Annotated in this window: 205 protein-coding genes, 3 pseudogenes, 1 riboswitch and 3 other annotated features; of the genes and pseudogenes, 175 read left to right on the top strand and 33 right to left on the bottom strand. The window is 27.9% G+C overall.

What is annotated here, in order from left to right; genetic code table 11:
* The 8 genes from ACYUEX_RS12175 to ACYUEX_RS12140 all read left to right on the top strand — a co-directional run.
* On the top strand, positions 1–467 hold a 467-nt coding region (locus ACYUEX_RS12175), incomplete at its 5' end, for a hypothetical protein (RefSeq protein ID WP_460288432.1).
* Between the two features lie 105 nt (positions 468–572).
* The gene (locus ACYUEX_RS12170; RefSeq protein ID WP_460288431.1) at positions 573–2,369 is read left to right on the top strand and encodes a YcaO-like family protein; all 1,797 of its coding nucleotides are present in this window, start codon (positions 573–575) and stop codon (positions 2,367–2,369) included.
* Positions 2,370–2,745: 376 nt separating this feature from the next.
* Positions 2,746–3,414 (top strand): DNA-3-methyladenine glycosylase family protein, encoded by a 669-nt coding sequence (locus tag ACYUEX_RS12165; protein WP_460288430.1) that lies wholly within the window; start codon positions 2,746–2,748, stop codon positions 3,412–3,414.
* 24 nt (positions 3,415–3,438) lie between these two features.
* Positions 3,439–3,999, top strand: coding sequence for a bifunctional transcriptional activator/DNA repair enzyme AdaA (locus tag ACYUEX_RS12160; RefSeq protein ID WP_460288428.1), 561 nt, complete (start codon positions 3,439–3,441; stop codon positions 3,997–3,999).
* Between the two features lies 1 nt (position 4,000).
* On the top strand, positions 4,001–4,471 hold the full coding sequence (locus tag ACYUEX_RS12155) for a methylated-DNA--[protein]-cysteine S-methyltransferase (protein ID WP_460288426.1): 471 nt from the start codon (positions 4,001–4,003) through the stop codon (positions 4,469–4,471).
* Between the two features lie 372 nt (positions 4,472–4,843).
* Positions 4,844–6,187, top strand: coding sequence for a dicarboxylate/amino acid:cation symporter (locus ACYUEX_RS12150; RefSeq protein ID WP_460288425.1), 1,344 nt, complete (start codon positions 4,844–4,846; stop codon positions 6,185–6,187).
* A 215-nt stretch (positions 6,188–6,402) separates the two neighbouring features.
* Positions 6,403–6,948 (top strand): hypothetical protein, encoded by a 546-nt coding sequence (locus ACYUEX_RS12145; RefSeq protein ID WP_460288424.1) that lies wholly within the window; start codon positions 6,403–6,405, stop codon positions 6,946–6,948.
* A 364-nt stretch (positions 6,949–7,312) separates the two neighbouring features.
* Positions 7,313–7,855: a UBA domain-containing protein gene (locus ACYUEX_RS12140; protein WP_460288423.1), complete on the top strand. Its 543-nt coding sequence runs from the start codon at positions 7,313–7,315 to the stop codon at positions 7,853–7,855.
* 556 nt (positions 7,856–8,411) lie between these two features.
* On the opposite strand, the gene ACYUEX_RS12135 is transcribed toward ACYUEX_RS12140, so the two are convergent.
* The 5 genes from ACYUEX_RS12135 to ACYUEX_RS12115 all read right to left on the bottom strand — a co-directional run bounded on the left by ACYUEX_RS12135 (position 8,412) and on the right by ACYUEX_RS12115 (position 12,248).
* On the bottom strand, positions 8,412–8,705 hold the full coding sequence (locus tag ACYUEX_RS12135; protein WP_460288422.1) for a hypothetical protein: 294 nt from the start codon (positions 8,703–8,705) through the stop codon (positions 8,412–8,414).
* A gap of 263 nt (positions 8,706–8,968) precedes the next feature.
* Positions 8,969–9,457, bottom strand: a complete 489-nt coding sequence (locus ACYUEX_RS12130; RefSeq protein ID WP_460288420.1) for a prolyl-tRNA synthetase associated domain-containing protein — start codon at positions 9,455–9,457, stop codon at positions 8,969–8,971.
* A 393-nt stretch (positions 9,458–9,850) separates the two neighbouring features.
* Positions 9,851–10,168, bottom strand: a complete 318-nt coding sequence (locus tag ACYUEX_RS12125; protein ID WP_460288418.1) for a RidA family protein — start codon at positions 10,166–10,168, stop codon at positions 9,851–9,853.
* A 273-nt stretch (positions 10,169–10,441) separates the two neighbouring features.
* A complete protein-coding gene (locus tag ACYUEX_RS12120) occupies positions 10,442–10,711 on the bottom strand; it encodes a CD3324 family protein (RefSeq protein ID WP_460288417.1) in 270 nt (89 codons plus the stop codon).
* 1,006 nt (positions 10,712–11,717) lie between these two features.
* Positions 11,718–12,248, bottom strand: coding sequence for a VanZ family protein (locus ACYUEX_RS12115; protein ID WP_460288416.1), 531 nt, complete (start codon positions 12,246–12,248; stop codon positions 11,718–11,720).
* 310 nt (positions 12,249–12,558) lie between these two features.
* Between ACYUEX_RS12115 and ACYUEX_RS12110 the strand changes: the two genes are divergently transcribed.
* The 15 genes from ACYUEX_RS12110 to ACYUEX_RS12040 all read left to right on the top strand — a co-directional run bounded on the left by ACYUEX_RS12110 (position 12,559) and on the right by ACYUEX_RS12040 (position 25,684).
* Positions 12,559–13,098 (top strand): DUF4342 domain-containing protein, encoded by a 540-nt coding sequence (locus tag ACYUEX_RS12110; protein ID WP_460288414.1) that lies wholly within the window; start codon positions 12,559–12,561, stop codon positions 13,096–13,098.
* Positions 13,091–13,771, top strand: coding sequence for a response regulator transcription factor (locus ACYUEX_RS12105; RefSeq protein ID WP_411168434.1), 681 nt, complete (start codon positions 13,091–13,093; stop codon positions 13,769–13,771). Before ACYUEX_RS12110 ends, ACYUEX_RS12105 begins: the two co-directional genes overlap by 8 nt.
* Positions 13,764–15,017, top strand: a complete 1,254-nt coding sequence (locus ACYUEX_RS12100; RefSeq protein WP_460288412.1) for a sensor histidine kinase — start codon at positions 13,764–13,766, stop codon at positions 15,015–15,017. The genes ACYUEX_RS12105 and ACYUEX_RS12100 overlap by 8 nt, the downstream gene beginning before the upstream one ends.
* Positions 15,018–15,181: 164 nt before the next feature.
* Positions 15,182–15,925: a hypothetical protein gene (locus ACYUEX_RS12095; RefSeq protein WP_460288411.1), complete on the top strand. Its 744-nt coding sequence runs from the start codon at positions 15,182–15,184 to the stop codon at positions 15,923–15,925.
* 206 nt (positions 15,926–16,131) lie between these two features.
* Positions 16,132–17,193, top strand: coding sequence for an AEC family transporter (locus tag ACYUEX_RS12090; protein ID WP_460288410.1), 1,062 nt, complete (start codon positions 16,132–16,134; stop codon positions 17,191–17,193).
* A gap of 24 nt (positions 17,194–17,217) precedes the next feature.
* The gene (locus ACYUEX_RS12085; RefSeq protein WP_460288408.1) at positions 17,218–18,216 is read left to right on the top strand and encodes a 2-hydroxyacid dehydrogenase; all 999 of its coding nucleotides are present in this window, start codon (positions 17,218–17,220) and stop codon (positions 18,214–18,216) included.
* Positions 18,217–18,301: 85 nt separating this feature from the next.
* Complete coding sequence (locus ACYUEX_RS12080; RefSeq protein WP_460288406.1) at positions 18,302–19,855, top strand: ATP-binding protein; 1,554 nt, start codon at positions 18,302–18,304, stop codon at positions 19,853–19,855.
* A 4-nt stretch (positions 19,856–19,859) separates the two neighbouring features.
* Entirely contained in the window at positions 19,860–20,534 is a 675-nt protein-coding gene (locus ACYUEX_RS12075; RefSeq protein ID WP_411168428.1) for a response regulator transcription factor, read from the top strand.
* Between the two features lie 91 nt (positions 20,535–20,625).
* Complete coding sequence (locus tag ACYUEX_RS12070) at positions 20,626–20,799, top strand: hypothetical protein (protein ID WP_460288404.1); 174 nt, start codon at positions 20,626–20,628, stop codon at positions 20,797–20,799.
* A gap of 525 nt (positions 20,800–21,324) precedes the next feature.
* Positions 21,325–21,708, top strand: a complete 384-nt coding sequence (locus ACYUEX_RS12065; protein WP_411168426.1) for a VOC family protein — start codon at positions 21,325–21,327, stop codon at positions 21,706–21,708.
* A 146-nt stretch (positions 21,709–21,854) separates the two neighbouring features.
* A complete protein-coding gene (locus tag ACYUEX_RS12060) occupies positions 21,855–22,970 on the top strand; it encodes a cysteine desulfurase family protein (RefSeq protein ID WP_460288403.1) in 1,116 nt (371 codons plus the stop codon).
* Positions 22,971–22,982: 12 nt separating this feature from the next.
* Positions 22,983–23,303, top strand: coding sequence for a DsrE family protein (locus tag ACYUEX_RS12055; RefSeq protein ID WP_411168424.1), 321 nt, complete (start codon positions 22,983–22,985; stop codon positions 23,301–23,303).
* Between the two features lie 316 nt (positions 23,304–23,619).
* Positions 23,620–24,072: a DUF2975 domain-containing protein gene (locus ACYUEX_RS12050; RefSeq protein ID WP_460288402.1), complete on the top strand. Its 453-nt coding sequence runs from the start codon at positions 23,620–23,622 to the stop codon at positions 24,070–24,072.
* 10 nt (positions 24,073–24,082) lie between these two features.
* On the top strand, positions 24,083–24,292 hold the full coding sequence (locus tag ACYUEX_RS12045; RefSeq protein WP_017413346.1) for a helix-turn-helix domain-containing protein: 210 nt from the start codon (positions 24,083–24,085) through the stop codon (positions 24,290–24,292).
* 45 nt (positions 24,293–24,337) lie between these two features.
* Positions 24,338–25,684 (top strand): B12-binding domain-containing radical SAM protein, encoded by a 1,347-nt coding sequence (locus ACYUEX_RS12040; RefSeq protein WP_460288400.1) that lies wholly within the window; start codon positions 24,338–24,340, stop codon positions 25,682–25,684.
* 77 nt (positions 25,685–25,761) lie between these two features.
* On the opposite strand, the gene ACYUEX_RS12035 is transcribed toward ACYUEX_RS12040, so the two are convergent.
* Positions 25,762–26,199 carry a VOC family protein gene (locus tag ACYUEX_RS12035; RefSeq protein ID WP_460288399.1) on the bottom strand — a complete coding sequence of 146 codons (438 nt, stop codon included), beginning with the start codon at positions 26,197–26,199 and terminating at the stop codon, positions 25,762–25,764.
* A 715-nt stretch (positions 26,200–26,914) separates the two neighbouring features.
* A complete protein-coding gene (locus tag ACYUEX_RS12030; protein WP_460288398.1) occupies positions 26,915–27,460 on the bottom strand; it encodes a DUF3231 family protein in 546 nt (181 codons plus the stop codon).
* An 801-nt stretch (positions 27,461–28,261) separates the two neighbouring features.
* On the opposite strand from ACYUEX_RS12030, the gene ACYUEX_RS12025 reads away from it, so the two are divergent.
* Together ACYUEX_RS12025 and ACYUEX_RS12020 are read left to right on the top strand one after the other, a co-directional pair.
* A complete protein-coding gene (locus ACYUEX_RS12025; protein WP_460288397.1) occupies positions 28,262–28,738 on the top strand; it encodes a helix-turn-helix domain-containing protein in 477 nt (158 codons plus the stop codon).
* Between the two features lie 26 nt (positions 28,739–28,764).
* Positions 28,765–29,142, top strand: coding sequence for a DUF4180 domain-containing protein (locus ACYUEX_RS12020; RefSeq protein WP_322545361.1), 378 nt, complete (start codon positions 28,765–28,767; stop codon positions 29,140–29,142).
* Between the two features lie 232 nt (positions 29,143–29,374).
* Here the strand turns inward: ACYUEX_RS12020 and ACYUEX_RS12015 are convergent, their stop codons facing one another.
* Positions 29,375–29,956, bottom strand: coding sequence for a histidine phosphatase family protein (locus ACYUEX_RS12015; protein WP_460288396.1), 582 nt, complete (start codon positions 29,954–29,956; stop codon positions 29,375–29,377).
* A 318-nt stretch (positions 29,957–30,274) separates the two neighbouring features.
* The gene (locus ACYUEX_RS12010) at positions 30,275–31,120 is read right to left on the bottom strand and encodes an aldo/keto reductase (protein ID WP_460288395.1); all 846 of its coding nucleotides are present in this window, start codon (positions 31,118–31,120) and stop codon (positions 30,275–30,277) included.
* A 102-nt stretch (positions 31,121–31,222) separates the two neighbouring features.
* On the opposite strand from ACYUEX_RS12010, the gene ACYUEX_RS12005 reads away from it, so the two are divergent.
* From ACYUEX_RS12005 to deoC, 14 genes are all read left to right on the top strand, one after another.
* A complete protein-coding gene (locus tag ACYUEX_RS12005) occupies positions 31,223–31,621 on the top strand; it encodes a MerR family transcriptional regulator (protein WP_460288394.1) in 399 nt (132 codons plus the stop codon).
* Between the two features lie 273 nt (positions 31,622–31,894).
* Positions 31,895–32,563: a response regulator transcription factor gene (locus ACYUEX_RS12000; protein ID WP_411168415.1), complete on the top strand. Its 669-nt coding sequence runs from the start codon at positions 31,895–31,897 to the stop codon at positions 32,561–32,563.
* A 62-nt stretch (positions 32,564–32,625) separates the two neighbouring features.
* The gene (locus tag ACYUEX_RS11995; RefSeq protein WP_460288392.1) at positions 32,626–33,636 is read left to right on the top strand and encodes a sensor histidine kinase; all 1,011 of its coding nucleotides are present in this window, start codon (positions 32,626–32,628) and stop codon (positions 33,634–33,636) included.
* A 92-nt stretch (positions 33,637–33,728) separates the two neighbouring features.
* Positions 33,729–34,496: an ABC transporter ATP-binding protein gene (locus ACYUEX_RS11990; protein ID WP_411168413.1), complete on the top strand. Its 768-nt coding sequence runs from the start codon at positions 33,729–33,731 to the stop codon at positions 34,494–34,496.
* The gene (locus tag ACYUEX_RS11985; RefSeq protein WP_460288391.1) at positions 34,486–36,534 is read left to right on the top strand and encodes an FtsX-like permease family protein; all 2,049 of its coding nucleotides are present in this window, start codon (positions 34,486–34,488) and stop codon (positions 36,532–36,534) included. The genes ACYUEX_RS11990 and ACYUEX_RS11985 overlap by 11 nt, the downstream gene beginning before the upstream one ends.
* Positions 36,535–36,886: 352 nt before the next feature.
* Positions 36,887–37,018, top strand: coding sequence for a hypothetical protein (locus ACYUEX_RS11980; RefSeq protein WP_460288389.1), 132 nt, complete (start codon positions 36,887–36,889; stop codon positions 37,016–37,018).
* Positions 37,019–37,182: 164 nt separating this feature from the next.
* Entirely contained in the window at positions 37,183–37,914 is a 732-nt protein-coding gene (locus tag ACYUEX_RS11975; RefSeq protein WP_460288386.1) for a GntR family transcriptional regulator, read from the top strand.
* Between the two features lie 374 nt (positions 37,915–38,288).
* Positions 38,289–39,251, top strand: a complete 963-nt coding sequence (locus ACYUEX_RS11970; protein ID WP_460288385.1) for an alpha/beta hydrolase fold domain-containing protein — start codon at positions 38,289–38,291, stop codon at positions 39,249–39,251.
* 57 nt (positions 39,252–39,308) lie between these two features.
* Positions 39,309–40,685 carry an MFS transporter gene (locus ACYUEX_RS11965; protein WP_460288384.1) on the top strand — a complete coding sequence of 459 codons (1,377 nt, stop codon included), beginning with the start codon at positions 39,309–39,311 and terminating at the stop codon, positions 40,683–40,685.
* Positions 40,686–40,768: 83 nt separating this feature from the next.
* Positions 40,769–41,587 carry a purine-nucleoside phosphorylase gene (locus tag ACYUEX_RS11960; protein ID WP_460288383.1) on the top strand — a complete coding sequence of 273 codons (819 nt, stop codon included), beginning with the start codon at positions 40,769–40,771 and terminating at the stop codon, positions 41,585–41,587.
* 252 nt (positions 41,588–41,839) lie between these two features.
* Complete coding sequence (locus ACYUEX_RS11955; RefSeq protein ID WP_460288381.1) at positions 41,840–42,484, top strand: YczE/YyaS/YitT family protein; 645 nt, start codon at positions 41,840–41,842, stop codon at positions 42,482–42,484.
* Between the two features lie 3 nt (positions 42,485–42,487).
* A complete protein-coding gene (locus tag ACYUEX_RS11950) occupies positions 42,488–43,678 on the top strand; it encodes a phosphopentomutase (protein WP_460288379.1) in 1,191 nt (396 codons plus the stop codon).
* A gap of 51 nt (positions 43,679–43,729) precedes the next feature.
* Positions 43,730–43,870 (top strand): hypothetical protein, encoded by a 141-nt coding sequence (locus ACYUEX_RS11945; RefSeq protein WP_460288378.1) that lies wholly within the window; start codon positions 43,730–43,732, stop codon positions 43,868–43,870.
* Between the two features lie 211 nt (positions 43,871–44,081).
* Positions 44,082–44,741, top strand: coding sequence for a deoxyribose-phosphate aldolase (gene deoC / locus ACYUEX_RS11940; protein ID WP_460288377.1), 660 nt, complete (start codon positions 44,082–44,084; stop codon positions 44,739–44,741).
* A gap of 132 nt (positions 44,742–44,873) precedes the next feature.
* Here the strand turns inward: deoC and ACYUEX_RS11935 are convergent.
* A pseudogene (locus tag ACYUEX_RS11935) lies at positions 44,874–45,791 on the bottom strand (glycoside hydrolase family 1 protein).
* A 378-nt stretch (positions 45,792–46,169) separates the two neighbouring features.
* On the opposite strand from ACYUEX_RS11935, the gene sstT reads away from it, so the two are divergent.
* The 4 genes from sstT (at position 46,170) to ACYUEX_RS11915 (ending at position 51,192) form a co-directional block, all read left to right on the top strand.
* Entirely contained in the window at positions 46,170–47,402 is a 1,233-nt protein-coding gene (gene sstT, locus ACYUEX_RS11930; protein ID WP_460288375.1) for a serine/threonine transporter SstT, read from the top strand.
* 184 nt (positions 47,403–47,586) lie between these two features.
* Positions 47,587–48,483 (top strand): Cof-type HAD-IIB family hydrolase, encoded by an 897-nt coding sequence (locus ACYUEX_RS11925; protein ID WP_460288374.1) that lies wholly within the window; start codon positions 47,587–47,589, stop codon positions 48,481–48,483.
* A 370-nt stretch (positions 48,484–48,853) separates the two neighbouring features.
* Entirely contained in the window at positions 48,854–50,950 is a 2,097-nt protein-coding gene (locus tag ACYUEX_RS11920) for a PocR ligand-binding domain-containing protein (protein WP_460288373.1), read from the top strand.
* 119 nt (positions 50,951–51,069) lie between these two features.
* Entirely contained in the window at positions 51,070–51,192 is a 123-nt protein-coding gene (locus tag ACYUEX_RS11915) for a hypothetical protein (protein ID WP_460288371.1), read from the top strand.
* 141 nt (positions 51,193–51,333) lie between these two features.
* Here ACYUEX_RS11915 and ACYUEX_RS11910 read toward each other — a convergent pair whose 3' ends face one another.
* Positions 51,334–52,221 carry a potassium channel family protein gene (locus ACYUEX_RS11910; RefSeq protein ID WP_460288370.1) on the bottom strand — a complete coding sequence of 296 codons (888 nt, stop codon included), beginning with the start codon at positions 52,219–52,221 and terminating at the stop codon, positions 51,334–51,336.
* Positions 52,222–52,400: 179 nt separating this feature from the next.
* Positions 52,401–53,114, bottom strand: coding sequence for an SDR family NAD(P)-dependent oxidoreductase (locus ACYUEX_RS11905; RefSeq protein ID WP_460288369.1), 714 nt, complete (start codon positions 53,112–53,114; stop codon positions 52,401–52,403).
* Between the two features lie 138 nt (positions 53,115–53,252).
* On the opposite strand from ACYUEX_RS11905, the gene ACYUEX_RS11900 reads away from it, so the two are divergent.
* The 17 genes from ACYUEX_RS11900 to ACYUEX_RS11820 all read left to right on the top strand — a co-directional run bounded on the left by ACYUEX_RS11900 (position 53,253) and on the right by ACYUEX_RS11820 (position 73,076).
* Positions 53,253–53,381: an AraC family ligand binding domain-containing protein gene (locus tag ACYUEX_RS11900; protein ID WP_460288368.1), complete on the top strand. Its 129-nt coding sequence runs from the start codon at positions 53,253–53,255 to the stop codon at positions 53,379–53,381.
* A gap of 390 nt (positions 53,382–53,771) precedes the next feature.
* Entirely contained in the window at positions 53,772–54,506 is a 735-nt protein-coding gene (locus tag ACYUEX_RS11895) for an MBL fold metallo-hydrolase (protein WP_460288367.1), read from the top strand.
* A 185-nt stretch (positions 54,507–54,691) separates the two neighbouring features.
* Positions 54,692–55,222, top strand: a complete 531-nt coding sequence (locus ACYUEX_RS11890; RefSeq protein WP_460288366.1) for a dihydrofolate reductase family protein — start codon at positions 54,692–54,694, stop codon at positions 55,220–55,222.
* Positions 55,223–55,449: 227 nt separating this feature from the next.
* Complete coding sequence (locus ACYUEX_RS11885) at positions 55,450–56,241, top strand: CsxC family protein (protein ID WP_460288365.1); 792 nt, start codon at positions 55,450–55,452, stop codon at positions 56,239–56,241.
* Positions 56,242–56,556: 315 nt separating this feature from the next.
* On the top strand, positions 56,557–57,330 hold the full coding sequence (locus ACYUEX_RS11880) for a CsxC family protein (RefSeq protein ID WP_460288364.1): 774 nt from the start codon (positions 56,557–56,559) through the stop codon (positions 57,328–57,330).
* Positions 57,331–57,688: 358 nt separating this feature from the next.
* Positions 57,689–58,459 (top strand): CsxC family protein, encoded by a 771-nt coding sequence (locus tag ACYUEX_RS11875; RefSeq protein ID WP_460288363.1) that lies wholly within the window; start codon positions 57,689–57,691, stop codon positions 58,457–58,459.
* Between the two features lie 250 nt (positions 58,460–58,709).
* Positions 58,710–61,145, top strand: a complete 2,436-nt coding sequence (locus tag ACYUEX_RS11870) for a CsxC family protein (RefSeq protein WP_460288362.1) — start codon at positions 58,710–58,712, stop codon at positions 61,143–61,145.
* 288 nt (positions 61,146–61,433) lie between these two features.
* Positions 61,434–62,351 (top strand): exonuclease domain-containing protein, encoded by a 918-nt coding sequence (locus ACYUEX_RS11865; protein WP_460288360.1) that lies wholly within the window; start codon positions 61,434–61,436, stop codon positions 62,349–62,351.
* Between the two features lie 95 nt (positions 62,352–62,446).
* Positions 62,447–63,412, top strand: coding sequence for a tRNA dihydrouridine synthase (locus ACYUEX_RS11860; RefSeq protein ID WP_460288359.1), 966 nt, complete (start codon positions 62,447–62,449; stop codon positions 63,410–63,412).
* A gap of 104 nt (positions 63,413–63,516) precedes the next feature.
* The gene (locus ACYUEX_RS11855) at positions 63,517–64,155 is read left to right on the top strand and encodes a nitroreductase family protein (protein WP_460288358.1); all 639 of its coding nucleotides are present in this window, start codon (positions 63,517–63,519) and stop codon (positions 64,153–64,155) included.
* Between the two features lie 354 nt (positions 64,156–64,509).
* Entirely contained in the window at positions 64,510–65,325 is an 816-nt protein-coding gene (locus ACYUEX_RS11850) for a TrmB family transcriptional regulator (protein WP_460288357.1), read from the top strand.
* Between the two features lie 5 nt (positions 65,326–65,330).
* Positions 65,331–66,224 (top strand): sulfite exporter TauE/SafE family protein, encoded by an 894-nt coding sequence (locus ACYUEX_RS11845; RefSeq protein ID WP_460288356.1) that lies wholly within the window; start codon positions 65,331–65,333, stop codon positions 66,222–66,224.
* 48 nt (positions 66,225–66,272) lie between these two features.
* On the top strand, positions 66,273–67,268 hold the full coding sequence (locus tag ACYUEX_RS11840) for an ornithine cyclodeaminase family protein (protein WP_460288355.1): 996 nt from the start codon (positions 66,273–66,275) through the stop codon (positions 67,266–67,268).
* A gap of 407 nt (positions 67,269–67,675) precedes the next feature.
* The gene (licT, locus tag ACYUEX_RS11835) at positions 67,676–68,518 is read left to right on the top strand and encodes a BglG family transcription antiterminator LicT (protein WP_411168394.1); all 843 of its coding nucleotides are present in this window, start codon (positions 67,676–67,678) and stop codon (positions 68,516–68,518) included.
* A gap of 135 nt (positions 68,519–68,653) precedes the next feature.
* Positions 68,654–70,567 (top strand): beta-glucoside-specific PTS transporter subunit IIABC, encoded by a 1,914-nt coding sequence (locus ACYUEX_RS11830; RefSeq protein ID WP_460288354.1) that lies wholly within the window; start codon positions 68,654–68,656, stop codon positions 70,565–70,567.
* Positions 70,568–70,583: 16 nt separating this feature from the next.
* Complete coding sequence (locus tag ACYUEX_RS11825; protein WP_460288353.1) at positions 70,584–72,020, top strand: 6-phospho-beta-glucosidase; 1,437 nt, start codon at positions 70,584–70,586, stop codon at positions 72,018–72,020.
* 204 nt (positions 72,021–72,224) lie between these two features.
* The gene (locus ACYUEX_RS11820) at positions 72,225–73,076 is read left to right on the top strand and encodes an AraC family transcriptional regulator (protein WP_460288352.1); all 852 of its coding nucleotides are present in this window, start codon (positions 72,225–72,227) and stop codon (positions 73,074–73,076) included.
* A 118-nt stretch (positions 73,077–73,194) separates the two neighbouring features.
* Here ACYUEX_RS11820 and ACYUEX_RS11815 read toward each other — a convergent pair whose 3' ends face one another.
* Entirely contained in the window at positions 73,195–73,785 is a 591-nt protein-coding gene (locus tag ACYUEX_RS11815) for a TetR/AcrR family transcriptional regulator (protein ID WP_411168390.1), read from the bottom strand.
* Positions 73,786–74,290: 505 nt separating this feature from the next.
* On the opposite strand from ACYUEX_RS11815, the gene hypB reads away from it, so the two are divergent.
* The 10 genes from hypB to ACYUEX_RS11765 all read left to right on the top strand — a co-directional run bounded on the left by hypB (position 74,291) and on the right by ACYUEX_RS11765 (position 84,315).
* Positions 74,291–74,962: a hydrogenase nickel incorporation protein HypB gene (hypB, locus tag ACYUEX_RS11810; protein ID WP_411168389.1), complete on the top strand. Its 672-nt coding sequence runs from the start codon at positions 74,291–74,293 to the stop codon at positions 74,960–74,962.
* A gap of 36 nt (positions 74,963–74,998) precedes the next feature.
* The gene (locus ACYUEX_RS11805) at positions 74,999–77,689 is read left to right on the top strand and encodes an FAD-dependent oxidoreductase (protein ID WP_460288351.1); all 2,691 of its coding nucleotides are present in this window, start codon (positions 74,999–75,001) and stop codon (positions 77,687–77,689) included.
* Between the two features lie 106 nt (positions 77,690–77,795).
* Positions 77,796–78,137: a hydrogenase maturation nickel metallochaperone HypA/HybF gene (locus ACYUEX_RS11800; protein ID WP_460288350.1), complete on the top strand. Its 342-nt coding sequence runs from the start codon at positions 77,796–77,798 to the stop codon at positions 78,135–78,137.
* 59 nt (positions 78,138–78,196) lie between these two features.
* Entirely contained in the window at positions 78,197–79,219 is a 1,023-nt protein-coding gene (locus ACYUEX_RS11795) for an ABC transporter substrate-binding protein (RefSeq protein WP_460288348.1), read from the top strand.
* Complete coding sequence (locus ACYUEX_RS11790; protein ID WP_460288346.1) at positions 79,219–80,301, top strand: FecCD family ABC transporter permease; 1,083 nt, start codon at positions 79,219–79,221, stop codon at positions 80,299–80,301. Before ACYUEX_RS11795 ends, ACYUEX_RS11790 begins: the two co-directional genes overlap by 1 nt.
* Positions 80,301–81,137, top strand: coding sequence for an ABC transporter ATP-binding protein (locus ACYUEX_RS11785; RefSeq protein WP_460288345.1), 837 nt, complete (start codon positions 80,301–80,303; stop codon positions 81,135–81,137). Before ACYUEX_RS11790 ends, ACYUEX_RS11785 begins: the two co-directional genes overlap by 1 nt.
* Positions 81,138–81,541: 404 nt before the next feature.
* Positions 81,542–82,030: a DUF2975 domain-containing protein gene (locus ACYUEX_RS11780; RefSeq protein ID WP_460288343.1), complete on the top strand. Its 489-nt coding sequence runs from the start codon at positions 81,542–81,544 to the stop codon at positions 82,028–82,030.
* Positions 82,031–82,044: 14 nt separating this feature from the next.
* Positions 82,045–82,269, top strand: coding sequence for a helix-turn-helix domain-containing protein (locus ACYUEX_RS11775; RefSeq protein WP_411168382.1), 225 nt, complete (start codon positions 82,045–82,047; stop codon positions 82,267–82,269).
* 32 nt (positions 82,270–82,301) lie between these two features.
* Positions 82,302–82,964: an ABC transporter ATP-binding protein gene (locus ACYUEX_RS11770; RefSeq protein ID WP_460288342.1), complete on the top strand. Its 663-nt coding sequence runs from the start codon at positions 82,302–82,304 to the stop codon at positions 82,962–82,964.
* 1 nt (position 82,965) lies between these two features.
* The gene (locus ACYUEX_RS11765; protein ID WP_460288341.1) at positions 82,966–84,315 is read left to right on the top strand and encodes an ABC transporter permease; all 1,350 of its coding nucleotides are present in this window, start codon (positions 82,966–82,968) and stop codon (positions 84,313–84,315) included.
* Between the two features lie 139 nt (positions 84,316–84,454).
* Here the strand turns inward: ACYUEX_RS11765 and ACYUEX_RS11760 are convergent, their stop codons facing one another.
* Positions 84,455–85,102 (bottom strand): pentapeptide repeat-containing protein, encoded by a 648-nt coding sequence (locus ACYUEX_RS11760; protein ID WP_460288340.1) that lies wholly within the window; start codon positions 85,100–85,102, stop codon positions 84,455–84,457.
* A 262-nt stretch (positions 85,103–85,364) separates the two neighbouring features.
* Here ACYUEX_RS11760 and ACYUEX_RS11755 point away from each other — a divergent pair, with 262 nt between their 5' ends.
* The 9 genes from ACYUEX_RS11755 (at position 85,365) to ACYUEX_RS11715 (ending at position 95,417) form a co-directional block, all read left to right on the top strand.
* Positions 85,365–86,537, top strand: a complete 1,173-nt coding sequence (locus tag ACYUEX_RS11755; RefSeq protein ID WP_460288338.1) for an NAD(P)-dependent malic enzyme — start codon at positions 85,365–85,367, stop codon at positions 86,535–86,537.
* 67 nt (positions 86,538–86,604) lie between these two features.
* Positions 86,605–87,576, top strand: coding sequence for a 2-keto-3-deoxygluconate permease (locus ACYUEX_RS11750; RefSeq protein WP_460288337.1), 972 nt, complete (start codon positions 86,605–86,607; stop codon positions 87,574–87,576).
* Between the two features lie 258 nt (positions 87,577–87,834).
* On the top strand, positions 87,835–89,442 hold the full coding sequence (locus tag ACYUEX_RS11745; protein WP_460288336.1) for an ATP-binding protein: 1,608 nt from the start codon (positions 87,835–87,837) through the stop codon (positions 89,440–89,442).
* Positions 89,435–90,109, top strand: a complete 675-nt coding sequence (locus tag ACYUEX_RS11740) for a response regulator (RefSeq protein ID WP_460288334.1) — start codon at positions 89,435–89,437, stop codon at positions 90,107–90,109. The genes ACYUEX_RS11745 and ACYUEX_RS11740 overlap by 8 nt, the downstream gene beginning before the upstream one ends.
* A 225-nt stretch (positions 90,110–90,334) precedes the next feature.
* A complete protein-coding gene (locus ACYUEX_RS11735; protein ID WP_460288333.1) occupies positions 90,335–91,207 on the top strand; it encodes a PH domain-containing protein in 873 nt (290 codons plus the stop codon).
* 341 nt (positions 91,208–91,548) lie between these two features.
* Positions 91,549–93,249, top strand: a complete 1,701-nt coding sequence (locus ACYUEX_RS11730) for a hypothetical protein (RefSeq protein WP_460288332.1) — start codon at positions 91,549–91,551, stop codon at positions 93,247–93,249.
* A 545-nt stretch (positions 93,250–93,794) separates the two neighbouring features.
* Positions 93,795–93,974, top strand: coding sequence for a helix-turn-helix transcriptional regulator (locus ACYUEX_RS11725; RefSeq protein WP_460288331.1), 180 nt, complete (start codon positions 93,795–93,797; stop codon positions 93,972–93,974).
* 188 nt (positions 93,975–94,162) lie between these two features.
* Positions 94,163–94,699 carry a WYL domain-containing protein gene (locus tag ACYUEX_RS11720; RefSeq protein WP_460288330.1) on the top strand — a complete coding sequence of 179 codons (537 nt, stop codon included), beginning with the start codon at positions 94,163–94,165 and terminating at the stop codon, positions 94,697–94,699.
* Between the two features lie 391 nt (positions 94,700–95,090).
* Entirely contained in the window at positions 95,091–95,417 is a 327-nt protein-coding gene (locus ACYUEX_RS11715) for a hypothetical protein (protein WP_460288329.1), read from the top strand.
* A 323-nt stretch (positions 95,418–95,740) separates the two neighbouring features.
* Here ACYUEX_RS11715 and ACYUEX_RS11710 read toward each other — a convergent pair whose 3' ends face one another.
* The gene (locus tag ACYUEX_RS11710; RefSeq protein ID WP_460288328.1) at positions 95,741–96,448 is read right to left on the bottom strand and encodes a nucleoside phosphorylase; all 708 of its coding nucleotides are present in this window, start codon (positions 96,446–96,448) and stop codon (positions 95,741–95,743) included.
* Between the two features lie 109 nt (positions 96,449–96,557).
* On the opposite strand from ACYUEX_RS11710, the gene ACYUEX_RS11705 reads away from it, so the two are divergent.
* The 6 genes and pseudogenes from ACYUEX_RS11705 to ACYUEX_RS11680 all read left to right on the top strand — a co-directional run bounded on the left by ACYUEX_RS11705 (position 96,558) and on the right by ACYUEX_RS11680 (position 106,090).
* Positions 96,558–96,854: a hypothetical protein gene (locus ACYUEX_RS11705; protein ID WP_460288327.1), complete on the top strand. Its 297-nt coding sequence runs from the start codon at positions 96,558–96,560 to the stop codon at positions 96,852–96,854.
* Positions 96,855–97,935: 1,081 nt separating this feature from the next.
* Positions 97,936–98,182 (top strand) — a binding site (T-box leader).
* A 47-nt stretch (positions 98,183–98,229) separates the two neighbouring features.
* Positions 98,230–99,246 (top strand): annotated as a pseudogene (trpS, locus tag ACYUEX_RS11700) (tryptophan--tRNA ligase).
* A gap of 547 nt (positions 99,247–99,793) precedes the next feature.
* Positions 99,794–101,701, top strand: coding sequence for an acyl-CoA dehydrogenase family protein (locus ACYUEX_RS11695; protein ID WP_460288326.1), 1,908 nt, complete (start codon positions 99,794–99,796; stop codon positions 101,699–101,701).
* A 50-nt stretch (positions 101,702–101,751) separates the two neighbouring features.
* Positions 101,752–102,951 (top strand): FprA family A-type flavoprotein, encoded by a 1,200-nt coding sequence (locus ACYUEX_RS11690; RefSeq protein WP_460288325.1) that lies wholly within the window; start codon positions 101,752–101,754, stop codon positions 102,949–102,951.
* Between the two features lie 233 nt (positions 102,952–103,184).
* The gene (locus ACYUEX_RS11685) at positions 103,185–105,206 is read left to right on the top strand and encodes a methyl-accepting chemotaxis protein (protein WP_460288324.1); all 2,022 of its coding nucleotides are present in this window, start codon (positions 103,185–103,187) and stop codon (positions 105,204–105,206) included.
* A 314-nt stretch (positions 105,207–105,520) separates the two neighbouring features.
* Positions 105,521–106,090: a hypothetical protein gene (locus ACYUEX_RS11680; RefSeq protein ID WP_411168364.1), complete on the top strand. Its 570-nt coding sequence runs from the start codon at positions 105,521–105,523 to the stop codon at positions 106,088–106,090.
* Positions 106,091–106,280: 190 nt separating this feature from the next.
* On the opposite strand, the gene ACYUEX_RS11675 is transcribed toward ACYUEX_RS11680, so the two are convergent.
* Complete coding sequence (locus ACYUEX_RS11675) at positions 106,281–106,802, bottom strand: excisionase family DNA-binding protein (protein ID WP_411168363.1); 522 nt, start codon at positions 106,800–106,802, stop codon at positions 106,281–106,283.
* A 319-nt stretch (positions 106,803–107,121) separates the two neighbouring features.
* Here ACYUEX_RS11675 and modA point away from each other — a divergent pair, with 319 nt between their 5' ends.
* The 6 genes from modA (at position 107,122) to glpK (ending at position 113,061) form a co-directional block, all read left to right on the top strand.
* Positions 107,122–107,922 carry a molybdate ABC transporter substrate-binding protein gene (gene modA, locus ACYUEX_RS11670; protein ID WP_460288323.1) on the top strand — a complete coding sequence of 267 codons (801 nt, stop codon included), beginning with the start codon at positions 107,122–107,124 and terminating at the stop codon, positions 107,920–107,922.
* Positions 107,923–107,931: 9 nt separating this feature from the next.
* Positions 107,932–108,603, top strand: coding sequence for a molybdate ABC transporter permease subunit (gene modB / locus ACYUEX_RS11665; protein WP_411168361.1), 672 nt, complete (start codon positions 107,932–107,934; stop codon positions 108,601–108,603).
* An 11-nt stretch (positions 108,604–108,614) separates the two neighbouring features.
* Positions 108,615–109,682, top strand: coding sequence for a sulfate/molybdate ABC transporter ATP-binding protein (locus tag ACYUEX_RS11660; protein ID WP_460288321.1), 1,068 nt, complete (start codon positions 108,615–108,617; stop codon positions 109,680–109,682).
* Between the two features lie 431 nt (positions 109,683–110,113).
* Positions 110,114–110,674 (top strand): glycerol-3-phosphate responsive antiterminator, encoded by a 561-nt coding sequence (locus ACYUEX_RS11655; RefSeq protein WP_411168359.1) that lies wholly within the window; start codon positions 110,114–110,116, stop codon positions 110,672–110,674.
* 99 nt (positions 110,675–110,773) lie between these two features.
* The gene (locus tag ACYUEX_RS11650) at positions 110,774–111,529 is read left to right on the top strand and encodes an MIP/aquaporin family protein (protein WP_460288320.1); all 756 of its coding nucleotides are present in this window, start codon (positions 110,774–110,776) and stop codon (positions 111,527–111,529) included.
* 32 nt (positions 111,530–111,561) lie between these two features.
* Complete coding sequence (gene glpK / locus ACYUEX_RS11645; RefSeq protein ID WP_411168357.1) at positions 111,562–113,061, top strand: glycerol kinase GlpK; 1,500 nt, start codon at positions 111,562–111,564, stop codon at positions 113,059–113,061.
* A 290-nt stretch (positions 113,062–113,351) separates the two neighbouring features.
* Here glpK and ACYUEX_RS11640 read toward each other — a convergent pair whose 3' ends face one another.
* The gene (locus ACYUEX_RS11640; protein ID WP_460288319.1) at positions 113,352–114,101 is read right to left on the bottom strand and encodes a MurR/RpiR family transcriptional regulator; all 750 of its coding nucleotides are present in this window, start codon (positions 114,099–114,101) and stop codon (positions 113,352–113,354) included.
* A gap of 183 nt (positions 114,102–114,284) precedes the next feature.
* Between ACYUEX_RS11640 and ACYUEX_RS11635 the strand changes: the two genes are divergently transcribed.
* The 4 genes from ACYUEX_RS11635 (at position 114,285) to ACYUEX_RS11620 (ending at position 121,854) form a co-directional block, all read left to right on the top strand.
* Positions 114,285–116,237 carry a fructose-specific PTS transporter subunit EIIC gene (locus ACYUEX_RS11635; protein ID WP_460288318.1) on the top strand — a complete coding sequence of 651 codons (1,953 nt, stop codon included), beginning with the start codon at positions 114,285–114,287 and terminating at the stop codon, positions 116,235–116,237.
* Positions 116,238–116,312: 75 nt separating this feature from the next.
* Entirely contained in the window at positions 116,313–118,922 is a 2,610-nt protein-coding gene (locus tag ACYUEX_RS11630) for a glycoside hydrolase family 38 N-terminal domain-containing protein (RefSeq protein ID WP_460288317.1), read from the top strand.
* 15 nt (positions 118,923–118,937) lie between these two features.
* Positions 118,938–120,626: a sugar phosphorylase gene (locus ACYUEX_RS11625; RefSeq protein WP_460288316.1), complete on the top strand. Its 1,689-nt coding sequence runs from the start codon at positions 118,938–118,940 to the stop codon at positions 120,624–120,626.
* A 58-nt stretch (positions 120,627–120,684) separates the two neighbouring features.
* Positions 120,685–121,854 (top strand): glycerate kinase, encoded by a 1,170-nt coding sequence (locus ACYUEX_RS11620; RefSeq protein WP_460288315.1) that lies wholly within the window; start codon positions 120,685–120,687, stop codon positions 121,852–121,854.
* Positions 121,855–121,958: 104 nt separating this feature from the next.
* On the opposite strand, the gene ACYUEX_RS11615 is transcribed toward ACYUEX_RS11620, so the two are convergent.
* On the bottom strand, positions 121,959–122,423 hold the full coding sequence (locus ACYUEX_RS11615) for a GreA/GreB family elongation factor (protein ID WP_460288313.1): 465 nt from the start codon (positions 122,421–122,423) through the stop codon (positions 121,959–121,961).
* Between the two features lie 389 nt (positions 122,424–122,812).
* On the opposite strand from ACYUEX_RS11615, the gene ACYUEX_RS11610 reads away from it, so the two are divergent.
* The 16 genes and pseudogenes from ACYUEX_RS11610 (at position 122,813) to ACYUEX_RS11535 (ending at position 137,027) form a co-directional block, all read left to right on the top strand.
* Positions 122,813–123,781, top strand: a complete 969-nt coding sequence (locus ACYUEX_RS11610) for a helix-turn-helix transcriptional regulator (RefSeq protein WP_460288312.1) — start codon at positions 122,813–122,815, stop codon at positions 123,779–123,781.
* A 66-nt stretch (positions 123,782–123,847) separates the two neighbouring features.
* Positions 123,848–124,387 carry a nitroreductase family protein gene (locus tag ACYUEX_RS11605; RefSeq protein ID WP_460288311.1) on the top strand — a complete coding sequence of 180 codons (540 nt, stop codon included), beginning with the start codon at positions 123,848–123,850 and terminating at the stop codon, positions 124,385–124,387.
* A 128-nt stretch (positions 124,388–124,515) separates the two neighbouring features.
* A complete protein-coding gene (locus ACYUEX_RS11600; RefSeq protein ID WP_460288310.1) occupies positions 124,516–125,136 on the top strand; it encodes a TetR/AcrR family transcriptional regulator in 621 nt (206 codons plus the stop codon).
* Between the two features lie 4 nt (positions 125,137–125,140).
* Entirely contained in the window at positions 125,141–126,388 is a 1,248-nt protein-coding gene (locus ACYUEX_RS11595) for a cation:proton antiporter (RefSeq protein ID WP_460288308.1), read from the top strand.
* A 313-nt stretch (positions 126,389–126,701) separates the two neighbouring features.
* Positions 126,702–127,124: a HutP family protein gene (locus ACYUEX_RS11590; RefSeq protein WP_411168346.1), complete on the top strand. Its 423-nt coding sequence runs from the start codon at positions 126,702–126,704 to the stop codon at positions 127,122–127,124.
* Positions 127,125–127,423: 299 nt separating this feature from the next.
* The gene (locus ACYUEX_RS11585; RefSeq protein ID WP_460288307.1) at positions 127,424–128,425 is read left to right on the top strand and encodes an ABC transporter substrate-binding protein; all 1,002 of its coding nucleotides are present in this window, start codon (positions 127,424–127,426) and stop codon (positions 128,423–128,425) included.
* Positions 128,425–129,321, top strand: coding sequence for an ABC transporter permease (locus ACYUEX_RS11580; protein ID WP_460288306.1), 897 nt, complete (start codon positions 128,425–128,427; stop codon positions 129,319–129,321). The genes ACYUEX_RS11585 and ACYUEX_RS11580 overlap by 1 nt, the downstream gene beginning before the upstream one ends.
* The gene (locus tag ACYUEX_RS11575; RefSeq protein ID WP_460288305.1) at positions 129,296–130,090 is read left to right on the top strand and encodes an ABC transporter ATP-binding protein; all 795 of its coding nucleotides are present in this window, start codon (positions 129,296–129,298) and stop codon (positions 130,088–130,090) included. The genes ACYUEX_RS11580 and ACYUEX_RS11575 overlap by 26 nt, the downstream gene beginning before the upstream one ends.
* A gap of 404 nt (positions 130,091–130,494) precedes the next feature.
* Positions 130,495–131,418, top strand: coding sequence for a D-alanyl-D-alanine carboxypeptidase family protein (locus tag ACYUEX_RS11570; RefSeq protein ID WP_460288304.1), 924 nt, complete (start codon positions 130,495–130,497; stop codon positions 131,416–131,418).
* 305 nt (positions 131,419–131,723) lie between these two features.
* Positions 131,724–132,416, top strand: coding sequence for a response regulator transcription factor (locus tag ACYUEX_RS11565; RefSeq protein WP_460288303.1), 693 nt, complete (start codon positions 131,724–131,726; stop codon positions 132,414–132,416).
* On the top strand, positions 132,406–133,515 hold the full coding sequence (locus tag ACYUEX_RS11560) for a sensor histidine kinase (protein WP_460288302.1): 1,110 nt from the start codon (positions 132,406–132,408) through the stop codon (positions 133,513–133,515). The genes ACYUEX_RS11565 and ACYUEX_RS11560 overlap by 11 nt, the downstream gene beginning before the upstream one ends.
* A gap of 302 nt (positions 133,516–133,817) precedes the next feature.
* Positions 133,818–134,609: a Tim44 domain-containing protein gene (locus ACYUEX_RS11555; RefSeq protein ID WP_460288300.1), complete on the top strand. Its 792-nt coding sequence runs from the start codon at positions 133,818–133,820 to the stop codon at positions 134,607–134,609.
* A gap of 125 nt (positions 134,610–134,734) precedes the next feature.
* Positions 134,735–134,872: pseudogene (locus ACYUEX_RS11550) on the top strand (NAD-binding protein); the annotation flags it as partial.
* 203 nt (positions 134,873–135,075) lie between these two features.
* Complete coding sequence (locus tag ACYUEX_RS11545; protein ID WP_460288436.1) at positions 135,076–135,843, top strand: SDR family NAD(P)-dependent oxidoreductase; 768 nt, start codon at positions 135,076–135,078, stop codon at positions 135,841–135,843.
* A 141-nt stretch (positions 135,844–135,984) separates the two neighbouring features.
* Positions 135,985–136,536 carry a cysteine hydrolase family protein gene (locus ACYUEX_RS11540; RefSeq protein WP_460288299.1) on the top strand — a complete coding sequence of 184 codons (552 nt, stop codon included), beginning with the start codon at positions 135,985–135,987 and terminating at the stop codon, positions 136,534–136,536.
* Positions 136,537–136,688: 152 nt separating this feature from the next.
* On the top strand, positions 136,689–137,027 hold the full coding sequence (locus ACYUEX_RS11535; protein WP_460288298.1) for a hypothetical protein: 339 nt from the start codon (positions 136,689–136,691) through the stop codon (positions 137,025–137,027).
* Between the two features lie 274 nt (positions 137,028–137,301).
* Here the strand turns inward: ACYUEX_RS11535 and ACYUEX_RS11530 are convergent, their stop codons facing one another.
* Positions 137,302–138,162 carry a LysR family transcriptional regulator gene (locus ACYUEX_RS11530; RefSeq protein WP_460288297.1) on the bottom strand — a complete coding sequence of 287 codons (861 nt, stop codon included), beginning with the start codon at positions 138,160–138,162 and terminating at the stop codon, positions 137,302–137,304.
* 232 nt (positions 138,163–138,394) lie between these two features.
* Here ACYUEX_RS11530 and ACYUEX_RS11525 point away from each other — a divergent pair, with 232 nt between their 5' ends.
* Together ACYUEX_RS11525 and ACYUEX_RS11520 are read left to right on the top strand one after the other, a co-directional pair.
* On the top strand, positions 138,395–138,937 hold the full coding sequence (locus ACYUEX_RS11525) for a DUF4865 family protein (protein WP_460288296.1): 543 nt from the start codon (positions 138,395–138,397) through the stop codon (positions 138,935–138,937).
* 274 nt (positions 138,938–139,211) lie between these two features.
* The gene (locus ACYUEX_RS11520) at positions 139,212–139,655 is read left to right on the top strand and encodes a hypothetical protein (protein WP_460288295.1); all 444 of its coding nucleotides are present in this window, start codon (positions 139,212–139,214) and stop codon (positions 139,653–139,655) included.
* Between the two features lie 160 nt (positions 139,656–139,815).
* Here ACYUEX_RS11520 and ACYUEX_RS11515 read toward each other — a convergent pair whose 3' ends face one another.
* Complete coding sequence (locus tag ACYUEX_RS11515) at positions 139,816–140,457, bottom strand: undecaprenyl diphosphate synthase family protein (protein WP_460288293.1); 642 nt, start codon at positions 140,455–140,457, stop codon at positions 139,816–139,818.
* 232 nt (positions 140,458–140,689) lie between these two features.
* On the opposite strand from ACYUEX_RS11515, the gene ACYUEX_RS11510 reads away from it, so the two are divergent.
* The 7 genes from ACYUEX_RS11510 (at position 140,690) to ACYUEX_RS11480 (ending at position 153,512) form a co-directional block, all read left to right on the top strand.
* On the top strand, positions 140,690–143,572 hold the full coding sequence (locus ACYUEX_RS11510) for an ABC transporter substrate binding protein (protein WP_460288291.1): 2,883 nt from the start codon (positions 140,690–140,692) through the stop codon (positions 143,570–143,572).
* Positions 143,573–144,114: 542 nt separating this feature from the next.
* Entirely contained in the window at positions 144,115–148,743 is a 4,629-nt protein-coding gene (locus ACYUEX_RS11505) for a phosphodiester glycosidase family protein (protein ID WP_460288290.1), read from the top strand.
* 353 nt (positions 148,744–149,096) lie between these two features.
* The gene (locus tag ACYUEX_RS11500; protein ID WP_460288288.1) at positions 149,097–149,438 is read left to right on the top strand and encodes a zinc ribbon domain-containing protein YjdM; all 342 of its coding nucleotides are present in this window, start codon (positions 149,097–149,099) and stop codon (positions 149,436–149,438) included.
* A 119-nt stretch (positions 149,439–149,557) separates the two neighbouring features.
* Positions 149,558–149,816: a binding site (T-box leader), on the top strand.
* A 110-nt stretch (positions 149,817–149,926) separates the two neighbouring features.
* Positions 149,927–151,273 (top strand): branched-chain amino acid transport system II carrier protein, encoded by a 1,347-nt coding sequence (gene brnQ, locus ACYUEX_RS11495; protein ID WP_460288286.1) that lies wholly within the window; start codon positions 149,927–149,929, stop codon positions 151,271–151,273.
* Between the two features lie 238 nt (positions 151,274–151,511).
* On the top strand, positions 151,512–151,742 hold the full coding sequence (gene tlp, locus ACYUEX_RS11490) for a small acid-soluble spore protein Tlp (protein ID WP_460288285.1): 231 nt from the start codon (positions 151,512–151,514) through the stop codon (positions 151,740–151,742).
* Between the two features lie 460 nt (positions 151,743–152,202).
* Complete coding sequence (locus ACYUEX_RS11485) at positions 152,203–152,655, top strand: GNAT family N-acetyltransferase (protein ID WP_411170712.1); 453 nt, start codon at positions 152,203–152,205, stop codon at positions 152,653–152,655.
* Between the two features lie 245 nt (positions 152,656–152,900).
* Positions 152,901–153,512: a cyclase family protein gene (locus ACYUEX_RS11480; protein WP_460288284.1), complete on the top strand. Its 612-nt coding sequence runs from the start codon at positions 152,901–152,903 to the stop codon at positions 153,510–153,512.
* A gap of 66 nt (positions 153,513–153,578) precedes the next feature.
* Here ACYUEX_RS11480 and ACYUEX_RS11475 read toward each other — a convergent pair whose 3' ends face one another.
* Entirely contained in the window at positions 153,579–154,313 is a 735-nt protein-coding gene (locus ACYUEX_RS11475) for a GntR family transcriptional regulator (protein WP_460288283.1), read from the bottom strand.
* A gap of 362 nt (positions 154,314–154,675) precedes the next feature.
* Between ACYUEX_RS11475 and ACYUEX_RS11470 the strand changes: the two genes are divergently transcribed.
* Positions 154,676–155,866 (top strand): phosphopentomutase, encoded by a 1,191-nt coding sequence (locus tag ACYUEX_RS11470; protein ID WP_460288282.1) that lies wholly within the window; start codon positions 154,676–154,678, stop codon positions 155,864–155,866.
* 93 nt (positions 155,867–155,959) lie between these two features.
* Complete coding sequence (locus ACYUEX_RS11465) at positions 155,960–156,565, top strand: YczE/YyaS/YitT family protein (RefSeq protein ID WP_460288280.1); 606 nt, start codon at positions 155,960–155,962, stop codon at positions 156,563–156,565.
* Between the two features lie 111 nt (positions 156,566–156,676).
* Here ACYUEX_RS11465 and ACYUEX_RS11460 read toward each other — a convergent pair whose 3' ends face one another.
* Entirely contained in the window at positions 156,677–157,189 is a 513-nt protein-coding gene (locus ACYUEX_RS11460; protein WP_411168325.1) for a flavin reductase, read from the bottom strand.
* Between the two features lie 126 nt (positions 157,190–157,315).
* Between ACYUEX_RS11460 and ACYUEX_RS11455 the strand changes: the two genes are divergently transcribed.
* Positions 157,316–157,651, top strand: a complete 336-nt coding sequence (locus tag ACYUEX_RS11455) for a winged helix-turn-helix transcriptional regulator (protein WP_460288278.1) — start codon at positions 157,316–157,318, stop codon at positions 157,649–157,651.
* 54 nt (positions 157,652–157,705) lie between these two features.
* Here ACYUEX_RS11455 and dusA read toward each other — a convergent pair whose 3' ends face one another.
* On the bottom strand, positions 157,706–158,752 hold the full coding sequence (gene dusA, locus ACYUEX_RS11450; RefSeq protein ID WP_460288276.1) for a tRNA dihydrouridine(20/20a) synthase DusA: 1,047 nt from the start codon (positions 158,750–158,752) through the stop codon (positions 157,706–157,708).
* Between the two features lie 161 nt (positions 158,753–158,913).
* On the opposite strand from dusA, the gene ACYUEX_RS11445 reads away from it, so the two are divergent.
* The 9 genes from ACYUEX_RS11445 to ACYUEX_RS11405 all read left to right on the top strand — a co-directional run bounded on the left by ACYUEX_RS11445 (position 158,914) and on the right by ACYUEX_RS11405 (position 170,126).
* Complete coding sequence (locus ACYUEX_RS11445; protein ID WP_460288275.1) at positions 158,914–159,615, top strand: DNA alkylation repair protein; 702 nt, start codon at positions 158,914–158,916, stop codon at positions 159,613–159,615.
* Between the two features lie 165 nt (positions 159,616–159,780).
* The gene (locus ACYUEX_RS11440) at positions 159,781–160,422 is read left to right on the top strand and encodes an ABC transporter permease (protein WP_460288274.1); all 642 of its coding nucleotides are present in this window, start codon (positions 159,781–159,783) and stop codon (positions 160,420–160,422) included.
* Complete coding sequence (locus ACYUEX_RS11435; protein ID WP_460288272.1) at positions 160,422–161,327, top strand: glycine betaine ABC transporter substrate-binding protein; 906 nt, start codon at positions 160,422–160,424, stop codon at positions 161,325–161,327. The genes ACYUEX_RS11440 and ACYUEX_RS11435 overlap by 1 nt, the downstream gene beginning before the upstream one ends.
* Before the next feature lie 17 nt (positions 161,328–161,344).
* Positions 161,345–162,073: an ATP-binding cassette domain-containing protein gene (locus ACYUEX_RS11430; RefSeq protein ID WP_460288271.1), complete on the top strand. Its 729-nt coding sequence runs from the start codon at positions 161,345–161,347 to the stop codon at positions 162,071–162,073.
* A gap of 484 nt (positions 162,074–162,557) precedes the next feature.
* A complete protein-coding gene (locus tag ACYUEX_RS11425; RefSeq protein WP_460288270.1) occupies positions 162,558–163,982 on the top strand; it encodes a 6-phospho-beta-glucosidase in 1,425 nt (474 codons plus the stop codon).
* A gap of 286 nt (positions 163,983–164,268) precedes the next feature.
* On the top strand, positions 164,269–165,981 hold the full coding sequence (locus ACYUEX_RS11420) for a methyl-accepting chemotaxis protein (RefSeq protein ID WP_460288269.1): 1,713 nt from the start codon (positions 164,269–164,271) through the stop codon (positions 165,979–165,981).
* Positions 165,982–166,207: 226 nt separating this feature from the next.
* Positions 166,208–167,578 carry an MATE family efflux transporter gene (locus ACYUEX_RS11415; RefSeq protein WP_460288268.1) on the top strand — a complete coding sequence of 457 codons (1,371 nt, stop codon included), beginning with the start codon at positions 166,208–166,210 and terminating at the stop codon, positions 167,576–167,578.
* Between the two features lie 91 nt (positions 167,579–167,669).
* Complete coding sequence (locus tag ACYUEX_RS11410; RefSeq protein ID WP_460288433.1) at positions 167,670–168,416, top strand: YoaK family protein; 747 nt, start codon at positions 167,670–167,672, stop codon at positions 168,414–168,416.
* A gap of 146 nt (positions 168,417–168,562) precedes the next feature.
* Positions 168,563–168,664: riboswitch (purine riboswitch) on the top strand.
* A 112-nt stretch (positions 168,665–168,776) separates the two neighbouring features.
* Positions 168,777–170,126: a uracil-xanthine permease family protein gene (locus tag ACYUEX_RS11405; protein ID WP_460288266.1), complete on the top strand. Its 1,350-nt coding sequence runs from the start codon at positions 168,777–168,779 to the stop codon at positions 170,124–170,126.
* A gap of 75 nt (positions 170,127–170,201) precedes the next feature.
* Here the strand turns inward: ACYUEX_RS11405 and ACYUEX_RS11400 are convergent, their stop codons facing one another.
* Complete coding sequence (locus ACYUEX_RS11400) at positions 170,202–170,447, bottom strand: hypothetical protein (RefSeq protein ID WP_460288265.1); 246 nt, start codon at positions 170,445–170,447, stop codon at positions 170,202–170,204.
* Between the two features lie 224 nt (positions 170,448–170,671).
* Here ACYUEX_RS11400 and ACYUEX_RS11395 point away from each other — a divergent pair, with 224 nt between their 5' ends.
* The 9 genes from ACYUEX_RS11395 (at position 170,672) to ACYUEX_RS11355 (ending at position 178,962) form a co-directional block, all read left to right on the top strand.
* Positions 170,672–171,559 carry a hypothetical protein gene (locus ACYUEX_RS11395; protein WP_460288264.1) on the top strand — a complete coding sequence of 296 codons (888 nt, stop codon included), beginning with the start codon at positions 170,672–170,674 and terminating at the stop codon, positions 171,557–171,559.
* Position 171,560: 1 nt separating this feature from the next.
* Positions 171,561–172,118, top strand: a complete 558-nt coding sequence (locus tag ACYUEX_RS11390) for a hypothetical protein (protein WP_460288263.1) — start codon at positions 171,561–171,563, stop codon at positions 172,116–172,118.
* A gap of 52 nt (positions 172,119–172,170) precedes the next feature.
* Entirely contained in the window at positions 172,171–172,455 is a 285-nt protein-coding gene (locus ACYUEX_RS11385) for a hypothetical protein (RefSeq protein WP_460288261.1), read from the top strand.
* A gap of 219 nt (positions 172,456–172,674) precedes the next feature.
* Positions 172,675–173,001: a PadR family transcriptional regulator gene (locus ACYUEX_RS11380; protein WP_460288260.1), complete on the top strand. Its 327-nt coding sequence runs from the start codon at positions 172,675–172,677 to the stop codon at positions 172,999–173,001.
* A complete protein-coding gene (locus ACYUEX_RS11375) occupies positions 172,991–174,292 on the top strand; it encodes a DUF2812 domain-containing protein (protein WP_460288259.1) in 1,302 nt (433 codons plus the stop codon). Before ACYUEX_RS11380 ends, ACYUEX_RS11375 begins: the two co-directional genes overlap by 11 nt.
* 201 nt (positions 174,293–174,493) lie before the next feature.
* Positions 174,494–175,330, top strand: coding sequence for a PhzF family phenazine biosynthesis protein (locus ACYUEX_RS11370; RefSeq protein ID WP_460288258.1), 837 nt, complete (start codon positions 174,494–174,496; stop codon positions 175,328–175,330).
* Positions 175,331–175,481: 151 nt separating this feature from the next.
* Positions 175,482–176,057, top strand: a complete 576-nt coding sequence (locus ACYUEX_RS11365) for a hypothetical protein (RefSeq protein WP_460288257.1) — start codon at positions 175,482–175,484, stop codon at positions 176,055–176,057.
* 211 nt (positions 176,058–176,268) lie between these two features.
* Positions 176,269–176,829 (top strand): hypothetical protein, encoded by a 561-nt coding sequence (locus ACYUEX_RS11360; RefSeq protein ID WP_460288256.1) that lies wholly within the window; start codon positions 176,269–176,271, stop codon positions 176,827–176,829.
* A 135-nt stretch (positions 176,830–176,964) separates the two neighbouring features.
* The gene (locus tag ACYUEX_RS11355) at positions 176,965–178,962 is read left to right on the top strand and encodes a fructose-1,6-bisphosphatase (protein WP_460288255.1); all 1,998 of its coding nucleotides are present in this window, start codon (positions 176,965–176,967) and stop codon (positions 178,960–178,962) included.
* 152 nt (positions 178,963–179,114) lie between these two features.
* On the opposite strand, the gene ACYUEX_RS11350 is transcribed toward ACYUEX_RS11355, so the two are convergent.
* Complete coding sequence (locus ACYUEX_RS11350) at positions 179,115–179,594, bottom strand: hypothetical protein (protein WP_460288254.1); 480 nt, start codon at positions 179,592–179,594, stop codon at positions 179,115–179,117.
* Positions 179,595–179,926: 332 nt separating this feature from the next.
* Here ACYUEX_RS11350 and ACYUEX_RS11345 point away from each other — a divergent pair, with 332 nt between their 5' ends.
* The 7 genes from ACYUEX_RS11345 (at position 179,927) to tyrS (ending at position 185,500) form a co-directional block, all read left to right on the top strand.
* Entirely contained in the window at positions 179,927–180,508 is a 582-nt protein-coding gene (locus ACYUEX_RS11345) for a hypothetical protein (protein ID WP_460288253.1), read from the top strand.
* 80 nt (positions 180,509–180,588) lie between these two features.
* Positions 180,589–180,819 carry a hypothetical protein gene (locus ACYUEX_RS11340; protein ID WP_460288252.1) on the top strand — a complete coding sequence of 77 codons (231 nt, stop codon included), beginning with the start codon at positions 180,589–180,591 and terminating at the stop codon, positions 180,817–180,819.
* 54 nt (positions 180,820–180,873) lie between these two features.
* On the top strand, positions 180,874–181,008 hold the full coding sequence (locus tag ACYUEX_RS11335) for a hypothetical protein (RefSeq protein ID WP_460288251.1): 135 nt from the start codon (positions 180,874–180,876) through the stop codon (positions 181,006–181,008).
* Between the two features lie 197 nt (positions 181,009–181,205).
* Positions 181,206–181,817: a C40 family peptidase gene (locus tag ACYUEX_RS11330; RefSeq protein ID WP_460288250.1), complete on the top strand. Its 612-nt coding sequence runs from the start codon at positions 181,206–181,208 to the stop codon at positions 181,815–181,817.
* Between the two features lie 88 nt (positions 181,818–181,905).
* On the top strand, positions 181,906–182,427 hold the full coding sequence (locus tag ACYUEX_RS11325) for an RNA polymerase sigma factor (RefSeq protein WP_460288249.1): 522 nt from the start codon (positions 181,906–181,908) through the stop codon (positions 182,425–182,427).
* Complete coding sequence (locus tag ACYUEX_RS11320; RefSeq protein WP_460288248.1) at positions 182,411–183,781, top strand: DUF4179 domain-containing protein; 1,371 nt, start codon at positions 182,411–182,413, stop codon at positions 183,779–183,781. The genes ACYUEX_RS11325 and ACYUEX_RS11320 overlap by 17 nt, the downstream gene beginning before the upstream one ends.
* 113 nt (positions 183,782–183,894) lie before the next feature.
* Positions 183,895–184,163, top strand: a binding site (T-box leader).
* A 131-nt stretch (positions 184,164–184,294) separates the two neighbouring features.
* Complete coding sequence (gene tyrS, locus ACYUEX_RS11315) at positions 184,295–185,500, top strand: tyrosine--tRNA ligase (protein WP_460288247.1); 1,206 nt, start codon at positions 184,295–184,297, stop codon at positions 185,498–185,500.
* 95 nt (positions 185,501–185,595) lie between these two features.
* Here tyrS and ACYUEX_RS11310 read toward each other — a convergent pair whose 3' ends face one another.
* Together ACYUEX_RS11310 and ACYUEX_RS11305 are read right to left on the bottom strand one after the other, a co-directional pair.
* Positions 185,596–185,766 (bottom strand): hypothetical protein, encoded by a 171-nt coding sequence (locus ACYUEX_RS11310; RefSeq protein ID WP_411168300.1) that lies wholly within the window; start codon positions 185,764–185,766, stop codon positions 185,596–185,598.
* Between the two features lie 117 nt (positions 185,767–185,883).
* Complete coding sequence (locus tag ACYUEX_RS11305) at positions 185,884–187,068, bottom strand: YibE/F family protein (RefSeq protein ID WP_460288245.1); 1,185 nt, start codon at positions 187,066–187,068, stop codon at positions 185,884–185,886.
* Between the two features lie 176 nt (positions 187,069–187,244).
* Between ACYUEX_RS11305 and ACYUEX_RS11300 the strand changes: the two genes are divergently transcribed.
* The 9 genes from ACYUEX_RS11300 (at position 187,245) to ACYUEX_RS11260 (ending at position 196,585) form a co-directional block, all read left to right on the top strand.
* Complete coding sequence (locus tag ACYUEX_RS11300) at positions 187,245–187,934, top strand: response regulator transcription factor (protein ID WP_460288244.1); 690 nt, start codon at positions 187,245–187,247, stop codon at positions 187,932–187,934.
* A gap of 70 nt (positions 187,935–188,004) precedes the next feature.
* Positions 188,005–189,339 (top strand): sensor histidine kinase, encoded by a 1,335-nt coding sequence (locus tag ACYUEX_RS11295; protein ID WP_460288243.1) that lies wholly within the window; start codon positions 188,005–188,007, stop codon positions 189,337–189,339.
* A gap of 119 nt (positions 189,340–189,458) precedes the next feature.
* Entirely contained in the window at positions 189,459–189,863 is a 405-nt protein-coding gene (locus ACYUEX_RS11290; protein WP_460288242.1) for a hypothetical protein, read from the top strand.
* A 200-nt stretch (positions 189,864–190,063) separates the two neighbouring features.
* A complete protein-coding gene (locus ACYUEX_RS11285) occupies positions 190,064–191,140 on the top strand; it encodes an efflux RND transporter periplasmic adaptor subunit (protein ID WP_460288241.1) in 1,077 nt (358 codons plus the stop codon).
* 1 nt (position 191,141) lies between these two features.
* Positions 191,142–191,822: an ABC transporter ATP-binding protein gene (locus tag ACYUEX_RS11280; RefSeq protein ID WP_460288240.1), complete on the top strand. Its 681-nt coding sequence runs from the start codon at positions 191,142–191,144 to the stop codon at positions 191,820–191,822.
* Positions 191,812–193,020 carry an ABC transporter permease gene (locus ACYUEX_RS11275; protein WP_460288239.1) on the top strand — a complete coding sequence of 403 codons (1,209 nt, stop codon included), beginning with the start codon at positions 191,812–191,814 and terminating at the stop codon, positions 193,018–193,020. The genes ACYUEX_RS11280 and ACYUEX_RS11275 overlap by 11 nt, the downstream gene beginning before the upstream one ends.
* A gap of 208 nt (positions 193,021–193,228) precedes the next feature.
* The gene (locus ACYUEX_RS11270) at positions 193,229–194,380 is read left to right on the top strand and encodes an MFS transporter (RefSeq protein WP_460288237.1); all 1,152 of its coding nucleotides are present in this window, start codon (positions 193,229–193,231) and stop codon (positions 194,378–194,380) included.
* A gap of 188 nt (positions 194,381–194,568) precedes the next feature.
* Positions 194,569–195,090 carry a sigma-70 family RNA polymerase sigma factor gene (locus tag ACYUEX_RS11265; protein ID WP_460288236.1) on the top strand — a complete coding sequence of 174 codons (522 nt, stop codon included), beginning with the start codon at positions 194,569–194,571 and terminating at the stop codon, positions 195,088–195,090.
* A 1-nt stretch (position 195,091) separates the two neighbouring features.
* On the top strand, positions 195,092–196,585 hold the full coding sequence (locus ACYUEX_RS11260) for a DUF4179 domain-containing protein (protein WP_460288235.1): 1,494 nt from the start codon (positions 195,092–195,094) through the stop codon (positions 196,583–196,585).
* Positions 196,586–196,732: 147 nt separating this feature from the next.
* On the opposite strand, the gene ACYUEX_RS11255 is transcribed toward ACYUEX_RS11260, so the two are convergent.
* Positions 196,733–197,923 (bottom strand): coenzyme F420-0:L-glutamate ligase, encoded by a 1,191-nt coding sequence (locus ACYUEX_RS11255; RefSeq protein ID WP_460288234.1) that lies wholly within the window; start codon positions 197,921–197,923, stop codon positions 196,733–196,735.
* A gap of 121 nt (positions 197,924–198,044) precedes the next feature.
* On the opposite strand from ACYUEX_RS11255, the gene ACYUEX_RS11250 reads away from it, so the two are divergent.
* The 4 genes from ACYUEX_RS11250 to ACYUEX_RS11235 all read left to right on the top strand — a co-directional run bounded on the left by ACYUEX_RS11250 (position 198,045) and on the right by ACYUEX_RS11235 (position 200,995).
* A complete protein-coding gene (locus tag ACYUEX_RS11250; RefSeq protein WP_460288232.1) occupies positions 198,045–198,929 on the top strand; it encodes a LysR family transcriptional regulator in 885 nt (294 codons plus the stop codon).
* A gap of 84 nt (positions 198,930–199,013) precedes the next feature.
* The gene (locus tag ACYUEX_RS11245) at positions 199,014–199,808 is read left to right on the top strand and encodes an EcsC family protein (protein WP_460288230.1); all 795 of its coding nucleotides are present in this window, start codon (positions 199,014–199,016) and stop codon (positions 199,806–199,808) included.
* Positions 199,809–199,874: 66 nt separating this feature from the next.
* Complete coding sequence (locus tag ACYUEX_RS11240; RefSeq protein WP_460288229.1) at positions 199,875–200,402, top strand: GNAT family N-acetyltransferase; 528 nt, start codon at positions 199,875–199,877, stop codon at positions 200,400–200,402.
* Between the two features lie 29 nt (positions 200,403–200,431).
* Positions 200,432–200,995 carry a nucleotidyltransferase family protein gene (locus tag ACYUEX_RS11235; protein ID WP_460288227.1) on the top strand — a complete coding sequence of 188 codons (564 nt, stop codon included), beginning with the start codon at positions 200,432–200,434 and terminating at the stop codon, positions 200,993–200,995.
* A gap of 39 nt (positions 200,996–201,034) precedes the next feature.
* Here the strand turns inward: ACYUEX_RS11235 and cplR are convergent, their stop codons facing one another.
* Complete coding sequence (gene cplR / locus ACYUEX_RS11230; RefSeq protein ID WP_460288226.1) at positions 201,035–202,684, bottom strand: ABC-F type ribosomal protection protein CplR; 1,650 nt, start codon at positions 202,682–202,684, stop codon at positions 201,035–201,037.
* 308 nt (positions 202,685–202,992) lie between these two features.
* Between cplR and ACYUEX_RS11225 the strand changes: the two genes are divergently transcribed.
* Together ACYUEX_RS11225 and ACYUEX_RS11220 are read left to right on the top strand one after the other, a co-directional pair.
* On the top strand, positions 202,993–204,942 hold the full coding sequence (locus ACYUEX_RS11225) for a GTP-binding protein (protein WP_460288225.1): 1,950 nt from the start codon (positions 202,993–202,995) through the stop codon (positions 204,940–204,942).
* 21 nt (positions 204,943–204,963) lie between these two features.
* Positions 204,964–205,500, top strand: a complete 537-nt coding sequence (locus ACYUEX_RS11220; RefSeq protein WP_460288224.1) for a GNAT family N-acetyltransferase — start codon at positions 204,964–204,966, stop codon at positions 205,498–205,500.
* Positions 205,501–205,547: 47 nt separating this feature from the next.
* Here ACYUEX_RS11220 and ACYUEX_RS11215 read toward each other — a convergent pair whose 3' ends face one another.
* The gene (locus ACYUEX_RS11215; protein ID WP_460288222.1) at positions 205,548–206,201 is read right to left on the bottom strand and encodes a hypothetical protein; all 654 of its coding nucleotides are present in this window, start codon (positions 206,199–206,201) and stop codon (positions 205,548–205,550) included.
* 185 nt (positions 206,202–206,386) lie between these two features.
* Here ACYUEX_RS11215 and gloA point away from each other — a divergent pair, with 185 nt between their 5' ends.
* The 7 genes from gloA to ACYUEX_RS11180 all read left to right on the top strand — a co-directional run bounded on the left by gloA (position 206,387) and on the right by ACYUEX_RS11180 (position 216,059).
* Positions 206,387–206,770, top strand: a complete 384-nt coding sequence (gloA, locus tag ACYUEX_RS11210; RefSeq protein WP_411168280.1) for a lactoylglutathione lyase — start codon at positions 206,387–206,389, stop codon at positions 206,768–206,770.
* Between the two features lie 206 nt (positions 206,771–206,976).
* Complete coding sequence (locus ACYUEX_RS11205) at positions 206,977–207,915, top strand: L-lactate dehydrogenase (RefSeq protein WP_460288219.1); 939 nt, start codon at positions 206,977–206,979, stop codon at positions 207,913–207,915.
* A gap of 303 nt (positions 207,916–208,218) precedes the next feature.
* Positions 208,219–209,622 (top strand): L,D-transpeptidase family protein, encoded by a 1,404-nt coding sequence (locus ACYUEX_RS11200; protein ID WP_460288217.1) that lies wholly within the window; start codon positions 208,219–208,221, stop codon positions 209,620–209,622.
* Between the two features lie 170 nt (positions 209,623–209,792).
* Positions 209,793–210,164, top strand: coding sequence for a hypothetical protein (locus tag ACYUEX_RS11195; RefSeq protein WP_460288215.1), 372 nt, complete (start codon positions 209,793–209,795; stop codon positions 210,162–210,164).
* Between the two features lie 276 nt (positions 210,165–210,440).
* Entirely contained in the window at positions 210,441–211,274 is an 834-nt protein-coding gene (locus ACYUEX_RS11190; RefSeq protein ID WP_460288213.1) for a deoxyribonuclease IV, read from the top strand.
* A 102-nt stretch (positions 211,275–211,376) separates the two neighbouring features.
* Entirely contained in the window at positions 211,377–212,543 is a 1,167-nt protein-coding gene (locus ACYUEX_RS11185; protein ID WP_460288211.1) for a class I SAM-dependent methyltransferase, read from the top strand.
* Positions 212,544–212,672: 129 nt separating this feature from the next.
* Positions 212,673–216,059, top strand: coding sequence for an AAA family ATPase (locus tag ACYUEX_RS11180; protein ID WP_460288209.1), 3,387 nt, complete (start codon positions 212,673–212,675; stop codon positions 216,057–216,059).
* Positions 216,060–216,145: 86 nt separating this feature from the next.
* Here ACYUEX_RS11180 and ACYUEX_RS11175 read toward each other — a convergent pair whose 3' ends face one another.
* Positions 216,146–216,805, bottom strand: coding sequence for a GerMN domain-containing protein (locus ACYUEX_RS11175; RefSeq protein ID WP_460288207.1), 660 nt, complete (start codon positions 216,803–216,805; stop codon positions 216,146–216,148).
* A gap of 144 nt (positions 216,806–216,949) precedes the next feature.
* Positions 216,950–218,068 (bottom strand): GerMN domain-containing protein, encoded by a 1,119-nt coding sequence (locus ACYUEX_RS11170; RefSeq protein ID WP_460288205.1) that lies wholly within the window; start codon positions 218,066–218,068, stop codon positions 216,950–216,952.
* A gap of 186 nt (positions 218,069–218,254) precedes the next feature.
* Here ACYUEX_RS11170 and ACYUEX_RS11165 point away from each other — a divergent pair, with 186 nt between their 5' ends.
* The 5 genes from ACYUEX_RS11165 (at position 218,255) to dpaL (ending at position 224,448) form a co-directional block, all read left to right on the top strand.
* Entirely contained in the window at positions 218,255–219,235 is a 981-nt protein-coding gene (locus tag ACYUEX_RS11165; RefSeq protein WP_411168272.1) for an alpha/beta hydrolase fold domain-containing protein, read from the top strand.
* A 350-nt stretch (positions 219,236–219,585) separates the two neighbouring features.
* Complete coding sequence (locus ACYUEX_RS11160) at positions 219,586–220,902, top strand: YgeY family selenium metabolism-linked hydrolase (protein ID WP_411168271.1); 1,317 nt, start codon at positions 219,586–219,588, stop codon at positions 220,900–220,902.
* Between the two features lie 66 nt (positions 220,903–220,968).
* Positions 220,969–222,162 (top strand): knotted carbamoyltransferase YgeW, encoded by a 1,194-nt coding sequence (gene ygeW, locus ACYUEX_RS11155; protein ID WP_460288203.1) that lies wholly within the window; start codon positions 220,969–220,971, stop codon positions 222,160–222,162.
* 123 nt (positions 222,163–222,285) lie between these two features.
* Entirely contained in the window at positions 222,286–223,218 is a 933-nt protein-coding gene (gene arcC, locus ACYUEX_RS11150) for a carbamate kinase (protein ID WP_460288202.1), read from the top strand.
* A 15-nt stretch (positions 223,219–223,233) separates the two neighbouring features.
* Positions 223,234–224,448, top strand: coding sequence for a diaminopropionate ammonia-lyase (gene dpaL, locus ACYUEX_RS11145; protein WP_460288201.1), 1,215 nt, complete (start codon positions 223,234–223,236; stop codon positions 224,446–224,448).
* Between the two features lie 300 nt (positions 224,449–224,748).
* On the opposite strand, the gene ACYUEX_RS11140 is transcribed toward dpaL, so the two are convergent.
* Positions 224,749–225,198, bottom strand: a complete 450-nt coding sequence (locus tag ACYUEX_RS11140) for a hypothetical protein (RefSeq protein WP_460288200.1) — start codon at positions 225,196–225,198, stop codon at positions 224,749–224,751.
* Between the last annotated feature and the right edge of the window lie 276 nt (positions 225,199–225,474).

The raw sequence follows: 225,474 nt of genomic DNA, 5'->3' as shown, positions 1-225,474 counted from the left end.
AAGGAATGCAAGGAATGCAAGGAATGCAAGGAATGCAAGGAATGCAAGGAATGCAAGGAATGCAAGGAATGCAAGGAATGCAGGGAATGCAAGGAATGCAAGGAATGCAGGGAATGCAGGGAATGCAGGGAATGCAGGGAATGCAGGGAATGCAGGGAATGCAGGGAATGCAGGGAATGCAAGGAATGCAGGGAATGCAGGGAATGCAGGGAATGCAAGGAATGCAAGGTATGTACGGAATGGATGGAATGCATGGCATGAAAGGTATGTGTGGAATGCATGGCATGAAAGGTATGTACGGAATGCATGGAATGCATGGCATGCATGGAATGCATGGCATGAAATGTATGTGCGGAATGGAAGGAATGCAAGGCATGAAAGATATGCAGGGAATGCAAGGTATGAAGGGAATGTCAGAAATGGAGGAGATTAATAAAAAGAAAAAAGATACAGAAAGATTATATTAAGACAATCTACATTACAAGGTATTATATAAGTACCTTGTAATGAATAAGCTTGATTAATTTATAGAAATAGCTAATATTTTGAAAATTAAATATCGAGGTAAAATGATGATTAGATACAAAGATGTAAATTTAAAAGATAGTGATCCTGATGCTACTATAGCTAATATAAAAAATATATTAAATGAAATTGAAATAAATATATCTGAAAATAATTGGTATAATTCACTTCAAAATTATTACTCAGTTAATATAAGGATTAACAATACTAATCTAAGTACTAATGGTAAAGGGATAACTCCGTCATATGCTCTAGCAAGTGCTTATGGAGAGTTAATGGAGCGACTTCAAAATCAAGCGTTTTTTAAATTATCTGTCGATGTAAGTCCGAGAGCTCTTAAATATAAGGAGTTCTATTATTGTCCAGATGAAAAAAAGATGTCATTAGACCAGATAGTAAAGTTTGATAATGAATGGTTTAAAATTCAAGATAAATTAATAAAAAAAGAGATTGATATAAAAAGTTTAATAAAAAAATGGATGCAAATAGCTTATGAAGATTTTGATGAGGATTTTATATGTATTCCATATAAGAATCTACATAGTAAAAGGAAATCATATATACCAATAAAGATGGTATCTAAAATGTATATGTCTAATGGAATGTGTGCGGGGAATACAAGGGAAGAGGCTTTAGTTCAAGGGTTATCAGAAATTTTTGAAAGATATGTAAATAAAAAAATATTAATGGAAAATATTATACCACCTGATATTCCTAAAAATTATATAGCTAAATATCCATTACTTAATAAAATGATAAATGAACTAGAAGAGTCTGGAAATTATAAAGTTATAGTTAAAGACTGCTCATTAGGAAAAGGTTATCCAGTAATAGGAGTAATAGTTATTAATAGATTTAATCAAACGTATTTTGTGAAATTTGGGGCTCATCCTAAGTTTGAAATAGCTTTGCAAAGAACTCTTACGGAATTATTACAAGGGCAACATGCGAAAATGCTTAAAGGAGTTACAGAGTTTTCTTCTATTCCTAAAGTTGAGAATCTTCATAATAATATGATTGGGATATTGGTAAATGGCTCAGGAGTTTACCATAAGGAGTTATTTTCAAGTAATCATAGTTATGAATTTAATGGATTTTTAAGTGTAGATAGTAATGAAAATTCAGATATGTTAAAATATCTTTTAGATATTTTAAAAAAAGAGGGATATTGTGTTTTTGTAAGAGATGTCTCATTCTTAGGATTTCCTAGTTATCATGTAATTGTTCCAGGTTTTAGTGAAATTGAATCAATAGACGATATTGAAGCATTAGATAGTTATATTAAATTTGTTAGCATAAAAAAATACTTAAGAAATATTAATAGTTTAAGTTCTAGTGAATGTAACTATTTAGTAGACACCCTAAATAGTTTAAACATAAAAAATAAATTATCAATTCCAAGAATATTAAATTTAAATATGATAGATAACTTTGATTGGTATTACTCTGATATAGAGTTATTGAAGTGCGTTTTATGTTATAGAAATAGTGAATTTGAAAATAGCTTTAACTATATAGATAAATTTATAAAAGGATTAAATAACCCCACTCTAGATATTTATAATAACACATATTTTAGATGTGTTAGAGACTTTATTGGTAATAGGGCATCTAAGTTTAATTTAAATGAAAATATAGAATTATTAGAGAATTTTTATTCAACAGAAATAATAAAGGATGTTGTTGATAATTTTTATGATAATAGTAAGGCTATAGATAGTTTTGAACCTATTTCCTGTTGGAATTGTAATAAATGTCCTTATTCGAATAAGTGTTTCAGCAAGGAGCATGATAGAATATTTATGGTTTTAAAAGATAGATATGATTTAAATCAAATGGAGTAGATATTAGATACAGAATTTAAAAACATAATACATTTTTTATAAATAACTTAATCATTCAGATTAAATCGTACACTAAAAATTTAGTTGATTTTAAAGGTAGTGCTTCGTCTCCAACATGGAACCCACGAAAATCTAAAATTTAGATTTTCGTGGGTTATTTTAGTTTGTAAGTATTTGATAGAAAGAAGTTATATTTATAAATACTATAAAAATGTATTAAAAACAGCAATAGAAAACCATTTTAGAATTGCATAAGGTAAACTGGATACAAAGTTTTCATTAGTTTATATTTTTTTATAGAATTGAATGTACAAATATAGGAAGAATAATCACCGACTAAGTGTTACAATAATGATAGATATCAGAAAACTTAAGGATGGTGATTTTTTTGTATTTTGAATATGGAGATAATGAGATAAACTACTTAAAAAGTAAGGATAGAGCATTTGGAGTGGCTATTGATAAAATAGGTCATATTAATAGAGAAGTAGATATTGATTTATTTTCATCAGTGGTACATCACATCATAGGACAACAGATTTCGACTACAGCCCAAGCAACTATATGGAAAAGAATGAATGAGGCTCTGGATGAGATTACAGTAGAAACTATTTGTGGCACTGATATTAATAAACTTCAAAGGTTTGGAATGACTTTTAAGAAAGCAGAATATATCAAGGACTTTGCGGACAGGGTACAGTCTGGTGAATTCAATATAGAAGAACTGAACAACAAAAGTGATGAAGAAGTTATTGCAGAATTATCAGCACTGAAAGGAATTGGAAGGTGGACTGCAGAAATGATTATGATATTCTGTATGCAAAGACCAGATGTGATGAGTTATGGAGATCTTGCAATACATAGGGGGCTTCGAATGCTATATCATCATAGAAATGTAGATAAGATTAAATTTGAGAAATATAGACGCAGATATAGCCCATATGGAACTGTGGCAAGTCTTTATCTATGGGATATTGCTGGTGGCGCAATCGATGAAATGAAGGACTATGCTCCTAGACGTAAACCTACTCAAAAGAAAAAATGAATTACTTAAAAAGCGAGGTGAGTTATGACAGTGGAAGAAAAATGGAAAGCAGTATCAAATAATGATGAAAATTATGATGGAATCTTTTTTTATGCGGTCAAGTCAACAGGTATCTTTTGCCGTCCATCTTGTAAGTCTAAATTGCCATTAAGAGATAACGTATCATTCTATGAAAATGGTAAGGATGCAAAGAAAGCTGGATATCGACCTTGCAAGCGCTGTAGGCCGGACTTGTTGGAATATCACCCGGTAAAGGATATTGCGAAACAGTCAAGAAAGATTATTAAGCAGTATTTTCATACAAGAGACAAGTTAGAACAGGAAATAAAGAAACTTGGAGTGTCAGATCACCGTATAGCCGAAATATTTAAGGAAGAGTATGGAATTACACTCTTAGAATATACAAATTCATTACGACTAGATCAGGTAAAGAAAAAATTGCGGAATATGGATGATGATATTGTTACGATAGCATATGAAGTTGGTTTTGAGAGTTTATCAGCTTTTTATCGCTTCTTTCGAAAGTATACTGGAACGTCACCAGCTAAGTACCGAAAAGAATTACTGGGCAAGGAGGAGAATTGATATGGATTATGCGATTTATGATACGCATTTTGGAACAGTGAAAATTGGCTATACAGATAAATTTATTATCCATATGGATTTAGAAACGCATGAAAATACAAATAATAGAGGAACTACTTCAAAATTGAGTGATTTAGCTTATTCGCAGCTTACAGAATATTTTGAGGGACAACGAAAAGGATTTGACTTTCCATATAAGATGCAGGGCACTGATTTTCAAAGGAAAGTATGGAAAGCACTCTGTGATATTCCTTATGGGGAAACAAGAAGTTATAAAGACATTGCAATTGTAGTAGGAAATCCAAAGGCAAGTAGAGCAGTCGGTATGGCGAATAATAGGAATCGTCTGCTTTTTGTGGTACCATGTCACAGAGTGATTGGGGCCAATGGATCATTAGTAGGCTATGTAGGTGGATTAGAAATGAAAACAACATTATTAGAACTAGAAAGGAAGTATAAAGATAAATTATAAACAAAGTAATTTAGTAAATTAAGAAATATTTAGAAAATTTAAACTTATTTATAAGTAAACAAAATAGCTTCTACAATGATTGACAAGCATTATATTGAATGGTAGTATAAGAAAAAATCCCTTTAAATTGATTCGAGAAATCAGCAAGGAAGTTATAGTATACTTATAAATTTTATCTTTTTAATTGTGTGTAAAATACAATAAAAAGCAAATGAGAGAGTTATCATAGCCTTCCTTATTAGGAAGGCTTTTTTACTTAGATAAATAAAAGTAAAAATAGAATAATAAGAAAGTTATAAGTTAAGTATATTAAACCTTATGTAGTTGTTTAGGTCTCACAAATAGGGAAATAACTAATTAGGAGAAGGTAACATGAAAGTAAACAATAATAACAGAGTAGCTGTAAAAATGGCAATTGCTTTAGTCTTAGGGTTAGTAGTAGGTATAGGATGCTTATTACTAAGAGAAAATCTAATTGCAAATGGAAATGCAGATATTTGGAGAAAGATAAATAGTATTTTATTCCAAGATATATCAGCAGAAGGGGCAACAAGTGCTTTAGGCATATTTTATATTATAGGTCAGCTATTTGTTAACTCACTTCAACTTATAATTGTACCAATGGTATTTACTTCTATAGCTTTAGCTATGTGTAAAATAAGTGATACTAAGAAACTTGGACGTATTTCCTTTAAAACTATATCAGGTTTTTTAATAACATCATTCTTTGCATTAGCATTAGCTGGAGTAATAGGGTTTACAATTAAAAACTTAGGTTTATTTGCAGCTAATGTAGAAAATGTTGCAGCGAAAGCAGGTGTAGCAAGTTCTACAAATCCATTACTTGTAATAGTAAATGTAATACCTAATAATATTTTATCTGTTTTCTCAAAGAATAGTGAAGTACTGGCAGTAGTATTTATAGCAGTAGTAACAGGTTTATGTATTAATAACTTAGGAGATAAGATAAAAGTTTTAAAGACTGTATTAGAAGAAGTTAATTCTATTATTACTGTATTTTTAACTTTTGTAATAACTAAATTTGGACCAATAGCAATATTTGTTCTTATAACAAGAACTTTTGCAATATATGGTGTAGATAATTTAAAACCGGCTTTAGTGTATGTAGTAGTTACAATAGTTACTTTATTATTATTCTTAATATTTGGATATGCAATATTTGTAGCTATAGGGGCTAGACTTAACCCAATTAAATTTGTAAAGAAAATAGGTAAGGTTGCTTTATTCGGATTCTCAACATCATCTTCAGCAGCAACATTGCCTTTAAATACAAAAACTACAACCGAAGAACTAGGTGTTGATAAGGATATAGCTTCATTTATATTACCACTTGGAATGACTGTTAATATGAATGGTACTGCTATAATGCAAGTTATTGCAACTATATTTATAGCATCATCAGCAGGTTATAATGTAACAATAGGAAACATAATTATTATTGCATTAATAGCCTTAATAGCATCAGTTGGTACTCCAGCTGCGCCAGGAGCAGGAGCTATAATACTTTTCACAGTATTATCAGGAATGGGATATAACAATGAGGGAGCAATACTTGCTTATTCATTAATACTTGCTATAAATAGACCAATAGAAATGCTTGTTACATCTTTAAATGTAGTAGGAGATGCAGCAACAAGTGTTGTAGTTGCGAAATCTGAAGGTATGTTAGATGAAGAAATTTATAACGCTAATTAAATTATCAAATTTTATATATGAATGAAATAAATGCACGCCATTACTTCAAAGAGTAATGGTGTGCATTTTAATGTTATAAGCATATATAGTAGTTTATAGGCTCGTCTAAAAAAGGGTATTTATTTACTTACTATATTTAGTAACATAATGATTAATGTGAAATATAATATATTATACTATATTATAAATTAAAAAGAGTAAGGAGGTAACTTAATATGTCAGATTATTGTTATGATAGAGAATCACAAGAGTTTAAATCATTAATATTCAATGCAGGAACAATTAATGACGCTGAAGAGAGTATTCCTGATACTGTACCACTTGGAAGCGCTAATTCTAGTATTAGAATATTGGGATGGCTTTTACCTCAAGGTGATACAGATGAGTATTCATTAACTTTTAGTGTACCAAAAGATGCTCGTAATAGACATCAAAAAGCTAAAGTATTTGTTCATTTGTTAACTGATAATTCCAATACACCAAATGGAAATAGGTTTGCAATTAGGCTTTCATCATTGTTCGCTAGAGCTAATGGTGTAGTAAATGCAGCTAATATAATGGTTAATAATAGTGGTAATATTCCAATTCAAAACTCACCAGGCAATTTTCAATATAATCATTATGTTTTAGAGTTCGACTTAGACAATATTATTAGAGCAGAAGATTTTGCATTGTTGAGCGTCGCTCGTATTGCAGTTAATAATGACTTTGCTGGTGCATTACTTTTAACTAGTATAGAGTTTAGATATTTAAGTGACTAAGTATAAAAATTAATTGAAAATAAAATCAGCTAATCAATGTTAAGTAAAATATTAAAAAATATTTTATTAAAAATTTTGCATGACAAATAAATCCCTCAAACTTCAAAAGATAAATTAAAAAGAATTTATGGATGGTTATTGCAAATTAGTAGTGACCATCCTTTTTTCATAAAATAGTGATAAAGGATAATATTAAATTTAGTTACTGTAGAATTTATAGATTTAGAAAATTAGTCATTAAATATTATCTTTACTAAATAGTAAATTTTAATCTAATTTTAATCTTTCTTATATTTTAGATTAATCTTCTAAAAGTATTATATAACCATGATGAATGATTAACAAATACATGGAGGGAAATCAAATGGAAAGAAACGAAATGATTGAAATTATAATTGCAAAGGCTAATGTAACTCGTGAAGAGGCAATAGAAGTATTAGAAAAATGTAACTGGGATATTGTAGATTCTATTATATATCTAGAAAGAAGTGGAAAAGTAGAAAATAATGAAGCTACTACAATAATTGAAGTTAAAGAGGAAGAACAAAAGCAAAATAAAAAGGAAAATAGTAAAAAACGTGAAGAAAGATATGGTGGAATTGGAGAAATTATTGGTAGAGTATTTAAATTTATAGGTAAGTTTATAAAAAAAGCAAATAATAACTATTTTGAGATTAAAAAAGAAAATGAAAAGCCAATAAGAGTATCATTAACAATATCAATACTTTTATTAATATTCTTATCTGTACCAACTATAGTATTATTAGTAATTGGATTATTCTGTGGATATAAATACTCATTAGGTGGATCTAACATTAATTATGATGGAGTAAATAATGTTTTTGAAAAGGCATCAGAATCAGCAGATACTATTAAAAATGATTTTAAGGAAGGTTATGAAAAATAATAAATTGTTAATTAAAAAATGCCGTATATTCTTTTTGAATAATATGGTATTTTTAGCAATTTAATATTTAATTTTATCTTCGTAATATATTAAAATTATTGCTCATTTTTTAAAATTTCTATAAAAGTATTTCTAAAGCATATATCTCTAAACGAAATTATAATTCCTACAATAAAGCCAATTATAATGTCATTAACATTAATAACCAACAAGAAGAACATTACAATAAATGTAAATATGAAAATGATTAATTTAAATTTATCTTTCTTCTTCTTATTCAAAGTATCGATTTTATTTTGAAATTGCTTAAATAACTCCAATTTACTGCAGTTTAGCCAATAGAACAAATAACTAAATATTAGCAGAGATAAAGAACATGATATTATAGCTATTACCACTTTCATTGCTCCTTTTTTATATTTATATAATTCGAAAAATAATATAATTCCGAGTTGAGTATAACATATTTTTACAATACAGTACTATTTAATTTTCGAAGAACAATTTTCTTATCTAATTCGTAATAAATTCATAATTATGAATAAATATATTATTACTACTGTTCTTTCCATGGAAGTAGAAGTGCAAGTTCAGTGTATACCAAAATGACAGCAATTATAGCTATTGTAATTCTTATAATATTATTTATTAATGTAGTTGGATAATATCTAGTTAAATAATTCATAGTAATACAACATAAGGCAATAAGAATTATCACAATAAGCAGATAACATTTTATTTTAAATTTACTATGACACTTATCACATTCTATTAATCCTTCTTCTTTATAACTTGATTTTAGTATTGTTATAAAATTAATTTTAGTTTTACATTTGCTACAAGTTTTCATATTATACTCCTTTTTTATTAATAATATAATACTATCACGAATTAATTATAACATATTCTCCCAATAACGTACTATTCAATTTTCAAAGAACATATTTTATATAGAGTGGATTACTTATGTAGTCCACTCATAATATATTAGAATTGCAAACTAAAAAATACCACATATTCATTTTGAATAATACGGTATTTTAATATGTTATTTATTTTCAAGCTCAATAATGTACGAATAAGAAACTCATTAACAAACTGAAATTTAAGGCCTTAAATTTCTATAAACTCTACAGAATTACCATGCTGTTTAATTATCCTCACTAAATCTATTACATTTAGCCATATTGTTGCTGTATTTTCATTTGGGTGAATCCCTATAAGACTTTCATTAAATGTAGTATCTAGTATTACCTTTACTTTTCGCTCATCATCATTGATTATACCCAAGGGTGTTACAGAACCCTTAGAAAGCCCTAAAATATAATTTAAATCATTTTCAGAAGCAAAGCTAAGAGGTCTTGAACAAATTTTCTCTTTTAACTTTTTTAAGTTAACCTTCTTTTCCTTCCGGATAACCAATAGATAATAATCACGTTTTTTATCATCTCTAACAAATAGATTCTTTGCTATAACATCGGTGTGAGGCAAGTTAAGTTCCATCATCTCATCAATATTATATACTGCCTTATGCTCAATAAGTTTAAACCTAATCTCCATCCTATTTAAGAAATCATAAACTTCTTTTGACTTTTTTAACATTTTCGTATGCCCCCATTCATCTCAACACATGAAATTTATTATTGTTTCATTTTCCATTCAAACCCAAGATTTTCTGTGTTTTTAAATAAATTATAGCATATTTTAATACCATATTATTCAATTTTCAAAGAACATATTTTATTAACTAATTCGTAATTTATCTTTAGTAAGAAAGTGTATTATAAGTACCAAGCTCTTACTAAAGTTTACCTCCTTTCATTTTATACACTTTCAAGTGTATAACAAGTTATTAGTTCACATTGTATTTGAATTACGACGTAAAAACACTGTAAAATTCAAATTTGAATAATACAGTGTTTTAATAAATCATTCGTCTTTTCAGTTGTTACGTTAAATAAGAATGGTGAAAATTAATTCAGCTCTATACTTCAATCATTTTGTATTATTTTCTACTGCTGCTACTGCTTCAATTTCTACCAATTGATTTGTATATCCTAATACTGTAACTCCAGATAAGGTGCTTGGAACATCATGATTACCAAACTCTTTTCTTATTGTTTCCCATGCAGTTACCAAATCTGACTGATTTTGAGATGCTACAAGAACTCTGGTATATACAATGTCTTCCAAAGTGGCCCCACAGTCCTTCAGTGCTTCCTTCAAATTCTCTACACAAAGTTTCGCCTGAAGCTCATAATCACTCAAATTGGGTACTTCTCCGTCTCTATTAATGGGACATGCTCCCGCCAAAAATAATAAGTCCATTCCTGAAGGTATACGTCCAGCATAAGCATAATCCACTGGAGCTAAATTTGTAGAATGAATTAATGATATTTTTTTATTCATTTTGAATCTCTCCTTTTCTTATAATATCTACGAGAAGAATTACAAATTCATTTTTAAAATAAATTTTATGTTCAATATCATTTTAAAGCTTCTATATTTCTTAAGAAAGATAATAATCATTTCTATATCATCTTTTATACAAAAGCTACCACACATTACAAGAGTGGTAGCTTTAGCCTACTTATCTTTTTTATATACAATTTTCTTAATACTACTATCTGAAAGGAAGAATTCTTCAGCCAGATTGTTAATTGATTGCCCACCTATATATTGGTTTAATATCTTTGCATTTCTAGCTTTTATATAATCTCGGATTTTAGACTTTTCACCCCAGCTTTTTCTCTTTTCAGGAATGGAAGGGATGTATATATATTCACCTTGAATATACTTTTGAATTTCTTTAACTAAATCATCTGGTAATATTCTATCAACTCTTACATATTTCATAAAACTCACTTCCTTAAATTTATTATTTAATTAAGGAAACAAAGCCTGTATATGTATGAATTTATTTATGAAAAGCGACTAAATATTTATCTCTGTGCAAATTGTCGCCCAAACTCATACCTACAGACTTTGCACAGAGTATTTTAAGCATTTTTCTATCCATGAGATGAATATTCATGATATCACACTCCCTATTTGTATTAAATCAATTATATTCTTTATTAAGACGATACGTAATTTATTATAACATATTTTGTAAATATCACAGTATTCAATTTTTAAAGATCATATTTTTATCTAATTCTCAATATCTACATAATTGTTATTTTAGAATTGCGAACTAAAAAATACCGTATATTCACTTTTGAATACTACGGTATTTCTATTAATTTAATATTTAATTAATTTTTGTATATTTGTGCCATCTATGAGGCAAAACATAAAACAAAGATAAAAACAAAACTAAAATAAAAATTTGTAATATGAGCTTTAATGTGAAATTATTCAAAGTAATGTAGTCAAATCCAATCATAGCTGTAAAAACGACTAATCCACTATATATTCCATTATATATATTTGGTTTAGGTTTATAAACAGAGTTACATTGTTGACACTTCAAATATCCTTTCAAGTTTAAGATACTTTTTAATCTATCATAAAACGTGAACCTATGATTGCATTCAATACAAATTCTCATAAGAATTCTCTCCTTAAGTTACTATTCTAAATTGATTATAATATATTTTTCCAATACCGCACTATTCAATTTTCAAAGAACATATTTTATATAGAGTAGATTACTTATGTAGTGCATTCATTTCTTTGAATTGCGAACTAAAAAATACCACATATTCACTTTGAATAATACGGTATTTTTAATAATTTAATATTCATTTATACTTCATAGTATTTTTAAAAATGCGTGCTAATTATATACCAACTTCATATAGCTTCTATACATTGGAATTTAACTTTTATTTATAGTTCACTAGTAGTATGTAAGGTATTAATGTCTAAATATCCATAGGTTGTTTATCATTAGTAATAATAACAATAAAATCATTAAGATAGTTCCTATAGTTGCAATTATATTTATGAATTTTTGTGCCTTAACACTATTTTTGAATACTTTTTCAATTCCTTTATATATTATTAATCCAATTATTCCGCCTAAAGTATTATTAATTATATCCGTAATATCAGAAGCCCCAACATTCAAAATAAATTGGAATACTTCACATATTAAACTAATTAAGAAAAATAAGAAAAGTTTTTTTCTAATAATCCATCTTTTAAATAAAATTCCTGCATATATACCAAGCGGTACAAAAATCACTACATTCATAATGATTTCACTAAAAGCAATTTTACCATTTAAGATTAAAGGTTCACTAAACGGAATTAAGTTTATACTTCTCATATTTCTCAAAGAAGGTAATCGTACATTAAATTTAAATACTATAATCCAAAATAATGCAATCAAATAAATTATAAATAATACATTAGTTAACTTGTTTGTTTTATTATTATCTTTCATATTGTTCCTACAATATTTTTGCAAATTCATGTTTATCGATAAGATTATATAAATAACTGCTAGTTTGCATTTTTTAAAATTATGAGTAATTATAGCATATTTTATAAATACGATGTTATTCAATTTTAAAAGAACATATTTTCTTAATTAGTTCGTAATTAGTTCGCAATAATTTCAAATTGCTTATTAGATTTTTATTTGTAGAATTACTTTATAATTTATTAAGAAATTAATATACTTATCGCAAGTAAAATAGTAAAATTTAAATAATATATGTTATTTTTTATGCCATAGATATGGAGGTTTATTTATGGAGAAGCTTAGGTTAGTAGATAAATTGAGGGAAAAAACAAATATAAGCTATGAAGAAGCTAAAATAGTTTTAGAAAATAATAATTGGGATATATTAGATTCCTTATTATATCTAGAAGAGAGTGGAAGGATGAAAAAACCTTCTGTTAGTATTTTTTATACTAACGAAACAAAGTATAGTGAGGAAAGCAAAGAGATTAGGAAGAATGAAGAAAACAAGTACAAAACTAACAATAGTTTTCAAGGAATTTTTGAGAGGATATGTAAGTTTATAGATACATGTAATAATATTTTCTTAGAAATAAAAAAGAAGGATAAAGTATTTTTAAGGATGCCACTTACAGTGGTTGCTATACTTTCATTTTTTATGTTTTGGATTATTATACCTTTAATTGTGGTCGGATTATTTTTTGATATAGAATTTTATGTATATTCAAATAGAGTTAATACAAGTAAGGTTAATAAGGTATTAAGTGAGATTTCAGAAAATGTAAAAGTCATAAAAGAAAAGTTTAAAAAGGTGAGTAGGAATGATTAAGATTTTAATAGTTGAAGATGAAGAAAAATTATCAAGATTTATTGAGCTTGAGTTAAAACATGAAGGTTATGAAATAGTAAAAGCAAATAATGGTAGAACAGGTCTTGAAATTGCAGAAAAAGGTGAGGTGGATTTAGTTCTTCTTGATATAATGCTTCCAGAAATTAATGGTCTCGAAGTATTAAGAAGGCTTAGAAGGACTTCTGACATCCCAGTTATAATGCTTACTGCAAGAGATGCTGTTATGGATAAAGTATCAGGTCTTGATGCAGGAGCAGATGATTATATAACTAAGCCATTTGCAATAGAAGAGTTACTTGCAAGAATAAGAACAGCACTTAAAAAGAGAATAGTTACAGCAAAAAAAGATGAAGACATAATAAGGTGTGGACTATTGTCCTTAGATAAAATGAGACATAAAGTAATGTATGATAGTACAGAGATAGAACTTACTAATAGAGAGTTTAATTTGTTAAAAATATTAATGGAAAACAAGAATATAGTCTTAACTAGAGATACACTTATGGAAAAGGTATGTGGGTATGATTATATTGGAGAAACAAATGTTATAGATGTTTATGTGAGATATTTAAGAACAAAAATAGATGATGTTTTTAATGTAAAAATAATAACTACAGTTCGTGGTGTGGGGTACGTAATTAAAGATGAGTAGAAAAAATAAAACAAAAAATGTTACATCTATTGCAATAAAACTAAATTCTGTTTTTGTAAGAGAGCTATTTCTAAAGTTTCTTATTATTGATATATGTATAATTGCTGGGCTTATTGGAGTTTGGTGTATTGAAAGTGAACTAAGCTTTTATGGGGAGTTCATGAAAAATGCTCAAAGATCCTTTGAGTTTTATCCTATAGAAACAGCAACTTATAAAGTTATTTGGGATAATGGAAAAGTAATGATAAAAGAAGCTAGCACTTTTCTTAATCTTCTTATAAAAGTAATTGCTGCTATTGGAATTATAGAATTAATAATGCTATTAAATCAAATGATATTTGGTACTGCAAAAAATAGAAGGATTTTAAAACCACTTAATGAAATAGCAGAAGCTGCAAGCAGGCTTAGTGATATAGCTTTTGATGAGCAAAAATTTCAGAGTCTTGAGGACGCTATATCTAAGATTAGTCCTGTTACATCTGATGAAAGAATTCATATTGGAGATAGCGATCTTCAGGGGTTAGAGGAAGCTATTAATAACTTATTAGATAGAATGAGAGATTCTTATAGACAGCAAGCAAGATTTGTTTCAGATGCATCACATGAGCTTAGAACTCCTATATCTGTAATTCAAGGTTATGCTAATATGTTAGATCGTTGGGGAAAAGATGATGAGGAAGTATTAGAAGAATCTATTGCAGCAATAAAAAGTGAATCAGAAAATATGAAAAACTTAATAGAGCAGTTATTATTTTTAGCTAGAGGTATTAATGGTAAAACTCAACTTAAGGCTATAGAATTCTCACTTAATGATATGATGAAAGAAGTATTGGAAGAATCTAAGATGATAGATAAAGATCACATATATAGGTATATAGATTCAGAAAATATAAATGTTTATGGAGATATAGCTTTACTTAAACAAACAGCTAGGATATTAATAGAAAATGCAGCAAAGTACACAGAGAAAAGTGAAGATATAATACTAAGAACAGGAAAAAATGATAAAAATGAGCCTTATTTCTCTATTCAAGATAATGGAATAGGAATGGATGAAAAAGATGTATCACACATATTTGAACGCTTTTTTAGAGCTGATACTGCAAGAGTTAGAAAAAATGGTGGTACAGGACTAGGACTTTCTATTGCTAAGTGGATTATTGATAGTCATAAAGGCTATTTTAGTGTTTTAAGTAGGAAAGAAATAGGTACAAGAATAACTGTTTTTCTGCCTGAAAGACAGTAGAGTTGAAAGAACTTTAAATTTATCAAACATTAATTAATATTAAGTAGATAAGAAAAAATAAGGTTGATATAATGTATATGGGCTCTATATAGAAATAGATAAGGATGAATTTATAATATAGCATGATTTAAAATGGGAAAGATGTGAAATGAGGACACTGATATATGATATATAAATTAATATGCTGTGGGGTAGAAAATGAAATTATATTTGATAATCTAAGAGACGGAGTACAATTTATAAATAATTCTGATTTAAAAAGTGAAATTCTAAATAGAAAGTGTTATAAAATTGGTAATGATAGAATAGAGATTATTAAATTAAATTCAGAAATTAATAATATTGCTAGCTTTGAATTTATAAATTACAATGAAGGTAGGGTATTATTGGTATTAAGTGAAATTAATGATGATAATATATTAAAATTAAATGAGTTATTTAAAAATAAGAATGTAATTATATTAGCTATAAGAAAAAAAATATCATTAGATATATATAAATTAAATTTAGAAATTATAAGTAAATTAATAATACTAAAACAACCTTATTTTAATAATAAAATAGATGTAGAGTTTATTTTATTACCTTTACTTAATAACTACGATAAAAATAAATTTATAGGTAATGCTAAAGAACAATACTTAATTTTAGGTTACGAAGATGGAGAAAATGCCTTAGGTAAAATAGTTTTAAATGTATTAAGATCTTGTAATGATATACATAGATATGAAAATTTAGCTTTGAATTTATACCCTAATAAAGAATTTGATTTGCAAGAATTAACATATATAGAAGATCCGTTAAGAGAATATATGGAAGAAGATGCAAAATTGATTATTAAACAAATAACAAACAATAATATGGATGGCAAAGTATATTTTTCAATGCTAATAAATTATAAAAATTAATAAATCCGCTGAAATCCCTGTGTATAATACCTTTTTAAAGGTATTATACACAGGGATTTTTATATTGAAAAAATAAAGTTAAATAAAAATATTACTTAAATAAGTTAAATAATTATTAATTAATTTAAAAAAATTGAAAAGAAATATCGAAAATTGTACTATAAATTTGAGAGTGTTAAAAAAAAAACAATGATGGAGGAAGAAGAATGTTAGAAATTATTAAAAATACTTTAACTAATAACGAAATTTTAGGCGCAATATTTTCATCAGTATCAATAATACTTTTAGGCTTTTATTTAAGAAAAAAAGAAATATTAAATGGACAAGCATCAAAAACTATATCTAAGCTTGTTTTGACAGTTTCATTACCTGCTTTAGCATTTACTTCATTTATGAAGGATATAAATGGTGAGGAGTTACATCAAGGTATAAGTATTTTAATATGGGGATTTGTAATTTACATATTATTAATACCAATTACTAAATTTATGTATTCAAGAGTTAAAGGAGATAAACAGGATGTATATAGAGTACTTACTATATTTGGATCTACTACATTCTTTGGAACTCCAATAGTTACTGCGGTTTATGGTGCAGTTGGAGCTATGTACTCAAATATATTTAACATAGCTTACAGAGTGTTCTTATATTCATATGCATTTATAAAAATGTCTGGAGCTAAAATGGATAAAGAAAACTTTAAGAAAAATATGAAGGAAGTATTCTTAAATCCAATTATATTAGCTACATTCTTAGGATTATTTATATGGTTATTCCAAGATAAATTACCTCAAGTTACAATAGCAGTTAAAGATGGAACTGCAAGTTATGGATTCTTAAGATTAGACAAAACATTACCTTGGTTCTATAAAGCACTTGACTATTTAAGTAAGTTAGCATCACCACTTTCATGGATATGTATAGGTGCTACTTTAGCAGAAATACCAATGAAAAAAGCTATAGTACAAAAAGATGCTTGGGCATACAGTTTAATAAAAGTAATGCTAATACCAGTTATAAACTTTGGGTTATTGTTAGTTGTAAATAAATTAGGAATATTACCAGTTTCATTTGAAGGAATGGCTACAACAGTAATAATGATGGCAGCCCCAACTGCAACAGTTGCAGCATCATATGCTATAAGTTTTGATAAAGAATCAGTGTTTGCATCAAACTGTTCGTTAATATCAACAGCAGTAGCTGTATTCGCTATGCCGGTGTGGATAATTATATTAGAAGTTATAAAAAATCTAGGATTATTTATGTAGATATAATATAAGGAGGATTAGATTATGATGAAAATAGTTTGTTATGGAGTTAGAGAGACAGAGGTTCCTTTCTTCAATGAGATAAATAAAAATTACGGATACGATTTAAAATTAGTTACTTTAGGTCTTAATCATGAAAATGTAGCTGAAGCAATTGGAGCTGAAGCTATAATGGTTAGAGGAAATTGCAAGGCTGATAGAAAAAACTTAGAGTTATTAAAAGCTAATGGATTACAAATAGTTTTAACAAGAACTGTGGGATTTGACCATGTTGACTTAGAAGCTGTTAAGGATTTAGGATTAAAAGCAGCTAGAGTTCCTGGATATTCACCAAATGCTATAGGTGAATTAGCACTATCCCATGCAATGATGTTATTAAGACATACTGCATATACAGTAAATAGAACAAGAGAAAAGAATTTCTTAGTTGATGGATTTATGTTCAGTAAAGAAATTAGGAATTGTACAGTAGCAGTACTTGGAGCTGGTAAAATAGGTTTAACTACAGCTAAATTATTCAAAGGGTTAGGCGCTAGAGTAATAGCTTACGATGTATTCCAAAGTGATGCAGCTAAAGAAGTAGTAGAATTTATGGAACTAGATGAAGTTTTAGCACAAGCAGATGTTATATCAGTTCATATGCCATATATAAAAGGTGTAAATTATCATATTATAAATGATGAATTCATATCAAAAATGAAGGATGGAGCTATACTAGTTAATACTGCAAGAGGAGAACTTCAAGATATAGATGCAATAATCAGAGGAATTGAATCTGGAAAACTAGGAGGATTTGCTACTGATGTATTAGAAGGAGAATCAGAAGTGTTCTTTAAGAATTTAAATGGACAAGAATTAGAAAATTCATCATATGAGAAGTTAGTTGATTTATACCCAAGAGTATTGATAACTCCACATATAGGTTCATATACAGACGAAGCTTTAACTAATATGATAGAAATATCATATGAAAATGCAAAAGACTTCTCAACAAAAGGAACTTGTAAAAATAATATAGCATAAATAATATAAAAAGCGTATTATTGAGGTAGATATCTTAATAATATGCTTTTTATATTAAGAAAACAATAGTTAGTTGGTGATCTTTATGAGAAAAAAATTGAAATTTGAGCATAAAATAATTTTATCCTCAATAGTTATTGCATTTATACCTCTTATATTATCATATATTATATTTATTAATGAGAAGATAGCGTATATAGATGATGTTATAAAGTCAAATTTAAAACATGTAGGATTTACCATAGGTCAAAGTGAATTGATTCAGAATAAACTTTATAATAAAGAAAATGATGGGCAAGTACAAGAGTATACAAAAAAATTCATTTCTAACTTTAATGATGCAGATATAATTGTAGTTTCTGATATGAATGGAGAAAAGTATTCTCATTTAGATGAAACTCAAATAGGGCAAATATATGTTGGAAATGATAAAGAAGAAGTTTTAAAAGAAGGAACAAGTTATTTCTCTTTAAAGGAAGGTTCGATGGGAGTCACATTAAGGTGGTTTGAGCCAATCATGTATAATGGAGAACAAGTGGGATTTGTTATGGTAGGTAAATACTATAAAGATATCACTGGAATAAATCAAATAATAAAAGTAAGATATTTACTTTTATTTATATTTACATTATCTATTTCGATAATGGCATCAAAGTTATTTGGGAGAAGCGTAAAGAAAGAAATTTTAAATATGGAACCATATGAAATAGCAACATTATATAATCAAAAAAAGATTATAATAAATAGCGTAAAAGATGGTATTATAGCTTTAAATAAAAATAACGAAATTACAGAAATAAATAAAAATTGTTATAGGTTATTTGATGACTTTGATTCTCATAAGGTTATAGAAAAACTTAAAACTTATATAGACCATAGAGAAGCTTTTGAGATGAAAGAATTTATTATACAAGGTAAAAAAGTTTTTGTAACAATTAATCCAATTATACAATCATCAGATTATTTAGGGATGGTTATTACCTTAACTGATAAAGATGATATAAGAAAAGTTGCAAAAGAAATAACTGGAGTAGATGAAATTATAAAAAACTTAAGAGCTAATATTCATGAATTTAGAAATAACCTACATGTTATATTAGGATTAATGAAAATAGATGAATATGAAGAAGCAAGAAAATATATACTAAATATACAACGTATACAGGAGGCTAATTCAAATAAATTTTCCAGTATAAAAGATTCATATATAAGAGGTTTATTGTTAAGTAGAGAATTGGTAGCTAGAGAAAGAAAAGTAGATATGGTTCTTACTGAAGATTCATTTTTATATGCAAAGCATGACTTTATAAATTCATATGATTTAGTTACTATTTTAGGGAATTTAATAGAAAATTCCTTAGATGCTTGTTCAATAAGCCAAGCTAAAATAAAAAGGGTTGAAATTGATTTATTTGAAGATGATAGAAAAATAAGAATTATGGTGAAAGATAATGGGAAAGCCATAGACAAAGATATAAAGAATGATATTTTTAAAGAAGGAGTATCTTCAAAAGGAAAAGATAGAGGAATAGGTCTTAATTTAGTAAAAAATAGAGTAGAACTTTATAATGGAATTATAAATATTAAAGAGCTTGAAGAAGAAAAGATATTTACAATAACTATTTATAAGGGGGATTAGGAAGATGGTAAAGGCGCTAATAGTAGAAGATGATCCAATGGTGGCATTAATAAATAGAAAATATCTAGAAAAAATAGGAAATATAAAGGTGTATGGACCAGTAATTAGTGAAGAAGAAATAATAGAATTATTGAAAAAAGAAACAATAGATTTAATTTTTCTAGATGTATTTTTGCCACAAAAAAGCGGAATAGAAATATTAAAGTCTTTGAGAACCAAAGAATATTTAGTTGATATTATCATGGTTACTGCAGCAAATAGTATAGAAGATCTAGAGAGAGCTTTTTCATATGGTATTATAGATTATCTTGTTAAACCATTTGAATTTGAAAGATTTGAAGAAGCATTTAATAAATTCAAATTGAAGTATGAAGTATTCAATAGATCAGGCAATTTAACTCAAAAAGAGATTGACTCTATGCATGGTAAAAGCACTTGTCGACAAAGTACAGAACTTCCAAAAGGATTAAATACAAGAACTCTTGAAAGAATAGAAGAATTTTTAAAAGATAATTCAAATAGAATATGGACACTAAGGGAAATTGCGAGAGAGCTAAATGTTAGTAATGTGACTATAAAAAAATATATGGATTATTTAGAGAGCATAGATAAAATATGTGTGAAGATAACATGTGGTAATGTTGGAAGACCAGAGTTAAAATATAGCATTGTAGAATAAATTAGAATTTATTAAATATAAAATTATAAGTACTTATAGTATAATAATTATAAAATACATTAAGAATTATTATATTAGGAGAGATTGCATTATGGAATATGGTAAATATAAGTACTTGGGATTTCTAGGATTATTATCGTTGATAGGACTTAAGGGATTTATAACTTCTAATTATTTATGGTTTATTACGTTTTTAAATTATGGATGGTTTACTTTTTTCTATGAAAATAGTTTAGTTTATAAATTAAAATTAGGAAGTAGATAAAAATAAAGATTTATTATTAAAATTTCATAAACGTAATATTTAACACAGACAACAAATTAACGAATGAAAGACCGTAAAGATCATACATCTCCTCCACCATGAAAACCCTCAACAATACAGAAATGTATTGTCGAGGGTTTATTTCTTTTTTCTATTTTACAAGGACCTCACGAAACGTTAGCCCCTTGTAAACCCTTAATTTTACTAGGTTTATCAAGAAAATTATTAAATAAAAAATTTCTATATACTATTTAAATATGCAGAAAACTATAACTTTTTAAAATTTCTAATAAAAACTTATTATTAATAATAAATGCAATAAAATTTATAACAATTTGTAATACTATAGAAATGAGTGTATCAAGAGGTAGAAATGAGAAAATATTTTTAGGATTAACAAAGGAGAACCGTATCACAAGTAAGTGATAGCTATTAACAATAAGTATTTTATTAAAATAAGTAATATTATATAATATTACTTATATATAATATTTTTCATTAACAATAGATAAGGAAGTGTTTTTTATGATTAACATACTAGGTCAAGTTATGGTTTATGTAAATAACCAAGATGAAGCAGTAAAGTTCTGGACAGAGAAAGTAGGGTTTACTGTAATTTCTGAAGAAGATAATGGTGAAGGAATGAGATGGATTGAGATTGCGCCTCAAAAGAGTTCGCAAACAACTATTGTGCTTCACAATAAAGAAGTAATTGCTAAAATGGGAACAGGGATAAATTTAGAAACACCATCTTTATTATTTTATACAGAAGATATAGAAACATTACATGTTAAGTTATCTAATAACAATGTCCTTGTAGGAGAAATAATATCTATGCCTTTTGGTAAAACTTTTAATTTTGCAGATAATGAACAAAATTATTTTGCAGTAGCTGAAAGAAATAAATAAATTTTTTAGCCTTAGGCATTGAAATAAAATGCCTAAGGCTATTTTTATGAGTAAAAGTACATAAATTCTAATTAATTATGATAATATTAAATTTATAGAAAGCACGTAGTAATACCATTAAAGAAATTTATAGAAAGGATGATTATATGATTTATTTAGATTATAATGCCACAACACCTATAGATAAGGATGTTGCTGAAGCTATGATGCCATATATTTATGGAAACTATGGGAATCCATCTAGCAATCATGAGCTAGGCACTACTGCCAAAAAAGCTGTTGAAATGGCAAGAGTACAAGTTGCAGAATTAATAAATTGTTCACCAGAAGAAATAATCTTCACAAGTGGAGGAAGCGAATCAAATAATATGGTTATCAAAGGAGTATCTCATATATTAAAAAGCAAAGGAAATCATATTATAACATCACAAGTAGAGCATCCATCAGTACTTAACCCATGTCATTATCTTGAGAAATTAGGCTATGAAATAAGTTACTTAACAGTTGATAAATATGGAATAGTGAATCTTTCAGAACTTGAAAGTTTGATTACGGATAAGACTATACTTGTCACAGTTATGCATTCTAATAATGAAACAGGTGCTCTTCAGCCAATAGAGGATATTTCTAAAATATGCAGAAAGAATAACGTTTTATTACACACAGATGCTTCACAATCATTAGGTAAAGTACCTGTTGATGTTACTACCCTAGGAGTAGATTTTCTAACTATTGCAGGACACAAGCTATACGCACCGAAGGGGATTGGTGCATTGTATATCAAGAAAGGTATTAATATAGAGCCACTAATTCATGGCGCGGGCCATGAGAGTGGAAGACGTGCAGGAACTGAAAATATTATTTTTGATGTTGCACTTGGAAAAGCATGTGAAATTGCAAAGAATGAACTAAAAAATAATCAAGTGAAACTATTAACTGATTATTTTTATCAGCAGCTTAAAGAAAAATTTGGTGAAAGAATACAATTAAATGGGCATCTGGAAAAGAAGCTTCCTAATACGCTAAATATTAGCTTTTTAGGCCTTAATGGACATGAGGTTTTAGGTAAGCTAAATAATATTCTAGCTTCTACAGGATCAGCTTGCCATTCTGGTAACACTTCAATATCACCTGTGTTAAAGGCAATGGGAGTTTCGGAAGAGGTAGGACGTGGAGCCGTACGTTTTAGTCTTGGTAGATATACAACTAAAGATGAAATTGATTCTGTTATTGTTCAAATAAATAAAACTTTAAATTATTAAGGAGGAATAAAAATGAAACTTGGAGTTATTATTGAAACTAAGGAATTTGAGAAAGCGTGGAATGCATTTAGATTTGCAGTAACTGCAAAGAAGAGTGGCCACGAAGTAAAAGTGTTTTTAATGGGAGAAGCTGTAGAGTGTGAAACACTTACCCATGAAAAATTTAATGTAGCGGAACAAGTTAGAGAATTTAGTGAAGTTGGAGGAGAGATTTTAGCATGTGGAACTTGTTTAAAATCTAGAAATATGAATGAAACTAAAGTTTGTCCTATCTCAACAATGATTGACTGTGTAGAAATGGTTGAATGGGCTGATAAGACTGTGACATTTTAAATTCTGGAATATAACTTTTTAAACTTTCTAATAAAAACTTGTTATTAATAATAAACACAATAAAATTTATAAGCATTTATTATAAGAGATGGCATTGGAAACCCACCACAATACTAATGCAAGTATTGTGGTGGGTTATTTTAGTTTATAGATATTTTAAGAAGGCTTAATATTTTATAATACTATAGTAATTGATATATAGTTTGAGTATATGAAATAAATCAATAAACATATAATGTAAATTGATAAAAATATATTGTGAAACGATAAAATGTGTGCTATCCTATACTCATGATTTAAAAGTGAGGTGCTTTTTATGAAACGATATTCAACAATTTTTTTAAAGATAGCTGTTATTCTTATTGGAATTCCGGTTCTTGCTCTATGTATATTTTGGGCTCCAGGATTTGCAGGTTATTTGCCATATCCTATTTTAATCGGTGTGTATGCAACTGCAATATCGTTTTTCTTTGCTCTGTATCAGGCTTTAAAACTTTTAATCTATATTGACAAGAACAAAGCTTTCTCGGAATTATCTGTAAATGCTTTAAAGTATATAAAATATTGTGCAATCACAATCAGCGTTATATATGCAGGACTTACACCATTCTTATATCCCATAGCAGATGCAGATGATGCCCCAGGTCTCGTAGCATTCCCAATCATAATTATTTTTGCATCTTCTGTGGTTGCAGTTTTTTCTGCTGTTCTTCAAATGCTTTTACAAGATGCTATTGATATAAAATCAGAAAATGATTTAACAGTGTGAGGTGAATAACGTGGCGATTATAATCAATATTGATGTGATGCTGGCTAAAAGGAAAATGAGTGTAACAGAACTTACAGAGAAGGTTGGAATAACCATGGCGAATCTGTCTATATTGAAAAACGGAAAGGCAAAAGCTATTAGATTTTCAACTTTAGAGGCAATATGCAAAGCTTTGGACTGCCAACCAGGTGATATTTTAGAATACAGAAATGATACATAGTAGATTAGTTAAATGTTACGCAAAGTTTATTTGAGGTGGTAATATATGAAGATTAAATTAATTCAACCTGCAATGCTACCAAGACCTATGGATACAAAGTTAAAAACAAGAATGTCACCTTCATTAGCTTTATTAACAATAGCAAATCTTACGCCGAAAGAGCATGAAGTTATTATTGAGAATGAAAATGTTGAAAAGATAGATTTTGATGAGCCTGTAGATTTGGTAGCAATAACTGTCACTGTAGATGTTATGAATAGAGCAGTGGAAATATCAAAGGAGTTTCAAAATCGTGGAGTAACAGTAATTGCAGGAGGTATCCATATTACTGCAGATCCAGAGGGAACTGTTAATAGCTTTGATGCAATAAGTGTAGGAATGGCTGAGAGAGTTTGGGCAAAAATCCTTAGAGATAAAGAAAATAATTCACTTAAAAAGATATATTATGATATGGAAAATATTGATGGTAGTGAAATAGTATCACCAAAATATGATACTATTGATAATAAAAAATATTTATATACAAATATAATTAGTACAAGTAGGGGATGTCCTTTTCAATGTGATTTCTGCTATAATAGTTGTTCTAATTCTCTTAAAACTTATATTAATAGACCTATAGAGGATGTAATCAGAGATATCAATGCATTAAAAACAAGACACATAATGTTTATTGATGATAATTTTATTGGAAATCCAAAATGGACAAAAGAATTATTAAAGAAAATAAAACCTCTTAAATTAAAGTGGAATGCAGCGGTTACTTCTAATATAGTGGACATGCCTGAATTATTAGATGAAATGAAAGAATCAGGTTGTCAAAGTCTTTTTATAGGTTTTGAAAGTATAAATAGTAAGTCTATAGAAAGTATCCATAAAGTGCAAAATAGTGTAAACAGATATGAGAAACTTGTAGATGAAATTCATAAAAGAGGAATAATGATAAATGCAAGTTTTGTTTTCGGATTAGATGAAGATGATGTTTCTGTATTTAAGAATACATTAGAATGGATAGTTAAAAATAAGATAGAGACGGTGACTTCGCATATACTTACCCCATATCCTGGCACAAAGTTATACTCATCATTAATAGAGAAAAATAGAATTGTAGACTATAATTTATCAAATTATAATACTGCACATGTGGTATATAAACCAAAGAATATGACAGCAGAAGAATTATATAATGGCTATCTATGGATATATAAAGAGGTCTACACCTTTAAAAATATAATGAAAAGACTACCAAAATCTAAAAAACAATGGATTCCATTTTTAGCTTTTAATTTATTTTATAGGAAGTTTGGAAAGCTAACTGAGTTATTGTGCAATATAGTTTCTTTTGAAAATATAGGAAGGTTTTCTAGAAGGCTTGCTTATAGAATAAAGTAGATGGTGCAAGAATAAAATAACCTTCTATGATTTTATCTTATCATAGAAGGTTATACTATTTTTAGATTTAAAGATTATTAGTTACATTCTTTTTGATCTTCCCAAAGTTGTACACGTTCTTCAAAACTAACTTCTTTATATACTTGATGTAGCATCCATTGATAACCAAATTTATCACTAAATATAGCATTTGCTACACCATAATTAGTCAATTCTGTTACTGGTTGTATTTCGGTACAACCTGAATTCATTGCTTTTAAATATGTTTCTTTAATATCAGGTACCAAAATGTTAAACCAAATTGTATTAGGATTATCTTTAGTTGGTGCTTTCAGTGCAAATTGTGGATTTTCATCTAACATATGAAAGCGTACACCATACAAATTGAAAATAACTTCATTTTCGCCTTTAGGGAATTTAGTAGCCTCCACAGTCTCAATTTCAAATATATTTTTATATAGTTCTAAAGCTTTTAAGCTATCTGTTACAACCATATCAATTTCTACTCCAACCATATTTCTACACTCCTTTTTATAGATTAATTTATTATACATCTTATCCATTAAATAAACTTTTAATTTATATTCAAGGGCACATTCTATTTAGTGTAAGTTACGTACTATAGAATTATATATAGACGATAATTAGAAAAAATATTTATTGGTATAATAAGTATTTTAGACTAGTATAGCATAATTACTTATGAAATCAATAGTATCGATAAACTAGAAGGATATTATTACAGCTAGGTAAAAAAGATACTCCTTTGAAATAATATTTGAATAGTAAAAGAAACAAATAAGGAAGTTTACTAATTGCAAGAGTTAGAAAAGTGGTGGTATAGGACTAGGGCTTTCCATTGCTAAGTGGATTTTATATATTCAAAGGGAGTCGCGTTTCGTGACCCCCTTTCTAAACCCTTGATTTTACTAGGTTTATTAGGGCTTTGTTAAATAAAAAAATATCTATCTACTATTTAAATATGCAGAAAACTATAACTTTTAAAAATTTCTAATAAAAGCTTTTTATTAATAATAAATACAATAAAATTCATAAGAATTTATAATACTATAGAAATGAGTGTATCAAGAACTGGAAACGAGAAAGTATCTTTAGGATTCGCCTTCTTTTCTTCTACAACTAACGCCTTACGTTAGTTAAATAATATAAAAAAAGTAGAAAGCAGATATTTGTATCTGTTTTTCTACCCTTTTACAAACTTATTATTAATTATTGTTGTTTTGTTTCATGATGAAGTGGTGGTGGAACTAGCCAACCTTTATCTTTCATGATTTGTAATAATGCTGCACCATCTTTTGCTTTTTTTGCACCCATTTGGCCAAATAATAACCCAACATCTTCACGAATTGCTTGACTCATTCCTTGACTACTTGCTACAACAGCTGCTGCTATATCAGCAGCTACTATATAAGCTATTTGTGCATCTTGCAATCTCGCGCCAACTGGAATTTGTTCAAGGTCTGCTTCAGGTCGTTCTGCTGGTGTGGGTGGAAGCGCGATATCGTTATGCAGTAATACTTCTTCTATGTCTTTTATTGATGGTTTGATTGATGATTCAATTACTTGTTTTAAAAATGCTTTTAACTCTTGGTCACCAGTATGATTAATAAAAACTTGATAACTGTCTAATGCACCTTTTGCAACTGATAAGGAGCTCCATAATCCAAATGCCTCGCCATAATGTAAAGGCTCATCTTTAGGATTTCCACTTAAAATTCCCATAATAATATTACTTCCTTTCGTTATTAGATTCATAAAATTCTCCTTCTAATTGAATGGTCACAAAACTATTATTTGTCTAATAGTAGATTTTATACATATAGATAGAGTATTTATTATGGAACCTCCACATATTAGAAAACCAGAAGATTTATACCCCTTCATCAATGCAATGAAGGCTCATAATATATTAAAAGTAAAAAGCTAATATTTTATTATAATTACTAGTTTTGTTAAAAGGAGTAAAAAAAATAAAATTATATTTTGAATAGGTACAGAGTAATAATATTAAAAACCTCACTTACTACCGATACGGATAACCATATCATAAGTAAATGAGGTTTTTAGTCTTAGCCATTGATATTACTTGGTTAGGACTATTTTTATAGGTGAAAATATTGTATCATAAGTAATATATTTAAAGTAAGCATAACTGTAATTCATATAGTTATATAGTAAAATTTGAGTTGTAAAACAAAAATATAAATTGTAAAACATTGGAGTGGTTCTAAATGAATACAAGAATGTATAGGTCAGAAGATTGCAAGGAAATTATTGAATTATTTTACAATAAGGACAAGTGTTAATGAATTTTATTATGGAAAAAAGCTTAATAATTAATAGTACAAAGATAAGTAGATAAGTATTAGGATGCAAAAAAATTTGTTGAATTCCTACTAAATTACAATTAAGAAAAGTCATGAGGGTAGCAAGTTTTCTTTATTTTAACTCAATAAAGTATAATAAAGTATAACAAAACACAATAAAGTACTTGACGAGGGTAAAAGGAATTATTATAATTTAACTATAAATTAATTTTGAAAGGGTAGATTTTTTATGGAAAATCAATTTTATACAATAGATAAAATTGCAGAAATATTAGGTATGCATCATAAAACTATAAGAAAGTTTATAACAGATGGAAAGCTTGCTGCAAGTAAAGTAGGAAAGCAATGGAGAATTTCAGGTCATGATTTGAGTCTTTTTATTGAAAAGAATAATGTTAATATAAATAATAAAAATATTGCTGAAGAATCAAATACTGATTTTTTTACTAATGGAGAAGTTAAAGAAACTATAAATCAAAAAGTAAATGTATCTACTGTTGTTGATATAAATGATGTAGATAAAGAAGAATATTTTAGAGTATCAAATACTCTTATAGCAGTAATGAATTGTAAAGATTCTAAAATGGGAAAATCAACAATCAATATGAAATATAATGAAAAAGAAAACAGGCTAAAAATTCTATTATGGGGGAGTGTAAGCTTTATTGAAGGGATGCTAGATTCTATTTCTATGCTTGTGGAATAAACTAATTTATAAGAGGAGTGAATGTTTTGAATTATAGAATAGTAAATACAAATAATAATAAATATATTGAGTTTGCTTCTGAAGTATGGAAACTTTCTTCAGAGCAAGATGTGTTGGATTGTATATCTATTTGTATGGAAAATGACGTTTATACAATTATGCTTCATTCAAATGTATTATCTGAAGACTTTTTTAATCTTAAGACAAGATTAGCAGGTATGGCATTACAAAAATTTATAAACTATCATGTAAAAGTTGCTGTTATTATAGAAGATGAAGGCAGGTACAATGATAGGTTTAAAGAAATGATTATGGAGGCTAACAAAGGAAACAATTTTAGAACCTTTAATAATATTGCAGAGGCTGAAATTTGGATTTCAAAATTTACAAGAAGAGAGAATTAGAACTAAATCTGACCAAGAGTTAGTTTTAAGATTTTTAATATTAAAAAATGATAATAGTAATGCTTGAATTTAAGCTTTTCATGCAACATTAAAAAGGAAGAAGTTTATAGAACAAAGTACTATGATTGTAAGAGTGTAAAACTAAATAGTGCTACAATATTTTACTATAAATATTATAAAAGGAAGGTTCCTACAACAAGCAAATAAATGCTTATTGTAGGAATTTTATTGATTAAGATAATTCACTAAAATCATGATTTATTATTTCTATCAATTTAAACTCATCATTTTTAAATTCAAATTTTAGAATACAACAATTACCTAGTCTTTCTTTTTGCTCAACATCACTAGTATGAGCCCAGTATCTCATAAATTGACGGCAAGCCGCTCCATGTGAAACGGCTAAAACCGTATTATGGCCATCATTCTTCATAATTGAATGAAGGGTTTTAGCAACTCTGTTTCTCAATTCGATTTCGTCTTCACCACCATATTTAACAAAAAAGTCTCCATAAGGTAATGGTGGGTTTAAATCTTCACTTTCCCCTTCAAAAATACCAAAGTTCCATTCTTTAAGTCCTTTTAGTCTTTTATAAGGTATATTGGTAATATACTCCAATGTATCACAAGCTCTTTCAGATGTGGATGAGTAAGCATGATCAAAAGCTATGCTATTGTTTTTGAAGTACTCTCTAGCAATAACAGATTGTCTAATTCCTAGATCAGTTAATGGGGCATCACACCACCCTTGAACTTTTCTTTTAAGATTAAATAATGTTTGTCCATGTCTCATTAAGTACAATATATTTTTCATATATACCTCTCTTAATTTTTAGTATATGCTAATTTATTCTCTATTTAATAAAATTTGTGAAGATATGATTTTCTTTTTCAGGTAAAGCAAATTGTTCTTTACCAATCTAATACTTTTCATTAAAAATGCCATATTTTTACCTAATGCACGTAATGTTTGTATTCATCCTAAATCTTGTTTTACTTCTTTAGAAGAGTTACCATGCACCATATTCAAATATTGTTTGATGCAACTGTCATACCTAAGATAACGAAGTATTTATTAACAGTACCTTCATTTATATTTCATCTTATCTATTAAGACTAGTTATATTTCATCTTATCTATTAAGACTAGCTAACATCTCTACAGATGATGCCTCTTGATGGTTAAAGAAAGAGCTTTCTTTTTTGTCTAAAGCAGAGATTGTATTCATATCATCTTTACTTAATTCAAAATTGAAAATATCTATATTTTGTTTCATTCTTTCTTTATTCACTGTCTTTGCTAGTGGAACAATTCCTCTTTGAAGTAACCACCTTAAAATAACTTGGGCAACTGATTTATCATACTTATCCCCAATTGACTTTAAAGTAAGATTATCAAACATTCCATTTTTTCCTTCAGCAAAAGGAGCCCATGCTTGTAGTTGTACCCCGTACTTGCTGTTAACTTCCTGTGCTATTAATTGTTGGTGGAATGGATTAATCTCAATTTGGTTTACAGCAGGTGTAACTTCATTGAATAAAGCCAGGTCAACTAAACGGTCTGGATAGAAGTTTGATACTCCTATTGCCATAATTTTCCCTTCTCTATTTAAATCCTCCATAGCTCTGTAAGTATCATAGTAATCACTTACTGGTTGATGGATTAAAACTAAATCCAAATAATCTAATTTCATTTTCTTTAGAGATTCTTCAATAGACTCCTTTGCTTTTTTATATCCAGCATTACTAATCCATACTTTAGTAGTAATAAATAAATCTTCTCTAGGTACTGGTGATTTAAGAATAGCTTCTCCAACCGCTTCCTCATTTCCATAGGCTTGTGCTGTGTCAATTAAGCGATATCCAACATCAATAGCATCTAGCACAACCTTAGTACATTCTTCTTTATCTGTGATTTGAAAAACTCCAAATCCTACCTTAGGCATCTTTGTACCATTATTTAAAGTTACATATTCCATTTTTATTTCTCCTTTATTTTTAATATTTTGTGGTCTATAATAATGGTACCAGTAGGTAGTAGCTACCGAGCAAGAGCTTTTATTAAATTAGGAGGGAATTTTATGTATACAACAAAAGAAGTATGTGAACAAGTTGGAATATCTTATGAAACATTAAAATTTTATTGTAAAGAAGGTTTAGTACCAAATGTAAAAAGAGATAAAAATAACTATAGAATTTTTGATGAAAAGAATATTGCGTGGTTAAAAGGGTTGCAATGTCTAAGAAAGTGCGGTATGAGTATCAAAGATATGAAATTGTATATGAATTATTGCATAGAGGGTTCTTCTACAATTGCTCAGAGAAAGGAGATGCTTGATAAATTAAAAGAATCTTTATTAAAGAAAATGAATGAACTTAATGAATGTATTGATTTCATTGACAATAAGCAATCTTTCTACGATGATGTGTTGGATGGTAAAATAGAATATATGAGTAATTTGATTGATGTAGAAAATTAGGAGAATACTTAATATTACTATGATGAAAACTTGAATTTGAAATAAGCTTAATTATATTGTGCGTGGGGATATATAGCTTTTTCACTTAATGTGTGGTGAAGCGTATTTATGTAGAACCAAAATAAATACAAAGTAGATTTACTTAGAGAAAAATAATTTAAAAACATATTAATTCAAACAAATCGAATGTTTACTATATTTATTTTCTAGCTATATAATTAAGTAAGATAAAATAATTAATAAGAAAAACAAATTATAATTGGAGAAAAAATTATGTTTACAATAATGATAATAGATGATAATGAACAACTTCAAAATGAAATTGGAAACCTATTAACAATAAATGGTTATTCGATCTTGAAACCAAAGGCTTTTGATAAGATACCTCAAATAGTAAAAGAAAACAACCCTGATTTAATTTTATTAGATATAAATTTACCTGAGGATGATGGATTTAAAATATGTACAGAAATACGAAGTTTCTCAAAGATACCTATAATCTTTATAACTAGTAGAAATACAAATATAGACGAGCTTATGGCTATTACTTTAGGTGGAGATGATTTTATAACAAAACCATATAACACTCAAATACTTTTAGCTAGAATAAATTCACTTATTAAAAGAGCATATCCAAATGAAAATAATTTAGATGTGATTGATTATAATGGTTTAAAGTTAAATATTTTATCAAGCACAATTGAGCATAATGGAAATAATGAAGAGCTAACAAAAAATGAGTTAAAAATATTATATTACTTATTAATTAATAAAGAAAAAATTGTATCTAGGGCTGAGATAATGGAGTATTTGTGGGACAGCTCCATGTTTGTAAATGATAATACACTTACAGTAAATATTACAAGAATAAGAAACAAAATAGAGGAAATAGGGCTAAAGGATTTTATTAAAACTAAAAGAGGACAAGGTTATATGATATAAGGAAGAATTCTTTTAAGAAAACTAAAACTACCATTACGTAAAAGAGGACAAAGGTATATGATATGAATTTTAAAGATTACTTAAAAAGTAAGACAGGAACAATATTTTTAAATATTATAGGAGTAATAGCTTTATCTATTTTTCTTCTTAGTATAGGTAATGAATTTAAAGCAGTAATGATAATAGTATTATCCTGGATTACTGTTTTATTTATGTACTGTATTATTTCTTATAGAAAAAGAAAAGATTATTTTGAATTAATAGAGAAATCTGTATCAAAGATAGATAAGAAATACTTAATAAGTGAGGTATTAGAAGTACCACCATTTTTCGAAGCAGAGCCATATTATTATCTTCTAAAAAAATCCAGCAAGTCTATGAGAGAAGAAATTAATAAAGAAAAATTAAGACTTAAAGATTATAAAGAGTATATAGAACAGTGGATTCATGAAGTGAAAACGCCTATTTCACTTATAAAATTAATGGAAGAAAATAATAGGACAGCTAAAAGTTCAGCAATACTTATGCAATTGGAGGAAATTGATAGATATGTAGAACAAGCTTTGTTTTATGCAAGAAGTGAAGAGGTGGATAAAGATTATCTTATTAAGGAAATAAGTCTAAAGGATTGTGTAAACAGTGTAATTACTAGAAATAAGCAAGGCTTTATTTTAAATGATATAAATCTAGAAATTGATAATATTGATAAAGAAGTTTATTGTGATAGCAAATGGCTTGAATTTATTTTAAATCAGATAATAGTAAATTCTATAAAATACAGGAATGATAAAAATCCAGAAGTTAAGGTATATGTAAGTGATATAAAAAATGGAATAAAATTAATTGTTGAAGATAATGGAATTGGTATCCCTTCTGATGAATTAGAGAGGGTATTTGAAAAAGGATTTACAGGAAATATAGGTAGATTAAATAGTAAATCTACAGGAATTGGATTATATTTATGCAAAAAATTATGTGATAAATTAGGATTATTAATAGATATAGAATCAGAAATAAATAGTTATACAAAAGTTAGTATTACTTTTCCTATGGGAAGCTTTTGTAAGTTTTGATTTAGCAATGTTACGACATTGTCACCTAAAAGTAATATTAAATCGAATCTAGTAGGTAATATATAAGTTAAAATATCTTTGAGGTGATAAGAATGAATGAAGTACTAAGAATAAATAATATTGAAAAATATTATGGAAATAAAGGAAATATAGTTAAAGCTATTGATGATATAAGCTTTAATGTGAAAAAAGGTGAATTTGTAGGTGTAATGGGGCCATCTGGGTCAGGTAAGACAACATTGTTAAATTTGATAGCTACAATTGATGATGTTAGTTCAGGTAATATTTATTTAGACGGAAAAGATTTAACAGAAATAAATCAAAAGAATATAGCAAAATTTAGAAGAGAAAATTTAGGATTTATATTTCAAGATTTTAACTTATTAGATACATTAACTATCCATGAAAATATAGCTTTAGCCCTTACTATAAACAAAACTAAAAAAAGTGAAATAGATAGTAAAGTGTTAAGTGTTGCAAGAGAACTAGGAATAGAAGATTTACTTTCAAAATATCCTTATGAGGTATCAGGAGGACAAAAGCAAAGAACAGCTTGTGCCAGAGCGTTAGTAACTGATCCTAAATTAATTTTAGCTGATGAACCAACAGGAGCACTTGATTCAAAATCAGCTCAAATGTTAATAGAAATGATATCAAATTTAAATAAAGATTTAGATGCAACAATATTAATGGTAACACATGATTCTTTTACAGCTAGTTATTGTGATAGGATATTATTTATTAAAGATGGAAAAATATTTACGGAATTAGTGAAAGGTGATAATACACGAAGACAATTCTTTAATAAGATATTAGATGTAGTAGCATTATTAGGTGGTGATGTTAGAGATGTACGCTAAGTTAGCCATTGGTAATGCAAAAAAATCTATTAAAGATTATCTAATTTATTTTATAACTATAACAATATGCGTAAGTTTATTTTACGCAATTACATCACTTTCTAGTTCCAGTTATGAACTAATTACTGAGGACTCTTATAACTTTAAAGCCTTAAAGTTAATATTACAATATTCAACTTATATAATTACAGCTATTCTTATTTTACTTGTAGCTTATGTAAATAAATATATGATAAGAAGGCGCCAAAGAGAATTTGCAACATACGTATTACTTGGTTCAGAACAAAAAGGTGTAGCACTTATGTTTTTTATTGAAACGCTTGTAATAGGAGTTTTAGCTATAATAGCCGGAGTATTTGTAGGAACTTTATTTTCTCAAGCAGTTACAGCCATAGTTTTAATAAGTGCAAAGCAAGAAGTAACATTTAGCTTCAAGTTATATATGGATACATTAGGAATTACATTTATATTCTTTATAGCAATGTTTTGCATAATAGGATTATATAATTTTATGGTTTTAAGAAAAATAAAGCTTATAGATATGTTAAATGCACATAAACAAGTTGAGTTTCAGTTTAAAAGAAGTGGCAAAGTATATAGTGTAATATTTGCATTATCAGTAATTTTATATATTATTTGTGGTAGTTGTACTATTAAAATATTAAATTCAAAAATGGATTATAGTATTGAATCATTGATGTATATAGGTGTATCATTAATTACTTTTATAATTGGAACTTATGCATTATTTTATTCTATTTCCTATATAATGATACACATAAAGGACAAGTGGATTAATTTTAAATATGAAGGGACAAATTTATTTTTAATAGGATCAATAGTATCTAAAATAAAGACAGCACCAATATTAATGGCTACAATATCAATGACTTTTTTAGGTGCGATGATTAGTTTTATAATAACAATTGTACTGGCTCAATGGGGACTGGGATATTTAGATATGAGAGTTCCTTATGATATAGATATAAGAAATAATTATAGTACAAATTTTCTAAAAGAAGCTAATATAAATGATGTTAAAGAGCTACCTAAATTAGATTATAGTGAGGTTATAGATTACTTAAATGGTAATGGGCATGATGTAAAGAATTACTGTCAGGTAGAAAAATATATAGTAAAGGCAGATGAAAATAGCACTCCAACTTTAGCAATAAAATTAAGTGATTTTAACAAACTAAGAGATATGCTAGGATATGAAGAAATAGAACTTAAAGATAATGAATTTACTACTCAGTGGCATAGTGCCAGTACTGATGGAACTATAAATGATTATATAGGTAAAAATCTTCAGTTTGATATTAATGGAGAAAAATATAATATTAGTGAGAATTCATATTATAAAGAATCCATTGGAGAAGGCTTTTACTATAATACAGAGAATATTATAATTTTGCCAGATAAATTATGTGATAAGCTTGATTTTGTAGAGACTAATTTTATGGCTAATATTAAAAATAAAATGAGTTATAAAGAAGCTGATGATTTTCAATATAATTATGTTAATGACTGGTTTAGAAAAAATAATAATGAATTTATAGAAAAATACAGTAAAGAATATGATGTATCGAGTAGTGTAATTAGAACAAGAATAAAATCATTAGAAACTAATAATATTTTAGTTACAACTTTAGCTATGAGGATTCTTGGAATATATCTAGGTGTAGTACTTCTAATGATAAGTTTAACTATTTTATCACTTAGCCAACTTTCTGACTCTATTGAGCATAAAGATAGATTTAATGTGCTTAAAAAGTTAGGGGTTGAAGGTAAGGAGATAAATAATATTATATTAAAGCAAGTTTCATTGTATTTTATAATTCCTATAAGTATAGCAATGATTGGTGTTGCAATATTTATATATAATTTTTATTTATATTATAAGGATATAATTACTGTTTTTGTTGGCGATACTACATTTATTTTAAGTATAATTTTTGGAATTGCTTTGATGATTATGGTATATATATGTTATTTTGTAGGAACATATTATACATTTAAGAGAAATATTAATAATTGAATCAAGCAAATAATCAATAATTGGACTAAACTATTCTGAACGATAAAATTCCAATTTATGTAGGTGAGTATATTGAAAGTGATGAAGATGAAATAGTGATGCTGTAGAGATTTATTATATGTATAGGTAGTTAAGAAATGTGAATAAAAGGATAGGTTTAAAAGCCTATCTTATTTCTTTAACAAAAATATAATTAAAATTTGAAATGGAAATTAAAATGGTTATATTGTAAGAGGTAAAGTGTTTGCCTATGGTGAGGTGAAGCGTATCTATGGAGAACTCAAATTATTAGAAAAAAATAATTAAGAATTAAGTATATTAAGGTTTAAAAGAGCAGCTGAATTTATTTCAGTTGTTTTTATTATATGAAAAGAATTTGCTAAATCAAGTTTTTGCAGATTTATTTGCGTTAAAGTCACCTTTATCTAGTGGGGTATTATTAGCAGATGAAGTTGGATTGGGAAAACAATTGAGGCAGGATTAGTAATACCTCAAAAGAAAACATCTTTAGTTGCAAAGACTTTACGTCTTACATATGTATGTTATAATTAAAGATATTGCTATACAGCACTGGTATAAAGCATATTACTATACTAATATTTTTTCAGATTTAAAATAGTATAGTGTTGGTTTATTAGGAGGTTATTTATGGAAGACAATCAATCAAAAGGAAAACTACCACTTTATATTAAAATATATGATAAAATATTAAAAAACATTCAAGAGGGTATATATAGAGAGGAAAATAAACTTCCAAATGAAACAAAGTTAGCTAAGCAAATGGGAGTAAGTAGAATGACGCTTAGACAGTCGTTGAAAATGTTGCAAGAAGATGGATTTATTGAATCTAGAAAAGGGGTAGGGAACTTTTTACGAAATCAAGATTCCTTAATATCAGTTGGATTAGAGCAAGTAGGGGAAGTCTTATCAAAATGTGGAATTAAGAATATTGATAGAATTTCATGCTTTCCGAGATTAGATCAGTCAACATTATATACTAATAAAATTTTTGAGAGACAAACACCAGTCGTGTTGTTAACTAATTTATTTTATTATATTGATGATGTTTGTTATGCTCATTGTTTTTCGATAATACCAACAGATGTTGATTTTGTTACAAAGATTAATATGTTAAATGAAGAACAAGTAAAAAAAATGATTACTGAAGATATTTATGATTATATAAAAGTAGCAAAATTAGAAATCCAGATATTGAAAGGGATAAAAGAGTATTTAAGAGATGATTTAAAATCAAATAATGATACATATGTATTAATAACTGAAAAAATGATAAATAATGATGGAAAAATTATTTGTATAAATAAATATTCTATTCCTATGGAATATGTAGATATTGAATTATATAGTTTTAAAAAATAGTATAAAATTTTAAATAAAAAAGGTTCTCTTTTTAGGAGAATCTTTTTTTTGTGATTCTAAAATATATTCTTTTGCCTATTGGAGAGGGTCTTTACCATTTAATTTTATTAAGAGAGAATCATATGGAACTCATCGGACTAAAGACTCTAGCTTGGTGTAATATTTAACAAAAGTCAAAGATATTTTATTGACAACATTTCTATACAATGATATATTAATAATACAGCAATGTATACAACGATACAACAAAATACAAAACTTGTATAATGAAATAAAGATAAAAGTTAGGATCAGAACATATTTATCTTTGTATATATTACTAATTAGATTATTGTATTGTAAGTAGAGTTGAAAAAATGATAAGGAGGAAAAATATGAGTTTAAGAATGTGGGGAGCAAGTGGTCCAATTATATCTGTCGAAGGTAAAAAGGGTTTTTTTGATGTAAGCTATGAAAACGATTCGCAAGCTCAAAAACTAGATGTTTGGTTACCAGAAGGGAATGGACCATTTCCGGTTATTGTTAGTATTCATGGTGGTGGCTATAGTGCATGTGATAAGCGTCAAAAAGGAATGATTACACCGATGTTATCAGGTTTATCTAAAGGTTATGCAGTAATTGGATTAAATTATCGATTGTCTAGAGAAACCCAATACCCAAATCCTGTAAAGGATATCAAACAGGCAATTCGTTTTATTAAAGCTAATGCTAGTGAATGGGGAATTGATCCAAATAGAATTGTCATATGGGGAGGAAGCGCAGGAGGTTATATGACATTAATGAGTTGTCTATTTGCCGATGATGAAGAGTTTGATAATCCTGATGATCCTAATTTACTTATATCTGCTCATATTGCAGGAGCAATTGCTTGGTATCCGCAAACTGATTTTTCATCCTGTGATAAAGAATTAAAAATGAATAGTGTAATTAATAGTTTTTTAAGAAAAGAACTGCTTGATACTCATGAAAAATATGTTCCAGCATTTGGAGAAGTAAAAGAAAGTGATTTTCCATATCATGATGCTGATAATACACCAGGAGTTTTATTTTTAGGAGATTCAACACAAAGTGAAACAGCAAAAAAAGCAAGTCCAATATATAGACTTCATAAAAGTATTCCACCTATTTTAGTACAACATGGCAGTGGAGATGAAATTCTTCCCATGCAACAATCAATTCGTTTTGCATTAAAAGCTAATGAAATTTGTGGAGATGAAAGAGTAAAATTAGAAATTATACCTAATGCTATTCATGCATCTGTACTCTTTGAAACAGAAGAAAATATTGAAAAGTGTTTAAGCTTTATTGGACAAATATTCTCAAGTATAAATGATTAATGGTTTACAGTATATAAAATATTTATAAAAAAATATCTGAATGAGGAGAGGGCGAAAATGGATTTTGAGAAAAATGTGAAAAAAGTTATGCCTATGTTTTTATTGGTTATGATTTTAAATGTAGCTATGATTGGTGTGTTTAATATACTTGGGCCTACTTTAGCAACTGAATTTGGAATGAGTTCAGTGACTGTTTCACTGATGCCTATGATTGCAATGTTGGGAGTAGGAATAGCAGGAGTTGTATATGCAGCATTATCTGACTATATAAGTATGAGGAAATTAATGGTTGTTGGTATCATAATGATGGATGTTGGCGCTATATTAGCATTTCTTCTAGTTAATGTAAATGCAAATTTCTATTTACTATTAGTTGCAATTGCAATTCTTTCATTGGGAGGTAGTTGTTCAGCAAGTTTACTTATTATTCTAGTAACAAGATATCTTCCGGCTAATGAATGTCCGAAATATTATGGGTATTCTTCAGCTTGTATAGGGCTTGGTCAAGCATTAGGTTTTTTGGTTGGAGGAGTAGTGATTACATATGTTGATTGGAGATATGTATTTGTGTTACCTTTGCTTTCAATAATTGCAATTCATTCAATAGTGAAATATATACCTGACGAATGTCATGGTAAAGTAAAGAAAGTTGATATTTTAGGATTATTGTTATTAACATCTTTTGCATTATCGATTTCACTATATTTTAATATGTCTGATTGGCGTTACCTAGTAGGAGCAATTATTGTTTTAGTTGTATTCTTAATTTATATTTCAAAAGGTCAAAACAAAATTATGTCAATTGACTTTTTTAAGAATAGAGGATTCTTAGTTGTGACTTTATTAGCAATAGTTGTATTTGGGATTCAACTATCATTTTCATTCTTAATGTCATTTACAATAAAAGCAGTTTATAAAATTACTCCAGATAAAATATCACTAATTTTATTGCCTAGTTATATTGTTGTGATTATTGTTGGAGCAAATGTAGGAAGAATAGTAAATAAGCTTGGAACTTATAAAACAATGTATACAGCTTTAGGAGCAATCATAGTATGTATGTTGGGAGGATCTGTTCTAATTGATAAAAATATATTTGTAGCAGCAATTATTGCTTGCTTAGTAGCTGGATTATATGCATTACCATACACAGCATTTATGCAAGTCGTAATATCTACTTTAAAACCTGAACAAATGGGAACAGGAGTAGGTGTGTTTACTTTAATTAAAGGAATAGGTCAATCAGTTATGATTGTTGTTACAGGAAAATTAATATCACTTCAAATAATGCATTTAGATTTACATCTTGTTGCTAAGAATGCATCAGTATTTAGTAATATTATGATAGTATTTGGTATAGCTTTAATGTTAGCACTAGTAGTATTATCAATACAAATGAAAAAGGGAAATGTAAAAATTAATCAAAATACATAATTATATTAAAAAGTATATTAACTAACAAAATACATAATTATATTAAAAAGTATATTAACTAAATGGAAAGTGAGGAAGTTAAAATGTTTTATGATAAAGTAAAAGAAAGTGCAAATTATATTCGCTCAGTTGTAAATGAAAAAATAGATGTAGCTGTTATTTTAGGTAGTGGTTTAGGGAAAATTGTGGATATTATGGAGGATAAAAAAATCATACCGTATAAAGAAGTTCCAAATTTCCCACAAAGTTCAGTTGCTGGACATGCAGGAAATTTAGTGTTTGGGAAAATTGGCAATACTAAAGTTATGGCTTTACAAGGACGTTTTCATTATTATGAAGGATTTACTTTAAAAGAAGTTGCATATCCAGTTTATGTAATGAAGTTATTGGGAATTGAAAATATGATTGTAACAAATGCATGTGGTGGAATCAATGAGACATTTAAACCAGGTGATTTAATGATTATTGACGATTTTATTAATTCAGTCAGCTCAAACCCATTAATGGGCAATAATGATGAAAGATTTGGTCCTAGATTTCCAGATATGTCACAACCATATGATATACAATTAAGAGAAAAAGCTAAAGAAGTAGCTGATGAATTAGGAATTGATACAAAACAGGGTGTTTACACATTCTTCCAAGGTCCTTATTATGAGACTGTTGCAGAAATTCGTATGTATAAAGCAGCAGGAAGTGATGCTATTGGTATGTCTACTGTTCCAGAAACAATTGTTGCCAATTACCTAGGAATAAAAACTTTAGGAATTGCATGCATTACAAATATGGCAACAGGTATACGTACTGGAAAACATAGTCATGAAGAGGTAGTAGCTATTGCAGAACAAACAAGTCAAAAACTTTGTGCTTGGATTACAAAATTATTAGAAAATTGGGAATAAAAACAACTTGAATTTTCTTATTTATTAAGGTTAAACCCCAAAAAGAGTATTTTAAATTTTGGGGATACAATATACACATATAATGTACTTTGAAAAGTTCTATATATTGTATCTGAAAATATCACTAAGACCTTTTGAGGGCTACGACCTTATTAAAAGAAACTATATGAGAGTGTTGAGTAGTTTATATGACATGTTCTACTTTTCTTACTTATTGATTATATATTGATAGTTGCAAACAAAGGAGAAGATATGGAGGAGAATAAAAAGAAAAAATACCTATTTATTTTTTTAGCGATTAATTTGATAGGAATTGCAGTAGCATTATTTTTAGAAAGCCAATTGGGATGTGATCCTACTGGAGTGCTTTATGATGGAATTTCTCGGTTTATATCTATAAAATTTGGAAGTGCTTCTTTTATTTATAATTTACTGCTTATAGGAATAGCATTCTTGATAGCCAGAAATAATCTTGGAATTGGAACAATTGTATATGGATTATTGGCAGGATTCTTTATTGATTTTTATCGTGGAATTTTTAGCCAGTTTGAGTTAGCAAGTATGGGAATACAGTATGCAGTCCTTGTATTTTTAATAGGAGAACTCTGTATGTCATTAGCAATTGCCATTCTAATACAGCTTAAGCTTGGGATGACAGCATTAGACTGTCTTTTGGTAAAATTTAAGGAGCATTTTCATATTTCATATGCATTCTTGAAGATAGGAATAGACATTTTTTATGTAGTTATAGGAACTAGTTTGGGAGGAATTTTTGGAATCGGAACTATCATTTCTGCAATGGTTACGGGTATTCTTGTGTCGAAATTTGTGAAAGTGATTGAAATTATCCAGTTGAAGACGAGTAAAATAGAAGGATATGTAGTAAAGGACGTGTAGTAAATGAAAAAATATAAACGAATATTTGTGATTGTTATAGATTCACTAGGAATTGGGAAAATGGGGGATTCTGCTATATTTGGAGATTATGATGTAGATACACTGGGACATATATCAGAACATGCGAAAAGCCTGATTATTCCGAATATGAGAAGATTGGGAATTGCAAATCTTCATTTGCTAGCTGGTATCGATCCAGCAGAAAATCCATTGGCATATTATATGGAAATGAACGAGAAAAGTACGGGAAAAGATACTATGACTGGTCATTGGGAAATGATGGGACTTAATATCAAAAAACCATTTCTCACATTTTCAGAGAATGGCTTTCCGAAAGAGCTAATAGATGAATTGTCTCAAAAAACAGGACGTAAGATTATTGGTAATAAAAGTTCCAGTGGTACCGAGATTTTAGATGAGCTGGCAGAAGAAGAAATTGCAAAAGGACATATGATTGTATACACTTCTGCAGATTCTGTATTGCAGATTTGTGGAAACGAAGAAACTTTCGGACTAGAAGAATTATATCGTTGTTGCGAAATAGCCAGAGAAATTACCATGAAGGATGAATGGAAAGTTGGACGAGTAATTGCAAGACCTTATATTGGAAAGAAAAAGGGAGAATTTAAAAGGACTGCAAACCGTCATGACTATGCATTAAAGCCATATGGAAAAACTGTTTTGGATGTACTAAAAGATAAAAATCTAGATGTAATTTCTGTTGGAAAAATAAATGATATTTTTGATGGTGAAGGAATTACAGAAGAATATAAGTCAAAATCATCTGTTCATGGGATGGAGCAGACTTTAGAAATTGCAGGAAAAGATTTTACTGGATTGTGTTTTGTAAATCTAGTTGATTTTGATGCCTTATGGGGACATAGAAGAGATGTAAATGGGTATGCTCAAGAGCTGGAGAAGTTTGATGTAAATCTAGGAAAGCTAATGAATAAAATAAAAGACGATGATTTATTAATTTTAACTGCAGATCATGGAAATGATCCAACATATAAAGGTACAGACCATACTAGAGAGAAAGTTCCATTTATTGCATATTCTCCATCTATGAAAGGTGCTGGCAAGTTGCCTGCAACTGATAGCTTTGCAGCAATTGGAGCAACTATAGCAGACAATTTTGAAGTTGAGATGCCAAAAGGAACTATCGGAACATCTGTTTTAGGGAAGTTAAAATAAAAAGTTTTTTAAAAATCATATGGAGAAAAAGTGAGGTAAGGAAAAAGAGATATGAATAAATCAATCGTAATAATAAAGGGCAATATTGTTTTTAGTAAAAATTTAAAGGAGCTTAAAATTATTAAGGATGGATTTATTGTCTATTGCAATGAGTGTGTAAAAGGAGTATATAGAGAATTACCGGAGGAATAAGAATCTTTTCATTCCATGGGAGTCAGTGATATAGCTTCCCTTCAGAATATACAGTATCTTCTATGAGTTGTTATTCTGTTTTAAAAGTGTATGGAGTGAATCAATATGAAAAAATTATTTAGCAAAAAATAAAATTGAATCAACAGTAAAAGTAATAGATTAAATTTATAAATTATAAATTAAAAATAATAGGAAAATGGAGGAGTAGGAAATGAGACATATTTTAGAAAAGTTAGATCATACTATGTTAAATGCTGTGACAACATGGGAGGATATCAAAAGGGTGTGTGATGAAGCAAAGGAAATGAGAGTAGCTTCTGTTTGTATACCACCAAGTTATGTTAAAAGAGCTAGTGAGTATTTAAATGAAAAAGTAGCTGTATGTACAGTAATAGGATTCCCACTAGGATATCAAACAACTTCAATTAAAGTTGCTGAAGCTAAAGATGCAATAGAAAATGGTGCTAAAGAGGTAGATATGGTAATTAACATTGGCGATGTTAAAAATGGAGAATATACAAAGATTGAAGAAGAAATAAGAGCTATTAAAAAGGAAGTTGGAGATAATATATTAAAGGTTATTATTGAAACATGCTATTTAACTGAAGGTGAAAAGATTGCAATGTGTAAGGTAGTAACAAATGCAGGTGCGGATTTTATAAAGACCTCAACTGGATTTGGTACTAATGGAGCAACATTAGAGGATATAAAATTAATGGCTTCTAATGTTGGTAAAGAAGTTTCTATTAAAGCAGCTGGTGGAGTTAGAACTATAGAAGATGCAGAAGCTTTCATAGAAGCGGGAGCAATAAGATTAGGAACAAGTTCAATTTGTAGAATAATTAAAAATGAAGAAGTAATAGGATATTAACTAAATTAATTATTTTTATTGAGCATAGAGATTAGTTCTTTCAAGTTTGTGTGTAACTCTATGCTCATATTTTTGTCATTTTTTTAATTTTATAATAACGGACTACTATCGTTTTCCTAAATAATGAGAAAATTACCGTTGTTCTAAATATTTTATAGTTTTCTTCATAGCTTCAAAATTCTTTCTGTGATAATCAACTCTAGCCATATCATTAATAGTCCCATCTTCTTTTAATTCATCTAACAAACCAATTCCATTTTCTAAAATTAATAGTGGCTTTTCATATCTATCATATACGGTATTTAGTGTATATCTTAATCCAACAGCATCTATTTGCCAACCCCACTCACTTGCTTCTAAGTCTCCCTTTTCCTTCTTTATATTAATGTTATTCTCTGTGAAGTATCTATCCATGTACCAATGGTATTTTCCTTTAGCTTGGACATCTAAATAAAATTGATTTCTTATTCGATCATCATAAAGCATTTTCATAACAGCATCTGGTTTGCATGTATGTGCATAAGTTGTAAAGTAAGCTATCATATATCCTATATTGTTATTTGCATCAATTTCATGAGCTAACTTTGTAGCCTTTGCAGCTGCCACAAACTGATTATGAATACCTTGGAATAACATTTCTTCATAGTTATCATATCCATCATTTAATATTCCCAAAGTCTTAGGACCTGCCTTAATACTAATATTAATTTCATTAAAAGTTGCCCAATATTTAACTTCACCTTTATATCTAGTAAATATAGTTTCACAATACTTTACATATAAATCTATAAGCTTTCTATTATACCAACCACCAAATTTTTTAATTAAAATTAATGGCATATCAAAGTGAGAAATTGTTATTAATGGTTCTATATTATACTTCAAACATTCCTTAATAACATTATTATAGTATTCTAATGCTTTTTCATTTGGTACAGCATCATCTCCATTTGGAAATACTCTTGACTAATCTATTGAAAATCTAAATACCTTAAATCCCATTTCAGCTAAAAGTGCGATGTCTTTCTTATATGTATAATAGAAATCTATACCTCTTCTTTTGGGGTACTCAGTAACAATCCTTTAGTTACATGCTCTTGATGCAACTCTTTGAATATGTAATACTAAGTATAAATTTTCATCTTTTAGTTGTAAATCATTAAGCTGTCTACTTATAAAATACTGCAAATGTGTAATAAACCTAGTAAAATTTAATGAACTCTCATCAAGATCTATTTTAAAATTATATTTTATTATTACAATAATATATCCAATTATTTCTGTGATTTTAGTAGTTTCATCTATTTTACCATCTCCTATAAGAATGATGAAGATATTGAGTTGACATTGTTCTTATTGTGGTAAAAACAATATTATGATATTATTTTATTATATTTTTTAACAATATGATAAATATAAGGGGGCAAAATGAAAAAAATAATAGAAAAATGGAATAACATAAGCTTAGTTAAAAGAATTATAGTAGGTCTAATATTAGGTATAATAATTGCATTAATAATTCCAGATTTGGGGGCACCAATATCAATATTGGGATCATTATTTGTAGGTGCATTAAAGGCAATAGCATCATTATTAGTATTCTTCTTAGTATTGGCTGCACTTTGTCAGTATAAAGAAGGCAAAAAGACTAATATGAAGTCAGTTATATTATTATATCTTTTAGGAACACTTTCAGCAGGAGTAGTTGGAGTTATTGGTAGTTTTTTATTTCCGGTTAAGTTAGTTCTTACTACAAGTGTAGAAAACTTAACACCACCAAGTGGAGTAGGAGAAGTATTAAATAATTTACTAATGAGTATAGTATCTAATCCAGTTAGTGCACTTTCTAATGCTAATTATATAGGGATATTATTTTGGGCAGTAATTTTAGGGCTTGCTCTAAAAAATGCTAATGAAGGAACTAAGGAAGTTATAGTAAATATTTCAGATGCTATATCACAGGTTGTAAGATGGATAATCAATTTAGCACCATTTGGAATAATGGGACTTGTGTATGATAGCATATCTAAGCAAGGAATAGAATCATTACTTAAATACGGACAATTGATATTAGTATTAGTTGGGTGTATGGCATTTTTTGCTTTAGTGATAAACCCAATAATAACTTTTATAGCAATACGTAAAAATCCATATCCACTTGTTATTAAATGTTTAAAAGATAGTGGTATTACAGCATTTTTCACGCGTAGTTCAGCAGCTAATATACCTGTGAATATGAGATTATGTAAGGAGCTTGGACTAAACGAAGATACATATTCAATTTCTATACCACTTGGAGCAACTATAAATATGGGTGGTGCTGCTATAACTATATCAGTATTAGCACTTGCTGCAACTAATACTCTTGGTATAACAGTAGATATTGGAACAACTATAATACTTACTTTATTATCAGCTGTAAGTGCATGTGGAACCTCAGGAGTAGCAGGAGGATCATTATTATTAGTACCACTTGCTTGTAGTTTGTTTGGTATACCAAATGATATTGCTATGCAAGTAGTTGGTGTTGGATTTATAATTGGAGTTATACAAGATTCTTGTGAAACAGCACTTAATTCCTCAACAGATGTACTTTACACTGCAGTAGCTGAGTTTGCAAAAGAACGTAAAGGAAATCAGGATAATAGACTAGTTAGCTAAAAAATTGGAATTTTTAGAAGTTTAGGTTAGTAGAACTCTTACTTGCATTAGAGGTGCAGGTAAGAGTTTTTTATGTTTAGAAAAAGGAAAATTAAATCAAGAAAGTTTATTTTTTATATAATATCATAAATATATGTTATTATATAATAGACAATAAAATAGATTTTTAACGGAGGAATTTTTAATGATAAAACTTATAGCATCAGATATGGATGGAACTTTATTAAATAATGATCATGACATAGATAAGGAAACTATTGATGCAATTAGAAAAGCAGAAGAAGCAGGTATAATATTTGCAATATCTACAGGCAGAGAATATGAGAGTGTTAAGGGGCTATTAGAGAAGCATAATATAAAGGCTCAGTGTATTCTTTCAAATGGAGCAGAATATAGAGATGAGGATGGAAATATATTAGACGTTATAAATATAAAGAAAGAAAATGCGAAAAAGATAACAGAGATATTAGATGAAAATAAACTGTCAGCTCGTATATTTACAGATAAGGGAGTATTTACTACATCTACAAGAGAAGAAGCATTTCAAGAAGTTGTATTTAGAACTATGATATTCAATGAACATTTAACAGAGACTGAGGCAAGGGAAATAGCTAAAAATCAAGAATTTTTCACATGCTTACAGTATATTGATGATATAGATAAATTCTTTGAAAGTGGAATAGAAGTAAGAAAGTTTGTAGCATTCCATAAAGATATAAAATTTATAGATACGATGAAAAAAGTTATTGGAGAAATTGAGGGATTAGCAATATCATCATCATTTAGAGATAATATAGAAATAACTGATGTAAATGCGCAAAAAGGAATTATTTTAGAAAAAGTAGCTAAGAATATGTCAATAGCAATGGAGGATGTTATGATCCTTGGAGACAGTTTTAATGACTACTCAATGTTTGAAATATTTGAAGAAACTGTTGCGATGAAGAATGCTATACCAGAGGTTAAGGCTATAGCTAAGTACATAACAGATAGCAATGACAATTTAGGCGTTGCTAAGGCCATCTATAATGTGATTAATGATGAAATGCATAAAATGATTAAGTCAAAAGAAAATAATTAGAGTTTTAGACTATAATAAGTGGAATGCTTTTTATAGTCTTTTTTATATGTAAATATATAGTGGAAATTGAAAGAGAAGTAACTATATAAAGAGGATATCAAAAAGACTGAGACAGTAATGCTTACGCCAGTATCTGTTCATGCAGATTATTTTAGACAAGGTGTGGGTTCTACTATGATTAAATTAGCAATTGAAAAATCTATAATAGGTTATTAATAATATGCTAGCTATTATAATATTAATATTTTAAAAAAAAGGGGTTTTTTAGTTAAATGTAGAATATATTAACGTGCTAAATAGAAAAATAGATTATTTTGTATAAATTAGAGAGATTATGTATCAATTCCATTTGTATTTTCGGAGGGATATTATGAAATACGAACTAACAGATCTTGTAGATATTAATCAGCTTCAAAAATTATTAGATAGCTTTTATCACTCAACTGGTATCGCTTCTGGAATTGTTTCAAGAGATGGAACCATTCTCACCATAACAGGTTGGAAAGATATGTGTACAAAGTTTCATAGAGTAAATCCTAAATCTAAACTTAGGTGTATTGAAAGTGATATATTCATGCTTGAAGAGCTAAAAAATAAAGACGTTATTATAAATCATAAATGCAAAAATGGTTTGATAGATATCGGTACACCTATTGTATTAGAGGGAGTCTTTCTTGCCACTATCTTTAGTGGCCAAATTTTTTTCGAAAAACCAGATAAAGAATTCTTTCGGATGCAAGCAAAAAAATTCGGTTTTGATGAAGATGCTTACCTAAAAGCTTTAGATGAAATTCCAATTGTTAATAAAGAAGAGCATGAAAAAGTGCTTGTGTTTCTAAAACATCTCTCAGAAATTGTTAGCGAGTTAGGTTTACGTCAACTGAAAATTTTAGAATCTCAAAAAAAGCTTATGCTTTCTGATGAACGATATGAACTTGCGCTATATGGTTCTAATGATGGAATGTGGGATTACAGAATTATAGAAAATACTTTCTATGCTTCAGATAGGTTACTTCAGATTTTAGGTTATACAAAATCTGAATTTAACCTTTACCGCTACAATTATAAGGAATTTATTCACCCTGAAGATAGAGAGTATTTCATAAAAGAATTGGGATTCCACTTACAAGGACATAATAGCCATTTTAGACAGGAGGTTCGAATTAAAGCTAAGAATGACAAATATAAGTGGGTTTTAATACGTGGGGCTGCTATATTGAATCATGAAAACGTTCCTGTAAGAATGTCAGGTTCTTTAACAGATCTATCTTATCAAAAAAACACTGAAGAACAATTAAAGAATGAACAAACTTTTTCTAAAACCATAATAGATCATGCAAATGCTATAATTTGTGTTTGGAACCAAGATGGTTTTCTAGTTCAATTCAATAAATATGGAGAAAAGCTTTCAGGGTATCTTGCTGAAGAAGTTTTAGGTTATGGATGGATGAATACTATCTTTAAAGAAGAAGATGGAAATGAAATATTGAACTACATTCGTTCACTAGGCCCAGAAATATTCTCAACTCAAATTGAAAAATCTTTTTATAGTAAGCAAGGTTCATTAGTTACTATACTTTGGAATACTCAATTAATAAAAAATGAAGATGGCACATTTAAAAATATTATTGGTATTGGATTAGATATAACAAAAAGAAAAAATGAAGAGAAAAGATTAACAGAATTTTTTGCAAATATATCTCATGAATTGAAAACTCCATTAAACATAATATTTTGTTCAATACAATTAGGTGACTTATATTATAATAATTCACCTAATGAAAATAACGTTCAATTAGTAAATTGTAAAAAAAGTATAAAACAAAATTGCTATAGATTAATAAGATTAGTAAATAATTTGATTGATATTACTAAGTTGGATGCAGGATTTTTAGAGCCGAGTATGGAAAAGTGTAATATTGTCAATTTAATAGAGGATATAACACTCTCTGTGATACCATATATACAAAGCAAAGGATTAGAGTTGGTTTTTGATACAGATATTGAAGAAAAAATAATGTGTTTTGATCCTGATAAAATTGAGAGAATTGTATTAAACTTACTTTCAAATGCAATTAAATTTAGCAATCCAGCTGGAATTATTAATATATCTTTAAAAGATATGGGGAATGGTATTTCCTTTTCCGTAAAGGATACCGGTATAGGAATTAAAGAAGATCAGCTAAATATCATATTCGAACGTTTTAAACAGGTAAATAAATCTTTTACAAGGGAACAGGAAGGTAGCGGTATTGGATTATCCCTTGTAAAAGCACTGGTAGAACTGCATAATGGATCAATCGAGGTTAAAAGCAGCTATAGCGAAGGCAGTGAATTCATAGTCAAAATTCCATCTAATATGGAATTTTGCACTAATAAAGCTAAAACTTTGAATAATAAGCAAAAAAGCAAATACGCTAATGTAGAAAAGGTAAACATTGAGTTTTCTGATATTTATTTTAATTAACATGTAGCTTTTGTAATTTAGTAACTTAGGACAATCTTTAAAGATATTGAAAACCATAAGTTTAGATTTATTGAACCAAAGGTGGATTTATTCAAGAAAATGGACCAGCAATATTTATAGTGAATGAATACATTAAACTAATACAATATGGTGTTAAAGTTAGGTATTCATATCAATTAGATGTTACTGATAATGATATGATATATGCTATAAAATGTGCAAAAAAGAGCCTTAGCCATTGATATTACTTGGTTAAGGCGTTTTTTTATGAAAAAGGTTAGTAGAAGTATTAATACCTTTCCATTAACTAAGGAGATGAGATATATTAATAAATGAACGAATTCTGTAACCACATATCCTCTAGGCTTCCTTAAATATAGATTTTATGAATCAAATTTCTCCTTATATGATAAAATACTACCTAAAAATACAGTTAAACAAATTACACTTGTTATGGAAATTACTATAGCTACTACTTTAGCTGATGTAGTTACTGGTACTATATCGCCATATCCAATAGTAGTAAAAGTAATCATTGTGTAATAAAATAAATCAAAACTTCCTGTAGCATTTAAATACGCTGCACCATCTGCAAGGGCATTTACGAAACAAACAGCTAAATACATATTCATTACAAGCATTACTAACACTAAAATAGCTGCTATTAGTACTCTTGCAAAATTGGTTTTTTCTTCCTTTTCTGATTTGATGTTGTGTGGTTTTCTCATAAGAGTTATTAACACCTTTATATTTAAATAGTAGCAAATTATAACTCCTATAATTCCTATAGCTGCATTTTTCTTAAACTGATCTGGAAAAACTATAAGTACAGCTAAAAATGTACTTGTAATAAAATAGCTTAATATAAAATCTAGTTTTAAGTTTTTGTCTTCAACTTTATAAATAAATTTATGAATTTTAGAGCTAACAAATAATATATAGCCTATTGAATAATGAACGATTATAAAAGATATTATTATAGCTATTGTTTTTATTAACCATTCTATACCAAAGGATAAATGTGTATTAAAATACCTCATAACTGTTGTAAATATAGTTATAAATGCAAATAATTCACCACATATAACCATCCCACCTTGAGTTATTTTATAAAGCAAAGTTCTCCCTTTAAAAAGTTCTTTATAGGTTTTATTAATTTCTACTATAAGTGTTCCTAAAACAGATTTTATCTTCCTATTATTTCTTACGCTTCTTACAATTAAGACAGCAAGAGCAATAATTGTTGTTAAAATAATTATAAAACTTCCCATTAGCACCTCATATAATATCAATAATTTAAAAGGATAAGGTTATCACTACAATTAGCTTGTCCTTTTTATTTAGTTCAATTTGATTTTAAAATTAGCTAATAAATAAAAATTACAGTTACACAAAATTATCTAAAGTCTCTTTGTACCTAACAAATTCAAACTAATCTTTAAATAGTCAGCTATCTAAGATGTCCACCACCACTTACTCTTAAAATTTCTCCTGTAATAAAAGAACTTTTTTCAGAAAGTAAAAATAATATTGCATTAGTAGTATCTTCTACATACCCAATTCTTTTTAATGGATAATTAGCTACAAGAGCATTTCTTACAGCATCTTTTTCTTTGTCTCTTCTTGTCATAGGAGTATCTATATAAGAAGGAGCAACACAATTAACTCTTATATTAGGTGATAGCTCTAAAGCAAGATTTTTAGTTAATTGACAAATAGCAGCTTTAGCAGGGGAATAAGCTATACAATTTGCAACAGCTTTTGTTCCAAGGCTAGAAGATATAGTTACAATACTTCCTTTAGTTAAATAATCTAAAGAAGCTTTAATAGCGTTATAAGTTCCTATTACATTAACATTAAATAGTTCAGCAAATCTTTCTTCGCTTGTATTATATATATCTTCAGCTACTCCACATACACCAGCACAAGTAATAACTCCATCAATTGATTTAATATCATTAGTATTTAGTACACTCTTTAAAGAATCCCTTAAAGCTTTAGAATCTCTAACATCAGCTTGAAAATATATAAAATTAGTATCACTTAAAGCACTAGTAGCTTCTAAACCACAACCTATAACTATATGATTTTCTTTTAATAAATTTTTTGCAGCATCTTCACCAATTCCGCTAGATGCACCTGTAATAAAATAAATTTTTCTCATAAAATAAATTCCTTTTCAACATAATAATACAGTTTAATTTATATTTTTAATATTTATTATTATAGTATTTCAAAAACTAGAAATCAAATATATATTAAAGTTGTATATTTATCTGTATCAAAAGAAACAATTATACCAATGCATTGGCATAATAGCTTAGAAATTGCATATGTAATATCAGGCCAAATAAATTATATAGTTGAAGGAATAAATTATAATTTAGGAGAAGATGACATTTTATGGAATTGTTTTACAAATATTTCTTGACAATGACAAAGTTAAATTATATATTAAAATAAAATTATAATTATATAAAAAGGAGATTTAAGGAGATGTACACAATAGTTCTTAACTAAACTATTAAAATTAAATAGTTTAAAATCCTTTGAAAGTTCTATAATAGAGCTTTGTTTAATAATGCATTTTAAGAACAATATCTTCTATCAAACTCTTTTATATAAAAATGAAATAACTACAAATGAATGTATAAAAATATATATGATTATTTATATTACGATAAAATATGAATAAATATATATTTTGTATTAAATTTAATTTGAATGTAATAAAAAATTTTTATGTAAATACAATTCCCATGGATGATATTGTTCGTCTATGGGGATTTTTAAGTTTTATATTAAAAAGGTGGGATGTTCTATGGCATTAACAAAAGTTACGGAAAGGATTTATTTCCTTGAAAATGATAAAGAAGCAGATAGACCATTAATTGGATACATTAAAAGAGATAAGTATTCTTTAATGGTGGATGCAGGAAACTCGAGAAGTCATGTTGAAAAATTCAATAATTCTATAGAAAAATTAAATTTAAGATTACCTGATTATGTGGCTATTACTCATTGGCATTGGGATCATACTTATGGCATGAATGCAGTTACAGGAAAAACAATAGCATGTGAAATAACTAATGAAAGATTAAAGATTATGTCTAAATGGCAATGGACAGAAGAAGCAATGATTCAACGTTTTTTAACTGGTGAGGATATTGAATTTGCAGATACTAATATTCGTAAAGAATATAAATCTCTTCAAGATATAAAAGTTATACCTGCTGATCTAGTATTTAAAAATGATTTAGAAATAAACTTAGGTGGATTAGTTGTTATTTTAAAAAATGTTATTGCACCTCATTCAGAGGATTCTGTTATAGTTTATGTGCCAGAAGAAAAAGTAGTATTTATAGGAGATGCTTACAGCATAGACTTTTATAATAACTATGAGTATGATTCAGTTAAATTGCAAAGCTTTATAAATATGTTAGAGAGTTTAGAGTTTGACACTTGTTTCTTAGGGCATTCATCGCCTCTAAAAAAGACAGAGATTATTGAATTTTTAAAATTACAATATAAGAAAATCTCTATAAGTAATGATTAATTATCATATAAATTTAGTTTTTTAGAAAAAGAGTAGCATATTAAAGATTCTCTTTTCAATATGACACATAGTGTCAATTATTATAAGTTATAATATATTTTGTAGCAAGTAGAAACTTTAAATATGAAAAATTCTATTAAAAAATAATTAAGATATTTAGAAATATAAAAAAGGAGTGAAAAGATATGAGTAAAAAAATAATATTAAACTTAGCAATAAGCATTGATGGATATATAGCATCTGAAGATGGAGAATATGATTGGATAGTTGGAGATGGAGATGGAGATAATAAGTTAGATACTGAACAGAAATGGAATTATGATGAGTTTCTAAAGAACATAGATATTGTAGTTATGGGAAAAAATTGTTATGATCAAAGCTTTCATAATGATTTTAAGGATAAAAAAGTATATGTAGCAACATCAAAAGTATTACAAGATCATGATAATATACATTTTATAAATGGAGATATATGCAAAGTAATAGAAGAAGAAAGAGAAAAAGAAGGTAAAGATATCTTCTTATTTGGTGGTGGGAGCCTTGTAGATAGTTTCATTAAATCAGATATTATCGATGAGTATATAATTGGAATAATCCCTACAATATTAGGAAAAGGTAGACCTTTATTCCTTGGGAATAATCCTAAAATAGACTTACATCTAGATCAGTATATTATGGATAATGGCATTGCAATATTAAGATATTCAAAAAGATAATAATATTCTACAAAGCATATCCTCGACAATACTTAATATCAGTGTTGTCGAGGAGTTTTTGCGTTATAAGGTAAATAGATATAACTTAATAATTGTAACCACATTTTTATTATATAGAAGAAATTTTTTTAGTTATATATGCACAAAAAATGGGGAATTCGTATATTATGTATTATAAGATTTAACTAACTAGATTTTAATTAGATAAAAATGGAGGAAATGTTATTATGAATCATAACAGAATAGATACAAATGATAATATATGTGTAGCACAACCTTGTGCAATTGTTACACCTCAACCACAATCACTAACCGAACAAGTTGCTGTAACTCCTGCTGTTATTGGAAATGGACCTGTAGTTATTAAGGTTCCAGTTGTATTAGCAGAGGTAAATATAACCATTCCTGTTGAAGCTACTATAACATTAGATAAAGTAGCTACAGAAATTAAACGAATTAGAAAAAATGTATTTTTAACTCAATCCCGTCTTATTCCATTTTCTGCAGTCAATGGAGGTCTTGAAAATGGACTATTATTTATAGCAGGTTTTATAAGAAAGAATATTGAGTATTCAACTCAAACTTGTATGACAGCTGGAACTTCAAATGTTTGTGGAGATATAAGAAATTGCACAGTTGAAGTACCTTTTAATTTTACAACAAGAGTTGTTTTCCGTAGACGACCAATTTTTGTTGAAAATAGCACTGTAAGTGAATTAGAATTCTTTACAGATAAGCTTCAAGGTTGTGATGTTTGTTCAGATCCAGTAATCGGACGTAATCCTTGCGATCAGAGTTCTTCCTTTACAGAATTCTTTAATGAGAAACCTTTTACTGAATTAGTAAGTGCAAATATTACTGAAGTTGATATTAACACAAATCCAAGTATAAGCTGCGTAAGTCCTACAGAACAAATGTTTACTAAACTTACAGAGAAACTAGTAGTAAACTTAACACTAAAAGTATTACAAAATCAACAAGTAAATGTTCAATCATTAGGACAACAAGGAACATGCTAAGAATTGAATTAAAAAAATAATCTTAATTAAATGATATATTGCAGACCTAAAGCTTACTAAGAGAAGTTTTGGGTCTGTTTTTAAGAGAAAAGTAATTTCTACAAAGGGTATCCTCGACAATGCTTAATATAAGTGTCGTCGAGGATTTTTTGAGTTATAAGATAAATAGACATAGCGTGATAATTGTAACCGCACTTATTAATAGAAGAAATATTTTTGTTTATTCATGTACAAAAAAGGTGGAATTTGTATATTATGGATTATAAGGTTTTACTAACGATATTTTAATTAGATAAAAGTGGAGGAAATGTTATTATGAATTATAACAGAATAAATACAAATGATAATGCATGTGTAACACAGCCTTGTGCAATTGTTATTACTCAACCACAGTCACTAGCTGAACAAATTGCTGTAACTCCTTCTGTTATTGAGGAAGGACCTGTAGTTGTTAAGATTCCAGTTGTATTAGCAGAGGTAAATGTAACTATTCCTGTTGAAGCTACTATAACATTAGACCAATTAGCTATGGAAATTAAACGAATTAGAAAGAATGTATTTTTAACTCAATCCCGTCTTATTCCATTTTCTGCAACCAATGGAGGTCCTGATAATGGACTACTATATATAGCAGGTTTTATAAGAAAGAATATTGAGTATTCAACTCAAACTTGTAGGACATTTGGAACTTCAAATGTTTGCGGAGATATAAGACATTGCACAGTTGAAGTACCTTTTAATTTTACAACAAGAATTACTTTCCGTAGATCACCGGTTTTTGCTGAAAATACCACTCCAAGAGAAGTAGAATTCTTTACAGATAAGCTTCAAAGTTGCGATGCTTGTGCAGATCCAGTAATTGGACGTAACCCTTGCGATCAGAGTTCTTTCTTTACAGAAATCTTTAATGAAAAACCTTTTACTGAATTAGTAAGAGCAGATATTACTGAAGTTGATATTAACACAAATCCAATTATAAACTGCGCAAATCCTACAGGACAAATGTTTACTAGACTTACAGAAAAAGTAGTAGTAAATTTAACACTAAAAGTATTACAAGAACAACAGGTAAGAATTGAAGCAATGTAACTATAAAAAAATTATAAATCTAAGAATTAAATTTAAAAAATAATCTTATTAAATGATATATTGCAAATATAAAGCTTACTAAGAGAGGGTTTGAGTCTGTTTTTAGGAGAGAAGTTTTCTCTACCAAGAATATCCTCGACAATATTTAATATAAGTGTTGTCGAGGATTTTTTGCGTTATAAGGAAAATAGACATAGCGTGATAATTTTAACCACACTTTGATAATTTTAACCACACTTATTAATAGAATAAATATTTTTGTTTATCTATGTACAAAAAAGAGAGAATTTGTATATTATACATTAGATCGATTTAAATAACTATATTTTAATTATATAAGGATGGAGGAAATTTTATAATGAATATTGACAGAAAAAATATGAGTGATTTTGAATGTGTAACAGAGCCTTGTGCAACTGTTACTACTCAAGTACAATCATTAACTAAACAAACTCCTGTAACACCTGATGTTATTAGATGTGGACCTGTATTTGTTAAGGTTCCGGTTGTATTGGCAGAACTAAATATAACTATTCCTGTTGAAGCTACTATCAAATTAGACAGAGAAGCTACTGAAATTAAAAGAATTAGAAAAAATGTATTTTTAACTCAATCCCGTGTTATTCCATTTTCTGAAGATTGTCGACCTGATACTGGAATACTATTTATAGCAGGTTTTATAAGAAAGAATATTGAGTATGCAACTCAAACTTGTATGACAGCTGGAACTCCAAATGTTTGTGGAGATATAAGACATTGCACAGTTGAAGTACCTTTTAATTTTACAACAAGAATTGATTTCATTAGAGAACCGATTTTTGTTGAAAATACCACTCCAAGTGAATTAGAATTTTTTACAGATAAACTTCAAGGTTGCGATGCTTGTGCAGATCCAGTTATTGGACGTAATCCTTGTGATCAGAGCTTTTTCTTTACAGAATTCTTTAATGAAAAACCTTTTACTGAATTAGTAAGAGCAGATATTGCTGAAATTGATATTCACACAAATCCAACTTCAGAGTGCGAAACTCCTACAGAACAAAAGTTTACTAAACTTACAGAAAAAGTAGTAGTAAATTTAACATTAAAAGTATTACAAAAACAACAGGTAGAAATCACAGCACTATAATTATTAAATAATATAAAAATTTAATATTATTTAATAAATATAAGTTTAAAAGTTTAATATTATTAAATAAATATAAATCTAAAAGTTTACTATTATTTGATAATATAATACAGACCTAAAGCTTACTAAGAGTGGTTTTGGGTCTGTTTTTAAGAAAAGATAAATATTAAAACTAGCGACAGCTACATAGGTACACTAAAAACTAATTTATATGCTTAAATTTATTAAATTCTTAAGTGGAGGAGATATTATGGAAAGAATATATTATTCAAGACAAAATTATAATCAACTTAAGAGAAAACAGTATGAAGAATATCTTAAAAGGCAGAACAACTATTATATATATATGAAAAAATATTATGAAGAATATCTTAAAAGGCAGAATAAGTATTATCTAGAGAAAAAAAAACATTATGAAGAATATGTTAAAAGGCAGACTGAGTATTATTTATATAAAAAAAAATGTTATGAAGACTATCTTAAAAGGCAGAATAAGTATTATTTATACAAGCAAAAATATGATGAAGAACAACATAAAAGAAATAATGATAAAACTGATACTTCACAAAGTGAATTTTTTGATTCTTCTAAAACTTATAGTATAGAAGATAAGAACATAAATGACGAGAACATAAAAAACAATAACCATGGTTCTTTAGAAATTAATATTGAAGAAAGTAACTTAAAATATAAAAAAGATGATTTAGCCCAATATGATAAATTAGAAAATAAGAATTGTACTAGTGTTGAAGGTTCATGTAATGAAGAATTCTTAGAAGAAAATTATGAAGAATTCTTAGAAGAAAATTATGAAGAATTCTTAGAAGAAGATGATAAAGAATCCTTAGAAGAGAATAATGAAGAATTCTTAGAAGAAAATAATGAGGAATTCTTAGAAGAGAATGATGAAGAGTTCTCAGAAGAAAATGATAAAGAATTCTTAGAAGAGAATGATGAAGAATTCTCAGAAGAAAATAATGAAGAATTCTTCGAAAAAATTAGTAAAGAATTCTTAGAAGAAGATGATAAAGAATCTTTAGAAGAAAATAATGAGGAATTTTTAGAAGGAAATTATGAAGAATTCTTCGGAAAAATTAGTAAAGAATTCTTAGAAGAAAATGATGAAGAGTTCTCAGAAGAAAATGATAAAGAATTTTCAGAAGAAAATGATAAAGAATCCTTAGAAGAGAATAATGAAGAATTTTTTGAGAAAATTAGTAAAGAATTCTTAGAAGAAAATGATAAAGAATCTTTAGAAGAAAATGATAAAGAATCCTTAGAAGAGAATAATGAAGAATTTTTCGAGAAAATTAGTAAAGAATTCTTAGAAGAAGATGATAAAGAATCTTTAGAAGAAAATAATGAGGAATCCTTAGAAGAAAATAATGAGGAATTCTTAGAAGGAAATTATGAAGAATTCTTCGAAAAAATTAATAAAGAATTCTTAGAAGAGAATGATAAAGAATTCTCAGAAGAAAATAATGAGGAATTCTTAGAAGAGAATGATGAAGAGTTCTCAGAAGAAGATAATGAAGAATCCTTAGAAGAAAGTTATGAAGAATCTCTAGAAGAAAGTTACGAAGAATCTCTAGAAGAAAGTTATGAAGAATCTCTAGAAGAAAGTTATGAAGAATCTCTAGAAGAAAGTTATGAAGAATCTCTAGAAGAAAGTTATGAAGAATCTCTAGAAGAGAGTTATGAAGAATCTCTAGAAGAGAGTTATGAAGAATCTCTAGAAGAGAGTTATGAAGAATCTCTAGAAGAAAGTTATGAAGAATCTTTAGAAGAAAGTTATGAAGAATCTTTAGAAGAGAGTTATGAAGAATCTTTAGAAGAGAGTTATGAAGAATCTTTAGAAGAGAGTTATGAGGAATCTTTAGAAGAGAATTATGAAGAATCTCTAGAAGAAAGTTATGAAGAATTCTTAGAAGAGAATGATGAAAAATTCTCAGAAGAAAATGATAAAGAATTATTAGAAGAAGCTTATAATACTGTTGAAAAAGAAGATCTATCTAAAGAAAGTAATATTTCGACCAAATGTGTATATGTTAAATTTCCAGTTATATTGGCAGAGACAAATATAACAATTCCTATTGAGGCTAATATTACATTTGACCAAAGAGTTATGGAGATTAAAGAAATTAAAAAGAATTTATTTTTAACCCAATCCCGTCTTGTTCCATTTTCTTCAAGCTGTGTAGATACTAATTCAGGAGTACTATTTATAGCGGGTTTTATAAAAAAGAATATTGAGTATAAAACTCAAACTTGTACCACAGCGAGAGCAACGAATGCTTGTGGAGATATAAGACATTGTACAGTTGAAATGCCTTTTAATTTCACTACTAGAATTACTTTTCTTAGATCACCAATTTTTACTGAAAAAACTACTACAAGAGAAGTGGAATTTTTTACAGAGACACCTAAAGTGTATGACGTTTATGAAGATCCAGTGATTGGACGTGATCCTTGTGAACAGAGTTCCGTATTTACCGAAGTCTTTAACGAAAAGCCTTTTGTTGAACCAGTAAAAGCAACTTTTATTGAAGTTGATATTCATAATAATCCAATTTTAAGCTGCGAAATTCCTGAAGAACAAATGTTCACTGAAATTACAGAGAAATCAACCGTGAATTTAACACTAAAAGTATTACAAAAACAACAGTTAAGAATATCAATAGAATAGGATTCTAAAAAATTTTAAATCTAAAAATTTAATTGTTCTTCAAATAGTATGAAACAGTAGATAGTTTTGTTTTTAAATAAAACTATCTACTGTCTAATTAAATATCTTTTATTATTTATTATATAGTCAGTTTGTTTAGTTAATCTTTATATAGATATTGTAGCTTTCTCAAGAATTATTGGTAATAATACTGAAGTTGTTGTAGAATTTTTTAGAGATGATTTTGATAATCTCATTATTATATACTACAATATAATATATTTTACAATAAGATTATGGAGAAGATAAATGGATTTTATAGCAATTGATTTTGAAACTGCCAATGAGAAAAGGAGTAGTCCATGCTCTATTGGTATTGCTGTTGTGAAAAATGGACAGGTTATAGAGAAGGTACATCACTTAATAAGACCTAAGGAAATGAGATTTATGCCAATTAATATTGGAATTCATGGAATAAGGCCAGCTATGGTTGAGAATGAATTAGAGTTTGATCAAGTGTGGATAAAGATTAAACATTATTTTAACGAAAATTTAGTAATAGCACACAATACTTCCTTTGATATATCAGTTTTAAGAAAAAGTGCAGAGCTTTATAATATAGAACTGCCTAGTTTTGAGTATATTTGTACAATGAAGCTTGCTAAAAACTTTTATAGAGGAATTGAAAATGCAAAATTAAATACAGTTAATGATTATTTAGGATATAAGTTTAAGCACCATGATGCACTATATGATGCCCTTGCGTGTAGTAACATATTGCTTAATATATGTGAAGAATTAAAATGTGATGATATTAATCAGATATCTAAGTTAATAGGTGTGACTATCGGAACAGTAGATAGTACTGGATATAAACCATCATCAACAAAAGGAAGAATATTAAAAACATCTAATAGAATAAGTAATCCTAAGAAAGAAAATTTACTAAAAAGATTTGAAGAAGATGCCTTTAAAAATGAAGTGGTGGTATTTACTGGAGGTCTAAAGTCTATGTCTAGAGATGAGGCTATAAGACTAGTTAGAAGGCTTGGAGGAACTACAGGAAGTTCTGTAACTAAAAAGACAACAATTTTAGTTACAAACATGAAAGATATAAAAAATTTACGTAGAGAAGAAATGAGTATTAAACTAAGAAAAGCAACAGATCTAAAGGGAAAAGGACAGAATATAAAATTTATGAATGAAGAGGAATTTTTTAATGTTTAAGTTGTGGGTGGAAAGAAAATATAATTAATATTATGTAGATAACCAAAAAGAAGGCTGATATAATGTTTTTTAGAATGTTTAAAAGGAGTTGTTCTATGAAATATTATTTAGCACCAATGGAAGGAATTACAGGGCATATATATAGAAATTCTTATAAAAAGTTTTTTAATAATATTGATAAATACTTTACACCTTTTATTGTCCCAACTAGCAGTAAAAGTTTCAAAACCAAAGAATTGAAAGATGTTTTACCTGAGAATAATGAAGGACTTAATATAGTTCCTCAAATACTTACTAATGATTCAGAAGGTTTTATTTCTACTTCTAGAAAATTACAACAATTAGGCTATAATGAAATTAATTTAAATTTAGGATGTCCTTCTGGGACAGTTGTTTCAAAAAATAGGGGCTCAGGGTTTTTAGCTAAAAGAGAAGAGCTTGATAGGTTTCTAGATGAAATATTTAAAATTGAGGATATGAAGATTTCTATAAAAACTAGAATAGGAAAAGATAGTCCAGAGGAATTTTATGAAATAATAAAAATTTACAATAAATATCCCTTAGAAGAGTTAATTATTCATCCTAGAACAAGAGAGGACTTTTATGGAAACAAACCTAATTTAGAGGTATTTAAAGATGCACTATCATTAAGTAATAATCCAGTATGTTATAATGGTGATATTTTCACTGTTGATGATTATAATAAGTTAACAAAAGCTTTTCCAGAAGTAAAAACAGTAATGCTAGGAAGAGGAATATTAGCTAATCCAGGATTAATAGATGAAATTAAAAACAATGCCTTTATGGATAAAGAAGTATTAAAGAATTTTCATGATGAAGTTTTTAATGGATATAGAGAATTGTTTAATGAAGATAAAAATGCAATATTTAGAATGAAAGAGCTTTGGGGATATATGATTTACATATTTTCAGATAATAAAAAATATGCTAAAAGAATAAAGAAGGCCCAAAGGGTAGATGACTATAATGAAGCTGTTTTAAGTTTATTTACGGAACAGGAAATCATAAAAGGGGCAGGCTTATTTAGCAATGAGTATTAAACATATTTATAGTTCTATAAGATTAAGAAAAATGAAAAGTTGACCTAACATACCTTTTTATTTATAATCTGTTTAGTATTAAAGTTTACAAGGAGAAATAAATAATGGCAAACTTAGATTTTATTTATAATCGTAAAAGTATAAGACAGTTTAAGGATACACAAGTAAAAAAAGAAGATATATTAGAAATAATAAAAGCTGGTACTTATGCACCATCTCCAAAGCATCAACAAAACTGGCATTTTGTTGTATTACAAAATAAAGATGTAATAAATGAAATGGCTAATATAGTTACTGAAAGTCATAAGAGAATTGGGCAACTTGCAAAAAATGAAAAAGATTATAAAAGACATATGAGTGTAATAAGTTATTACACATGTTTTAAAGATGCGCCGGTATTAATATTAGTTTATGGTAGTGAATATAAAATGATGGAATATAAAATATTAAAGGAAAATAATGCACCAAAAGAGATTCTTGATGTATTATTATCACCACAATCAGCAGCTCAAGGAATAGGAGCAGCAGTTGAAAATATATTACTAGCAGCAACAGAAATGGGGTATGGAACCTGCTATATGACAGGCCCTACACATGCGAAAACTGAGATAGAAAGTTTAATTAACTTTGAAAAAGAAGGATATGAGCTTATGTCTATGATTGCATTAGGAGTAGCAGAGGATGATACACCAAAGCAACCTCCTCGTAAGTCATTAGAAGAAGTTGTAACGTTTATAGATTAGTAATAAAAATTATTGTTATTAAAATAAAGAATATAAAACAATAGTTGATATTTATAAGATGAATAAACAAAGTAAATAAGAGCATTATAATTTGAAGATCAAAAATTAAATAAGAGAACTTAACTTTTAGACAATCAGTAACCAAACTAAAATATATTACAATTATATTTTAGTTTGGTTACTGATTTTTTTATTAAAAATGAATATAGAAAAGATATTGACAAAATTTAGACAAAGATATATAGTAGTTACTGAGGGTAGCTACTAATTCAAAATCCGAATGAATAGTTTAATAATTAGGTTATGTGTTATAATATTAATATTTATTATTTTACGAATTATTTGGAGGTAAAGATGGAAAAACTTATTAATTTATTAAAGCATTTTAATTTCACTGAATCAGAATCAAAAATTTATATTGCGTTATTACAAAATGGCCCAAGAAGCGGATATGAGGTAAGTAAGATATCAGGGGTTCCTAGATCTAAGGTTTATAATATATTAGAAATTTTAATTCAAAAGGGAGCTGTAATGGTTACTCATGTAGAAAAGTCCTCTTTATATAAGGCTGAATCAGTTGAGTGTGTTATAAATAATCTTAAAAAACAAAATGAAGATATACTCTCAGAATTAGAATCTGAACTAATGCATTTTGATGAAAAAGTTGATAATGAACAAATTTGGCAAGTTAAAGGATATAGTAACTTGCTTGCAAAATGCTCTAGTATGATAAGAAATTCACAAAAACAAGTGTTGATTCAGGTTTGGAAAGAAGATTTATCACAAGAACTTGAGGAAATTTTACGTAAAAAGCAAGAAGAATTAGGAAAAATACTAGTAGTTTTGTATGACTCTAAAGAAGAATATAGCACTAGTATACCTTATTTCTATAGCCATGGATTTGAAGAAAATAAGCTTAATGATACAGGAGGAAGATGGATAACTGTTACCATTGATTCCAAAGAAATGTTTTATGCAACAATAAAAAATGAAAAAGTTGCAGAAGGAATTTATACAAGTAATGATAGTATGGTTTTCTTTGCAAATGAATACATAAAACATGATGCTTATTGTATCAAATTAATTGAGCGAATGAGTGATGAGGAGAAAAGAAGTTTCGGAACTAAAATGCTTGGAGTTAGAGATTTGTTTAATACTCAAAGGGAGTGAAGTTAATGATATTAAAAGTATTATTATTATTTGTTATCATCATCAATGGTTTATTTGCAATTACATTTATAAGAGACTTAATAAAAAATAAAGATACATTTATGAAGGAAGATGGTAACCCAATTATAATGGCTATTTCTTCATTTATTATATTTGTATTATCAACTTTTGGGATTTCTGATTTTGCTGTAAGTACTGTTTTTTACAGAAAAATGAAATTTGTTAACGATAAAAAATTACCAGGTACACTTAATACACAATGTGTATTACCAGTTGCGGCAATGGCGCTTATATACATATCATCAATAGAGGTTGAAATTACAACTTTATTAGTTTGTATAATAGCTCAAGTTATAGGAGCTTATATTGGACCAAGATTTGTTGTTAAAATGAATGTTACATCAATAAAAAAGTTTATTTCAGTTGGGTTAATAGTAGCTGCCATATTAATATTAATGGGTAAGTTTGGCGTATATCCATCAGGTGGAGATGCTGTAGGGCTTACAGGCTGGAAACTTGTAATGTTAGGGGTCTTATCTTTACTTTTTGGTGCATTTAATAATGTTGGTATAGGATCATATGCCTTAACAATGGCAACAGTATATGCTTTAGGTTTAAATCCAGCAGTAGCATTCCCTATAATGATGGGAGCTTGCACATTCTCTGTACCAGTTGGAAGTATGCAATTTATTAAGTTAGATTCATACTCACGTAAAATTACATTCTTTACTTCAACTTTTGGAGTTTTAGGAGTTATTGTAGCTGCATACGTTGTTAAGAGCTTAAATGTAAGTATGTTACAATGGGTTGTAGTTGTTGTGTTATTATATAGTGCATACAATATGATTTCAGAAATATTAAAGAATAAAGGTGTAAAACAAATAAAAGAGAGTGTATAAGATATAAGTTTTTATTAAAATTTTTAGAGTAATGTAAAGGAGAGAATAATGGATATAGTAGTACTAAGAGAAGAGGATATGAAGAATATCTTTACAATGGCTGATGCTATTCAAGCAGATAAAGATGCACTTGAGATATATTCAAGAAATGGCGCAGATATTCCATTAAGAGTAAATATAAATGTACCAGAAAGTGAAGGACAGAGCTTATATATGCCTGGATATGCTGCTGATACAAATGCTTTAGGTGTAAAAATTGTTTCAGTGTATCCTAAAAATATAGAAAAGGGCCTTACTTCTGTACCAGCAACTATGGTATTAGTAAATAATGAGACAGGAGAAGTTTGCTCATTGATGGATGGAACATTTTTAACTAGAATAAGAACAGGAGCTGTGTCAGGAGCTGCTACAGATATTCTAGCCAGAAAAGATTCAAAAATATTTGCTTTATTCGGTACTGGAGGACAAGCAGAAGCACAACTTGAAGCTGTATTAAATGTAAGAGATATAGAATTAGTTAAAGTATATGATATTTCAGAAGAGAGAAGAAATGACTTTGTAAAAAGAATGACTGAAAATTTTGGCGAAAAATTCTCAGTTAAGATAGAAGCTGCACAATCATCAGATGAAGCTATAGCTGATGCAGATATCATAACTGTTGTTACTACATCAAAGAAACCAGTATTTAATGGAAAGTTAGTTAAAAAAGGTGCTCATGTAAATGGAGTTGGTTCATATACACCAGATATGCAAGAAATAGATGAAAATCTAGTATGTAATTCTAAGGTTTATGTAGATACTAGAAATGGTGTATTCAATGAAAGTGGAGACTTAATAATACCAGTAAATAAAGGTATCTACTCTTTTGATAAGGTCGTTGGAGAATTGGGTGAAGTTATTTTAAATAAAGTAAAAGGTCGTGAGAGTGAAGATGAAATCACATTCTTTAAGACTGTAGGAAGTAGTGTATTAGATGTTGTTACTGCTCGTAGAATTTATGAAAAAGCTTTAGAAAATAAGGTTGGCGAGATAGTTAAGTTATAGAACTTAAGGAACTTGTATTTAAAAATTAACAAAATAAATTTAATAAAATTAAACTTCTTCTATGGTTAATAATTTTTTACCTAAGAGGAAGTTTTTTTATAGTATTTCATTAACCAAGTAAAATTACCTCACTTTCTGAATCGATTCATATAATTGACGATTGAAAACATAAAAAGGTTGCATATTTGTACATAAAATATAAAAAAATAAAATGTTACGTTACAAAAAGTATTTAGAAAACATTTGCATTAAACCTTTATATATGATAACATACATGTAGATAAATGCATATTGAACGTTAGGATAGTGATTGTTTGAGCAAGCTAAACCTGCACAAAATTAATTATAGTATACCTATATACTATAATTAATTTTGTGCAGGATTTTTTTATGTAGGAGGTGGAAGTATGATTATTTACAAAATACTAAATAACAATGTTGTTTTAATATTAGATAAAAACGATGAAGAACAAATTGTTATGGGTAGAGGTATTGCATATAAGAAACGTGTTGGAGACGAAATAGAGGAAAATATGATTGATAAGGTCTTTACTTTATCTGATAAAAATATGACTAATAAGTTTACAGAATTATTAAAGGACATGCCTTTGGACTATGTTGAAGTAGCTGATGAAATTATAAAATATGCTAAACTTCAATTAGGAAAAAGGTTAAATGATAATTTAATTATTTCATTAAGTGATCATATAAAGACTGCAGTAGAAAGACATCTGGATGGGATAAATATGAAGAATTTCTTGTTATGGGATATAAAGAGGTTCTATAAAGATGAATTTGTAATAGGTTTAGAAGCATTAAAAATAATTGAGAAGAGAATAGATGTAGATTTGCCAGAGGATGAAGCAGGATTTATAGCTATACACATTGCCAATAGTTTAATGGATGAAAGCCTAACAAATATGTACGACATAACAAAGGTAATGCAAGAGATATTAAATATTGTTAAATATAATTTAAGTATTACTTTTGATGAAGAGTCAGTATATTTTTATAGATTTGTAACTCATATAAAGTTCTTTTCACAGAGGCTTATAACTGGTAAAACCTTTGATGATGAAAATGATGATAATTTACTAGATATAATTAAGGTAAAATATCAGGATTCATATAAATGTGTTAATAAAATAAGTGAGTTTATTTATAAAAAATATAATTATGTTATTTCAAATGAAGAAAAATTATATTTAACGATTCATATCGCTAAAATTTTAAGTAAACAAACTATTTAATATATTATTAAAAAAATATTAAATTAGGAGGTATATCAAATTAACTATTAATTTTTGTTTTGGGTGGTGACATTAAGTTGGCCAAACCTTCATATTTCATATTTACTAAAAAATGAATCAATGGAGGTATTAAAAATGGGAAAATATGAACAATTAGCAAAAGATATTATTAAAAATGTTGGAGGAAAGGAAAATATTAAAAGCTTAACTCATTGTATAACTAGATTGCGTTTTCAATTAGATGATGAATCAAAGGCTAATGATGCTGTTTTAAAGAATATGGACGGTATTGTTACAATACTGAAATCAGCAGGTCAATATCAAGTTGTTATTGGTAATCACGTATCTAAGGTTTATGAAGATGTTTGTGAAGTGGCAGGAATATCTTCTGAAAGTGAAAGTAAGAGTGAAGATAATAAAAATAAGAAGCCATTTGATAAGTTTATTGATGTTATTTCAGGGATTTTTCAACCTATTTTAGGTGTATTAACTGCAGCAGGTATGATTAAGGGATTCCTTGCCTTATTTAGTGCACTAGGTTGGGTTACTCCAGATAGTGGAACTTACATGATTTTAAATGCAATTGGTGATGCAATGTTTATGTATTTACCTGTTATCTTAGGTTATACAGCAGCTAAGAAGTTTGGTTTAAAGCCATTTGTTGGGTTAATAATTGGTATAGCATTATGTTATCCTGCAATTCAACAAGGTACATTATCAGCAACTCTTGAGCCATTATATACATTATTTGATGGAACAATGTTTGCTTCACCAGTATATATAGAGTTTTTAGGTTTGCCTATTATTGCTATGGATTATACTTCAACAGTAATACCTGTAATCTTAATATGTTATGTTGCAGCTAAGTTCCAAAAGTTATTTGATAAGATCGTTCCAGAGTTACTTAAATTTTTCTTTGTGCCAATGTTAACACTAGTATTTGCATTAGTATTAGGTTTTATAGTTGTCGGACCAATAGCTACTTATGCGTCTACAATAGTGACTAATGTAATATTAACTATACGTGGGTTCTCACCACTAGTAGCAGGTGCTGTTATAGGTTTGTTCTGGCAAGTTTTAGTTATATTTGGTATACACTGGGGATTACTTCCGATTTATATAAATAATATATCAACTTTAGGTTATGACAATGTTATGATGCCTTTCTTTGCTACAACTTTTGCAACAACTGCTGTTGTTATAGCTATAATGATTAAAACAAAGGATAAAAAATTAAAGAGTTTATGTCTTCCAGCAGCTATTTCAGGTATTTTTGGTGTTACAGAACCAGCAATCTACGGAATACTATTACCACTTAAAAAGCCATTTATTTTAAGCTGTATAGCATCAGGGGTAGCAGGTGCATATTATGGTTATGCTGATTTAAAAGAGTTTATTATGGGGGGGTTAGGAATATTTGAATTTCCTGCAATGATAGACCCAGCAACTAATAGTATGGATAATATTAAAGTTGCTGTAATTGGTGTTATTGTTGCTATGGCTCTGGCATTTGCTTTAACAATGATATTCTTTAAAGATAAAGAAGAGGATAAAGTAGAAGTTAAAGATACTAAGAAAGAAGTAATAAAATCGAATTTAGAAAAAGAAGTAGTAAATATGCCTATAGAAGGAACTATTCTTCCATTAAGTGAAGTATCAGATGATGCTTTTGCAGAAGGTGTGCTTGGAAAAGGCTTAGCTATAAAACCATCTAAAGGTATAGTTAAATCACCTGTAAAAGGAACAGTTACAACTTTATTTCCAACATATCATGCTATTGGATTAACTAGTGAAACAGGAGTAGAGATTTTAATTCATGTTGGTATGGATACTGTTAATTTACAAGGTAAGCATTTTAGCCCTAAAGTAAAGCAAGGAGATACTGTTGAAATAGGTGATGAATTACTTGAGTTTGATATAAAGGGAATAGAGGAAGAGGGTTATTCAACTATAACACCTATAGTTGTTACTAACCATGATCAATACTTTGATGTTATAGAAAGTGGATTATCTGAAAATAGTAGTGACTTTCTTACAGTTATTTTTTAAAAGGTAGGTTAGTTAAATGAATAATGAAAGATTTCCAAAAGACTTTTTATGGGGTGGGGCTACTGCTGCTAACCAATGTGAAGGTGGATATAATGAAGGTGGCAGAGGATTAGCAAATGTTGATGTAATTCCTTATGGAGAAGATCGCTTCCCTGTAATGAATGGAACTATGAAGATGTTAGAATTTGATGATAAATATTATTATCCTGCTAAAGATGGAATTGATATGTACCATAGATTTAAAGAAGATATTGCCTTATTTTCAGAAATGGGCTTTAAGGTTTATCGTATGAGTATTGGATGGAGTCGTATCTTTCCAAAGGGTGATGAGGAAGAACCAAATGAGGAAGGATTAAAATTCTATGAAGATATATTTAAAGAATGTAAAAAATATGGAATAAGTCCTTTAGTAACAATTACCCATTTCGATTGTCCAATTCACTTAATAAAGAAATATGGTGGATGGAAAAATAGAGAGCTTATAGGTTTTTATGAAAACTTATGTAACGTATTATTTAGACGTTATAAGGGGTTAGTAAACCATTGGATAACTTTTAATGAAATTAATATGATTTTACATTTACCATTTATGGGAGCAGGCTTATTAAAAGAAGAGGGAGAAAACTTTGAAAAGGTTCAATACCAAGCTATTCATCATGAGCTTGTTGCTAGTGCTATTGCAACTAAGATTGCACATGAAGTTGATCTAAATAATAAGGTTGGATGTATGATTGCAGCTGGAAGTACTTATCCAAACACAAGTAATCCTAAGGATTTTTGGAAAGCTTATAGAGGTGATAGAGAAGGGTATTTCTTTATAGATGTGCAAGCAAGAGGTTATTATCCTAATTATGCTTTAAAAGAAATGGAATGCAAAGGAATTATGCCTAAGATGGAAGATGGGGATAAAGAACTACTAAAAAAACATACTGTAGATTTTATATCTTTATCTTATTACAATAGTCAATTAACAAGTGCTGACCCAGAAATAAATAAATTAACACAAGGGAATGTATTTCCTACATTAAGAAATCCTTACTTAGAGGCAAGTGAATGGGGATGGCAAATAGATCCATTAGGTTTCCGTATTACATTAAATAGTTTATTTGATCGTTATCAAAAACCATTATTTATTGCAGAAAATGGACTTGGAGCAATAGATGTTATAGACGAAAATGGAAATATAAATGATGATTACCGTATAGACTACTTAAGAGAGCATATAAAAGCTATGAGAGATGCTATTGAAATAGATGGTGTTGACGTCTTTGGTTATACTACTTGGGGATGTATTGACTTAGTCAGTGCATCTACAGGAGAAATGAAGAAACGTTATGGCTTTATATATGTAGATAAAGATAATGAAGGAAATGGCACCTTCAAAAGATACAAGAAAAAATCTTTCTACTGGTATAAGAAGGTTATAGAAACTAATGGGGAAGATTTAGATTAATAAAAATTAAAACTTAATATTATATCTTAAGGTAGTAAGCATAGGTTGTGTTTACTACCTTTTTCTATATATAATATCTATATTGCTTGGAAAATAGAAATAAAGATTAAATTGATATATAGTTAATCTCTCATATTTGTGCAGAGAATGAGAGGTTATTAAATTTGGATATTGCTATACTTTTATTGTAAGGAGATGGAGTTTATGGAATGGTTAGATCAATTAAATGAGGCATTAAATTATATTGAAAGTAATTTAGATGGAGAAATTGATTATACAAAAGCAGCAAAGCTAGCATGCTGTAGTGTATATCATTTTCAAAGAATGTTTTCTTATATAGCAGGTAGACCATTAGCTGAATATATAAGGAACAGGAGGTTGACAAAGGCTGCTATTGATTTGCAAAGTGGTGATAAGGTAATTGATGTAGCAATGCGTTATGGATATGAATCTCCAACAGCTTTTAATAGAGCTTTTCAAAAGTTACACAATGTAACACCTTCAAGTGCACAAAAGGAAGGAACATTCCTAAAATCATATTCTCCTATAAGTTTTAAAATAACAATAAAAGGAGTAGAGGAAATGAATTATAGCATAGTTAAGAAAGATGAATTTAGAGTTGTTGGGGTTAAGGTATTAATTAAAAAGAATATTAAAGAGAATTTTGAGTATGTACCAAAGTTTTGGGCAGAAACAGTAAAGAGTGGAAGGCTTAATGATGTAACAGCTTTAATGGATGAAAAATCTAATGGAGTTTTAGGGTTAAGTTTAGCAATGGATGAATTAGAAAACTGGGAATACTATATTGCTACTGAAACTAATAAAGAAGTACCAGAAGGTATGGATGAATACATTGTACCAGCATGCACTTGGGCTATTTTTCCTGGGGAAGGGGTTATGCCAGCTGCAATTCAAGAAGTTCAAATGAGAGCATTTACTGAGTGGTTACCAACTTCAGGATATGAGTATGCAGATGCACCAGATATCGAAGTTTATTTAAATGCAGATCCTTCAAATTCAAAGTTTGAAGTATGGATACCAATAAGAAAGAAATAATATAGGAACTACATCTAGTTAATCTAACAAAAAGGATGTCGCGTTTCGCGACATCCTTTTTATATGCTTTTAAAACTAGTAAAATAAACACTTTCAGGGATTTTTTAGATTTAATAGGCTACTTTTTATAATTAGCAAGTATTAAGTTTAAGTCAAAAGTTATATTAGTTTTTAGGTCATAACTTCCTTGATGAAGGCACCAATCAAAAATAACTCCCCTTGATGTTCTTAAAAGAGTTTTAGTTAAATCATCAGAAGAAATATTAGATTTTAGCTCACCGGATTCTATAGCTGATTCTATAGCAGATTTAATTTCAACTGTAAGAAAACGATCTGATTTTAAAGTATATTTACTATCTATAGAAAGAATATTCTTGTAAACATCAGATACAAATAGCCATCCTAAATCTTGGAGTAAAGAAAGTCCCTCACTAAACAAGTACATCATTTTTTCTATATTTGAATTAAAGGTTTGTGATTCAAATCGTTCTTTTAATAACAAATCTATTTGCTCATAACCTGTATTAACTATTTCATTTTTAGATTTAAAATGATGGTAGAAGGCACCGGTTGAAATTTCAGATGCATCACAAATTTCTTGAATCTTTACATTTTCAAAGCCTTTTTCTTTAAAAAGATTCGTTGCTATCTGTGTAATTCTAAGTTTTGTGGCAATAGCTTGCTTTTGTCGGTCTGTTAATTTTTTCATAATATAATTCCTCGTGCAATTAATTTTAAAACATAATGATTTTGAATTTTGTTAAAGTATATCACAAAAGGAATATCAAAACAATTTATGAATATGTTTACAATAAGAAGAAAGTATGTTATATTATTAACATAATCAGATTCGGTGAATTTAATTATGTTAATTATGTTAAGAAAAATTGGTCAATAATATTATGTTTTTATAATGTACTTTTATTGTATGAAATACTTTTTTTACTCTATAGAAAATTATATTTTTAAAATCTATGAATAAATTGTTTATAGCATATAAGTTATTAAAGTTAGCCCTATAGAGTAAAAAATAGAATAAAGTGCACGTGCCGCAGTTTCTCCTCAGGCAAGCTTCGGAGAGGGCACATGTGCGAAAAAAAATCTACGGCTCCACAGTCGCCTTGGCGATTTTTTTATTATTTAAGTTAAAAAGGGGAAAGTTAAATGTAAAAAAAGAAAAAATAAAATTTATTATTAAATAAGGGGTGGATAATATGGAAACTTATAAAATTCTTGAGATTAAGCAAAGTGTTTTTGAAGATAATGATAGACAAGCAGATTTGCTTAGGGAAGAGCTAAAAAAAGATAAGACATTTTTATTGAATTTGATGTCATCACCAGGTTCAGGTAAAACAACAACAGTTGTAAGAACAATTAATGCCTTAAAAGATGAAATGAGAATTGGAGTTATGGAAGCTGATATTGACTCAGATGTTGATGCTAATACTGTTTCAAAAACTGGCGCAAAAGTAATTCAATTACATACAGGTGGAATGTGTCATCTAGATGCAGATATGACAAAACAAGGTTTACTAGGACTTGGAACAGAAGAAATTGATTTTGCAATATTAGAAAATGTAGGGAATTTAGTGTGTCCAGCAGAATTTGATACTGGAGCATCAAAAAATGCAATGATTTTAAGTGTACCTGAAGGACATGATAAACCATTAAAATATCCTTTAATGTTTTCTATTGTAGATGTTGTATTAATTAATAAGATTGATGCAATGGATTATTTTGATTTTGATTTAGAGAAAGTTAAAGAGTATATTACTAAATTAAATCCAAATATAAAAATAATACCAATATCTGCGAAGACTGGAGAAGGTATTGAGGAGTGGGCAGATTGGGTGCGTACTGAAGTTAAGAATTGGAATGAAAATTAGAGATATAATAAATTAAAAAAATGGGGGAATATATTAATGGTAAATCAGAAGGTATTAGATCTTGCAAATCACATAAGTATGAAAAAATCTGGGTCGAAATCTGAAATTAAGCCAGATCAGCCTGAGTATAAAATTCTTGAGCCTGTTGTTACAACAGAAATGGCAGAAGTAGGACTTCATCTTGAATTTCGTAAAAAGAAGAGTGCAGAAGAAGTTGCAGCTTTATGTGGAAAATCTGTAGAGGAAACAGCAAAATTACTATGGGATTTAGCTGTTGCTGGTGTTTGTTTCATTGGTGAAATAGATGGGGTTGATAAATACTGGTATGATCTTTGGGTTCCAGGACAAATGGAAATGATAGTTAATCATCCTAATAGAGAAAGTGTTGAAAATTATAAGCAAATTGCAGAAGCTTTTGAGGCATATGGAAGAAAAAAAGCTCCTCTTACAGCAGGTGTTTTTTCAGTAGGAACAGGAACTATGCGTGTTATACCAATAGAAACAGCTATTGAAGGAGAAACTAGAAGAGCTTCATATGAAGAAATTTCTAAATATCTTAATGAAAATACTGTGTTCTCTGTATCAGATTGTTCTTGTCGTACATCAAGAGAAGCTATGGGTGAAGGTTGTGGACACTTAAAAGAAGACATGTGTATTCAACTTGGACATGCGGCAGAATACTATATACGTACAGGTAGAGGTAGAGCTATTACTCGTGAAGAAGCTTTTGATATTATTAAGAGAGCTGAAGAAAATGGTTTAATGCATCAAATACCAAATGCAGATGGTCCAGGACATACTCATGCTATTTGTAACTGTTGTGGATGTTCATGTTATGCTACAAGACTTGCTGGTATGTTCAGAAACAATGATTTTGTGCGTTCAAATTATGTTTCAAAAGTAGATAAAGACAAATGTGTGGCTTGTGGAGAATGTGTTCAAGTTTGTCCAGTTAATGCATTAAAATTAGGACAAAAATTATGTACTAAAACACCGATTCCTGAAAAGAAGAGAGTAGACTTTGCTCATAATACAGAGTGGGGTGAAGATAAATGGAATGTTGATCATCGTATAAATAGAGAAAACGTTGTTGAGACTGGTACAAGTCCTTGTAAAACATATTGTCCAGCACATATTTCTGTTCAAGGATATATAAAGCTTGCTTCTCAAGGAAGATATAAAGAAGCACTGGAGCTTATAAAAAATGAAAATCCATTCCCAGCAGTATGTGGACGTATATGCCCAAGAAAATGCGAATCTGCATGTACTAGAGGAGAAATTGATGAAGCAGTTGCTGTAGATGAAATTAAAAAGTTCATTGCTGAGCAAGATTTAAATACAGAACATCGTTATGTGCCAAAGAAAAGACATGAATATGGTAAGAAAATTGCAATTGTAGGCGGTGGGCCTTCAGGTTTATCTTGTGCATATTACTTAGCTATTGATGGATACAAGGTAACTGTATTTGAAAAGCAAAAGGTACTTGGTGGTATGTTAACACTTGGAATTCCATCTTATAGATTAGAAAAAGATGTAATAAATGCAGAAATAGAAATTTTAAGAGAATTAGGTGTAGAATTCAAAACTGGTGTTGAAGTAGGAAAAGATGTAACTCTTAAAGAATTAAGAGGTCAAGGCTATGAAGCATTCTATGTTGCAATAGGTGCACAAGCAGGAAGAAACCTTGGTATAGAAGGTGAAGAGGCAGAAGGCGTTATGACTGGAGTTGATTTCTTACGTGAAGTTAACTTAGGAAATGACATTAAGCTAGATGGAGAAGTTGTTGTAATCGGTGGTGGTAATGTTGCAATTGACGTTGCAAGAACTGGTGCAAGAGTTGGCGCAGCTAAAACTTCTATGTTCTGTCTTGAATCAAGAAAAGAAATGCCTGCTTTAGATGAAGAAATTGATGAAGCTTTAGCAGAAGATATTGAAATTAATAATTCTTGGGGACCAAAGAGAATTCTAACTGAAAATGGTAAGGTAGTTGGAATTGAGTTTAAGAAGTGTATTTCTGTTTTTGATGAGAATAAAAGATTCAATCCAAAATTTGATGAAAAGGAAGTTAAGGTTGTTAAAGCAAGTCATATTTTAATTTCAGTAGGTCAAGGAATGGACTGGGGTAACTTATTAGAAAATAGCAAAGCAGAATTAAATCCAAATAAGACAATTAAAGCAGATTCATTTACATTACAAACTGGAGAACCAGACGTATTTGCAGGTGGAGATGCCTTAACTGGACCTAGATTTGCTATAGATGCTATTGCTTTAGGTAAAGAAGCAGCAATATCAATTCATCGTTTTGTTCATCCAGGTCAAAGCTTAGTTTTAGGCCGTGATAGAAGGGAATATCATGCCTTTGATAAAGAAAACTTAAGGTTAGAGGGTTATGATAATATTAAGAGAAATAGAATAGATCATGTGGATGGAGCTAAATCAAAAGAAACATTTAGAGATTTACGTCCTACATTTACTGAAGAGCAAATGAAGAAGGAAACAGAACGTTGCCTTGGATGTGGTGCTACAACAGTGGATGAATATACATGTATAGGATGTGGAGCATGTACAACTAGATGTAAGTTTGATGCTATTTCTCTTTATAGAAAATATGATGCACAAAGTGTAACTCTTAAACAACTTAAGCCAAAGGTTATTAAGAATACAATTAAGCGTAAAATTGTAATTAACGCTAGAAAAGTTAAGAAGATACTTAAAGGAAATTCTTAATTATTTATTTGATAGTGTCTAAAGGAAAGATAGATTGAAAAAAGATATAGGGGGAACTTAAGGTTCCCCTTAGATTTTTAATATAGAGAAGTAGAGGTGAGTTTAGTTGCATGAATTAGGAGTTGTCTTTGAAGTAGTTAGAACAGTTGAAAACTTTGCACAAAGAAATGCATTAACAAAAATAGATAAAATAGTTCTTCAAATTGGGGAACTTTCATCAATGATTCCAAGATATATTGAATCCTGTTACCCAGCTGCAGTGGATGGTACCATATTAGAGAATACAAAATTAGAAATTGAAATATTACCAGGCAATGTTATGTGCAAAAGGTGTAATAAAGTTTACAATCTTATTCAAAATAAGGATGCTTGTCCATATTGCAAAGAAAATCATTGGGAATTACTAAGTGGGAAAGAGTTTATGATCAAGGAAATTGTAGCTTGTTAAGTAATATTTATTAACTTAATAAAATTATTTAAGGAATAGAAAGTGGAGGGTAACAATTTATGAATAAGAGGTTAAAAAAAATTATAATTACAGTAACTATAGCTACATTAGCTTTAGGTATAGTAGGCTGTTCTAATAATGAAAAAGGTAAGGGACAAAAGGCAAATACTGAAGTTCAAGCAAGTAATTTTGAAACAGTAAAATATGTATATTCAGATGGTGCTAAAGATTATGATGTAACAGTAAACTCTCCAAGACAAAAGGCAGTTACATTATCTCAGTTTATGACAGAAATGTTACTGGCATTAGGACTGGAAGATAGAATGGTTGGAACGGCTCTTTTAGATAATCCTATATTGCCAGAATTTGAAGAGGCCTACAATAAAATACCAGAACTTAAAATTTCAGAAGGACATGCTGTTTCTAAGGAAGGATTTCTAGCTACAGGTGCAGACTTTGTAAGTGGATGGGATTCATCTATAAGTGAACAAAGCACAGGATCACCTAGTGACCTTATATCAAAAAATATAACTCCATTTATGGCTAAGTCTTATAGAATAGATGCAACAGTAGAAACCGTTTATGAAGATTTTGAATTGCTTGGAAAAATATTTGGAGTACAAGATAAAGCTCAAGAAGTAATAGATAAAATGAAAAAGGATATAAAGGTTGTAACTGATAAGGTAGGAGACATAAAAGAGGAAGATAGAGTGAAAATGATGGTATGTGATTCAGGTGAAAATGATGCAATGGTAGTTGGAGCTGGTCTTGCTAACAACTTAATAGAGCTTGCAGGTGGGAATAATATATTTGGAAAGACAGCAAATAAGCCTTATATAAATGTAAGCTGGGAAAGTATAGTAGCTGAGAAGCCAGAAGTTATATTAGTAACTGATTTTATGGCAGGTAAGCCAGTACAAGAGAAAATAGATTTCCTAAAAGCTCATCCTGCTCTTAAGGATGTACCGGCCATAAAAAACAACAAAATATATGTTGTAGGATTAGCTGATCTTTCTCCAGGTGTTAGAAATTCTAAGTTAATACAGCAAGTGCACGGATATTTATTTGGAGAAGATAATTAATGCAAAAAGCGTTAAAAGATAAAAGAAGACTTACTAACAAGAAAGGCTTTTTATTTTGGGTTGTGGCTTTAAGTTTAATACTGTTAGGTACAATAGTTATAGCAATAGCTATAGGTAGCACATATATAGAACCAGGAGAAGTATATAAGGTACTACTTTGTAAATTAACAAATGGAGCAATTTACAGTGATGCAGGAAATGTAATGACACAAAATATTATATGGGAAATAAGATTACCTAGGGTGATATTGGGAGCTATATGTGGAGCAGGACTTGCACTTTGTGGAGTGCTTATGCAATGTGTTACTAAAAATCCAATAGCAGAGCCATACATATTAGGTATATCATCAGGGGCATCTTGTGGTGCTGTTGCAGTTATAGTTTTAGGTGGCATATCATCACTTGGGATAAATAGTATTGGGGTAGGGGCTTTTATAGGTTCCTTAATTTCAGGAATATTAGTTTTTGCAATAGGAACTCAAATGGGAAGAACAACATCTACAACAAGGCTAGTATTATCAGGTATGGCAATATCAACAATATTTTCATCACTTACTAACTTACTTATATATTCAGCAGAAAATTCAAATCAAGCAAAGAGTGCTCTTTTTTGGACTATTGGTAGTTTAGGAGGAGCTAAGTGGGACGTTTTATTATTTCCATTTATTATATTAGTTGTAGTTATTATAGCATCATTAATAATGTCTAAATCACTAGATATATTACTTCTAGGTGATGATAGTGCAATAATACTTGGAATAAATATAAAGATTATAAAATCTATAATTTTAATACTATCTACATTACTTACATCAGCATTAGTTGCTATAACAGGAGCAATAGGATTTATAGGACTTGTAGTTCCTCATATATGTAGAACTATAGTAGGAAGTGACCACAAAAAACTTATAGCACTTTCAACACTTATAGGTGCAATATTTTTAATAGCATCAGATGTTGTAGCTAGAGGGCTTTTTCCACCAATAGAAATACCTATAGGAATAATAACCTCATTAGTTGGAGGACCATTCTTTTTATATTTAATTTCTAAGAAGAACTATTCATTTGGAGGAAAAGAGTAATGTTTAAAGTTCAAGTTAAAGATTTAAGATTCATCATAGATAAAAAAGAAATATTAAAAGACATATCTTTCGAAGTTCAAAAGGGTTCATTTGTAGGAATTATAGGACCTAATGGTTCAGGAAAATCTACATTACTTAAAAACATATATAGACTTTATAAACCATCAAGTGGAAGCATATTAATAGATAATAAAGAATTATCTAAAATGAAAGATAAAGATTGTGCAAAAGAGATTGCAGTTTTAGCTCAAGAAAGTAATACTCATTTTGATTTTACTGTAAAGCAAATAGTAAAAATGGGAAGATATCCATATAAGTCAGTTTTTGAGGATTACTCTAAAGATGATTTAAAAATGGTTAAGGAAATGCTCAAAAAGGTAGGCTTAGAGAGCTATAGTGACAGGAATTTTTCTGAACTTTCAGGGGGAGAAAAGCAGAGAACTTTAATAGCTAGAGCTTTAGTTCAAAATACGGATTTTTTAGTGTTAGATGAACCAACAAATCATTTAGATATAGGATACCAAATACAACTTATGGATTTAGTTAAGAGCCTTAATATAACTACATTAGCAGCAATACATGATATGAATCTAGCAGCTATGTATTGTGATTATTTAATTGTAATGAAAGATGGAAAAATAAAAGAAGTTGGAACAGTAGAAGAAATAATAAATTCAGAAATGTTAAAGGATGTATTTGGTGTAAATGCATATGTTGGAGTTAATCCTATAAATAAAAAATTACAAGTATCATTTATGCATACACATGAGCATATTAAAGGAATAGGAACAGATCATGTCCATGAAGATGGATTTACAGGAGTGCATACTCATTAAAAAGTACAAATGAGTTATAGCATTGAAATAAGTATACAGCTATTATAGCATTCGTAGTATTACCAATTATATTACATATAATAGTTTGGAGAGTTTCAGATTATAAATAAAAGGAAGAATTAAGACAAAGGTCTATAAGATTAGTATTAAATTATTAATCTTATAGACTTTTTATTTTACGTCTAGGAGTGCTTTAGGGAATACTTTCAGATTTATTTTTTATATTTAATAAATTATAGAATATTTTTTGAAATCAGCATATAAGATATGATTCTTATTAAAATCAGAGAAATTACCTGAATGATTATTAAAGGGGAAATATCTTTTTGAGGAAAAAAATTATTGACAAACGATAAATATTTATCTTAATATAGTTATATAAACTTAAAGGAGAGGTTAGTAAAATGAAAAAAAACTTAAACTACAAAATTTTAAATTTTCTTGTACTTCTAGGAATATGTATTACATTATTAATGCTTTTAGGAACTCCACTTATTACAACTGCACTTTTAAAAAGTGAATATTCTTTATTGGATAAAAACTTAGTGATAAAAATATCGACATGTATTTATCTATGTGCTGTTCCATATGTTATAGCATTATTTAATTTAAAGAAAATCTGTAAGTTAGTTGCAAAAAATAATGCCTTTTCACTTAACATTGTTAACTCTTTAAAAATAATTTCTTTTTGTTCATTTAGTGAAATAATTATTTTTATCATGAGTACAACATACTTAAAGTACTCAACTGATTTTTTTAGAAATGCTCTTTTATTAGGTCCTATTTTTATAGTTATTTTCATCGGAACAACTATAGGATTTTTATTCTTAGTGCTATCACAATTATTTAAGATTTTTATAGAAATTAAGGATGAAAATGATAAAACAATATAGAAAGGGGTGTTTCCATGCCTATTATAGCAAATCTAGATGTGATGATGGCAAAAAGAAAAATTAGCTCTACAGAGCTTTCAGAAAAGCTTGGTATAACCATGGCTAATGTTTCGATTTTAAAAAATAATAAAGCAAAAGCTATTCGTTTTTCTACGTTAAAATCATTATGTAAAACTTTAGATTGTCAACCAGGAGATATCTTAGAATATGTAGATGAAGGTGATGATGGATTAAAATAAAAAATATAATTAAGGATAAGGAGAGAAAAAACATGATAAATATTAAAAATATAAGTAAGACTTATAATATTGGCAGTGAAAAACTTACTGTTCTGGATGATGTTAGTTTAAAAATAGAAAAAGGTGAGTTTGTTGCTATAGTTGGGCCATCTGGTTCCGGTAAATCTACATTAATGAATATGATAGGAGGATTAGATAGGCCTTCAAGAGGAGAGGTAATTATCGAAGGTGAGGATATTAGTAAATTTAAAGATAAGAAAATGTCTAAATTTAGAAATGAAAAAATTGGATTCGTATTTCAATCCTTCAATTTAGAGCCTACCCTTACAGCAGTAGAAAATGTTATGATGCCGCTAATGATAGCAGGAGCATCTGATAAAGAAATGAATGATAAAGCTAAATCAGTGCTTGAAGCTTTGGGGATGGGAGATAGAATGAAGCATAAACCTACAGAACTTTCAGGTGGGCAAAGACAGAGAGTGAGCATAGCTAGAGCTTTGGTAAATGATCCTAAAATAATTTTAGCGGACGAGCCAACTGGAAATTTAGACTCTAAATCAGGATCAGCGGCTATGGAAATGCTTACTAATTTTAAAAAGAAAGGATATACCATTGTTATGGTAACACATAACATGGAAGAAGCAAGGTATGCGGATAGAGTTATAAAAATTAAGGATGGTAAGGTGGAGGTTTAATATGAAACTGAAAAATAGTATAAAAACAGCATTTAGAAATCTAAGTAGAAGAAAAATGAGAACTTTTCTTACATCTTTTGCAGTTTCCATAGGAGCTATGCTAATAATACTCATGGTAAGTCTCGGAGTAGGAGTACAAAAGATTATAGAAGATAATTTGAAAGCTAGGGCTTCTGCTAATGTTATTGATGTAACTCCTTATAAGACAGAACAGGATGGTGTAAAGTTAGAAGTCAATAAAGAAGGGGAAAACTCTTCTGAACAATCAAAATCAAAGCCTAAGATTCTAGATAAGAATGCTTTGAACAAAATTAAAGAAATTAAAGAGGTTAAAGATATAAGCGTTTATACATATATACCATCTATTGAGAAAAAGCTTATGGATAAAGAGATAAAGGATACAGCTATTTTGGCATATGATTTAAACTATCCGATATTTACTGAGAATAACATAGAAACTGTAAGAATTAAAGAAAAGAAAGAAGATTTAGAACCAATTATCTACGGTGAAATGCTTAAAAAGGAAGATAAGAATTCAATATTAATAGGGAAAAAATTATTAGATAAGTTAGGTATTAATGATGCTGAATCTGTTGTTGGAAAGGAAATCACTTTAACAGCTAAGTTGCCAGACATGTCTGGGATACCAATGATGGAACCTTTAGTTAAAAACTTTAAAATTGTAGGCATAATAGGAGAAAATTTTTCTAATAGTGATAAGCTAATAGTTTCTATCGATGATGTAAAAGACTTAATAAGTTATCAAAATTTAAATCAAAACTATTATGAAGAAAATGGAGCAGACAAAGTAGAAGTTACAGTAAAAAATATATCTGATGTTTCATCAGTTTCAGATGAAATTACTAAAATGGGTTATGGAACTACAAGTATACAATCAATGATTAAAGATGTTAAATCTACTTTCACTGTAGTTAACGCTGTGTTAGCAGTGATAGGTATAATAATAGTATTCGTTGCTTCTATAGGTGTAATTAATACTATGACTATGGCTATATATGAAAGAACAAGATCTATTGGAATAATGAAAGCCTTAGGATGTTCTAGGGGGGATATAAGGAGGTTGTTCATTGTAGAATCAGCTGCTATTGGATTTATAGGCGGATTAATAGGTGTAGTTTTTAGTTTAATAAATACTCAAATTATTAAAGTATTCTTAGATGGCTTCTTGAAATCAAAGGGAATTAATGACGTTCCTAATATTTTCTCTACTCCTATTTGGTTAGTTCTTGGGACTATAGGATTTGCTATATTAATTTCAATTATTGCGGGCTTGTATCCAGCTAATAAAGCTTCGAAGCTTGATCCTGTAGAGTCATTACGATATGAATAAGGTTAATTTCGTTAAAATAAAGCAATAGTAATAAAATAAGGAGAGCTTAAATAATCCAGTGAGATAACAATAAAATATGTACATCTCACTGGATTATTTACTTTTTAAAAGAAATACTATTATGTAAAATTTATTAATACTAAGATATTGGCATATTTTGAATAAATTTTATTATATAACTTAGTGTATAAAAATCTCTATCTAATTCACTAGTAATAAAATTTAATCCTTTAATTAATATTTCTTCATCAAAATTTTCTAAAAGAATCATAATGTTTAAGTAATTAAGACCACCGTCTTTTGTATCCAGAACCCTTGAAGCTTTTATATATTTATTATTGAATGTATTAAAAGCTGCATTCTTAAGTTCTTCACTTATTTCTATTTGAGGCATTTCATCAAAAATTCTTATCTCTGGATTTTTAGTATCTAAATTTTTAGCTTTGCTTATGTCGCTTGATACAAATATTGTATTTATGAATTTTGCATCTTTAAAATCAACATCTTCTAGCTTTACAGAGTCAAATATAGCATTTTCAAAGAATGCATTTTTAAAATTACTCTTTTTGAAATTAGTTCCTATAAACTCAGACCATTTAAAGCTACATTTAAAAAAGCTAGATGACTTAAAATGTGCACCTCTAAAATTTACATAATCAAAATTCGAACCTGAAAAATTACAATTATAGCAATTACTTCTTTCGAGATTTTTGTACATGAAGTTCTTATCTTTCTTCTCTATGTTATTATAATTGAAATTTCCTTTAACGCTTTGGTTTTTAGCCATTGTTACCTCCATCTTAATATCTTAAATTTAATTTTGTACCTGTTTAGTCTAATTAATATTACCATACTGTTAGGATTATTACTAATGAAATGAATTTAATAACAATATTTATATGTTGTTAAAAACATAACAAAATATTCTTTATGACCATAATATATTTTTAAAGTTTAAAATATTTTAATAATAAAAAAGTGATGTTATTATTTACTCATAGAAAACGAATACAAAAAATAATATGAAATTTGAAGGGTAGGTATAAAATATGAATTATTTTGAAGAAAGTTTAAAATTACATGAAAACAATATAGGAAAAATAGAAATAAAATCAAAGATTAAAGTTGAAACAAGAGATGATTTAAGTTTAGCTTATACTCCAGGAGTTGCAGAACCATGTAGAAAAATTCATGAGAATGAAGAAAATGTTTATAAGTATACTTCAAAAGGAAATCTAGTTGCAGTAGTGACAGATGGAACAGCAGTATTAGGATTAGGAGATATAGGACCTAAGGCTGGATTACCAGTTATGGAAGGTAAAGCAATATTATTTAAAGAGTTCGCAGGGGTTGATGCATTCCCAATATGTCTAGATACAAAAGATGTTGATGAAATTGTAAAAGCTGTAAAGTTAATAGCACCAGGCTTCGGAGGAATCAATCTAGAAGACATTGGAGCTCCAAGATGCTTTGAAGTTGAAGAAAAATTAAAGAAAGAACTTGATATACCTGTATTCCACGATGATCAACATGGAACTGCAATAGTTGTTCTTGCAGGAATGATAAATGCATTAAAAGTTGTTAATAAAAAAATAGAAGACGTAAAGGTTGTTATAAATGGTGCAGGAGCAGCAGGAACTGCTATAGCTAAACTATTACTTTCTTCAGGAGTAAGGAATCTAATTGCATGTGATAGAATTGGCACTCTTTATAAAGGAATAGAAAATGTAGATGATGCTAAGAAGGAACTTGCAAAGATAACTAATCCAGAGAATATTCAAGGAAGTTTAGCTGATGCATTAGTGGGTGCAGACGTATTTATAGGAGTTTCAGCACCAGGAGTAGTAACTCAAGACATGGTAAGATCAATGAATAAGGATTCTATATTATTTGCAATGGCAAACCCAACACCTGAAATAATGCCAGATGAAGCAAAAGCAGCAGGAGCTAGAGTAATTGGAACAGGAAGATCAGACTTCCCTAACCAAGTTAATAATGTTCTTGCATTCCCAGGAATATTCAGAGGAGCATTAGATGTTAGGGCAAAAGAAATAAATGAAGAAATGAAAATTGCAGCAGCATATGCTATAGCTTCTATTATAAAAGATGAAGATTTAAATGAGGAAAATGTAATTCCATATGCATTAGACAAAACTGTTGCAGCTAATGTAGCTGAAGCAATAAAAGAAGCAGCAAGAAAAAGTGGAGTAGCAAGAGTATAAAAATTTAGAATAATGAACCGCTTGTAGAAATTCTACAAGCGGATAAAAGATAAATGGAGGGGTAAAAATGCAAATTCCAATTAAAAAAACACTTGATAAAATTCCAGGCGGTATGATGGTAGTCCCACTTTTTTTAGGGGTATTAGTTAATACATTTTTTCCACAATTTTTCGAGATTGGTGGTTTCACAACGGCATTATTCGGACCAAAGGCATCAACAACAATTTTGGCTTGTTTTATGTTCTTAATTGGTTCACAAATTAATTTCAAATTAGCACCAAAGGCAATAAAAAAAGGTGCAATATTAATATCAGGAAAATTTATAGTAGGTGCAGGTATTGGTATATTTGTAGGAAAAGTTTTTGGACCTGCAGGAGTATTAGGTTTATCACCATTAGCTATCCTTGCGGCATTAACAAATTGTAATGGTGGATTATATGCATCTCTTGCTTCACAGTATGGTGATGAAACAGATGTAGGAGCTTATGCTTTATTATCTTTAAAAGATGGCCCATTTTTCACATTAGTTGCATTAGGTGCATCAGGACTTGCTCAAGTTCCTTTTAAGGCACTTGTAGCAGTAATGATTCCAATAGTAGTAGGTATGATTTTAGGAAATATTGATCCTGATATGAGAAAATTCCTTGGAAGCAGTAAAATGTTATTAATTCCATTCTTCTCTTTCCCATTAGGTGCAGGAATGGATCTTAAAACTATTGTAGAAGCAGGAGGTCCTGGTATATTATTAGGAGTAATAGCTTCTTTAACAGGAATAGGAGCTTACGTATTATTGAAACTATTTAAAGAAGAACCTATAATTGGACTTGCAACAGGGTCAACAGCAGGAAATGCTGTAGCGACACCAGCTGCTGTTGCAGCTGCAGATCCAAGTATGGCTGTTGTGGCAACATTGGCAACTGCACAGGTTGCAGCAGCATGCGTGATTTCAGCAATCCTTTGTCCACTGATTGTAACTTATGCATTCAAACTACTCCAAAAAAATAAAATGAAAAAAATGAAGAATGAAGCAGTTGCATAAAAAATATTGATTAGATACTAAATTAAACACGGAAAAAGTAGGAGACAATTATGAATGAAGTACTATATAATGAGATTAGGATAGTCTCTTATATTAATTCTTCTAGGTTTACATAAGGTCTTCTACTATTCTGTGTTTTTTAGTTTCAAAATATAAATATAAAAACTTCAAAAGTTTATACATTTAAAATAGTTATGTTATAGCATTTTAATGTATTTTAATTAATAGAAAAGATATATTAAAATTGAGGTGATGAATATGAAAAAACCAATTAAATTGCAAACAAAGCTTACATTATTAGTTAGTGCAGTAGTGTTTGTTTCTATAATTATAATCATTTCTTTTGTCGCCTCGTGGATGACTGGAAATATTGAAAATAAGGCTAGAACTAATATTATGAATGTAGCTGAGATGGTGGCGCATTCTAGAGAGATAGTAGATGCATTGGAGGATAAGGATCCAAACCGAAAGATTGGACCTTATGTTAATATGCAGCTTAAACATTTAGAGCAAATTGAGTATATAATTGTAGTAGATATGGAGGGGATTAGATATTCTCATCCAAATCCTGAAATGATAGGGAAAAGCTTTGTTGGAGGAGATGAGTATAGAGTATCTCAAAAGGGAGAAACGTATATTTCTGAGGCTACGGGAACATTGGGAAAATCCTTAAGAGCTTTTGCTCCAATATATGATGAAGAAAACAAAAAAGAGATAGGTTTTGTTTGTGTAGGTACACTAACTCACAGTGTTGAAACAGCTAAGCATACAGCTATTTTATATATAATATTAATTGCAATTGGTGGATTGACGGTAGGTATAATAGGTGCATTTTTATTAGCAAATAATATAAAGAAAATTTTGATGGGACTTGAGCCGGATGAGATAACAAAGCTTTATAATGAAAGGATGGGAATTATTGATGCTATCCATGAGGGGTTAGTAGCTGTTGATCATATTGGTATAATTACTCTTATAAATGATTCAGCTTTAAAGATATTAAATCTTAAAAATGCTGTTAATAAAGAACAGATTATAGGGCATAATGTAGAAGAAGTTATTCCTAATACCCATATGATTAATGTATTAGAGACGGGAAAACCTGAGTTTGAAGAAGAGCAGAGAATAAATAACACAATAATAATGACTAATAGAATCCCTATAATTAATAGAGGGAAGGTTGTTGGAGCTATTGCTAGCTTTAGAGATAAAACTGAGGTGACTAGAATGGCTGAAGAGCTCACAGGTGCTAAAAAAATGGCATGGTCCTTAAGAGCTCAAAATCATGAATTTATGAATAAACTTCACACAATTGCAGGACTTATACAGCTAGAAGAATATACTGAAGCTCTACAATTTATAGCAGATGTGGCGAAGGTAAGAAATAATATAAGTAATATTCTAACAGAGAAAATAAAAGATCCTTCTTTATCAGCTTTGTTACTTGCAAAATATAATAAGGCTGAGGAATGTAGAGTTAAATTAAAAATAGATGAAAATTCAAAGCTTAAAAATTTACCAGAATGTATGTCTTCTGAAGAAATTGTATCAGTTGTGGGAAATTTAATAGAGAATTCTTTAGATGAAGTTAAAAATGATGGAACTGGATTAATATATATAAAAATAGTTGAAGATAAACATTTTTTAAATATAAAAGTGAAAGATAATGGTGGAGGAATTCCATTAGAGTATAGAGAAAAAATATATCAGCAAGGGTTCTCTACGAAGGAAGGACAGCGTGGACATGGTATGTATATTGTTAAAAAAATAATAGATGAAATGAAAGGTACAATAGAATTTCATGTAGATGAAGGTGTTCTTTGGAATATAGATATACCAATGGCAAGGAGTGATAAGTTTGATTGAAGTTATGATTATTGAAGATGATCCTATGGTTAGAGCAATAAATGTTAAGTTCTTAAAAAGAATAGAAGGATTTGTTTTATATAAAGCTGTTTCTAACCTTACTGATGCAAAAAAAGTTATATTAACTAAAAAACCTGATTTAATATTATTAGATGTGTACCTGCCTAAGGAAAATGGAATTGATTTATTAAAGTGGATAAGAGCACAAGAGATAGACATAGATATTATTTTAATTACTGCTGATAAATCTATTGAGAGAATACAAGAAGCTTTTAGGTATGGAGTTGTAGATTATCTAATTAAACCTTTTGACTTTGATAGATTTAAAGAGGCACTTTATCAATTTAAAGGTAGATATGATAAATTCAAAAATAATGATGAAATTGAACAAAAGGAATTAGATAAGTTGATAGCTAATTCAATTGTTTCCAAAAATGAAGAGGATTTTGCTAAGGGACTTAATAGATTCACATATAGATCTATATGGGATGAAATAGAAAAAAGTAATTATGAGGATTTGACAGCAGAATATTTAGCAGAAAAACTAGGTATAGCAAGAGTAACAGTTAGAAGATATCTTGAATATATGGAAAAAGAAAATAAAGTGGAAAAATTGGTGGAATACGGTAAGGTAGGTAGACCACAATATAAATATCACAAAATTTAAAAAAATCCATGGAATAAAATTATCATTTGATAGCTATTCCATGGATTTTTTAAGTGTCTATTTTTTGAGAATATTTATTTTTATATGATGTTCCCCATGGATTCTTATATAATAAAATTTGAACAATTGGTAATATTTACACAATGAAAATTTAATGATAGTATAAATTATAGGATAAATAGAAGTTATATTAAAAGAGCTTATAAGAATAGGAGAGGATTTAGATTGAAAGAGTATAAGGGGTATGGCCCAAATAAAGTAACTATTGATGGAGAAAAAGTATTAATTAAACAAGGGGTGCAAAAAGAAGAATGTACTATTAGTGATATTAGGAGTGTAAGTTTTGTGACACCAACATTGTTTAAAAATGGAAGCGTTGTAATCACTACGCAAAAAGGAACATATCCAATTTTTTTTCTAAAAAAGAGTTCAAATGAGTTCAAGGAGTTATATGATCTGATATATCAAAAAGTATATGTAAAAGGTAATGATTTTACGAGTGCTGGCAATTCAAAGGATGATAAGAAAAGAATTTCAAGAAATGCAAATGATATGTATCAATATTGTCTAGATAATAATTATGGAATGGGAACAGCAAAGAGTTGGGCATTAAAGCATTTTCAGTTAATAGAAAATTCCTTAAGTTCAGATGAAGAAATATTAATGTGCTTTATTGGTCTTCATAATTATGTTAATGGTAAACATGATTCTAATTTTGCCTATGCTGTTACTAACAAAAGGATCGTTATGGCACAAAAAAAGATGGTAGGAGAAATAATTCAAACTGTATCATTAAAAAATCTTAATGATATTACTATGACGACAGGTGCAATAACAGGTATTATTACTATAGATACTGTAAAAGAAACTTTTAATGTTGAAGTAAATAAAAGTGCAGCTAGAAATATTAATGATAAAATACATGAATTACTTTTAGAGGTACAAGAGTCTAAAACAAATCCAGTAGTACAACAAACAGGTTCAGGGCAAAATTATAGCTCAGCAGATGAAATTTTAAAATTCAAAGAATTATTGGATATGGGCGCTATTACAGAAGAGGAGTTTAATATTAAGAAAAAACAAATCCTTGGTATTTAATATACTTATAAAACTCTCAAAAAACTTTGTATAAAACATAGTTTATAATTAAAAATAGATAGTTGCTATTAAAGATTGAGTATTGCAATCATAACATAAACCCACGAGAATCTTAATATTAGATTTTCGTGGGTTATTCTTATTAATACCATTTTTATAATACTATCTCTTAACCATAAGCATTCATTTCAGTATTAGCTAAACTTTATAAAGTTATGTTCTTTAAATGAAGTTATAGAAAAATAGAAGGTAAAAATAATAGTACAACTCACAACAATAACTGGAAAAATATTGTATAATTTATTTATACTAATAAAATAAGAAGGAGGAATAATGGTGAAATGAAAAAATACAAACAAATTATAATAAGAAAAGTACTTTTATCAACGATAACTAGTCCTATATTTGTATTAATATATTGGGTTTCTTTCTACGAATTATATACATTATGTAGGTTTGGAAGATTTGATAACAATGTTACTGTGTTATTTATATGTATGCTATTCTTTTTAGGTTGTCTTATATATTTAATAATTAGAGTTAGAAGAAAGTCACTAACTATGCCACAATATATTATAGATAATTATGAGGTTTATGAGAATAGTATAAGTATTTTACAAGATAGAGAGATACGAGTAAACTTTCAAGATATAAAATCATTTAGTATAAATAAAAAATATGCATATATAGTACTTAAAAATAGAGACATTATAATTTTAAATATGATAAATAAAACTTCTGAAGATATAAGTATTATAAAGAAAGATTTAAATACAAGTGTAAGTGTATGGCATAAATCACTTTATAAAGTTATATGGAAATATATAGCTATAATTATTATAGTAATTGCAACATTATTTTATGGAGCAAAAATATATCGTAGTGCAATTAAATTTAATGGAAAGCTTTCATGGGTTTTACATGATTTAGAACATAAAAAGGAGATAAAACTTAAACATAATAATATATATGAAGATGGGATAGAAGGAGTATTTAAAGATATTAATGATAAACTTCATATGCCCAAAACTTTATATGTTTCTGATAGCTTTAGCCTTAATTTTGATTCTTATGGAACAATCAAATTCTTTGATGCTTTTCTATATGGCAAAAATGATAAAGGTGAACTAGAAAGTTATTTAATTTCATATAATAAAAGTAGGTCAAAAAAGATAATTGTATCTTTGGATGGTTACGTGAATCCAGATTTTAATGAGGATAAGCTTATAGAACCACTTATTAATACAATGAAGGTTATACCACTTAAGGACACGGTAAGTAAGTGGAATGAAAAGCAGTATGGTATTCTTTATTACGGTAAAAGAAGCTTTGGATTTAATACAAATGGAATTGTTTATATAGATTTAGAAGGAAATACAAAGTTAGCCGACAAAGTATCCTCAGAAATAATAGGATATACTGTTTCTATTTATGTGCCAGGAAAAGAGGATGTACTAACTCCTGCTAGATATAACTTAACAGAAGATTTAAATAACATTAAAAAAGATAAATTAAATAAAGAAGAAAGTAGGAAGCCTGCTAGCACAGCAAGGAGTGAAGATAAAGAGTTTTATTTATCAGACAATATTGGATATAAATTAAAAGTGGTAGGGGCTGCAGCAGGTAGTAGATTTTATTCTTTAGAAGAAACTAAGGATGGGGGAGCTACATGGAATATTATAAATGGAGATCCGTTTATGGGGAGAAGTGGTGGAGCATCAGGAGTAACATTTATAAATGAAGAGCTTGGATTTATAGCCTTATCTCGTAGTGGTGGTAGCTATGGGGATCTATATCGAACTAAAGATGGAGGATTATCTTTTGAAGAAATAGATATTCCTAAAATTGAGGTAACTCTTAATAATGGAAGTATTATATATCCCTTTGATTTTCCAGGAATGCCTTATGAAGAAAATGGAGTTCTTAATGTATTAGTTGGTCAAGGTTCTGATGGAGACCACAATGGAAACTCCAGTGCCTTATATCAATCAAAGGATCAGGGAATAACATGGGAATATGTTAAAGAGATTAAGAGGGAGTAAAAATAAAGAAGTGGATAAGTACAGAGAGATATATGTAGTAAGAGTGAAGCAAGCAAAAGGGTGTCGCGAAACGCGACATCCTTTATAAGTGCTTTTATGCTCAATATTCAATTATTACCTCAAGAACTCTCTAAAATTTTTGTTGAACGTTCAAAAGTAAAGATAGTTAGATATTGACTTTAGCTTAAAGGTAGGTCTTGTAAATGGGGAAAATGGATATGGGGACATCATATATTTTCTATGAATATATAGTTATAAATGTTTAATAATAGATTTTTATAAGCTATAATTACATTTATAATTAGCAAGTAATAGTAATTGAGCCCGTTAAATAGGAATTTGTAGCTTAGATATATTATATGTGCTCTCATAAGGGAAGTATAGTTTATAATTTTTTCTATAAACTCGCACCATATAACATAAGGCAGAGAAAAAATTATAAAAAATGCCTAAATAGAGTTTTTTATACAAATATAAAGTATTTATGATATATAAATATAGATTGCTTTTAGTTTAACTAAATAATTGATAGAAGGTGTGCTACTATGGAAATTGATAGATTATTAGGAATATTAAATATACTAGTTAATACAGACAGAATTACAATAAAAGAGCTGGTAGAAAGATTTGAAGTTTCTAAGCGTACAGTTTTTCGTGACTTGGATACATTAAATGAATCAGGAATTCCTATAATTACATATTCGGGTATTGGTGGCGGAGTATAAGTTGTTGAAGGATACAAGTATAAAAAAAGTATTTTTTCTAATAATGATATAAAAAATATTTTTACTGCACTTTCTGGGTTGATGAGCATTAATAGAAATAATGATCTAATAAATCTAATGGCAAAAATAATACCAAAAGAAACAAAAACTATATTTTCAGAAAGTGACTATTTAATTGATTTATCATCATGCTTTCAAGATATCATTACACAGGAAAAACTACTGGTTTGCATGAAGCGATAGAATATCATAAGTGTATTTGCCTTGAATATATTTCTAAAAGCTCTAGAAAAATGAGGATTATTCATCCATATAAACTTATTTTTAAGCAGTCATATTGGTATTTATATGGTTTTTGTGAAGATAATAATGAATTTCGTTTTTTTAAGGTTAATAGAATTGTTTCATATAGAATTCTGGATAAAAATTTTAATTGCAAGTCAATTGAAAAAATTGATTTTAGAAATGATTTCGGTACTGCTTTGTTTCCTCAGCAAGATTCAAAAACTTTATATAATGTTACATTAGAATATGACATTATTAATGAATTTTTTCTAACAGACAAAATTGATGCAAAATTTTTTCAGAGAAACAGCAATGAAGAAAAGGGATACATAATATTTCAAGTTAGTGATTTGGACTGGACTGCGGATTTTGTTATAAGCATGCAGGACAAAGTTAAAGTTATATCTCCACTACAATTAAAAGAAAAAGTAAAATTATGAATAAAGAAGATGAGTGAAATTTATAAAGGTGACACATAGGTGTCATCTTTTTTAATATACAATATCTTAGAAATGATAAATTTGGTACAACAGAATTTTAATATAGATATTAATTAGTAGCTAATGGAGCTAGTCTTAAGTAATTATTATATTTGCTTACGGCTAGTTTTATTAGTTGTTATTTTTATAGATAATTGGCTAAAATAGGACAAGCGTTATAATTCTATTATTGGAATATTAGTTTCTATTGCTGGTGGAACGATATGTTATATGGTATTAGTTCAACTAGTTTTTTAGAAAGTTTATATCGAGTATAAATAAAAAGCATCTTACAAATAGTACCATTTTTGTTTGGAGTGAATATCATGCTAATAGAAAGGAAGTGATTTAATTGAATTTTGATAGAGGCGAGAATTATAGCCTACAAAATTTATTCGATGAATGCAAAAGCTTAATAGACTTTCATATTATTTTAGTAATGAAAGATGGTAGTTCAGTGGAAGGAATCCTAGAAAATGTCGATTCTAATGGAATTATTATGTTAGTTGGTGAGGACGTAATGGATCTAGACGATATGCCTATGCCTGAGGGACAAAGGCAATTTGGTGGCCGTAGGGGAATGAGAAGGCGCAGGAGATTTAGACGTAGGGGCTTTCCATTTAATAATGTCCGTGGGGTATTCCCATTTTTCTTCCCATTTCCATTCTTTCCGATCTAAAGATAAAATTGTACATGTGATATAAATAGTTAGTTTATACTAAGTAGAATATATATTATATTGATTCCACTTTGGAGAATAAAAGTGAGCAGGCAAGATAATATATACTCTACTTTTTTATCTATATTGACTTGAAGTTAACTTTAAATATTAAAGTTTGGTATGAGTGAATATTTAAAAAATAGGCTCTGTTTTAAACCAGTGTTGATAATAGAACGTATAAAAGTGGACAAATTAATTTGTCCACTTTACTTCTTAATCCTAATAATTTAAGATTGTTCATAAATTCTAATTGATAAATTGGAATTTATCTATATGTTAAACTATATTATATTGATTAAAGTATCTAAACAAAGTTTTAGTGCATATTCAAATGAATCTCCACCCCAACTTCTTTCATCATATTTCTCAATATCAGCTAAACTGTCAGCTGTAAACAAAATTTCTCCCCATATTACCCCTCGCATCTGTGCACAAGCAGCTAATGCAGAACATTCCATTTCAACAACTGAGCAACCTTCTTCTTTTCGATATAATACCTTTTCTTTTGTTTCTCGAAAAAATCCATCCGTAGACCAGGATATAACCTCAGTATATTTTAGACCATGTTCTTTCAATGTTTTTTCGATTGCTCTTAATGCAGATTTGTTAACATCAACATAGCGTGATGGCATCATATAGTGATAAGATGTACTTTCATCTCTTAAAGCTTTTTTAGGAATAAGGAAAGTATTTTCAGGAAAATTCTCTAATGCTCCACACGAACCAGCAGAAATAATTTCCTTAACACCATAACCTATTAACCAATCTAATAACTGTGCTGCTGGTGCTGAACCCACTGGCGCTTGACACAAACAAATATTTTCTCCTCTATAGTTAGTTACATATATAGGGTATATTTTTGTTGCTGAAATAAAATTAGATACTTGTACACATTTATAATTTTTTGCATATTTATCTATATGTTCACCGAGAAATGCAAAAACAGCCTTTCGTGGTAGATGTAAGTCAAGTTTTTCGTGATTTGGCATAATAACCGATTTATGTTCTGTATCAAATTATAAAATTGGAATTTCGTTTTTTATAATACTCATATTTAAAATATTTCCTCCTTTAAATTCCAATTTAGGATGGGGTTGAATGTTAAAAAAGCAATCTGAATTTATATATATTAATGATAAACAGGTCATTTATAATTGGGAGATGAATATTATGAGATTATTTAATAAACTAGCAAAAGAACGAATGAAGAACTCAGCATCCACTAAAAAGGTTGTATGCCAATGCACGGTAGTTGAGAATATGATTAATGGCGAGAGCCATGGTGATTATATTGCGAATATTAATAGGCTCAATGATTTGGAAAAACAGGAGATAATTGAGTTTTATGCAGGAGATAGTTATATTAAGGATGTAGCGTTACATTGTGGAAAATAGGAATTTATTTATAGCATTTAGGAGGAATAGAGAATGGAATCATTGAGTAAAAGTTTAAGTGAGTATGGGAAACTATTACAAGAAATCAAATTGCAAAAAGCTTATAAAGGTTTGATTAAATAGATTGCAGGATTACGAAAACACTTTGAGGAAAAGTTCCATAAATATGAAGTATCAGATTAAAATGTCGCATCATTCAGAAATGAATTTGTGATATTTTTTATTCTCAAAGCTAAATAACAAATGAGTATAGATTACATTCTATTGAGAGGTAGAAATTAAGTTTTTGGAATCCAGCAAGAATGAGCGAAGATATATTAAAGAGATACGTGTAAGAAAAAGAAAAGTTTGAAAAAGTGTATGGCAAAAATTCATATGATTATTGTTATGATATATTTGGAGTACTAAAAAATGTTAAACAATATAAAAAAGTAGTATGAATTAAAAAAACAGGAACGTAGTTATTATGAAAACTTTAAAAGTAACTACAATAATTATAATTCATATGGTGACTATCATAGTAATAAACATAATAACCACAATGAAGAATATAAAAGTAAATATAAGAAACTATATGAAACTTTAGAAAGGCATATCACCCAAATATAGTAAAAGATGATGGGGAGATGATGAAAATAGTTAATAAGTTAAAAGAAGAATGGGGTATATAGTAGTTACCTAATAAATTTATGTAGTAACTACACCTAAATCATTGATATAACTAGCCTTTAAAGATGTTTTATGCTAAAACAAGCATAAACATAATAATTAAATAGAATTAGTACCCCACCATTTTAGTAGAAGGCTTTATATAAGAGACTGCGGGAAGTATATCAGTCTAAATTGAATATTATATTGTGGTCTTTTTATTTTTAATAAATATAAGAAATTTTATTAATCTAAACAATAAAATATGTTCTTTGAAAATTAAATAATACCATGAATTTATTCTATAATTTACTTATGATATATATTTCGAAGAGAATAGGAGATTGATAAATAGGAATTTGTCAAGGAAATTTAAGTATTATAAGATTGCAAATTAAGAGTATTTGATGTAAAATGTAATAAATTTAAATAATAACATCCAAAGATAAGGAGTAGTAGCTATATTAAGCTTCAATAAAGAGAGTTAGGGGTGGTGGAATCCTAACAAGAAGAGATTTAGTGAATGGACCTTTGAGGAACGATGAGAAATGATTATCAGAGTATCTAAGTGGTGGGCTGCATCTTATAGCAGATAGAGTATGGTAGTACTTGAAAAGGAGTGGTATAGTATATTTTACTATACAATTTAGGTGGCAACGCGGTTTATCTCCGTCCTATTTATTTAGGGCGGAGTTTTTATTTTGCAAAGAATTAAGGAGTGAATATTATGAGTAAAGAAATCATATTAACAGGTGATAGACCAACAGGGAAGTTGCATCTTGGACATTATGTAGGTTCATTAAAAAAGAGAGTAGATCTACAAAATAATGGGGATTACACAAGCTTTATAATGATAGCAGATCAACAAGCTTTAACTGATAATGCTAGGAATCCAGAGAAAATAAGAAAAAATTTAATAGAGGTAGCATTGGATTATTTAGCAGTAGGAATAGATCCTTTAAAATCTACAATATTTGTTCAATCATAAATACCAGAGTTAAACGAATTAACAATGCATTATCTAAATCTAGTTACAGTTTCAAGGCTTGAAAGAAATCCAACAGTGAAAAATGAAATAAAAGAAAAGAACTTTGAATTGAGTATTCCAGCAGGTTTCTTAACATATCCAGTAAGTCAAGCAGCAGATATAACAGCCTTTAAGGCTACTATAGTTCCAGTAGGAGAAGACCAACTACCTATGATAGAACAAACTAGAGAAATAGTAAGAAGCTTTAATAGTATTTACGGTAAAGAAATATTAGTAGAACCTAAGGCTATAATTCCCATAAATGGTATGGGAAGATTGCCAGGTGTCGATGGAAATTCAAAAATGAGTAAATCTCTAAATAACGCAATCTATTTATCTGATGAACCAGATATTATAGCTAAGAAGGTTATGGCAATGTATACAGATCCAAATCATATAAGAGTAGAAAATCCAGGTAAAGTTGAAGATAATCCTGTATTTACGTATTTAAATGCTTTCTGCAAGGATAAAGAAATTTTAAAAAATATGAAGGAGCATTATAGTAGAGGTGGACTCGGTGATGTAAAAGTAAAGAAATTCTTAAATGAAGTTTTACAAGCAGAGCTAGAACCAATTAGGGCTAGACGTAGGGAATTAGAAAAAAATATAGATTACATTTATAGTGTTTTACTTCAAGGGAGTAAAATATCAAGAGAAGTAGCTTCAAATACTTTAGATGAGGTTAGAGATGCTATTGGAATAAATTATTTTAAGTGATGTTGACTTTGTAAAGTGCTGGTTTGAGGATACAAAAGTGATGAGTACCGACTGCAGTAAAAAGTATGTTGTTTTTAATGAATAACATACTTTTTTTGTTATTAAAATTATTGTAAAAGCCTATGCAAAAATGTGTGTAAATTTTCTTTTGGTACCTCTCAAGTAAACTATTTTTATAATATTAGCTACACTTTTTCTGATGAGTGAATTATAAAAAGTTCTTCTTATTAAGATTAAAATGAATATATAGTTTTAGATATAAATAATATTATCTAGTAGGCACTAATATTATTCATAAAACTGGAATTGTTTACAGAAAAATTTGACAATAGATATTTAGAGTTTTATAATAATAATTATTAAGAAAGAGAAAAACTGGAATAATAGATATTAATTGGTATAGGGTATATAGCACATAAGGACATAACAACATAAGTTTTAGCTTGATTATTAGAATAGTGTATTTTGATATTAGACTTACATATTTTATAAATTTTAAAAGTTTATAAAAATTAAAATAAAACACTAAATAAAAGGAGGCAAGTTTATGTTTTTTAAGACTACAGAACAGCACGAAGCTTTTCGTGTGAAAATTAGAGAATTTGCAGAGACTGAAATAAAGCCTATAGCATTTATGTTGGACAAGGAAAGTAAATTCCCAGATGAGGCTATAGAAAAGTTGGGAGAAATGGGTGTATTAGGAACTCCTTATTCTGAGAAGTATGGTGGATTAGGTTTAGATGCACTTAGTTATGCCATTGCAGTTGAAGAGCTTTCTAGGGTTGATGGAGGTACAGGTGTAATTCTATCAGCCCATGTTTCATTAGGAACATATCCAATTTTTGCCTATGGAAATGAAGAGCAAAAGCAAAAATATTTAATTCCTTTAGCTAAAGGTGAAAAAATTGGTGCCTTTGGTTTAACCGAACCTAATGCTGGAAGTGATGCTGGTGGAACAGAAACTACTGCTGAACTAGAAGGCGATTATTATATTTTAAATGGTGGAAAGATTTTTATAACTAATGCAGATAAAGCTGATATTTATGTTGTATTTGCAGTAACAACTCCGGACATAGGAGTTAGGGGCATAAGTGCCTTTATAGTTGAAAAGGGATGGGAAGGATTTACCTTTGGTGATCATTATGATAAGTTGGGAATTCGCTCTTCTTCAACTGCTGAATTAATATTTAACAATGTTAAAGTGCCTAAGGAAAACTTATTAGGTGAAGAAGGACAAGGCTTTAAAATAGCTATGAAAACATTAGATGGTGGTCGTATAGGTATTGCAGCTCAAGCTCTAGGTATAGCTCAAGGAGCTTATGAAAATGCTTTAGAATATTCAAAGGAAAGAATACAATTTGGTAAACCAATCTGTCAACAACAAGTAATTTCATTTAAGTTAGCTGATATGGCAACAAAGCTAAGAGCAGCTAGATTTTTAGTATATAGTGCTGCTGAACTTAAGGAAAATCATGAACCTTATTCTATGGAAGCTGCTATGGCTAAACAATATGCCTCTGATATATGTTTAGAGGTTGTAAATGATGCATTACAAATATTTGGAGGATCTGGTTACCTTAAAGGAATGGATGTAGAAAGAGCATATCGTGATGCTAAAATTTGTACTATTTATGAAGGAACAAATGAGATTCAAAGAATGGTAATTGCATCTCACGTAATTGGTAAAATGCCTAAAAATAAAACTATAACTAAAAAATCTCCATATGGTGGAGTGACTGGTGCTCGTAAGAAGATGATTATGAAAGATGGAACAGCTGAAGAAAAAGTTGCTAAGCTTATAGAATCATTAAAAGCAGATGGTTATGACTTTACTGTTGGTATTGATATAAATACTCCAATATCCAAGGCAGACCGTGTTGTTAGTGTAGGTAAGGGAATTGGAGAAGAAAAAAATATGGAACTTGCTAAAGCTTTAGCTATTCAGGCTGGTGCAGCAATTGGTTCATCACGTCCTGTAGCTGAAACTTTAAAATATTTACCTTTAAATCGTTATGTTGGGATGTCAGGTCAAAAATTTAATGGAAATCTTTATATAGCATGTGGTATATCAGGTGCTGGACAACATTTAAAGGGGATAAAGGATGCTACTACGATAGTTGCTATTAATAATAATCCTAATGCTCCAATATTTAAGAACGCAGATTATGGTATTGTTGGAGACTTACTAGAAATAATGCCATTACTAACAGCTGCTTTAGATAATGGAGAACCAAAAAAGGAAGCACCTCCTATGAAGAAAATGAAAAAGTATGTTCCTAAAAAGACTATTCCTACTTGGAAGAGATATGTTTGTAATGGATGTGGCTATGAATATGACCCAGCAGTAGGGGATATAGAAAATGACATATCACCAGAAACTTTATTTGAATCTCTTCCAGAAGAGTGGATCTGTCCAGATTGTGGTGAAGAAAAATCTAATTTTATAGAGGTCTAATTTTATAGCAAAAATTTTAAGGTTTTTATAGCAAAAAGGAGGAGTAATTTATGTTTTGTGTTAGAAAAGTAACGGAAGACCTTTATTGGGTAGGCGGTAATGATAGGCGTCTAGCTCTTTTTGAAAATATTCATCCAATTTCAAGGGGTGTTTCATATAACTCATATTTACTATTAGATGAAAAAACTGTACTATTCGATACTGTGGATTGGTCAATTTGTAGACAGTTTTTAGAAAATGTACAAGCAGTTCTTGATGGTAGGCCACTTGATTATTTAGTGATAAATCATATGGAACCTGATCATGGAGCTTCTATTGAGGAAATAATATTACGTTATCCTAATGTCAAGATTATAAGCACTGAGAAAGCTTTTCTATTAATGAGGCAATTTGGATTCGAAATTGACGGAAGAATAGAGGAGGTTACTGAAGGAGATACAAAATCTTTTGGAAAGCATGAAGTAACATTTGTAGCTGCACCGATGGTACATTGGCCAGAAGCTATGGTTACCTTTGATACTACAAATGGTGTCCTTTTCTCAGCTGATGCATTTGGATCCTTTGGAGCATTAGATGGTAAGCTATTCAATGACGAAGTTGACTTTGACCGTGATTGGATTGATGACGCTAGAAGATATTATACAAATATTGTTGGAAAGTACGGAGCTCATGTTCAATCATTATTAAAAAAAGCAAGTGGACTTGATATTAAAATGATTTGTCCACTACATGGTCCAGTTTGGCGTACAGATCTTGGATATTTTATTGACAAGTATGATAAATGGAGTAGATATGAACCAGAAGAAAAAGCAGTAATGATAGTATATGCTTCAATGTATGGTAATACAGAAACTGCAGCTACCTCTTTAGCTACTAAATTTGTAGAAAGAGGCATAAAAGATGTAACTATGTATGATGTTTCAAGTACTCATGTATCTCAGCTAATTTCTGAGACCTTTAGAGTTAGTCATGTGGTTTTAGCTTCTGTAACTTATAATCTTGGAATTTATCCGCCTATGCATAATTATCTTATGGATATGAAGGCACTTAACCTTCAAAAAAGAACCTTTGCAATTATTGAAAATGGTTCCTGGGCATGTAAGTCTGGTAAGTTAATGAGTGAGTTCCTAGATGGAATGAAGGAAATGACAGTTCTAGAAGATAAAGTTTCACTTGTATCCTCTATGAATGAGGACAATGATATAGATATGGATTCACTTGTTGAAAGTGTTATAGAATCAATGCAATAGATATACTAAACATGCTATAAAATAAATTATGATTTTACTTTTATAGTAATGAGGTACCTCCAATAAAATTCTTATTAATAGAAATTATTATTAACTTTAAATTTAAGGTGAGTATTATCCGAATTTTTAGATAATACTCATTTTTATTATATCAATAATATTAAGTTTTAAGATTATATATCGATAGAAGTAAGGTATGCTTTTAAATAAAGTAAATTAATGGGGGTAGGCAGATGAAAAAGAAAGTAGGAAAAGTAAGTTTTAAAAGTATTAAAATTCAATTATTAATAAGTTTTATCTCTTTAATAGTTGCTATTTGCATAGGAATCTCTTTAATTTCTTCTTTAATATCAAAAATATCATTAAAAAATACCGTTCAAAAAACTTTACCAGAAATTTCGATTCAAGCTTCAAAGGCTATTGAAAATGGACTTATTGCAGAAATTCAGGCTTTAGAAATAATTTCTGAGAACAATAATTTAAAAGACCCCAAAATATCTATTAATGATAAGGTTTCTACTTTAAAATCAATAGCTAAAAATAGAAATTATACAGCAATGAATTTTATTACATTAGATGGTACTGCTAGCAGAACAGATGGAACTAGTTTTAATGCAAGTGATAGAGATTACTTTAAAAATGCCGCTTCAGGTACATCATATGTATCTGATCCAATTGTTAGTAAGGCATCAGGAGAAATTGTAGTTATATATTCTGTCCCAGTTAAGTTCAATGAAGATGTAATAGGTGTTATCACAGCTGTTAAAGATGGAAATGAACTTAGTAGATTCGTTAGTGATGTTAAGATTGGTTCTACTGGTCAAGCTTTTATACTAAGTAAATATGGGACAACAATAGCACATAAAGATAAAGAATTAGTATTATCTCAAAATAACGATTTTGAAAATATAAAAGAAGACCCAACTCTTCAATCTATAGTAGATATAGAAAAGAAAATGGTAGCTGGTGAAACAGGGTATGGAGACTACACTTATAACGGTGAATCAAAATACGTTGGATATGCTCCAATAAAGCTTACAAATTGGTCCACTGCTATAACAATAGATACAGATGAAATTTTAAGTGAAATACGTACCTTAAATATAGGTATAGCAATAGTATCTATTATATTTATAATAATTGGTGGATTAATCGTAGTGCTTATATCAAAATCTATAAGTAAACCTATTGATGGAGTAATGATTCATTTAAAAGAAATATCAGAGGGAGATTTAAGTAAAGAAATTTCCGAGGAGCTTTTAAATAGACAAGATGAGATAGGTAAGATGTCATCAGCCTTAGATGTTATGAAAGGTTCAATTATTAATATATTAAATGATATAAAGGAAAGTTCTACTGGTATTGATACTCAAACAGATAAACTTTCAGTAACAGGGGATGAAGTATTGTCTTCAAGTAAAAATATCTCAATAGCTATTAACGATGTCTCAAAAGGCACTATGAATCAAGCCACAGATTTAGTTGATATCACTGCAATACTTCAAGAGTTTAGCGCAAAGTTAGAGGATATGGTTAAGATAATAAAAGATGTAGATGTAAATACAATTAATATAAAATCTATGGCTAATAATAGTAATGATGATATGGAAAATGTAATTGAATCAGTTAGAAATGTTAATAAAGCATTTAATGATTTAATTCTGAAAACACAAGGCGTTGGTAAAAATGTAACAAAGGTAAATGAAATAACTAATTTAATAAATAGTATTTCTGAACAAACTAATCTTTTAGCTTTAAATGCAGCTATTGAAGCTGCAAGGGCGGGAGAGGCTGGCCGTGGTTTTTCAGTTGTTGCTGAAGAAATAAGAAAGCTTGCTGAACAAAGCAAAGAATCTTCTATAAATATAGCCACTATAATATCTCAAATATCAAAGGATACAGAATTAATGGTTGAAACCACAGACTCAGTTAAGTCAGAGCTTCAAACTCAAGAAAAAAATATATTTACTGCTATAAAATCATTTGAGAATATAACAGTAGCAGTAAATGAAATAACACCTAAAATTAATGTTGCAAATAATTCAGTTGAAGATTTAAATGAGAATAAGGATGTAATATTAGAAAAAATAGAAGGGGCTTCGGCTATATCTGAGGAAGTATCTGCATCTGCAGAGGAAATATCAGCGTCCACTGAGGAAATGACTAGTTCAACTAAAGTTGTTGCTGAATCATTAAATGAGTTAAGTGACATGAGCAAAAAGATGATGGTTAATGTCAATAAGTTTAAAATATAAATTAATGATGCGATGGGTAACTATTATTACCATCGCATCTACTAAGAAACATCAGTAATATGATGTTTTTTTACTCTTTAGGAAATTATATTTTTATGTTTATTGTGAATAACTATTGTAAAATATTTAGTTATTAAGGTTATATCCTAAAGAGGAAAAATAAGACTATATTCTTAATTTACTAAATAAGTTTTATATAATGAATTTGTATAATTATTTTAAATATACTAAAATGTATATATAGATAATATTAAATTATATAAAGAAAGTAGTGTAATGACTTTCTATTGAATTATTTAAGGAGATGTATTAGTATGAATAATTCAGAAAAAAATATAAAAAAAATTAGTAGACTATTTAATTCAATTGATAACTTTTTAATTGAGGGAAAAGAACAAAAGTTAAAAATGACTCTGAGTAAGAAAATAAAAGATTGTATATTTACAGATGAGATTTTAACAAAGCTTAATGAACATGATTTTACTGGAGTTGTTGATAAGGAAGAGGATGTAGTAGTACTTTTTTCAACTATATTCCCTATATTTATAAAAGAAAATGATACTATATTTAGGTTGTATAAGCATAAAATTGAAGTTGATTTATCTGATGAAATGAAAGATAGGTATATTTACATGTTTTCTGATGGAAGATTAACTTCAGGATTATTTAAGTGTTATAACATTAGTGATGATGAATATGTATATGGAATAAAAAGAATAATAGAGGTTATTCCAATTTTTAAGTCTGCTATATTAGAAACTCTATCTAATTATGAAAGTATTATAAATTCAAATAATAAAATAAAAGACTTAAAATCAAGAGAATCATTAGCTGAAAATAATTATGATGAATTAATATCTTATTTATCAGAAAAAAATAAATAAAATTAAAAGTGAAGAGTTAAAAAATGATTAAGTACTAACCATTTTGCAACTCTTCTTTTTTTATTTTAACTTATGTTAAAACAATAGCTAATTAAAAAGATTTAGTATTTAATAAGTTTATATAGATATTTATGAAAGTATTAGTATTGATAATAAGGTATTTAATTATTAATTGACAACAAGGAAAATACTATTTATAAACTTTTACAGACATAGTTTTGAAAATGGCGAAAAGCTCCATTCCTTTTTCTATACCCATTTCATTTAAGGATTTTTTTGTTATTAGCGCTACTAAAGGAATACCAACATTTAAAATTACTTTTGCACTATTTCCATCTATTATAATATCCGCTACAACACCTTTATGAACATTTCGTGCACTACTTATAAAGGTACCTTTACTTAGTATGATATCTTCTGGATGAATACAAACTTTTACTTTTCCTTCTAGTTCAGTATTAACTTGAATTTTAACTGAGTTAATATATGCAAACATTTCTTCATTTTCATGAATTAAGGTTGCTTCATAGCTGTTTTCATAACCTTTAGATTTTAAAAGATAAATATCAAATTGTGAGTTAGATATACGAAGATGCTTTCCCATACGATGAGCATCTAAATCTCCACGTTTTATCATTTCGTACACAGTGCTTTTAGTTATCTTTAATTTTTGAGCAATTTCATCTGGTGTATATAAGATATCTTCATTCATTTCATTCACCTTTTCATTTTATTATTTAATATAAAAATAATTTAACATAATAATTTAAATATAACAATTAGGAGTTACCTTTTTTGTTAAATTTTAGAACTATATATTTGTTTTTAAATATCATCTTATAGATTTTAAATTCAGTTTAATTGGTAAATAAACCTAAAATTGAAAATAATTTGACATAAGGAAATGTTTACATTATAATTTAAATTATTCATTTTAGTTATGTTTAGTTCGGTTTTGTTGTGTTTTATCAATATTAAAACAACTTTACATTTCTAAACTTATAATTATTTAATAAATGGGGGTATAGAGAATGAAAAAAAGAATAAGTTTAATTTTAAGTATGTGCTGTTTAGTATTTTTTGCTGTTGGGTGTAGCAAAAATAAAGCTACAGAAAATGTAAAGGATAGTCAAACTAAAGAAACAACTATAACTGTTGCAGCTGCAGCAAGTTTAAAAAATTGTATGGAAGATAAATTAATACCAATGTTTAAAGAAAAAAATCCTAATATTAAGGTCCAAGGAACTTACGATAGTTCAGGAAAGTTACAAAGTCAAATTGAAGAAGGTGCAGAAATAGATGTTTTTATGTCAGCAGCAATGAAGCAAATGAATGAATTAAATAAAAAAGGTTTAGTTGATGAGAGCTCTATTGTTGAACTTCTTCAAAATAAAATTATGCTTATTGTTCCAAAAGGTAGTAATAAAGATATAAAAACTTTTGAAGATATATTAAAGTCTGAAAAAATTGCTATTGGAGATCCAGAAAGTGTACCAGTTGGACAATATTCAAAACAATTATTTGAAAACCTTAAAATTTGGGATCAAGTTTCTTCAAAGGCAAGCCTTGGGACAAATGTTACAGAAGTTTTAAATTGGGTTGCTGAAGCTAGTGCTGATGCTGGAGTTGTATATTCAACAGATGCAGCTTCAAATAGTAAAGTAGAAGTTGTTACAGAAGCTAAAGAAGGAAGTGTTTCTAAAGTAATTTATCCAGTAGGTATAGTGAAGAGTACTAAAAATCAAGAATCAGCAAAGAAGTTCACAGAATTTTTGAAATCTGATGAAGCAATCAAAGTATTCGAATCTTATGGATTTTCAGCTAATAAATAGGAGAATATAATGGATATATCACCAATAATAATTTCTTTAAAAACTGCAACCGCATCAATGGTCTTAACATTTTTGTTAGGACTTTTTGTAGCAATATTTATTGTAAAGATAAAGTCCGAAAAAATAAAAATGATTTTAGATGGTATATTAACATTACCATTAGTTTTGCCACCAACAGTAATGGGATTTTTCCTTTTGATTATATTTGGTGTAAATAGGCCAATAGGTAAGTTCTTGTTAGATTTTTTAGGGGTAAAAATAGTTTTTTCTTGGGCAGCCACTGTAATAGCCTCTGTAGTAATATCTTTTCCACTTATGTATCGTTCAGCAAGAGGTGCATTTGAACAAGTTGATCAAAACTTAATAATGGCTGCAAGAACATTAGGAATGTCAGAGAAAAAAATTTTTTGGCGTATAATGATGCCACTTGCATTACCTGGAGTTGCTTCAGGGGGCATACTAGCTTTTGCAAGAGGGCTTGGAGAATTTGGAGCTACAGCAATGATTGCAGGGAACATAGCAAATAAGACAAGGACACTACCTTTAGCAATTTATGCAGAAGTATCAGCAGGGAATATGGGGGTCGCTTTTGACTATGTTCTAATTGTTACCATAATATCATTTATAGTTGTTGTTTTAACAAATTATTTTACTCTAAGAGAAAGAAAATATTTGAAGTAAGGAAGAATTTAATGAGTTTGTTTGTTGATATAAAGAAAAAGTTAAAAGGTTTTTCTCTTGATGTTTCTTTTGAAACAAATGGAGAGTATCTTGGAATTTTAGGTGCTTCTGGCAGTGGAAAAAGTATGACTCTTAAATGTATTGCTGGAATTGAAACTCCTGATGAAGGACGTATTGTACTTAATGGAAAAGTATTATTTGATTCTGAGAAAAAAATTAATCTTAAGCCTCAAGAAAGAAATATAGGATATTTGTTTCAAAATTATGCTTTGTTTCCGAACATGACTGTAGAAGAAAATATTGGAATAGCACTATTAGATTCAAAAAGGGAAAAAGAAAAGAAGGTAAATGAAATTATAAAATCATTTCATTTGCAAGGATTAGAAAAGAAATACCCAAGTCAACTTTCTGGAGGTCAGCAACAAAGAGTTGCTATGGGTAGGTGTATTATATATAAACCAGATATATTGATGCTTGATGAACCATTTTCTGCATTAGATTCATATTTAAAAGAGCAGCTTCAGACTGAGGTTTTAGAATTGCTAAAATTGTATAATGGAGAAGTTTTAATGGTTACTCATAGCAGGGAAGAAGTATATAAGTTTTGTAAAAATATTGCTATTATTGACAAAGGTAATTCAATTTTATTAGGAAACACTAAGGAGATTTTTAAAGAACCAAAATTGTTTGAAGCAGCAATACTTACAGGCTGCAAAAATATTTCAAAATGCCAAATTCTTTCTTCAAATAGGGTTTATGCTACTGATTGGAATATCATCTTAGAAACAGAAAAAATAGTACCTGAAAATATAAATTATGTTGGAGTTAGAGCTCACAACTTTAAAATCATTGATGATGTTAACACACAGGATGAAAAAAATGTTCTAGAATGTAAAATAATTAAGATAGTAGAAAACGTATTTGAATATAACATAATGTTTGAAAATAAAAATATTAATGAAAAAAGTGATAACAGTGTTATATTGTATAAAGTTAAGAAAGAGGAATGGGATAATAAAAAAAATAAAGAAAATTTATATTTAAAAATACCTGAAGATTCAATTTTACTTTTGGAGTAATAATTTATAGTGATTATATAGTAGCTTAATAAGTAAAGTTCTTAATTTATAATACAAAATTTAATAATGATTAGACAAAAGGGATATTTTTATAGCTGAAAATATCCCTTTTGTTTACAGTATAAATAGGTTAGCAAAATTTTTTTATTAATTTATTATTTTTTATAATTAATATTTTAAGAAAATCTCTAAAATTTGTTAAAATTTTATCCTAATCATTTATGAGTCAAGTCATAATTTATAAGACAAATAGAGCTTACTATCAGGAGGGATTTAATTTAAATTAATATATTATTTTTTGATATAACCATTTTTGTGAAATAATAAACAAATATATAAAAATAGGGATATATTGACAATTGAATATATGACGTGATAGAATAATATCGTACTGTAAATGATTACAAAAAATAGAGGGATAGAGGAATAAAATGAGTAATTTTAAAAGAGTTTTAGAGGACAATCCTATAGTCGCAGCAGTAAAAGATGAAAAAGAATTAGAGTTAGCTTTAGAGAGTGATATACAAGTTATTTTCGTTTTATTCGGAAACATATTAAATATTAAAAATATAAGTGAAAAAATATTTAATAGTAATAAAATAGGTGTTATTCATATAGACTTAATAGAGGGGATTTCAAGTAAAGAAGTATCTTTGAGATTCTTAATTGAAAACACAAAATTCCAAGGGATAATAAGTACAAAGCCTCAAGTAATAAGATCAGCTAAGAGACTTGGACTTATAGCCGTTCAAAGAGTATTTATGATAGATAGTTTGTCTAAAGAAAATATAAAAAATCATTTAGTAGATGAGTGTGATGCTGTAGAGATTCTTCCAGGATTACTTTTCAAAATAATTAAGGAACTTTCTTTAAGTCTTAATAAGCCATTAATAGCAGGGGGATTAATTTCAGATAAGGAAGATGTAATGGAAGCCTTAAAGTGTGGTGCGACATGTATATCTACAACTAAAAAAGAAATATGGTCTATGTAGAAAAGAGAGAATAAGAGAAAAAGCTACATAAGATTGCTCATGCAATTTTATGTGGTTTTTTTTCTTAAAATAATAATTTTAATAAAAGGGGAGAGCAAAATGCAAGCATATTTAGCAGAGTTCTTAGGTACACTTATTTTAATTCTACTAGGTAATGGGGTTGTTGCCAATGTAGTACTAAAGAAAACAAAGGGAAATTCTTCAGGATGGATTGTAATAACAGCAGGATGGGGGTTTGCTGTAGCAGTAGCAGCATATATTACAGGATGGATGAGTGGTGCTCATCTAAATCCAGCAGTAACTATTGGACTAGCTTCATCAGGATTATTTGCTTGGGGAGAAGTACCAATGTATATAATAAGCCAGATGTTAGGAGCCATGGTTGGGATGCTTATTGTTTATATTAACTATAAGCAACATTATGATGAAACTTCAAATGGAGAAGACATAAGAGCAACATTTTGCACAGCACCAGCTATAAAAAATAAATTTTATAATTTTGTAGGTGAATTTACTGGAACCTTTATATTATTATTAGGTATAAGAGGAATAACTTATAGTGAAGTCTTTAAAACTACCTTCCAAGGTTCAGGAGGAGAAATAATAGGAACAGTAGGAATTATGGGATCATTTTTGGTAGGTATTTTAGTATGGGGTATAGGATTGTCTCTTGGAGGTACAACAGGATATGCAATAAATCCAGCTAGAGACTTAGGACCAAGAATAGTACATGCTATATTACCTATGAAGAATAAAGTTGATTCAGATTGGAGCTATTCTTTAATACCAGTTATAGCACCTATACTTGGAGGAGTTTTTGGAAGTTTAGTATTTGATTTAATTATTAAATTATAAATTTGAAATTGAAAAATGAGGGAGAGATAACTATGGGAAAGTATATTATAGCACTAGATCAAGGAACAACAAGTTCAAGAGCAATTGTATTTGATAAGGAACAAAATATAGTAGGAATAAGCCAAAAAGAATTTACTCAAATATATCCTAAAGAAGGATGGGTTGAGCATGATCCAATGGAAATATGGGCTACTCAATATGGAGTACTTCAGGAGGTTATAGCTAAAACTAATATTACTCAAGATGAAGTAGCAGCTATAGGTATAACAAATCAAAGAGAAACTACTATTGTTTGGGAAAAAAGCACAGGAAGACCTGTTTATAATGCAATTGTATGGCAATGTAGAAGAACAGCGGATATATGTGATAATCTAAAAGCTAATGGATGGGAAGATTATATTAAGAAAAATACTGGATTAGTTGTAGACGCTTATTTTTCAGGAACTAAAATAAAATGGATACTAGATAATGTAGAAGGTGCAAGAGAAAAGGCAGACAGAGGAGAACTTTTATTTGGAACTGTAGATACATGGCTTGTATGGAAGTTAACTAATGGTAAAGTTCATGTTACTGATTATACTAATGCATCAAGAACTATGCTTTATAATATAAAAGAATTAAAATGGGATGACAAAATTTTAGAGGAATTAAATATACCAAAGTCAATGTTACCAGAAGTTAGAAATTGTTCTGAAGTTTATGGTGATACAAACCTTGGAGGAAAAGGTGGAGTAAGAGTTCCTATAGCTGGTATGGCAGGAGACCAACAAGCTGCTTTATTTGGGCAAACTTGTTTTGAAAAGGGTGAAGCTAAGAATACCTATGGAACAGGATGCTTCTTGTTAATGAATACAGGCGAAGAAATGGTAGAAAGTAAAAATGGTCTTTTAACGACTATAGCTATAGGTCTTGATGGAAAGGTTCAATATGCTTTAGAGGGATCTGTATTTGTAGGAGGGGCTGTTATTCAATGGCTTAGAGATGAGCTAAAAATAGTAAATGATTCAGTAGATACTGAATATTTTGCATCTAAGGTTGATGACAATGGTGGAGTGTATATAGTACCAGCTTTTGTTGGACTTGGAGCACCTCATTGGGACATGTATGCTAGGGGAGCAATATTTGGAATAACAAGAGGAACTAATAGAAATCATCTTATGAGAGCTGCTCTTGAGTCCATAGCATATCAAACAAGAGATCTTATAGATGCTATGAAGGAGGATGTTGGATCAGATCTTAAGAGTATAAAAGTAGATGGAGGAGCAAGTAGAAATAAATTCTTAATGCAATTCCAAGCAGATTTATTAGGTAAAAAGGTTGTAAGGCCTATAATATCAGAAACAACAGCATTAGGAGCGGCTTATTTAGCAGGTCTTGCAGTAGGATTCTGGAAGGATAAAGAAGAAGTTAAGAAGTTCTGGCATATGGCTGATGAATTTGATGCAAAGCTTGATAAAGAGCAAGTAGATAAGTATTATAAAGGATGGAAAAAAGCTGTTAAGAGATCCTTAAGATGGGAAGATGAAGAGTAGTACTAAATAATATTCCGATGATTAATATTTATAAATAGTAAAATTATATTTTTAAGAGGTATATGTCTTAGATATTATATTTTAAGACATATACCTTAAATATATATCGCTATAATATATATTTTTATATAATGGAATTTCTATTGCTGAGATAGTAAAATGTCTTATGTATTTATTATAAGATCAAAATAAGATTAGTATAGCAATTAGAATCTTTTATAATAATAGAAGAAAATTTATATAAAGATCCATATGAGAAAGTAAAATAGCCTGTCATAGATTAAGACGGGCTATTTTTTTATTGTATTGTTAATATAATAAGCGAAAATAACGTCAAGAATAATTAAAAGAGTAGATCTTGCTGTTATATCATAACCATATAAATTGCTTTTTTCAGAATAAGTATTTATAGAAGTATCTACAAGTTTAGATAAGGAAGAATCAGGAGTGTTAACTATAGCAGCAGTTTTAAAATTTCTATAGCTTAGCTTTTCAGCTATATTGGTTAATGTATGAGTTTCTCCACTATTAGATATAAATATAATTAAATCATCATGAGTTGAACTTTTATCTAGAAGATCAATTATGTGAGATTCGTATATATAAAAGCTACTTTTATTAGCTTGCATTAGTAGTTTAGAGAAGTATTCCCCCATGGGTTTAGAAAGCCCAACAGAAACTATAATTATTTTCGTAGCTTCTTTTATCATATTTACTAATCTATTTATGTTATTAATAGAGAGTTTATCTAGTGAAAGATTTATATTATTTTTGATAGCTTCTATATAGTTATCTATATGAGGATTAGTATCTATATTAATAGTTTTTAATATGTATTTAAGCTCTGAAAAGCCTGATAAGCCTAGTTTACTACACATTCTAATAATTGTAGTTGTACTTACATTGTTTTCATCTGCCATTTTAGTTAAAGATTCTTTTTTTGATTTTTCTAAATTTGAGTCAATATAATAAAAAATATGTTTTTCAGCATAAGTTAAATTATTTAGCTTATCAGAGAAGTAATTAACAAGAGTACTCATAAATATAACCTCCAAATAAAAAAATTGTATATTTAAAATCATTATACACATTTAGATATAAAAAAGTAAAATTATACTTTCATTGTATAACAAAAATTTATATAAGTATGTAATAATAGGCTTGTAAAAGATTGCAAAAGATATAAAGCGATGTACATTAAAATTAAAAAGGAGAGAATGAAGATGGATTTAAAAAAGATGACCAATAATAATCTTATTCTTTTAAATCAGAAATGTTCAAATAAAAAAGAAGTAATAAAAAAATTAGTAGAAAGACTTTATGATGATAATATAATTTCATCAAAAGAAGAATTTTTACAAGCAGTTATGGAAAGAGAAGCACATTCTCCAACAGGGCTTGAAAGAGGAGTTGCCATTCCACATGGTAAGTCAACCACAGTAAAAAAAGCAGCTTTTGCAGTGGCAAGATTAGAAAAGCCTATAATGGATTGGGAAAGTGTTACTGATGACAATAATGTTGATTTAGTATTTTTATTAGCTATTCCAAAAGCTGAAGAAGGATCAACTCACTTAAAATTATTAGCTGAATTATCATCGGCTTTAATGTATGAAGATTTCACAACTAATTTAAAAAAGGCTAAAAATAGTAAAGAATTTATTGAAGCCTTAAATTATAAGAAGGAAAATAGTGAAGTTAAAGAATATAATAAGACGGTCTTAGCTGTTACAGCTTGTGCTACAGGAATTGCTCACACATATATGTCTGCTGAAGCATTAGAAAAGGCAGGAAGAGAAATGGGAGTTAGAATACTTGTTGAAAAGCAAGGGGCTAATGGAATAGAAGATAAGCATAGCAAAGAAGATATAAAAAATGCTGATGGAGTAATATTTGCATGTGATATAGCTGTTAAAAATATTGAAAGATATAATGGCAAAAATTTTGTTAAAGTAAAAGTTGCTGAACCATTAAAGGATGCTAAGGCTTTAATAAATAGAGTTTTAGAAAATCCAGAAGGAAAAGTAGATGGAGGAGAAGTAGCGGACACATCAAAAGATAATGAAAAGAAAAAAGGAATTTTATCTGAAATGATGGAAGCTGTAATGACTGGTATTTCTTATATGATTCCAGTTATAGTTGCAGCAGGCCTTATGATGGGAATAGCAAAGCTTTGGGCTATGGGAATAGGTCAAATAGATAACTTAGGTCAGTTTGGAGAAAGCTCAAATCAATTGTATGTATTCTTACATTATTTAGATAAGTTTGGTGGATTAATATTTAAGTTTATATATCCAGTATTTGCAGCTTATGTTTCTTATTCAATAGCAGATAGACCAGGTCTTGTACCAGGGTTCATAGGAGGTGCTTTTGCTGGTGGATTACATTATACATTCTGGGGAGTTAAGGGTGGAATACCTTCAGGATTCTTAGGTGCTTTAGTATTAGGTCTAGTTGCAGGTTATTTAAGTAAATTCTTAAATGAGAAGATTAAATTACCAAAAAATCTTCAGGCAATGAAACCAATGTTTTTATTACCTGGTATATCAGTATTAACTATATTTATACTGAATTTTTATCTTATAGATCCAATTTTTGGAGGAATAAATGGTTGGTTATCAAATTTAATAGCTTCTTTTGATACAGGAAGTACGTTACTATTAACATCTGTAATAGCAGCTTGTACAGCGTTTGATCTTGGAGGTCCAGTAAATAAGGCAGCTGGAGCTATAGCTATGGGACTAGCAGCAGATGGCATATTCCCTCTAACAGGAAGAGTATTATCTATAATAATACCTCCAATAGGGTTGGGGCTTGCAACAGTTTTAGATAAATTTGTCGTTAAGAGAAGAGTATTTGATGAAAGTTTAAGAGTTGTTGGTAGTACATCAATTATGTTAGGACTTATAGCAGTAAGTGAGGGAGCTATACCATTTATGTTAAAGAACCCATTAATAACTATTCCAATTAATATGCTTGGTGCAATATTTGGATCATGTACTGCTGTTGCTTTAGGTGCAGTTCAGTGGAATCCATTACCAGCAATATGGGGATGGCCTTTAGTGGAGAACTTATGGGCTTATATAGTAGGGCTACTAGTAGGAACATTATTTATAGCTTTGGCAAATATATTTATAAGATATTACTTAATTAAAAAAGAAGAGAAGAACATAATGTAATAATGAATGAGGAACTAAAAACTATATTTATAGTTTTTAGTTCTTTCATTAGGAAGTAAAATTAGGAGGATAAGAATGAGTAGAGGAAAAAAGGTATATGTAGTACCACATTCACATTGGGATAGGGAGTGGTACTTTACAATAGAGGATTCAAACCTACTACTAAGTCAAAATATGTCATATCTTATGGATGTATTAGAAAAAAATTCAGAATTTAATTCATATACATTTGATGCTCAGCTTTCAATTGTTGATGAATATTTAAAAATTTATCCAGAAGATAGGGAAAAGTTAGAAAAATTAATAAAAGAAAGAAGAATCTTTGTAGGGCCTTGGTATACTCAAACTGATAGTTTATTAGTAAATAAGGAGTCTATAATAAGAAATTTACTATATGGAACAAGATTAGGAAATAAGTTAGGTCATTCTATGAAGGTAGGATATTTACCTGATATTTTTGGGCAAAATCAATATTTACCTTCAATTTTTAAAGAGTTTGATATAGAAAATAGTGTACTTCAAAGAGGGGTGTACACTGATGAGTTAAAGGGAAATTTGAACTTTAAATGGACTTCACCTGATGGAGAGACTGTAAAGGCAAACAATATTTTCTTAGGATATGGACCAGGAAAATTTTTATCATCAGATAAAGAGTATATAGAAGAAAAGCTTATGCCTATGCTTAAAAAACTAGAGGATTTAAATAAGGATTCAGATAATCTTTTATTACCAGCTGGTGGAGATCAAGTTCTTATTAGAGAGCACTTTCCAAAGGTTGTGAAAGAACTTAATGAAAAACAAGATAAGTATGAATTTATATTATCTAACTATGAAAATTTTATGGCGGATACTTGGAATGCTGATTTTGAAAATGAAATAAGAGGAGAGTTAATAGCTTGTCAAAAATCAAGAATTCATAATACTATAAAATCTCAAAGATATGATATTAAAAAAGCTAATTATGACGTGGAAAACAAGATACTTTATATTTTAGAGCCACTTGCTGTTATAGGAAAATCTTTAGGTTTAAAATATCCAACATCCTGGATAGATATAATGTGGAAATTATTATTTGATGTGCATGCTCATGATAGTATAGGTGGATGCAATTCTGATGATACAAATAGAGAAATTCTAAATAGATTAGAAAAGGTAAATAGAATTTGTTCAGGATTAATAAACATAATAAAGAAACAAATTACTATAGCAATTAGTAATAAGATTGGAAAGGAAAATATACTTGTACTTTTCAATACTAAGGTGCAAAACTCAATAGAAAATATCAAAACAGTAATATTCACTAAAGAAGAAAACTTTATACTAGAAAATTTAGATGGAAGCAATGTAAGCTTTGATTTAATAAAGCAAGATTATTTAAGTGGGGGAAAACAAGTTGTAGTAACAGCTGAGGGCGAAAAGGAGATAGAACTTCCAGGGTACTATAGAAGTGAAGTAGTTATAAATAATCAGGAGCTTTTAGCTATAGGATATAAGACTATAGTAGTTAATGATGGAACAATAAATAAAGAAAATATTCTAGAATCTATTAAAGAAAATAAAATAGAAAATGAGAGCTTTAAAATAGTGGTTCAGGATAATAATATTATATTAGTTAATAAGAAAACTAAAGAAGAAATTAAAAATATGTTCTACTTTGAGGATACTGAAGATTGTGGTGATTCTTATGATTATTCACCAGCAGAAAGTAATGAAAAAACACTTCTATTAGAAGCTATATTTTTAGGTGTTAAAAAATCTAGAAACATAAATAAGATGTTTATTCAGCATAAAGGATTTAACTTAAAAGCTGAAGAGGTAATTGTAAATACAGAAATAGAGCTTAGAAGTAATGAATCATTTATAAGAATAAAACACAGTATAGATAATAATGTTAAGGATCATAGGGTAAGAGTTATATTAAATAGTAACGTAAACAGTACAACATCTTTAAGTGATGAAGGATTTTCCTTTGTTGAGAGAAATAATATAAACACATGTTTTAATACATGGAGAGAAAAAGGCTTTGCAGAAGCTCCAGTACCTATATATTCCTTAGAAAATATAGTTGCATTAAAGAATGAAAATAATATTTATGGAATTATTGCTAAGGGAATTAAAGAATTTGAGATTTTAGATGATTCAAAGATAGCACTAACACTATTTAGAAGTGTTGGAGTACTTGGAAAAGATAATCTTCTATGGAGACCAGGAAGAGCTTCAGGAATAAATAATAAGGTTGTTTACACTGAAGATGCACAACTAATTAAGGAAATGAATTTCGAGTATGCAATAGCAATGATAGATTCAACAGAAGAAGAATTATTTAAGCTAGCAGATAAGTATATTGAAAGATACACAACTTATCAAAAGCAAAGCTTAAACCTTTTTGAAGAGAGATTGGAAAGATTTGAAATTCCATTAAATTATGAAGTTAATAAAGAGGAATATTCTTTAATTAAAATAGATAATTGTAATGTAATACAAAGTGTATTTAAAGAATCTTATGAAAAAGATGGATATATATTAAGACTATTTAATCCTAGTGATAAAGAGGAGAGTGTTGGTTTAATGGGAGATTTTAAAAAATTAACATTAACTAATCTTTATGAAAGAGAAATTGAGGAGATTACAGGAAAAATTAAAATCAAGCCTAGAGGGTATGTAACTATAAAGGTAAGATTATAAAATCTGGAGGTTTTTATGAATAAACTAGAACTAATTAAATCTATAGTTGAAAAAATAAAATTTGTATATAATTCAGATTATAAAGAAGAATTTGAAGTGGAAATTGAAAAGCTAATAAATAAGTGGGAGAAAGTAAGTTTTATAATACCAGAAGCTATTTCTGAAAAAAATGTATATTTAATAACTTATGGAGATAGTATTTATGAAGAGGGAGTACCAACAATAAGAACTTTAAATAAGTTTTTAAAGGAAAATATAGAAGATACTATAACTGATGTGCATATACTTCCAATGTTTACTTATACTTCTGATGATGGATTTTCTGTAGTTAATTATATGGAAATAAATAAGGATTTAGGAGATTGGGAAGATATAAAAAATTTATCTAAAGATTATAGATTGATGTATGACTTTGTAGCTAATCATATTTCTAAATCTAGTAGCTGGTTTAAGGGATACTTAAATGATGAAGAAAAATATAAAAATTATTTCATAAAAGATGATAATAGCTTTGATAGTAAGAATGTAGTAAGGCCTAGAACATCACCATTATTTCATGAGTATAAGGGTGAAAATGGATTAAAGACAGCTTGGACAACATTTAGTGAAGATCAAATTGATGTTAATTTTGGACATTTCCCAGTTTTTTTAGAAATGACAGATATATTATTAAACTATGCCCAAAATGGTGCCACATCAATAAGATTAGATGCTATAGGCTTTTTATGGAAGGAATCAGGTACAAGTTGCATGCACCTTCCACAAACTCATGCCATTATTGAGATTTGGAGAATGCTTTTAGATTATTTTAAGCCAAATACTCAAATAATAACAGAAACTAACGTACCTCATAAAGAGAATATAAGTTATTTTGGTGATACAACTAACGAAGCTAATATGGTGTATCAATTTGCTTTACCACCATTAGTTTTACATACTCTTACAACTCATAACTCTAAAAAGTTAAATGAGTGGGCTAAAACTATAGATAAGGTATCTAACACGGCAACATACTTTAATTTTCTATCAAGTCATGATGGCATAGGAATGAGACCAACAGAAGGTATATTATCTGACGAAGAAAAGCAACTTTTAGTAGACAAGGTTATTAAAAATGGTGGTAAGGTTTCTTATAAGAATAATACTGATGGAAGTAAGTCTGTATATGAGCTTAATATAAATTATAATGATGCTATTATAAATTCAGAAGAGGATATTGAATTAGAAAGTCAAATTAATAAGATAGTTGCTTCAAATTCTATATTATTATCTTGTGTAGGAGTACCAGCAATATACTATCACTCACTATTAGGTTCAAAAAATGACTATAAAGGCTTAGAAGATTCAGGAATAAATAGAAGGATTAATAGAGAAAGACTTGAGTTCTCAAGAATATCTACTGAATTAAAGTTAGATGAAAGAAGAAAAAAGATATTTAATAGAATAAAGGAATTAATTAAAATAAGAAAAGAACATTCTGCATTTTCACCATTTGCGTCTCAAAAGGTTTTAAATCTAGGAGAAAATATATTTGCTTTAGAAAGATTTAATGAATACACAAAGGAGAAAATAACTTTTATAGTAAATATAGATTCTAAAATATCAAAAGTAAATTCAATTATTTCTGGTAAAGATATAATTACAGGTAGAGAAATAAGTAGTAACATAGAATTAAAACCGTATGAATTCTTATGGATAAAGTAAATTAAAATAAGATATTGATATATTTTGAAATCTACTAACTACATAGGAGTGAACTTATATGGGAATTAAAAAAATTATATTAGCACCAGATTCATTTAAGGAAAGCATGACAGCAAAGGAAGCTTGTTTTGCTATGGAAAAGGGAATAAAAGAAGTATTTAAAGATGTTGAATGTGTTCATGTACCTATGGCGGATGGTGGAGAAGGAACGATGGAATCTTTAGTTGATGCTACGGAAGGTAAATTATATACTGTAGAAGTTACAGCACCATTAGGAAATAAAATAGAAGCAAAATTTGGTGTTTTGGGAGATGGTGTAACAGCAGTAATAGAAATGGCAGAAGCAAGTGGACTTAATTTAGTTAAAAGAGATGAAAGAGATCCATTAGTTACAACTACTTATGGTACAGGAGAACTAATAAAATCAGCGTTAGATATTGGAGCAAAGAGGCTGGTTATAGGATTAGGTGGAAGCGCTACAAATGATGCTGGAGCAGGGATGCTTCAAGCTTTGGGAGTAAGTTTAAAAGATAAGAATAGAAATGAGCTTAAATTTGGCGGAGGAGCTTTAAAAGATTTAGAAACCATAGATTTAAGTAATTTTGATAAGAGAATTTTAGAAACAGAGATAGAGGTAGCTTGTGATGTAAAAAATCCTCTAACAGGGAAAGATGGAGCGAGTTATGTATTTGGACCTCAAAAAGGAGCCAGTAAAGAGACTATAGAAATTTTAGATAAAAATTTAAAGCATTATGGAAATATAGTTAGAAAAGAATTAGGTAAAGAAATAGATAATATAGAGGGAGCTGGGGCAGCAGGAGGCCTTGGAGCAACCCTTGTAGGTTTTTGTAATGGGAAACTTAGAAGTGGAATAGATCTTGTGATTAAGTATTCAAAGTTAGAGGAAAAGATAAAGGATGCAGATTTTGTTTTTACAGGAGAAGGAAGTATAGATTTTCAAACTAAGTTTGGAAAAACGCTAGTTGGAGTTGCAAATATAGCTAAGAAATATGATATTCCTGTAATTGCCTTTGCTGGTAAAGTTGGTTCGGATATCGAAGAATTATACGATTTAGGAATAGATTCAGTTATAGGAATAATGTCTGGAGTAGCTACTATAGAAGAAGCATTAAAGAATGGGAAAAATAATTTAGAAATTTCAACTAATAATATAGCAAGAATAATTAAGCTATCAGAAAAAATATGCATTCAGAGGAAGAGTTTATAGGAATTAGGGATATTTTCTTTGTAGAATTTAGTAAAGCCATTAGAGTGTGCATAAATAAAATCCACGATAAATTATCGTGGATTTTTTAAGTAAAATATTTTTTATTACAATATCTCTAATACTTCTATTGTATATTTATCTTCGGGAGCATTAACTTCAACTATATCATGAGCTTTTTTGCCTATTAATGCTTTTCCTAAATCTGATTCAATGCTTATAAACATATTTTCAGGATCGGAATCCATAACAGTTACTAATGTTAATACATCTTCGAAGTCATCTTCTACAAATCTGATTTTAGCTTTACTATTAATACCTAATGCCGATTTATCTATATCTTTATCATCTACAACAGTTGCCGTTGAAATCATAGTTAGCAAATATTGAATTCTATTATCATTTTCTCTGTAATTTGCACAAGCTTCTTTATATTCTGCATTTTCAGATCTATCACCATGTGCAGCGGCTATTGCCTTTTCTTTTGCAATTTCTGCTCTTTTTACAGTCATTCTATATTCTAATTCTTCTCTTAACTTTTTTATATTTTCTTCTGTTAATGTATTATTCATAAAAACCAAATCCTTCCCAAATATATCATGTTAATATTATATAATATATAGAAAAAAATAAAAGATATTTTATCTAATTATAAAAATTAAAAATAGAAGATAGGCTAAATATAAAAGATAGGCTAAATATAAAAGATAGTAATCAATATAATTAACACTGACAGGTTTGTGTCAGTATTAATATGATATTATTACTTTAAAATTAATTAAAAGATATAATTCTTATATGAGATAGAAATAAAAAACATAAGGAGGTTTTTCTATATATGTAATTTAATATATATAAAAAGATAAGAATAAGAAAATTTTTATGAAGAAAAGAAGTGGAGAAATATGAGGAAAATTAATATGAGAGATATAAAATATATTTTTATATATGGTAATATGTTATGCAGAAAATAGAAAGGCTAATGGCTATTATTTTAGCATTAAAAAAGAATAAGAAAATGACTGCTAAAGAGTTAGCGGATACTTTCGAGGTAGATATTAGAACGATTTACAGAGATATTCAAGCTTTAAGTGAAATGAATATACCAATAATATCTTATACTGGAAGTGAAGGGGGATATGAAATATTAGAAAATTATTTTATACCTCCAATTATGTTTAACGAAGATGAAGTTTTTTCTTTACTTTTATCTAAAAAAATTATTGATACAGTTAATATTCCAGGCTATTCAGCTTTTATAAACTCTGCATTTTTAAAAATAGAAAATATAGTTCCTAAATGTTTAAAAAAAGATTTTGAGGATATTCAAAATAAAATAATTTTTGATTTAAAATATAATGATATAAATATAGAAAATGCTTATGTTTTTGATATTGTAAAAAAAGCTCTTAAAAATAATTTGAAAATGAAAGCAATTTATAATGAAGATGCTAAATCTAATTTAGTGGAGCATATAATAAGAGCTTATGGCATAGTTTTTGAGGATGGAATATGGTATATTGTTGCATTTTCAGAATTAAGTAATTCAAAAATACGCTTAAATATTGAAAGAATAAAGAGTATTTCATTATTAGATGAAGTGTTTGAGGATACTAAAGATTCTAATATGGAAAATTACTATAGTACAAGTTGTTTTAAAAGCGCATATAGAAACAAGGAAAGTGTACTTATAAAATTAAAAATAAAGAAAGAACTATATCCTGATATAAAAGACTATGTATTTTTTAAATATGGTGAAATTATTGAAGAAAAAGATAGTTATATTATAGATATAAAAACCATGAAACCAGATTTTTATATATCTCTTGCATTTAGGTTTTTTAGAAGCATGGAAGTTGTAGAACCTTTATGGATTCGTGAAAAGATTAAAGAAGAATTAAATAATTTAAATAAAATTTATGAAAGTTGATCTTAAGCATTAAAGTACAAACAATATATTAAATAATAGAGTTAGATAAATTTAGGAGGATTTTATATGATTAAAGAAATTGAAACTCGTAGAAGTGTAAGAAAATATAGTAATAAACCTGTAGAAGATGAGAAAATTCTTAAATTGATTGAAAGTGCAAGACTTGCTCCATCAGGTAGGAATAAACAGCCTTGGCATTTCATTATAGTTAAATCAGAATCAACTAAGGAAAAAATATCAAAAGTATCTCATGATCAAAAATGGATGAATACTGCACCAATTCATATTGTGTGTGTTGCAGATATACGTGAAAGAATAGAAGAGGATATAGAGATATCTCTTAATGAGAGTAGTCCACAACCAGAGCTTAAAATTGTAATAAGAGATGTTTCAATTGCAATAGAGCATATGGTACTTGAGGCTGAAAGGTTAGGATTAGGTACGTGCTGGGTTGCTTGGTTTACTCAAGATGAAATTAGACCAATATTAAATATACCAGAGGATAAATATGTAGTAGCTGTTATCCCTGTTGGATATGCAGATGAAACTCCTAAATTTCGTCCAAGAAAGAATATAGAAGAAATAATACATTATGAATATTGGTAAAGATTAGTGTATTTGGATTTTTAGTTTACTATTTACAAAATAATAACATTTAAATTGTTGACCATATGGTTTGTTTTTGTTAGAATAAAAATAGACCATATGGTCTGTATTTGTTTGGAGGAAAGGAAATGAAGCAAAAAGAAAAAAATAAAATTAGCAAAGATAAAATATTAAATGCAGCTATTGTAGAATTTGGAACTAAAAATTATGAAAATGCATCTTTAAACAATATTTGCAATGATAATAATATTTCAAAAGGACTTATCTATCATTATTATAAAAATAAAGATGATTTATTTTTAAGTTGCGTAAAGTATTGTTTCGATGAATTTGTAGGTTATATTCAAAGTGAAGAGTCTGATAAAAATGATTTTCAGAATATTATGCAAAAATATTTAGATTTAAGATATCGGTTTTTTAGGGAGAATATTTATTTAAGTCATATATTTTTTAATGCAGTTTTACAGCCACCTATGCATTTAAAAAAAGAAATTAAAATTCTAAGGGAGAATTTTGATAATCTTAATATAAGTAATTATAGATTTGCTTTAAGTAAAATAACGCTAAGAGAAGGTATAACAGAGGAAGAAGCAATAGAATATTTTTTGATTTTTCAAGAAATGTTCAATGGATATTTTGAAAGTAAAACATATGAAGACTGTGAGCTTAATGGTTTGATTAAATCACATGAAATCAAGCTTGAAAAAGTATTAAATATTATGCTTTATGGAATTATAAAGGAGGAATAAAAATATGGTATTTTCAATATTAAAATTATCATTAGCAGTTGTATTTGCCTTTTTTATGGGTAAATTAATTTCAAAGATAAAACTACCAGCTATTTTAGGATGGTTACTTACGGGGATGATACTTGGTCCTCATGCAGTAGGACTTATAAATGAAACTATTTTAAATGCTCAATGGTATCAAATTATTATACACATTCTAGAGTGTGTAGTAGGGCTTCTAATTGGAACAGAGTTAATTTGGAAAGAAATTAAAAAATCAGGTAAACAACTTATAATAACAACTTTAACTCAATCCTTAGGAACATTTTTTATAGTTAGTTTAGTTTTTGCAGTTGTATTTTACTTTGCAGGTATCCCATTATATCTTGCGTTTATTTTTGGAGGTATTGCTCTTGCAACAGCTCCAGCACCAGCATTATCAATTGTAAGAGAGTTTAAAACAGATGGGCCTGTAACTAGAACACTAATTCCTATGGCAGCACTTGATGATATGGTGGGAGTCGTTGTTTTCTTTTCAACTATTGGAATTATATCTGCTAATATTTCGGAACAAAAGGTTCCTATATATATAGTTTTATTTGTTGTTTTATTACCAATCATCATTGGAGTAGCTACAGGATTCTTGGCAGGATTGTTACTTAAAAAAGAGAATACATTACAAAAAACTATGTTTATTTTAATAGTAACTATATTGATATCTGCAGGTATAGGATTTATATTTAATAATATAATTTTACCTAAGCCAGTATTAAACTTTATGTTAATCGGAATGGCTTTTTCAGCTACATTTGCTAATATGATTTCAGAAGATAGATTAAAGGAAGTAATGAGTGCATTTAGTCCTATTTTAGATATATCTATGATAATAGTAATATTAAATTTAGGTGCACCACTTGATTATCATTTAATATTAGGCGCAGGTTTATTTACTGCAATTTATATTATTTCAAGAGCGATAGGAAAGTATAGCGGAGCATTTTTTGGAGCATCTATTACTAATTCACCACAAACTGTAAAGAAGTATTTAGGATTTACATTATTGCCGCATTCAGGAGTATCATTAGTATTTACAGGAATAGCAGTTTCAACTTTAGTAGGACCGGCTCCAGAATGTGCAAAAATTGTACAAGGTACAATAGCAGCAGCAGCAGTAATAAATGAAGTCATTGCAGTAATTATTGCTAAGAAAGCTTTTGAATGGTCAGGAGAGTTTAATAAGAAAAATGATGTTGAACTTTGTGAAAGTAATTAATATAAATATAAAACGGAATTAATTTATTAATAATAAATTTCTAAGTATAAGAATTTTAAGTTGTAAGTAAAGTAGATTTGCTTACAACTTTTTTAGTTTATATTTATTTTAGTGTTAGTGATACTAGAAAATATATTAATTTAGCAAAGGATATGATTGAGAAAATAAAACAAAAACATAATTATAAGTTAAGTAAAATTCAAGACGTAATTTTTGAATAATTAAAAAAGTTATATAGTAAATATGTTTATTATATATTATGATATAATGAAAGATAAAAAATAATTTTATGATTGAACGGAGTGTGAAATTGATGGAAAACAAAAGTACAGATGTTGCAAAAGCATCTATTATGATGGCTATATCAACAAGAGAATCTGAGGAGGTATTAATAAAAGATTTTAAAAATAAAGAAATATTAGCTACAGCTGTAGATATAGGTGGTGATTTTTCTAAGTCAACAGCTAAAATAATAGAAAGAACTTTGGTTGCTGCTAAAAGAAGTGGATTAATTTATGATTGCCATCTTCATGATGGGGCAGTAGCAGGAGCTACTAAAGAAGTGCTTATGCAAATAGCACCTAAGGCATATGGATTAAATGTTGGAGGGAAAATAGGAATTGCACGTTCACATGAACATATAAGTGTATCCATATTTTTAAGTGGTGGATTACTTCATTTAAATGAGGTAATTATGGGAGTTGCTCATAGGTCTATTCCTGAATTACATATATAATTTAGTTTAAATTAGCATTAAAAATATAAGATATAGATAAACATTTATTGTATAATATTTTCAAAATAAAACAAAAAAATTCAATAATTATTTATTGACAATGATTATAAATTGATATATTATAAGTCTAACAAAAACACATCAATATTTATTATTGAGATTAATAATTACTGATGTAAATAGAAAAGTAGTTTTGTAGTATAGAAGAAATGTAGTTTTGTAGCATATTGTGTTTAAAAAGCTGTCTTTTTCAAGATAGCTTTAATTTTATAAAAAAATTATATATGGAGGATGGTAGTATGGTAGGAAAGAAAATTCTTACATCAATTTTGGGTGCTGTAATTAGTACCTCTATTCTAGTTGGCTGCAGCAATGATAACGCAGCAAAATCAAAAAAAATTGCAAATATAGGAGTTCTTCAGTTTGTTGAACACTCAGCTTTGGATTTATCCTTAGAAGGTTTTAAAGCTGGACTTGAATCAAAGGGGCTTAAAGAAGATGTTGACTTTACAATAGATCTTCAAAATGCTCAAGGTGATATACCTACAGCTCAAACTATGGCAAACAATTTTGTGTCAAATAAAAAAGATTTAATATTTGCAATAGCTACTCCAGCTGCACAAGCAGCTTATAATCTAACAAAACAAATTCCAATATTATTTACAGCTGTTACAGATCCTGTTAAGGCAGAACTTGTAGAATCAATGGAAAAATCTAATACTAACGTTACTGGGACAAGCGATGAGTTACCTTTAGATAAGCAGTTTGATTTAATAAAAAAACTAATACCTAATGCAAAAAAAATAGGAATATTATATAACACAAGTGAAATAAACTCGGAGCTTCAAGTAAAAAAAGCTACAGATTTAGCTAAGGAGAAAGGGTTTGAAATAATTTCTTTAGGTGTTAATAGTTCTAATGACATGTCTCAAGGATTGGCTAATATATTGCAAAAAGTAGATGTATTATATACTCCAACTGATAATTTAATAGCTTCATCTATGCCACTTATAAGTGAAAAGGCTATAGAAAAGGGTATTCCAGTTATAGGTGCTGAAAAAGCTCATGTAGATGGTGGAGCTTTAGCTGCAGAAGGAATTGATTATTACAACTTAGGATTCCAAACAGGTATAATGGCTTCTGAGATTATTGTAAATGGAAAGAATCCTAAAGATATGTCTGTAGAAACTTTAAAGGAAACAACTCTAGTTATAAATGAATCTACAGCTAAAAAATTAAATATTGAAATACCTGAAGACTTAGCAGCAAAAGCCAAGTTTGTAAAGGGTGGTGGGAATTAATGCAAGATATTCTTATAAACATCCTTGAACAAGGTTTAATTTTTGGAATGCTTTCTATTGGAGTATATATAACTTATAAAATTTTAGATTTTCCTGATCTATCTGTAGATGGAACTTTTGTTTTAGGGGGCGCTGTAAGTGCAGCAGCATTACTAAAGGGTTTAAATCCATATTTATCTCTATTATTAGCATTACTCTCTGGGATAATAGCAGGTGGGGTAACTGGATTTTTAAATGTAAAGTTAAAGATAACTAATATTTTATCAGGAATTTTAGTTATGATAGGATTATACTCTATTAGTTTAAGAATAATGGGTAAGGCAAATATAGCTTTATTTTCTAAAGACAATATATTTGAAGGTTCAAACTCTAAAATTATAATTATTTTAGTAATGGCAATAGTAGTAAAATTAAGCATGGATTTATTTTTAAAGACTAAATCAGGTTTTTTACTAATAGGAGCAGGAGATAACCCTCAAATGGTGACATCTTTAGGGGTTGATGTTGGAATGATAAAAATTTGGGGACTTATGATTTCCAATGGAATAGTTGCTTTTTCGGGAGGACTAATGGCCCAATATCAAAAATTTTCCGATATATCAATGGGAACAGGAACAATAATTATAGGGCTTGCTTCAATAATATTAGGTGAATCATTATTTAAAAATGTTAAAATTTTAAAAAATACTTCTATTATTGTATTAGGTGCTATTTTGTATAAATCAACAATATCAATAGCTTTAGCTCTTGGATTACCACCAACGGATTTAAAACTTATAACAGCTTTAATAGTAGTAATTGCACTTAGTTTCAATAAAAATGCAATTAAAATTAATATAAGAAAGCTATTTACAAAAGGAGGTGAGGATCTTGCTGAAGTTAACGAATATAACTAAAGTAGTTAATAAAGGAACTGTAAATGAAAAAACAATTTATAAGAACCTTTCATTAGAGATAAATTCTGGTGATTTCGTAACTATAATAGGTAGCAACGGAGCTGGTAAATCTACACTTTTAAATATTATTTCAGGATTAACTAATCATGATAACGGCAATATATTTTTAGAGAATAAGTCTATAGGAAGTTTACCAGAGTTTAAAAGAACAAAGAAAATGGGGAGAGTTTTTCAAAATCCTGAGCTTGGAACAATACCATCTATGACAATATTAGAAAATATGTCTATGGCATTTAATAAGAGTAATCCATTTGGATTTTCATTTGGGTTAAGAAGTGATAAAATTGAATTTTTTAAAGACCTTTTAAAAACCTTAGATCTAGGACTAGAAAATTCTTTAAATACTAAAGTATCATTTTTATCAGGTGGGCAAAGACAAGCTCTTACTTTATTGATGGTAAGTTTATCTGAACCTAAGATTTTACTTTTAGATGAACATACAGCAGCGCTAGATCCTAAAACATCTGAAATTATAATGAAACTTACTGATAAAATAGTTGCCCAAAATAATATTACAACTCTTATGGTAACACATAATTTAAGTCATGCTATAAATTATGGCAATAGAATTATAATGTTTCATAATGGGGAAATTATATTAGATTTATCTGGTGATGAAAAAAAGCTTTTAACTAAAGAAAAGATTTTAGAAATATTTAATTCTGAAGAAAATAATAAAATCTTAAATGATGAAATTGTGTTAAACTAATATACTAGTGAAATAAGGCTAATGGGATTTTTCTAAGCGAAATTAATACTAAATTAGTAGGATTTAATAATATAATTAAAGAATAGTATAAAAATTTAAAAGATGATTTCTATATTTTTAGAAGTCAACTCAGAGTGTCGACAAAGTCGACACTCTTTTGTTTTGATGTAAAATACTGATTGGGTGATTAAAAATGTTGATAAAGAAAAACAATGAAGGAAGAAATAAAATAGTATTGTAAGTTAACTACATAGATAGCTTTTAATCAATAAAAATGTATTGATAGATAAAATAATTTAATTAATGGTTCTTATAAACTTAAGATTTCGTAAGAAATTTTTATAAGAGTTGTAAAGTATATCTTCTAAAATTGAAATTGCAAGATTAGAAGAGAGGTGAAATATATGAAAAATGGATTTAAAAAGATTTTAATATTTATTGTAATAGTTTGTGGGGCATGGTATGTGATAAATTATAAAAACTTGAATCTGAAGGATATAAAAATTAAAGAAGAAATAAATGATTTAGATAACAAAATTAAGAGCAATGAACTATATAGCTCAAATGCTATTCTTATTTCTTTAGATGATGACAAAATATTATTAGATAAATCAGAGGATGAAAAAATATATCCTGCATCCCTTACAAAAATAATGACAGCTATAGTAGCAATAGAAAATCTTAATGATTTAAATAAAAAAATATATTTATCAGAGAAAATGTTTAATGAGCTAAGTTCTGAGGGAGCATCTATGGCAGGCTTTTTACCAAATGAAAGAGTCGAAGCAATTGATTTGATTTATGGAGTACTATTACCATCAGGTGCAGAAAGTTGTATAGGATTAGCAGAGGCAATTTCAGGTTCTGAAAAGAAATATGTAAAGTTAATGAATGAAAAGGCTAGAGTGTTAGATATGAATAATACCAATTTTACAAACTCTACAGGCTTACATAATAGAAATCATTATAGTACAGTAAGTGATATTGCGAAATTATTAGAATATGCATTGCAAAATGATATTTTTAGAGAAATATATACATCAAAAAGTCATGCAACAAAAGCAACTAATCTTCATCCAGAAGGGATTATTTTTGAAAGTACGATGTTTAAGAAGATAAATGTGGAGTATTTAGAAAATGGTCGTATAGAAGGTGGAAAGACTGGCTATACAGAGGAAGCTAAATTATGCCTTGCGAGTTTAGCTAATATAGACGGAAAGGAATATATTCTTGTAACTGCTAATGCAGAGGGAGGACCTGAAACTAATCAATATAATATTTTAGATGCATTCAATATATATAACCAAATTTCTAGAAAAGATATCTAATGAAAAAAATAGTAAGTTAAATAAACTAATCAAAGAAGCTTTATTTAAATATACATATATTAATAAATGTGAATAATATTAATTAGAGGTTTAATTTAAAGATAAGAGAAATTAGTGTATTATGAAGAAGTGTTATATAAATATTTTTATTATAATATAACATTATAATAAAAATATTTAACTTATATAGAGTATAAGTATTAACACATTAGATATATAGGGGAAAGGACTGATAGTTATACATATGAGAATGGAATTACGTTAGAGAAGTATTTAGAAAATTAATTATATAAGTGGAGGGAGAAATGAATAACAATATTCTAATAGTAGATGATGAAAAAGAAATAAGAGATTTATTAGAAATAAACCTTAAAAATGAAGGATACCAAACCTTTAAGGCAAGCAATGGTAAGGAAGCATTAGAAATATTAGATAAAGAAGAAATTCATTTAATGGTTTTAGATATAATGATGCCAGGAATGAATGGATTGGAAGTTTGTAGGAAGATAAGGGAAAGATATAATATACCGATTCTTATGCTAAGTGCAAAAACTGAAGATATGGATAGAATTCAAGGAATTATGACTGGTGCAGATGATTACGTATGTAAGCCATTTAATCACTTAGAGCTTACAGTTAGAATAAGGGCATTACTTAGAAGAGCATACTTTTTAAATAACAATATGCAAACTTCAGATAGCGTAATAAGAATTGAATCAATGGTTATAGATAAAAGTAAGCATAAGGTAACAATTAATGATAATGAAGTATCTTTAACAGCAAGAGAGTTTGAGATTTTATATTTATTAGCTACAAATAGAGGAAGAGTTTTTAGTACAGAAGAAATATTCGAGAAGGTATGGAAGGAAAGATATTATCAATCCAATAACACTGTAATGGTACATATGAGTAGGCTTAGAGATAAAATAGAACACTATATGGAAGGAAATAAAGTAATTCACACTATTTGGGGAGTTGGTTATAAAATTGAGAAATAAAAAATTATATAAGTTATGGTTATCTTCAGCAATTGATATAACAATCTCTATAGCATTAACAGGTATAACATTTTTCTTAACTAAAATGATATTAGATTATTTATATAAAAATACTGAATTAGAAATTGTTTGGTATATTTGGGACTTTTGGCGATTTATTAAGTATGGTTTTTTAGATGGTCTTATAGTTGTATTTATAGGGATAGTTTTATTTATAATGTTTTATTTAATTGTAACATATAGAAAAACTAAGAGTTTAGCTAATATAATATATGAAACTGAAATAATGTCTAATGGCGATTTAGATAGATCAATAGAAGTTAATTTAAAAGGAGATATGAAAGTTTTAGCTGAAAATATAAATAGTATATCAAATCAACTTAAGAATAGAACAATACAAGAAAGAAATGCACAGAAAACTAAAAATGATTTGATAACCAATGTTTCACATGATTTAAGAACTCCATTAACTTCAATAATTGGATATTTAGAACTTATTGATAATGATAAATATGAGGATGAAGTAAGGCTTAGATATTATGCTAATATAGCATATGAAAAATCTAAAAGTTTAAATTTATTGATAAATGATTTATTTGAACTTACTAAAATGCAAAATAATACTATCAATTTAGATAAAGATTATATTAATTTAGTTGAACTATTAGGTCAAGTCGTTGCTTATTTTGAATGGCAATTTAAAAATGCAAATATGGAGTCAAGAATTGACTTTTCAGATGATAAACTGGTTGTCAATGCAGATGGGGAAAAATTAGTTAGAGCATTTGAAAATTTACTTTCTAACGCAATCAAATATGGTAAGGATGGGCATTATGTGGATATAGTTACAAAAGCTGAAGGTGGAATGGCATTAGTTCAAATTATTAACTATGGCCAATCCATACCACAAGTGGATTTACCATATATATTTGATAGATTTTATAGAATAGAAAAATCAAGAAATAGTAATATAGGAGGTTCTGGATTAGGCCTATCAATAACCAAAAATATTATAGAGCTCCATAATGGAACTATATCTGCTTATAGTGATAATGATAAAACTATATTCGAAGTTAGATTGCCAATAGAACTAATTTAAAATAATATTTATTTAATCAATTAAGGTATTTCGAGGTTATCATTTTAAATACCTTTCATATTTAAATAAATTTGTATTTTAATATTTATATAAGAGAAAGAAAAAAGCTAAATATTGAATATAGTATATAAGTAAGTTATTTTGTGAAAAAATAGTATGTGATAAAATATACATAAGTTACAATAAATATTTTATATGTTATTAAGACGTATAACTAATTAATAGTGTTCAAGTAAAATTAGTGTTTTAAAAACTTATGTAAAGTAAATAGTAAAGTTTATACATTTAAAGGGATGAGAATAATGAACAATTTTAAGGTTAGTGATTTTCTAAAAAGGGTTTCAGTAATAATACTAGTAATTTTATTTGTTAATGGTCCACTAGTTGCTTATGCTAGAGCTGGCGGTGGAGGCAGCGGAGGTGGAGGAGGTGGCGGTGGAAGCAGCAGCTCGTCTCACGGTGGTTCACCAGGTGGAAGTTATAGAGGAAGAAGTAATCCAATAGCTTCAATAATTAATATTGGTATGTTTGTTATTATTGGATCAGCAGGAACAATTGTTTTAAAAGTAAGACTTAGTAAAAAGAAAGTAAAAAGTATTTCTGCTATAAAGAGTTTAGCTAAGAATGATCATAATTGGGATTATGATAATATAAAGAATGACATAGAGGAAGCTTTTTATAAGGTTCAAATTGCTTGGATGGAGAGAAATCAAGATTTAGCTAAAGAGTATATGAGTGAAAAATTATACATAAGGCATAAATCAAAAACAGAATGGATGAAAGTAAGAAAAGAAAAAAATATCTTAGAAAAAATAAAATTATTGAGTACTACTCCTATTGCATTAAAAGATGAGGATGGAACTAGTAATGATTGTTTATGGATTCATATAAGAGCAAAATCAATTGATTACACAATAAATGAGGAAACAAATCAAATAATAGAAGGTAATAAGTATAGAGTTACTCATTTTGAAGAGTATTGGAAGTTTATAAAAAGCGAAAAAAGATGGGTATTATATGAAATAAAACAAATTGATGATATTAATGATTTGGATTTCTTTGATATAAATATAAAAGATAAAGAATCTAAGTGATAGTAAAATATTTATAAAAAGAAGTTTAAGTTAATAAAAAGAGGTTTAAAGTAGTTGCTTTAAATCTCTTTTTAAATATTTCTAGTAAATTTAATGACTAAGATCAGTTAACAAGGAGAATTAAAATAAACATTATTATAGTCGGTGCAGGTAAAGTGGGATATACTTTGGCTAAATATCTATCCATAGAAGGAGATAATATAATTGTTATAGATAATAAAGATAAAGCTTTAGAACATATTAATAATAATTTGGATGTAATGTAATGTGAATTAAGGGAATTGCATTAGTTTAAAAGTGTTTGATGAAGCTATTTATATGGCCTTATATTGCAATATCTATAGTTGTATTTTATGGGCTTTACTTAATAATAATATTTTACAAGACTTTTTTTCTATTTTGATATATAATAGACTAAATGGAAAAAAATGTAAAATGGTATGATAAGGGTATGGGAGGTATAATTATATTTGATTTAAAAGGTAAAATAGCAGTTGTTACAGGTTCATCAAGTGGGCTTGGAAAGGATGCAGCAATTGCATATGCTAAAGAAGGTGCTAATGTATGTTTATTGGCAAGAAGAGCTGAGAAAATAGGAGAATTAGCTAAAGAAATTGAAAGTTTAGGAGTAAAGGCTATTGCTGTTAAATGTGATGTTACAGATGAAGAAGAAGTAAAAGTAGCAGTAGAAGCTATAGTTAATGAATTTGGTAGAATTGACATTTTATTAAATAATGCAGGTATAGCAGTTCGTGGTGGGGTAGACACACTTAGTGAAGACGATTGGAATAAGAGTATGGATACTAATGTAAAAGGTATTTATTTAATGAGTAAGTATATTATTCCAGTTATGAAAAAACAAAATTATGGTAAGGTAGTTAATGTAAGTTCAATTAATGCATTATTAGCAGATAAAAATGATGTGTTTATTAGGCATTCTTATAATGCTTCCAAGGCGGCAGTTTTAGGGCTATCAAGAGGTATGGCAGCATCTTATGCTCAATTTGGTATAACAGTAAATTCTGTTTGCCCAGGATTATTTGAATCTGAAATGACTGAAGATACATTATTTAAATCTCAAGAATTTTTAGCTAAGTATAATTTACTTTGTCCAACATCTAGACCAGCTAAAAAAGGTGAGTTAAATGGAACTATTTTATATTTTTCTTCTGATGCATCAAGTTATGTAACAGGACAACATATTGTAGTAGATGGTGGATTATCAATAGTATAATATAATAAATATTAAAGGGTGAAATATCACCTTTTAATTTTTTACTTAAAATGTATAAAATATTAAGAGAGAACTTCGATAGAAATATAGAATGAGAAATAAGATAAAAAATAAAGGTGTTGGAATCTAGGGGGGATTACATTGAGAAAATTATTAGTAGTTATTGATTATCAAAAGGATTTTGTTGATGGAACATTAGGGTTTGAAAAAGCTATAACTTTAGAAGCAGGAATATATGATAAAGTAAATAAATATTTAGATAATAATGATAAGGTGTTATTTACTTATGACACACATTTTGAAGATTATTTAAAAACTAGAGAGGGAAAAAACTTACCGATTATGCATTGTATAGAAGGTACAGAAGGTCATAAACTATATGGAAAGTTAAAATATTTCTGGGGTAGAGAAAATACGATACATTATAAAAAACATTGTTTCGGAATGTCTCCAAGTGATATGCTAAAGTTAGCTGATGAAATAGGAGAAGATATTGAAGAAATTGAGATTGTTGGAGTAGTTACTAATATATGTGTAATAAGTAATGTTGTAATGTTTCAATCACAATACAAAAATGCTAATGTTATAGTTGATGGAAGTCTTTGTGCTAGTTTTGATGAATCCTTACATGAAAAAACTTTAGATGTAATTGAAGGATTACAAGGAAAGGTAGTAAATAGAGAGAAACAATAACAATAAATTAAATAAGAAAACATCTTTTTAATGTTAATGCCTTCTGACAAAGTGTCAGAGGGCTTCATTTTATTTAAAAGAATATTTATTAACTTTATGGCACATTTTTTATGTAAGAGAATAGCATATTATTGGAAGGGAGGAATTCAAAAATGAATTTAGAAGGAAATAATTATTATAGGGACCTACATTCTTTACAGGATGAATGCAAAAGATGTTTACACTTTCATGTTGTTGTAACAATGGTAGACGGAAGTACGCTTGATGGAATTATCCAAGATATGGATAAGGATCGTGTTATAATATTAGTTGGTGAGGATGTAATGGAGCAAGATGATGGAATGCAGTTTGATCCACAACGACAAGGTGGACGTCAGCAAAGAAGATTTAGACGTTTTAGACCTAGAGCGTTTCCATTTAACTCGATAGCTGGATTAGCTCTATTAGGATATCCTTTCTTTGCACCACCATTTTTCTTCCCTGTTTGGTAATCATTGACAAGTGATATTGTAAATAAACGCGTAGTAGCATTTTTCGTTATCTGTAATTTACCAAGTTATTTTTTTAATAACGAGGTTTCTAAAATAATAACTGGAAGTGAATTTTAAATAAAATAATCACTTCCAGTTATTATTTTTATGGTGATAATTAGAATTATTTAAGTTTATAGTTAGTAAGTTATATAAAATTCAATTATATTAAAAGTAATAGATATCATCCAAATGCATTTTATAGTTAAAGAATATAGACCTAACAACATAAAAATTATTGAAAAAAATTTGTTATATATTTATTAGATATATCAATAAAGCTTTTAAGTGAATCATTAATTTGTATATTTTTATTTACTACAAATTTAATTGTTAGTTCATTAAAATAATCTTTTAAATCATAAACATTAAAATTGTGCTTTTTAGGTAGAATGCTTTTAGGTAAAAGTGATACCCCCAATCCCTCAGATATACCTTTAAGAATAGATTCTAAAGTATCAAATTCAATTATATTAGTAGGCTTAGAATTATTAATAGTAAACCACTTTTTTAGAAGGTTACGATAGGGACAATTATTATCTGTAGCTACTATTATTGGTGCTGTAATATTACTAGTGTCATCAATATTTATAGAGGATATTAGAGCAAATTCTTCTTTGAAACTAAAGACTTCCATAACTTGTGCAGATGTATAATTATCATATATAAAAGCACCATCTAGATCACCTTTTATAAGATTATCTAGAAGAGCCTCTTTTTTTTCTGTTTTTAATTCTAAAGATATTGTAGGATTTTCTTCGTGAAATAAAGTAAATAATTTAGGTAATTGAGATGCAGAAATAGTCTGGGTAGCACCGATTTTAAGTTTACAATTAATTTTAGGAAAGATGAATTCTTCGTAAGCTTCATCTACTAAATTAATGATTTTATCTGCATATTTAAGTAGCTTTTCTCCTTGGGAAGTAATAATGGCACCTTTATTGTTCCTTATAAATAAAGTAGTTTTCAATTCACTTTCAAGCAATTTAATTCTCATCGTAATATTTGATTGTGCATATCCAAGATTTAAAGCCGCTTTTGATATAGATTTTTCATAAGCAACCATTTGGAATATTCTTAAATCGTTAATCTCCATACTATAAATACCTTTCAAAATAGTAATTTATATATTTAATATCACTAATAATGATATTAAATATTATTTATAAGTATTATACAATTTTTATATAGAGAGTTAAACTATAAGTGTTAAAACTAATAAATAAATTATTAAATAATATAATTAAAATTATTACCAATTGATTTGAAAATTAAGTTTTAGTTGAAGCATACAAGTGAAATAGAAAGCAAAGAGAGGATATAATTAAATGATAGCAACTCAATATAATATTGTATTACCAAGTAATTATGATATGAAGATAATAAAGGATAGAGTAAAGGATAATGGATATAAAACAGATGGATTTGATGATTTGAAATTTAAACTATATTTAATAACTGAAAAAGGAAAAAATAAAAACTTACAGAATAGTTATTGTCCTTTATATCTTTGGAAGGATAGCAATGGATTAAACAAGTTTTTATTTAATGGATTTTATGATAATATAATAAGTTCTTTTGGATGGCAACAAGTAAATATAGGAATACCATTAATTGATACAACAACATATAAAATTAAAGATATTAAATATTTATTTGAAATAACAAGAGAAATATCACCACAAGAAAGTTTAAGGAATATAAAAGATGAAATAGAAAAAGAAATGCCTAAGATTGAAAATGTTGAATATGTAGTCATTTATAACCCAGATAAATGGAAATATAATATTTTTTATTTTATAGATGATCTAAGTAAGGTAAAAACAGAAAAAGGGATAGTTTATAATATACTTCATGTATCACAAGAATAACACCATGATTTTTATATCTATTTAAAGACTTATTAAATAGATTATAAAAATTTTATTTTTATAAATTAAAAGGATATTTAAAGTAATTTGCTTTAAGTATCCTTTTTTTACTAATGTTATTTAAATTATTAAGAGAAATATATATCAAAAATAAAGAAAAGCGTGATGAATTATGAACTAATTGATTATTGGTGGAATAAAATAATATATATAATGTTTTTTTACGTCTATAGTTAGATTATTATAAACAAAAGATAGAAATGAGTGATAAATTATGTTCAATATGAGACAAGGGAACTATAGATATATTGGTTCAGGTTCATCACGAAATGTATTTGACTTAAGAAATGGATATGTTATGAAAGTGGCAAAAAATAGAGCTGGAATTGCACAGAATAAGACTGAATATAGAATCTCATCAATAGATTCCTCGCATTTATTTGCAAAAGTTATAAAAGCTTCAGAAGATTTTAGTATCGTAATAATGAAGAAAGCATATAAGATAAATGATTTTGATGAGGTACTTGATTATTTTAGAGTTAGAAGCATTGAAGAACTCTTTAGTTTAAGGAAATTTAAGAATATTAAATACAAATATAATTTATTATCGGGTGATTTATGTAGAGCCAGTAGTTGGGGAATAATTAATGGAAGACCAATAATTATTGATTACGGTTTTACAAGAAAAGTTAGACAAAAGTATTATGATGATTTTTAAAAATAGAGTAGTATTCTATTAAGAATGTAAAATAGTCTGTGAATCTTTTATAATAATAATTTATTATAGCATCTTCTGAAGCTTACACAGGCTATTTTACACTACCTAAAAGTGGTTAAATTCTAATAAAAATTAATTACATTTTCATAAAGTTAGTTTTTTAACCGCCAAGAGTAACATCTTGTTCGTTATACCACTCTAAAGCATTATAGAAATCCTTAGAAGTGAAATCAGGCCAATAAGAGTCTATTACATAAAAGTCAGAGTAAACAGACTGAACTGGTAAAAATCCACTAAGCCTTCTTCTACCTCCCCATCTTACAATAAGGTCAATTCTAGAAATGTCCTCTGAATGTATATAAGGTAAAATGTGCTTTTTGGAGGAATGAGATTCTTTTAATAAATTCAAATCCCATTCCCAACCGTAGTGAATTAAGAAGTTTACTTTAATACCACCAGATCCAAACTTTTGCCTAGTAGTAAATAAAAGCAACTCTTTTGGAAAATTTTTTGATTCAGTATTTCCAATTACTAATATTTCACAATCTTCTTTTGTCAAAAGCATGACAGAGTCAATACAAGCTTTGATAAATGCAAGCTTCTGCTCAGAAGGTCGTTTAGTGTTATCTACAGTAAAACCATAGAATGTTATTTCTTTTATATTTTCTTTCTGACAAAGTTTAAATAATTCTAGGCCAGGATTTATCCCGTACTCATATCCTTTATCTTTTGTTAGATTATTTGATAAAGCCCAACGTCTATTACCATCAGGAATTATTCCAACATGTTCTGGTACTCTCATATTTCCTCCATAAAAGTTAAAATTTATAATAGTAGTTTATCCAGAAGAATGTGAAATAAACGTAAATTTATGTTTTTTATTGTAGAAAAGAATGGGTATTTTAAGTATAATTAAAATGATTAGTTATGGTAAAAAGTGTATTAAAATGGAAAAATGATTTGCAATTTAATAAAAATAAATAGAAATTATAATTTAAATAATCAAAATCTATATCTTTATAGGGAGGGATATTTTGGAGGGGAAATTTAAAAAAGTTTTTATTTTCACTATAATATTTTGCGGGATATTATTCAGTTTTAAATTACCTGTAAAAGCTGAGGAAAATAAAAAGGTATTAATTTTAAATTCTTATAGCGAAGAACTTCAGTGGACTAGGGATATTCAAAGGGGTATAGAAAGCGAATTAGACACTAATAACAGTGTACTTTTATATTATGAATTTATGGACTTAAAAAACAATAGAAGTGACAAATATATAAATATGTTATATAAACTTTATAAAAATAAATATAAAGATACTAAATTTGATGTAATTATATGCTCAGATAACGATGCATTAAATTTTATGGTGAGTTATGGAGAAGATATATTTGGAGATTCACCTATAGTTTTTTGTGGGATAAATGATTTTAATGAAGATATGCTTAAGGGTAAAACTAATTTTACTGGAATAGTTGAAGAAATAGATGTTAAATCCACTATAGACAGTATATTATATATGCAGCCATATATAGAAAATATAGCTATTATATGTGATAGTACAACCACTGGAAAAATTAATGAAGAACTAGCTAAGAAGGTTATATCTAAATTTAGTCCTAATGTTAAATTTTATTTTTATAAAGATTTAGAAGTAACAGAAGCTTTAAAAGAAATAGATAGCTTAGGCGAAAAAACAGCAGTATTAAATATTGGACAGTTAAAAGAAGAAGATGGAGAATACATAGCATATGAAAGACTTCAAAATTCATTAGAAGGATTTAATAAACCTATTTATGTTTGTTGGGATGTTTTGTTAACCGATAAAATAATGGGTGGAAAAGTTATAGATGGATATAGTCAAGGTAAAGTAGCAGCGCAAATAACAGCTGAAATTTTAAAAGGAGAAAAAGTAGAAAACATACCAATTATTAAAAAATCTCCAAGTGAATTTATTTTTAATTATAATGAATTAAGTAAGTATAAAATAAATATAGATAAATTACCAAGCAATTATAAAATAATAAATAAGCCATTTTCTGTTTATGAGGATTATAAGCTAGAAATACATATAATAATAGGATTAATTATTTTTCTTTTAATAGTAATAATATTATTAATTTCAAATATTAGAAAAAGAATTTTAACAGAAAAAGAGTTAAATAGAAATTATGAGGAACTAAATGCAGTTTATGAAGAACTTGCAGCTACAGAGGAGTCTCTTGAAAATCAATACAATGAACTTCAAATAATTGAGGAAAGATATAAACTTGCTATTGATGGTTCTGATGGAATTATATGGGAATATGATTTTAAAAATAAGGAATATTATGTATCAGATAAATTTAAAAGTTTAATTGGCTATAAAATTGATTATAGTGATGATATAAGTTTTATACTAAAAAAATTAGTAATTAAAGAGGATATATCAAAAGTAGTAAACTTATTTTATGAGCATTTAAATAAAGAGGCTCAATATTTTAAGGTGGAGTGTAGGATATTAGATAACTTAGGTGGAATAAAGTGGGTTTTTGTAAGGGGGAAGGCTTTAATAGATAGTATGGGAAAACCTGTGAAAATGTCTGGTTCTATATCTGATATTACTGAAAGAAAAAAAACAGAAGAGAAAAACAGATTTTTAGCATTCTATGATCAATTAACAGGTTTGCCTAATAAGCATATGTTTTTAGAGACCATTGATAATGAATTGTTAAAATGCGTAGAAGGTGGTAATGAAGGAGCAGTATTTCTAATAGATATTGATAATTTTAAAAATATAAATGATACATTAGGACATGACTATGGAGATGAATTTTTAAAAAATGTTTCAAGAAGACTTTCAGAAAGTTTAAAAAATAATGAGTTTATATGTAAGCTTGCTGGAGATGAATTTCTTATATTAAAATTAGGAGTTAAAGACAAAATAGAAATAGAAAAGGTTGCTATAGAAATATTAGATTTGTTTAAAAAGCCATTTTATATAGGAGATAAAAAGGTATTTACAACAGCAAGTATTGGAATAAGCATGTTTCCAAAGGACGCTTTAACCAAAAATGAGTTGCTTAAAAATTCAGATATAGCAATGTATAAAGCAAAAGAAAAAGGGAAAAACAGACATTTGTTTTATAGTGAAGAAATGTCTAAAGATATAATAAGAAAATCACAATTAATAGATGGGCTTAGAAATTCTATTGTTAGATCTGAGCTTAACTTATTATACCAACCGCAAGTAGATTTAACTGATGGTAAAGTTAAAGGAGCCGAGGTTTTACTTAGATGGGCAAATGCTAAATTTGGAAGTATATCTCCAGTTGAGTTTATTCCATTAGCAGAACAAACAGAGCTTATAGTTCCAATAGGGGAATGGGTTCTTAAAAATGCATGTATAAAAACTAAGTATTGGATTGATAAGGGCATTAATTCTGTACACATATCTGTTAATGTTTCTGTCACTCAACTTTATCAGAAAGATTTTCTAAATACAATAAAGGAAATATTAAATGAAACTAAATTGCCACCTGAATATTTAGAGATAGAAATAACAGAAAGTATACTTATGAACAATATAGAAGAAAACTTGAAAATTCTTAAGGATATAAGAGATTTAGGAGTTAAGATTGCTTTAGACGATTTTGGAACAGGATATTCTTCATTAAACTATTTAAGATTGCTTCCAATTAATAAATTAAAACTAGATAAATCCTTTATAGATAATATACATACAAATAAAAATGATAAGGATATAGTTGAATGTATAATTAAACTTGCACATGAAATGAATATTACTGTAGTTGCTGAAGGAGTAGAATTAAAAGAGCAACTAGATATATTAAATGAAATTGAATGTGATAAAATACAAGGTTACTATTTTAGTAAACCAGTTTCTCCAGGAGAATTTGAATTACTTATAAAATAAAGGGTGTTAGTTTACGTCCTTTATTTTTTGTCCTTATTTAGTAGGATTAAAAGTGATTTAAATTAGGTTAATGCTAAGTAACACTTATGTATTTAATATGTTTTTGAATGATATTAAAGTATACAATATAGAATGAAATAATTTTTAGATAAAAAACTATGGAAAATATTTACAAATGCAAAGAGTATATGATAAACTAATATATGTAATTACATTTCATTAAAAAAATAAAACTATGAAATACAAAAACGGAAATTTTTTAAAATATAATATATCAAAGAAATTTAAAATAAGTTCCAATTTATATAAATTTTCAAAAAAACTAGCAATAATTTAACATATATTTAATTATCTGTTAAGTTCAAAATAGTATCGTAAAATATAAGTTATTCTCTTTTTTCAGATGATTTATTTTATATTTAATTAATGTATTCCACATTGAGTGATGAAAATGCTGTATGTAAAAGTATTTAAAGCTCTATATCGTTAATTATATAGAGTTTTGAAATAGATTAATAAATATTTTTATAGGGGGATGTTTTATGAACAAAAAAATAAAAATGAGAATTGCTAGTTTATTAGTTTCTCTTTCTGTTTTAATTAACTTTATACCACCAACTAGTGTAAAAGCATTAGGTGATTTTGGAATATCATCACCAGCAATTTCTAAGCCAATAAATAATTATAGTGTAAAGTTGGCACCAGGAGTAACTGAAAAGGGGTATACCTTTGAAGATGTAACTGGTAAAAGAGTTGAAAGCTTTGTAATAGAAGTAGATATCAATAATAAAAATGTGAGTATAGAAGCAGCAACTCCGAATGATGAAAGTGCATATGGTTTACAACCGGTAAGAAAACAAGCAGAGGCTCTTCTAGCAAAGGGAGAGCAAGTAGTTGCAGGAGTAAATGCTGACTTTTATAATATGGCAACAGGAGAGCCTGTTGGGATTTTTGTAAAGGATGGAGTTGTAATTAAAGAACAAGCACCTGGATGGAAATTTTTCGGAATATTAAAAGATGGAACCCCAGTAATTGGAGATAGTAATAAATTTAATGAAGTAAAAGGAAATCTAGAAGAAGCTCTAGGTGGAAATGCTATTTTAGTCAAAAATGGACAGGTTTTTGAAACTACTGATACTGGAGCAAATAAGGAGCCTAGAACAGCAGTAGGTATAAAATCTAATGGAAACGTATTCTTCTTAACTCTGGATGGAAGACAAGAACCATATTCAGCAGGAGCATCAATGAAAGATTTGGCAGAATTGATGATTTCTATGGGAGCTGTTGAAGCACTTAATTTAGATGGTGGAGGTTCAACAACGCATTTATCTAGAATACCAGGAACAGATACTTTAGATGTTAAAAATAGACCATCTGATAATTCAGAAAGAAGTGTTGCTAACTCGTGGATGATAGTATCTAAAGAAGCTGTAACACATGAGTTTAATTCAGCTTATATTGAACCAAATGAAAAGAGCTTTACTCCAAATTCTACTATACAATTTACTGCTAAGGGAATGGATTTTGCTGGGACTTCAGCAACATTACCACAAGAAGGGTTATCATGGAAGGTTTCTGATAATTCCTTTGGGGAGGTAGATTCTGCTACAGGTTTATTTACATCAACTGGAAAAGAGGGACAAGCTAAAATATTATTAAACTATAATGGAAACGTAGTAGGAGAAACAAATTTTGAAATATCTAAACCAGATGAAATTTGCTTTTATAGTAAAGAACTAAGTATTGATAAAAATCAAAGTAAGAATCTGGGGTTAAATACTTTATTTAATAAAAGAAATGTTAAATGTGATGAAGATGATATAATTTGGGAAATTCCAGAAGGAATGGGTACTGTAGATAAAGATGGTGTACTACACTCATCAGACAAGAATTCTTCAGGTGAAATTAAAGCTATATTAAAAGGAACAAATTTATCTGCCAGTATAAATGTCACTGTAGGACAATTGCCAATAATGTTAGAGGATTTTGAAAAAGGTTTAGGTGAATGGAAAACGTCTACAGCTAATCGTGGGGAAAGCGCTTCACTTGGCCTAACAACATATCCAAATGAACCTACAAGATTTGATACTCATTCATTAAAACTAAATTATGATTTTATTAATGCACAAACAGGAACTACTCTTGGAGTTTATGCAGGTCCAGGAAAAAATATTGAAATTCAAGGTAGTCCAAAGTCTATTGGAATGTGGGTTCATGCTACAAAAGAAGCTAAGGGCTATTGGTTAAGAATGAACTTAATAGCTGGTGATGGTAAAAGTAAAACTATAGATTTAGTAGATCAAAGGCCAGGGATAGATTGGGAGGGGTGGAAGTATATAGAGGCTGAAATACCAGAGACATATATAGGACCATTTTCTATGCATTCTACTCAAGCTATAAGATTGATGTCATTAAAGTCTGGACTTCCAGGAGAAGGACCTATGACAAAGGGAACAATTTATGTAGATAATATTAGAGCTGTGTACGGAAATAAAGTAGATGATTTATATTCACCAGTAATAGAGTCAATTAATATAGCAAATAAAGATTATACTAATAATGCTGTTAATATTACAGCTAAGCTATATGATTATGAAAATGATCAATATAAGAGCGGTATTAATTGGGATAGAGTAAGAGTAAAAGTTGATGGAATTGATTATACAGAAAAAGAAGGACATTTTTCTTATGATAAGGATGGAACAGTTTCTTTATCAGGATATAAGTGGGCAGATGGTACTCATAGAGTAGATGTAATAGCTCAAGATAATTTTGGAAATGAAACTACAAAGACAGAATATTTTACTGTAAATACAAATTCACCAAAGATTATTATTGAAGCTAAAGACAATAAGGCAGTATTAGGTGGAAGCCTTAATTTGGTTTTAAAATCAAATTGGGGAAAGGATATAAGTAAGATAAATGCAAAAATTAAGATAGATAATAAGTTTCCAGTAGAAGAAGTTAAGTTCTCAAGCTTAACACAAAATGGAGGCTGGAAATATAATAAAGATACTGGAGAATTAGAACTATATTGTGAAAATATATCAATGATAAATAAGGAAGATATAATAGCAGATATAAAAGTAAATATATCCAATACAGTTCAAATTCCTTCAGATGTAAGTTTTGAAGTTATTAATTCCACAATAGAATATGTTACAGAAAAGGATAATAATTTTGTAGGAACATCATCTTCTAAGATAACAAGCATACCAGTAATTAGTCCTTTTAATATATCTATAGAAGAAATATTAGTAGGAAAACCAGGTATTATTAAGGTTACAGATACAGATGGAAATGCAGTAAAAGATGCAAATTTAGTAATGGAAAAAGAGGATGGAACTAAAGTTGATTTAGGGAAAACTAATATTGAAGGCTTAGTTAAAAGTAGTGAACTAACAGATGTTGTTAAGAAAATTTCTATATATGCTGAGAAGGATGGCTTAAGTTCTACAAAGATAAAAACACAATCTTATGCACCATTAAAAGATAAAAATCCATCAAATATATTATTTGGAACTAGTGAAGATGCAAAAACAGAAAAATCAATTTCATGGATGTCAAATCCTTTAACATCAGAGGATAAAGTAGTGGTTCAATATATATTAAAGTCTAAATATAATTCTAAAGGGTTATTTAATAAAATAAGTACAAAAGAAGTTGAAGGTGAATATAAAAATCTTACTTTTGCTGGTAATAGCAATATTGATCTAAATGGTATAGTAAGATCCAATAAAGCAAAAATAACAGAGCTAGAGCCAGGTACAACCTATATGTGTAGAGTTGGTGATGGCAAGAATTGGTCCGAATTTATGGAGTTTACTACATTAGAAGATAAAGAAAATATGAAGTTTATTATTCTTGGCGATACTCAATCACCATCAGAGCAAGGTTTGTCAGAATTAGATAAAATCCTTAATGTTCTTGAAACAGAGCATAGTGATGCGGATGCAATGATACATTTAGGAGACTTTATTGACGATTCATCAATATTCCAACAATGGGACTGGGTAACATCACTTTTCCAAAAGTACAGTAATATTAATTCAATTGATACAATACATCTTTTAGGAAACCATGAATATATGGGGGATCCTAATGGAGATAAAGGAAAAGCAATATTTAATAACCCAACTAATGGATTAGATGAGAATATTGGTGGTGTATATTCGGTGGATTATAATGATGTTCACTTTAGTGTAATTAGTTTTACATCAGACAAGGAACTTTTAGAAAAAGAACTAGAGTGGTTAAAAGAGGATGTTAAAAATTCAGATAAAAAGCTAAAAGTTTTATTAACACATCAGCCACCATATTATACTAATCCAGATGGGGGAAATGCTTTGATTAAAGAAATGTTACCTCCAGTAGTAGATGAGCTAGGAATAGACTTAGTATTCTCAGGACATGATCATGCTTATGGAAGAACAAAGAAGTTAAAAAATGGGGTAGAAGATAATGAAGGAGCAATATATATAGTTGGTGGTACAACAGGGCAAAAACATTATCAAGCTGTTAACGATGGAAGCTTTGAAGTGTATAACGATGAAAACACAGGAATATACACTACTTTAGAATTTAACAATGGTGAAGCTAGAATAGTAGCAAAGAAAACTGATGGAACAATAATAGATGATTTTAGTTTAGATAAAAAAGCTCCTGAAATAACTATAAATGGTGTAGAGGATAATAAAGTATATATTGACTCTAAGGTTAAAATCCAAGTATCTGTTGATGAAGAAGCAGAAGTATCAATAATTTTAAACGGAGAAATATATAATGGAGAAGAAATATCTAAAGAGGGTAAATATGAACTTACTGTAGTTGCAACTGATAAATTTGGAAATAAATCTATTAAAACAGTTAATTTCACAATTTCAAAGTCAGAGGAAAATGGCGGGAATGGATCTGATACTGAAGAAAACAATAATGGTAACAATGGTAATGAAAATAATAACAACAACGGAAATGAAAATAATAATAACAATAATGGAAATAATAATGAATTCGAAGATAATAATACAAATAACTCAGAAGGAGAATTAGGAAAAGGAGAGTTGGTTCAAACAGGAACACCATATAGCTCAAATACATTAGTTATAATAGCTGTAATATTAGTAGTGTTAGGAGCCTCTTTAAGCAAGAAGGTTAAGAAAGATATAATATAAAAATTACTTTTCTGATTTTAATTAAATTATTATATTATAAATTTGAGTTGTAGACTGTAGGAAGAACTTCTTCCTACAGTCTTTTTTGATTCCAATAGTATTTGAAAGAGAATAAATGTAGTTGTAGCTGTAGTTATTCTGATAAAAATAAGTGTAATAAATTATAATTGGTACTATTAGTAGAGTATTTGTCAATATAAAGGGACTATGATAGTATATAACCATATAAGGAATTCCTTATATATTTTTTTGCAAATTTTAAGCTATTAATTGTATTATTATAAAAGTGCAAAAAAAATTTAAAGTAATTCTTATAATTAGAATTATTAACAATGAATGGAGGAAATGAAATTATGGCTGATTTACCAAATTGTCCAAAATGTAGTTCAGAATACACTTATGAAGATGGAAGCCTTTTAATTTGTCCAGAATGCGCTTATGAGTGGACTTTAGATTCAGGAAATGAAAATAGTGAAGATGAAAATATTGTAAAAGATTCAAATGGAAATATTTTGAATGATGGAGATTCTGTAACAATAATTAAAGATCTTAAAGTAAAAGGAAGCTCAGCACCATTAAAACAAGGTACAAAAGTAAAAAATATACGTTTAGTTGATGGAGATCATAATATTGACTGTAAAATTGATGGTTTTGGTGCTATGAAACTAAAATCAGAGTTTGTTAAGAAGATATAAAAGATGTAATTAACTAATTCAAAAAAATATCTAAAAATAAATGTTAAAATTTTATTAATAAAAGTATTGACATGAAATATAAACAGGTATAGTATATTAAGAAATAAATGGAAATTAAAATAAATTCTATGAAGAGAAAAAGTAGGTTATTATTTTGTTCAACAGAGAGTTGGTGTTTTGCTGAAAGCCAATGTTCAAGATTTAACTGAATATCATCTCTGAGAAGCAGTGCTGAATTTTTAGTAAGTATTGCCGGAGTCTTTCACCGTTAAAAGATAAGCGTATTGATAGATACGTAACTAAGAGCTATAAAGGACTTATTTATATAAGTTTAATTTATAGAATTAGGGTGGTAACGCGGATAATTCCGTCCCTTGTTTTTCAAGGGACGGTTTTTTTATTTTTAAAAGGGGGCTTTATATGGATATCGAAGGTGAGATTATTAATTAAAAAATGAAAGTAAACTATTAATTAGGAGGAAATTTAATATGAAAAATTTATCAAGAAAAGATTTATTACTTATAGGACTTATGCTTTTTTCTTTATTTTTTGGGGCTGGAAACTTAATATTCCCTCCATTTGTAGGTCAAGCAGCAGGTGAAAAAACATGGATAGTTATGAGCTCATTTTTTATAACAGCAGTAGGCTTTCCAGTGCTTGGAGTAGTTGCCGTTGCTAAATCAGGAGGTCTAACTAACTTAGCTAAAAGAGTAAATCCTGTATTTGCAACTATATTTACTATACTAATATATTTATCAATAGGACCTTGCTTAGGGATTCCAAGAGCAGGAAGCTTACCATTTGAAATGGCGGTAGCACCATATTTACCAAGTAGTATATCAAATACTTTAGCTTTATTACTATATACATTAGTATTTTTTATAGTGGCATATTGGCTTTCTTTATCACCAAATAAATTAGTAGATCATATGGGAAAGGTATTAACTCCTGTTTTGCTACTTTTAATTTTAGTTATGGTAGTTGGTTCTTTCTTTAAGCCTTTAGGAGGTTATGGAGCTGCTACAGGAGAATATGCTACATCTTCCTTCATTAAAGGATTTTTAGATGGATATTTAACTATGGATACAATAGCAGCTTTAAATTTTGGTATAGTTATTGCATTAGCAATAAAATCAAAAGGAGTTACGGATGAAAAATTAGTAGTATCTTCATCAATAAAGGCAGGAGTAATTGCGGGGATTTTATTAGCAATTATATATGCTCTACTAGCACATTTAGGGGCATCTAGTGGAGGTAGATTCGCAATGGCTGAAAATGGGGCACAAACTTTAACCAATGTTACAACTTATATATTTGGAAAGCCAGGTGCTTTATTATTAGCTCTAATATTTACTTTAGCGTGTTTAACAACTTGTGTTGGACTTATAACTTCATGTAGTCAATATTTTGCAACATTAAGTAATAAAATATCATATAAAAATTGGGTTAGAATATTGACTATTTCTAGTATGCTTCTTGCTAATATGGGATTAACAAAAATTCTTATTGTATCAGTACCTGTATTAAATGCTATTTATCCAATATCAATAATGCTTATAGTACTTTCAATGTTAGATGTTGTCTTTAAAGAAAGTCATACAGTTTATGAACTAACTATATTATTTACTGGAACTGTAAGTGTAATTGATGCATTAGGACAAGTTGGGATAAAATTAAGTTTTGTTACAGGACTTGTTAGTGAACTACCTTTTTATAGTGAAGGTTTAGCATGGTTTGTTCCAGCGTTAATAGGAATGGGGTTAGGACTAACTATTAAGCTTGTACAAGATGCTTTTAAGAGAAACAAAGTTTTAAGTGAGGAAAGAAGTATTTAATATATATTATAGAAGAATCTCTTTAGCTATAGAATAAATATATCTAAGGAGATTTTTCGTTTTGTAGAAAATTATAAAAAATTTAAGAGCCTTTTAGGGCTCTTTTAAATTTCTTAATTAAGTAAAAGTATATAAATAATTAAATATTTGCTAAAAGTTTTAGTAGACTAACTGCGAATAAATAGATGGACATTGAACAAAATATTAATGAAATTTAATTATGTAAGGAGGAATTAAAATGAAGCACAACCCAGATGATAGAAGAGATAATGTAGATAGAATTCAACATAATATTAGCAATACAATAAGAAATATTGAGTTAGCTAATGAAATGATTGAAAAAACAGATGATCCTAAAACTAGAGAAAATTTAGAAGAAAGAAATGAAAGAAGAGAAAAATCTCTAAAAGGTCTTCGTAAGGAAATTAAAGATGAAGCAATAGCTAATGAGGTTAAAGAAGGTTTATAATTAAATAAAAATTCTTAAAAATAGCATTATTCATCAGATTATTAGATAATAGTTATAGTAGTAAAAGCTGTACCATAAAGGTTCCTTAAAAATTTATATTAACTTAGAACTTCTTGTAAGATATAAGATTTTAAGCTTTAGTTATATAGGTACAGCTTTTACAGTATCTTTATACGTTTTATAAATGTATAGCAAAACTAACTTAAGCACATTAGTACTATTAATACAGTATAAATAGCAATGAAAAAAATATATTATTTCTATATAATAAAAGCATACAGTTAATAAAATTTCTGTATGGGAGGTAATAAATATGGAAAAGAATAATATAAAAATTAGAAAAGGAACATATCAAGATGTTGATGCAATAGCTAATCTTATTTATTGCACAGAAGTTCATCCTGATTATGTTTGAGGGGGAGAATCTAAACAGGAAAGTTTAGATAACTTAAAAACTTTAATAAAAACAAAAGGTTCAAGATATAGCACAGAGTATATAACAGTGGCTGAAGTGGATGAAAAAATATTAGGTGCTATGATACTAATACCTTATGATGAACTAGATAGATTAAGTATAAAAACTGACTTTAAGCAACTTAAGAAAATGGAAGGTTTTAGCGAAAAGTTCTATTATATAGTTACTAGAATAAAATACATGCTATTTAGAGAGTGCAGAAGAGGAAATCTATATATTTCAAACATAGCTACAGATGAAAAAGCAAGAGGCCTTGGAATAGGAAAAATGCTAATGAAATATGCAGAACAAGTTGCTAAAAAAGAAGATTATGATGGAATATCGTTACTAGCTAAAAATGAAAATGTAAGTAAATTCTATGAAAAGCTAGATTATGATAAAGTATTTGATAAAGTACTTTTAGGTGAAAGAATAATAAAAATGGCAAAATGCTTTTAATATATATGTTTTTAGTTCCTTAGAATATTTCTAAGGAACTTTAAAATTAGTAGATGATGATTTAATAAATAGCATATTTATAAATGATGCTAAATTTTCAGTATTACAAAGATAGTTATTATAAAGTCAAGAATATAACATGAATATTCTTGACTTTATTTTTATGATAAAATTAAGATAATAATGAAAATAATGATTTTTTATTAATATTTATTTTGTAATAATTGACAAAAGGAGAGGTGTATATGATAGTTGATATTACACAAACAACAAAAATAGGAAGAGTTTATAGAGATGGATCAGAACCTTTAAAAGTCGAGACTGTTAAAAGATATTCAAAAAGTGGTAGTGAGTATAAAACAATATCATTTTCATGTGATACACATAATATGGGAACTCATATAGATGTAATAGGAGTAGATGTTTTTATTGAAAATGAAAGGTTAATATCAGATGGGATAAAATTTGATGTTTCTAGTATAACAGATAGAGAAATTAAATTAACAGATCTAGATCTTTCTCGTGTGAAAGAAGGAGTATATGTATTTTTTCAAACTAACTATGATAAGTATTTTGAAGATGAAGAGAAATATAATAATCATCCTGAAATATCTATGGAGGTAATAGAATACTTAGTAGACAAAAAAGTAAATATGATAGGAATAGATGCTTTAGGATTAGGAAGAGGAAGAAATCACGGATTAATAGATGTATACTTAGGCAAGCATAAGTCTTATACTATAGAAAATTTAGCTAACCTTGATAAAATACCAGAAGAAGGATTTAAAGTGTATTGTTTACCAATGAAAATAGAAGGAATTGATGGATTACCAACTAGAATATTAGTAGAATTTTAGATAAAAAATGAATTATCATTATATTACTTTGTTTTGTAATGATAGTTCATTTTTTATTGTATAGATTTATTTTGATGTATGAATTTTAATTGATGCATTTAATAAAGGTAAATAATGCTTATTAAAAGCAATTGGATGTTCACTATTTTTATATATAGATTCTTCAATTAAATAATATTGCTTTTCAGATGAAATAGAATATTTTTTAGTTGCAAACTTGCCTGAGGATGAAAATTTAATATCTATAGAGCTATGGCTACATTGAGTATAAATATCATTTTCTATAAATTTAAGAAACTCATCATTATTATTTAAATCTATGTTAAAGGCAGAGATAGTTTCAATAGGTATAACTGTATAGGTGTATGCAAGAGCATTTCCATTAGACATATACCATCTATCAATATTTACTGCTGCAACAGGCTTTCTACCTAAAACCTTTATAAAATAATCAGATGGAGGCTCTATATGAAAATCTATTTCTACATAATCTATTTTATCCTCTAAAGATTTGTATACAATATGTCCTACTTTCTCAAGGCCAACACTTTCATTTTTTTGATTTTTAATAATAAAATTTCCTTTTCCACGAATATTTTTTATTAACCCATCATCTTGTAATAATGATAATGCTTGACGTAGGGTTGTTCTACTGACCCCTAAATCCTTTGCTAAATCAGGCTCAGAAGGTAGTCTACAATTATCAGGAAAGGTTCCCTCATTTATCATCTTAAATAATTTATTATAGACTTCAACATATCTTAATTTTTTTGATTTTTCAATAATATTGATTTTATTCATAATGTAACCTCTTTCTATATAAATAAACAAGTTTAATACAAGTTTGAATTTTTATTTATTATAATATAATTATAGAATAATTTATCAAATTTATCTAATAAAACCTCAAGAAATTTCAATAAAATCGCAAGAAATTTCAATATGAAAACGTTGACCGGAATATGTGGGATGTAGTATTATAAATATATAGAAAATAGACAAGTTAATAGACAAGCTTAGTGGTGTATTATATATTCTAGTATGGTATAATTTAGTTAATTAAAAGTTTCAGATTAATTAATTTAATTAAAACAAATACTAATATAAAATAATATTATTAACTTATAGTATTAAATGAAGTCACATTTGAAAGGAGTAATAACATGAAAAAATATAAAAGAATTTTTACAGTTGTAATAGACTCATTAGGTGTTGGAGAAATGGAGGACGCAAAGGAGTATGGAGATGTAAATGTTGATACTATTGGACATATTGCAGAATCAGTAGAATCTTTTAAAATTCCTAACCTTGAAAAATTAGGAATTGCAAATTTACGTCCGGTAAAGCATTTGAAAAAACAAGAAAACCCATTAGGATATCAAATGAAAATGAAGGAAGCAAGTACAGGTAAAGATACTATGACAGGCCATTGGGAGATGGTTGGGCTGCATATTACAAAGCCATTTCAAACATTTACTGATACAGGATTCCCTCAAGAATTATTAGATGAATTAACTAGAAGAACAGGTCACAATATAGTTGGAAATAAAAGTGCTAGTGGTACAGAGATTTTAGACGAGTTTGGAGAACATCAAATGAAAACTGGAGATATGATTGTATATACTTCAGCAGACTCAGTATTACAAATATGTGGACATGAAGAAACTTTTGGATTAGATGAATTATATAGATGTTGTGAAATTGCAAGAGAAATAACCTTAAAGGATGAATGGAAGGTTGGTAGAATAATTGCAAGACCATATGTTGGAGAGAAAAAGGGAGAATTTAAAAGAACTAGCAACAGACATGATTATGCATTAAAGCCATTTGGAAAAACAGTATTAAATGTATTAAAAGATAATAAGTATGATGTTATTTCTGTAGGAAAAATTAATGATATTTTTGATGGTGAAGGAATAACAGAATCACATAAGTCAAAAAGCTCAGTACATGGTATGGAGCAAACATTAGAAATTATGGATAAAGACTTTGAAGGATTATGCTTTGTAAATTTAGTTGATTTTGATTCATTATGGGGACACAGAAGAAACCCACAAGGTTATGCTAAAGAGTTAGAAAATTTTGATGTTAAGTTAGACAATTTATTAAACAAGCTTAGAGAAGATGATTTATTAATTATTACTGCAGATCACGGAAATGATCCAACATATACTGGAACAGATCATACAAGAGAATACGTACCATTTTTAGCTTACTCACCTTCAATGAAAGGTAATGGAGTATTAGATGTATGTAATAGTTTTGCTTCAATAGGAGCTACAATAGCAGAAAATTTTGAAGTGAAAATGCCACAAAATACTATTGGAGAATCCGTTTTACAAAAATTAAATTAGATTAAATAAAATTAAATAGATTAGTTTCATTCGTTACCTAAATAATGCTTTTAAATCAATTTTACAAAAGATAAATCAAAGGAGAGTATACCTATGAAGGGATTTAAATTGTTAATGGTTGTTTTAGGTTCTATATTAGTAAGTCTTGGTGTATCAATTGCAGTAAATTCAGGTTTAGGGGTAGATCCAATTACCTTATTATGGACTGGAATATCACAGGTGTTGAATATAACTTTAGGTCAAGCATCAATGTTGACCTCAGCTATTATGTTAGCTATTGTATTAGTAATGGATCGTAGTCAAATAAATATCGGTACAATAGTAAATCCTTTTATAGTTGGAGTATCAACTGATTACTTTATTGCTCATGGGTTTAGAAGTAATAATATGGCTGTTAATATAGCATTACTTTTAATTGGTTTAATTTGTTTAGGGGTGGGACTAGGAGTATATACTTATGCTAATTTTGGAAGAGGACCTTATGAGGCTTTAGTTTTAGCTTTAGTTAATAAGTTTAATATTAAATTAGTATATGTAAGATATATGTTTGATTTATCATTTTTAGTTATAGGAATTCTATTAGGGGCTAAGCTTAGTATTGGACCAATAATAGCTTTAATGATAATGGGATATATAATTCAAGAAACTATGAAATCGCTTGGAAGAATACAAAAATTAAGATTAATAAATGAATATTAATTTTAGTAAAAATAATATTTTTAGAGATAAATCTGATAGATATTAAACACATTTTATATAAAAACAAACTATTACTATATTAAACTTTTATAGTAATAGTTTGTTTTTTATCTACTCTTCTTTTATAAATATTTTTTCAACTTCAGCTATATAAAGAGTATGATAGTCTTTTTGAGGATACCATTTTTTATCTAGTTCTTTTTCTATAAAACACTCAGGTTCAAGATTTTGAGCATATAACTTCTTACATATAATAGTCAGTTTAGCTTCTTCAAAGTAAGGCGTGTCCTCTAAGTAGCTTACTGTTAAATTAGTTTTAGAAAGCTTATCTTCATCTCGTCCAGATACAGTTCCTAAGTAGTTTAGATCTTTTCTAAAGCTATTATCAAAGAATGTAAGTGAAAATGTAGAAGAAGCATCTATAAACTCTTTAGTAAAGCGTTGAGGTCTTAGAACTATAGAAACAACGTTTTTCCCCCACATAATGCCAAAACTACCCCAGGAAGCAGTCATCGTATTAACTTTACCTTCCTTTTCAGCTGTAATAAGCATCCAGTCATTACCTATTAATTGAAATGCACTTTCATTTAAATCTTCAGGTCTAATTTCTTTAATAGTATTCATAATATGTTCCCCCTTAGTGATTTATTTTATTTTGAAAATATTGTCTATATACATTATTATATAGATATAGTAAAAAAAATAGTATGCACTTTAAAGTAAGATACTTACCAAAAGGAGAGTAATGAAATGGATAAAAAAATAGAAGTTAACACAGAACCTTTTGAATATACATTATCTATAATTGGTGGCAAATGGAAAATGGTTATAATGTTTTGGTTATCTAAATGTGAAGTTATGAGATACGGAGAGCTAAAGAAGTCCATTAAGGGTATTACTCATAAGATGCTAAGTAGTCAATTAAAGGAACTTGAAAATGATAATATAATAATACGTAAAGAGTATAGTCAAATTCCTCCTAAAGTAGAATACTTCTTATCAGAAAGAGGATGGTCTCTTATGCCAATTCTAAATGAAATGTGCCATTGGGGAGGAGAAAATTTCAAAAGTAGATCTTTAAATTAAATAAATAAAAAAGAGAGTATGATATAAAATCTACTCTCATCTAATTAAGATACTTTAATTATTTTCCCATAAAATTGATTGAGGCATTATTTCAAGAATATTATTAAGTATTTCTGCTATATTTTCTTTTTTTACATTAGAAGAGGATAATAGCTGCTTATATTTTTTACTTCCTTTTTGACCTTGAAATAAACTTTGAAGTGGAGCAATTAAAGCATGGACACTACTACCTTTTTCAAGTTCTTCTAAAATATATGGAGTATAAGCTTTAATAATTTCTCCTCTTGAAATAGTTTTTATGTTTTGATTATCTTCATAAAGTTTATGGAAGTTAGCTAAAAGGTAACAATCTTCATAAGAGGCTCTTCCTATCATTACTCCATCTACTTTTTCTAGAGCTCCTTTAATTGAATTTAAAGTTTTAAAGCCACCATTGATTTCTATATTCAGATAATCGAATTCTTTTTTTAGTTTATAGACCATATTATAGTCAAGAGGTGGTATTTCTCTATTATCCTTTGGACTTAGTCCTTTTAATATAGCAGAACGTGCATGAATAGTGTATCTATCAGGTTTTGCTTTAGATACGGTATCTAAAAATTCTAATAAATCTTCATATCCATCCATTATTATTTTAGACTTAGGATCATCTATTACACCTGTTCCATCTATTCCTATTCTATGTTTTATAGTAATAGGCTTATTTGTTGCTTCTTTCATTGCAGAAAGTATTTCATAAACTAACTCTTTAGATGACATTAGAGCAGCCCCCATTAAGTTACCTGAAACTCTATCTGATGGGCAACCACAATTTAAGTTAATCTCACTATAATTATAATCATCAGCTAATTTAACTGCCTTATAAGCATCTTTAGGATTAGAAGCTGCTATTTGAAGAGCAACAGGACCTTCTTCTTTTCTAAAGTAAAGAATCTTATCTCTATCGCCTTTTATTATTGATTGTGCTGTAGCCATTTCTGTATAAAGTAGGGCATCTTTAGTTAGAAGTCTAGAAAAATATCTAAAATGCCTATGGGATTTATCTACCATTGGAGCAATACTTATCTTAGGAGTTTTTATATTTGAAATATATTTTTCCATCATTTGTTTCCTTTCTTATAAGTTAACTACTATAGTTTTTATTATTATAGCATATAGAATTAATAAAATAGCAATGTAATAAAAGTAAAATGTGATAAAATATAAGATAATAATATAAATTAAGATGATAGTAGTAAAAACTATTTTATAGGAGAAAACATATGAAATTAAATGAGGTAATGGAAAAACTTAAAGAGCTTGGAACAGATCAAACTAAAAAAACATTGATGAATCATGGAATTTGTGAGCCTTTATTTGGTGTTAAAATAACAGACATGAAAAAGTTAGTTAAATATATAAAAAATGATGATGATTTAGTTAAGGAGCTTTATAATACAGGAAATTATGATGCTATGTATTTAGCTGGATTGTCTATAAATCCAAAGAATACTACTAAGGACCTATTAGAAGATTGGGTTAAAAAATCAAATTGTTATGCTACTTCAGAGTATACAGTGGCTAGGGTTGCAGCGGAAAGCAAATTTGCAGTAGAGCTTGCAAAAGAGTGGATAAACTCAGAGAATGAGATGATAGCTACCTGCGGATGGAGTACATACAGTAATTATATATCAATTAGTAATGAAATTAATTTAACTGAAATAGAGGAACTTCTAGAATGTATATCTAAAAATATTCATAAGCAGAGAAATAGAGTTAAATACATTATGAATGGATTTGTAATTAGTGCCGGAGCTTATATAACAGAATTGAATACTAAGGCACTAGAAGTTGCTATTAATATAGGAAAAGTTGAAGTAGATATGGGAAAAACTAGCTGTAAAGTACCTATTGCCAAGGATAGTATAGAAAAAATAATAAATATGGGTAGAGTGGGAAAAAAGAGAAAAAGATGTATATGTTAATGTAATTTAAAAGGGTCTACTAAAACTGTAGGTCCTTTTTCTGTATACTAACTTAATTAGTAATATATTTTATATTTTTATCATATAAAAATGAGAGGAAAGTTTCTAATGATAATAAAAATATAATGATTATAAAAAATTTTACTAAATAAATGGAGGAAATTTATGATTGAAGAATTAGTTAAGTTGTATATTGAAAGAAGTGATTTCTTTTTAAAGCTTACTTTAGAGCATCTAAAGATTTCAGGCATTTCAATTATCATAGCAGCAACAGTGGGACTAGCTCTTGGAGTATTTATAAGTGAGTATAAAAAAACATCATCTTTTGTAATAGCAATAACTAATTTTGTTTATACAATACCATCTATATCATTTCTTGGATTTTTAATACCATTTTCAGGAATAGGAAACACCACAGCTATAATAGCACTTTCAGTATATGCATTACTTCCAATGGTGAGAAATACTTATACAGGAATAAATAATATAGATTCATCAATTATAGAATCAGCTAAAGGTATGGGAAGCACTAAGATTCAAATACTTTATAAAGTTAAACTGCCACTGGCTACTCCAGTAGTGTTGTCTGGATTTAGAAATATGGTTGTAATGACTATTGCATTAGGAGGAATATCATCCTTTATTGGAGCAGGAGGCCTTGGAGTTGCAATTTATAGGGGGATAACAACAAATAACTCAACTATGACTATTGCAGGAAGCTTACTTATTGCAGTTTTAGCCTTATTTATAGATTTTATAATAGGGACTATTGAAAAAATAATTAAAAGAAAATGGAGGTTAGAATAATGGCTAAAAGATATTTGAAAAAAGTTTCATTTATAGTTATATCCATAATTCTAGTAAGTCTTGCTGGGTGCTCTAAATCTAAAGGGAATGGAACTATTAAAATCGCAACAAAGCCAATGACAGAGCAATTAATATTAGGTGAAATGATATCTTTGCTTATTGAAGAAAATACAGATTTGAAAGTAGAAATAACTAAGGGTGTTGGAGGTGGAACAAGTAATATTCATCCAGCATTACTTAAAGGTGATTTTGATTTATATCCAGAATATACAGGAACAGGATGGAGTTTTGTACTAAAAGAGGAGGGAATACCAGATGATGAAACTTTGTATAAGGAATTATCTGAAAAATATGACAATGAATATAAGTTAAAATGGGTTGGATTATATGGGTTTAATAATACCTATGGCCTTGTTATTAGAAAGGATATCGCTGAAAAATATAATATAAAAACATATTCAGATTTAAAAGATCATGCACCTGAATTAAATTTTGGAGCGGAATATGATTTTTATGAAAGAGACGATGGTTATAATGCACTGTGTAGAGCCTATGATTTAAAATTTAAATCTGCATCAGATATGGACATAGGTTTAAAATATAAAGCTATAAACTCAAAAGATATAGACGTGATGAATGTTTTTACTACAGATGGTCAATTATCTAATTCAGATGTAGTAGTGCTTAAAGATGATAAGAATTTTTATCAAACATATTATTGTGGAACTGTAGTACGTAATGATACGTTAGAGAAATATAAAGAACTTGAAGAAGTTTTAATGAAGATGGACAATATTATAAATGATAGTGAAATGGCAAAGCTGAATTATGAGGTAGAAACAAATAAAAAAGATGAAAGAGAAGTAGCAAAGGAATTTTTAACAAGTAAGGGATTATTAAAATAAAACAAGAGGGATTAGCTATGGTAAAAGATATAATGATTGAGTTTAAAGGTGTTTCTAAAAGTTATGGAGAAAATATAATATTAGATAATTTCAATTTACAAATACAAAAGGGAGAATTTATAACTATTATAGGAACTTCAGGATGTGGAAAAACTACTGTTTTAAAATTAATTAATGGATTGATTTTCCCAAATAAAGGAGAAGTTTATATTGATGGGAAAAATATCTCAAATTTAGATCAAATAAATTTAAGAAGAAACATTGGGTATGTTATTCAAGGAGTTGGTTTATTTCCACATATGAATATAGCTAAAAATATAAGCTATGTATTAAATTTAACTAAAACTAATAAAATTGAAATAGAGGAAAGAGTAAAGAAATTAATAAAAACAGTTGGAATGGAAGATGAAGTATTAAAAAGATACCCTGGGGAACTTTCAGGGGGACAAAGGCAAAGGATAGGAATTGCAAGAGCTTTAGCTGCATACCCAGATATACTTCTTATGGATGAACCCTTTGGTGCAGTAGATGAAATTACAAGAAAATCTCTTCAAGAAGAAATATTAAAAATTCATAAAGAATTTAATATGACAATTGTGTTTGTAACTCACGATATTAAAGAGGCTTTAAAGCTTGGAACAGAGGTAATAGTTATGGATAATGGAGAAATAATTCAAATGGGAACTCCTGATAAGATAAAAAATAGTCCTAAGACACAATTTGTAAGAGATTTGATTGGAGCTTAGGTAAATACTACAAAAGTACTACAGAGTCTTATAATCTGTAGTACTTTTGTAGTAAAAGAGTAGAATAAAAGTATTTATACAAAGACATCTAGGAAAATTCATTTAGAAATATTAAAAATTAACAGCCCTTAAATCTAATGGTGAAAGCGTTGACAATAATAAGATAGTATCCTATAATAAAGCTATAGTAAATTGGATGGTGATTGTTTACTACAAGCTAGACCTATTTACATGTAAAATAATCAACTTTTAGGTTGGGACTATTTTGCATGTAAATGGGTCTTTTTTATTAATAAGAGTTTTTAAAAATACATTAGTATTTTCATATAATCCTACCATAATTACAAATAGTTCAGAGTATCTTGATTTTTATAGAAGCAGAAAAAATAAGTTAAGCAAAATAGTGGATTATTAACAGTTATTAATTAAAAGATTATAAATAATGTAATAACGAGTTATTACAAATAAGAAAGGAAGATGAAAAATGGGATTTAGAGAAGATTTTTTATGGGGTGGAGCTACTGCTGCAAACCAATGTGAAGGCGGATATAATCAGGGGGGAAGAGGTCTTGCAAATGTTGACTTAGTACCAATAGGCAAAGATAGATTTCCTATTATAGCTGGAGAGATGAAGATGTTTGATTTTGATGATGAGCATTTCTATCCAGCAAAAGAAGCTATAGATATGTATCATAACTATAAAGAAGATATAAGATTACTTGGAGAAATGGGATTTAAAACTTATAGATGTTCAATTGCTTGGAGCAGGATTTTCCCAAATGGAGATGATGAAACTCCAAATGAAGAAGGTCTTAAGTTCTATGAAGATTTATTTAAAGAGTGTCATAAGTATGGTATTGAGCCGTTAGTTACAATTACCCATTTTGACTGTCCAATGAACTTAGTTGAAAAGTATGGTGCATGGAGAAATAGAAAGATGATAGAATTCTATGAACGTCTTTGCAAAGTTATTTTCAATAGATATAAAGGACTTGTTAAGTATTGGCTAACATTTAATGAAATTAATATGATACTTCATGCACCATTTATGGGGGCTGGTATATGCTTTGAAGAAGGGGAAAATAAAGAGGAAGTTAAGTATCAAGCAGCTCATCATGAATTAGTTGCAAGTGCTTTAGCTACAAAGATTGCTCATGAAGTTGATCCAAACAATATGGTTGGTTGTATGTTAGCTGCTGGAGACACATATGCATATACTTGTAAACCAGGTGATGTTTTTGAAGCGATGAATAAAAATAGAGAAAACTATTTCTTTATAGATGTTCAATCAAGAGGAGCTTATCCATCATATGCTTTAAGGGAATTAGAGAGAAAAGGTATTAATATTAAGATGGAAGATGAAGATGCAGAAATATTAAAGAAATATACTGTAGATTTCATATCATTTTCTTACTATTCTTCAAGATGTGCAAGCTCAGATCCTGAGGTTAACAAGTTAACAGCAGGAAATATATTTGCTTCACTTAAAAATCCTAATTTAGAGGAAAGTGAATGGGGATGGCAAATTGATCCACTTGGACTTAGAATAACTTTAAATTCATTATATGATAGATATCAAAAACCATTATTCATTGTAGAAAATGGACTTGGTGCAGTAGATATACCAGACGAAAATGGATATGTTGAAGATGACTATAGAATTGCTTATTTAAGAGAGCATATAAAAGCTATGAAAGATGCAGTTGAGCTTGATGGAGTTGACTTACTTGGATACACAACTTGGGGATGCATTGACTTAGTAAGTGCAGGAACTGGGGAAATGAAGAAACGTTATGGATTTATTTATGTAGATAGAGATAATGATGGGAATGGAAGCTTAAAGAGAAGTAAGAAAAAGAGCTTTGATTGGTACAAAAAAGTTATTGATTCAAATGGAGAAGAGCTTTAGTTATTAGAATAAGGTTAAAAAACTAATGTAGATAATAGATATAATAATGGGCTATATCAAATTTATTTTGATATAGCCCATTACGATCTGGAAAGTAGAGGAGTATAATAATTAAATTTCAAAAAAAATAGTAGTAAATTTACTACTATTTTTAAAATTTATTAGTTAGTTTATCTATTTTACATATTTATCACAATTAAGTAGAAGTTTTTAAACTTTACAATTATAATATCGATATTAAATAATAGATACAAACAAATGATTTAAAGAATTAGGAGGAAAACCAATGAAATTTTATAAAAACCTAAAATTATCTACACGATTAGTAATTTATTTTTTAGTTACTATTTTTTCAACAGTAACTATTGGAATTATAGGTATAAGAAACATGAATGAAATTAATAAATCAGCTCAGTATTTATACTATAATACCATTAAGGCGATGAATTCAATTAGTAAAATAGATAAAGATCAATTAAATATTTTTAAGAACACTGAATTAATAATAAGTTCTAAAGATGAAAATGAAATAAAAAAATTATCTGAAGAAAATGACAAATTATCAAAAGAAGTTAATGATCAAATTGATATTTATGAAACTACTATTGATGACGATACTGAAAGGGAAATTTTTAATCAATTTCAGGAAAAGTTAAATGTGTATAGAGAAGTTAGATTAGATTACATAGAATTAGCTAAAAATAAAAAAAATGATGAAGCTGCAGGTAAGGTATTTGATGTCATAAATACAAGAAATGATATGAGAAGCGAATTAGATAAATTACTTAAATTAAACGACGAGTGGGCATTAGAATCTATAAATGATAGTACTTCTACTTTTTATAGCGCAATTAAATTAATTGTAGTTATTCTTATCTTCTTAATTATAATATCAAGTATATTGGGAATTACAATTCAAAAAACAATAAAAAAATCTTTAAATATTATAAAAGAATTATCTAATAGGCTATCTAATTATGATTTATCAACTCCTATGGTAATAGAAAATAATGATGAATTTGGCGAAATAGGACAAAGTTTAAATAAAGCACAAGAAAATATTAGCTTAATGATAAAAGGAATAATGAATAGCTCTCAAGATATGAGTGCTTCAAGTGAAGAATTATCAGCAACAGTTGAAGAGATGACTTCAAAGCTTGAAATTATAAATGACTTAACGAAGGAAATTAATTCAGCAGCACAGGAAAGTAGTGCTACTGCAGAGGAGATATCTGCATCAGTACAAGAAGTCGATTCAAGTGTTTCTATATTATCAAGTAAATCAGTTGATGGAAGTAATAATGCAATTGAAATAAAAAATAGAGCCACTAAAGTTAAGAAGGATAGTAAAATTGCAAAAGAAAATACAAACGAAATTTACATTGAAATAGAAAAAGATGTTCTAAAGAATATAGAACAAGGAAAAGTTGTTAATGATATTAAAATTATGGCAGATTCCATTGAAAATATAGCAGGGCAAACAAATTTACTTGCACTTAATGCAGCTATAGAGGCAGCAAGAGCAGGAGAACAAGGAAAAGGCTTTGCGGTGGTTGCAGACGAAGTAAGAGTACTAGCAGAACAATCCTCTGTCGCTGTAAAAAATGTTAAGGCTACTATAGACAAGGTACATGAAGCTTTTAATAACTTATCAGAAAATAGTAATAAGTTATTAAGATTTATGAATGAAAATATTAGTCCACAATTTGAAACTTTCGTAGAAATTGGAGAAGAATATGAGAATGATGGAAACTTTGTAAGCAATATATCTGAAGAATTAGCTTCAATGACTGAAGAAATTTCAGCAACAATAAATCAAGTTAGTGAAGCAGTTCAAAACATGGCAGAGATGTCACAAAAATCATCAGAAAATTTAGATGGAATATATGGAAGTGTAAATGAGTCAACTAAGGCAATGGAGCAAGTTGCGAATGTAGCTCAAGGACAAGCAGAGCTTGCACAGGATCTTAATGAAATGATTTTAAAATTCAAGGTTTAAATTATATTATATGTGAATTAAAGTGTGATATAATTATATAATATAGATTTAATATGAAGAATTGATAAATAGATTTTTATGATTTTAATAAGCATAGATTGTATATTTAAATTTTTAATATACAATCTATGCTAAGAATATAAATGTATTTAATCTTTATAAAAGTGTACCTAAGGGTACGCTTTTTATAATGAAAAAATAAATTATTGGCGGGAGGATGGATTAAATGGTAATGACATATTTAAATGATTTATTTAATGATAAAAAGTTTTTAAGGAAGACCATAGCTATTGGAATTCCAATAGCTGTGCAAGCTCTTCTTAATACAACTTTAAATCTTGTAGATACAATGATGATTGGAACTTTAGGTCAAAGTACTATAGCAGCAGTTGGTCTTGCAAACAAAGTGTTTTTTGTTTTTACTTTATTGTTATTTGGTATTGTTAGCGGATCTTCAATATTGACTGCTCAGTATTGGGGAAAAAAGGATATAAAAAATATTAGAAGAGTTTTAGGGATATCTCTTATCATAGGGCTTTTAGGAGCAATTATTTTTATGTTAGCAGGATTATTTATACCTAAAGCTGTTATGAGGATTTTTACTCCAAGTGAAAGCACAATAAAGGTTGGAGCAGCTTATTTAGCTATAGTAGCTTTAAGTTATCCTTTAACTGCAATTACAAATTGTTATATATCGCTTTTAAGAGCAACTAATAAAGTTAAGGCGCCTGTTTTTATAAGTATAATTTCTATTGGTGTTAATGTTATATTAAATTATGCACTTATATTTGGTAATTTTGGAGCACCAAAGCTTGGAGTAGAAGGTGCAGCCATTGCTACAGTTATTGCTAGATTAGTTGAATGTATATCAATATTATCAATTGTGTATATAAGCAAAGGACCAGCAGCTGCCAAATTAAAGGAACTTGTTAATTTTGATAAGGAATTTATCAAGAAGTATTTTGTTACTGTATCACCTGTTATAGCTAATGAGTTTATGTGGGGTCTTGGAGTTACTATGTATTCATTAGTTTATGGAAGAATGGGAGATGAAGCAGTTGCTTCAATAACAATAACTCAAAATGTTGAACAAATATGTATTGTTATATTCCAAGGCTTAAGCACTGCTACTGCAGTTATTTTAGGTAATGAACTTGGAGCTAATAAACTAAAAGAAGCAGAAAAACATGCTAAAAACTTTTTTGTATTGCAAATGATATTAACTTTATTTATGGGGATTGTATGTTTTATGATAAGAACTCCTTTAATTAGATTATTCTCTGTTCCAGATAATGTAGCTTCTAATATAACTAAGTGTTTAAATGTATTTATATGCTACTTGCCATTTAGAATGTTTAATTTAGTTAACATTGTAGGCGTACTTAGAAGTGGCGGAGATACAAAGGCATCACTTCTTTTAGACATTACAGGAGTATGGTGTGTTGGAATACCACTTGCTTTTTTAGGGGGAATAATTTTAGGACTACCTATATATTATGTTTATGCAATGATAACATTAGAAGAAATTTATAAATTTATTTTAGGTTTTAGAAGATATAAACAAAAGAAATGGGTTAAAAATATAGTTGGAGCATAGTAATTAAAAATATTGTTCATTTAAAAATCATAAGAGTTATAATTTTATTGTAGCAAATAGTAATAGTACTAAAGGGGGCTTTTAATTGCATATAAAAGAAGTTATTACTAAAAATATCATATATAAAATAAGAAGAAGAATACCAATTCATAAAAAAACATCTGAATCATTAAGATTAGGAATACTTCTTGCAGCAGTAGGTGGATTTTTAGATGCGTACACATTTATATGTAGAGGTGGAGTATTTGCAAATGCTGAGACTGGGAATATAGTACTAGTTGCACTTGCAATTACTAAGAGAAACTATAAAGATGTATTCATGGCAGCACTGCCAATTTTAGCATTTGTAGCTGGAGTTTTAGTGACTGAAATAATAAGAGAAAGATCTATAAATAATTATGAGGAATCTACAAAGGCCGAAAAGTTTATTTTAATTATTGAAGCAGTTGTACTTTTTATAGTTGGATTTATACCAACTACTATACCACATATATTTGTAACAACTACAATAGCATTTGTTTCATCAGTACAAATATCATCATTTAGAAGGCTAGTAGATTCTCCTTATAGCACAACTATGTGTACAGGAAATTTAAGAGTTGCTTCTCAATCAGCTTATCTAGCTATAATTAAAAAAGATAAAAGTGCATCTTCAAGGTCTTTTAGATATATAATAGTAATATTTTCATTTTTATTTGGTGCATCCTTAGGTGGGATTTTAACTACAAGGCTAGGAGTAAAGTCAATATGGATTTGTTCTTTAATATTAATAGTATCAAATATTTTATTTAGTATAGATGAATATAGATTTATGGAAAAAGGTATTATTTCGCACTAATTTATGAGAAATAATACCTTTTTTCATTGAAATTTTATCTACGTTATTATTTTAATTGAATTTCTAAACTATATATTTTTAAAAACTATATATGCTACTACAAACAATTAAAAGTTGAAATAATATTAATGTTTGTGTATAATACCAATATAAATTATGAATAAACTCGTATATCGTCGGTAATATGGACCGAAAGTTTCTACCTGCTAACCGTAAATAGGCAGACTACGAGGTAGTGTATTTAAAAAGGATATTAGTATAAATAAATTTTTATATAAATTTATAGGCTTACTTCTGTTTTTAAGGACAACACCTCGATTGCGAGGTGTTTTTTATTACTTAAAAATGGAGGATAAGGTTATGGATAAAGTAAAAACAACAGATGAAATTAACTTAGTATATGGAGTTGATGATAATCCATCAATATTAGAAAAGATATTATTTGGAATTCAACATATATTTGCTGCTTTTGGTGGGATAATAGTTGTTCCACTAGTTATATCTAGTGCTTTAGGCTTTGATGCTAAAACAGGAACAGCTTTAATAAGCGCATCAATACTTGCAGCAGGTCTTGCAACTATAATACAAGCTAGAGGAGTAGGACCAGTAGGATCTAAAGTAGCTTGTATAATGGGAACAGATTTTACATTTGTTTCACCGTCTATTACAGTTGGATCAGTATTAGGACTTCCAGGAATAATAGGAGCTACAATTCTAGGAGCTATCTTTGAGGTAATTCTTAGCTATTTTATAAGACCATTAATGAAATTATTTCCACCATTAGTCACTGGTACAGTGGTATGTTTAATCGGATTAACATTATTACCAGTATCAATTGATTGGGCTGCAGGAGGAGTTGGAGCATCAGATTATGGTAGCATAAAAAATATATCAATTTCAATGCTTGTACTTATTGGAACATTATTATTAAACCGTTATGGGAAAGGTATGCTTAGTAGTGCATCTATACTTATAGGAATGTTAGTTGGATATATTGTATGTATTCCTTTAGGATTAGTAGACTTTACAGCAGTTAAGGAAGCAAGCTGGATTTCAATACCTAAGATATTTGAATATGGTGTAACTTTTGATTTAAAAGCACTTATTGCATTTATTCCAGCATATTTTGTAACAGCAATAGAAACCGTAGGATGTTTAAAGGCAATTGGGGAAGTTTCAGAAGTAGATATGAATGAAAAACGCATTGGAGCAGGCGTATTATCTGATGGGATTGGAAGTATGATAGGTGGAGTTGTAGGTACATTACCAAATACAACCTTTAGTCAAAACGTTGGGCTAATACCATTAACTAAAGTAGCTAGTCGTTATGTAGCTGTAATGGCAGGTATTATACTAGTTATTTTAGGATTCCTACCTAAGCTTGCAGCAATAGTAAACGGCATTCCTCAACCTGTTTTAGGTGGTGTTGGAATAGTTATGTTTGGAACAGTTGCAGCAGCAGGAATTAAAACATTAAGTAAAGTTAAAATAAATGAACGTAATCTTTTAATAATAGCTACATCAATTGGCTTAGGACTTGGAGTAACATTTAGACCAGAATTTATTTCACAATTACCAGAGGCATTAAAAATGATTTTTGCATCAGGTATATCAACAGGAACAATAACAGCATTAGTTCTAAATGTAGTTTTAAGAGAAGATAAAGAAGAATTAGAAGCGATGAAGGAAAATGATGTAGATGCAGCATAATATATAAGCATAACAGTAAAAACTCCAACAATTTGATTTGTTGGGGTTTTATTTCGTAATTTAAGAAAACTATATTTATAGATTCCTAAAAAATGTTGTATATATAGAAACAAATACTATGAATAATCCACTTGAAATTAATAAAATAGATTCTCCTTTTTTATCATTAATATATGAGGAATATCCATTTGATACATTCAATATACCTAATATTATCAATATAATTGGTATTGCAATTTTAGAATTTATAATATTAAATAAACCTAAAACTGCCAATATGATAACGATAATTAACATTAATATCCTACTAATTTTTCTCAATTAAACCGCCTCCTAATAGAATAATCTTCTCAAATATAATACGATTGTTCATTAACTATACTTTAATCATATACCATAAAAAGGTAAAAAGTCTATGATATTATAGTATATTTAAAAGAGTATTTAGTTTTTTTAATATTATAGTACAATTAAAGGATAATTTGTAAATTTAGTGTATAATTAATTTGAGACTATTATTTAGGCTAGGTATTTAGGGGGATAAAATGAAAAATATTGATAAAGATTTAAAGATTTCTACTACATTAATAGTTATATCTTTTTTGATGGCACTTTTAATTTTAGGTAAGTTGAAGTTAGACAAGCCTGTATTTTTGAAAAATTATAAAGAAGTTGAAATTATAGAAAATGGTGATTCTCTCTCTACTTTAGGTTATGATATTGAACTAAAATACATATCAAATAGAGAAGATAAAAGAAAAGTATCATCTATAACCTTTAAAGAGGAACCCAAATTGAATTTTTATGCAAGTGAAAATAACTCAGGAGGATTGATGAGGTTTTATAATTATAGTAATGATAACATTGAAAATCATGGAAGATATGGTGTTCATACAGTTTTTCTGAACTTAAACTCACAAAACTATGGATATGATTTATCTAATAATATCATGTTAAGTGAAGCAACTATAACTTTTAATGATGGTCTTACTATGGATGTAGATTTAGGAAAAATAATACTTTATAAATATAATAATGAGGAAACCCCATTACAAAATTCAGGAGTAGAGGGATCAAGTGATGGTAATAATAGAAGTATGTTTTGGGTTACTGATTATATAAGAGTATCCCATGTTTATTCATCATTATTTGAGGATACCAAAGATTTGTTTGATTTTAATATAGACAAGCTAGGAAGTATGGATTCTATGAATACAATTTATAATAAAAATGAGCATTTATATTTTACTTCACAATTTTATTGTACAGATGATCTAGAAAGAAAGCTTTATAGTTATGATATAAAACCAGTTATTTATTTTAAAGATAGAAGTGAAAAAGAATATAAAAAAAGAATACACAATATAAATTATAATCCTAACTTTAACTTTTATGATATATACAAATATCTAAGAAGTAAGGGGGAAATATAAAATGATAAATGGATATAAAAAGATATTTTGGGGTATGTTTTTTACAACTTTTCACTTCAATTTAGGATCAATTAAGCTTTTACCAAATTTTATTGGAATATTAATTATATGCTCAGGAATAAAGGAAATATTAATTGAACATGATAATATCTCACTTAATATATCATTGAAATTAAACAATATAAAAGCATTTATTGCTTTTATAACTTTTATATTACCATTTATGAGTATAGAAACCTCATCTAATAATATAATTTTAAATACAATATTGTTTAATATAGGCAGTATTTTAGAATTTTTAAGTATGTTAAAGCTTTTAGAAGGAACTTCACAAATTTTATCTGAAAAATATAATAGTTATCTAGGAATAGAATATGAAGATAAGGCGATAAAGTATATTTATTTATATCCAGTTGTAGTAATTGTAAGTAATATTAACTTTATATTTATGTCAGAATTGGTAGGAGTAGTAATTGTAATATATGCATTACTAATAATAATATGGATAATGTTATCTTTTAAAAGGCTATATAAAGATGATTTGCAAATAGTTAAATAAATTAATATAAACTTACAAATAATACTGTTATAGAAATATGGAGGTGTTATTAATGATTAAAAATATATTAGATGAGTTACAACTTAAAAAATCTGAAAATTTATCAGATAATAATTTCAATAGAAATACAGCATTAGGTATGAACAGAGATTTAGATAAATTAAAAATAAATGATGATTTTTCTAATGAAGATGTAATATTTGATGAGTATTCATCAAAAATAACTAACTCTTATATAGAATTAAATGATGTTGTAAAAGAAAAGGACAAATATAAAAACTCAAAAGATGATAAAAACAAGGTGAGTTTAAGCTCTTTACCCTTAGATAATAAATAATATTAAAAAAGTTCTTCAGTTTAATTGAAGAACTTTTTTGATTTTAGAGACTGTGAAGCAAAGTATTGAAGGTATTATATATTTGGGTTTAATAAAAATAAAACCTATTAAATATATTGACAATATTGATACTCGATATTACAATAAAAGTAAGATTATCCAATAGTTATATTGTATTTTGTTAACAATATCGAGTATCGATGTTAGGGGTGATTTCAGATGGCAAGAGAACAGTTTCAGAATTTAACTGAACCAATGTATTATATTTTAATGTCTTTGCTACAAGAGAGATGTGGTGTGGATATTATGACTAGTGTAGATGAAATATCTAATGGTCGTGTTAGAGTAGGGCCAGGAACTTTATATGCTTTACTCGGAAAATTTGAAAAGGAGGGTATGATTCGGGAAACTGAAGTAATTGGGAGAAAGAGAAGCTATATTATTACAGATAAAGGCATAAATACATTAAAGGAAGAATATAGTCGTTTAATTACTTTGGTTGAAGATGGTAAATTGCTTTTAGGGGGAGATAGTTATGATGTTTAGGGATAGCAAATGGGTAATATATAACTTTTTACCGTATGAATATAAATCTTTGGAAAAATATTTAGAAAGTATGGCATTAAAGGGATGGAGGTTAGAAAGTATAACTGGAATGTTACTGAAGTTTAAGAAAAGTGAATTTAAGGTAGTAAAGTATTCAGTTGATATAATGGATAGTATATCTTTTTTTGATGGAAAAGATAGTGATAAAGCTTTAGGCTACAGAGAATACTGTAAGGAAGCTGGATGGGAATTTGTCTGCGAAAGAGAAAAGATACAAATTTACTGTAGTGAAAGTGAAGAAAGTAGAATAGATATTCATACTGATGAAGGTGAGAAGTTTAATACTATCCGTAAAGCTTCATTGAAATATGTTTGTTTAAACCTAATAACTTTAATAAGTCTTCTATATATTCAATATATTATAACTATTGGAGATTCAGATGCACATTTTTTAGCAAGCACGTTAGTTCTAGGAAGCCTATTAATTGTAATGCTTTTTACTATACATGAATTTATAGGATTAATTAGATTTATTATATTTGATATTAAAGGAAGAAATAGTTTAAAAAGAAATAAAAAGGTATCTTATGATTTTGAAGTCGGTGTCTTAGTAAAAAGAATAATTTACAAAGTTGAATTAGCAATAATTATAGCGATGATAATAGGTTTTACTATAACATCAGATTTATGGGTAATAAAGTTAATAATTGTTATGTTATTATTAGGAATTTTATCTAACTATATAATAAATTTTATAAAAAATAAAAATTACAAAAATAATAAGTGGATAATTATTGGAGCATATACAATAATAACATTGGTATTTTTTATTACAATATCAAATATTATTTTTTCAAGCGTATTAGCAAGAACTTATAGAAGTAATGAAAAATTAAATGAGGATAATTATATATTAAGTCTTAGAGATTTCAATGATAAAGATAAAGATGAAGAAGTATTTTTAGGTGAGGAAAAGAGCCTTTTAGCATCTTATTTATATTATAGTAATTCAGGGGAGGAGATTCATTTAAGCTATAGCTTATTTGAAAGCAAATACCAATGGGCAGTTAGATATAACTTTAATAAAAGAATTAATTTTGCAAATAAAATTAATGTGAAATATATAGAAAAAGAAACTAATTTACCTAAGGATATTAAAGTTTATATGAACGAGCATGGTCATCAATATTTTATAGTTTCGCCTAATAGAATGGTAGAAATATCAACTATAGAGGAGATAAGTGAAGAAGAATTAATAGATATTGTTTATAAAAAGTTATTTAAATTATGAGTTTTTAATTGAAAGCTTCAAGTTTAGTGGGTTCATATTATTGAATCCACTTCTATTTATATTTAGTTGTAAAATTTTTCTTCAAAAGTAGCAGAGTTTAGTGATATATTTAAATTATTATTTTAAATATTAATTCATTCAAAGAATATATAATGTAAAGTAGATTTAATTATTAAAAGTAAAATTATCTGGAGGAGTAATATGAATAAGGAAATTAAGATATATCAAGTTGATGCATTTACAAATAAAGCTTTTAAAGGAAATCCAGCAGCAGTTTGTATTTTAGAAGAAGATATAAATGATGATTTGATGAGGAGTATTGCACAGGAAATGAATTTGTCAGAAACAGCATTTGTTAAACCATTAGAGTGTTCTGATGTAAATAGTTGTAGTTTCTTTTCCTTAAGATGGTTTACTCCTGAAGTAGAAGTAGATTTATGTGGACATGCAACTATAGCAACTTCAAAGGTACTATTTGATGAATTCAACATAAGTGGGCAAGAAATAAAGTATCAAACCAAAAGTGGAACTCTTATTGCTAAAAGGGAAAATGAGAAGATAGGTTTAGACTTTCCAATAGACAAGCCTTTAAATTTTGAATTAACAGAAGATATTTTAAAAGCTATGGGAATAAAAAAATATTTTAAAGCTATAATAGGTGAAAAAACAAGAAAACTTGTTATAGAACTAGAAAGCGAAGAGGAAATAATTAATTTACAACCAAACTTCGAAAAACTAAAAGTGTTAAGTTTTAATACTAATGTAAAAGGAATAGGGGTTACTTGTAAAGGTAGAAAAAAATACGATTTTATATCAAGATACTTTAATCCTTGGGCAGGAATAAATGAGGACCCAGTTACAGGATCAGTACATACTCTATTAGCAAGTTATTGGAGTAGCATATTAAATAAAAGTGAAATGTTATCTTATCAATGTTCAAATAGAGGTGGAGAAATTTTAATAAAAGTATTAGAAAATAACAGAGTAGAGTTAAGTGGTGAGGCAGTTGTAGTGTTTAAGGGAGAATTATATATATAAATAAATATTTATAAGAATTTTTAGTGAAATCATTAAAAATTAGAACTATTAATGTGTCAGATTAAGTAGATAAACATAGGATATTATATCTAATAAAATATTAAGAATTATATTATAAGGGTAATTCTTTAATAATGGGAGGATATAATTAATGAGAATACTATATGATGAAACTGAACTAGATACAGTTAGCGAAATGGAATATGTAAAAGAGCATTTAGAATTGGAAGAAGATTCAGAAAAACAAATAGGAATGAGTGAAGATGAAAAAGAAATGTGGGAATATGTAAAGAAAACTAGACCTACAAAAAAAGAAGCACACAAAATTAAATGTGAAGAAGAAATGGAAGATAAAGAAGATAGATGTCCAGATTCTAAACACACTCGACTTGAAGCTAATTGTAAATCAGAGATCCACGTTAAGCCTAAAAATAAAATAATATATGTATGTCCAAGAACAGCTCAATATTTTTTAGCAACTTCATCAAAATGTTGTGGACAAATTAAGGTTAAATTTATTGGACATGGATTTAATCCAAAATTTAAAAAGGTTTGCGGAAGCCTTGGAACTTATTTCATACTAAATGCAGGAATTCTATTTATTCCTAAGAAAGATTTACAACCTGGTGAAATTGATGTATTACCTTTTGAAGCATTTGATGGATGTAATAAATTTAAGTTTGATGTAGTATTTACTTTTGACCCATGTAAATGTTGTAATAAATAAATTATAGGCCGTAAGTATTCAGACATCTTAAATTGGCATTTAAGATGTCTGTTTTGCATAATGCAGTAGTTTTTATTTAATGAATAAAAACTATATTTAAAGTTAATTAATATGCTAGATTTAAATAAAATAGCATATTATATTGTGGGCTTAGTATAGGATTTGAAATTTTATTATAAAATGATTCTATAGTAATGGGAGGATATAATTAATGGAAACATTATATAGTGAAGATGACTTTAATATAGCTATTGAGACTGAATATAGTGAAGATGACTTTAATATAGCTATTGAGACTGAAAATGACTTTAATATAGCTATTGAGACTGAAAATGGGGACGAAAGTTTAGAGTTGGTTGAAGATATAAATGATGAAGCAAAGGCATCTATGGAAGAAGATGAAGAAAAATGGTCATGTGAGAATAAAACATTACTTCAAGCTAATTGTAAATTAGAAATGCATATTGAATCCAAAAATAAAGTGATATACGTATATCCAGGAAAAGTTCAATATTTTTTAGCATCATCATCAAAGAGTTGTGGAGCTGTTAGTGTCAAGTATATAGGCCCTAACTATAATAAAAGGTGTAGCAAAGTGAGAGGTATTCTTGGAAACTATTATATTTTAAATGCAGGAATATTATTCGTTCCTAAAAAATGTTTGAAGCCAGGTAAAATTGATATATTACCTCTATTAGCATTTGATGGATGTAACTATTATAATTTTGAAGCAGTATTTAATTATGATCCATGTCGATATCGTAATAAATAAATACAAAGTGATTAATAATTAAAATGAGCTGTTTAATTTTCAACAGCTCATTTTAATCTAACTATATTTTTATAAAATTTACAATAGTTACTGAAATTATTATATAATAAAGTTAAATGTATAGGAGGATTTTGAATGGATAGATATAATGAGGAAGTTGATGATGAAAATATACTAATAGAAGATATATCAAGGCAAACTTATTTAAGATTATTATCAAAACAATATCAAAGCATTGCAGAATCGGCTACAGAAATCATTAATTTAGAAGCAATTTTAAATTTACCAAAAGGAACAGAGCACTTTTTAAGTGATATACATGGAGAATATGAGCCTTTCATTCATGTTTTGAAAAATGGATCTGGGACAGTTAAAAGAAAAATAGAAGATATATTTGGAAATACATTAATGGACAGTGAAAAGAAAAGCCTTGCAACTTTAGTTTATTATCCAGAACAAAAATTAGAAATAGTTTTAAAAGAAGAAAAAAATATTGGTGACTGGTACAAAATAACCTTATATAGGCTTATTGAATTATGCAGATATGCGTCATCTAAGTATACAAGGTCAAAAGTGAGAAAGGCACTGCCAAAAGATTTTACTTATGTCATAGAAGAGTTATTACATGAACAAGTAAATGGAATAGACAAACAAAAGTATTATGATAAGATAATTACTACAATTATTGATATTGATAGGGCAAATGAATTTATAATTGCACTAGCTAAGCTTATACAAAGATTAGTTATTGATAGACTTCATATATTAGGAGATATATATGATAGAGGGCCAAGGCCAGATATAATTTTAGATACACTTATAAATTATCATTCAGTTGATATACAATGGGGAAATCATGACATACTTTGGATGGGAGCGGCATCAGGTTCAAGAGTATGTACAGCTAATGTTTTAAGGATTTCAGCTAGATATTCAAATTTAGATATAATAGAAGACATTTACGGAATTAACATATTGCCATTAGCAACCTTTGCACTTAAGTATTACAAAGATGATCCATGTAAAAATTTTATTCCTAAATTAAATGATAAAAGTAGCTATAATAATTTTGAGATAGATTTAATAGCTAAAATGCATAAAGCTATAACTATTATTCAATTTAAACTTGAAAATGAAGTAATAGAAAGAAATCCAGAATTTAAAATGAAACATAGGTTATTATTAAATAATATAGATTATGATAAGGGAATTATTAAATTAAATAATAATATATATGAACTTAATGATAAAAATTTTCCTACTATAGATAAAGGAAATCCATTTAAGCTTACAAGGGATGAAGAGATTTTAATTGAAAAACTAGAGTCTTCTTTTATTAATAGTGAGAAATTACAAAGGCATATCTCTTTTCTTTTTGAAAAAGGAAGCGTTTATTTAAAATATAATGATAGTCTTTTATTACATGGATGTATACCTTTAAATAAGGATAAAACCTTTAAAAGTATGACTATACAAGGAAAAGAATATAGTGGAAAAATTCTTTTAGAAAAGCTTGAATCCTTAGCAAGAGAAGGGTACTTTAGTAAAAGAGATACTAAGGAAAGAGAATATGGAATGGATATAATGTGGTATCTATGGACGGGCTCTAATTCATCACTTTTTGGTAAAGAACAAATGACTACATTTGAAAGATATTTTATAGATGATAAAACTACACATAAGGAATATAAGAATCCATATTATAAATGGAGAGATGATGAAGCAGTATGTAATACAATTCTTGAAGAGTTTGGAATTAACTCCAATGAGGGAAGAATAATTAATGGACATGTACCTGTTAAAAATAAAAGCGGAGAAAGTCCTATAAAAGCAAATGGTAAACTTATAGTAATAGATGGTGGATTTGCTAAAGCATACAGAAGTCATACAGGAATAGCTGGATACACTCTTATATATAATTCATATGGATTTCAGTTAGTCGCTCACGAACCCTTTGACTCAATAGAAGATGCTATAGTAAATGAAAAAGATATTCTTTCTACAATTACTGTGGTAGAAAAAAATTTAGAAAGAAGAAGAGTTAAAGATACTGATATTGGGTTAGAGCTAAAAAGGCAAATAAGAGACTTAAAGATGTTACTTACGGCATATAGAAAAGGCTTGATAAAATAATTTTCAAATCAGATAAGTTTGTTTTTAAATAAAAAGGAAACATAGCTATCTATCACTAATATGATAGATAGCTATGCTTATTATACAAAGTTTATACACTGTTCTTTTTATAACAATACTTTAATTTCTTTAATTATTATTTTAATTATATATTATTGAATAGTTACTTTAAATATATTAGAAGAGGTATGAGTGCTATCCCAACGACCATATATTTCAATAATATACTCACCCTTCTCACTTGGCAGCTCAATTGAGTACTTATTTGATGAGCCTAACTTCTTTTCATCACAATCTTTTCTAGGCTTGTCTTCCAAATTTACAATATATACTTCCTTAGGTTTTAAAGAAAATGAAACTTCAATAGTATCTCCAGGGTTTGCATAAAAAGTATCCATTTCTTTTCCTATTTCATAAGGACTACCCCTCATTATAGAATTACCACCGAATTTAGGATTAAACCAATTTTCATCTCCTGATTTTGTATAAAGTTTATTTCCTTGATACTTAATATTTACAGTAGGTCTTTTTGAAGAAAATGGTTCTGTTATCTTTTCATAGATATAAGACGATAAGATTAGTACACTAATGATTACACCTATTACAATGTAAGTTTTATTTTTTATTTTCATATGTCATCCTTTCCTCCTTTCTTGGCTTAAGAATATTAATGCTTCTTAATAAAGAAAATAACTCTGTTATGCTTTTAAGAATTTAGTTAATTTACAAAATAGTCTTTTCTATATATTAAGTTTAACATAATATAAGTAAATCAAAGGCAATCATATGCGTCTAATAGGTGATAATAAAAGAAATAGTTGAACTTGTTATTGTAATTTATATTAGATTTAAGTTTCTATAAAGAGAGAAAAAGTAAATCAATATAAAATACAGATAAAGTTGAAAATAATTACCAATATAGGTAAAATTATATATATAAATTAATGTATTATAAGCAGAATTAATGAAAGGTAGAGTGGGAAATATGGGGATTTTAGGTTTATCAAATTTTATTTTAATATTGTTAACTGGAATTATAATTTATGTTGCTTGGTTCAATGCTAAAAATGTAGTAAAGCAAAGAGAAATTAGTGTCGCAGGTTATGTTTTTTTGTTAGGAATAGTACCATTATCTAGTTTTTTTCTAATATATTTTATAATAACTACAAGTTTTTTAGATTTTTTTGGTTATATACTTGTAATACTATTTGCATGTTTCGTATTCATAAGTACATGGATTTTTATAGCTCTTAATGGTGAACACAAAAAAGTTGAATTGTCTATGAACATAGTAATTGCTATTATTTCGCTAATATTTATGATGCTGATGGGACTTATAGAAGCTCTACCGAATGAAATACTAGAATTTTTTTTAAAGCCATTAATATCAATGGGAAGTAAATATGATATATGGAGTAGACCTCCGTATCAATTAGCTCACTTTTTGACTTTTGCAATTTCATTTCCTTATATGACATCTTTCATTATTAGTAAAGTTGTTTTAAGCTTTAGGAAATATAAAATGGGAGTTAATACTTACAATTAATTATTATTCAAATACTTATTTCTAAATATTTTTATTAGATTTTTCCATAGTTAATATTTTTATGAGAGGAGTTAATAAATATGAAAGGAAAATTTTTAAACATAAGTATATTTGTATTGAGCATTATTTCTTTAATAATATCAACTAAATTATTTTGGAATATTGCAATTTACTCAGATGAATTTAACACATCTCCAGATATAATATTAGGTGGGGAGTTTTGGTTGAATATGAATTGGTTAATGCTTGGGTTTATTACATTTATATGTGTTTTATCTGGTATAAGCCTACTTATTAAGAATGAAAAATAAACAAACAATTTTAAAATATTATTTTTTATAACATAAAAATAGGAGGCAGTGATTATGAGTTTATTTAATAAACTATTCTTAATATTAATGTTGCCCTTGGTGGCTATTTGGATGATTATAACAGGAGATAGTAAAGAAATGCCTTTATTATTAAATGATATATATAAAGATATGAAAAAAATAAAATGATAAAATACTTTAATAAATTATTTAATAAATAGAATTGATAATATGATTTAAATATTATATAAGCAAAAGGACATATTATAAATGAATAGCATGTCCTTTTGCTTATTTTGTAATTAAAACTTAATTATTAAAATTAAGAAAAACAAGATAAAATTAAATTATATAATGGTAAAAATAGTAATTAGGGGGTGTGTATATTGAGAAGAAAATTAAATAAAAGTAGGATAATAATTTCAATACTTATTATTATATTGATATTAGTAAGTATTAGATTAGTAGTTAATTTAAACTCAAGAAATAAGTATAAAAATGAAGGAATAAATATGACAGAAGAAGACAAGGAAGTAGTAAATAAAGTTATTGAATTAGCAGAAGAAAAAATAGGTTTTCAATACGTATGGGGTGGAAAAGGTGAGATTATGACTGGTGAAAGGCTTGATGAATTAATAGGATACTATGGAGAAAGTTATTATCCATTAAAGAGAGAAACATATATAGGAAATCAAGCCTTCGATTGCTCTGGATTAACTTATTGGATATATAAAGAATTAACAGGAGTTGAAATCGGATATTCAACTTATGATCAAGAAGAAACATTGCAAGAATATGAAGTTGATAAAGAAGATATACAACCTGGAGATTTAATTTTTACTCCAGGACATGTAGTTTTATATAAAGGAAAAGGAAAAATTATAAATGCATATAATAAGTTACCTTATCCACTAGGAGGAGTAAAGAATGGAGATCTTTATTTAGGAGAAGACAGCGTAATATATAGACCTATCGATTATATAAATTCACTAAAATAATTACGAAGAGAAGGGAACTTTTTTATCTATATAAAACTCTTAGTTATATACTTAGAATTTAAGGGACAAGGTTAAAGGGGGAAGAGGATTGGAGCTTGAGGTTAAGAAAGCTATAAATGGGGATAAAGAAGCTCTTTTAAGACTAATTATGAGTGAAAAAGATAACTATTATAAATTAGCTTATGTATATATGAAAAATAAACATGATGCCTTAGATATATTACAAGAGATGATAGTAGTTTTATATAAAGAAATTCCAAAGCTTAAAAAGCTTGATTCTTTTTATAGTTGGAGTAAAACAATACTAGTTAATTTATGCAAAAATGAACTATCAAAGAGGAAGAGGTATGAAGAGGTTGATTTAGAAAATATATCAGAAGAAAATACTTTTAAGGAGTCAGAAGATAAAATTTATCTAAAATCTCTTATAGAAAATTTAAATGAAAATCAAAAGGAAGTTATTAGGCTTAGATATTATTTAGATTATTCTTATGATGAAATTGCAACAATTATGAAAATTCCCTTAGGTACAGTTAAATCCAGAATTAATAAAGGAATTAATAGAATAAGAAAAATTATAGGTGGTGACGTAAATGATGGATTTAGATAAAGAATTAAATAGTCTGAAAGAAAAGGATTTAAAAGCTCCACCGCAATTTGAAAATTTAATGAAAGAAGCATTAGGTGATGCAAAAAGAGAGAATAAAAAGAAACTAAATTTAAATAATAAATATATAAAAATAGCTTTGATATTTATAGCATTTATGTTTATTTTTAATTTAAGTATAGTTTCTGCAATGATAAAAAAGTTAATGGGACATGATGATTATTTTTCTTATAATAGTTACGTAAAAAAGCTTAATAATAAAGGAGAACTTCAAGAGGTTAATAAATCAGTAGAATTTAGTAACGGTAAAAAAGTAACAATAGAAGCAATTGTTTATGATAATAAGTATATTTCTGTTTTTATGAGAGGAAGTATTACTTATGCAGATAGATTTTTACCAACAGATGAGCCGCCTGAAGAATATGATTCTACTAAACCTAAATCTGATATAAGAATTTTAGAGGGTGATTTTGTATCAGGTTCAAGTGCATTTAGTGAAAAAGATAAAAATGGAGATACATTAAGTGTATGGACATTTAAAATAGGAGAAAATAAAAAGGATTTTACATTAGAAATTACAGAGGAAGGCGAAGCTAAAGAGATAACTGTAGATATAGATTCATCTAAGATAGTTAAGATTAAGAATATAGAGCCAGAAAATAATGAAATTCAAATAGATGAAGTAAGCTTTATAGTAAATAATTTGAGAGTTAGTCCTTTAGCTATAAATCTAGATTATTCAGTAATTTCTAATGATGAAGAAAAGATTAAGGCTATTCAAAAAAATGATGGAAGCTTTTTTAATGAAGGTATATATTTTAGGCCTGATATAGAAGGTAGAAATATTGAGAGAATGGGTGTAGTTGTACATGATGAAAAGGAAACTATAAATAATGGTATTAGAATAGTTGAAAACTTTGTTCTAAAGGACTTAGCCATAGATGAATTTAATAAGGCTAAGATAGTTATAGCATCAGCAAATTTTAGCGAAGCTTTAAATATTGATATTAAGAGTAATATTAAAGATACTTGGGTAAATGATAATTTATTTATAGAAGAATTAAAATATGATGATCAAAAAGAAATAGTAGATATATCTTACTGGAGTAAGTATAAGAGAATATGGTTTGATAAGTATTTACCATATGAAATAATTCCTTATGATGGTGTTGTTTCATTAGAAGCATCTACTCATAAAAGCAATATGAAGAATTTTCTAGGAGAAGATTATAGGAATTTTATATTTATGAGAAGGCAACTATATATTGGAGATGGGAAAAAGTTTTTTGTTGTAAATAACAAAGCTATAGATATAAATAAAAAAGATAGAACTATAAAGTTAAAAATTGATTATTAGTTAATTGAATTTTTAAAAAATATTGACAATAAAGCAAATAAGATATATAATCCATATTAATCAATAAGCATAACGAAGATTTATAAATGTTTATAATTCGGAGTATAAGATAATTAAAAGCTGTGATAAGAACAAGTAGTAGTTAGTAAAGCTTACAGAAAGTAACCGGTTGATGAGAGGCGCAAGATAAGCTAATTATGAATACATCTTTGAGCTTCACACCAAATGACTTTTAAGGTTTAGTAGGCTGTGACGTATTCCTTGCACACGTTATAGTGCTAGAGTATTACCTGGGTAATAATGGAGTACTCGAAAAGGTAGGCAATGTGAATTGTCTATGAACTTAAGGTGGTAACACGAAGATTTATCTCTCGTCCTTTTGATATAAGGGACGGGAGTTTTTTGTTTTTAAAAATACTTATCTTGGTTCAGATACTTTTATCAAGTAGCTTTTACAAAGTTAGTCTTATAGAACTTGCTTATATTTTAAATAATATAAGAGGAGTGTTTTAGATGAAAAAAACAATTGAAGAGCAAATGAAAATTATTAAAAAGGGAGTAGACACAATAGTTAATGAAGAAGAATTAAGAAAAAAGCTAGAAAAAGCTGAAAAAAATAATGAATCATTAATTATTAAGTTAGGACTTGATCCAAGTGCACCGGATATTCATCTTGGTCATGCTGTTGTTTTACGTAAAATTAAACAAATGCAAGATCTAGGCCATAAAGCGGTAATAGTTATTGGAGATTTTACAGGTAAAATAGGAGATCCAACAGGAAAGGCAAAAGGAAGGAAGGCATTAACTGATGAAGAGGTTTTAAATAATGCTGAAACTTATAAGGAGCAAATATTTAAAGTTTTAGATAAAAATAAAACGGAAGTTCGTTTTAATAGTGAGTGGCTTTCAAAATTAACTTTTGACAAAGTTTTAAATTTAGCTGCAACTACTACCGTTGCTCGTATATTAGAAAGAGATGATTTTCAAAAAAGGTATAAAAATAATATTCCAATAGGAATTCATGAATTTTTCTATCCTTTGATGCAAGCTTATGATTCAATTGCTTTAAAGTCTGATATAGAACTTGGAGGAACAGATCAAACCTTTAATATTTTAATGGGAAGAACTCTTCAAAAAACTATGGGACAAGAACAACAAATATCAATGTTTATGCCTATTTTAGAAGGATTAGATGGTATTGAAAAAATGAGTAAAAGTCTTGGGAACTACATTGGTGTAAATGAACCTGCTAATACAATGTTTAAAAAAATAATGGAAGTTCCAGATAATTTAATTATAAAATACTTTGAGCTAGCTACAGATGAGCATCCAGATAGAATAGATAAAATAAAGAATGAACTAATTAATGGCAAAAATCCAAAAGATGTTAAATTAGAATTAGCTAAAATAATAACAAAATTATATCACTCAGAAGAGGCTTTAAATGAAGCAATAGAATTTTATAATTCAGCATTTGCTAAAAAAGAAATACCAGATAATATTCCTAGCTTAAGTGTAGAAAATAATTTGTTGAAGGATATTACTTCTAAATTAATAGAAGAAAAGTATGTTCCGAGTAAAAAAGAATTTACTAGACTTGTAGAACAAGGTGGAGTTCAAATTAATGGAGAAAAAATAAATGATTTGAATATAAATTTATTTTCTGGAGATGTATTAAAAATAGGTAAAAAGAAATTTGTAAAGATAGAAATTAATTAATAAAATTAATTTTTTAAAGTAATGAGAAATAACCCTGTTAATTGGAACAGGGTTATTTTTATAAAGTTATCATATGATAAATTAGCATATTAATGTTATTTATTATGTGATAACTTTGATCTTTTAGTGAACTTTTTACCGTTAGAGTGAGCACCTTTCTTTTTCCCATTCTCAATACCAATTTCAGAGCCAGATTCTGAATACATTTTTCTAAGTTCAGCATTTGATTTAGGACGATCTTTTCTTCTATGTTTATTATTATCCATTTTAGTTCCCTCCTAATATAAGTTGTCTATATTAGCTTTTCCATAAGGTACTGAAAAAATATTATTAAAATGTAGCTTAATATAGTATTTATTATTTATAGAGGTATAACTTGTATCTTATTTTCTAAATTTAATTTGATTTTTACATAAATAACATCCTATAAGTGCAGTAATTGGTACTGCTAAAACTATTCCAATACTACCAGATAAGCCTTGAATAATCTCAATACCTAAAAGATCTAAATTTATCATTTTATTAAAAGGCATATTAGCTGAGAATACTAAAATTAAAATACTTAGTGATCCTCCAGCAAAAGCTAAAATTAAGGTGTTTGTCATTGTTCCAATCGTATCCTTACCAATATTCATAGCACTTTTAAATAAATCATTAAAACTTATTTTGCTATTTACTTTATGAATTTCAAATATAGAGGATGCAATTGACATAGCAATATCCATAACAGCACCAAGAGTAGCTACTAGAATCCCTGTAAACATTATTCCTCTGATTTTTAAACCTGTATCTTCAGCAATATACATTAAACTTTCAGCTTCACTCATATTTAAACCAGAAAGGTTTGTTAATGCACCAAAAATGTAAGCTATTATCCCAGAAATAACAACACCAGAAATAGTACCTAAAATAGCAGTTAGTGTCTTTTTATTGAAACCAGAAACTAATATAAGAGTGATAACTATGCTAAGTGTGCTCATAATTATTCCAGCCATTATAGGATTTACTCCCCTTAACATTAAAGGAACCATCAAATATACACAACATATTAAAGTAAATATTAGTGCAATCAAGGACTTAACGCCTTTAACTCCACCTATTGCTACAACTGAAAGTATAAATATTGCTACTAACAAATAAATCATATTGCTTCTATCATAGCTATATAAATTAAATTGAGTAGTTCCATTTTTTTCAGACACTCCAATTATAACTTTTGTTCCCTCTTTTACCTTTAAGTTATATAGTCTACTTATTGGATTCTCTATTTCTTGTAAAGTTTTAGAGTAAGGGCCAGATGAAACTTCAACAAGTACTTTTTGAAATCCAACTTCAACATTTTCTAGGAAAGGATCTTTTGCTAAGTCCTCACTTAATACTTCTTTAACAACTGCATTATAATATTTCATATTTCCATTATATTTGTCAGGTAAGAAACCACTTTTAAATATAAATTTTGAAATACCTATAAGGAGTAGGCTAAAAAATATAACACCAAGGACTAAAATAACGTTTTCATTTAAATAACCTTTTTTTTGTTTCTTATTCTTCTCAACCTTTTTACCCATTTTATCCTCCAAAGTAATATATATACAATAATAATTATAGTATAGTATTTATGAAAGGTAAATTACATAAGTAAAATATTGTAAAAATAATTTGGTTATTAAGTATTTTATTTAATATAGATAATACTGTATTATAATATGAGAAGGTTTTAATTATAAATCATAGGGGGACATATATGATAAATATATTAATAGTTGATGATGAAAAAGAAATTGTAGATTTGATTGACCTGTATTTAAGAAATAAAGGCTATTCTATATTTAAAGCATATGAAGGAAATGAAGCTTTAAATGTTTTAAAATTAGAAAAAATTAATTTAGTAATTATGGATTTAATGATGCCAGGAATAGATGGGTATTCTTTAATAAAGAAAATTAGGAGTACAAGCAATATACCAATAATAATTATATCTGCTAAATGTGAAAATTATGATAAGGTTTTAGGATTGGATGTAGGAGCTGATGATTATATAACAAAGCCTTTTGAACCACTAGAGTTAATAGCTAGAGTTAATGCTCAGCTAAGAAGGTGTTATTCTTTAAATGTGGAAGATAGTGTTGAAAAAATTATAAAAAGTAGAGATTTAATATTAGATAAAGAAAAAATTATTTTAACTAAAGATGGAAAAGAAATTACATTAACTTTAAAAGAGTTTAAAATGTTAGAATTATTTATGGAAAATAGAAACAGGGTTTTAACTAAACAAACAATATTTGAAAATGTTTGGAACGAAGATTATCTCTATGATGATAATGTAATAATGGTTCATATAAGCAATTTAAGAGATAAAATAGAAGATGATGATAAAGCTAATAAATACATAAAAACAATACGAGGAATAGGTTATAGATTTGAAGATAAATAATTTATTCAAAAGTAGAAGTTTAAGTAGAATTTTTATTATCAATTATGTTTATACAATAATAGTTTTTATTATGGCTTTAATATTATTTATTTTTATTTCAATTTGGGGAATTGCATCTAGAATCCCTTTAACAAAAGAAGAAGAAATATTGATGGAGGAAGAGTTTTTTGTTAAAGATTATAAAGATCTTAATATTGAAGGAATTGTAGAAGTAGGTGGATGGATAGAAGTTATAGAAAATAATAAGGTTATTAATGTAATTGGAGAAAAGAAAGATAATATAAATGATTATTGCCTATTAAATATTGTTACTTCATATGAAGAACAGCTAAAGAAAGAAGAAAAATTTTATGATGCAAAGGTATATAGAGAAGAGAATAATTTATATATAGTTAAAATACCTAATGGTGACTTTTTTTTAAAGGAACAATTTAAAGAAAAGAGTTTAGGAAGAAGAGTTGCTGAAACTTTAAGATATTCAATAGTTTTAGCAGTAGTCTTTATAATAGTAGCTCTATGGGGAATTTATTATAGATATATAAGAAGAATTAGAGAAATTTTAAATGAAATAAATTTAGGATTAGAGAAAATGAGAGAAGGAAATCTATCGGTAAGGCTGGATTTTAAAGGATATAAAGAAATAGATGGAATAAAGGATAGCTTTAACTATATGGTAGAAGAAATTAAGATAGCTAATGAAAATAAAGAAAAAATAGAAAAAAGTAAGAAGGATATGATAAGAGATATAGCTCATGATATTAAAACACCAATCACATCTATAATGGGGTATTCAAAAGCTTTAAATGATGGAACTGTGCAAGATGATAATGAGAAAAATATATATTTAAATTATATCTATAATAAAACATTAAGATTAAACTATTTAATAAATGAGTTATTCTTATTTACTAAATTAGATAATGTTGATTATAAACTGCATATGGAAAGAAAAGATATGTGCGAATTTTTGAGGAGTGTAGTGGCACTTTATTATGGAGAAATTGAAGATGCAGAATTTAATTTAGAAATAGATATTCAAGAAGCACCTATTTATTGTTATTTTGATTCTAAAGAGTTAGAAAGAGCGATTGGAAACTTAATTACTAATTCACTAAAGTATAATAAAAGAGATACAACTTTATTTATTGGGTTAAATAATAGCAGAGAAGAAATAGAAATTATAATCAGCGATAATGGTATAGGAATTAGTGATAGTTTACAAAATAATGTTTTTGAGGAATTTGTAAGAGGAGATAGTGCAAGAGAATCAAGTGGAGGAAGTGGACTTGGTTTAGCTATTACTAAAAAAATTATCGGACTTCATAAAGGTAAAATAATATTAATTTCTAAAGAAGGCTTTGGTAGTGAGTTTAAAATAGCTTTACCTAAATATAATGGAAATTAAAAGAGATAAAGATACTTAAGCAAGGAAATTTAAGGAAAACTTAAGGCGTAGAAAATTGCTTTTATTTAGTGGAAGTAGTAGTATAAAAAGGTGTATTAATGGAAATGGAGGGAATAATAATGGAAGAAATTCAAGAAAAGAAAAAGCTAGGGGCAGGTATAATTACTATGTCTATATTGTATGGTATAGTATATCTCTTTTTATTATTTGGATCAGTAATAAATCTATTGTTTAAAGATCAAACAAATAAGATTCTAGCAGAAACAGGAACTGGTCTTCAAGTAACTACTGCACAAATTCTAATAACTCTTATTACATCAGCAATAATAATTATATCAGTAGTATTAATTTTATGTAGAAAATCTATAGGAGTAATTCTATTCTTTGCCACACAAATTTTATCGATTGTATATGGAGCAATAACTGCTGGTGTTAATATATATACACCGTTAAATTTAATTTTCCCAGGATTAATGGCTTTCTTTATATACAAAAAGAAAGATATATATTTTATTAAAGAATAATTAAGTACTAATAGAGTAAATTTATCTTTATAAGTTTACTCTATTTAATTATAGGAGGTTATAAAATTTTTATAATTTCCTTATCTTCAGTTTGTACGTGGGCATATGCAAGTTTGCGTTAACTTGGAGCGGAGCGACGGAATAAGTAAACTTATATATGTTCACTTTTTTATTTAAGTAATTATATTAGAGGTGATTTTATGAAAAAAAAGAAGGTAATAATAGGAGTAACTATATTTGTAATAGCTTTAATTGCTACTATTGCTTGTGGTTTATATGTAAAGAATAAAATGAAAGCAGGCACTGATAAAGAGAAAAAACAAGTTAACTATTTTGAAGTAGAAGATGTTGGTGGCTTAAAGTTTAAGGGAAGTAGTATCATAAGCAAAGAGCAGAAAATAATTTTAGATAAAACTAATGGTGAATTAAATGAAGTATTTGCTAAAGATGGACAATATGTAGAAAAGGATACAGTTCTTTTTAATTACTATAATGAAATGGTTCAAGATCAAGTTGATGAATTAAATAGACAAATCAATTCCTTAAATTCAAAAATTGAAAAAGAAAAGCAAAGAGTAAGTAAATTGGGTGAAGTAAAACAAGAAACAACAGGTATGCCAGCGAAAACAGCAGAACAAGGACAAGTAGCTATGCAAGAACAAAATGGTGTTTCTCTAGATCCAGCAAGTATGGTAGAAGATTTAAAGGAAAACTTAAATGAACTTGTATCTAAAAGAGATTCTTTAAATGCAAAGGTTGTAAAATCTGTAAAAGCAGAAATTGCAGGGACAGTATATATAAATACTGAAGATCCAACAAAAGAATATATGAAAATAATAGCAAATGATCCATTAATAGCTTCAGAGGCATCAGAGTTTGATGTTGATAAGCTTAAAGTTGATGATAAGGTTGAAATAAAGGTTGTAAGTAATAACAAGAAGGTTTTAGGTAAAATAACAAAAATTGAGGAAATTCCAACTATGTCAGTTGATCAAAAATCAACTTCTTATAAATTTTACGTAAAGCCAGATGAAAGTATAAAGATAGGTTTTAGTGTAGAACTAACAGTAAATCCAGGGCAAATTACAATTCCTAAAGAATCTGTTATAGAAGAAGATGGAAAGCTTTATGTTAAATTAGTTGAGGGTGAAACTAATAAAAAGGTTGAAATAGTAGCTAAATTAGAAGATGATAACTATTTAATTCAAAATGATAGCTTAAAAGTAGGAGATAAAATACTGACAAATCCTTCAGAAGATAGTAAGGAGGAAGTATAATATGATAAAACTGAAGGGTATAAACAAGTACTATTCTTCAGGCGAAGAAAAATTACATGCTTTAAAAGATGTAGATTTAGAAGTTAAAAAAGGTGAATTCTTAGCTATAATGGGACCATCAGGTTCAGGAAAATCTACTATGATAAAAATACTAGGACTTTTAGACAAAGAGTTTGGAGGAAGTTATTTACTTAATGAAAAAGAAGTAAGGACCCTTAATGACGATTTGCTTAGTAACTTAAGAAATGAAAAAATAGGCTTTGTATTCCAGGATTTTAACTTAATAGATAGATTAACTATTAAAGAAAATATAGAGCTCCCTATGTTATACATGGGAAAAGGAATAAAAGAAACAAAGGATAGAGTAAGTGAACTTTTAGATAAAGTAAAACTTTTAGATAAGATAAATAAATATCCTAATCAATTATCTGGAGGACAGCAACAAAGAATATCCATAGTTAGATCTTTAGTAAATAATCCAGATATAATTATAGCTGATGAGCCTACAGGAGCATTAGATAGTAAAACTTCAAAAGAGATAATTGGAATATTTAACGAGTTAAATGAAGAAGGAATAACAATTATTTTAATTACTCATGATATTAATGTTGCAAGAAAGGCGAAAAGAATTGTAGAGATTTTTGATGGACAACTTAAGGAGGTAGATAATAATGAAGCTTAGAGTATTAGTTTTTGCTGCCTTAAGGAATCTAAATAGAAATAAAAAAAGATCTATATTAACTATGCTAGGAATAATCATTGGTATAGCAGCTGTTATTACAATAGTAGCATTAGGAGAAGGTTATAAAAATAAAACCATTAAAGAATTTACTGGAGAAACAGATGGAGCTGTTGTTCTTATGGCTACTTTTAATCCTAAAACCTTTAATGAAGACATTTCTACCATGGAGTTTTTTAAAAACAAGCATAAAACTGAAGTTGAAGCTTTAGATTCTGTAAAGTCAGTTGAGCTTCAGTATAGTAATAACTCTTTTGGTGAGTTTATTCAATGTGAAATAAGAGGTAAAAACATAAATGCATTAGCTAAAGCAGTTGAAGAGACTGACAAGAGTGAAGAATTATGGGGAAGAAATTTAACTAGCAATGATAATATGCTTAAAAAGAGAGTTATTTTAATTGCAGAACAAACTTTAAAAAATAGCTTTGATAAGCCAGAAGAATTAGTAGGAGGAATAGCAACTATAAATGGAATGGCCTTTGAGATAGTTGGTATTAAAAAGGCTCCACCAGAAGATGAAATAAGCTTTTTCGATATGGGAGGAGACATAAGAGTTCCAAAGGAAACATATAATAAATATTTTGCTGGTTCAAAGAAAGTAGAGTCATTAAAAATAACATTAAAAGAAGGTGCTGATGTAAAGGCTAGTATAAAAGAAATAGAAAATACATTAAATTCTATTGAAGGAAATAGGGTAGAAGGAAAGTATGAAATTACTGACACTAGCGGAATAGTTAAATTATTAGGAGGAGTTCTTAATACTATAACTATGTTTATTGCATCTGTTGCAGGAATATCCTTATTTATTGCAGGAATAGGACTTATGAACATGATGTATACATCAGTTTCAGAAAGAATTAGAGAAATAGGGATAAAAAGAGCTCTAGGGGCAAGGAAGAAAGATATTAGGAGAGAATTTTTAATAGAAGGTATAGTAATTACTATTATGGGAGGCATAATAGGATATATTCTTGGAATAATATTAGCAAATATTATTTCAATGTACTTTAAGCTAGTAATTACTCCAAGCTTATTTACAGGATTATTAGCAATAGGAATATCAATTGTTATAGGTCTTGCATCAAGTTTTATTCCAGCAAGGAAAGCAGCTAACGCAAATACTGTTGATATACTTAAATAGAAAGTGGATTTTTATAATCCACTTTCTTTTTTGTAAAAATTTAGATAAGCTATTTATTATTTTTAATATAAGGATATAATAAAATTATAATGAAATAATTGGAGGGAAAAGCCTTTATGTTTAGACCGATTTAACTTAAATTCTAAATTTATATTTTTTAGCCTTTTTATAAAGGTTTATTTGTTATGTATTTAGGAGGAAAGTTAAATTGAATAATAAAAGAAATATATATTTAATGAACCTTATAGTTTTTTTACAAGGTTTTGTATTTTATGCTCCAATTGCAACAATATTTAGAGAGGCTAGGGGTATATCCTTATCACAAATATTTTTAATAGAATCTATTTCTATGATTTTAATAATTTTATTTGAAATACCCTGGGGAGTTTTTGCTGATAAATTTGGATATAAAAAAACTTTAGTAATGTCAAATTTAATATTTTTTATATCTAAGATTATATTTTTTAAGGCGCATTCATTTTGGATGTTTTTATTTGAAAGAATACTACTTTCAATTTCTATATCAGGATTGTCTGGATGTGATTCTGCATTAATATATTTATCTATAAATAAAGGTGATAATAGTGAGAGAATATTTGCTAGGTATGGATGGTTCTCTACAATTGGGTTTTTATTATCATCTGTAATGTCAACATTTATTATTAATATATCTATTGATTCAGCTGCGTACTATACTATTATTCCTTATGGACTAGCTTTTTTGGCATCTTTATTTCTAAAGGATATTAAAAGTGAAATTAAAGAAAGGGAGAATATAAAGGAAAGCTTTAAGATAGTATTAAATAATAAAAATATTATAGTATTTATATTTAGTTTGGCTTTAATCACTGAAGTTGTTCAAAGTGTAACTGTATTTTTGGATCAAGGGCAATATATTAAAAGTGGAATAGATATAAAATACTTTGGAATATTATTAGTTATAATTCAAATTATGAGATTAATTTCGGTAAAGTCCTATAAGTTAAGTAATAAGTTAGGCCAAAATAAATCAATAAATTTCTTAATGGGATTAATATTTTTAGCTTGTTTATTTTTGATATTTATAGATAGTCCAATAGGAAGCGTTTTATGTATTGGTATAGCTGCAACTAGTATGGCTTTAATAGAACCAATGGGAGTAGATATAAAAAACAAGTCAATATCTTCAGAGAATAGAGCAACTATTTTATCAATATATTCAATGTTAGGAAGTATTATTTCTGCAGTTATTAATCCAATTATAGGTTTTGCATCAAATTCATCACTAGAAAATGGATTAATTATATGTAGCTTAATTAGTTTAGTTTCAATCATTCTTATGAGGTATTTTATAAGAGTTTCTAAGGAAAAAGTAAATTAGTGGATTCAATTATTTATAAATAAAAATTAGGCTAGGCATTATAGGTGCCTAGCCTTTCTATGGTATATAATTTTATAGAGAAATAGATATAAATAAATTACGAAAAAGTAAAACCATTTGTATATAAACTATGTCTAATAGATGTAAGGTAATTACTGAACGGATATAAAATAAAGGAGAAGGCATATATGGTAGATGAACTAATAGTTATGAAGGCAATAAATGGTGATGATGATGCCTTTATGGTTCTTATTAATGAACATAAAGAGAGATTATATAGGACAGCTTATGCTTATGTTAAGGAGGAGGAAGCAGCTTTAGATATAGTACAAGAAACTGTATATAAAGCATATATTTCTATAAATAAATTAAGAGAACCTAAGTATTTTACTACATGGATAATAAAAATAGTAATAAACATATCAATAAATATGTACAAAGAAAGACAAAAAGTTATATGTATAGAACAAAATGAATTGCTAAATAAAGCAGGGGGAATGGTAGAGGATAATGATAATAGACTTTATATACTTGAAGCAATAGAAAAGTTAGAAAGTAAGTATAAAGATATAATTATTTTAAAGTATTTTAATGATTTAACATTACAAGAAGTATCTCGAGTTTTAGATTTACCATTAGGAACTGTAAAGACCCATTTAAACAAGGGACTTACGATTTTAAGAAGTTATATGAAAAAGGAGGTTATCTAGTATGAATAAAAATGTTAAAGATTTAATAAAAATTCCAGAAGGGTTAGATGAGGCAATTATAAGTGGAATAGAGAAAGGAAAATCAAAAAAGAAATCTCAACATAAAAATAATATTATAAAAAAGGTATCAATTGCTGCGGCAATAACTTTAGCAACAGTTGCTTCAATAGGACTAATTGAGCCTCAATTTGTATCTGCAATTCCTGTAGTGAATAAAGTTTTTGATTATTTCAATAAAAGTAATATAGGATATTCAACTGAAAAATACAGTGAGTTAAGTGAAGTAATAAATAAATCTATAGAAAAGAATGGAGTGAAAATTACATTGTCTGAAATAGCTATAGACGATAATAAGTTTATAGCAAGTTTTATAGTAGAGTCAGAGGCTTTAAGAGGATTTGAAAGTGATAAAAGTGAAAATGACTTCTTTGTATTAAATTACAGACTTAATATTAATGGAGAACGTTCAAGAGGAGGGTACTATGAAATAAGAAAGATTGATGATAATAAAGGGGTCATTGTATTAATAGAAGATATATCTAATATTAATTTACCAGAAAACTTGAAAGTAGATTTAGAAATTAGAGAGGTTGAGAGAGCTGGAAAAGTAATTGCGAAAGGGCCATGGATTTATAATATAAATACAGTAAAAGAAATAAATTCTGAAGTTTATAAAGGAAATAAAAGCATAAAAGTAGAAGGAGGAGAAGTTTGGGTAGATAAATTAGTTAAGACACCATTAACTAATAATTTAGTTATAAAAGGAAAGGATTCAAATGGTACAAATGAAGGGTTGGAATTACGTAATTTAAAACATATTATTAAAGATGATAAGGGAAATGTATTACTTTCAAAGTTTGACGGTGGACATTATGACAAAGAAGGAAACTATGAAGCGAGAATTAGAATATTAGATGATTTAAGTAATACTAATTATATAGAGGTATTAACAACGAAAGAAGATTTTAGAGTTATAAGAGAGATAGATAGCAGAAATGTTCCATTGTTTATATGTACAGCTAATTCAGAATATAATATAAATAGGGAAGAAGAAATAGTATCTAGGGATCCAAGTAAAGAGGAGCTCGATAAAGGATATGCGTTAAGTAAAGTTAGTTATTATATAAATATTGATAAAAATAAAGCATTTCAACCTATTGAGGATTTGATAGGAAATGAAATAAAAGTAAATTCTGAGGATAAGGTAATAATCACTAATATTGATGCAAATGATAAGTTTACAACAATTAATATGAATATAGATGGGTTATATGATTATAATAATTTATCAAGTTTAGTAATTTTTGATGAAGATATGAATGATATAAGTAAAGGAGAAGGACATAAAGGAGTTGTATTAGAAAATCCAGAAACTAAAGAATTTAGTATTACACTAAAGCCTATAGATAAGAATAAAAAATATACAATCGCAATTCCTATGGCAAAAGAAGTAGAGTTAGATGATAATAATAAAATATTAATAAATTTAAATTAAAATATAAACTAATAAATTAAGAACATGTAGAATGTTTAGATGACAAATACATTATATAAAAGGGAAAGTAGATAAATTTGTGTAAAAACAAATTTATCTACTTTCCCTATATTTATACGAATAACGTTATAATTAAACAATAGCTAATTATTTTGTATAGTTATCAAAATAACCTTGTATAAAGATAATAGGAGTACCTTTATCTCCACTTCCTGAAGTTAAGTCTGATAATGAACCTATTAAATCAGTAAGTCTTCTAGGAGTAGTACCTTGTGATTCCATAGCACCTACAAGATCTGACTCTTTATTTTTAATATATTCAGATATGGCTTCTTTAAGTTCTTCACCTCTTAAATCGGCAAAGTTATTATCTGCAAGATATTTTAATTTTACTTCATTAGGTGTACCATTAAGTCCTGCTGTGTAAGCTGGGGATACAACTGGATCAGCAAGTTCCCATATCTTACCTACTGGATCTTTGAAAGCTCCATCTCCATAAACCATAACTTCAACAGTTTTGCCAGTCTTTTCTTTAAGCATAGTTTGTATTTTATCAACTATAGGTTGACAGTTACGAGGGAAAAGCTTAACTTTTTCTTCAGTTGATTTATTTGATCCAAGTAAACCATAATCTTCATTATATCCACTTCCATCAATTGATTCTGATAGTATGTTGTCAAGGCTATAAATCTTCTCTCCACCATTTGATTTTAATATTTTTTTAGTTCTAAATCTTGTATGTATATCACAAGTAAGAACATTTTTTGTATAATCTAAAATGGTTTTAGGATTATTTGAGAATATAACTTCACATTCAACACCATATTCTTCAACTAAGGATTTATAATAATCAATATAATCAACACCAGTAAAAGTATGTTTATTATATCCAAAAAAATCACGGAATTGCTTTTCTGTTAAAACATCTGTCCAAGGATTAACTCCTTTTTCATCAAGCATATCTAAATCAACTAAGTGATTGCCAACTTCATCAGATGGATAACTAAGCATTAAAACAATTTTTTTAGCTCCCTTTGCAATACCACGTAAACAAATTGAAAAACGGTTACGACTTAAAATAGGGAATATTACTCCTATTGTATCTTCTCCAAATTTTGATTTAACATCTTTTGCTATGTTTTCTATAGTAGCATAATTACCTTGAGCACGAGCAACTACTGACTCTGTTACAGTAACTATATCTTTATCATTAATTTGGAATCCTTCTATTTCAGAAGCTTTTAAAACGCTATCAACAACGATATCTTCTATGCTATCTCCTTGGTTTATTATTGGGCAACGAAGGCCTCTAACAACTGTTCCAACTATTCTTTCCAATATAATCTCTCCTTATAACTAATAAATTTTGTTTAAATTTACCTATCTACTTGTAATATACACCAATTTAATGGTATAAGTAAAATAAATAGATTGAATAATATATATAAGGAGTACTTATATGATAAGTAAATTAGACTTGTACAAAGTATTTTGGAATGTAGGAAAAAGTAAGAGTTTTTCTAAGGCAGCAAAAGAACTTTATATGACACAACCAGCTGTTAGTCAGTCAATAATGCAATTAGAAAGAGAGCTTGATATACGTCTTTTTAATAGAACAACTAAAGGAGCAACATTAACAAACGAAGGTAAAATTATTTTTGAATATGTTAACTCAGCTATTAATTTAATTAATACAGGTGAAGAAAAGATTCTAGAACTTAAGAACCTATCTACAGGGGAGCTAAAAATAGGGGTAGGGGATACTATTTCCAGGTATTTTTTACTTCCATATTTAGAAAGCTTTCATAATAAATATCCTAATATTAAATTTAAAATTATTAATGGTACAACATTGGAACTTTGTTCTATATTAAAATCAGGAGACATTGATATTGCAATTTGTAATTTTCCAATTGATGATCCTAGCTTAGAATTAAAGACCTGTATTGATATCCATGATATTTTTGTTTGTGGGGAGAAATATAAAAATTTATTATCTTACCAAATAAGCATTAATGAAATAACAAAATTTCCATTAATATTGCTTGAGCCTGAGTCTAACTCTAGAAAATATATAGAAAAGTACATGTTATCTAAAGGAATAAAGATTTCTCCAGAATTTGAATTAGGATCTCATGATTTATTATTAGAATTTGCTAAGATAAATTTAGGGATAGCATGTGTAACTAAAGAATTTTCTAGTGAATACTTAAACAAAGGACTATTGTATGAAGTAAAATTAAATGAAGAAATACCAAGACGAAGCATAGGAGTATGTTTTTTAAAAGGTGTTCCATTATCACAGGCTTCAGCAAAATTTGTTAAGATAATAGAAAATAAATAAAAATATATTCGTATAAGTAAAATAACAAAAGGTATATAATTAATTTAAAGCCAAAAAATATCCTAAAGGATAGGTGAGATAATAATGAAAAAAATAATAAATAAGGAAATAAATAAATTAAACAATAAGGAAAAGAAAATAATTCATAAAAAAGAAAGTAAAATAATTAAAGATAAATTTGCTCCAATATCTAATAAAATAGAAGAAAAAATACCTGATAAGCTAAAATTAACATTAGAAAATGCTTTTTATAATGGATTTAAGCTAGTTTTAGAAAAAGGTAGCAAGTATATTGAAAAGTTATATGATAAAGATAAAATTCAATTAGAACATGATATAAACAATTATTCAATTGAAAAGAAAGTTACTAAAAAGAGTTTAAAGTTAATGGACTCTCAAGGAAAGAAAAGTAAACTAATAAATTCTACCATATCAACTGTAGAAGGTGCTGGTTTAGGAGTTTTAGGTATAGGATTACCAGATATTCCATTATTTATAGCAATGATATTAAAAACTGTATATGAAATTGCATTAAGTTATGGATTCAATTATGAAAAAGAAGAAGAAAAGGTATATATATTAAATTTAATTTGTGCAGCATTAGCAAAAGAAGATATGAAAATTGAATATAATGAAAATCTAGATAAAATAGGATCTAAAATAGACTTAAATGAAGAATTAAATAATGACTTAAATACAGAAATTAAAAATGCTTCAGAAGTGTTGTCAGAAACATTATTAATGGCTAAGTTTATTCAAGGACTACCTATTGTTGGAGTTGTTGGAAGCATAACAAATTATCAAGTCATAAATAAAATTAGTAAGTATGCTAGAATAAAATATAAAAAGAGATATTTAAGTAAGAAATTATATTTATAGAAGATCCTAACGGAGTAGAGATAGAATTGATAGAGAAATTTAATATTGACTAAGAGGTGATTAGTTGTGGTAGTTATAAGGCAGGAAATAGAGAAAGATTATGTTGAAGTAGAAAAAGTAATTGAAAAAAGTTTTAAAACAGCAGAATTCACGGATAATGATGAACATAATTTAGTTAAAAGGTTAAGGCATAGTGATGAGTTTATAAAAGAATTATCTTTATTAGCAGAAGTTAATAATAAAATAATTGGACATATACTTCTAACAAAGGCATTTATAAAATGTGAAGAGAAAAAAGTAGAAACTCTTGCACTTGCACCATTAGCCGTTTTACCTGAGTTTCAAAAGAGTGGGGTAGGCAAGAAGTTGATAAATGAAGCTATAGAAAAATCAAAAAAATTAGGATATAAATCTATAGTAGTATTAGGTCATAAAAATTATTATCCTAAGTTTGGTTTTAAAAAAGCAAGTGATTATGGAATTAAAGCTCCTTTTGAAGTTCCAGATGAAGTCTATATGGTTTTAGAGTTAACTCCAAAAGTACTTAATGGAGTAACTGGAGTTGTAGAGTATTCAAAAGCATTCTTTGATTAAAAATTAAAAAGATAATAGTGGAGAGAGATATGAATAATAGAGTATTAAATAAGATAGCGTATGGATTAAATGAAATAGGTTGTACCTGGGGAGTTGGAGGATCTGTTTTATTAAATTTCCATGGATTAGTTGAGAAGCCAAATGATATTGATATTTTAATAAATTCTAAAGATACTCAGAAGGTAAAAGAATTTATGAATCCAATAGGAAATCCAATAGAATTATTGTCAAAGGAACCATTTAAGACCGAAAGTTTTTTTGGATATAATGTAGATGGAGTTATGATAGAGTTTATGGGAAACTTTAAAATAAGTTTAGAAAATAATAAAATGTATGAGTTTATTTTAGATGAAAAAGCAATAGTAGATAATTTAGTAATAGGTAATAGCAACATAAAATTTACTTCATTGGAAGATTGGTTTGTGGCATATTTAGTTATGAATGATCCCAAAAAAAGAGTGCCTTTAATAGAAAAATATTTTAAAGAAAAAGAAATAAAACATAGAGAATTGTTGAAGAGAAATTTAGATAAGAATTTATCAGATCATATTAATGAAGCGATAAAAGAAGTACTATCATTTAATAAAATTTAGATATAGGTAGCAAGAAAATTTCTTGCTACCTATTATACCTTAGTTTTCTTTTAGTATTTTAAGTTCTTTTAATAAATTAAAGTATTGTGATTCTAAAGTATTTTTTTTATTTAGATCATTTTCAAATGATAGTAAAGAAATAATCTCTGAAAGCTTATTTTCTAAAATTAAAATAGATTCTTTTTTCTTTTTTTCATCAGTATTAATTTTAGGCATATTTTTATTCTTTACAAATTCAGAGTAATTACCATCAAATTGAGTTATAGTATTATTATCAACTTCTATTATATAGTTACAAACATTAGAAATAAATTTTCTATCATGAGATACTATTAATAGAGTCTTATTAGTATTTATAAGAGCATTTTCAAGTGACTGCATACATTTAATATCTAAATAATTAGTTGGTTCATCAAGTATTATTAAGTTATTATCTGAAAGAAGAAGCTTACAAATAGCAACTCTTACCTTTTCACCACCACTTAAACATGAAATCTTTTTAAATACTGTATCTCCTTTAAAGCCAAAGCCATCTAAATTTATTCTTATGAAACTTTCTTTGTAAGAAGAGTTAATTTTAATATTATCTAGTATTGTTTTATCTAAATCTAATATATCTTGAGATTGGTCCAAATAACCAATAACTACATTTTTAGAAATTTTTATACTTTCATTATTGTTATTTATAATTTCTTTTAACAATGTACTTTTACCACAACCATTTTTTCCGATTAAAGCAACCTTTTTTTCTTTTTTTATTTTAAAGTTACATTCTTTTAATAGTATTTTATCACCAATGCTAAGAGTTAAATTTTTAGCTTCAATAGGATTTTTTGAAGTAAGCTCTAAATTGTCTATAACATCAATTTTTATATTTTTATCTTCTTTTGGCTTTTCTTTTATTTCTAAGTGTTCAATTCTACTTTTAATGGCTTTTATATTATTATCTAAGTTCTTTTTAGATTTTTGGCCACCCATTTTATGAAGTCTAGCTTCAGAATTACCCATTCTTTTAGGCGTTCTTCTAATGCTATCTCTTGAATTTTCTTTAGATACTATTGCATCTTCAAGCCTTCTTTTTTCATTAATATATTTATTATATTCAGTATTTTGATTTTCTTTTTCTTCTTCTTTAAGGTCTAAATACTTAGAATAGTTTCCTTTATAAATATTTATTTTACCATCTTCAATTTCAATAATAATATTACATAATGAATCTAAAAGATTTCTATCATGGGAAACTAAAAGAAGAGCTCCAGAATAACTTTTTAACATTTCTTCAAGAATTTCAATGCTATTGCTATCTAAATTAGATGTTGGTTCATCAGCAATAATAAGCTTTTTATTTTCACTTAAAGCATTAGAAATCTTCATTTTAACTTTTTCTCCACCTGAAAGATAATCTTTATATTCAGTAGGTGCATTAAAAACACTTTTGACTTTATTAAAGGAACACATAGATGGGCTATCGCCAAGTTGGCTAATATAAGAATAACTTTCTGTTAAATAAGATTTACCTTCATCAAAAGGTTCATCACCAACTAAAATTTTTAATAAAGTGGTTTTACCAGCACCATTATTACCAACTAAACCTATTTTATCTCCATCTAATATTTCTAATTTATCGATATCTAATATTAATTTATCTCCATAATATTTTTTTACTTTACTTAATAATGCTAATTGCATAAAAAAATCCCTCCTTAAAATATAGGAGAGAGCATAAGACTTTATAAAAAGGTAACACAAATAAACCTTTAGTCAATAATCCACTCTCCATAAATTTGCACACAACAAAAAAAGCCTAATAAGGTTATAAGTTTTGTTATGAACTAAAAATTATTAAAAGTAGATTAAATTCTCATGTTTGAAATTACCTTTACCTTTCTTAAAACTTGTATTCGATTTCTATTATAACATCTTTTTTTATTATTTCAAATTTTTTCTATGATATAATTAATATTAAATTATATTTCTATTAAGAAAAAGGTGATTAAATGAAAAAAACAATAGGGATACTTGCTCATGTAGATGCTGGTAAAACTACATTTTCAGAGCAAATACTTTATCATACAAAAAGCATAAGAAATAGAGGAAGGGTGGATCATAAAAATTCATTTTTAGATACTCATAACATAGAAAAAGATAGAGGAATTACAGTTTTTTCAGATCAAGCTATATTTGAAATTGATGATTCCACTTATTATCTTATAGATACTCCTGGACACATCGATTTTTCTACAGAAATGGAAAGGGCATTAAGCATATTAGACTATGCAATTTTACTTATTAGTGGAGTTGAAGGTATTCAAGGGCATACTGAAACAATTTGGAATTTACTTAGAAAATATAATATTCCAACTTTCTTTTTTATAAATAAGATGGACAGAACAGGTTCAGAATTAGAAAGAGTTATAGAAGAAATTAATGATAATTTAACTAATGATGTTTGCTATGTAAAATCAATTTATGAAATGAGTGAAGAATTAATAGAGTTTATTTCAGAGAGAGATGAGGAACTTTTAGAACAATATTTAGATGGTAATTATGATAAAACAATTTGGATTAAAGAACTTAAAAAGCTTATAAAAGAAAACAAGGTGTTTCCATGTTTGTCTGGTAGTGCACTTCAAGATGAGGGGATAGAGGAATTTTTAAGTATATTTAATGAACTTACATATACAAATTATGATGAAAATGAAGAATTTTCAGGAAGAGTTCATAAAATACGTTATGACAATAATGGAACTAGAATTACCTTTATAAAAGCTATTAAAGGAAGTCTTAAAGTAAGGGATGAAATTACTTATGGAGTAGATAATGAAACAACAGAAAAGGTAAGTAGTATAAGAGTTTATAATGGAAGTAAGTTTTCTACTGTTGAAAAAGTATCTGCAGGAGATATTTTTGCAGTAACTGGCATTACTAATGCTATGCCAGGAGAAGGCATAGGAAAAATTAGAGAAAAAGTAGAATTTAATATGATACCAACATTAATGTCAAAGGTTGTTTTTGATAATAAATATAATGTAAAAGAAGTTTTAGGATATTTTAGAATATTAGAAAATGAGGATCCTGCATTAAATGTACTATGGAATGAAACATTACAAGAAATACAGGTTTCCATTATGGGTAAGATCCAACTTGAAGTTATTAAAGAAATTGCATTGGAAAGGTTCAATTTAAAGATAGAATTTGGCCCTTGTGAAATAATGTATAAAGAAACAATAGAAAATAAGACTTATGGATATGGTCATTTTGAGCCTTTAAAGCATTATGCAGAAGTTCATTTAAAAATAGAGCCAAACAAAAGAGGTGAAGGAATAACTTTCGAAAATAAATGTCATGCTGATGATTTGACTACAGGAAATCAAAATTTAATAAAGACACATATTTTTGAAAGGCCTCATCACGGACTTTTAACAGGTTCTCCAATTACTGATATAAAGTTTAATCTTTTAACTGGAAGGGCACATAATAAGCACACAGAAGGTGGAGATTTTAGAGAAGCTACATTTAGAGCTATTAGACAAGGATTAGAAAAAGTTAATAATATACTTCTTGAACCTTATTATAAATTTAAGATAGATGTAGAACTTGATTATATGGGTAAAATTATATCTGATATACAAAGATTAAATGGAAGCTTTGATCCTCCAGAAACTAAGTTAAATAAAGTTTCTATAACAGGAAGAGGACCTGTTGCTACATTTATGGATTATAGTGCTGAAATACTTACCTTTACTAAAGGAAAGGGTAGCATAAATTTAATATTTGACGGTTATGATATATGTCATAATTCAGAGGAAGTAATTGAAAAAATAGGGTATGATAAAAATGCAGATATAGAATATTCTTCAAGTTCAATTTTTTGTGCAAAGGGGCAAGGCTTTGTATTACCTTGGAATAAGGTTGAAGAGCATATTCACTGTGAAATAATAGAGTAAAATAAATTGGGGGCATGTATTATGAATAAAGAAGTTAAACTTAAAAATGGACAAAGTTTAATATTAAGAAAAGCAGAAATAAATGATGCTTTAAAGTTAATAGAATATTTAAATATAGTTGGAGGAGAAAGCGATAATTTATTATTTGGAGCAAATGAATTTAGTTTAAATGAAGAACAAGAAAAAGCATTTATAGAAAACATTAATAATAAAGAAAATTCTATTATGTTAATAGGCTTAATTGATGAAAAAGTAGTAAGTGTTGCACAAATATCTACAGCTACTAGAAACAAGATAGCACATAATGCTGAAATTGCTATTTCTGTTAAAAAGGAGTATTGGGGAATTGGTATTGGAAGTGAAGTAATGAGAGCGCTAATAGATTTTGCTAAAGAAACTAAAAAAATAAAAAATATAAGCCTTGGGGTAAAAGCAAGTAATATAAGGGCCAAGAATTTATATAGTAAGTTTGGATTCAAGGAAATAGGAATTCATAAAAATTTTTTTAATATTAATGACGAATATGATGATGAAATATTAATGGATTTATATATTTAGAGAATAAAATGGCTGTATTAAAAGTTATTTTAATACAGCATCTTTTATTAGAATAAATGAGCAAATAATTTATTACCATCTTCAAAAACTGTTACAGTGAAATAATTCCATGGAACTATAGTGGCTCCAACTCTTGATATAGCAACTCTTATTTTAAAAGTAGAACCTGAATTAGTTTTAGTGCTTGGACCTTCATAAGTAACCCTATCTAACCTTAATACCATTTCTTCTCCATTAGCAAGTCCCATTTGACTTCTTAAAGAAGTTAAATCTTTTTCTAATTTAGATTTATCAGCTTCAGTAATTAATGATATTCCATTAGCATTAGTGCTATCATAGGAGACTAAGTAATTATATATAGAGTTATCCTGGTTTACATAAGCATATAGTAAATCGTTTGCAAAATCTAATTCCTTATATTCTCCAGGAGTATAATGTATAGAACTTTGATCATCATAAATATTAGTTCCTTTTTCAATAATGCTTAAATCCTTAGTTGATGAATAACTTTTACCAAGGGCTTCAAAGGAAGTAGGTGTTTTAGGAATCTCTTCTTTAGCGACCTCATTTTCAGATATATTTTCTTCTTGTTTCTCATTTTCAACAGTGATTTTATCTTTAGTTGTTGTATTACTACATGAAAGTAAAGTGAAAGCAACTAATAATGAAATAAGTAATAAAAATAATTTCTGTTTTTTCATAGTATCCTCCTTTGGTAGATTATTCTAAAAAACAACTCATGTAAATTTATTGTATGATAAAAGCAACTAAATGTAAATTACAAAAGAAAATGTTTAAATAGATTTAATTATTATATTATATTGATAAAATATAATTTAATTAATATAATATAATAAAATAAAAATTGATTTTAGGAGGATAAAAGATGTCAGTAAAGATGTTACATACATGTGTAAGAGTTATGGACTTAGAAAAGTCATTAAAATTTTATAAAGAAGCATTAGGATTAATGGAAACTAGAAGAAAGGAATTTCCAGAACATAAATTTAGTTTGGTTTATTTATCAAATGAAGAAGGTGGATATGAAATAGAGCTTACTTATAATTATGATGTGGAAAAACCATATGAACTAGGAAATGGATTTAGCCATATTGCAGTTGAAGCAGAGGATTTAGAAGCTATGAGAGAAAAGCATGTAGCATTAGGATATGAAGTGACTCCATTAAAAGGATTACCGGGAACAAAACCATCATATTATTTTGTAACAGATCCAGATGGATATAAAATTGAAGTAATAAGAGCTAAATAGTAGTTTTAATAAAAGTCTAGTAACTTTACAAAAGTTACTAGACTTTTATTATATATAATGTATAAACTACTAATAATGATAAAATAGGGGTATATTTAATTTATATAATAATAATTATCTTAAAAAAGTACAAATTAATAAATAATTGGTATATAATGAAAATAAATAACAATAAATTTAAATAATAGGATAAAGGAGTGTTAAGTATGAGTAAAATATCAATAATAGGAGCAGGATCAATTGGAGCCACTACTGCTTTTGCTTTGTTACAAAAAGAAGTAGCTAGAGAAATAGTAATCAATGATATTAATCAGGAAAAGGCATTAGGAGAAGTACTTGACTTAATGCACGGTAGTTCTTTAAATAGTCCTTGTAATGTTATATTAGGATCATTAGAAGACACAAGAGATTCAGATATAATAATAATTACCGCAGGTGTTGCACAAAAGCCAGGAGAAACAAGGCTAGATTTAGTAGATAAAAACTATAAAATATTTAAAAGCTTTGTTCCAACTATAGCTAAATTAAGTCCAAATGCAATATTATTAGTAGTATCAAACCCTGTAGATATACTTGCATATATGACCTATAAATTATCTGGTTTCCCTAAAAATAGAGTAATAGGATCAGGAACTGTTTTAGACACAACAAGATTAAGAAGTTTGCTTGGAAAATATTTTGGAATAGATGGAAGAAGTGTTCAAGGTTTTGTTTTAGGAGAGCATGGTGATAGTGAGTTTGTTCCATGGTCATCATTAACTATAGGAAATATTCCAATAAAAGATTTTTCTGAACAATTAAAAATTGAATGGGATGAAGCAACAGAAAAGGTTATTTCAGATGATGTTAAAAATTCAGCATATGAAGTAATAAAGAGAAAAGGAGCTACTGCTTTCTCAGTTGCAGCTGTTCTTACAAGAATCGTAGAGGCATTCTTAAAAGATGAAAAGACTATATTAACAGTATCAACTTTGCTTAATGATTATTTAGGAGTTAATGATACTTATTTAAGTGTTCCAACAATAGTAGGTAAAAATGGAGTGGAGAAAGTATTAAATATTGAATTATCTAAAGAGGAGGAAGAAAAATTTGTTTCTTCAGCTAAGATAATGAAAGAGTATATTGATAGAATCAATAATAACTAATTAAATAAGAAAGCTATAAAATTTTAGAGATTTTATAGCTTTCTTATTTTTATAGCAAAATATAATTCTATTTATACTAAATTTATTTTTAATATTTTATAAATATCTCTATATAGGAATTATTTATACCTTAAAAGATAGTATTTATTAAATTCAGAGTTAGTTCTATATGTATATTAATAAATTTTTGTTACTAATTTATTAAAAAACATGTATTGAGTTTTAAATTTTAAAATACAAACATATTATAAATTAGTTATTATATGTAAATAGATATATTTTAGTTGAAAGGTATAAATAAATATGAAAAATATTAATATAAAAGCATTTTTAAAGAATAGAATTATAGGTAATATATTAATTTTAGTTACTTCAATAGCTCTTATATATATGAGTATTTCTATATATTTTGTTAATCATTTCTTTTTTGGGACAAAGATAAATGGAGTTAATGTATCATTAAAATCGCATAAAGAGGCCGGTAGTATAATTTTAGAAGAAGTTAAAGATTATAAATTAGAATTAATAGGTAGAGATGGGTCTGTTGAAGAAATAAAAGGTAATGATATAGACATTAAATATAACGAAAATAATATCATATTAAAAGTTAAAGAAGTTAAAGAAAAACAAAATTCATTAAAATGGATTTTAGGATTAATAGCAAGACAAGAGTATTATGGTAGTGAGTTAGTTGTTTATAATCAAGACTTATTAGAGGATAAAATAAAAAATTTAGAAATATTAAATAAAAATATTACAGAACCTCAAAATGTTAGTTTTAAATATTTAGATGGGACATATGAAATTGTTGAAGAAGTTTATGGAAATAAAATAAACATAGATAAATTAAATGAAAATATAAAATTAAGCATATCAGAAGGAAAAAGAGTATTAAATTTAAATGATAGTTTTTGCTACGAAGATCCTAAGTATACTATAAATTCAGATAAAACAATTGAAACTCAAAATACATTAAATAAGTATGTATCAACAAAAATTACTTATACTTTTGGAAGCAAATCCGAAGTGTTAGATGGAAGTAAAATAAATGAGTGGGCCAGTGTAGATGATGATTTAGAAGCATCAATAGATGAAAATAAAGTTAAAGATTATATATTAGACTTATGCGAAAAATATAATACTGCAGGTACAACGAGAAAGTTTAAGTCAGCTACAGGAAAGATAGTAGATGTTAAAGGTGGGCACTATGGATGGAAAATTAACTCAGTTGCAGAAACTAAATTGTTAATGGAAAATATAAAGCTTGGAGCAGTTCTTGAAAAAGAACCTGCATACACTCAAAAAGCTTTATATAGAGATGAAAATGATATAGGAAATACTTATGTGGAAGTTAATATAACAAGGCAACATGTATGGTTTTATAAAGACGGAAAGCTTATTACCCAAGGTGATGTTGTAACTGGGGATCCAGGAAAAGGACACTCAACACAATTAGGAACTTATATGCTAAATTATAAGCAAAAAGAAGCCACATTAAGAGGTAATAATTATGAGGCTAAAGTAGTATATTGGATGCCTTTTAATGGTAACATAGGAATTCATGATGCAAGTTGGAGATATTCATTTGGGGGAAATATATATAAGAATAATGGAACTCATGGGTGCGTAAATTCTCCATCATATCTAGCAAAAACTATTTTTGAAAATATAGAGCCTGGCACTCCTATTATTTGTTATGAAGAGTGATAAAAAGGAGAAATAATTTGATAAAAAATAAATAATGCATGATATAAGATTGAAGAAATAGAAAATTAATATTTATATAATTAATAAAAATGAAATTTTTATATTTTTACAAAAGTAATAATTTACCATCTAGCGCGGTTATGCTATGATACTTAAAAGGGGGTATTAATATGGGGAATAATAGAGGTAAGATAATTTTAAAAACTATTATATGGGGGATAGTTTGGTTTGTAGTAGCATCTATAGTTGGGCTTGTAATAGTAAAACTTGATAAGGATAAAAGCTTCGAAAATATATTATTTATAGAAGGGATTATATTAATCTTTGTAGGAATATTTGCGTCAATATCAGGTGATCCAATAGGCCTTTCTCTTCAAGGGGCAGGACAAAATAGTGCTCAATATTTATCTAATGCAAACTTAGAGATTACTAAGATGGAGAGGGAGAAATCTAATAGAAAATTAGATATAGCGTTAGCAGTTAGTACATTATCTTTAATTATAGGTGGGGTTATTAGCATAATAGTTACATTTATTATATAAAAACACTAGTTTAAACTTATATAATAAAATTTAAATATCTAGAAGTTAAATAGTATAAATTAAATAATAAAATTAAGTGTTAGAGAGTAAATAGTAAAAAATTATTTACTCTCTATTTTTAAGTTGTGAGTAAAATTTGTATTAAATAATAAAAATTATTATTTAGTCTTGCCTAGGTTAATGTTACTATAGTATTATTTTATATAAGTAAGAAAAACTAATATTTAATTATAGAGAATTAATTTAAGATTAGAAGTAAATATTATGGAGGTATATATGTTAAATATAGGATGTCATTTATCAACAACAAAGGGTTTTAAAAATATGGGAAAAGAAGCACTAGAAATAGGAGCAAATACCTTTCAATTCTTTACTCGTAATCCAAGAGGTGGTAAAGCAAAAGAAATAGATATGGAAGATATGCAAGGACTTTTAAAAATAGCAAAGGAAAATAATTTTACAAAGATATTAGCCCATGCTCCTTACACTTTGAATGCTTGTTCAGCAGATGAAAGAACAAGAGAATTTGCAAGAGAAATGATGCTTGATGATTTAGAAAGAATGGAGCTTATGCCAAATAATTTATATAACTTTCATCCAGGAAGTCATGTAAAGCAAGGTGTAGAAATTGGAATTAATTACATAGTTGATTTACTTAATTCTGCACTTAAAAAGGAACAAACAACTACTGTGCTATTAGAAACAATGGCTGGAAAAGGTTCAGAGGTAGGTAGAAACTTTGAAGAAGTTGCAGAAATAATATCAAGAGTTGAATTAAAAGAAAAGATGGGAGTATGTCTTGATACTTGCCATATATATGATGCAGGATATGATATAGTTAATGATTTGGATGGAGTTTTGGAAGAGTTTGATAGAGTAATTGGATTAGATAGACTAAAGGCAATTCATTTAAACGATAGTAAAAATCCATTTAAGAGTCATAAGGATAGACACGAAAAAATAGGGGAAGGTTTCTTAGGATTAGAAGCAATTACAAGAATAATAAACCATCCTAAGTTAAAAGATCTACCATTTTTCTTAGAAACACCAAATGAACTTGATGGATATGCTAAGGAAATTGAGTTATTAAAAAGTAAGCGTGAAGAATAGAAAATAATAATTTTAAATTTTACATTAGTTCATTTCTCTTGATATACTTTTCTTTCTTGTGTATCATTATTATATTAATTATAAACAAAAGGTGTGTTAATAATGGAAGAGTTAAAAAAAGCTATTAACGAAATAACTAATGAAGAGATTATAAAAATAGTTATTAGTAATAAGATGAATAAAGAAGTTAAATATAATAAGATAAGTTTTTTATTAAAGGAAAATAGTAAGAGTAAGAAATATTATCAAATAGAGAAGTTTACTGATAAGCAGGTTTTTCATGAGAATATTGAAGCTTATGAATTAGAAGAAAAAATATTAGAAATTATAGATGGAAATTATAAACAGTTATCTGCATGGTCTAATGAAACTACTTTCGATTTAAAGTTATCTAAGAAGGGAAAGATATTTCTAGGTAAGAAAAAAAGTAATAATATAAAACTTGCTAATAAGAGTCATAACAAGGAAAAAAATTATATCTTAAAAGAGGGTATGATTATAGAGCCTTTAATAGATCTAGGTGTTTTCACAAAAGAAGGCAAGGTAGTAAATTCAAAGTATGATAAGTATAAGCAAATAAATAGATTTATAGAAATTATAGATGATGAAATAAAGAAAAATGACTATAAGGAACTTACTATTTTAGATTTTGGTTGTGGTAAATCTTATTTAACCTTTGTTCTTTATTACTATTTTGTAGAAATTAAAAAGATAAAAGTAAAAATGATAGGTTTAGATCTTAAAGAAGATGTAATTAAAAAGTGTAATGATATAGCTAAAAGATATAACTATGAAAACTTACATTTTGAGCTTGGAGATATAAATGGATATAAGTATGAAAATAATGTAGACATGGTAATTACTTTACATGCTTGTAACACAGCAACAGATTATGCTTTATATAACGCAATAAAATGGAATGCAAAAATGATATTTTCAGTACCATGTTGCCAACATGAATTTAACCATCAAATGGAGGCAACTTCTCTTTCAATATTAACTAAATATGGTATAATTCAAGAAAGAGTAGCAGCCTTAATGACAGATGCAGTTAGAGGTAATCTTTTAGAGGTAGCTGGCTATAAAACTCAGCTTTTAGAGTTTATAGATATAGCACATTCACCAAAGAATATATTAATTAGAGCTTCAAAAGCTAATATATCAAAAGAAAATAAGGAAAAATCATTAAATGAAGTTCATTCATTAATGAAAGAATTTAATTTTAATCCTACATTACTTAACTTACTAAAAAAAGATGATCTTATATAATATACAATGCTATGCTCTAGGGCATAGCATTTGCTGTACTTATGACTAAGCCACACCAATTTTGAGAAAAATAATATAGCAATTCAAAAATATAAAATCAAAAAAGTTATATCAATAAATGAGAGGTGGATGATGGATACAATGAATATAAATGAAGTAATTTTAAAAATAGAAAAGAAGTTAAATAGAGAATTTATCGGACAAAGAGATTTTATAAAAGAATTAACTCAATACTTTGAAAATAAGATATTAAGTGAAGAAAAAGGAATATTAGTTTTAGCAGGACATAAAAATACCTTTAAAAAAGCTAGTGTAAGGTTAGTTTTTGAAGAACTGTATAGCAACACCTTAATTAAGAACAAGAATTTAGATGAGATAGATTTATCTTCCTATAATTTTAATATGGGATATAATGCATTTTTAACTGATTTACATGAAAAATTAGATAATAATAATTCAGAGGGGGTAATGTTTAAGAATACAGAAAAAGCAAACCCTGAAATACTAGAATTTTTATCAATCATATATCCTAATACATGTATTAAATTAGATAATGACTATGTTATAAAAAATAAATTTTTAGTTGAGGCTGGGGCAAAGGACAAAGATAAGATAAACAAAATAGTATGCCATAATAAGTTTTTTATATTTATATATAATTATGAAAATAAGGAGAGTTTTAGAGAATTTTCTGAAAGTACTTTAAATAATAGAGATAAGATTATTTATACAAGAGAGCTTACAGATAAAGAAAAGAATATCATTATAAAAAATAAGCTTACAAATGAAATTGATAGGATAAAAAATGAATTTGGGGTACAAATAATACTAGGGTTTAAAGAAAATATCAATGAAAAAGAAGATTTTGAAGTTTTTGAGTACCTACAAAAGAGCTTTAGCAAAAACGGAAGCTTTGATATAACAGAATATATATCCTATAGAATAAGTGACCCTTTAAGAAATTTAATAAATAAGGAATCTATAGAAGAAGATTCTAAAATATTACTTTATATAGATAATAATAGAATTTATTCTAAGATTAATAACAATATATATAGGCTAAATAAGTATTCAATACCAACCTTAGATAAAGTTAAATACAGATTAGAATCAATTATAGGTATGAAGGAACTTAAGGAGTTTTTATTAAATATAGAAAACAACTTTAAGGTTCAAAAAATTAGAGAAAAGTTAGGGCTTAGAACATCAAAAATATCTTTAAATATGATATTTGCAGGAAATGCTGGTACTGGAAAAACTAATGCAGCAAGAATAACTTATGAATATTTAAATGCTTTGGGTCTGTTATCAAAAGGAGTTTTGGTTGAAGTAAGTAAGGCTGATTTTGTAACAGAAAATACTACTGAGACAGCAAAAAGAACAAATGAAATTATAAACTCAGCTTTAGGAGGAGTATTATTTATAGATGAAGCTTATGCTTTATGTGAAAGTGAAGATGACAAGGTTGGTAAAGAAATAGTAGATGCCTTATTAAAGGGTATAGAGGATAATAGAAATAAGTTAACTGTTATATTAGCAGGGTATGAAAAAGATATGGAAAGATTCTTAAGTTTTAATCAAGGACTTAAATCAAGATTTCCTAATACAATTCATTTCGAAGATTATAATCCATCTGAAATGTATGAAATAGCAGTGCAAATTGCAAAAACTAAGGGGTATAGAATTGCTAAAAATGTAAAAAATGATTTGATAGATTTATTTACAAGAAATCAACTTACTGGAAAAAATGATTTAGGAAATGCCAGATTTGTAAGAAATATAATAGAAAATGCAATAATATATTCATCCAGAAAGTATTTAAATAATAATAAAAGTGAAATAGATCTTTTAGAAAGAGAGGACTTTAATTTTAAAGTCAGTGCTAAATTTAATTTAGATGAAAAGCTTAAAGATATTATAGGCCTTGAAGAAGTTAAAAATCTTTTAGGAAGTCAATATAAGCTGTTAGTGGCACAAGAAAAGAGAAAATCTGTTGGTGTTAATACAGAAATAGAGCAAAACTTAAATATGGTATTTGCAGGTAATCCGGGTACAGGAAAAACAAGTATAGCTAGACTAGTGGCTCAAATGTTAAATAGTATGGGATTCTTAAAGATAGGTCAATTAGTAGAAACAGATAGATCTAGTTTTGTATCCAACATACCAGGAGAAACAGCAAAGAAAACTGAGAAAAAATTTAAAGAGGCTTTAGGTGGAGTATTATTTATAGATGAAGCTTATACTTTAGCCAATGATAGCTTAGGAAGGGAAGCAATAGAAACACTTCTTAAATTAGTTGAAGATTATTCAAGAGAAGTAATAGTAATTTTAGCAGGTTATGAAAAGGAAATGGAGGAATTTTTTGATGTAAACATAGGATTAAGATCAAGATTCCCATTATGGACAAATTTTGAAGATTATAATCCAAATGAGCTTTTAGAAATGGCAATAAGACTTGTTGAAGCAAAGGGATTTAAGTTATCAAAAAATGGTCATTTAGCATTAAAGAAAAGTTTTGTAGATATTTATGAAAATTCTGATGCTCAATCTGGTAATGGAAGAATGGTTAGAAATTATGTTGAAAATTTAATTAGAATTCAAAGTATAAGAATTGCAGAAGAAGATATAAGTGTTTATGAAATGAATTTAATTACAGCTAAGGATATAGAAAAACTAAATACATCACAACATGATAATGAGTTTGATTTAGAAGAAAGATTAAGAACCTTAGTTGGGAATGAAGATGCGAAAGAGTTTTTAAGAAATCAATATAAGCTTATGAGAGTTAAAGAAAAGAGAAAAAAATTAGGATTATCAACTGATATAAATAGATATATGAATATAATATTTACTGGAGAAATTGGAACAGGTAAAAAGACAGTACTAAATATATTATCAGAAACTCTATATAGTATGGGAATAGTTAAGGCGAAGAATATAGTTGAAGTAAACAAAGATGAATTAATAGATAATATAAACCTTGGAATATCATTAGAAGATATATTAAATAAGCAAATAGGTAAGGTTGTATATATAGATGTAGCTGAGTTTTTGCTAGAAGAAAATTTAAGTAGAATAATTAAAGATCTTATAAAGTTTATAGATAAGAATAGTAACAAAATAGTTATTACATTATCAGGTAAATCAAAAGATATTAAAAAACTTATGTATTTAAATCCAGAGTTAAATTATAGATTTCCATCTATGTTAAGCTTTAAGGATTATAATAAAGAAGAGCTATTTAATATGTCCTTAAGTATTTTAGAAAGTAAGGGATATATATTAGATGAAACTTCAAATGAAGCATTAGATCAAGCAATACTTGAGCTATATCATAATAGAAATTTAAACCTTAGAAATGGACTTATGATAAAACAATACTTAGATATTTTAATTAGAGAGCAAAGTATTAGAATTTGTGATCCTAAAATAAATAACAAAGAGATGAGCATAATTATTCCACAAGACATTATTAAAAGTAAAAATGAATTTTTGTTTAAAAATATTCTAGAATAATATAAATAAAAAGTAAGTAGATATATTTAATTTAAACTGTCCTTGACAGGAAGAGAGTTTAATTGTCTACTTACTTTTTTATAAAATTAATTTGTTTTATAAGGCTCTGCGTCAGAGAAGTGTGCAGTAAAATATCCCTCAGGAAGGTCGCCTCTTAAAGAAGTATATAGCTTATCGCCAAAGTAAATAGCTACTTTATCAACTCCAAAGTTATACGCATAGGTGCAAATTAATGAAGAGGCTAGTCCGCTTTCGGTAGCAGAACCAAGAGTCATTTTGTCTGCAAAGGAATCTGAGAATACAACTGTTAAAACCCCAGATTTTTCATCTAACTTAGCAGAAGTTACTCCTATTTCTTTAGTTAAAGCTAAAAAGTCATCACTAGGCAAGTTGTTTTGAAGTTCATTAGTTAAGGCTTTTACTAAAGCTTTATCTTCTACTTGTATAGTTTTATCATAGTAGTATAACTTAAGCTCTTGGCTATTAAAAGCATAAATTCTACAGTCCTTTTTTGTTATTTTATTTTCCTTAGTATCAGTATTTTCATTTTTTTTATCATCAATAGGTTTTTCTTTATCTTTATTTTCTTTAGTAGAGTCTCCCTTAGAGTCTTCATTAGGTTCTTGTTTAGATTCTTCTTTAGTTTTTTGTTTTTCAGGCTTTATAGCATCTGCTATTTTATTACAGCCAATTAAAGAAAGTGAAAATAAAGTAGATATAAATAGTATAAATAATTTTTTCTTCATTTAATCACTCCTAGATAATATTAAAAAATATTGTTATATATATCATAATATGAATTTAATAAATTTTTAACAATTATTTTCTTAAATTTCCCTAATAATTATTTTTTAATAAATGTTAGCAATATTAAGTTGTGGATAATTAAATTATAGAGGTTTTACATTAGTAACATTTATATTTATATATTCATTAGGTTCCATAATTATATGACTGCCTTCATAAGGCTTACCATTAACTAAGATAATAACTTTATTAACTTTATAATTATAACTATAAGTTAAAGCTAAGGTTTTTAATGCTGAAGCCTCACTTCCAGAGCCAACATGCTTTAAAATGTTATAGTATGAAGAAGATAAATCTACAGTTAAAATTCCATTAGCCTTATCTAATTTAGCAGAACGAACAGCTAAATAATCTTTAAAATTAAATAACTCTTCATTAGGAATATTTTTCATTTCATTAGTTAGAGCTGTTACTAAAGCACCATCATTTACATTAATAGATTTATCCTTATAGTAAAAAACATCATCAGCACCGTTATAATAGTAAATTCTACAATTCATAGTTTTAACTTTATTTGTTTCTGGATTTGAAGATGTTAAGCTATAAGGAATGGCAGAAGAGTAATCTACTTTAAAATAACCCTCAGGAAGGCTACCTTTTAAAGAAGTGTATAAATCATCGCCAAAATAAATAGCAACCTTATCAACTCCTAAGTTATATCCATAGGTGCAAATTAAAGAAGAAAGTAAACCGCTTTCAGTGGCAGAGCCAAGAGTCATTTTATTTACATAAGAATCTGAAAAGACGACCTTTAAAACTCCTGTTTTACTATCTAGCTTAGCAGATGTAATTTGAACCTTATCAGTTAAAGCGAGAAAGCTAGATGTAGGTAAATTACTTTGTAACTCTTTAGTTAAAGCCTTTATAACAGCTTTATCTTTAACAGCAATTTCTTTATCTACATAGTAAAGTTGTAACTTTTCTGAATCAAAGTAAAATAATCTATATTGCTCATGGGTTATAGATGCATTATCCTTATCAGAATTACTTAAAGGTGGTTTAGTAGGTTTTGACTTATCGTTATTATCCTTTGGAATCTTGTCTTTATCTTTCTCATTTTTATCTATATTATCTGTTTTATTAGTGTTATCATTGTTAGTATAATTATTAGAATGCACAGAGTTATCCTCAATTTTATTGCAACTAATTAGCATAAGTGAAAAAAATAAAGCGAAGAACAATGAAAATAGACGTTTTTTCATTTAATCACTTCCTAAATATATTATTAATATAGTTTATTGATATACATAATTTTTATTGACAAAAATTTTATATAAAAGATAAATAATTAGAATAATTTTTTGAATTTTAATAAAAGATTAATTTATTGCATAAATATTTGAAATATAATATAAATTAAATTAATAAAATAAAAGAAAGGAGAAGCGATGAAAAAGTTTTTTAAATTTTTAGGAATAACTTTATTAATAGTGATTTTAGGGTCAGGAATATTTTTATTTTCTATAAGGGATAGAGTATCTTTATATGTAAATATATTTAAAAAGTATAACTCAGTAATAAAAAATGGTTATAATATAGAGGATAAATCATCTTTAGAAGCAATAGAGTCTATTGATTATAAAGATGTTGAATATAAAAATACAAATGGTGTTCCATTAACATTAGATATATATGGGCCAAAGAAACAGGTAAAGGGAGGCTCTCCAGTAATACTTTATGTTCATGGTGGAAGCTGGGTATATGGAAATAAGGAAATACCTCAGGCCATATCTCCACTTTTAGACTCCTTTAGAGAAGAAGGCTTTACTATAATAAGTACTAGTTATCAGCTAATGAGAGGAGAAGAAATATTTAATAAACAAATTAGTGATGTTAAGGATACTATTAGATGGATTCATAAAAATAAGAGTGTATATGGATTTAATGATGAAAGAATAGGAGTGATAGGAGCATCTTCAGGGGCACATTTAGCTTTAATGGCAGCTTATACAGATAAAGAAGAATTTGTTGATGCAAAAGAACTCAAAGACTATCCTTCAGATGTTAAGTATTTAATTGATTTTTTTGGACCAACAGATTTAACTACATTAGATATGGAGAATGTTCAATGGGATTTAGAGCAAATTATAAATTCTGTAGGTGAATATAAAGATCATATATTGGGGGAATATAGTCCAATTAATCATGTGAACAAAGGTGAGCCTAATACACTTATAGTTCATAGCAAAAAAGATATTATAGTACCTTATAAAAATGCAGAAGAATTATATGCCCAATTAAAAGAGAATGGAAATAAAACAGAACTTATAAGCTTAGAGGGAGCTAGTCATGACTTCTCTGAAATTGATTTAGATGAGATTATGTCTGTTGGAATAAAAATGTTAGAGTTTATATCAAAAAATATGTAGTGGCATATAAAATAGAAAATATTTAAACATAAGAAATTAATTTAAATATATAAAAGTGATTTTAATATAAAATTTGATAATATGTATAAAAAGTGCCTTATCAAATTGATAAAAATAGGCTATAAGCCTTAAAAAGATAATAAAATACTACTATTCACCAAAGTGATAAAGAATTATCGAAATGATAATTCTTTATTTTTTTTAACTGAAAAGACTATGAAAACATTGAAAAAACATTAAAAAGCTTATTAAAAACCTTAAAAAACTTGGCACAGGTTTTGCTTAATATATAAGTGAAGATTCTGATAACAAAATATTAAATACATTTAAACTATAAGGGGGAAAAGAAAATGGATTTTAAAAATATTAAAGTAAAGGCAGAGGGATATAAAGTTCAAATGACTAAATTTTTAAGAGATTTAGTTGCTATTCCTGGAGAAAGCTGTGAAGAAAAAGGTGTTGTTAACCGTATAGCTGAAGAAATGAGAGCATTAGGTTTTAATAAAGTTGAAATAGACCCACAAGGTAACGTTTTAGGATATATGGGAACTGGTAAGACATTAATAGGGTTTGATGCTCATATTGATACTGTTGGTATAGGAAATAGAGCTAACTGGAACTTTGATCCATATGAAGGATATGAAACAGAAACTGAAATAGGTGGACGTGGTACTTCAGACCAATTAGGAGGAATAGTTTCAGCTGTTTATGGTGCAAAGATAATGAAAGATCTAGATCTTTTAACTGAAAAATATACAGCATTAGTCGTTGGTTCAGTTCAAGAGGAAGACTGCGATGGACTTTGTTGGGAATATATAATTAAAGAAGATAAAATTAGACCAGAATTTGTAGTTTCTACAGAACCAACAGATGGTGGTATTTACAGAGGACAAAGAGGACGTATGGAAATTCGTGTTGATGTTCAAGGAGTTTCATGCCACGGTTCAGCTCCAGAAAGAGGAGATAATGCAATTTACAAAATGGCTGAAATATTAATGAATATTCGTGACCTTAACGAAAATGATGCAGCTGATACTAAAGAAATAAAAGGCTTAGTAAAAATGTTAGATGAAAAATATAACCCAGAGTGGAAAGAAGCTAACTTCTTAGGAAGAGGTACTGTTACAACTTCTCAAATATTCTATACTTCTCCAAGTCGTTGTGCTGTTGCTGACTCATGCTCAATTTCCTTAGATCGTCGTATGACAGCAGGTGAAACTTGGGAAAGTTGTTTAGAAGAAATTCGTGAACTTCCAGCTGTTAAAAAATACAATGCAACAGTAAGCATGTATAACTATGATAGACCAAGCTACACTGGTTTAGTATATCCAATCGAATGCTACTTCCCAACTTGGGTAATCCCAGAAGATCATATTGTAACCAAAGCAATGGAAGAGTCTTATAAAGGTCTTTATGGAACAATAAGAAGTGGTGCTGCTGTAACTGATGAAATGAGAAAAGCTCGTCCGCTTACTGACAAATGGACATTCTCAACAAATGGTGTTTCAATAATGGGACGTAATGGAATTCCGGTAATAGGATTCGGACCTGGTGCAGAAGCGGAGGCACATGCGCCAAACGAAAAAACTTGGAAAGAGGATTTAGTTAAATGTGCTGCTGTATATGCTGCATTACCAACAATTTACTGTGATAATAAAGAAAAATAATAAAATAGTTTAATTTGTAAATTGAAATAAATAAAAATTAATATAATGAAGGGTAGGAATTTTAAAATGGCTTTAATGAACAAATACATTAATGAACTTAATCAATTAGATTTCTCAAAAATGCATAATGATGATTTTATGGAAACTTGGAAAAAAAGCGATGATGAATTAAAGGCTGTTTTCACAGTTGCAGAAGCTTTAAGAGAGTTAAGAAGAAATAATATTTCTACAAAAATATTTGATAGTGGTCTTGGAATTTCTTTATTTAGAGATAATTCAACTCGTACAAGATTTAGTTTCGCATCAGCTTGTAATCTTTTAGGATTAGAAGTACAAGACTTAGATGAAGGAAAATCTCAAGTAGCTCATGGAGAAACAGTTAGAGAAACAGCTAATATGGTTTCTTTTATGGCTGATGTTATAGGTATCAGAGATGATATGTATATAGGTAAAGGAAATACTTATATGAGAGAAGTATCAAAGGCTGTAAGAGAAGGATACGAAGAAGGAACTTTAGAACAAATTCCAACTTTAGTTGACTTACAATGTGATATTGACCATCCAACACAAGCTATGGCAGATGCTCTTCATTTAGTTAATGAATTTGGTGGAATAGAAAACTTAAAGGGTAAAAAAGTAGCTATGACTTGGGCATACTCACCATCTTATGGAAAACCATTATCAGTACCTCAAGGTATTATTGGATTATTAACAAGATTCGGTATGGATGTTGTTTTAGCTCATCCAGAAGGATATGAAGTAATGCCAGAAGTTGAAGAAATTGCTAAAGAAAATGCTAAACTTTCAGGTGGATCATTCACAAAGACTAATTCAATGGAAGATGCATTTAAAGATGCTGATATTGTATATCCAAAGAGTTGGGCTCCATTTGTTGCTATGGAAAAGAGAACAGATTTATATGGAAATGGAGACTTTGATGGAATAAAGGAATTAGAAAAAGAATTACTAGCTCATAATGCTGAACATAAAGATTGGCAATGTACTGAAGAGTTAATGAAGACAACTAAAGATGGAAAGGCATTATATTTACATTGCCTACCAGCAGATATTACTGGAGTTAGTTGTGAAACTGGAGAAGTTGATGCTTCAGTATTTGACAGATATAGAAAACCTCTTTATAAAGAAGCTAGCTACAAGCCATATGTTATAGCGGCTATGATTTTCTTAAGTAAAGTTAAGAATCCACAAGAAATTTTAGAAAAATTAGAAGAAGCTCATAAGGATCGTCAACTTAAATAAGCTTAACACTATAAATAGGCTTTTATCCTAAAATACTAAGTGATGGATAAAAGCCTCTAAAACATTTAGAAAAAATAAAATTATGAATCATAAATTCTAAGGGAGTATTGAGGGAGAGAAATTATGAAAAAGAAAATTGTAATAGCATTAGGTGGGAATGCATTAGGAAATAATTTAGAAGAACAAATGGGCGCAGTTAAATCAACTGCAAAGGCTATTGTAGATTTAATTGAAGAAGGACATGATGTTGTTATATCTCATGGAAATGGACCACAAGTAGGTATGATTAATCTTGCTATGGATGCTTTGACTAAGTCAAATCATAAATATTCATCAATTCCAATGTCCGTATGTGTTGCAATGAGTCAAGGTTATGTAGGATATGACTTGCAAAATGCACTTAGAGAAGAACTATTAAGTAGAAATATAGATAAGTCAGTAGCAACAATTATTACTCAGGTTGAAGTAGATAAAAATGATAAAGCGTTTGATAATCCAACTAAACCAATTGGAAGCTTTATGACTAAAGAAGAAGCAGATGTTTTAATTTCTAAAGGAGAAAATGTAGTTGAAGATGCTGGAAGAGGATATAGAAGAGTTGTTGCATCTCCAAGGCCAAAAAGTATTATAGAGATTGATACAATTAGAAGTTTAGTAGATTCTGGACAAGTTGTTATAGCATGTGGTGGTGGTGGAATTCCAGTAATGAAAGAAGGAAACCACTTAAAGGGTGCTAGTGCAGTTATAGACAAAGATTTTGCTAGTGCTACATTAGCTAAAGAATTAGATGCTGATTTTCTAATTATATTAACAGCTGTAGAAAAGGCTGCTATAAACTATGGCAAGGAAAATGAAAAATGGTTAGATAATGTTACAGTAGAGGAAATGAATAAATATGTGGAAGAAGGACATTTTGCTCCAGGCTCAATGAAACCAAAGGTAGAGGCAGGAATAGAATTTGCACAATCAAAAGAAGGAAGACATGCCCTTATAACATTATTAGAAAAAGCTAAAGAAGGAATTCAAGGCAAGACTGGAACAAGGATTATTAGATAATTAGGAGGCTTAATAATGGGAGAAAAGATACTGTGGAAAGAAAACACCATGCCAAAAAGTAAAAAAGATGGTGATTTAGATTTTTTAAGTATGGATGAAATAAATAAAGCTAGGAACTTTCATAAGAGTTTTCCAGAATATAGTGTTACACCATTAGTTAATTTAGAAAATTTAAGTGAAAAACTAGGATTAGGTGGAATTTATTTAAAAGATGAATCCTATAGATTTGGATTAAATGCTTTTAAAGTTTTAGGTGGATCTTATTCAATGGGTAAATATTTAGCACAAAGGTTGAATATGGATATAGCAGAATTACCATATGAAAAATTAACTTCAGATGAAGTGAGAAAAGAGCTTGGAGATATAACTTTTGTTACTGCAACAGATGGAAATCATGGAAGAGGTGTTGCTTGGACTGCTAATAGATTAAAACAAAAGTCAGTAGTTTATATGCCAAAAGGATCTTCATTAATAAGACTTGAGAATATTAGAAAAGAAGGAGCAGATGCTTCAATTACAGATATGAATTATGATGATGCTGTAAGACTTGCAGCTAAATATGCAGAAGAGCATAATGGAGTAGTAGTTCAAGATACAGCTTGGGAAGGTTATGAAGAAATTCCAGCATGGATAATGCAAGGATATGGAACTATGGGACTTGAAGCATTAGAGCAATTAAGAGATACTTATAAAGTAGAAAGACCTACCCATATATTCTTACAAGCGGGGGTGGGATCACTTGCAGGTGGAATACAAGGATTTTTTGCTTCAGTATTCGGAGAAGAGTGTCCAACAACTGTTGTAGTTGAAGCTAAAGAAGCTGCTTGCTACTATGATTCAGCTATAGCAAATGATGGGAAACCAAGAGCTGTTGGTGGAGATATGCCAACAATAATGGCCGGACTTGCATGTGGTGAAGTTAATATAACAGGCTTTGAAGTTTTAAAGAATCATTCTAAAGCTTTTGTATCAGCACCAAATTATGTTGCAGCAAATGGAATGAGAGTTCTTGGAAATCCACTTAATGGAGATGATAAAGTAATATCCGGAGAATCAGGAGCAGTAACATTAGGATTAGTTTATGAATTAATGACAAATCCAGAATATAAAGACTTAAAAGAAAGCATTGGGTTAGATGAAAATTCAAAAGTTTTAGTGTTTAGTACTGAGGGAGATACAGACCCAGATAAATATAGAGAAATTGTTTGGGAAGGAAGCTATAATAGATAATTTACAATGGGTAATTTAGGAGGTAATTCAGAAGCTGAATTACCTCTTTTTCTAATTTCCAAATTTTCATTATTTAATCTTTCTGTATGTTCTCCAAGTTGGCTATAATATTAAGTGAGAAGAAATATTAAAATCTATAAGAGAAAGCTGAAATGTTTATGAGAAATGATATGAGTTATAATATATTTGAATTGCGAAATGAAAAATGCCGCATATCCATTCTTCTTTCTGAATAGTGTGGTATTTCAATATGTTATTTATTTTTTACTTGGTAATATATTTATCCCTAAACTGGAACACTTAGATTTTTAAAATACACATGCCACATACATAGCCACATTCCCAACATTCTTTAATATTTTCAAAATGCGTTAACGGATGTTTAAATCTTATGAAAATATTTCCGACTTTAATATCATCAACCTCATTTTGCTCATTTGAACAATCTACATTTATTTTTTCTTCGAAAACATCTTCGTACATTTGAATTTGCTGCCTAGGAATACTTAAGAATTTACCACACATCAGAAATTTTATAAAATACGTATCTTCTTCGTTTGAATAAACTTTCTCTGTAATTATTCTAGTAACATCAACTCCCATTTTATTGAAAAAATCTCTTTCTGCTACAATCATGTTATTACAATACCTTACATATTTTTCATTAACATTTTGCGGTAATGTTAAATAATACATTCTTGTTTTGTTAACATCAATATCTACTACCCATTTATCTAAGTTGAAAATCATAGCGCTACCCCTAAAAATTTTAGTTTATATGTATACTTTAAGTAAATTATAACATATTTTAATACCACATTATTCAGCTTTCAAAGATCATATTTTATCTAATTCGCAATATATTTGAATTACGAACTAAAAATACCGCATATTCCTTTCTGTAAAATGTACCCTATAAGATAGACAACTAAAAAATGTCTATTTTATAGGTTTTTTTATGTATAATAAAACATAACGATAGGAGTGGATTAGATGAGTAGCAAGTTATTTACGAAGGAAGAAATA

The sequence above is a fragment of the Clostridium sp. CTA-7 genome (assembly GCF_054768095.1).
The sequence above is the reverse complement of the archived record's forward strand: the minus strand, read 5'-3'. Positions and strand labels throughout refer to the sequence as shown.

Excerpts from the sequence above, each read along its gene's own strand:
- ACYUEX_RS11985 (WP_460288391.1), top strand. The coding sequence starts at position 34,486 with ATGTACGCTAAGTTAGCCATTGGTAATGCAAAAAAATCTATTAAAGAT.
- ACYUEX_RS12135 (WP_460288422.1), bottom strand. The coding sequence starts at position 8,705 with ATGAAAACTTGTAGCAAATGTAAAACTAAAATTAATTTTATAACAATA.
- ACYUEX_RS11825 (WP_460288353.1), top strand. The coding sequence starts at position 70,584 with ATGAATAATGAAAGATTTCCAAAAGACTTTTTATGGGGTGGGGCTACT.
- ACYUEX_RS11675 (WP_411168363.1), bottom strand. The coding sequence starts at position 106,802 with ATGAATGAAGATATCTTATATACACCAGATGAAATTGCTCAAAAATTA.
- ACYUEX_RS11720 (WP_460288330.1), top strand. The coding sequence starts at position 94,163 with ATGCTTTCAAGATATCATTACACAGGAAAAACTACTGGTTTGCATGAA.
- ACYUEX_RS11390 (WP_460288263.1), top strand. The coding sequence starts at position 171,561 with ATGATAAATGGATATAAAAAGATATTTTGGGGTATGTTTTTTACAACT.
- tyrS (WP_460288247.1), top strand. The coding sequence starts at position 184,295 with ATGAAAAAAACAATTGAAGAGCAAATGAAAATTATTAAAAAGGGAGTA.
- ACYUEX_RS11500 (WP_460288288.1), top strand. The coding sequence starts at position 149,097 with ATGGCTGATTTACCAAATTGTCCAAAATGTAGTTCAGAATACACTTAT.
- ACYUEX_RS11160 (WP_411168271.1), top strand. The coding sequence starts at position 219,586 with ATGGATTTTAAAAATATTAAAGTAAAGGCAGAGGGATATAAAGTTCAA.
- ACYUEX_RS11395 (WP_460288264.1), top strand. The coding sequence starts at position 170,672 with ATGAAAAATATTGATAAAGATTTAAAGATTTCTACTACATTAATAGTT.
- ACYUEX_RS11850 (WP_460288357.1), top strand. The coding sequence starts at position 64,510 with ATGGAAAAACTTATTAATTTATTAAAGCATTTTAATTTCACTGAATCA.
- ACYUEX_RS11860 (WP_460288359.1), top strand. The coding sequence starts at position 62,447 with ATGAAATATTATTTAGCACCAATGGAAGGAATTACAGGGCATATATAT.
- ACYUEX_RS12140 (WP_460288423.1), top strand. The coding sequence starts at position 7,313 with ATGGAAAGAAACGAAATGATTGAAATTATAATTGCAAAGGCTAATGTA.
- ACYUEX_RS11790 (WP_460288346.1), top strand. The coding sequence starts at position 79,219 with ATGCAAAAAGCGTTAAAAGATAAAAGAAGACTTACTAACAAGAAAGGC.
- ACYUEX_RS11370 (WP_460288258.1), top strand. The coding sequence starts at position 174,494 with ATGAATAAGGAAATTAAGATATATCAAGTTGATGCATTTACAAATAAA.
- ACYUEX_RS11285 (WP_460288241.1), top strand. The coding sequence starts at position 190,064 with ATGAAAAAAAAGAAGGTAATAATAGGAGTAACTATATTTGTAATAGCT.
- ACYUEX_RS11870 (WP_460288362.1), top strand. The coding sequence starts at position 58,710 with ATGGAAAGAATATATTATTCAAGACAAAATTATAATCAACTTAAGAGA.
- ACYUEX_RS11725 (WP_460288331.1), top strand. The coding sequence starts at position 93,795 with ATGGAAATTGATAGATTATTAGGAATATTAAATATACTAGTTAATACA.
- ACYUEX_RS11200 (WP_460288217.1), top strand. The coding sequence starts at position 208,219 with ATGAAAAATATTAATATAAAAGCATTTTTAAAGAATAGAATTATAGGT.
- ACYUEX_RS11305 (WP_460288245.1), bottom strand. The coding sequence starts at position 187,068 with ATGGGTAAAAAGGTTGAGAAGAATAAGAAACAAAAAAAAGGTTATTTA.
- ACYUEX_RS11570 (WP_460288304.1), top strand. The coding sequence starts at position 130,495 with ATGAAAAATGGATTTAAAAAGATTTTAATATTTATTGTAATAGTTTGT.
- sstT (WP_460288375.1), top strand. The coding sequence starts at position 46,170 with ATGAAAAAAATAATAGAAAAATGGAATAACATAAGCTTAGTTAAAAGA.
- ACYUEX_RS11310 (WP_411168300.1), bottom strand. The coding sequence starts at position 185,766 with ATGGATAATAATAAACATAGAAGAAAAGATCGTCCTAAATCAAATGCT.
- ACYUEX_RS12120 (WP_460288417.1), bottom strand. The coding sequence starts at position 10,711 with ATGAAATATGTAAGAGTTGATAGAATATTACCAGATGATTTAGTTAAA.
- ACYUEX_RS11360 (WP_460288256.1), top strand. The coding sequence starts at position 176,269 with ATGGAAACATTATATAGTGAAGATGACTTTAATATAGCTATTGAGACT.
- ACYUEX_RS11375 (WP_460288259.1), top strand. The coding sequence starts at position 172,991 with ATGATGTTTAGGGATAGCAAATGGGTAATATATAACTTTTTACCGTAT.
- ACYUEX_RS11235 (WP_460288227.1), top strand. The coding sequence starts at position 200,432 with ATGAATAATAGAGTATTAAATAAGATAGCGTATGGATTAAATGAAATA.
- ACYUEX_RS11975 (WP_460288386.1), top strand. The coding sequence starts at position 37,183 with ATGGAAGACAATCAATCAAAAGGAAAACTACCACTTTATATTAAAATA.
- ACYUEX_RS11600 (WP_460288310.1), top strand. The coding sequence starts at position 124,516 with ATGAAGCAAAAAGAAAAAAATAAAATTAGCAAAGATAAAATATTAAAT.
- ACYUEX_RS11275 (WP_460288239.1), top strand. The coding sequence starts at position 191,812 with ATGAAGCTTAGAGTATTAGTTTTTGCTGCCTTAAGGAATCTAAATAGA.
- ACYUEX_RS11685 (WP_460288324.1), top strand. The coding sequence starts at position 103,185 with ATGAAAAAGAAAGTAGGAAAAGTAAGTTTTAAAAGTATTAAAATTCAA.
- ACYUEX_RS11195 (WP_460288215.1), top strand. The coding sequence starts at position 209,793 with ATGGGGAATAATAGAGGTAAGATAATTTTAAAAACTATTATATGGGGG.
- modB (WP_411168361.1), top strand. The coding sequence starts at position 107,932 with ATGGATATATCACCAATAATAATTTCTTTAAAAACTGCAACCGCATCA.
- ACYUEX_RS12065 (WP_411168426.1), top strand. The coding sequence starts at position 21,325 with ATGATTAACATACTAGGTCAAGTTATGGTTTATGTAAATAACCAAGAT.
- ACYUEX_RS11345 (WP_460288253.1), top strand. The coding sequence starts at position 179,927 with ATGAAAGGTAGAGTGGGAAATATGGGGATTTTAGGTTTATCAAATTTT.
- ACYUEX_RS12085 (WP_460288408.1), top strand. The coding sequence starts at position 17,218 with ATGATGAAAATAGTTTGTTATGGAGTTAGAGAGACAGAGGTTCCTTTC.
- ACYUEX_RS11220 (WP_460288224.1), top strand. The coding sequence starts at position 204,964 with ATGAATAAAGAAGTTAAACTTAAAAATGGACAAAGTTTAATATTAAGA.
- ACYUEX_RS11880 (WP_460288364.1), top strand. The coding sequence starts at position 56,557 with ATGAATTATAACAGAATAAATACAAATGATAATGCATGTGTAACACAG.
- ACYUEX_RS11405 (WP_460288266.1), top strand. The coding sequence starts at position 168,777 with ATGGATAAAGTAAAAACAACAGATGAAATTAACTTAGTATATGGAGTT.
- cplR (WP_460288226.1), bottom strand. The coding sequence starts at position 202,684 with ATGCAATTAGCATTATTAAGTAAAGTAAAAAAATATTATGGAGATAAA.
- ACYUEX_RS11445 (WP_460288275.1), top strand. The coding sequence starts at position 158,914 with ATGAAATTAAATGAGGTAATGGAAAAACTTAAAGAGCTTGGAACAGAT.
- ACYUEX_RS11460 (WP_411168325.1), bottom strand. The coding sequence starts at position 157,189 with ATGAATACTATTAAAGAAATTAGACCTGAAGATTTAAATGAAAGTGCA.
- ACYUEX_RS11855 (WP_460288358.1), top strand. The coding sequence starts at position 63,517 with ATGGCAAACTTAGATTTTATTTATAATCGTAAAAGTATAAGACAGTTT.
- ACYUEX_RS11840 (WP_460288355.1), top strand. The coding sequence starts at position 66,273 with ATGGATATAGTAGTACTAAGAGAAGAGGATATGAAGAATATCTTTACA.
- ACYUEX_RS11775 (WP_411168382.1), top strand. The coding sequence starts at position 82,045 with ATGCCTATTATAGCAAATCTAGATGTGATGATGGCAAAAAGAAAAATT.
- ACYUEX_RS11465 (WP_460288280.1), top strand. The coding sequence starts at position 155,960 with ATGAAGGGATTTAAATTGTTAATGGTTGTTTTAGGTTCTATATTAGTA.
- ACYUEX_RS11590 (WP_411168346.1), top strand. The coding sequence starts at position 126,702 with ATGGAAAACAAAAGTACAGATGTTGCAAAAGCATCTATTATGATGGCT.
- ACYUEX_RS11595 (WP_460288308.1), top strand. The coding sequence starts at position 125,141 with ATGGTATTTTCAATATTAAAATTATCATTAGCAGTTGTATTTGCCTTT.
- ACYUEX_RS11770 (WP_460288342.1), top strand. The coding sequence starts at position 82,302 with ATGATAAATATTAAAAATATAAGTAAGACTTATAATATTGGCAGTGAA.
- ACYUEX_RS11320 (WP_460288248.1), top strand. The coding sequence starts at position 182,411 with ATGATGGATTTAGATAAAGAATTAAATAGTCTGAAAGAAAAGGATTTA.
- arcC (WP_460288202.1), top strand. The coding sequence starts at position 222,286 with ATGAAAAAGAAAATTGTAATAGCATTAGGTGGGAATGCATTAGGAAAT.
- ACYUEX_RS11630 (WP_460288317.1), top strand. The coding sequence starts at position 116,313 with ATGAGTAGAGGAAAAAAGGTATATGTAGTACCACATTCACATTGGGAT.
- ACYUEX_RS11885 (WP_460288365.1), top strand. The coding sequence starts at position 55,450 with ATGAATCATAACAGAATAGATACAAATGATAATATATGTGTAGCACAA.
- ACYUEX_RS11165 (WP_411168272.1), top strand. The coding sequence starts at position 218,255 with ATGAAAAAGTTTTTTAAATTTTTAGGAATAACTTTATTAATAGTGATT.
- ACYUEX_RS11760 (WP_460288340.1), bottom strand. The coding sequence starts at position 85,102 with ATGGCTAAAAACCAAAGCGTTAAAGGAAATTTCAATTATAATAACATA.
- tlp (WP_460288285.1), top strand. The coding sequence starts at position 151,512 with ATGAAGCACAACCCAGATGATAGAAGAGATAATGTAGATAGAATTCAA.
- ACYUEX_RS11895 (WP_460288367.1), top strand. The coding sequence starts at position 53,772 with ATGGCATTAACAAAAGTTACGGAAAGGATTTATTTCCTTGAAAATGAT.
- ACYUEX_RS11520 (WP_460288295.1), top strand. The coding sequence starts at position 139,212 with ATGTTCAATATGAGACAAGGGAACTATAGATATATTGGTTCAGGTTCA.
- ACYUEX_RS12030 (WP_460288398.1), bottom strand. The coding sequence starts at position 27,460 with ATGAATCTAATAACGAAAGGAAGTAATATTATTATGGGAATTTTAAGT.
- ACYUEX_RS11620 (WP_460288315.1), top strand. The coding sequence starts at position 120,685 with ATGGGAATTAAAAAAATTATATTAGCACCAGATTCATTTAAGGAAAGC.
- ACYUEX_RS11415 (WP_460288268.1), top strand. The coding sequence starts at position 166,208 with ATGGTAATGACATATTTAAATGATTTATTTAATGATAAAAAGTTTTTA.
- ACYUEX_RS11525 (WP_460288296.1), top strand. The coding sequence starts at position 138,395 with ATGATAGCAACTCAATATAATATTGTATTACCAAGTAATTATGATATG.
- ACYUEX_RS11505 (WP_460288290.1), top strand. The coding sequence starts at position 144,115 with ATGAACAAAAAAATAAAAATGAGAATTGCTAGTTTATTAGTTTCTCTT.
- ACYUEX_RS11535 (WP_460288298.1), top strand. The coding sequence starts at position 136,689 with ATGAATTTAGAAGGAAATAATTATTATAGGGACCTACATTCTTTACAG.
- ACYUEX_RS11995 (WP_460288392.1), top strand. The coding sequence starts at position 32,626 with ATGAATTTTAAAGATTACTTAAAAAGTAAGACAGGAACAATATTTTTA.
- ACYUEX_RS11890 (WP_460288366.1), top strand. The coding sequence starts at position 54,692 with ATGAGTAAAAAAATAATATTAAACTTAGCAATAAGCATTGATGGATAT.
- ACYUEX_RS11140 (WP_460288200.1), bottom strand. The coding sequence starts at position 225,198 with ATGATTTTCAACTTAGATAAATGGGTAGTAGATATTGATGTTAACAAA.
- glpK (WP_411168357.1), top strand. The coding sequence starts at position 111,562 with ATGGGAAAGTATATTATAGCACTAGATCAAGGAACAACAAGTTCAAGA.
- ACYUEX_RS12055 (WP_411168424.1), top strand. The coding sequence starts at position 22,983 with ATGAAACTTGGAGTTATTATTGAAACTAAGGAATTTGAGAAAGCGTGG.
- ACYUEX_RS11260 (WP_460288235.1), top strand. The coding sequence starts at position 195,092 with ATGAATAAAAATGTTAAAGATTTAATAAAAATTCCAGAAGGGTTAGAT.
- ACYUEX_RS11250 (WP_460288232.1), top strand. The coding sequence starts at position 198,045 with ATGATAAGTAAATTAGACTTGTACAAAGTATTTTGGAATGTAGGAAAA.
- dusA (WP_460288276.1), bottom strand. The coding sequence starts at position 158,752 with ATGGAAAAATATATTTCAAATATAAAAACTCCTAAGATAAGTATTGCT.
- ACYUEX_RS11225 (WP_460288225.1), top strand. The coding sequence starts at position 202,993 with ATGAAAAAAACAATAGGGATACTTGCTCATGTAGATGCTGGTAAAACT.
- ACYUEX_RS11730 (WP_460288332.1), top strand. The coding sequence starts at position 91,549 with ATGAAAAAATACAAACAAATTATAATAAGAAAAGTACTTTTATCAACG.
- ACYUEX_RS11435 (WP_460288272.1), top strand. The coding sequence starts at position 160,422 with ATGGCTAAAAGATATTTGAAAAAAGTTTCATTTATAGTTATATCCATA.
- ACYUEX_RS12130 (WP_460288420.1), bottom strand. The coding sequence starts at position 9,457 with ATGTTAAAAAAGTCAAAAGAAGTTTATGATTTCTTAAATAGGATGGAG.
- ACYUEX_RS11365 (WP_460288257.1), top strand. The coding sequence starts at position 175,482 with ATGAGAATACTATATGATGAAACTGAACTAGATACAGTTAGCGAAATG.
- ACYUEX_RS11565 (WP_460288303.1), top strand. The coding sequence starts at position 131,724 with ATGAATAACAATATTCTAATAGTAGATGATGAAAAAGAAATAAGAGAT.
- ACYUEX_RS12025 (WP_460288397.1), top strand. The coding sequence starts at position 28,262 with ATGGAAAATCAATTTTATACAATAGATAAAATTGCAGAAATATTAGGT.
- ACYUEX_RS11905 (WP_460288369.1), bottom strand. The coding sequence starts at position 53,114 with ATGAGAAAAATTTATTTTATTACAGGTGCATCTAGCGGAATTGGTGAA.
- licT (WP_411168394.1), top strand. The coding sequence starts at position 67,676 with ATGATTATTTACAAAATACTAAATAACAATGTTGTTTTAATATTAGAT.
- brnQ (WP_460288286.1), top strand. The coding sequence starts at position 149,927 with ATGAAAAATTTATCAAGAAAAGATTTATTACTTATAGGACTTATGCTT.
- ACYUEX_RS11515 (WP_460288293.1), bottom strand. The coding sequence starts at position 140,457 with ATGAGAGTACCAGAACATGTTGGAATAATTCCTGATGGTAATAGACGT.
- ACYUEX_RS11555 (WP_460288300.1), top strand. The coding sequence starts at position 133,818 with ATGAACAATTTTAAGGTTAGTGATTTTCTAAAAAGGGTTTCAGTAATA.
- ACYUEX_RS11580 (WP_460288306.1), top strand. The coding sequence starts at position 128,425 with ATGCAAGATATTCTTATAAACATCCTTGAACAAGGTTTAATTTTTGGA.
- ACYUEX_RS11170 (WP_460288205.1), bottom strand. The coding sequence starts at position 218,068 with ATGAAAAAACGTCTATTTTCATTGTTCTTCGCTTTATTTTTTTCACTT.
- ACYUEX_RS11830 (WP_460288354.1), top strand. The coding sequence starts at position 68,654 with ATGGGAAAATATGAACAATTAGCAAAAGATATTATTAAAAATGTTGGA.
- ACYUEX_RS11795 (WP_460288348.1), top strand. The coding sequence starts at position 78,197 with ATGAATAAGAGGTTAAAAAAAATTATAATTACAGTAACTATAGCTACA.
- ACYUEX_RS11695 (WP_460288326.1), top strand. The coding sequence starts at position 99,794 with ATGTTTTTTAAGACTACAGAACAGCACGAAGCTTTTCGTGTGAAAATT.
- ACYUEX_RS11845 (WP_460288356.1), top strand. The coding sequence starts at position 65,331 with ATGATATTAAAAGTATTATTATTATTTGTTATCATCATCAATGGTTTA.
- ACYUEX_RS12090 (WP_460288410.1), top strand. The coding sequence starts at position 16,132 with ATGTTAGAAATTATTAAAAATACTTTAACTAATAACGAAATTTTAGGC.
- ACYUEX_RS11805 (WP_460288351.1), top strand. The coding sequence starts at position 74,999 with ATGGTAAATCAGAAGGTATTAGATCTTGCAAATCACATAAGTATGAAA.
- ACYUEX_RS11355 (WP_460288255.1), top strand. The coding sequence starts at position 176,965 with ATGGATAGATATAATGAGGAAGTTGATGATGAAAATATACTAATAGAA.
- ACYUEX_RS11175 (WP_460288207.1), bottom strand. The coding sequence starts at position 216,805 with ATGAAGAAAAAATTATTTATACTATTTATATCTACTTTATTTTCACTT.
- ACYUEX_RS11950 (WP_460288379.1), top strand. The coding sequence starts at position 42,488 with ATGAAAAAATATAAACGAATATTTGTGATTGTTATAGATTCACTAGGA.
- ACYUEX_RS11820 (WP_460288352.1), top strand. The coding sequence starts at position 72,225 with ATGGAATGGTTAGATCAATTAAATGAGGCATTAAATTATATTGAAAGT.
- ACYUEX_RS11265 (WP_460288236.1), top strand. The coding sequence starts at position 194,569 with ATGGTAGATGAACTAATAGTTATGAAGGCAATAAATGGTGATGATGAT.
- ACYUEX_RS11865 (WP_460288360.1), top strand. The coding sequence starts at position 61,434 with ATGGATTTTATAGCAATTGATTTTGAAACTGCCAATGAGAAAAGGAGT.
- ACYUEX_RS11440 (WP_460288274.1), top strand. The coding sequence starts at position 159,781 with ATGATTGAAGAATTAGTTAAGTTGTATATTGAAAGAAGTGATTTCTTT.
- ACYUEX_RS11585 (WP_460288307.1), top strand. The coding sequence starts at position 127,424 with ATGGTAGGAAAGAAAATTCTTACATCAATTTTGGGTGCTGTAATTAGT.
- ACYUEX_RS12115 (WP_460288416.1), bottom strand. The coding sequence starts at position 12,248 with ATGAAAGATAATAATAAAACAAACAAGTTAACTAATGTATTATTTATA.
- ACYUEX_RS11480 (WP_460288284.1), top strand. The coding sequence starts at position 152,901 with ATGATAGTTGATATTACACAAACAACAAAAATAGGAAGAGTTTATAGA.
- ACYUEX_RS11660 (WP_460288321.1), top strand. The coding sequence starts at position 108,615 with ATGAGTTTGTTTGTTGATATAAAGAAAAAGTTAAAAGGTTTTTCTCTT.
- ACYUEX_RS12050 (WP_460288402.1), top strand. The coding sequence starts at position 23,620 with ATGAAACGATATTCAACAATTTTTTTAAAGATAGCTGTTATTCTTATT.
- ACYUEX_RS11335 (WP_460288251.1), top strand. The coding sequence starts at position 180,874 with ATGAGTTTATTTAATAAACTATTCTTAATATTAATGTTGCCCTTGGTG.
- hypB (WP_411168389.1), top strand. The coding sequence starts at position 74,291 with ATGGAAACTTATAAAATTCTTGAGATTAAGCAAAGTGTTTTTGAAGAT.
- ACYUEX_RS11300 (WP_460288244.1), top strand. The coding sequence starts at position 187,245 with ATGATAAATATATTAATAGTTGATGATGAAAAAGAAATTGTAGATTTG.
- ygeW (WP_460288203.1), top strand. The coding sequence starts at position 220,969 with ATGGCTTTAATGAACAAATACATTAATGAACTTAATCAATTAGATTTC.
- ACYUEX_RS12110 (WP_460288414.1), top strand. The coding sequence starts at position 12,559 with ATGGAGAAGCTTAGGTTAGTAGATAAATTGAGGGAAAAAACAAATATA.
- ACYUEX_RS11340 (WP_460288252.1), top strand. The coding sequence starts at position 180,589 with ATGAAAGGAAAATTTTTAAACATAAGTATATTTGTATTGAGCATTATT.
- ACYUEX_RS11765 (WP_460288341.1), top strand. The coding sequence starts at position 82,966 with ATGAAACTGAAAAATAGTATAAAAACAGCATTTAGAAATCTAAGTAGA.
- ACYUEX_RS11605 (WP_460288311.1), top strand. The coding sequence starts at position 123,848 with ATGATTAAAGAAATTGAAACTCGTAGAAGTGTAAGAAAATATAGTAAT.
- ACYUEX_RS11610 (WP_460288312.1), top strand. The coding sequence starts at position 122,813 with ATGCAGAAAATAGAAAGGCTAATGGCTATTATTTTAGCATTAAAAAAG.
- ACYUEX_RS11475 (WP_460288283.1), bottom strand. The coding sequence starts at position 154,313 with ATGAATAAAATCAATATTATTGAAAAATCAAAAAAATTAAGATATGTT.
- ACYUEX_RS12000 (WP_411168415.1), top strand. The coding sequence starts at position 31,895 with ATGTTTACAATAATGATAATAGATGATAATGAACAACTTCAAAATGAA.
- ACYUEX_RS11640 (WP_460288319.1), bottom strand. The coding sequence starts at position 114,101 with ATGAGTACTCTTGTTAATTACTTCTCTGATAAGCTAAATAATTTAACT.
- ACYUEX_RS11280 (WP_460288240.1), top strand. The coding sequence starts at position 191,142 with ATGATAAAACTGAAGGGTATAAACAAGTACTATTCTTCAGGCGAAGAA.
- ACYUEX_RS11965 (WP_460288384.1), top strand. The coding sequence starts at position 39,309 with ATGGATTTTGAGAAAAATGTGAAAAAAGTTATGCCTATGTTTTTATTG.
- ACYUEX_RS11185 (WP_460288211.1), top strand. The coding sequence starts at position 211,377 with ATGGAAGAGTTAAAAAAAGCTATTAACGAAATAACTAATGAAGAGATT.
- deoC (WP_460288377.1), top strand. The coding sequence starts at position 44,082 with ATGAGACATATTTTAGAAAAGTTAGATCATACTATGTTAAATGCTGTG.
- ACYUEX_RS12105 (WP_411168434.1), top strand. The coding sequence starts at position 13,091 with ATGATTAAGATTTTAATAGTTGAAGATGAAGAAAAATTATCAAGATTT.
- ACYUEX_RS11710 (WP_460288328.1), bottom strand. The coding sequence starts at position 96,448 with ATGCCAAATCACGAAAAACTTGACTTACATCTACCACGAAAGGCTGTT.
- ACYUEX_RS11680 (WP_411168364.1), top strand. The coding sequence starts at position 105,521 with ATGAATAATTCAGAAAAAAATATAAAAAAAATTAGTAGACTATTTAAT.
- ACYUEX_RS11380 (WP_460288260.1), top strand. The coding sequence starts at position 172,675 with ATGGCAAGAGAACAGTTTCAGAATTTAACTGAACCAATGTATTATATT.
- ACYUEX_RS11705 (WP_460288327.1), top strand. The coding sequence starts at position 96,558 with ATGTTAAAAAAGCAATCTGAATTTATATATATTAATGATAAACAGGTC.
- ACYUEX_RS12150 (WP_460288425.1), top strand. The coding sequence starts at position 4,844 with ATGAAAGTAAACAATAATAACAGAGTAGCTGTAAAAATGGCAATTGCT.
- ACYUEX_RS12005 (WP_460288394.1), top strand. The coding sequence starts at position 31,223 with ATGTATACAACAAAAGAAGTATGTGAACAAGTTGGAATATCTTATGAA.
- ACYUEX_RS11955 (WP_460288381.1), top strand. The coding sequence starts at position 41,840 with ATGGAGGAGAATAAAAAGAAAAAATACCTATTTATTTTTTTAGCGATT.
- ACYUEX_RS12160 (WP_460288428.1), top strand. The coding sequence starts at position 3,439 with ATGACAGTGGAAGAAAAATGGAAAGCAGTATCAAATAATGATGAAAAT.
- gloA (WP_411168280.1), top strand. The coding sequence starts at position 206,387 with ATGTCAGTAAAGATGTTACATACATGTGTAAGAGTTATGGACTTAGAA.
- ACYUEX_RS11920 (WP_460288373.1), top strand. The coding sequence starts at position 48,854 with ATGAAATACGAACTAACAGATCTTGTAGATATTAATCAGCTTCAAAAA.
- ACYUEX_RS11655 (WP_411168359.1), top strand. The coding sequence starts at position 110,114 with ATGAGTAATTTTAAAAGAGTTTTAGAGGACAATCCTATAGTCGCAGCA.
- ACYUEX_RS12080 (WP_460288406.1), top strand. The coding sequence starts at position 18,302 with ATGAGAAAAAAATTGAAATTTGAGCATAAAATAATTTTATCCTCAATA.
- ACYUEX_RS11750 (WP_460288337.1), top strand. The coding sequence starts at position 86,605 with ATGCAAATTCCAATTAAAAAAACACTTGATAAAATTCCAGGCGGTATG.
- ACYUEX_RS12035 (WP_460288399.1), bottom strand. The coding sequence starts at position 26,199 with ATGGTTGGAGTAGAAATTGATATGGTTGTAACAGATAGCTTAAAAGCT.
- ACYUEX_RS11900 (WP_460288368.1), top strand. The coding sequence starts at position 53,253 with ATGCATTGGCATAATAGCTTAGAAATTGCATATGTAATATCAGGCCAA.
- ACYUEX_RS11190 (WP_460288213.1), top strand. The coding sequence starts at position 210,441 with ATGTTAAATATAGGATGTCATTTATCAACAACAAAGGGTTTTAAAAAT.
- ACYUEX_RS11990 (WP_411168413.1), top strand. The coding sequence starts at position 33,729 with ATGAATGAAGTACTAAGAATAAATAATATTGAAAAATATTATGGAAAT.
- ACYUEX_RS12015 (WP_460288396.1), bottom strand. The coding sequence starts at position 29,956 with ATGAAAAATATATTGTACTTAATGAGACATGGACAAACATTATTTAAT.
- ACYUEX_RS11350 (WP_460288254.1), bottom strand. The coding sequence starts at position 179,594 with ATGAAAATAAAAAATAAAACTTACATTGTAATAGGTGTAATCATTAGT.
- ACYUEX_RS12100 (WP_460288412.1), top strand. The coding sequence starts at position 13,764 with ATGAGTAGAAAAAATAAAACAAAAAATGTTACATCTATTGCAATAAAA.
- ACYUEX_RS11785 (WP_460288345.1), top strand. The coding sequence starts at position 80,301 with ATGTTTAAAGTTCAAGTTAAAGATTTAAGATTCATCATAGATAAAAAA.
- ACYUEX_RS11430 (WP_460288271.1), top strand. The coding sequence starts at position 161,345 with ATGGTAAAAGATATAATGATTGAGTTTAAAGGTGTTTCTAAAAGTTAT.
- ACYUEX_RS12010 (WP_460288395.1), bottom strand. The coding sequence starts at position 31,120 with ATGGAATATGTAACTTTAAATAATGGTACAAAGATGCCTAAGGTAGGA.
- ACYUEX_RS11425 (WP_460288270.1), top strand. The coding sequence starts at position 162,558 with ATGGGATTTAGAGAAGATTTTTTATGGGGTGGAGCTACTGCTGCAAAC.
- ACYUEX_RS11745 (WP_460288336.1), top strand. The coding sequence starts at position 87,835 with ATGAAAAAACCAATTAAATTGCAAACAAAGCTTACATTATTAGTTAGT.
- ACYUEX_RS11615 (WP_460288313.1), bottom strand. The coding sequence starts at position 122,423 with ATGAATAATACATTAACAGAAGAAAATATAAAAAAGTTAAGAGAAGAA.
- ACYUEX_RS11205 (WP_460288219.1), top strand. The coding sequence starts at position 206,977 with ATGAGTAAAATATCAATAATAGGAGCAGGATCAATTGGAGCCACTACT.
- ACYUEX_RS11635 (WP_460288318.1), top strand. The coding sequence starts at position 114,285 with ATGGATTTAAAAAAGATGACCAATAATAATCTTATTCTTTTAAATCAG.
- ACYUEX_RS11910 (WP_460288370.1), bottom strand. The coding sequence starts at position 52,221 with ATGGGAAGTTTTATAATTATTTTAACAACAATTATTGCTCTTGCTGTC.
- ACYUEX_RS12095 (WP_460288411.1), top strand. The coding sequence starts at position 15,182 with ATGATATATAAATTAATATGCTGTGGGGTAGAAAATGAAATTATATTT.
- ACYUEX_RS11245 (WP_460288230.1), top strand. The coding sequence starts at position 199,014 with ATGAAAAAAATAATAAATAAGGAAATAAATAAATTAAACAATAAGGAA.
- ACYUEX_RS12170 (WP_460288431.1), top strand. The coding sequence starts at position 573 with ATGATTAGATACAAAGATGTAAATTTAAAAGATAGTGATCCTGATGCT.
- ACYUEX_RS11290 (WP_460288242.1), top strand. The coding sequence starts at position 189,459 with ATGGAAGAAATTCAAGAAAAGAAAAAGCTAGGGGCAGGTATAATTACT.
- modA (WP_460288323.1), top strand. The coding sequence starts at position 107,122 with ATGAAAAAAAGAATAAGTTTAATTTTAAGTATGTGCTGTTTAGTATTT.
- ACYUEX_RS12075 (WP_411168428.1), top strand. The coding sequence starts at position 19,860 with ATGGTAAAGGCGCTAATAGTAGAAGATGATCCAATGGTGGCATTAATA.
- ACYUEX_RS12155 (WP_460288426.1), top strand. The coding sequence starts at position 4,001 with ATGGATTATGCGATTTATGATACGCATTTTGGAACAGTGAAAATTGGC.
- ACYUEX_RS11180 (WP_460288209.1), top strand. The coding sequence starts at position 212,673 with ATGATGGATACAATGAATATAAATGAAGTAATTTTAAAAATAGAAAAG.
- dpaL (WP_460288201.1), top strand. The coding sequence starts at position 223,234 with ATGGGAGAAAAGATACTGTGGAAAGAAAACACCATGCCAAAAAGTAAA.
- ACYUEX_RS11690 (WP_460288325.1), top strand. The coding sequence starts at position 101,752 with ATGTTTTGTGTTAGAAAAGTAACGGAAGACCTTTATTGGGTAGGCGGT.
- ACYUEX_RS11385 (WP_460288261.1), top strand. The coding sequence starts at position 172,171 with ATGATTAAAAATATATTAGATGAGTTACAACTTAAAAAATCTGAAAAT.
- ACYUEX_RS11530 (WP_460288297.1), bottom strand. The coding sequence starts at position 138,162 with ATGGAGATTAACGATTTAAGAATATTCCAAATGGTTGCTTATGAAAAA.
- ACYUEX_RS11960 (WP_460288383.1), top strand. The coding sequence starts at position 40,769 with ATGTTTTATGATAAAGTAAAAGAAAGTGCAAATTATATTCGCTCAGTT.
- ACYUEX_RS12040 (WP_460288400.1), top strand. The coding sequence starts at position 24,338 with ATGAAGATTAAATTAATTCAACCTGCAATGCTACCAAGACCTATGGAT.
- ACYUEX_RS11650 (WP_460288320.1), top strand. The coding sequence starts at position 110,774 with ATGCAAGCATATTTAGCAGAGTTCTTAGGTACACTTATTTTAATTCTA.
- ACYUEX_RS12070 (WP_460288404.1), top strand. The coding sequence starts at position 20,626 with ATGGAATATGGTAAATATAAGTACTTGGGATTTCTAGGATTATTATCG.
- ACYUEX_RS11755 (WP_460288338.1), top strand. The coding sequence starts at position 85,365 with ATGAATTATTTTGAAGAAAGTTTAAAATTACATGAAAACAATATAGGA.
- ACYUEX_RS12060 (WP_460288403.1), top strand. The coding sequence starts at position 21,855 with ATGATTTATTTAGATTATAATGCCACAACACCTATAGATAAGGATGTT.
- ACYUEX_RS11215 (WP_460288222.1), bottom strand. The coding sequence starts at position 206,201 with ATGAAAAAACAGAAATTATTTTTATTACTTATTTCATTATTAGTTGCT.
- ACYUEX_RS11625 (WP_460288316.1), top strand. The coding sequence starts at position 118,938 with ATGAATAAACTAGAACTAATTAAATCTATAGTTGAAAAAATAAAATTT.
- ACYUEX_RS11295 (WP_460288243.1), top strand. The coding sequence starts at position 188,005 with ATGGCTTTAATATTATTTATTTTTATTTCAATTTGGGGAATTGCATCT.
- ACYUEX_RS11970 (WP_460288385.1), top strand. The coding sequence starts at position 38,289 with ATGAGTTTAAGAATGTGGGGAGCAAGTGGTCCAATTATATCTGTCGAA.
- ACYUEX_RS11945 (WP_460288378.1), top strand. The coding sequence starts at position 43,730 with ATGAATAAATCAATCGTAATAATAAAGGGCAATATTGTTTTTAGTAAA.
- ACYUEX_RS12165 (WP_460288430.1), top strand. The coding sequence starts at position 2,746 with ATGGTGATTTTTTTGTATTTTGAATATGGAGATAATGAGATAAACTAC.
- ACYUEX_RS11815 (WP_411168390.1), bottom strand. The coding sequence starts at position 73,785 with ATGAAAAAATTAACAGACCGACAAAAGCAAGCTATTGCCACAAAACTT.
- ACYUEX_RS11925 (WP_460288374.1), top strand. The coding sequence starts at position 47,587 with ATGATAAAACTTATAGCATCAGATATGGATGGAACTTTATTAAATAAT.
- ACYUEX_RS11455 (WP_460288278.1), top strand. The coding sequence starts at position 157,316 with ATGGATAAAAAAATAGAAGTTAACACAGAACCTTTTGAATATACATTA.
- ACYUEX_RS11875 (WP_460288363.1), top strand. The coding sequence starts at position 57,689 with ATGAATATTGACAGAAAAAATATGAGTGATTTTGAATGTGTAACAGAG.
- ACYUEX_RS12145 (WP_460288424.1), top strand. The coding sequence starts at position 6,403 with ATGTCAGATTATTGTTATGATAGAGAATCACAAGAGTTTAAATCATTA.
- ACYUEX_RS11470 (WP_460288282.1), top strand. The coding sequence starts at position 154,676 with ATGAAAAAATATAAAAGAATTTTTACAGTTGTAATAGACTCATTAGGT.
- ACYUEX_RS11780 (WP_460288343.1), top strand. The coding sequence starts at position 81,542 with ATGAAAAAAAACTTAAACTACAAAATTTTAAATTTTCTTGTACTTCTA.
- ACYUEX_RS11420 (WP_460288269.1), top strand. The coding sequence starts at position 164,269 with ATGAAATTTTATAAAAACCTAAAATTATCTACACGATTAGTAATTTAT.